202 protein-coding genes, 3 tRNA genes and 6 pseudogenes (1 of these 211 cut by a window edge) are annotated in these 230,686 nt (G+C 64.2%); 114 read left to right on the top strand and 97 right to left on the bottom strand.

Annotated features, from left to right (window positions below):
• From F462_RS07315 to F462_RS07305, 3 genes are all read left to right on the top strand, one after another.
• On the top strand, positions 1-219 hold the 3' portion of the coding sequence (locus F462_RS07315) for a UDP-2,3-diacylglucosamine diphosphatase (RefSeq protein ID WP_038052857.1). Its footprint begins 600 nt before the window's first position; 219 of the gene's 819 nt are visible here — the last part of the coding sequence; its start codon lies off the left edge, out of view; the stop codon is at positions 217-219.
• A gap of 226 nt (positions 220-445) precedes the next feature.
• Entirely contained in the window at positions 446-844 is a 399-nt protein-coding gene (locus tag F462_RS07310; protein ID WP_038052855.1) for a hypothetical protein, read from the top strand.
• A 240-nt stretch (positions 845-1,084) separates the two neighbouring features.
• Entirely contained in the window at positions 1,085-2,770 is a 1,686-nt protein-coding gene (locus tag F462_RS07305; protein WP_038052853.1) for an alpha/beta hydrolase, read from the top strand.
• Between the two features lie 18 nt (positions 2,771-2,788).
• Here the strand turns inward: F462_RS07305 and F462_RS07300 are convergent.
• Together F462_RS07300 and F462_RS07295 are read right to left on the bottom strand one after the other, a co-directional pair.
• A pseudogene (locus F462_RS07300) lies at positions 2,789-3,205 on the bottom strand (ABZJ_00895 family protein).
• A 127-nt stretch (positions 3,206-3,332) separates the two neighbouring features.
• A complete protein-coding gene (locus F462_RS07295) occupies positions 3,333-3,698 on the bottom strand; it encodes a hypothetical protein (RefSeq protein WP_038052851.1) in 366 nt (121 codons plus the stop codon).
• A gap of 169 nt (positions 3,699-3,867) precedes the next feature.
• Between F462_RS07295 and F462_RS07290 the strand changes: the two genes are divergently transcribed.
• The gene (locus F462_RS07290) at positions 3,868-4,512 is read left to right on the top strand and encodes an outer membrane protein (protein WP_038052849.1); all 645 of its coding nucleotides are present in this window, start codon (positions 3,868-3,870) and stop codon (positions 4,510-4,512) included.
• A gap of 33 nt (positions 4,513-4,545) precedes the next feature.
• Here the strand turns inward: F462_RS07290 and F462_RS07285 are convergent, their stop codons facing one another.
• The 3 genes from F462_RS07285 to F462_RS07275 form a co-directional block, all read right to left on the bottom strand.
• Positions 4,546-7,749 (bottom strand): efflux RND transporter permease subunit, encoded by a 3,204-nt coding sequence (locus tag F462_RS07285; protein ID WP_038052847.1) that lies wholly within the window; start codon positions 7,747-7,749, stop codon positions 4,546-4,548.
• 3 nt (positions 7,750-7,752) lie between these two features.
• Positions 7,753-8,880, bottom strand: a complete 1,128-nt coding sequence (locus tag F462_RS07280) for an efflux RND transporter periplasmic adaptor subunit (RefSeq protein WP_038052844.1) — start codon at positions 8,878-8,880, stop codon at positions 7,753-7,755.
• Between the two features lie 86 nt (positions 8,881-8,966).
• On the bottom strand, positions 8,967-10,046 hold the full coding sequence (locus tag F462_RS07275) for a penta-EF hand family protein (protein ID WP_038052841.1): 1,080 nt from the start codon (positions 10,044-10,046) through the stop codon (positions 8,967-8,969).
• A gap of 124 nt (positions 10,047-10,170) precedes the next feature.
• On the opposite strand from F462_RS07275, the gene F462_RS07270 reads away from it, so the two are divergent.
• Both F462_RS07270 and fliL read left to right on the top strand, forming a co-directional pair.
• A complete protein-coding gene (locus tag F462_RS07270) occupies positions 10,171-11,007 on the top strand; it encodes a M90 family metallopeptidase (protein ID WP_038052838.1) in 837 nt (278 codons plus the stop codon).
• Entirely contained in the window at positions 11,004-11,411 is a 408-nt protein-coding gene (gene fliL / locus F462_RS07265) for a flagellar basal body-associated FliL family protein (RefSeq protein WP_018141380.1), read from the top strand. Before F462_RS07270 ends, fliL begins: the two co-directional genes overlap by 4 nt.
• Before the next feature lie 550 nt (positions 11,412-11,961).
• On the opposite strand, the gene F462_RS07260 is transcribed toward fliL, so the two are convergent.
• Both F462_RS07260 and F462_RS07255 read right to left on the bottom strand, forming a co-directional pair.
• Positions 11,962-12,258, bottom strand: coding sequence for a hypothetical protein (locus F462_RS07260; protein WP_038052835.1), 297 nt, complete (start codon positions 12,256-12,258; stop codon positions 11,962-11,964).
• Between the two features lie 86 nt (positions 12,259-12,344).
• Positions 12,345-14,270: an ABC-F family ATP-binding cassette domain-containing protein gene (locus F462_RS07255; RefSeq protein ID WP_038052833.1), complete on the bottom strand. Its 1,926-nt coding sequence runs from the start codon at positions 14,268-14,270 to the stop codon at positions 12,345-12,347.
• 246 nt (positions 14,271-14,516) lie between these two features.
• Here F462_RS07255 and F462_RS07250 point away from each other — a divergent pair, with 246 nt between their 5' ends.
• A complete protein-coding gene (locus F462_RS07250; protein WP_038054884.1) occupies positions 14,517-15,443 on the top strand; it encodes a GGDEF domain-containing protein in 927 nt (308 codons plus the stop codon).
• 8 nt (positions 15,444-15,451) lie between these two features.
• Here the strand turns inward: F462_RS07250 and F462_RS07245 are convergent, their stop codons facing one another.
• Both F462_RS07245 and F462_RS07240 read right to left on the bottom strand, forming a co-directional pair.
• The gene (locus tag F462_RS07245; RefSeq protein ID WP_038052831.1) at positions 15,452-16,390 is read right to left on the bottom strand and encodes a hydrogen peroxide-inducible genes activator; all 939 of its coding nucleotides are present in this window, start codon (positions 16,388-16,390) and stop codon (positions 15,452-15,454) included.
• Positions 16,387-16,743 carry a DUF3301 domain-containing protein gene (locus F462_RS07240; protein ID WP_018141375.1) on the bottom strand — a complete coding sequence of 119 codons (357 nt, stop codon included), beginning with the start codon at positions 16,741-16,743 and terminating at the stop codon, positions 16,387-16,389. Before F462_RS07240 ends, F462_RS07245 begins: the two co-directional genes overlap by 4 nt.
• An 86-nt stretch (positions 16,744-16,829) precedes the next feature.
• Between F462_RS07240 and F462_RS07235 the strand changes: the two genes are divergently transcribed.
• From F462_RS07235 to F462_RS07220, 4 genes are all read left to right on the top strand, one after another.
• The gene (locus F462_RS07235; protein ID WP_038054882.1) at positions 16,830-17,660 is read left to right on the top strand and encodes an inositol monophosphatase family protein; all 831 of its coding nucleotides are present in this window, start codon (positions 16,830-16,832) and stop codon (positions 17,658-17,660) included.
• Positions 17,657-19,057 (top strand): adenylate/guanylate cyclase domain-containing protein, encoded by a 1,401-nt coding sequence (locus F462_RS07230; RefSeq protein WP_018141373.1) that lies wholly within the window; start codon positions 17,657-17,659, stop codon positions 19,055-19,057. The genes F462_RS07235 and F462_RS07230 overlap by 4 nt, the downstream gene beginning before the upstream one ends.
• Positions 19,054-20,181 (top strand): tetratricopeptide repeat protein, encoded by a 1,128-nt coding sequence (locus F462_RS07225; protein WP_038052829.1) that lies wholly within the window; start codon positions 19,054-19,056, stop codon positions 20,179-20,181. Before F462_RS07230 ends, F462_RS07225 begins: the two co-directional genes overlap by 4 nt.
• Positions 20,182-20,275: 94 nt before the next feature.
• Positions 20,276-21,490: a TraB/GumN family protein gene (locus F462_RS07220; protein WP_038052825.1), complete on the top strand. Its 1,215-nt coding sequence runs from the start codon at positions 20,276-20,278 to the stop codon at positions 21,488-21,490.
• Positions 21,491-21,697: 207 nt separating this feature from the next.
• Here F462_RS07220 and F462_RS07215 read toward each other — a convergent pair whose 3' ends face one another.
• The 4 genes from F462_RS07215 to F462_RS07200 form a co-directional block, all read right to left on the bottom strand.
• Entirely contained in the window at positions 21,698-22,696 is a 999-nt protein-coding gene (locus F462_RS07215; RefSeq protein WP_038052822.1) for a zinc-binding dehydrogenase, read from the bottom strand.
• Between the two features lie 75 nt (positions 22,697-22,771).
• A complete protein-coding gene (locus F462_RS07210) occupies positions 22,772-23,263 on the bottom strand; it encodes a Slp family lipoprotein (RefSeq protein WP_038052820.1) in 492 nt (163 codons plus the stop codon).
• Positions 23,264-23,265: 2 nt separating this feature from the next.
• Positions 23,266-23,835, bottom strand: coding sequence for a Slp family lipoprotein (locus F462_RS07205; protein WP_038054880.1), 570 nt, complete (start codon positions 23,833-23,835; stop codon positions 23,266-23,268).
• A gap of 47 nt (positions 23,836-23,882) precedes the next feature.
• Positions 23,883-24,776 carry an HDOD domain-containing protein gene (locus F462_RS07200; protein WP_038052818.1) on the bottom strand — a complete coding sequence of 298 codons (894 nt, stop codon included), beginning with the start codon at positions 24,774-24,776 and terminating at the stop codon, positions 23,883-23,885.
• A 195-nt stretch (positions 24,777-24,971) separates the two neighbouring features.
• Between F462_RS07200 and F462_RS07195 the strand changes: the two genes are divergently transcribed.
• Positions 24,972-25,766: a dienelactone hydrolase family protein gene (locus F462_RS07195; protein WP_018141366.1), complete on the top strand. Its 795-nt coding sequence runs from the start codon at positions 24,972-24,974 to the stop codon at positions 25,764-25,766.
• Positions 25,767-25,881: 115 nt separating this feature from the next.
• Here F462_RS07195 and F462_RS07190 read toward each other — a convergent pair whose 3' ends face one another.
• From F462_RS07190 to metH, 5 genes are all read right to left on the bottom strand, one after another.
• Complete coding sequence (locus F462_RS07190) at positions 25,882-27,237, bottom strand: response regulator (protein WP_038052816.1); 1,356 nt, start codon at positions 27,235-27,237, stop codon at positions 25,882-25,884.
• A 188-nt stretch (positions 27,238-27,425) separates the two neighbouring features.
• On the bottom strand, positions 27,426-28,979 hold the full coding sequence (locus F462_RS07185) for a bifunctional GNAT family N-acetyltransferase/carbon-nitrogen hydrolase family protein (RefSeq protein ID WP_038052814.1): 1,554 nt from the start codon (positions 28,977-28,979) through the stop codon (positions 27,426-27,428).
• Positions 28,980-29,036: 57 nt separating this feature from the next.
• A complete protein-coding gene (locus F462_RS07180; RefSeq protein ID WP_038052812.1) occupies positions 29,037-29,360 on the bottom strand; it encodes a hypothetical protein in 324 nt (107 codons plus the stop codon).
• A complete protein-coding gene (locus F462_RS07175; RefSeq protein ID WP_038052810.1) occupies positions 29,357-29,749 on the bottom strand; it encodes a PH domain-containing protein in 393 nt (130 codons plus the stop codon). The genes F462_RS07180 and F462_RS07175 overlap by 4 nt, the downstream gene beginning before the upstream one ends.
• Before the next feature lie 158 nt (positions 29,750-29,907).
• Complete coding sequence (gene metH / locus F462_RS07170; protein ID WP_038052807.1) at positions 29,908-33,699, bottom strand: methionine synthase; 3,792 nt, start codon at positions 33,697-33,699, stop codon at positions 29,908-29,910.
• A gap of 154 nt (positions 33,700-33,853) precedes the next feature.
• Between metH and F462_RS07165 the strand changes: the two genes are divergently transcribed.
• On the top strand, positions 33,854-34,588 hold the full coding sequence (locus F462_RS07165; protein ID WP_018141360.1) for an arginyltransferase: 735 nt from the start codon (positions 33,854-33,856) through the stop codon (positions 34,586-34,588).
• Between the two features lie 36 nt (positions 34,589-34,624).
• On the opposite strand, the gene F462_RS07160 is transcribed toward F462_RS07165, so the two are convergent.
• Entirely contained in the window at positions 34,625-35,473 is an 849-nt protein-coding gene (locus F462_RS07160) for a methyltransferase domain-containing protein (protein WP_018141359.1), read from the bottom strand.
• Positions 35,470-36,288, bottom strand: coding sequence for a glycine/sarcosine N-methyltransferase (locus tag F462_RS07155; protein WP_018141358.1), 819 nt, complete (start codon positions 36,286-36,288; stop codon positions 35,470-35,472). The genes F462_RS07160 and F462_RS07155 overlap by 4 nt, the downstream gene beginning before the upstream one ends.
• 500 nt (positions 36,289-36,788) lie before the next feature.
• Here F462_RS07155 and purH point away from each other — a divergent pair, with 500 nt between their 5' ends.
• From purH to F462_RS07140, 3 genes are all read left to right on the top strand, one after another.
• On the top strand, positions 36,789-38,354 hold the full coding sequence (gene purH / locus F462_RS07150; protein ID WP_038052805.1) for a bifunctional phosphoribosylaminoimidazolecarboxamide formyltransferase/IMP cyclohydrolase: 1,566 nt from the start codon (positions 36,789-36,791) through the stop codon (positions 38,352-38,354).
• 301 nt (positions 38,355-38,655) lie between these two features.
• Positions 38,656-39,945, top strand: coding sequence for a phosphoribosylamine--glycine ligase (gene purD / locus F462_RS07145; protein WP_038052803.1), 1,290 nt, complete (start codon positions 38,656-38,658; stop codon positions 39,943-39,945).
• Between the two features lie 43 nt (positions 39,946-39,988).
• Positions 39,989-42,475: a glycogen/starch/alpha-glucan phosphorylase gene (locus F462_RS07140; RefSeq protein ID WP_038052802.1), complete on the top strand. Its 2,487-nt coding sequence runs from the start codon at positions 39,989-39,991 to the stop codon at positions 42,473-42,475.
• 15 nt (positions 42,476-42,490) lie between these two features.
• On the opposite strand, the gene cysQ is transcribed toward F462_RS07140, so the two are convergent.
• The 3 genes from cysQ to F462_RS07125 are packed head-to-tail and all read right to left on the bottom strand — an operon-like array spanning position 42,491 to position 44,660.
• Positions 42,491-43,324 carry a 3'(2'),5'-bisphosphate nucleotidase CysQ gene (cysQ, locus tag F462_RS07135; protein ID WP_038052801.1) on the bottom strand — a complete coding sequence of 278 codons (834 nt, stop codon included), beginning with the start codon at positions 43,322-43,324 and terminating at the stop codon, positions 42,491-42,493.
• 52 nt (positions 43,325-43,376) lie between these two features.
• Positions 43,377-43,922 carry an ADP compounds hydrolase NudE gene (gene nudE / locus F462_RS07130; RefSeq protein ID WP_038052800.1) on the bottom strand — a complete coding sequence of 182 codons (546 nt, stop codon included), beginning with the start codon at positions 43,920-43,922 and terminating at the stop codon, positions 43,377-43,379.
• A gap of 33 nt (positions 43,923-43,955) precedes the next feature.
• Entirely contained in the window at positions 43,956-44,660 is a 705-nt protein-coding gene (locus F462_RS07125; protein WP_026280034.1) for a hypothetical protein, read from the bottom strand.
• 41 nt (positions 44,661-44,701) lie between these two features.
• Between F462_RS07125 and F462_RS07120 the strand changes: the two genes are divergently transcribed.
• Positions 44,702-45,439, top strand: coding sequence for an HAD family hydrolase (locus F462_RS07120; RefSeq protein ID WP_081911429.1), 738 nt, complete (start codon positions 44,702-44,704; stop codon positions 45,437-45,439).
• Positions 45,440-45,787: 348 nt separating this feature from the next.
• Here F462_RS07120 and F462_RS07115 read toward each other — a convergent pair whose 3' ends face one another.
• Both F462_RS07115 and F462_RS07110 read right to left on the bottom strand, forming a co-directional pair.
• Positions 45,788-46,027, bottom strand: coding sequence for a hypothetical protein (locus F462_RS07115; protein ID WP_038052798.1), 240 nt, complete (start codon positions 46,025-46,027; stop codon positions 45,788-45,790).
• Entirely contained in the window at positions 46,024-46,665 is a 642-nt protein-coding gene (locus F462_RS07110; RefSeq protein ID WP_038052796.1) for a 7-cyano-7-deazaguanine synthase, read from the bottom strand. Before F462_RS07110 ends, F462_RS07115 begins: the two co-directional genes overlap by 4 nt.
• Positions 46,666-46,705: 40 nt before the next feature.
• Between F462_RS07110 and F462_RS07105 the strand changes: the two genes are divergently transcribed.
• Together F462_RS07105 and F462_RS07100 are read left to right on the top strand one after the other, a co-directional pair.
• Positions 46,706-47,179: a tellurite resistance TerB family protein gene (locus F462_RS07105; protein ID WP_018874102.1), complete on the top strand. Its 474-nt coding sequence runs from the start codon at positions 46,706-46,708 to the stop codon at positions 47,177-47,179.
• A gap of 15 nt (positions 47,180-47,194) precedes the next feature.
• Positions 47,195-47,857 (top strand): sulfite exporter TauE/SafE family protein, encoded by a 663-nt coding sequence (locus F462_RS07100; RefSeq protein ID WP_038052794.1) that lies wholly within the window; start codon positions 47,195-47,197, stop codon positions 47,855-47,857.
• Between the two features lie 66 nt (positions 47,858-47,923).
• Here F462_RS07100 and F462_RS07095 read toward each other — a convergent pair whose 3' ends face one another.
• From F462_RS07095 to ppsA, 4 genes are all read right to left on the bottom strand, one after another.
• A complete protein-coding gene (locus tag F462_RS07095; RefSeq protein WP_038052792.1) occupies positions 47,924-48,376 on the bottom strand; it encodes a DUF4426 domain-containing protein in 453 nt (150 codons plus the stop codon).
• 139 nt (positions 48,377-48,515) lie between these two features.
• The gene (locus F462_RS07090) at positions 48,516-49,076 is read right to left on the bottom strand and encodes a YggT family protein (RefSeq protein ID WP_038052790.1); all 561 of its coding nucleotides are present in this window, start codon (positions 49,074-49,076) and stop codon (positions 48,516-48,518) included.
• A 119-nt stretch (positions 49,077-49,195) separates the two neighbouring features.
• Complete coding sequence (locus F462_RS07085; protein ID WP_038052788.1) at positions 49,196-50,017, bottom strand: pyruvate, water dikinase regulatory protein; 822 nt, start codon at positions 50,015-50,017, stop codon at positions 49,196-49,198.
• A complete protein-coding gene (gene ppsA, locus F462_RS07080; RefSeq protein WP_038052786.1) occupies positions 50,010-52,382 on the bottom strand; it encodes a phosphoenolpyruvate synthase in 2,373 nt (790 codons plus the stop codon). The genes F462_RS07085 and ppsA overlap by 8 nt, the downstream gene beginning before the upstream one ends.
• Before the next feature lie 150 nt (positions 52,383-52,532).
• Here ppsA and F462_RS07075 point away from each other — a divergent pair, with 150 nt between their 5' ends.
• The 10 genes from F462_RS07075 to F462_RS07030 all read left to right on the top strand — a co-directional run bounded on the left by F462_RS07075 (position 52,533) and on the right by F462_RS07030 (position 61,512).
• Positions 52,533-53,027 carry an ATP-dependent zinc protease family protein gene (locus F462_RS07075; RefSeq protein WP_051918136.1) on the top strand — a complete coding sequence of 165 codons (495 nt, stop codon included), beginning with the start codon at positions 52,533-52,535 and terminating at the stop codon, positions 53,025-53,027.
• Positions 53,024-54,559: an inactive transglutaminase family protein gene (locus tag F462_RS07070; protein WP_038052782.1), complete on the top strand. Its 1,536-nt coding sequence runs from the start codon at positions 53,024-53,026 to the stop codon at positions 54,557-54,559. Before F462_RS07075 ends, F462_RS07070 begins: the two co-directional genes overlap by 4 nt.
• On the top strand, positions 54,559-55,584 hold the full coding sequence (locus tag F462_RS07065; RefSeq protein WP_038052780.1) for an alpha-L-glutamate ligase-like protein: 1,026 nt from the start codon (positions 54,559-54,561) through the stop codon (positions 55,582-55,584). Before F462_RS07070 ends, F462_RS07065 begins: the two co-directional genes overlap by 1 nt.
• A gap of 61 nt (positions 55,585-55,645) precedes the next feature.
• Positions 55,646-56,125, top strand: a complete 480-nt coding sequence (locus tag F462_RS07060) for a transcriptional repressor (protein ID WP_038052779.1) — start codon at positions 55,646-55,648, stop codon at positions 56,123-56,125.
• 23 nt (positions 56,126-56,148) lie between these two features.
• Positions 56,149-56,658: a DNA-deoxyinosine glycosylase gene (locus F462_RS07055; RefSeq protein WP_081911376.1), complete on the top strand. Its 510-nt coding sequence runs from the start codon at positions 56,149-56,151 to the stop codon at positions 56,656-56,658.
• A gap of 126 nt (positions 56,659-56,784) precedes the next feature.
• Complete coding sequence (locus tag F462_RS07050; protein WP_038052778.1) at positions 56,785-58,089, top strand: TonB-dependent receptor; 1,305 nt, start codon at positions 56,785-56,787, stop codon at positions 58,087-58,089.
• Between the two features lie 154 nt (positions 58,090-58,243).
• The gene (locus F462_RS07045; protein ID WP_244270881.1) at positions 58,244-59,122 is read left to right on the top strand and encodes a metal ABC transporter substrate-binding protein; all 879 of its coding nucleotides are present in this window, start codon (positions 58,244-58,246) and stop codon (positions 59,120-59,122) included.
• Positions 59,123-59,214: 92 nt separating this feature from the next.
• Positions 59,215-59,823: an ATP-binding cassette domain-containing protein gene (locus F462_RS07040; RefSeq protein WP_038052774.1), complete on the top strand. Its 609-nt coding sequence runs from the start codon at positions 59,215-59,217 to the stop codon at positions 59,821-59,823.
• Positions 59,813-60,583: a metal ABC transporter permease gene (locus tag F462_RS07035; protein ID WP_038052771.1), complete on the top strand. Its 771-nt coding sequence runs from the start codon at positions 59,813-59,815 to the stop codon at positions 60,581-60,583. Before F462_RS07040 ends, F462_RS07035 begins: the two co-directional genes overlap by 11 nt.
• 50 nt (positions 60,584-60,633) lie before the next feature.
• A complete protein-coding gene (locus tag F462_RS07030; RefSeq protein WP_038052768.1) occupies positions 60,634-61,512 on the top strand; it encodes a DNA polymerase III subunit delta in 879 nt (292 codons plus the stop codon).
• A 15-nt stretch (positions 61,513-61,527) separates the two neighbouring features.
• Here F462_RS07030 and F462_RS07025 read toward each other — a convergent pair whose 3' ends face one another.
• Positions 61,528-62,475, bottom strand: coding sequence for a LysR family transcriptional regulator (locus tag F462_RS07025; RefSeq protein WP_081911375.1), 948 nt, complete (start codon positions 62,473-62,475; stop codon positions 61,528-61,530).
• An 84-nt stretch (positions 62,476-62,559) separates the two neighbouring features.
• Between F462_RS07025 and metE the strand changes: the two genes are divergently transcribed.
• The gene (gene metE / locus F462_RS07020; protein WP_038052766.1) at positions 62,560-64,878 is read left to right on the top strand and encodes a 5-methyltetrahydropteroyltriglutamate--homocysteine S-methyltransferase; all 2,319 of its coding nucleotides are present in this window, start codon (positions 62,560-62,562) and stop codon (positions 64,876-64,878) included.
• Between the two features lie 196 nt (positions 64,879-65,074).
• Here the strand turns inward: metE and folE2 are convergent, their stop codons facing one another.
• Entirely contained in the window at positions 65,075-66,019 is a 945-nt protein-coding gene (gene folE2, locus F462_RS07015; protein WP_081911374.1) for a GTP cyclohydrolase FolE2, read from the bottom strand.
• Between the two features lie 115 nt (positions 66,020-66,134).
• Here folE2 and dksA point away from each other — a divergent pair, with 115 nt between their 5' ends.
• From dksA to F462_RS06980, 7 genes are all read left to right on the top strand, one after another.
• Complete coding sequence (gene dksA, locus F462_RS07010; RefSeq protein WP_038052756.1) at positions 66,135-66,536, top strand: RNA polymerase-binding protein DksA; 402 nt, start codon at positions 66,135-66,137, stop codon at positions 66,534-66,536.
• A 38-nt stretch (positions 66,537-66,574) separates the two neighbouring features.
• On the top strand, positions 66,575-67,828 hold the full coding sequence (gene zigA / locus F462_RS07005; RefSeq protein WP_038052753.1) for a zinc metallochaperone GTPase ZigA: 1,254 nt from the start codon (positions 66,575-66,577) through the stop codon (positions 67,826-67,828).
• Positions 67,825-68,475, top strand: coding sequence for a DUF1826 domain-containing protein (locus tag F462_RS07000; protein WP_038052751.1), 651 nt, complete (start codon positions 67,825-67,827; stop codon positions 68,473-68,475). Before zigA ends, F462_RS07000 begins: the two co-directional genes overlap by 4 nt.
• Before the next feature lie 367 nt (positions 68,476-68,842).
• On the top strand, positions 68,843-69,292 hold the full coding sequence (locus F462_RS06995; protein WP_038052748.1) for a hypothetical protein: 450 nt from the start codon (positions 68,843-68,845) through the stop codon (positions 69,290-69,292).
• 4 nt (positions 69,293-69,296) lie between these two features.
• Positions 69,297-70,271: a helix-turn-helix transcriptional regulator gene (locus F462_RS06990; RefSeq protein WP_038052746.1), complete on the top strand. Its 975-nt coding sequence runs from the start codon at positions 69,297-69,299 to the stop codon at positions 70,269-70,271.
• Positions 70,272-70,282: 11 nt separating this feature from the next.
• Positions 70,283-70,816 (top strand): MOSC domain-containing protein, encoded by a 534-nt coding sequence (locus tag F462_RS06985; protein ID WP_371180516.1) that lies wholly within the window; start codon positions 70,283-70,285, stop codon positions 70,814-70,816.
• A gap of 74 nt (positions 70,817-70,890) precedes the next feature.
• The gene (locus tag F462_RS06980; protein WP_018141323.1) at positions 70,891-71,292 is read left to right on the top strand and encodes an HIRAN domain-containing protein; all 402 of its coding nucleotides are present in this window, start codon (positions 70,891-70,893) and stop codon (positions 71,290-71,292) included.
• Between the two features lie 9 nt (positions 71,293-71,301).
• On the opposite strand, the gene F462_RS06975 is transcribed toward F462_RS06980, so the two are convergent.
• Positions 71,302-72,669: an NAD-dependent succinate-semialdehyde dehydrogenase gene (locus F462_RS06975; protein WP_038052739.1), complete on the bottom strand. Its 1,368-nt coding sequence runs from the start codon at positions 72,667-72,669 to the stop codon at positions 71,302-71,304.
• A gap of 105 nt (positions 72,670-72,774) precedes the next feature.
• Between F462_RS06975 and F462_RS06970 the strand changes: the two genes are divergently transcribed.
• From F462_RS06970 to F462_RS06920, 11 genes and pseudogenes are all read left to right on the top strand, one after another.
• On the top strand, positions 72,775-73,746 hold the full coding sequence (locus F462_RS06970) for a complex I NDUFA9 subunit family protein (protein ID WP_038052735.1): 972 nt from the start codon (positions 72,775-72,777) through the stop codon (positions 73,744-73,746).
• A 25-nt stretch (positions 73,747-73,771) separates the two neighbouring features.
• Complete coding sequence (locus tag F462_RS06965) at positions 73,772-75,004, top strand: multifunctional CCA addition/repair protein (protein WP_038052732.1); 1,233 nt, start codon at positions 73,772-73,774, stop codon at positions 75,002-75,004.
• Positions 75,005-75,140: 136 nt separating this feature from the next.
• Positions 75,141-75,797, top strand: coding sequence for a protein-L-isoaspartate O-methyltransferase family protein (locus tag F462_RS06960; protein WP_018141319.1), 657 nt, complete (start codon positions 75,141-75,143; stop codon positions 75,795-75,797).
• Positions 75,798-75,901: 104 nt separating this feature from the next.
• A complete protein-coding gene (locus F462_RS06955; protein ID WP_018141318.1) occupies positions 75,902-77,242 on the top strand; it encodes a TolC family outer membrane protein in 1,341 nt (446 codons plus the stop codon).
• On the top strand, positions 77,242-77,814 hold the full coding sequence (locus F462_RS06950) for an isochorismatase family protein (protein ID WP_038052730.1): 573 nt from the start codon (positions 77,242-77,244) through the stop codon (positions 77,812-77,814). Before F462_RS06955 ends, F462_RS06950 begins: the two co-directional genes overlap by 1 nt.
• A 445-nt stretch (positions 77,815-78,259) precedes the next feature.
• Positions 78,260-79,111 carry a hypothetical protein gene (locus F462_RS06940; protein ID WP_018141315.1) on the top strand — a complete coding sequence of 284 codons (852 nt, stop codon included), beginning with the start codon at positions 78,260-78,262 and terminating at the stop codon, positions 79,109-79,111.
• Positions 79,111-80,181 (top strand): homoserine O-succinyltransferase MetA, encoded by a 1,071-nt coding sequence (locus F462_RS06935; protein ID WP_018874122.1) that lies wholly within the window; start codon positions 79,111-79,113, stop codon positions 80,179-80,181. The genes F462_RS06940 and F462_RS06935 overlap by 1 nt, the downstream gene beginning before the upstream one ends.
• A gap of 152 nt (positions 80,182-80,333) precedes the next feature.
• Positions 80,334-81,674 carry an MFS transporter gene (locus F462_RS06930; protein WP_038052728.1) on the top strand — a complete coding sequence of 447 codons (1,341 nt, stop codon included), beginning with the start codon at positions 80,334-80,336 and terminating at the stop codon, positions 81,672-81,674.
• Between the two features lie 411 nt (positions 81,675-82,085).
• Positions 82,086-82,290 (top strand): annotated as a pseudogene (locus F462_RS14090) (hypothetical protein).
• A 354-nt stretch (positions 82,291-82,644) separates the two neighbouring features.
• The gene (locus tag F462_RS06925; protein ID WP_038052726.1) at positions 82,645-84,555 is read left to right on the top strand and encodes an ATP-binding cassette domain-containing protein; all 1,911 of its coding nucleotides are present in this window, start codon (positions 82,645-82,647) and stop codon (positions 84,553-84,555) included.
• A 181-nt stretch (positions 84,556-84,736) separates the two neighbouring features.
• Positions 84,737-86,752: a methyl-accepting chemotaxis protein gene (locus F462_RS06920; RefSeq protein ID WP_038052723.1), complete on the top strand. Its 2,016-nt coding sequence runs from the start codon at positions 84,737-84,739 to the stop codon at positions 86,750-86,752.
• A gap of 13 nt (positions 86,753-86,765) precedes the next feature.
• On the opposite strand, the gene F462_RS06915 is transcribed toward F462_RS06920, so the two are convergent.
• On the bottom strand, positions 86,766-88,700 hold the full coding sequence (locus F462_RS06915; RefSeq protein WP_038052720.1) for a GNAT family N-acetyltransferase: 1,935 nt from the start codon (positions 88,698-88,700) through the stop codon (positions 86,766-86,768).
• 151 nt (positions 88,701-88,851) lie between these two features.
• Here F462_RS06915 and F462_RS06910 point away from each other — a divergent pair, with 151 nt between their 5' ends.
• The 11 genes from F462_RS06910 (at position 88,852) to F462_RS06860 (ending at position 100,418) form a co-directional block, all read left to right on the top strand.
• Complete coding sequence (locus F462_RS06910; RefSeq protein WP_244270863.1) at positions 88,852-89,070, top strand: hypothetical protein; 219 nt, start codon at positions 88,852-88,854, stop codon at positions 89,068-89,070.
• A gap of 224 nt (positions 89,071-89,294) precedes the next feature.
• Positions 89,295-90,014, top strand: coding sequence for an SDR family NAD(P)-dependent oxidoreductase (locus tag F462_RS06905; protein ID WP_038052718.1), 720 nt, complete (start codon positions 89,295-89,297; stop codon positions 90,012-90,014).
• Positions 90,015-90,450: 436 nt separating this feature from the next.
• A complete protein-coding gene (locus tag F462_RS06900; RefSeq protein WP_018873518.1) occupies positions 90,451-90,654 on the top strand; it encodes a cold-shock protein in 204 nt (67 codons plus the stop codon).
• Between the two features lie 351 nt (positions 90,655-91,005).
• Positions 91,006-92,586 carry a murein biosynthesis integral membrane protein MurJ gene (gene murJ / locus F462_RS06895; protein ID WP_038052716.1) on the top strand — a complete coding sequence of 527 codons (1,581 nt, stop codon included), beginning with the start codon at positions 91,006-91,008 and terminating at the stop codon, positions 92,584-92,586.
• A 54-nt stretch (positions 92,587-92,640) separates the two neighbouring features.
• The gene (locus tag F462_RS06890) at positions 92,641-93,603 is read left to right on the top strand and encodes a bifunctional riboflavin kinase/FAD synthetase (protein ID WP_038052713.1); all 963 of its coding nucleotides are present in this window, start codon (positions 92,641-92,643) and stop codon (positions 93,601-93,603) included.
• A 33-nt stretch (positions 93,604-93,636) separates the two neighbouring features.
• Positions 93,637-96,483: an isoleucine--tRNA ligase gene (ileS, locus tag F462_RS06885; RefSeq protein ID WP_038052712.1), complete on the top strand. Its 2,847-nt coding sequence runs from the start codon at positions 93,637-93,639 to the stop codon at positions 96,481-96,483.
• Positions 96,483-96,989 (top strand): signal peptidase II, encoded by a 507-nt coding sequence (gene lspA, locus F462_RS06880; RefSeq protein WP_038052710.1) that lies wholly within the window; start codon positions 96,483-96,485, stop codon positions 96,987-96,989. The genes ileS and lspA overlap by 1 nt, the downstream gene beginning before the upstream one ends.
• A gap of 2 nt (positions 96,990-96,991) precedes the next feature.
• On the top strand, positions 96,992-97,426 hold the full coding sequence (locus tag F462_RS06875; protein ID WP_018141291.1) for an FKBP-type peptidyl-prolyl cis-trans isomerase: 435 nt from the start codon (positions 96,992-96,994) through the stop codon (positions 97,424-97,426).
• Between the two features lie 26 nt (positions 97,427-97,452).
• Positions 97,453-98,403, top strand: coding sequence for a 4-hydroxy-3-methylbut-2-enyl diphosphate reductase (ispH, locus tag F462_RS06870; RefSeq protein ID WP_038052706.1), 951 nt, complete (start codon positions 97,453-97,455; stop codon positions 98,401-98,403).
• A gap of 177 nt (positions 98,404-98,580) precedes the next feature.
• On the top strand, positions 98,581-99,435 hold the full coding sequence (gene purU / locus F462_RS06865) for a formyltetrahydrofolate deformylase (RefSeq protein WP_038052703.1): 855 nt from the start codon (positions 98,581-98,583) through the stop codon (positions 99,433-99,435).
• 227 nt (positions 99,436-99,662) lie between these two features.
• Positions 99,663-100,418: a S1C family serine protease gene (locus F462_RS06860; RefSeq protein WP_208854160.1), complete on the top strand. Its 756-nt coding sequence runs from the start codon at positions 99,663-99,665 to the stop codon at positions 100,416-100,418.
• A 350-nt stretch (positions 100,419-100,768) separates the two neighbouring features.
• Here the strand turns inward: F462_RS06860 and F462_RS06855 are convergent, their stop codons facing one another.
• Genes F462_RS06855 through F462_RS06840 form a run of 4 tightly spaced genes read right to left on the bottom strand, consistent with a single transcriptional unit; the run spans position 100,769 to position 103,849 of the window.
• Complete coding sequence (locus tag F462_RS06855) at positions 100,769-101,887, bottom strand: nucleotidyltransferase domain-containing protein (RefSeq protein WP_038052697.1); 1,119 nt, start codon at positions 101,885-101,887, stop codon at positions 100,769-100,771.
• On the bottom strand, positions 101,877-102,782 hold the full coding sequence (locus F462_RS06850; RefSeq protein ID WP_208854159.1) for an HprK-related kinase A: 906 nt from the start codon (positions 102,780-102,782) through the stop codon (positions 101,877-101,879). Before F462_RS06850 ends, F462_RS06855 begins: the two co-directional genes overlap by 11 nt.
• Before the next feature lie 11 nt (positions 102,783-102,793).
• Complete coding sequence (locus tag F462_RS06845; protein ID WP_156100404.1) at positions 102,794-103,066, bottom strand: HPr-rel-A system PqqD family peptide chaperone; 273 nt, start codon at positions 103,064-103,066, stop codon at positions 102,794-102,796.
• A gap of 36 nt (positions 103,067-103,102) precedes the next feature.
• Positions 103,103-103,849, bottom strand: coding sequence for a hypothetical protein (locus F462_RS06840; protein ID WP_038054876.1), 747 nt, complete (start codon positions 103,847-103,849; stop codon positions 103,103-103,105).
• 257 nt (positions 103,850-104,106) lie between these two features.
• Here F462_RS06840 and F462_RS06835 point away from each other — a divergent pair, with 257 nt between their 5' ends.
• Positions 104,107-105,732, top strand: coding sequence for an acyl-CoA ligase (AMP-forming), exosortase A system-associated (locus tag F462_RS06835; RefSeq protein ID WP_038052693.1), 1,626 nt, complete (start codon positions 104,107-104,109; stop codon positions 105,730-105,732).
• A gap of 212 nt (positions 105,733-105,944) precedes the next feature.
• Positions 105,945-107,183, top strand: coding sequence for a pyridoxal-dependent decarboxylase, exosortase A system-associated (locus tag F462_RS06830; protein ID WP_038052691.1), 1,239 nt, complete (start codon positions 105,945-105,947; stop codon positions 107,181-107,183).
• Positions 107,184-107,577: 394 nt separating this feature from the next.
• On the opposite strand, the gene F462_RS06825 is transcribed toward F462_RS06830, so the two are convergent.
• Together F462_RS06825 and F462_RS06820 are read right to left on the bottom strand one after the other, a co-directional pair.
• Positions 107,578-108,312: a class I SAM-dependent methyltransferase gene (locus tag F462_RS06825; protein WP_018141281.1), complete on the bottom strand. Its 735-nt coding sequence runs from the start codon at positions 108,310-108,312 to the stop codon at positions 107,578-107,580.
• Positions 108,309-109,034, bottom strand: coding sequence for a GAF domain-containing protein (locus F462_RS06820; RefSeq protein ID WP_018874139.1), 726 nt, complete (start codon positions 109,032-109,034; stop codon positions 108,309-108,311). The genes F462_RS06825 and F462_RS06820 overlap by 4 nt, the downstream gene beginning before the upstream one ends.
• A 264-nt stretch (positions 109,035-109,298) precedes the next feature.
• Between F462_RS06820 and F462_RS06815 the strand changes: the two genes are divergently transcribed.
• Positions 109,299-110,009, top strand: a complete 711-nt coding sequence (locus F462_RS06815) for a GNAT family N-acetyltransferase (RefSeq protein WP_244270862.1) — start codon at positions 109,299-109,301, stop codon at positions 110,007-110,009.
• Between the two features lie 372 nt (positions 110,010-110,381).
• Here the strand turns inward: F462_RS06815 and F462_RS06810 are convergent, their stop codons facing one another.
• The 5 genes and pseudogenes from F462_RS06810 to F462_RS06785 all read right to left on the bottom strand — a co-directional run bounded on the left by F462_RS06810 (position 110,382) and on the right by F462_RS06785 (position 118,999).
• A complete protein-coding gene (locus F462_RS06810; RefSeq protein WP_156100403.1) occupies positions 110,382-113,756 on the bottom strand; it encodes a VanZ family protein in 3,375 nt (1,124 codons plus the stop codon).
• Positions 113,757-113,773: 17 nt separating this feature from the next.
• Positions 113,774-114,865 carry a GNAT family N-acetyltransferase gene (locus F462_RS06805; protein ID WP_038052688.1) on the bottom strand — a complete coding sequence of 364 codons (1,092 nt, stop codon included), beginning with the start codon at positions 114,863-114,865 and terminating at the stop codon, positions 113,774-113,776.
• Between the two features lie 427 nt (positions 114,866-115,292).
• Positions 115,293-116,813, bottom strand: coding sequence for a glycosyltransferase family 39 protein (locus F462_RS06800; protein ID WP_038052685.1), 1,521 nt, complete (start codon positions 116,811-116,813; stop codon positions 115,293-115,295).
• A gap of 62 nt (positions 116,814-116,875) precedes the next feature.
• Positions 116,876-118,046: pseudogene (locus F462_RS06795) on the bottom strand (IS3 family transposase).
• 143 nt (positions 118,047-118,189) lie between these two features.
• Positions 118,190-118,999 (bottom strand): THxN family PEP-CTERM protein, encoded by an 810-nt coding sequence (locus F462_RS06785; protein WP_038052678.1) that lies wholly within the window; start codon positions 118,997-118,999, stop codon positions 118,190-118,192.
• Positions 119,000-119,471: 472 nt separating this feature from the next.
• On the opposite strand from F462_RS06785, the gene F462_RS06780 reads away from it, so the two are divergent.
• The 4 genes from F462_RS06780 (at position 119,472) to F462_RS06765 (ending at position 123,711) form a co-directional block, all read left to right on the top strand.
• On the top strand, positions 119,472-120,092 hold the full coding sequence (locus F462_RS06780) for a hypothetical protein (RefSeq protein ID WP_156100402.1): 621 nt from the start codon (positions 119,472-119,474) through the stop codon (positions 120,090-120,092).
• A 156-nt stretch (positions 120,093-120,248) separates the two neighbouring features.
• Positions 120,249-121,214, top strand: a complete 966-nt coding sequence (locus F462_RS06775; protein ID WP_038052675.1) for a polysaccharide deacetylase family protein — start codon at positions 120,249-120,251, stop codon at positions 121,212-121,214.
• Positions 121,215-121,250: 36 nt separating this feature from the next.
• Complete coding sequence (locus tag F462_RS06770; protein ID WP_038052671.1) at positions 121,251-122,681, top strand: putative O-glycosylation ligase, exosortase A system-associated; 1,431 nt, start codon at positions 121,251-121,253, stop codon at positions 122,679-122,681.
• 67 nt (positions 122,682-122,748) lie between these two features.
• Positions 122,749-123,711: a glycosyltransferase family 2 protein gene (locus F462_RS06765; protein ID WP_244270861.1), complete on the top strand. Its 963-nt coding sequence runs from the start codon at positions 122,749-122,751 to the stop codon at positions 123,709-123,711.
• A 7-nt stretch (positions 123,712-123,718) separates the two neighbouring features.
• Here the strand turns inward: F462_RS06765 and F462_RS06760 are convergent, their stop codons facing one another.
• Together F462_RS06760 and F462_RS06755 are read right to left on the bottom strand one after the other, a co-directional pair.
• A complete protein-coding gene (locus tag F462_RS06760) occupies positions 123,719-124,831 on the bottom strand; it encodes a glycosyltransferase (RefSeq protein ID WP_038052666.1) in 1,113 nt (370 codons plus the stop codon).
• 41 nt (positions 124,832-124,872) lie between these two features.
• Positions 124,873-125,928, bottom strand: coding sequence for an ATP-grasp domain-containing protein (locus F462_RS06755; RefSeq protein WP_156100401.1), 1,056 nt, complete (start codon positions 125,926-125,928; stop codon positions 124,873-124,875).
• A gap of 142 nt (positions 125,929-126,070) precedes the next feature.
• Here F462_RS06755 and F462_RS06750 point away from each other — a divergent pair, with 142 nt between their 5' ends.
• Positions 126,071-126,880 carry a CBS domain-containing protein gene (locus tag F462_RS06750; RefSeq protein ID WP_038052662.1) on the top strand — a complete coding sequence of 270 codons (810 nt, stop codon included), beginning with the start codon at positions 126,071-126,073 and terminating at the stop codon, positions 126,878-126,880.
• Positions 126,881-126,923: 43 nt separating this feature from the next.
• Here F462_RS06750 and F462_RS06745 read toward each other — a convergent pair whose 3' ends face one another.
• Complete coding sequence (locus F462_RS06745) at positions 126,924-128,042, bottom strand: CapA family protein (protein WP_244270860.1); 1,119 nt, start codon at positions 128,040-128,042, stop codon at positions 126,924-126,926.
• 160 nt (positions 128,043-128,202) lie between these two features.
• On the opposite strand from F462_RS06745, the gene F462_RS06740 reads away from it, so the two are divergent.
• From F462_RS06740 to F462_RS06710, 8 genes are all read left to right on the top strand, one after another.
• Positions 128,203-129,018, top strand: a complete 816-nt coding sequence (locus tag F462_RS06740; RefSeq protein WP_244270859.1) for a hypothetical protein — start codon at positions 128,203-128,205, stop codon at positions 129,016-129,018.
• A gap of 23 nt (positions 129,019-129,041) precedes the next feature.
• Positions 129,042-130,607: a lipopolysaccharide biosynthesis protein gene (locus F462_RS06735; protein WP_244270858.1), complete on the top strand. Its 1,566-nt coding sequence runs from the start codon at positions 129,042-129,044 to the stop codon at positions 130,605-130,607.
• Positions 130,604-131,668, top strand: coding sequence for an ATP-grasp domain-containing protein (locus F462_RS06730; protein ID WP_156100400.1), 1,065 nt, complete (start codon positions 130,604-130,606; stop codon positions 131,666-131,668). Before F462_RS06735 ends, F462_RS06730 begins: the two co-directional genes overlap by 4 nt.
• Positions 131,669-131,882: 214 nt before the next feature.
• The gene (locus F462_RS06725) at positions 131,883-133,433 is read left to right on the top strand and encodes an asparagine synthetase B family protein (protein ID WP_244270857.1); all 1,551 of its coding nucleotides are present in this window, start codon (positions 131,883-131,885) and stop codon (positions 133,431-133,433) included.
• The gene (locus F462_RS06720) at positions 133,434-134,531 is read left to right on the top strand and encodes a sugar-transfer associated ATP-grasp domain-containing protein (RefSeq protein WP_051918115.1); all 1,098 of its coding nucleotides are present in this window, start codon (positions 133,434-133,436) and stop codon (positions 134,529-134,531) included. It abuts the gene before it with no gap.
• Between the two features lie 202 nt (positions 134,532-134,733).
• Positions 134,734-135,663 (top strand): sugar-transfer associated ATP-grasp domain-containing protein, encoded by a 930-nt coding sequence (locus F462_RS13310; RefSeq protein WP_167549484.1) that lies wholly within the window; start codon positions 134,734-134,736, stop codon positions 135,661-135,663.
• A gap of 286 nt (positions 135,664-135,949) precedes the next feature.
• On the top strand, positions 135,950-137,542 hold the full coding sequence (locus tag F462_RS06715; RefSeq protein ID WP_244270856.1) for an arsenate reductase/protein-tyrosine-phosphatase family protein: 1,593 nt from the start codon (positions 135,950-135,952) through the stop codon (positions 137,540-137,542).
• A complete protein-coding gene (locus F462_RS06710) occupies positions 137,539-137,796 on the top strand; it encodes an acyl carrier protein (protein ID WP_018141263.1) in 258 nt (85 codons plus the stop codon). The genes F462_RS06715 and F462_RS06710 overlap by 4 nt, the downstream gene beginning before the upstream one ends.
• A 379-nt stretch (positions 137,797-138,175) precedes the next feature.
• Here the strand turns inward: F462_RS06710 and F462_RS06705 are convergent, their stop codons facing one another.
• The gene (locus F462_RS06705; protein ID WP_038052658.1) at positions 138,176-139,156 is read right to left on the bottom strand and encodes a hypothetical protein; all 981 of its coding nucleotides are present in this window, start codon (positions 139,154-139,156) and stop codon (positions 138,176-138,178) included.
• A 433-nt stretch (positions 139,157-139,589) separates the two neighbouring features.
• Between F462_RS06705 and F462_RS06700 the strand changes: the two genes are divergently transcribed.
• Positions 139,590-141,008 carry a chondroitinase-B domain-containing protein gene (locus tag F462_RS06700; RefSeq protein WP_244270855.1) on the top strand — a complete coding sequence of 473 codons (1,419 nt, stop codon included), beginning with the start codon at positions 139,590-139,592 and terminating at the stop codon, positions 141,006-141,008.
• A gap of 313 nt (positions 141,009-141,321) precedes the next feature.
• Positions 141,322-142,152, top strand: coding sequence for a PEP-CTERM sorting domain-containing protein (locus F462_RS06695; RefSeq protein WP_038052652.1), 831 nt, complete (start codon positions 141,322-141,324; stop codon positions 142,150-142,152).
• A gap of 118 nt (positions 142,153-142,270) precedes the next feature.
• Here F462_RS06695 and F462_RS06690 read toward each other — a convergent pair whose 3' ends face one another.
• The gene (locus tag F462_RS06690; RefSeq protein ID WP_244270854.1) at positions 142,271-143,767 is read right to left on the bottom strand and encodes a hypothetical protein; all 1,497 of its coding nucleotides are present in this window, start codon (positions 143,765-143,767) and stop codon (positions 142,271-142,273) included.
• 486 nt (positions 143,768-144,253) lie between these two features.
• Here F462_RS06690 and F462_RS06685 point away from each other — a divergent pair, with 486 nt between their 5' ends.
• Complete coding sequence (locus F462_RS06685) at positions 144,254-145,018, top strand: PEP-CTERM sorting domain-containing protein (protein WP_038052650.1); 765 nt, start codon at positions 144,254-144,256, stop codon at positions 145,016-145,018.
• A gap of 142 nt (positions 145,019-145,160) precedes the next feature.
• On the opposite strand, the gene F462_RS06680 is transcribed toward F462_RS06685, so the two are convergent.
• The 14 genes and pseudogenes from F462_RS06680 to F462_RS06615 form a co-directional block, all read right to left on the bottom strand.
• A complete protein-coding gene (locus F462_RS06680; protein WP_038052647.1) occupies positions 145,161-146,372 on the bottom strand; it encodes a glycosyltransferase in 1,212 nt (403 codons plus the stop codon).
• On the bottom strand, positions 146,369-147,580 hold the full coding sequence (locus tag F462_RS06675; protein WP_038052644.1) for a glycosyltransferase family 4 protein: 1,212 nt from the start codon (positions 147,578-147,580) through the stop codon (positions 146,369-146,371). The genes F462_RS06680 and F462_RS06675 overlap by 4 nt, the downstream gene beginning before the upstream one ends.
• Positions 147,577-148,947 carry a phenylacetate--CoA ligase family protein gene (locus F462_RS06670; RefSeq protein ID WP_038052641.1) on the bottom strand — a complete coding sequence of 457 codons (1,371 nt, stop codon included), beginning with the start codon at positions 148,945-148,947 and terminating at the stop codon, positions 147,577-147,579. Before F462_RS06670 ends, F462_RS06675 begins: the two co-directional genes overlap by 4 nt.
• A 13-nt stretch (positions 148,948-148,960) precedes the next feature.
• Positions 148,961-150,874: an XrtA/PEP-CTERM system amidotransferase gene (locus F462_RS06665; RefSeq protein ID WP_038052635.1), complete on the bottom strand. Its 1,914-nt coding sequence runs from the start codon at positions 150,872-150,874 to the stop codon at positions 148,961-148,963.
• A 22-nt stretch (positions 150,875-150,896) separates the two neighbouring features.
• Positions 150,897-152,090, bottom strand: a complete 1,194-nt coding sequence (locus tag F462_RS06660) for a TIGR03088 family PEP-CTERM/XrtA system glycosyltransferase (RefSeq protein ID WP_018874160.1) — start codon at positions 152,088-152,090, stop codon at positions 150,897-150,899.
• Positions 152,090-153,646: an exosortase A gene (gene xrtA / locus F462_RS06655; protein WP_018874161.1), complete on the bottom strand. Its 1,557-nt coding sequence runs from the start codon at positions 153,644-153,646 to the stop codon at positions 152,090-152,092. The genes F462_RS06660 and xrtA overlap by 1 nt, the downstream gene beginning before the upstream one ends.
• Positions 153,643-154,878, bottom strand: coding sequence for a TIGR03087 family PEP-CTERM/XrtA system glycosyltransferase (locus tag F462_RS06650; RefSeq protein WP_038052631.1), 1,236 nt, complete (start codon positions 154,876-154,878; stop codon positions 153,643-153,645). Before F462_RS06650 ends, xrtA begins: the two co-directional genes overlap by 4 nt.
• A gap of 67 nt (positions 154,879-154,945) precedes the next feature.
• Positions 154,946-155,338 carry a GxxExxY protein gene (locus tag F462_RS06645; protein ID WP_038052626.1) on the bottom strand — a complete coding sequence of 131 codons (393 nt, stop codon included), beginning with the start codon at positions 155,336-155,338 and terminating at the stop codon, positions 154,946-154,948.
• A gap of 237 nt (positions 155,339-155,575) precedes the next feature.
• Positions 155,576-156,601, bottom strand: a complete 1,026-nt coding sequence (locus tag F462_RS06640) for a FemAB family XrtA/PEP-CTERM system-associated protein (RefSeq protein ID WP_244270880.1) — start codon at positions 156,599-156,601, stop codon at positions 155,576-155,578.
• Positions 156,602-156,632: 31 nt separating this feature from the next.
• A pseudogene (locus tag F462_RS06635) lies at positions 156,633-157,542 on the bottom strand (XrtA system polysaccharide deacetylase).
• Positions 157,543-157,556: 14 nt separating this feature from the next.
• A complete protein-coding gene (locus F462_RS06630; RefSeq protein WP_038052624.1) occupies positions 157,557-158,636 on the bottom strand; it encodes an XrtA/PEP-CTERM system-associated ATPase in 1,080 nt (359 codons plus the stop codon).
• Positions 158,637-158,638: 2 nt separating this feature from the next.
• The gene (locus F462_RS06625) at positions 158,639-160,150 is read right to left on the bottom strand and encodes a TIGR03016 family PEP-CTERM system-associated outer membrane protein (protein WP_018874165.1); all 1,512 of its coding nucleotides are present in this window, start codon (positions 160,148-160,150) and stop codon (positions 158,639-158,641) included.
• Entirely contained in the window at positions 160,131-161,006 is an 876-nt protein-coding gene (locus F462_RS06620) for an XrtA-associated tyrosine autokinase (protein ID WP_018874166.1), read from the bottom strand. The genes F462_RS06625 and F462_RS06620 overlap by 20 nt, the downstream gene beginning before the upstream one ends.
• 100 nt (positions 161,007-161,106) lie before the next feature.
• Positions 161,107-162,657 carry an XrtA system polysaccharide chain length determinant gene (locus F462_RS06615; protein ID WP_038052623.1) on the bottom strand — a complete coding sequence of 517 codons (1,551 nt, stop codon included), beginning with the start codon at positions 162,655-162,657 and terminating at the stop codon, positions 161,107-161,109.
• A 326-nt stretch (positions 162,658-162,983) separates the two neighbouring features.
• Here F462_RS06615 and F462_RS06610 point away from each other — a divergent pair, with 326 nt between their 5' ends.
• The 8 genes and pseudogenes from F462_RS06610 to F462_RS06580 all read left to right on the top strand — a co-directional run bounded on the left by F462_RS06610 (position 162,984) and on the right by F462_RS06580 (position 171,082).
• On the top strand, positions 162,984-163,556 hold the full coding sequence (locus F462_RS06610; protein ID WP_038052619.1) for a PilZ domain-containing protein: 573 nt from the start codon (positions 162,984-162,986) through the stop codon (positions 163,554-163,556).
• A gap of 11 nt (positions 163,557-163,567) precedes the next feature.
• Positions 163,568-163,924: pseudogene (locus tag F462_RS14085) on the top strand (GNAT family N-acyltransferase); the annotation flags it as partial.
• Between the two features lie 66 nt (positions 163,925-163,990).
• Positions 163,991-164,332: a hypothetical protein gene (locus F462_RS13965; RefSeq protein ID WP_244270893.1), complete on the top strand. Its 342-nt coding sequence runs from the start codon at positions 163,991-163,993 to the stop codon at positions 164,330-164,332.
• A 15-nt stretch (positions 164,333-164,347) separates the two neighbouring features.
• Positions 164,348-165,124: a PEP-CTERM/exosortase system-associated acyltransferase gene (locus tag F462_RS06600; RefSeq protein WP_038052614.1), complete on the top strand. Its 777-nt coding sequence runs from the start codon at positions 164,348-164,350 to the stop codon at positions 165,122-165,124.
• Entirely contained in the window at positions 165,124-166,026 is a 903-nt protein-coding gene (locus tag F462_RS06595) for a ThiF family adenylyltransferase (RefSeq protein ID WP_038052609.1), read from the top strand. The genes F462_RS06600 and F462_RS06595 overlap by 1 nt, the downstream gene beginning before the upstream one ends.
• 52 nt (positions 166,027-166,078) lie before the next feature.
• Positions 166,079-166,846 (top strand): outer membrane lipoprotein-sorting protein, encoded by a 768-nt coding sequence (locus F462_RS06590; protein WP_244270879.1) that lies wholly within the window; start codon positions 166,079-166,081, stop codon positions 166,844-166,846.
• A gap of 7 nt (positions 166,847-166,853) precedes the next feature.
• Positions 166,854-168,821, top strand: a complete 1,968-nt coding sequence (locus tag F462_RS06585; protein WP_371180515.1) for a FimV/HubP family polar landmark protein — start codon at positions 166,854-166,856, stop codon at positions 168,819-168,821.
• Positions 168,821-171,082: an efflux RND transporter permease subunit gene (locus F462_RS06580; protein WP_038052607.1), complete on the top strand. Its 2,262-nt coding sequence runs from the start codon at positions 168,821-168,823 to the stop codon at positions 171,080-171,082. Before F462_RS06585 ends, F462_RS06580 begins: the two co-directional genes overlap by 1 nt.
• Positions 171,083-171,818: 736 nt before the next feature.
• Here F462_RS06580 and F462_RS13785 read toward each other — a convergent pair.
• From F462_RS13785 to F462_RS06550, 6 genes are all read right to left on the bottom strand, one after another.
• The gene (locus F462_RS13785) at positions 171,819-172,790 is read right to left on the bottom strand and encodes a PEP-CTERM sorting domain-containing protein (protein ID WP_038052605.1); all 972 of its coding nucleotides are present in this window, start codon (positions 172,788-172,790) and stop codon (positions 171,819-171,821) included.
• A 201-nt stretch (positions 172,791-172,991) separates the two neighbouring features.
• Complete coding sequence (prsT, locus tag F462_RS06570) at positions 172,992-175,781, bottom strand: XrtA/PEP-CTERM system TPR-repeat protein PrsT (protein ID WP_038052603.1); 2,790 nt, start codon at positions 175,779-175,781, stop codon at positions 172,992-172,994.
• Complete coding sequence (gene prsR / locus F462_RS06565) at positions 175,778-177,124, bottom strand: PEP-CTERM-box response regulator transcription factor (protein ID WP_026181584.1); 1,347 nt, start codon at positions 177,122-177,124, stop codon at positions 175,778-175,780. The genes prsT and prsR overlap by 4 nt, the downstream gene beginning before the upstream one ends.
• 5 nt (positions 177,125-177,129) lie before the next feature.
• Positions 177,130-179,211, bottom strand: coding sequence for an XrtA/PEP-CTERM system histidine kinase PrsK (prsK, locus tag F462_RS06560; protein ID WP_038052601.1), 2,082 nt, complete (start codon positions 179,209-179,211; stop codon positions 177,130-177,132).
• A 9-nt stretch (positions 179,212-179,220) separates the two neighbouring features.
• Positions 179,221-180,615 (bottom strand): TIGR03013 family XrtA/PEP-CTERM system glycosyltransferase, encoded by a 1,395-nt coding sequence (locus tag F462_RS06555; RefSeq protein ID WP_038052597.1) that lies wholly within the window; start codon positions 180,613-180,615, stop codon positions 179,221-179,223.
• A 166-nt stretch (positions 180,616-180,781) separates the two neighbouring features.
• A complete protein-coding gene (locus F462_RS06550; protein ID WP_018141232.1) occupies positions 180,782-181,423 on the bottom strand; it encodes an XrtA/PEP-CTERM system exopolysaccharide export protein in 642 nt (213 codons plus the stop codon).
• Positions 181,424-181,676: 253 nt separating this feature from the next.
• On the opposite strand from F462_RS06550, the gene F462_RS06545 reads away from it, so the two are divergent.
• On the top strand, positions 181,677-182,447 hold the full coding sequence (locus F462_RS06545; RefSeq protein ID WP_038054856.1) for a YdcF family protein: 771 nt from the start codon (positions 181,677-181,679) through the stop codon (positions 182,445-182,447).
• A gap of 42 nt (positions 182,448-182,489) precedes the next feature.
• Positions 182,490-183,470 carry a UDP-glucose 4-epimerase GalE gene (galE, locus tag F462_RS06540; RefSeq protein WP_038052594.1) on the top strand — a complete coding sequence of 327 codons (981 nt, stop codon included), beginning with the start codon at positions 182,490-182,492 and terminating at the stop codon, positions 183,468-183,470.
• A gap of 65 nt (positions 183,471-183,535) precedes the next feature.
• Here galE and F462_RS06535 read toward each other — a convergent pair.
• Positions 183,536-183,949 (bottom strand): annotated as a pseudogene (locus F462_RS06535) ((deoxy)nucleoside triphosphate pyrophosphohydrolase).
• A gap of 319 nt (positions 183,950-184,268) precedes the next feature.
• On the opposite strand from F462_RS06535, the gene F462_RS06530 reads away from it, so the two are divergent.
• The 3 genes from F462_RS06530 (at position 184,269) to F462_RS06520 (ending at position 187,151) form a co-directional block, all read left to right on the top strand.
• The gene (locus F462_RS06530) at positions 184,269-184,784 is read left to right on the top strand and encodes a hypothetical protein (RefSeq protein WP_156100399.1); all 516 of its coding nucleotides are present in this window, start codon (positions 184,269-184,271) and stop codon (positions 184,782-184,784) included.
• 1,302 nt (positions 184,785-186,086) lie between these two features.
• The gene (locus tag F462_RS06525; protein WP_051918113.1) at positions 186,087-186,332 is read left to right on the top strand and encodes a hypothetical protein; all 246 of its coding nucleotides are present in this window, start codon (positions 186,087-186,089) and stop codon (positions 186,330-186,332) included.
• 399 nt (positions 186,333-186,731) lie between these two features.
• Positions 186,732-187,151: an SRPBCC family protein gene (locus F462_RS06520; RefSeq protein ID WP_038052589.1), complete on the top strand. Its 420-nt coding sequence runs from the start codon at positions 186,732-186,734 to the stop codon at positions 187,149-187,151.
• A 3-nt stretch (positions 187,152-187,154) separates the two neighbouring features.
• Here F462_RS06520 and def read toward each other — a convergent pair whose 3' ends face one another.
• The 6 genes from def to moaC all read right to left on the bottom strand — a co-directional run bounded on the left by def (position 187,155) and on the right by moaC (position 191,927).
• Positions 187,155-187,691, bottom strand: coding sequence for a peptide deformylase (def, locus tag F462_RS06515; RefSeq protein WP_038054851.1), 537 nt, complete (start codon positions 187,689-187,691; stop codon positions 187,155-187,157).
• Between the two features lie 28 nt (positions 187,692-187,719).
• Positions 187,720-187,795, bottom strand: a tRNA-Phe gene (locus tag F462_RS06510).
• A 101-nt stretch (positions 187,796-187,896) separates the two neighbouring features.
• Positions 187,897-188,172, bottom strand: coding sequence for an oxidative damage protection protein (locus tag F462_RS06505; RefSeq protein ID WP_018141223.1), 276 nt, complete (start codon positions 188,170-188,172; stop codon positions 187,897-187,899).
• Positions 188,156-189,214, bottom strand: coding sequence for an A/G-specific adenine glycosylase (gene mutY / locus F462_RS06500; RefSeq protein ID WP_038054849.1), 1,059 nt, complete (start codon positions 189,212-189,214; stop codon positions 188,156-188,158). The genes F462_RS06505 and mutY overlap by 17 nt, the downstream gene beginning before the upstream one ends.
• Before the next feature lie 47 nt (positions 189,215-189,261).
• Positions 189,262-191,442: an AsmA family protein gene (locus F462_RS06495; protein WP_038052586.1), complete on the bottom strand. Its 2,181-nt coding sequence runs from the start codon at positions 191,440-191,442 to the stop codon at positions 189,262-189,264.
• A complete protein-coding gene (moaC, locus tag F462_RS06490; protein ID WP_018141220.1) occupies positions 191,439-191,927 on the bottom strand; it encodes a cyclic pyranopterin monophosphate synthase MoaC in 489 nt (162 codons plus the stop codon). The genes F462_RS06495 and moaC overlap by 4 nt, the downstream gene beginning before the upstream one ends.
• Before the next feature lie 45 nt (positions 191,928-191,972).
• Between moaC and moaD the strand changes: the two genes are divergently transcribed.
• Together moaD and F462_RS06480 are read left to right on the top strand one after the other, a co-directional pair.
• Positions 191,973-192,206 carry a molybdopterin converting factor subunit 1 gene (moaD, locus tag F462_RS06485; RefSeq protein WP_018874189.1) on the top strand — a complete coding sequence of 78 codons (234 nt, stop codon included), beginning with the start codon at positions 191,973-191,975 and terminating at the stop codon, positions 192,204-192,206.
• 1 nt (position 192,207) lies between these two features.
• Positions 192,208-192,645 (top strand): molybdenum cofactor biosynthesis protein MoaE, encoded by a 438-nt coding sequence (locus tag F462_RS06480; RefSeq protein WP_018874190.1) that lies wholly within the window; start codon positions 192,208-192,210, stop codon positions 192,643-192,645.
• Positions 192,646-192,787: 142 nt separating this feature from the next.
• Here the strand turns inward: F462_RS06480 and F462_RS06475 are convergent, their stop codons facing one another.
• From F462_RS06475 to F462_RS06455, 5 genes are all read right to left on the bottom strand, one after another.
• Positions 192,788-194,131 carry a DegQ family serine endoprotease gene (locus F462_RS06475; RefSeq protein WP_038052583.1) on the bottom strand — a complete coding sequence of 448 codons (1,344 nt, stop codon included), beginning with the start codon at positions 194,129-194,131 and terminating at the stop codon, positions 192,788-192,790.
• A 28-nt stretch (positions 194,132-194,159) separates the two neighbouring features.
• Positions 194,160-195,068 (bottom strand): DnaJ C-terminal domain-containing protein, encoded by a 909-nt coding sequence (locus tag F462_RS06470; RefSeq protein ID WP_038052580.1) that lies wholly within the window; start codon positions 195,066-195,068, stop codon positions 194,160-194,162.
• Positions 195,069-195,279: 211 nt separating this feature from the next.
• The gene (locus F462_RS06465) at positions 195,280-195,711 is read right to left on the bottom strand and encodes an Hsp20/alpha crystallin family protein (RefSeq protein WP_018141215.1); all 432 of its coding nucleotides are present in this window, start codon (positions 195,709-195,711) and stop codon (positions 195,280-195,282) included.
• 359 nt (positions 195,712-196,070) lie between these two features.
• A complete protein-coding gene (locus F462_RS06460; RefSeq protein ID WP_018141214.1) occupies positions 196,071-196,292 on the bottom strand; it encodes a DUF2835 family protein in 222 nt (73 codons plus the stop codon).
• Between the two features lie 3 nt (positions 196,293-196,295).
• The gene (locus F462_RS06455) at positions 196,296-197,159 is read right to left on the bottom strand and encodes a YicC/YloC family endoribonuclease (protein WP_038054846.1); all 864 of its coding nucleotides are present in this window, start codon (positions 197,157-197,159) and stop codon (positions 196,296-196,298) included.
• Positions 197,160-197,278: 119 nt separating this feature from the next.
• Here F462_RS06455 and rph point away from each other — a divergent pair, with 119 nt between their 5' ends.
• From rph to F462_RS06430, 5 genes are all read left to right on the top strand, one after another.
• Positions 197,279-197,998: a ribonuclease PH gene (gene rph, locus F462_RS06450; protein WP_038052578.1), complete on the top strand. Its 720-nt coding sequence runs from the start codon at positions 197,279-197,281 to the stop codon at positions 197,996-197,998.
• 2 nt (positions 197,999-198,000) lie between these two features.
• The gene (gene rdgB / locus F462_RS06445) at positions 198,001-198,621 is read left to right on the top strand and encodes an RdgB/HAM1 family non-canonical purine NTP pyrophosphatase (protein WP_018141211.1); all 621 of its coding nucleotides are present in this window, start codon (positions 198,001-198,003) and stop codon (positions 198,619-198,621) included.
• Between the two features lie 631 nt (positions 198,622-199,252).
• Positions 199,253-200,467, top strand: a complete 1,215-nt coding sequence (gene hemW / locus F462_RS06440; protein WP_038054844.1) for a radical SAM family heme chaperone HemW — start codon at positions 199,253-199,255, stop codon at positions 200,465-200,467.
• Entirely contained in the window at positions 200,467-200,661 is a 195-nt protein-coding gene (locus F462_RS06435; RefSeq protein ID WP_208854158.1) for a CPXCG motif-containing cysteine-rich protein, read from the top strand. Before hemW ends, F462_RS06435 begins: the two co-directional genes overlap by 1 nt.
• On the top strand, positions 200,658-200,906 hold the full coding sequence (locus F462_RS06430; protein WP_018141208.1) for a transcriptional antiterminator, Rof: 249 nt from the start codon (positions 200,658-200,660) through the stop codon (positions 200,904-200,906). Before F462_RS06435 ends, F462_RS06430 begins: the two co-directional genes overlap by 4 nt.
• Positions 200,907-201,106: 200 nt before the next feature.
• Here the strand turns inward: F462_RS06430 and rho are convergent, their stop codons facing one another.
• Positions 201,107-202,366 (bottom strand): transcription termination factor Rho, encoded by a 1,260-nt coding sequence (rho, locus tag F462_RS06425; RefSeq protein ID WP_018141207.1) that lies wholly within the window; start codon positions 202,364-202,366, stop codon positions 201,107-201,109.
• Between the two features lie 190 nt (positions 202,367-202,556).
• Positions 202,557-202,883, bottom strand: a complete 327-nt coding sequence (gene trxA / locus F462_RS06420) for a thioredoxin TrxA (protein ID WP_012983830.1) — start codon at positions 202,881-202,883, stop codon at positions 202,557-202,559.
• Positions 202,884-202,997: 114 nt separating this feature from the next.
• Between trxA and F462_RS06415 the strand changes: the two genes are divergently transcribed.
• Positions 202,998-204,284, top strand: a complete 1,287-nt coding sequence (locus F462_RS06415) for a DEAD/DEAH box helicase (RefSeq protein WP_038052572.1) — start codon at positions 202,998-203,000, stop codon at positions 204,282-204,284.
• A gap of 305 nt (positions 204,285-204,589) precedes the next feature.
• On the opposite strand, the gene F462_RS06410 is transcribed toward F462_RS06415, so the two are convergent.
• The 6 genes from F462_RS06410 to F462_RS06385 all read right to left on the bottom strand — a co-directional run bounded on the left by F462_RS06410 (position 204,590) and on the right by F462_RS06385 (position 209,374).
• The gene (locus tag F462_RS06410; RefSeq protein ID WP_038052569.1) at positions 204,590-204,955 is read right to left on the bottom strand and encodes a hypothetical protein; all 366 of its coding nucleotides are present in this window, start codon (positions 204,953-204,955) and stop codon (positions 204,590-204,592) included.
• The gene (locus F462_RS06405; RefSeq protein WP_038052565.1) at positions 204,952-205,575 is read right to left on the bottom strand and encodes a TIGR04282 family arsenosugar biosynthesis glycosyltransferase; all 624 of its coding nucleotides are present in this window, start codon (positions 205,573-205,575) and stop codon (positions 204,952-204,954) included. Before F462_RS06405 ends, F462_RS06410 begins: the two co-directional genes overlap by 4 nt.
• A complete protein-coding gene (locus F462_RS06400) occupies positions 205,572-206,279 on the bottom strand; it encodes a TIGR04283 family arsenosugar biosynthesis glycosyltransferase (protein WP_081911369.1) in 708 nt (235 codons plus the stop codon). The genes F462_RS06405 and F462_RS06400 overlap by 4 nt, the downstream gene beginning before the upstream one ends.
• A gap of 78 nt (positions 206,280-206,357) precedes the next feature.
• Positions 206,358-207,317 carry an arsenosugar biosynthesis radical SAM (seleno)protein ArsS gene (gene arsS, locus F462_RS06395; RefSeq protein ID WP_038052562.1) on the bottom strand — a complete coding sequence of 320 codons (960 nt, stop codon included), beginning with the start codon at positions 207,315-207,317 and terminating at the stop codon, positions 206,358-206,360.
• 198 nt (positions 207,318-207,515) lie between these two features.
• Complete coding sequence (locus F462_RS06390; RefSeq protein ID WP_038052561.1) at positions 207,516-208,475, bottom strand: VTT domain-containing protein; 960 nt, start codon at positions 208,473-208,475, stop codon at positions 207,516-207,518.
• Positions 208,472-209,374 (bottom strand): sterol desaturase family protein, encoded by a 903-nt coding sequence (locus F462_RS06385; protein ID WP_038052558.1) that lies wholly within the window; start codon positions 209,372-209,374, stop codon positions 208,472-208,474. The genes F462_RS06390 and F462_RS06385 overlap by 4 nt, the downstream gene beginning before the upstream one ends.
• A gap of 595 nt (positions 209,375-209,969) precedes the next feature.
• Between F462_RS06385 and F462_RS06380 the strand changes: the two genes are divergently transcribed.
• The gene (locus tag F462_RS06380) at positions 209,970-210,623 is read left to right on the top strand and encodes a metalloregulator ArsR/SmtB family transcription factor (RefSeq protein WP_038052557.1); all 654 of its coding nucleotides are present in this window, start codon (positions 209,970-209,972) and stop codon (positions 210,621-210,623) included.
• A 188-nt stretch (positions 210,624-210,811) separates the two neighbouring features.
• Here the strand turns inward: F462_RS06380 and F462_RS06375 are convergent.
• The 3 genes from F462_RS06375 to F462_RS06365 form a co-directional block, all read right to left on the bottom strand.
• Positions 210,812-210,887: transfer RNA gene (locus F462_RS06375), tRNA-Thr, on the bottom strand.
• A 70-nt stretch (positions 210,888-210,957) separates the two neighbouring features.
• Positions 210,958-211,395, bottom strand: a complete 438-nt coding sequence (locus F462_RS06370; protein ID WP_038052551.1) for a Fur family transcriptional regulator — start codon at positions 211,393-211,395, stop codon at positions 210,958-210,960.
• Between the two features lie 94 nt (positions 211,396-211,489).
• A tRNA-Gly gene (locus F462_RS06365) sits at positions 211,490-211,563 on the bottom strand.
• 65 nt (positions 211,564-211,628) lie between these two features.
• On the opposite strand from F462_RS06365, the gene thiS reads away from it, so the two are divergent.
• The 3 genes from thiS (at position 211,629) to trmB (ending at position 213,457) form a co-directional block, all read left to right on the top strand.
• Positions 211,629-211,835, top strand: coding sequence for a sulfur carrier protein ThiS (thiS, locus tag F462_RS06360; protein WP_018141197.1), 207 nt, complete (start codon positions 211,629-211,631; stop codon positions 211,833-211,835).
• A gap of 85 nt (positions 211,836-211,920) precedes the next feature.
• The gene (locus F462_RS06355; RefSeq protein WP_018874200.1) at positions 211,921-212,727 is read left to right on the top strand and encodes a thiazole synthase; all 807 of its coding nucleotides are present in this window, start codon (positions 211,921-211,923) and stop codon (positions 212,725-212,727) included.
• A gap of 1 nt (position 212,728) precedes the next feature.
• Positions 212,729-213,457: a tRNA (guanosine(46)-N7)-methyltransferase TrmB gene (gene trmB, locus F462_RS06350; RefSeq protein ID WP_038052549.1), complete on the top strand. Its 729-nt coding sequence runs from the start codon at positions 212,729-212,731 to the stop codon at positions 213,455-213,457.
• Positions 213,458-213,469: 12 nt separating this feature from the next.
• Here the strand turns inward: trmB and F462_RS06345 are convergent, their stop codons facing one another.
• On the bottom strand, positions 213,470-214,318 hold the full coding sequence (locus tag F462_RS06345; RefSeq protein ID WP_038052547.1) for a universal stress protein: 849 nt from the start codon (positions 214,316-214,318) through the stop codon (positions 213,470-213,472).
• Positions 214,319-214,641: 323 nt separating this feature from the next.
• On the opposite strand from F462_RS06345, the gene F462_RS06340 reads away from it, so the two are divergent.
• From F462_RS06340 to F462_RS06310, 7 genes are all read left to right on the top strand, one after another.
• Positions 214,642-216,480: an SLC13 family permease gene (locus F462_RS06340; protein WP_038052544.1), complete on the top strand. Its 1,839-nt coding sequence runs from the start codon at positions 214,642-214,644 to the stop codon at positions 216,478-216,480.
• Between the two features lie 46 nt (positions 216,481-216,526).
• The gene (locus F462_RS06335; RefSeq protein ID WP_038052541.1) at positions 216,527-217,417 is read left to right on the top strand and encodes a phosphoribulokinase; all 891 of its coding nucleotides are present in this window, start codon (positions 216,527-216,529) and stop codon (positions 217,415-217,417) included.
• A 107-nt stretch (positions 217,418-217,524) separates the two neighbouring features.
• Positions 217,525-217,983: a hypothetical protein gene (locus F462_RS06330; RefSeq protein ID WP_038052539.1), complete on the top strand. Its 459-nt coding sequence runs from the start codon at positions 217,525-217,527 to the stop codon at positions 217,981-217,983.
• A complete protein-coding gene (locus F462_RS06325) occupies positions 217,980-219,110 on the top strand; it encodes an FIST signal transduction protein (protein ID WP_038052536.1) in 1,131 nt (376 codons plus the stop codon). Before F462_RS06330 ends, F462_RS06325 begins: the two co-directional genes overlap by 4 nt.
• Positions 219,111-219,135: 25 nt before the next feature.
• On the top strand, positions 219,136-220,170 hold the full coding sequence (locus F462_RS06320; RefSeq protein WP_038052533.1) for an NADP(H)-dependent aldo-keto reductase: 1,035 nt from the start codon (positions 219,136-219,138) through the stop codon (positions 220,168-220,170).
• Between the two features lie 13 nt (positions 220,171-220,183).
• Positions 220,184-220,966 carry a TatD family hydrolase gene (locus F462_RS06315; RefSeq protein WP_038052532.1) on the top strand — a complete coding sequence of 261 codons (783 nt, stop codon included), beginning with the start codon at positions 220,184-220,186 and terminating at the stop codon, positions 220,964-220,966.
• Positions 220,963-221,709, top strand: a complete 747-nt coding sequence (locus tag F462_RS06310) for a tRNA threonylcarbamoyladenosine dehydratase (RefSeq protein WP_038052531.1) — start codon at positions 220,963-220,965, stop codon at positions 221,707-221,709. Before F462_RS06315 ends, F462_RS06310 begins: the two co-directional genes overlap by 4 nt.
• Before the next feature lie 71 nt (positions 221,710-221,780).
• Here the strand turns inward: F462_RS06310 and F462_RS06305 are convergent, their stop codons facing one another.
• From F462_RS06305 to glyQ, 4 genes are all read right to left on the bottom strand, one after another.
• Positions 221,781-222,422 (bottom strand): hypothetical protein, encoded by a 642-nt coding sequence (locus tag F462_RS06305; protein WP_038052530.1) that lies wholly within the window; start codon positions 222,420-222,422, stop codon positions 221,781-221,783.
• Entirely contained in the window at positions 222,412-223,167 is a 756-nt protein-coding gene (locus tag F462_RS06300; RefSeq protein ID WP_038052527.1) for a lysophospholipid acyltransferase family protein, read from the bottom strand. The genes F462_RS06305 and F462_RS06300 overlap by 11 nt, the downstream gene beginning before the upstream one ends.
• A gap of 9 nt (positions 223,168-223,176) precedes the next feature.
• Positions 223,177-225,258 (bottom strand): glycine--tRNA ligase subunit beta, encoded by a 2,082-nt coding sequence (glyS, locus tag F462_RS06295; RefSeq protein WP_038052525.1) that lies wholly within the window; start codon positions 225,256-225,258, stop codon positions 223,177-223,179.
• Between the two features lie 61 nt (positions 225,259-225,319).
• Entirely contained in the window at positions 225,320-226,261 is a 942-nt protein-coding gene (gene glyQ, locus F462_RS06290; RefSeq protein ID WP_038052522.1) for a glycine--tRNA ligase subunit alpha, read from the bottom strand.
• Here glyQ and F462_RS06285 point away from each other — a divergent pair.
• The 4 genes from F462_RS06285 to ubiE all read left to right on the top strand — a co-directional run bounded on the left by F462_RS06285 (position 226,260) and on the right by ubiE (position 230,605).
• A complete protein-coding gene (locus F462_RS06285; protein ID WP_244270853.1) occupies positions 226,260-227,603 on the top strand; it encodes a cation diffusion facilitator family transporter in 1,344 nt (447 codons plus the stop codon). The two genes, glyQ and F462_RS06285, sit on opposite strands and share 2 nt — an antisense overlap.
• Before the next feature lie 221 nt (positions 227,604-227,824).
• A complete protein-coding gene (gene glnA / locus F462_RS06280; protein ID WP_018874211.1) occupies positions 227,825-229,234 on the top strand; it encodes a glutamate--ammonia ligase in 1,410 nt (469 codons plus the stop codon).
• A gap of 242 nt (positions 229,235-229,476) precedes the next feature.
• The gene (locus tag F462_RS06275) at positions 229,477-229,842 is read left to right on the top strand and encodes a gamma-butyrobetaine hydroxylase family protein (RefSeq protein ID WP_038052519.1); all 366 of its coding nucleotides are present in this window, start codon (positions 229,477-229,479) and stop codon (positions 229,840-229,842) included.
• A 13-nt stretch (positions 229,843-229,855) separates the two neighbouring features.
• Entirely contained in the window at positions 229,856-230,605 is a 750-nt protein-coding gene (gene ubiE, locus F462_RS06270) for a bifunctional demethylmenaquinone methyltransferase/2-methoxy-6-polyprenyl-1,4-benzoquinol methylase UbiE (protein WP_038052516.1), read from the top strand.
• Positions 230,606-230,686: the final 81 nt, after the last annotated feature.

Here is a 230,686-nt window from a genome sequence, read left to right as displayed (position 1 = left end):
ATCTGCGGCCACATCCACAAACCGAACATCGAATCCTTCGGCGACATCCTCTACTGCAATGACGGCGACTGGGTCGAACACTGCACTGCCCTGGTGGAAGACCGCGCTGGTAACCTCAGCCTTCTGCACTGGTCCGACCACGGGACCGTGGAACGCGCCGAGGCGGCCACCCCCACCCTCGACTCACTCGACCTCGAATCCCTCCTCACTAAGCGGTAACGCCCTCGCGCGCGCCTCACCTTAAACATCCGATACCACCGTCGAAATTGAGCTTTCAAGACCCCAAGACGGCCTGATTACACACCCATCTCATTGATTTTTAGACCCCCTCCTGAGGTCCGACCCCGTCATTGCCGCCCGTCATGGCCGTCATTCCGCGATGCTCTCGGCGCGCCAGGAAAGCGTTTGTCACCGGGCTGTCATGCCTCTGTAGTAACTTGGCCACATGAGTGAATCACGATCCCGCCACTGGGCGGGAGCAGGCGCCGACCTGCTCCTGTTGCTGAAATCCATCGAGAACCACGAACAGGCGCTGCGTCTGGCGCGTGTGGCCGGCTGGGTGCTGGTGTTCGCGGGCGTTGTAGTGGTGATGTTGGGTGTTCTGGTCGCGCATACGCCTACCATGACGGAGGGGACGCTGGTTGCGCTGTTGGCGCTGGTGGGTGGCTGGCTGCGGAGCCGGGTCTCCGCAGTGTTGCTGATGCTGTTGATGGCGCTGGGCCTGGCGACCGGGCTTGCGGTGGGTGCGGCCACGGGGGGCCTTCTGCTGCAGGTCGCGTTGTTTGGGGTTGCGTTACGGATGGTTGAGGGGACTTTTCGGTTTCGGCGGCCTGCGGCGGGGTAGGTTGGATTGGAAGGAAGCTCGAACGTGGTGCTTTAGCGCGCGCTGTGGCTTCGGATGGAGGTTACTCGATCCGCTCGCCCTTTGGGCCGATCTGTGCCCGTTCAACGCGCTTCGCGCTTTTGTGCTTCGTCGCTACGCTCCTCGCAATGACGGGCGGGATGGGAGCGGGGAGACTTGAACCCACAGGGCCGGGCCGACAGGATTAGACTTTCCGCCATCCGTGAAGGGAACGCTTACGCGATGTCCGTCGTCGCTCGCCTACAAACCCGAGTGCGAGGCTTTATCTGGCCTGGCTGGGCCAATCGTATCCTGAGGACGCTGTCGATCCCAGGGTTGATCCTGGCCTCGCTGTTCTTTGCCGCGTCACTGACGCCCAGCCTGATCCCGCGCACCGACGACGTTCAGGGCATCCTGTCGGGGCTGTCGCTGGCGGCGGGTTACGGGCTGGGCGTATTCCTCCACTGGCTATGGTCGTACCTGGAGCTGCCCGAGTTCAGTGATCGCACGCATAACGTGCTGGTGCTGATCGCCGGGGGTGGCGCCGCCGTGATCGTGCTGCTCTTCCTCTGGCAGGCCACCGAGTGGCAGAACACCATCCGCGAGCTGATGGAGCAGGAACCGGTAGACGGCAACTTTCCCATCCGCCTGGGGCTGATCGCCGCCGCAGTCTTCGCCGCCACCCTGGCCGTGGCCCGACTGTTTCAGCTACTAGTCCGCTTCGTGGCGATGCGGCTGCGCCGATTTATCCCACGTCGACTGTCCAACGTGATCGGTGTGCTGGCCTCCGTGGCGGTATTCTGGGCGGTGATCGACGGGGTCATCCTGGAATACGGTCTGCGAACTGCCGACCGCAGCTTTCAACAGTTCGACGTGCGTGACTTCCCCGGGGCCGAGCAACCCTCTGCCCCGTTAAAGACCGGCAGTGATGCGTCTCTGATCCCGTGGGACCCGGGCCTGGGCCGCCAAGGGCAGCGCTTCGTAACCCAGGCACCGAGCGGAGAGGAGATCGGCGCGTTTCTGGAAGCCGAGGCCCAGGATCCGCTGCGCGTCTATGTCGGGTTGAACGCCGCCGAAACCATCGAGGAACGCGCACGCCTCGCACTGGAGGAGCTGCAGCGGATCAATGCCTTCGACCGCTCCGTGCTCGTACTGGCAACGCCAACCGGACGCGGCTGGGTCGACAGCCGCGCCATTACGCCGATGGAATACCTGCACGGTGGCGATATCGCGACCGTGGCCGTGCAGTATTCCTACCTGCCCAGCTGGCTGTCCCTGATGGCGGAATCGCAGTACGGCCACGAGACCGCGCAGGCAGTGTTCGCCGAGGTCTACGGGCACTGGAAACAGCTGCCGGCGGACGAACGCCCGGAGCTGTACCTCTACGGGCTTAGCCTGGGGGCGCTGAACTCGGAACGCTCAGCCGACCTGTACGACGTGATTGGTGATCCATTCTCCGGGGCCTTGTGGAGCGGCCCGCCATTTCGTAGCGAAACCTGGCGTGACATTACTCGCCAGCGCCACCCGGATTCCCCGGCCTGGCTGCCCCGCTTCCGCGACGGCTCGGTGGTGCGTTTCACCAATCAGGAAAACCACCTGGATATCGCCGATGCCGACTGGGGGCCGATGCGCATCGTCTACCTGCAGTACGCCAGCGACCCGATCACCTTCTTCGAGCCGCAGGCGCTGTACCGCAAACCTGAGTGGATGCAGCACCCGCGCGGGCCGGACGTCTCGCCGGACCTGACCTGGTACCCAGTGATCACGATGCTGCAGCTGGCCGTGGACGTCACCATCGGCGATGCGGCGCCGCGCGGCTACGGCCACGTGTATGCCACTGAGCACTACATCGACGCCTGGAACGCCGTCAGCAACGCCGGCTGGTCCGACGAAGAACTCCGCTCGCTGAAGCGCCACCTCGCCGACTAGGCCGCGCAAACATGCACGTTACGGCGTGGCTTCGTCTGCGACCAGGCCCCGCTTGCGCAAGCTACGCCCCGTGGAGTGAACCATTGCAGCAATGAACAGGGCGTAGATCAGCGCGACGACCCCGAGGATGCCCAGGAACAGCGCGTCTGGTTCGACCTCGCCTGCGAAGACAGCGATGAGGCTCAAAGGGACATCTGTGAGCCAGAACATCGCAACCATGCCGGCAATCACCCGCCATTTCTCTCCGCGCGCGAGGTAGCGCCCGTTCTTGCGACCGAAGGTCTCGCAGGGCCATACGACGGAGACACCCAGGATCGCCATGCCGATTGCGGAGCCGATCCCCTACAGTTCGAAATAGGCGATCGCGACGCTCGCGGCGATCATCAGCGAGAAATAGAGCAGTGCAAAGCGAAGCAGCAGACCCTTGATGGACATCGTTTCCCCTCCTTGGGATATCGGCGGATGCGCTGATTGAATCGCTCCCCCCATTGAAGGCCGCACCATCCTGTGCGGCGAATCTGGGCACCAGATCCTTCTGGCACCCAAAGCTATCGTGGAACGGTCATTCCTGTTCGGTGAACTTAGCGCCCTCGATGAGCACCGGGTAGGTGTAACCCGCGCCGAAATCGCGATCCAGGGTCAGGGTGCCGGTCACGACCACACGGTCGCCAACCTCGGGCATTTCCGTCGAGGTGATGGTGATGTAGTCCCCTTCGCCCCCGGTTCCATCCACAAAGTGGATGAAGTTGCGCCCCATGATGTCGTCATTCACCCGACCCACGATGCCTTCCAGGCGAACCTCTTCGCCATCCAACTCGGCCGGGGCCTGATTCAACTGCTCCACGGTATGAACGTCGTCGGCGCTGGCAGCGCCCACCCAGAACGATGCCAGCAAAAGCGATACCAGAATTCCCGTTCGCATGTTCATTCACTTAACTCCCGTTGCGTGCAATGTCTCGGTCGCGTGCCGACCCAAATCCGAGATTCTGGCATAGATCCCGAATCACCCGCGCAATGCCGTTCGGCGCGAACTGTGCCACCATCCCCGCGGGCCATCGACACGGCCAGTAACGCGATCGCACTCAAGGGAGAACCTCATGCACCAGATAACCCGTATCGGCGTGGCCGTGGCCGGCGCCTTCACCTTGCTGGCCTCCCCCAGCGCCGCCCATGCCAGTCCGTTCCACGGTGCCTACGTTGGGGGGCAGATCGGCTGGGCCAGCTACGACACCGACTACGACGAGGGCGATGGTGACGGCATTTCGGGTATCAGCGCCACCGGCTTCACTGGCGGCGCCATGGCCGGCTTCGGTACCGTTCTGGACAACGGCCTGTACCTGGGCGGCGAACTGGACTTCCAGTCCGAGGATGCCGACCTGACCGTACGCCTCGACGATGCCGAACTGGGTCAGGACATCAAGTACAGCTACGGACTGACCGGCCGGATCGGCCACGTGGTGAACGACCAGGTGTTGTTTTACGGGCTGGCCGGCTACCAGCGCGCCCGCACCGATACGCGGCTGAGCGACGACGGCGACCCGTTGGGCCGCTTCAAGAACAGCCTGAACGGCGGTCGCCTGGGCCTCGGGGTGGAATACCAGATGGAGAACCGCATGTTCCTGCGGGCCGAGTATTCGTACACGTTCTTCGAGCGCGAACGCATCCGTCCGGAACCCGGCACAACCCTGCGCTTCGACACGGACGCCTCCCGCTTTATGGTAGGCGTGGGCTACCGGTTCTAGTAACGCCGGCGAACCGATCGGAAGACGGCCCCGCTACCCTCGGAGCGCGGGGCCGCCCGATTCTTGTGCCTCGACACCGCGCCCGCCACCGGTCAGACGATGTTTGATCCCTTCGGCGGCGTGATTCACGAGCAGATAGAGACACGGCACAACCAGTAGCGTCAGAACCATCCCCGCAATCAACCCACCAACCACGGTCAGCGCCAGCGGGCGCATGATCTCGGCTCCCTCACCCAGACCAATCGCCAGCGGCAGCATGCCGAGCACGGTGGTAATGGTCGTCATCAGGATGGGGCGCAAGCGCAGCGCACCGGCCTCCACCACCGCCCGCGCCGGGCTCAAGCCGCGCCGTCGCCGGCCCTGCTCGATGTATTCCACCAGCAGGATCGCGTTGTTCACGACCACCCCGATCAGCAGGATCGCCCCGATCATCACCGGCGCGGAAACCGGCGTATTCGTGACCCACAGAATCGCCACCACCCCGATTAGCGAAAGCGGAGCGGCGGCCACAATAATCAACGGATTGGCCAGACGCTCGTATTGCACGGCCAGCACCACCAGAACCAGGAAGATCGCTAGGGCCACCACCGTCGCCATCTCGCGTTGGGTCTCCTGGATGGTCTCCCACTCGCCGCCGATCAGCAGACTGTAGTGCTCCGGTATCTCGATCTCGGCCAGGCGGCTTTCGACCTCAGCCATCACCGAACCGACATCGCTGACCTCGGTGTTGATGTCGCCGTTCACCCGTACCACGCGGCTCTGATTCTCGCGCTCGATATGCGCTGGCCCTTCGCCGATCTCGAACTCGGCGACGTCCGCCAGCCGCACCGGATCGCCGTTGTCGCGGAACAGAATCATGCGCCCCAGCGTGGCCGTGTCCTGGACCTCCTCGCGCGGCAGGCGCACACGCAGGTCGTACTCCCGGTCGTCATGCACATACCGGGTCGGCACCGCCCCGTCCACAGCGTCCCGAATCGCCTGGCCGACCTGCCCCACCGGTAGACCCAGTGCGGCAGCGCGCTCACGATCCACATGGACGCGCAGAATCGGACTCTGGTCCTCGCGCCCGACCTCGACCCCCTCCAAGCCATGGATACCCTCCAGTCGTCCTGCGATATCGCGGGCGATGGCACGCATCTCGGCCAGATCAGCACCCACCACGGCGAGCGACAGGTCGTCCCCGGTGATGCTGAACTGCAGCCCCTGGATACTCGGCGGCCGCACCGTGATCCGGGCGCCTGGGAGATCCAGCTCATCCATCGCCTCCTGGGCCTCCGCCACCCACTGCCCGGCGCTCATCTCGCGGCTCCCCGCCGGCGTCAGCTTCACGGTTATGTTGGAGGTCCCCGGTCGCTCGTTGACGACGCCGCCACCCAGGTGGCCGCCGACCATGGCGAACACACTCTCCACATGGGGCAGCCCCTCCAGCGCTTCTTCAATCTGGCGAGCCGCCGCGTCCGTCTCGTGCGGCGGAGTGCCCGGGGGCAGGACCATACGCACACTGAGCTGCCCATCATCCACCTGCGGCAGAAACTCGGTGCCTAGCTCACCGCCCACCTGGATCGCCCCGACCAGCAGCACGCCCGCGGCACCGACCACCACCCAGCGTGCCCGCAACACCTTCGGCAGCAGGCGTCGATAGCGCCGGCGCAACCCTTGTACCCCGTGGTCGAACCCCCGTAAAAACCAGGTCCGGTCCAGCCCGCTCTCCCAACGCATGCGCGTTAGCAATGCCGCCAGCATCGGTACCAGCGTAATCGCCGCGGCCAGCGTGGCGATGATCGCGAAGGACAGGGTCAGGATCAGCTCGCGGAAGATCAGCGCCCCGATCCCGGTGATCAGCAGGAAGGGCAGGACCGCCGCCAGATTGGTCAGCGTACCGGCTGTGATCGCCGAGACCACCTCGCCGGCCCCGTCGTGGGCGGCGGCCTCCGGGGGTTTGCCGAGCTTGTCGCGGTGGCGAACGATGTTCTCCAGCATGACGATCGCGTTGTCGAGCAGTAGCCCTACACCCAGCGCGAGCCCGCCCAGGCTGATGATGTTCAGGGTGAGCCCGCCCAGCCCCATCATGGCGAAGGTCGCCATCAACGCGATCGGGATCGACAAGCCAATAATGAAGCTCTTGCGCAGGCTGCCGAGGAACAGGAAGACCGCCAGCATGGCCAGCACCCCTCCGAGGATCGCGGCGGTGCCCACCGACGTCACCGCACCACGTATGAACGGTGCGGAGTCACTGACCACCTCCCACTGGATATCCTCGGGGATGAAGCCCGATCGCTCCAGCCGCCTGAGCGTCGCGCGCACGGCATCCACCGACTCAACGGTATTGGCCTCCGGCAGCTTGAACACCGACACACGCGCGGCCGGCGTGCCATCCAGGCGGATAAACAGACGCTGCTCGCGGTGGCCGTCGCGCACCTCGGCCAACTCGCCCAAACGCACATGCGCCGACTGTGGCCCCGGCAGCGGAATCAGCACGTTGCGCACATCCGCCTCGGAGGTGAACAGTCCCTCGGTCTTGGCCATGACGTCGAAGGTGTCCGAGGTCACCCAGCCCCCGGCGACCTCGCGGTTCTCGTCCGCCAGGGTCTCGCTGATCGCCGCCAGCGACAGGCCGTAGCCCCGCACCCGCTCCTGATCCAGGATCACCTCCAGCTCCCGCTGCTGACCGCCGGAGGCCTCCACCGAGGAGATCCCGTGGATGGCGATCAACTGCGGGGCCAACTCGTGCTCCACCCAGTCGCGAACGGCGGTCTCGGAACGCACGGTGGAGGAGAAGCCAGCCTCCCAGATCGGATCCTGCGACGGGTCGAACTTGTACAGGCGCAGGGATTCGAAATCGTCCGGCAACTGGGTGCGCGCCAGCTCGAGGTGACGCGCCGCATCCTGCAACGCCAGATCCAGGTTGGTCCCGTACTCGAACAGCAGGTTGACGTTGGTGCGCCCTTCGGAGGCGCGGCTGTAGATCCGGGTCAGGTTCTCGGTCGCCGCAAGATTGCGTTCCAGCACCCGTGTGACCTGCTCCTCCATGACCTCCGGGGCGGTGCCCGGGTGGTTCACCGTGACCCGGATGTGCGGGTACTCGACATGCGGCAGCAGGTCCACCGGCAGGCGATCGACAAAGAACATGCCGAGCACGATCACCACCGAGGCCAGCGCCATGATCGCGACCGGCCGGCGGATGGAGAAGCTGGTCACCCGCCCGTGTGGGCGCTGGGAGTCCCCCGCATCGGCCATGCCCTAGCCCCGCCAGCCGACAATGCGCACGCGCTGACCCTCGCGCATGTCGATCGGATTGGTCGCCAGCACGATCTCGCCTTCTTCCAAACCCTCGGTAATCTCGGTCCAGGGGCCTCGGGTCACACCGGTCTCGACCGTGCGCCGTTCCAGCTGCTCGTCCACGACCACGTACACGTAGCGCGCGTCATCGTCCTCGCCGATCGCCGCAGCCGGCACCGCCAGCACGTCTGGGCGCTCATCGACGGTCATGCGGATGCGTGCGAGGTTACCCGGACGCACGCCGTTGTCGGCTGCCTCGGCCGGCAGCGCGATCTCCACCGTCACCTGCTGGGAATCCGGCGAGGCCGCCGGGAAGATGCGCCGGATTTCGGCGACATAGTCGGCATCCTGAAAGGCATCCAGCCGAGTGGGCACGTCCTGGCCCACGACCAGGTCGCGCACATCCAGCTCGGACACCCCGGGTCGCAGCACCAGCGTAGTAATATCGACCAGTTCCAGCAGCGCATCGCGCGCAGCGACGGCCTCTCCGGGCTCCACCATCCGCTCGGTGATCACCCCGTCGCGGCTGGCAGCGAGCGTCCCGTAGTCGACCCGCGCCTGCCACAGGGCCTGCTCGCTCTCGGCTGAACGCAGCGCGGCGCGGGCCCGTTCGTAGCTGGCGCGGCTGGAAATCCCCTCGTCACGCAACTCGGCGCTGCGCGCATATTCCAGCTGCGCCTCCTCGGCATGGGCCTCGGCGCGCGCCAGCTCCGCCCGCTCCTCGGAGACATCCAGTTCCACCAGGGTCTCGCCCTGCTCGACCCGGTCCCCTTCCTCGACATGGACGGCCTCGACCACGCCATCCGCACGCGCCGCCAGACGCACCCGCGCCATCGGCTCGACCCGCGCGGAGAGGCGCAGCTCGCGCGACAGATCCCGCGGCTGAACCTCCAACGCCGCGATGGGCGTGGCCGCCTCGGCGGCCGATGGGTCAGCCGCCTCCGAGGGCTCGGTTCCACAGCCGGCGAGCCCCAGAGCAAGAGCCAGCAACAGGCCACCCGCCCTGCGGGGAACTGGCAGGACCCACAGCAACAACACGGGGAGCCGTCGGATGGACTGCGCCGGGAAGTAGAAGGTTTCGAGTTGCATCCGTCGGATCGCTCGCGGGGAGTGGGCGAATACACAGGGTAGCCGTTGTATGACCTTCGGCGCACAAAGGCGCCCACGGGCCGGTGTCAGGCGGTCAGGTCGATCTGCTGCACGCTGCCGCTACGTCCATCCTCGCCGACCCAGACGCTGGTCGACTGCACCTGGCCCAGCAGGCTGTTGTCGCCGCCATGGCGCAGGTCAAAGGGGGTGCTGACATGGCCCAGGTAGATCGCCCCCACCCCCACCTCGCCCAATGCCAACAGCTGGTCGCGGCCCTGGGCGTCGCGGGTCCATACGCGCAGGCGGTCATAGACCGGGTCCGCCGCATCGATCCAGCCGTTGCCGTCATGATCGAAGCGGCGCAGCTCGGCGAAACCGTCACCGGTCAGCGGTCCGAACAGCTCGGAGCCGTCAGCGACCTGCCCGCTGCCCGAGCGGTCGATGGCCAGAAAACCGCTACCGGGCTGGAGGAATGCCACTTGCTGCGGCGAACCATCGGCGTCCAGATCGAACTCGAAACGGGTGTCGGTCAGGGCCGCAGCCGGGGCATCGAAATTGATCACCAGCGGGTCGTGCAGCTCGCCATCGACACCGCCCTGAATGCGAGTGTGCTCGACGAATTCGCGGCTCATGGTCAGGGCAATGTCGATCTCGATGGTCTTGCCGTCGGCCGTCTGCACCCGCCCCTGGGCCTGGAAGGCCGTGCGCTCGATCTCCACCCGGGTCTGCTCCACCGACCAAGCCACAGCGAGGCCGCCACCTGCACGCGGGGCGTCCAGGCCCCTTGCTACGGGCGGTTCGAGAAATTCCGGCGGGTTCGCACCCGCTTTTGCCTCAGGCCGGAGGGCCGCCGGGTCCACGACGCGGATCTCGCGACCGGTAAATCGCTCCAGGATCAGCCGGAGCAGTTGCGTGCGGAGCTGGTCCACGGATGTCAGCTCGCTGTCCGCCGGGGCTACGCCCACGAAGGGGGCGCGCATGGCCGCGACGGAGGCCGGGTCCGACCGTTCGCCCCGGCCTGGGCCGGCGATCCCGGGCGGACCGGCGCCCTGACTGGGCTCCACCGGCGGCGCGGCCTCGCGCACCGTAAAACGCATCTCGCGCCGGGTGGCCTCCAGCGACAGGCGCTGGCTCGAAAGCTGCATGGAGTAATCGGCAATGTGCATGGAGGTTCCCCGTCAGGACGGCTACTGAAGGGGGTAACGGCTGGCCGGCGGCAAATCTTAGCCGCCAGCGGCAAGCGGCTGCCGCGGGCGGACGCGGCGCCTCCAAACATGCGACGATCGGGCGATGAACTCGACACCGCAATTCCCGCTGCGCGGCCTGTTCCGACGCCTGCTCGGGCCGTTCGCCGGACTGGAACCGGAGGCGATCGCCCTCGACAACGACGAGTGGGAGGCCCTTCGCCGGCGGGTGCCGTTCATCGCCTGCCTCACACCGGAGGAACGCTCCCGGCTGCGCGAGCTGATCGGGCAGATCCTGGCGCAGAAGGAATTCATCGGGATCGCCGCAGAACCCGAGCCGTGGCAGTGCCAGGTGATCGCGGCCTACGCGGCGCTGCCCGTACTTGAGCTCGGGCTTGAACCCTATCGCGATTGGCGAACCTTGATCCTCTACCCGGACACCTTCGTACCGGAACACGAGTGGGTCGACGAAGCCGGCATCGTGCATCAGGGGGCCATTCCCCAGTCTGGCGAGGCCTGGGAGCGCGGCCCGGTAATCCTGTCCTGGAACGATGTCGAGCGCGACGCGGCCGTGGTGGTGCACGAAATGACCCATGTACTGGACGCCGGTAACGGAGAGGTCAACGGCTTTCCACCGTTGCCTCGCGGGCATTCCCCCGAGGCCTGGACCGAGGACTTCTCGCGCGCCTTCGACGGCTTCGTCGCCGCTGTGGAATCGGGTCGGGTACCGGAATCCGAACTGCCGCTGGATCCCTACGCGGCCACCGCACCGGAAGAGTTCCTGGCGGTCGCGGTAGAATCATTCTTCTTCGAACCCGGCCGCCTGCGCGAGGCGATGCCGGAGATCTACGAACACCTGGTGGCATACTTTGGCCAGGAACCCCATCGACGCGGCGCGCTGATCGCCTCCAGCACGCAGACCGCAGTGGAGAACGCCCCATGATCCGTCCCACCTTTTTCGCCCTGCCCACGGCCCTGCTGGGCCTCATCCTGCTGCTGGCCGCACCACTGGCCACCGCCGTGGACGACCTGGATAGCCATTACGTGACGCTGGAGCCGGTGGTCGTGAACATGGAGGCCTCTGATCGGGGGCGTTACCTGCAAGCCTCGATCCAGCTGGAGGGTAACAACCTGGAAGATGCCCGCCAGATCCGCGAACACATCCCGGCGGTACGCGACCGGCTGATCCGAATCCTCGGTGGTCGCAGCCCGGAGAGCCTGACCGGAAGCGGCGCCCGCGAGGACCTGCGCAACGAGGCGACGGACGAGCTGAACGCGCTACTGGAAGAGATCACGGGTTCACCCCGAATCGCCGCGTTGTACTTCTCGGACTTCATCCGCCAGTAAGCCCGCTGAAGAGCCAGGTCAAGGGCGGTTCACAGGAAGGCGGGAAGATCCCGAAGGGTCTGGATGGAAGGGTTAAGGAGACGCTGATTGAATCGCACGTCCGCGCTCGAGTCGCTTTTGCGTGCGAACAAGGCGCGGTGACTGCCGTGCAGTCATTCTGCACAAAGGAGCCGCAACGCCGTGCGCGCGCAAAAGCGGCCGAGCCCCTGCTTTCAATGGTTTGTGGGGTTGGTGCCCCCTGTTCCCCGATCCTGCGTTGCGCCGCTTGCGGGTAGAACCACTACCCGCTGCACGACGCGCCTGGTCTCGGAAAACAGGGGGCACCAACGCGGACGTGCGATTCAATCAGCGTCTCCTTAAGTTTGATCAAGGGGTACCACAGAGGCGGGGAGAAAAGGCAAGAGCGTTTTTCGCCAGCACTCGTACCCGCAGAATGACTCTTACCCGCGCATAAAAAGGCCCCGGCGGACTTAACCGCCGGGGCCAAGAGGGGACCCTGAATAAGGGGTCCCGGGTCCCGTTGGGGGCCCAATCGATCCTGTAGCAGGTGTCAGTGCGGGCGATGCAGCAGCGGCATCTCGCCACGTTCCATCATGTGCCGGATCAAGGTGGCTCGGCCGGGCTCTTCCCGCTCCAGCTCCTCGGCACATTGCGAAGGTTCGTGCGCCGCTTCCGCCAACATTACCTCGAGCTCGCGCAGATCCACCTTGGGCTCCTGAAGGTCCTCGGGTTTCGGGTTCTCCAGCATGTGGGTCTCCCAGAACATACGCGGGTGCCAGCAATGCAGCTTCGCATCCGGGTGGTGAAAGAGCTCGACACAGCGACGATTCAGTTCCTGTGGATTCATACGAATCACTCCTCGTTCCGATGCATTCACCCTCTTGTATAGACCCCGCAATACCCGAGTTCAAGACTCGGTTTTTGCGATGAGACTTATTCCGCAGTCTCTCCCCGGGCTGCCTCCAACGCTTCCAGGGCCTCCATCCACTGGCCCTCCAGCGTCTCCAGGCGGCTACGCAATTCGCCCTGTTCGCGGGTCAGTTCCGCCAGGCGGTCGCTGTTGTCCACCGCGTACAGGGCGGGATCGGCCAGCTCGGTCTCCAGTGCCTGCAGGCGTTCCTGGGCCTGAGTGCATTCCCGCTCCGCCTGGTCCGCGCGCTTTTGCAGCGGCTTGAGGGCCGCGCGCGCCTGCGCCGCCTGCTGCCGGCGCTCCTTCTGGGACATTACCTGGGTCTGTCCATCGGCGATTCCCGTGGTGGATTGGGACGCCGCCCCCTGAGGGGCCTCCGTGGCATCGCGTTGGCGCGCCTGCAACTCGCGGGCGTAATCGTCCAGGTCACCATCGAACTCACTGAGCACACCATCCTCGACCTTCCAGAAACGGTCGCAGACCCGCGCCAGGAGTTCGCGATCATGCGCGACCACCACCAGCCCTCCGGCATAGTTCTCCAGGGCCTCGGCCAACGCCTCGCGCATATCGAGGTCCAGATGGTTGGTGGGTTCGTCCAGCAACAGCAACGACGGGGCCTGCCAGATCAGCAAGGCCAGCACCAACCGTACGCGTTCGCCCCCCGAGCATTGCCCGACAGGCGCATCCGCCTTCTCGCCGGCGAACCCCATTCCGCCCAGGAAATTGCGCAGCCGCTGCTCTTCGGCCCGCGGGTCCTGGCGTTGCAGGTGGGCCAACGGCGACGCCCCCAGATCCAGCTGCTCGCTTTGATGCTGGGCGAAATAGCCGACTTTCAGGTTGGGCTCGACCCGGCGCTCACCCGCAGCCGGGTCGAGTTCGCCGGCCAGCAGCGTCAAAAGTGTCGATTTTCCGGCACCATTGGGGCCCAGAACACCGATTCGATCCTCCGGCCGCAGACGTAAACTCGTCGCATGCAGGCGAACGCGTTCTCCCGACCGGACCTCGGCATGGTCCAGGGCCAGCAGGGGATCCGGCAGACGCTCCGGGGTCGGGATCTCCAGGTGGATCGGCCGCGCCGCCCGGATCACCGCGACTTCGTCCATCCGCTCCAGGCGTTTCAAGCGACTCTGAGCTTGGCGGGCCTTGCTGGCCTTGGCGCGAAAGCGGCGCACGAAGTCTTCCAGGTGGGCGCGCTCGGCCGCCACCTTGGCGGCCGCGGCCTCGCTCTGAGCGATCGCCTCGGCACGCTTGGCCTCGGCATGAGTATAGCTGCCGGCATACAGCTCGATACCGCCGCGCTCGATATGGGCGATGTGGGTACAAACCGAATCGAGAAAACGCCGGTCATGCGCGATCACGATGACCGTTCCGGGGTACCGCGCCAGCCAGCCTTCCAGCCACAGGATAGTCTCCACATCCAGGTGGTTGGTGGGCTCGTCCAATAGCAGCAGATCGGAACGCGTCATCAGTGTGCGGGCCAGGCCCAGGCGCATCCGCCAGCCACCGGAGAAGTCCCGCATCGGCCGGTCGGCATCCGCCGTCGCAAAGCCGAGACCCGCTAACAGCCGCCGTGCGCGCGCATCGGCCGTCCAGCCGTCGATTGCCTCCAGCGCCGCGTAGAGTCGGGCCTGCTCCGCTCCGTCCGAGACCTGGTCCAGCCGCGTCTGCAAATCACGCAACTCGGCATCGCCGTCCAGCACGTAGTCCACCGCGCTGCGATCGCTGCCCGGAACCTCCTGGGGGAGATGCGCGACCACCCAGTTCGCAGGCTGGTCGATGGTGCCGGCGTCCAGGCTCAGCTCACCCTGCAAGGCCGCCAGCAGGCTGGACTTGCCGGAGCCGTTGGCCCCTGTCAGACCTACCCTCCAGCCGGCATGCACGGTCAGGCTGGCGTGCTGCAACAGCACCCGGCGGCCGCGGCGCAGCTCGATATCTTGCATCCGAATCATGCGGCGCAGTGTAGGGAGACACCGATCAATGTGCACGCGGGTCCCGACACACCCAGGGCGTCAAAAATATGCCACCCCTTGCCGCAACCGGTGGCCAGACTCTGCCGCCTGTGGCGAAATCCCGCCGTTTTTCCGGCGAATCAATCCCGAGAAATAGCCCCACTATATTGTTTTTAAATCGTTTTTAACGATTGGCACGTTTATCGCTTGATGCAGGACCCAACGACCTTTGCAAGCGAGACGGCCATGAACCGTGACGGGAATGCCCAAAATCTTCGACTGGTATCCGGCAAGGGCAAGACCAGTGGTGACTCCGGAACCCCCTTTGACGCCCTGGAGTTTGTTCAGTCCCTGTCCTCCAGCCTGGAGCTGGGCACGGTATTGGCCCGGCTGCATGAGCATCTGCATTCGCAGATCCAGCACAGCGGCTGGTTCTTCATCCTGCAGGAAAGCAACGAGACATGGTCCGGCGGCGACGAAGACCGTCACCGCATCGAGTACGGCATGAGCTTTAACGGCGAGACCATGGGATCGCTGATCCTGATGCGCGGCCGCCGCTTCAGCGACGCCGAGCAGGAGAAGATCGAGGCCCTGCTGGGGCTGGCCGCACCGGCACTGGCCAATGCCCTACGCTTCCAGCGCCTGAGCACGAGCCTGGAGACCGACGAGCTGACGGGGCTGGGCAATCGCCGGGCCTTCGAGAAGCAGGGCGCCCAGTGGCTGGCGGATTGCCGCCGCCAGGACCGCCCGATGTCGGTGCTGGCGATCGATCTGGACCACTTCAAGCAGATCAACGACGAATACGGACATACCGTAGGCGACGAACTGCTGCGCCTCGTGGCCCAGACCCTGATCAACACCACCCGGGAATCCGACCTCTGCGTGCGCATGGGGGGGGAAGAGTTCCTGGCGATCCTGCCCGGCGCCGACCTCAGTAGTGCGATGGAATGCGCCGAGCGCATCCGCCTGGCGATCGCCGGACTACGCACCCGTGCCACGGCAGGCGATACGTCCGGCCTGGAGAGCGATGGTCTGGTCAAGGTCACCGCCAGCGTGGGGGTCGCCACCATTGGCCGGACCTCGACCCTGCAGGCGGCCTACCAGACAGCCGACGAGGCCCTGTACGCCGCCAAAAGCGCCGGCCGCAACCGCGTCCTGGCCGGCAACGGCTAGAAATCGCTCTACGTTGCGCCCGGCTGGATAAAGTCCACGCAAGTCAGCGGGGTTGAGAGCACCGCCTGGCGCAAGGCCTCGATCGCCTCGGGACGCGGAAAGCTCGTACGCCAGGCCAACGCCACACGGCGACTGGGCGCCGGATCTTCAAAGCGCCGCACCGCCAGCAGCCGTTGGGCGTAGCGATCCGCCTCCACAGCCGTACACGGCAGGATGGTGACTCCCATCCCCGAAGCCACCATGTGGCGGATGGTTTCCAGTGAGGACCCCTCCAGATTGCGGGGTGTGCTTCCATCGGCCGTGACCGTCCGCTGGCAATCCGGACAGCGCTCCAACACCTGGTCGCGGAAGCAATGCCCGGCGCCCAACATCAGCAACGTGGCATCGGCCATATCTTCCAGATGCAGGGGTTCCTTGTCTTTCAGCGGGTGGGCGGCGGGCAACACGGCCATGAACGGCTCGTCGTAAAGGGGAAGCGTGACCACGCCCGGCTCCTCGAACGGAAGCGAGATTATGATCGCATCCAGCTCGCCCTGCTTGAGCCGTTCGCGCAGACGCCCGGTATAGTTTTCTTCGATCACCAGGGGCATGCTGGGGGCGCGCTCGCGCAGCGCCGGTATCAGCTCCGGTAACAGATACGGACCGATGGTGTAGATCGCGCCCAGGCGCAACGGTCCGGCCAGCTGATCCTGACTCTGGACGGCGACCGAGCGCAGCTGTTCCACCTCGGCCAGCACCCGCCGCGCCTGGGCAATGATCTGCTCCCCGGCCGGGGTCACACTGACCTCGCCGCGGCCACGCTCGAACAGAGTGACGCCCAGTTCCTCCTCGAACTTGCGCACGGCCACCGACAACGATGGCTGACTGACATGACAAGCCTCTGCCGCTCGGCCGAAGTGACGGGCATTGGCCACCGCGACGACATAGCGCAACTCACTCAGGGTCATCGGGACGGCCCTCCATCCGGGTCATCGGCCCCCGGTCCCTGGAACTCGCGCCCGCCATCCGGCCAGTCGAGGGTCACTCGCCTCAGCTGCCGCCCCTCAAGCGAGATCTCGCCCGGATGACGCCCCGCACCATCGGCCGAAAACTCAAAGCGATAACGCCGCTGCAGGGCCAGGCCGCGCTCACCCCAGGTCAACCGCTGCCCGATACGCACAACGGTCGCATCCAGCAGCTGCACACCCGCCCGCTCGCAGGCCTGACGCCCGACCCGCCGGGCCCGTTCATTCGCCCGCCAGGTGTCGTTTACGTAAAACGCGACCAGCGCCAGGGAGAGGATTATCATCAAGCCCGTCATGGACCGGTATGATAAGCGCATTCGAACCCGAGTTTGTCGGCATCCTCCGGCCCACCCAATCCGCAACTGCGTCGCCCCAGGCCTTCATGACAGTCAATGCCACCTCATTCTTCGATCTCGCCCAAGGCCTGCGCGAGATCGGCCAGCGCGAATTGCTGCCACGCTTCGAGGCCGATATCGCCGTTGACTACAAGGCGGACGGCAGCATCATCACTCAGGCCGACCATGCGGTGGATGCCCGCGTGCGCGAGTTGTTGCCCCGACATGGGCAGCGCGAACCCATCCTGAGCGAAGAACAGGCCCGCGGCGAACAGACGCGCGTCCTGGAGACCGCCCCGGCGTTCTGGCTGGTCGACCCGCTGGACGGCACTTCCAACTTCGCCGGGGGCATGCCGTTCTTCGCCATCTCCATCGCCCGTATCGAGGGGGACCGGGTTACCCACGGGGCCACCTACGATCCGGTACGCGACGAACTATTCACCGCCACACAAGACACCGCGCTGGAGCTGAACGCCGCCAACCCGCCCGCGACCACACGTCCGCCGGTCGCAGAGCTGGGACGCGCGATCGCCCTGGTGGACTACAAGCGCCTGGATCCGCCCCTCGCGCGCGAACTGGCCGCCGCAGCGCCATTCCGATCGCAACGCAACCTAGGCGCCTGTGCCCTGGAATGGGCCTGGCTGGCCGCCGGCCGTGCCGATCTGTACCTACATGGAGGCCAGGCCCCCTGGGATAGCGCGGCCGGCGGCCTGATGCTCGCACGTGCTGGGGGCGCCATGTGCTGCCTGGATGGCGGCCCCGTCTTCGGCCGTTCGCTGGCCAAGCGATCCGCGGTCGCCGCCCGTTCCGAGACGTTGCTTGCGGACTGGCGCGGCTGGCTGTCCCCCTGGTTGGCCACCACGGAGTCTTCCCCATGATCGGCCGTCGCCGCTCTCGCCACAGCGCGCGCCTCGTGAGCAGCGCCGACTTTACCCCGCGCTATCTACCCATTGCGTGGAAGCTTGTCGCGGCGATCGCGGGACTGACGCTGGCCGGGATCGTGACCCTGTCCGCGGTGGTCCTGAACCAGGTCAGCAACGTGCTGGACAACCAGATTCGTGCGCAGGCGGAAAGTACTGTCGCGCCGGTAGCGCGGACCTCAGCAGAACTGATGCTGGCCGAGGACTACTTGACCCTGGAGACCCTTCTGAACTCTCTGGTAGAAGAAGGTCGCGTCGAGTCGATCGCGGCGTACGCAATCGACCGCGGCCAGGTCGCCAGTGCGGGGACCCCGCCGGAACAGTCGTTGACCGAAGGCGTCTGGCCGCTGGCCCCGACGGTAGAGCCCTACCGACAGAATGTGCGGTTCCAGGACGTACAGGTGGGCTATATCGAGGCCTACATCGACACCTCGCCCATGCAGGAGCTCATACGCAACACCCTGAACGCCGGCATCGCCACGGCCATCGGGGTCTTCCTGCTGAGCCTGTTGCTGGCGATCGACATCAGCAAGCGCCTGGTCCGGCCGCTGGAACGCCTGGCGGAGAGCATGCGCGCGCGGGTTCGGCCCATGGACGACCAGGGCAATCCGTTACCGATGATCCGCCAGGACGAAATCGCCCAGCTGACCGACGCCTTCAACGACATGGCCCGGGACCTACTGCGCAAGGACCAGGTAGAGGCAGCCCTGCGCCGCTACGTTTCGGACGCCATCGCCCAGGACATCCTGGAGAACCTGGACCGGGTGGAGCTGGGCGGGCGCGCGGTGGAGGGTTCGGTTCTATTTGCCGACATCCAAGGGTATACGGCCCTGTCGGAGCGCTGCAGTCCGGCCGCCCTGGGCCGCATGCTCAACGAATTCTTCGGCCCGATGTCAGAATGCATTGCCCGTCACGGTGGAACAGTGGACAAGTACATGGGCGACTGTACCATGGCGGTCTTTGGCCTCGGATCCGATCCCGGCAACCATCGCCTGACCGCCGTACAGACCGGTCTGGCATTGCTGGATACGGTCGCCTCGATCAACGCTGAACGCGAACGCCGCGGCGAAAGCCGGGTGGAGTTCCGCATCGGCCTGAACGCTGGCGAGATGCTGGCCGGCAACATGGGCGCCGAGGACCGCATGCAGTTCACCGTCGTTGGGGACACCGTCAACCTGGCTGCCCGCCTGGTCACGGTGGCGCCACCTGGCGGACTGGTTACGACCACGGCATTCATGGAGCACGAGCAGGTGAAGGGCCACTTCCGTACCGAAGACTGGGGCACCCACGAGCTGCACGGCGTCAGCGAGGCCGTCGCGGCCACGCGCGTGCTGCCCGGCGCGACCAGCGCATGAACCGAGCGGGCCACTCTCCCTGGCGCGCCGCCCCCCTCCTTTGGGCCCTGCTCTCAATCCTGCTGTTACAGGGTTGTGCGGCCCTGGATCCCTTTAGCCCCCCGGAACAACGTATCGAGCGCGCGCTGGAGGCGGGCGATTACCAAAGCGCCCTGGAACTGATCGATGAACACGACCCGGAACCGCGGGCCGAATGGGCCGAACGCCGCGAGGCCATCGTGGCCGACGCCGATGCCGCCGCGGAAGAAGCCATGCGCGAGGCCCGAGCGGCGTCGGCCGAGGGTGCCGTGGCCCGTGCCCTGGAGGTCCTCGAGACCGCCGAACAACAGCTGCCGGCCGATACCCAGCGCACGGACTTCATCCAACAACTGGAACGCCAGCGCCAGGTGGGCCTGCGAACCCTGGAGCAACGCCACGACACCCTCGAGGCCCGCGCGCTGGTCCAACAACGGCGGCTGCTGGAGGTGATGAGCCCGTTGGTCCGCCAAAGTGAAAACCTGCCGGATGACCCGGAACGCCTGGCTCAACGCAGCGAGCCTCTGGCTCGATCCATGGATGCCTACGCCGCCGCGACTGATGGCGAAGAGCGCCTGGAGCTGCTTCGGCTCGCCCAGGGATTGATGCCCGAGTCCTCGCGTGCAGAACGAATCGCGGCCCTGGAACGCGAGCTACGCGAAGCGGACCGGCCCGAGGTTGAGGACGAGGTTCCGCGCTCGACCATCAACGCCCGTCTACGTCAGGCCCTTGAAGCTGACGACCTCACCACCGCGGCACGTTGGTGCCAGAACGAAATCACCCCCGATGCCGATGCGTCTGGCCCGGATCAGGCGGCCCAACGCGCCCACCGCGTGCTGTGCGAGGAATGGCGCGAGCGCCGCGACGCACGCGCGGAACAGCTACTGGAAGAAGGCCGCAGCCATTATTCCGCAGGGCGCATCGAAGAAGCCCTGGGGCATTGGGAAGAAGGGCTTGAACTGCTCCCCGAGCATGCCGGCCTGATTGCCGCGCACGAACGCGGCCTGCGGGTTGCGGAGCGGCTGGAGAGCCTGCGCGTACCGGAGCCGCTACCGGATCCGGATGCGACGCCCGAGGATGTCCCGCAAGCCGAGCCCGTCACGCCGTGAGCCATGCACACCGGCATCATGGCGTCCCGCTCTGCGGGAACGTTTTTTTCGCCGTAGAATAGCGCCGCCCTACCGGACCAAGAGCCCGCCACGCATGAATCCCGCCGTCCAGGAACTGATCGCCGACGAACCCCATCGCGTCCTGCAGCTGGGAGACACCGAGGTCGTCGTGCTGGGGACTGCCCACGTATCCCGTGCCAGCGCCGACAAGGTACGCGCCCTGGTGGATACCGGCGCCTTCGATAACGTGGCGATCGAACTGTGCGAGAGTCGCCAGCGCGCAATGCTGGACCCGGACGCCGTTGGCCGCATGGACCTATTCAGCGTGATGCGCAAAGGCCAGGCGCCCATGATCGCGGCCAGCCTCGCGCTGGGCGCCTATCAGCAACGCCTGGCCGACCAGTACGGCATCGAGCCGGGTGCCGAGATGCGCGCCGCCATGGATGGGGCCCTGGACCGCGGCCTGCCGCTAGCCCTGATCGACCGCGACATCGGCCTGACCCTGCGCCGGACCTATCGCGCGGTGCGCTGGTGGGAGCGTATGGGGCTCATTGGCGGCCTATTCAGCTCGGTCCTGTCCCGCGAGAAAATCGACGCGTCCGAGATCGAGCGCCTGAAGGAAGGCGACATGCTGGAGTCCACCTTCAGCGAATTCGCCGAGCAGTCGGAAGACCTCTACCGCACCCTGATCGAGGAACGCGACCACTACATGGCCGCCCACCTGCGGCGGCTCGCGGCCAACCCGGAGACCCGGTGCATCCTCGCGGTGGTGGGCGCCGGGCACCTGCCGGGCATTGCCGAGCAGGTTCAGGACGAGTTGACCCCGCCGGAGGCGATCCTGAACGCCCTGGAGCAGTCTCCGCCCAAGGCGCGCTGGCCGAAGTTCGTCCCCTGGGTGGTGATCAGCGTGATCCTGGCCGGCTTCATCATCGGCTTTTCACGCAATCCGGACATCGGGATCCAGATGGTGACCGACTGGGTGCTGATCAACGGCGGCCTCGCCGCTATCGGGGCCATCATTGCGCTCGCTCACCCACTCACGGTCGTCACGGCAGCACTCGCCGCACCGCTAACGTCACTGAATCCCACCATCGGGGTGGGGTTCGTCGCGGCCGCGGCCGAGCTGTTCCTGCGCAAGCCGCGGGTCTCCGACTTCGCCAGCCTGCGCCAGGACACCACTACGCCACGCGGCTGGTGGCGCAACCGCGTCTCACGCGTACTGCTGGTCTTCCTGCTGACCACCCTGGGCTCGGCCGCCGGCACCTACATCGGCGGCGCCCGCGTCTTCAGCCACCTCTTCGGCGCCTAGCAAGTCCCTTGGTGTCACCAAGGAAAAAAGCGCATCACAGGAAGATGGGAAGTTTGGAAGGGGGCTAATCGGGGAGCTTTCGTAGCACCCCAACGAACAACCGAGGCTCCAACGTGGGATCAGCCCCAAGCAACCACAAAACCTTCTGATCTTCCCGTCTTCCTGTAAACCGCCCTTGACCTTGTTCGTAGCGGCATGACTACAGGGTTACTCGGGGATGCGCAGGACGAGTTTGCCGCGGCGGCCACCGGCCTCGATGCGGCGGTGGGCCTCGGCGGCCTCCGCCAGTGGCAGGCTGTCCTCGACATTCACCTGTAACCGGCCGCTGGCCAGGCGCGCCAGCCCCTCGCTGATCAGGGTCGCCTGATGCTTCAGGCGGCGGCGGTCGTTCTCCAACATCGGGGTCAGCATCAGTTCCAGGCTGATGCTCGGGTTGCGCAGCCGTGCCGGGTTCCAGTCGGTATCCGCTGGCGGCGCGAGCAGGGTCACCAGGTCGCCACCATAGGCGACCTGGGTCAGGCCCTCGCGAAAGACGTCGCCGCCCACCGTGTCGAGCACGATGTCGAACCCGCGCCCGTCGGTGTACTGCTGGATCGCTTCCGCCGCATTGGCCTTGCGCAGATCGACGACGTCGGCACCCAGCGCCTTGACGATGGCGACAGCCTCGTCGCGACGCACCAGTCCCAGCACCCGACCTCCCGCTGTCCGGGCGATCTGGATGGCCATCTGACCCACCCCGCCAGCCGCCGCATGTACCAGCACACTATGGCCACGCTGCAGGTCGGCGCGCTCGAACAAGGCTTCCCACGCGGTCAGCCAGGTCAAGGGGAGTGCGGCGGCCTGAAGGTCGGATACGGCCGCTGGTACCGGGACCACCGCCGCCTCCGGCACCACCACCTTTTCGGCATAGGTACCGGGGTCGGCGCCCACACCGCCGAAACAGAAGGCGACCCGCTGTCCGGGCCGCGCGTGGTGCACCCCGCCGCCACACTCCTCAACGATGCCCACGCCGTCGCAACCAGGGGTGTTGCGCGGTGCGCCAGGCACGATCATCCCACCCGAACGAACCTTGGTATCCACGGGATTGACGCCCGCAGCCAGCATCCGGATACGGACCTGGTCAGGTGCCGTCAGCTGTGGTTCTGCCACGTCCTCCAGGCGTAGGACTTCAACGGCGCCCGGTTCGTCATAGACCACTGCTCGCATGGAAACTCCTTCTGCTTGGCGATTGAGCGACCGGCGCGAACGGCGAGCGCCCCAGCGGCCGCGAGGTCGACGGGCCTACAGGCCGATACCGATACCGATGCCGAAGCGCACGCCACTTGAAGGGCGCGGGGGCTCGGGCTCTGGCCATAGGTGCACGGAGTGTGCGTCCAGCACCGGGAAGACGTACTCCAGCTCGCCAATCGTGCCGTCCTCGACACCCGTCACCGTCCCTACGCCGGTCACGCGACGTCCGCTTCGGTAATCCACGGGATCAGCGAAGCCGTCGACACGCATGCGGAATCGGCCCGTCGTGGACTGTCGAGTCTGCGGCTCCTGGCGACTGAGCGGATAGCCAACGACCTCGATGAAAGTCGCCTCCGAACGATTATCCACGCGTGCGATCACACCACCCCAGACCTGCTCGTCTTGCGGCAGATTGTCTGCGGTGACCGCGCGTGGCTCCATCTGCACCGCCGGGTCATGGGGGGCCTCCAATGGCCCGGAAGCACAACCCGTCAGCCACAACGGCAGCAGCAAACCCAACAAAAGGATCGGCAACCTGGACATGATTACCAATACCAAGGATGTGGGTGGTAACGCCCGTAGAGGCCATAGCGTGGGCCCCAGGGATCATAAAACGGGTCGTAGAACGGATCACGGTAGGCGCGCTCTCGCGGTGGCGGGCGCCGCGGCCACAAATGCACACTGTCCGCCTGCAGGGTCACGAAGGTATAGGCGTAATCACCGATGCTGCCCTCTTCGGTGCCGTGGATCGCACCGCGCACGGTCACTTCGCGGCCTTCCTTGTAGATCTGCGGATCAAGGAAGCCTCCACTGACCACGCGGAAACGCCCTGCCGAACGATCGGACTCGCGCGGCCGCCCCTGGCGATCAAGCTCGCGCCCGACCACTTCCAGCCGGGTGCCGCCGGAGGTGTTTTCGATTGAAGCGATCACGCCACCCCAAACCACCGTCTCGCCCTTGACGGCCACGGGGTCATCCAGCACCTGGTCGCGTTCAAGCGCCGTGGCGGGCAGCGGTGCCAGGTTCGCCGGAACGCCGGCACAGCCCACCAGAAAGGCCAGCAAAGCAGCCACGAGAAGACCGCGCCAGGCAATAGAAGAGGCTCGTTGATTCATATCCTGTCCGACCGGCGCCGGCGAGCAAGGTTCTTCGCGCGCACCCATCACCGTGGTGCTCCATCGTGTGCCGGGTCGCATAGATCCTGCACCGCGAGCACCTCGTGCTGCGCCTCTTCCACGGCGGACAGCAAGACGTCCGGCGCCATATGTAGCGCCTCCCACACCGCCGGATCCACCGGCGGGGCATCTCCCCAGTCACGTGAGTCGATCTCGGCGAGATGGGCACCGGTGTTGGCCAGATGCACCAGCATGACCGCCGTGCGGTTGCGCTCCGGCGCCTTCATCGGATGGTGATGCCCGCCCAAGCAGTCCACCAGGAGATCCGGCAGCCCCCAGTGCGCGGCCAGGGCACCACCCAGCTCCGCATGATCGAAACCCAGTTCGGCGCGCTCCGCACCCTGAGGACTCAGGCCATCGCCGACATCAAGACTGGAGAGAAAGGCCCGATGGGCCGATTCCGGTGACTGCGAAAACAGCAGCAGCTTTCCCAGGTCATGCAGCAGCCCGGCAAGAAAAATGCCGCTCGCCTGGCGCGGGAGCACACGTATCGCCAACTGCCGTGCAATTACCGCGCAATAGGCCGAGTGGCGCCAGAACACTTCCAACGGGAGACGCTCCTGGTCCGGGATGCTCGCCGTCGCCCGGGTGATCGCGCTTGCCACGACGAGGCGCTGTAGGGCGTCACGTCCCAGCATGGCGATCGCCCGGTCCACCGAGTCGACCGGGCGAGCCGGGGCATAGGCGGGGCTGTTGGCAATACGCAAGACCAAGGCGACCAGCCCGGGGTCGCGCCCAAGGCTCGCGGCAATCTTGGTGGCCGTCGCGCTGTCGTCTTCCAACAGGCGGGCCACCTCGAACACAACCTGCGGCATGGCCAGCAGTTTGTCAGCCGATTGGACACGGGCCTCCAGGGAATCGTTGGCGGCATTCTCGGACATTGGTCGATCCTCTTACCCGAGGCGGACCGGGAATCGAACCGCCTCACTCGTCCTGCGTCAGAACCCCTTTCAATGGGTCGTCTCTGACGCTTCTACTGTAGCGGCTGTCCCGCGCGTTGTAACCCGGCCATATGCGAACCATACTCACGGATCGAGGTCGAACTTTGGCTGATTCGATAACCAAGGAGGTGTTCGATGTTCGCCAAACCCGCATTTGCCCCACTCGCCGTATTGCTCGCCGGGTTGATTCCCGGACTAGCCTTCGCCGGGATTCAAACCGAAGAGATCACCTACGACCACGACGGCGACGAGATGACCGGCTATCTCGCCTACCCGGACGCGGACGGTCCGCACCCGGCCGTACTGGTCATCCACGAATGGTGGGGCCACAACGACTACGCCCGGGACCGCGCTGAGCAGCTGGCCCGTGAGGGCTACACCGCTTTCGCCCTGGACATGTATGGCAGCGGCAAGCTGGCCGACCATCCGTCTACCGCCGGCGAGTTCGCCGGGGAGATTCGCGAGAACCGCGACCTGATGCTGGGACGCTTCCAGGCCGCCTATGACTGGCTGCGTGACCACGACGCCAGCGCCGACGAGGCTCCCTCCGCAGTCGGCTACTGCTTCGGTGGCACGGTCGCGCTTGAAGCCGCGCGTGCCGGGATGGATCTGAACGTGGCGGCCAGCTTCCACGGCGGGCTGGGGACCGAACATCCGGCAGAGGCCGGCAAGATCACGGCCGAGCTGCTGACCTTCACCGGCACCGCGGACCCGATGATCCCGCCGGAACAGATCGCCGGGTTCCACGAGGAAATGCAAAACGCCGAGGCCCGCTACACGGTTGTTGAATTCTCCGGCGTTAAACACAGCTTCACCAACCCGGGGGCGGATGCCATCGCGGAAGAGTTCGACATGCCGGTCGGCTACGATGCCCGCGCCGATCACGACTCCTGGCACCACCTGCTGAACGTGCTCCGCGACCGCCACTGATAGCCGCGGATCATCACCTAACGAGACAATCTCGCGACCTCACGGGGCACCCACTTCGGGTGCCCCTTTGCGTTGCAAACGAACGGCAACGCGAGCCAGATCCCTCCAGCCCGAGCTAAAACCCGCGCAGGTAGATTGCAATCGCCAGGGCAAGGACGACGGCCAACACCCCGAAAAATGCCAACTGGAACCAGCGCCGCCGCCCCAGGCGGGTCGATTGCGCCGGCCTGGAATCGCGCGGCGGGGCCCGCAGGGCATCTTCGTCGTCAGCCGCAGCATCCGCGGGGATGTGGGGTTCCGACGAATCCATTCGCTCAACCGCCGCCGTGGTGGAAGACCCGGTCAAGGCGTGCTCCAGATCACGGATACGACCACGCAAGTCCTGGTTGCGCGCCGCGGCTTCCGCCAGCTCGCGCTCCCGCGCCACCAGGCGCTCGCCGATATCCGAGGCGGACTCCTGGGTATCCGCACAGCGCTGCTCCGCCTCGGACCGGGCCTTCTCGGCCGCAGCCGCACGCTCGCACTGCTGATTGCGCTCACGACGCAGGCGGGAGGCCTCGTCCTGAGCCGTTTTCAATTCCTGCTGCACCAACTCACGCTGGCGCTCCATCTCGACGAGGTCGTGATCCAGACGGACGTTCTCACCCTCCAGCTCGTGCAGCCGACTGCGCAGGCTGGCGATCTCGTCTGCGGAACCGGTCGGCTCAGCCGCCTCGAACTCCGCCACACGAACCCGCAATACCTCAAGCTCTTCCTCGCGCGCCGCGGCCTGCTCGCCGTCGGCGGCCGCCGCCTCGTTCTGAGCCCGCGCCTCAGCCAGCGCCGCGTCGACCTCGCTGACCCTCGCCTGCAGAGTCGCGATCTCGCGCTCGTATTCTTCGGCGCGCTGGAAGGCGGCGGTCGATTCATCGCGCGCCTCGCCCAAGGCGTTGCGAAGCCGCTCCAGTTCCTTCTGAGCCTCGCGCTCGTTGGCGGATTGCTGGCGCAGCATCAGCTCACGACGCAGGCGTTCGATCTCGTCGCGGAGGGCTTGGACCTCGGCGGTCGCGGATGCATCGTCCGTCAGCTCTGGCTGCGGCAATAGCGTCGCCACCACCTCGCGCACACGGGTCGGGACAAAGGGCTTCATCAGCACGGCATTGGCACCCAGCGAGCGCCACTCGTTACTGGCCGCCTCATCGCTTTCCTGGCCGGTGACGATGGCCACCGGGAGATCGGTGGGCACGTCTTCCAAACCGTCGCGGACACGCAGCAAGAGGTCCTGCCCGTCGATCCCAGGCATGGAAAGATCCGTCAGCACCAGCCCGATATCGGGATTGTGCTGCAGCAACTCAAGGGCCTGCTCACCATCGACGGCCTCGTAGACCGTATGCTGCCCCTGAAGAATACGCTGCAGCGCGACCCGGATGACCTTGGAGTCATCCACCACGAGGATCGCGGTGCGCTTCGGGTCCGGTTTCTGATCGCTCATGCTTCCCCCTGAGTGACATCCGCCCGCCGGGCGGCGGCACATCGACCGGCCACACGTTATTTCATGTAGCCGAGCATCCCTCTAGTCGCAAGACTACGGGGCCGCGGGTCCGGATACCAGTAGGGCCGCCGGGGCAATCGGAACGTGTTCACGTTTTTCGGTGCCGAAGCGACCGACAGGGCCGCGCGTCATACCGGCTTGGATTTCCACTTGACCGAGTAGAGGTCGCGACGGCGGTCGCGCAGGTTGCGCACCGAACCGTGATTGCGCAGTTCCTTCAGGTTGTCGAGATCGAGATCGACGATCAGGGTCATCTCGGTGTTCGGGGTCGCCTCGGCCGCCACCGCGTCGTGCGGAAAGGCGAAGTCGGACGGGGTGAACACCGCGGCCTGGGAATACTGCATGTCCATGTTTTCGACCTTGGGCAGGTTGCCCACCGATCCGGACATCACCACGTAGCACTCGTTCTCGATGGCCCGGGCCTGGGCACAGCGCCGCACCCGCAGGTAGGCGTTCTTGGTATCGGTCCAGTAGGGGACGAACAGGATCTGCAGCCCATGGTCCGCCATCACCCGGGGCAGTTCGGGGAACTCCACGTCGTAGCAGATCAGGATCCCGATTTTGCCGAAGTCGGTATCGAAGACATGCACCTCGTCACCGCCCTGCAGGCCCCAGTAGGAGACCTCGTCCGGCGTCACATGGATCTTGTACTGGCGATCCCAGGTACCGTCGCGGCGGCACAGGTAGGAGACATTGCGCAGTACGTCGTCGGTATATTCGGGCATCGAGCCCGCCACGATGTTGATGTTGTAGGCCAGTGCCAGGCGCACCATCTCCTCGCGCACCGCCTCGGTGTATTCGGCCAGACGACGCACGGCCTCGGCCGGGTAGTCCTGGTTGAACGCCCCCATCAGCGGTCCGTTGAAGAATTCCGGGAACAGCACGCAATCCGCACGGTAGCCGGAGACCGCATCCACGAAGTACTCCACCTGCTGAAAAAGGGCATCGAGATCCACCGTCGGGCGCATCTGCCACTGGACCACGCCGATGCGCACGTCCGAGCGGCTGCCGCCGATCAGCTTCTCCTTCTCCTCGTAGTAGACGTTCAGCCACTCGATCAGGGTCGCGTAGGCCCCAGACTTCTCGTCGTCCGGCAAGTAGTTGGTGATAATCTTGCGGACGTGGAAGTCGTTCGCTAGCTGGAAGGTCAGGATCGGGTCGGTGATCTCGTGGTTCTTGACCCGGCGCACGTACTGCTGCGGCGTGAGTTCGTCGCGGTACTGCTCGTAGCCGGGGATGCGCCCGCCGGCGACGATCGCCCGTAGGTTCAGCTTCTCGCACAGCTCCTTGCGCGCGTCGTACAGCCGCCGCCCCAGGCGCAGCCCGCGATAGTCCGGATGGACGAAGATATCCACGCCGTAGAGCGTGTCGCCGTCGGGGTCATGGGTGGTCAGGAAGCCGTTGCCGGTGATCTGCCAGTAGTTGTGGTGATCGCCGAAGCGCTTGTACTCGACGATCAGGCTGATCGCAGCGGCCACCACCTTGCCGTTGTCCTCGATGCAGATCTGGCCCTCGGGAAAACGCTTCACCTGGGAGCGGAACTGCGCCTCGCTCCAGGCGCCGTCCAGGTCGTGATAGACCCGCTCCATGATCTCGCGGATGTCCTCGTAGTCCTCGATCCGGGTCGGACGCAGGGTCAGGTGGTGCTGGGAATTCGCGTCGTTGTCCGCGTCGGTCGTCACGGTCAGGGCTCCGGGAGTTTAGAGGAAAACGCAGGATGCACGGTGCGCTGGCCGGGATCAAAAGATCCAGGCCAGCATCAGCCAGAAGAACACAAAAAACAGGAAAAAACCGGGGATCATGAACTGCAGCTCCCCGATCAGGCCTTCGCCAGCGGCCAGGGCAAATATGATCGACACCAGGACCGACACGATCGCCGCCACCAGAGCCGCATTCTTCAGACCCATGCCGTCGTCAAAGGTCATCGCCACCCAGTCCGAAAGCCCCGGCAGCGAGACCGCCGCGGCCAGGACCACCAGGGCCACCAGCAACGCGACCAGCGCCGATGTGCCGAGCAGGATACGCAGTGCCAACCGGCTGTCGCGGCGGTCGGCGCGACTCATGCCACGGCCTCCCGGCGACTGCGCACGTATTCACGTACGCGATTCGGATCCGGAATCCCGTTCACCTTGAACTCGGGGTTGTCACCCGTGGTGTACACCGCGATCTGTCCAACCCGGAAGATCCGATCGAAGAAGCTCTGGTCCACCTTCACGGTCCGGATCTGGCCGATGTCCAGATCAACATGAGACTTTGACAACAGCCCCCGCTCCAGGTGGACCTGGTCGGCGTCGATGCGCAGGCGGACCGAGCGCGTCTGTAGGTACCACCACAACAGGATCAGAAGTCCCAAGCCGAACGCCAAAATCAGGATCAGGCTGAGGATGAAGCCGAACGGGTGATTCCGGAACATCGCCGGTCGAGCGTCAATCGCGGTTTCGCGGGCGGACATACGCAGACTCCGGTTAGGGACAAGCCGACCCGACTTCGGGCGGGCCCGCCCAGTTTGGCGCGACGCCCCAAACAAAGCGAGCCCCGCACAGGGCGGGGCTCGAAGTTTGCCGGAAGGGAACCATAACAACCGGTCCTTCCCGATGCAGGATCGTCGGTTTAAGCGGTCCGGGCCTCGCGCTCGGCCTTGGCTTCCGCCTTGGCCGCGTCGCTATCGTCGTAGCCGATGTTCGGCGCGAGCCAGCGCTCGGCCTCCTCGAACGACATGCCCTTGCGCTTGGCGTAGTCCTCGACCTGGTCGCGGTTGACCTTGCCCAGACCGAAGTAGCGCGACTCCGGATGGGCGAAGTACCAACCGGACACCGCCGAGACCGGCAGCATGGCGTAGCTCTCGGTGAGCGTCATGCCAGCGTTCTCTTCCGGCTGCAGGAGTTCCCACAGGGTGGACTTCTCGGTGTGCTCCGGGCACGCCGGGTAGCCGGGGGCCGGGCGAATGCCCTGGTATTTCTCTTCGATCAGGTCCTCGTTCTCGAGCGCCTCGTCCGGGACGTAGCCCCAGAACTCGCGGCGCACATGCTGATGCATGCACTCGGCGAAGGCCTCGGCCAGGCGGTCCGCCAGGCTCTTCACCAGGATCGAGTGGTAGTCGTCGTTGGCCTTCTCGTACTCCTTGGCCTTGTCGTCGACCGCGCCCCCAGCGCTGACGGCGAAACCACCGATATAGTCAGGACCACCGGCTTCCTTCGGCATCACGAAGTCAGCCAGCGAGTGGCTGGGCTGGCCACGGCGCTTTTCCGTCTGCTGGCGCAGGTGGTGCAGCTTCTTCAGGACCTTGGAGCGAGTCTCGTCGGTATACACCTCGATATCGTCGTCATCCACGGTGTTCGCCGGGAAGAAGCCGACTACGCCGCGCAGGGTGACCCACTGCTCGTCGATCATGCGCTTGAGCATCTCCTGGGCGTCCTTGAACAGCTTTCGCGCCTCTTCGCCCACCTTCTCGTCATCCAGGATGCGGGGGTAGGCGGCGTGCAACTGCCAGGAGTGGAAGAACGGCGTCCAGTCGATGTACTCGGCGACCTCGTTCAGATCGTAGTCGTCGAAGCGCAACAGCACCGAGCCGTCCCCATGCGGGTGCAGCACGGTCGGCTCGCCCGGTAGCTTTTCGGTCTCCAGCGCCTTCGGTTTGGCCGGGGTGTAGCTCGACCAGTCGATCTGCGGCTTGTTGGAACGCGCCTTCTCCAGGGTGACCCACTGGGTCTTCTTCTTGCGCCCGGCGTTCTGCACGCGCAGCTTTTCGTACTCTTCGCGTATCTCGGCGGCGTAATTTTCGCGCAGCTCGGGGCTGATCAGACTCTGGGCCACACCCACCGCACGCGAGGCGTCCTTCACCCAGACCACCGGGCCGGAGTAGTTCGGCTCGATCTTGACTGCGGTATGGGCGCGCGAGGTGGTGGCACCGCCAATCATCAGAGGCGTGCTCATGCCTTCGCGCTCGAGATCGGCGGCGAAGTTGGCCATCTCCTCCAGCGAGGGGGTAATCAGGCCGGACAGGCCGATCACGTCCACGTCATGTTCCTTGGCGGCCTTCAGGATCTCGGCGCCCGGCTGCATTACGCCGATGTCGATGACCTCGAAGTTGTTGCACTGCAGGACCACGCCGACAATGTTCTTGCCGATGTCGTGGACGTCGCCCTTCACCGTGGCCATCAGGATCTTGCCGTTGTTCTCGGTGCCGGTCTTCTCGGCCTCGATATACGGGATCAGGTGGGCCACGGCCTTCTTCATCACGCGGGCGGACTTGACCACCTGCGGCAGGAACATCTTGCCCTCGCCGAACAGGTCGCCGACCACGTTCATGCCGTCCATTAGCGGCCCTTCGATCACCTGGATCGGGCGGTCATAGGCCTGACGGGCCTCTTCGGTATCGTCCACCACATAGGTATCGATACCCTTGACCAGGGAGTGCTCGAGGCGTTTGGTGACTTCCCATTCACGCCACTCGAGGTTCTCTTCCTTCTTGCCGCCGCCCTGGCCCTTGTACTCCTCGGACAGATCGAGCAGCCGCTCGGTCGCATCGTCGCGGCGGTTCAGGACCACATCCTCGACCGCTTCCTTCAGTTTCTCGTCGATGTCATCGTAGACCGCCAACTGGCCGGCGTTGACGATCCCCATGTCCATGCCCGCCTTGATGGCGTGGTACAGGAACACCGCGTGGATCGCCTCGCGCACCGGCTCGTTGCCGCGGAAGGAGAACGAGACGTTGGACACACCACCGGAGATCAACGCGTGCGGCAGGTCGTTCTTGATGCGGCGGGTGGCCTCGATGAAGTCCACACCGTAGTTGTTGTGCTCCTCGATGCCGGTCGCGACTGCGAAGATGTTCGGGTCGAAGATGATGTCCTCGGCCGGGAAGCCGACCTTTTCGGTCAACAGCTTGTAGGCACGGGTGCAGATCTCGACGCGGCGCTGCTCATTGTCGGCCTGGCCGTCCTCGTCGAAGGCCATGACCACGATCGCGGCGCCGTAGCGACGGCACAGCTGCGCCTGCTTGATGAAGTTCTCCTCGCCCTCCTTCATGGAGATCGAGTTGACCACCGGCTTGCCCTGCACACACTTCAGGCCGGCCTCGATGATCTCGAACTTGGAGGAGTCGATCATCACCGGCACGCGAGCGATGTCCGGCTCGCCGGCCAACAGGTTCAGGAAGCGGACCATCGCGTCCTGAGACTCGAGCATCCCCTCGTCCATGTTGATGTCGATGATCTGGGCGCCGCCCTCGACCTGGTTCAGCGCGACTTCCAGCGCGACGTCGAATTCCTCGTTCTGGATCAGACGCAGGAACTTGCGCGAGCCGGTCACGTTGGTGCGCTCGCCGACGTTCACGAACAGCGAGTCGTCGGTGATGTTGCACGGCTCGAGGCCGGACAGGCGGCAGGCCGGGGCAATCTCCGGCACCTTGCGCGGGGCGTGCTTCTCGACCGCCTCGCGCATCGCGCGGATGTGCTCCGGCAGCGTGCCGCAGCAGCCGCCGATGATGTTCAGCATGCCTTGCTCGGCCCACGGACCGACGTCCTCGGCCATCTGTTCCGGGGATTCGTCGTAGTCGCCGAACTCGTTCGGCAGACCGGCGTTGGGGTGCGCAGAGACGTGGGTGTCGGCGATGCGCGACAGCTCTTCCACGTACTGGCGCATCTCTTTCGCGCCCAGCGCGCAGTTCAGGCCGATGGAGACCGGGTTCGCGTGACGCACCGAGTTCCAGAAGGCCTCGGTGGTCTGGCCGGACAGGGTACGGCCGGAGGCGTCGGTGATGGTCCCGGAGATCATGATCGGGAGTTCTTTCCCGAGCTCGTCTTCGAGCGTCTTGACCGCGAAGATCGCGGCCTTGGCGTTCAGGGTGTCGAACACTGTCTCGATCAGCAGCAGGTCGGCGCCGCCCTCGATCAGGGCCGCGGCCGCTTCCTTGTAGGACTCGACCAGGGTGTCGAAATCGACGTTACGCGCACCCGGGTCGTTCACGTCCGGAGAAATGGAGGCGGTACGGTTCGTCGGGCCGAGGATGCCGGCGACAAAGCGCGGCTTGTCCGGGGTCTTTTCGGTCCAGGCGTCGGCAGCCTTGCGTGCGAGCTTCGCGGATTCGCGGTTCAGCTCGGGGACCAGGTCCTCCATGTGGTAGTCCGCCATCGCGATGCGGGTACCGTTGAAGGTGTTGGCCTCGATGATGTCGGCGCCGGCCTCGAGATAGTCGTTATGGATCTGCTCGATGATGTCCGGACGGGTCAGCGACAGGAGGTCGTTGTTGCCCTTCAGGTCGGACTCCCAGTCCTTGAAGCGCTCGCCGCGATAGTCGGCTTCCTCCAGCTTGTATAGCTGGATGGTGGTTCCCATACCGCCGTCCAGGATCAGGATGCGCTCTTTCAGCGCCTTCTCGATGTCGTTTCGCGTTGCCGTCATGTGCCGTACACCATTGGTTTCGAATGGGATAAGTGTACACGCCGGGGTTCCATCCCGGTCGTGGAGCCCACCTTGGTGGCAGGCTCTTTGATGTTCTTCGCGACCCCGGATGTGGCCTGTTTGCGCCCGTGATCAGACATGTCACGATGGCGCCATGCAGGAACATCCGATCCGCTGGTTCATCACCGCTCCGCAGGCGTGCCCCTACCTGGACGACCGCGAGATGCAGAGTCTGCTGGTCGACCCGGCGGTCAGCCTGGGCGGCGAACGCTTCGGCCAGCTACTGGCCGAGGGCTTTCGCCGTAGCGGTCAATTTGTCTATCGGCATCACTGCCCCGACTGCGCCGCGTGCGTGCCGGTGCGCATCCCGGTGGCGAGCTTTCGCCCGAACCGGAGCCAGCGCCGCTGCCTGGATCGCAACCACGATCTCGCGGTCGCCATCCGCCGGCCGCCGGAGCAGCCCGGACATGTACCCGCCGCGGATCTCGACGAGCACATGCCGCTGTTCTCGCACTACCTGTCCAGCCGCCACGCAGGTGGGGGCATGGAACAGATGGGGCGCGAGGATTACGCAGGGATGCTGGCCCACCGCAACGGCCCCGTCGATCTGATCGAATTTCGCCGTGGCCACCGATTGGTCGCGGTGGCCGTCACCGACCGCACCCCACAGGCACTATCGGCGATGTACAGCTTCTTCGATCCAGATCAGCCATGCCGCGGCTTGGGCACCCTCGCAATCCTGACCCAGGTAGCCCATGCGCACCGCCTGGGTCTGCCCTACGTCTACCTCGGCTACTGGATCGACCAGGCGCCGAAGATGGAATACAAGACCCGCTTCCAGCCACTCGAAGGCCGCGTGGGTGGGGTCTGGAAGCGGCTGCCCGTCTGACGGCGGACCGCCCTCCCGGTCAGTTCCGCAATCGGCCTAGCGGGCCGGCTTGCGGAAACGAAAGATGCCCCAAGTGAGGTAGCCCGAGTTACCGCCATCGACCCAGTGCTGCAGGCCCTGCTTCATGCGGTCGATGTAGTCCTGCGAGATGTAGTTTTTCAACTCGTCCTCGCGGGACTCGAGCTCCTGCTTCACGCGGCCGTAATGGGTCGCGATCTGGCCGGAGTGCTCTTCGAAGCTGACTTCCTCCAGACCCGCCGCCTTAGCGGCCTCACGGTAGAACGCGGGGCTAGCCAGCGAATCCAGGTGGATGCGTGCCAGGATCGGGTCCAGCACGCCATCCGGGCAATCGTCGGTCTGCATCGGGTCGGTGAAGATCAGCCAGCCACCCGGCTTCAACACACGAGCGGCTTCCTGAATCACCTTCTTCTTGTTTTCGTTCTCGCTATGCAGGAACGAGTCTTCGGACCAAACCACGTCATAGGACGCGTCCGGCTCGTCGACCTTCTCGAAGCTGCCGTCGACCACGGTGATCTTGTGGTCCAGGTGGCGCGCCTTGTTGATCTCGCGATCCCGCTCGTTCTCCTTCTCGGAGAGATTGAGCGCGGTGACGTCGCAGCCGTAGTTCTCGACCAGGTAGCGGGCCACACCACCATAACCGGCGCCCATGTCGAGCACGCGCCATTCCGGCTGCGGCTCGCCGAGCAGGTCGGACATGTGGGCGACCGTGCGACGGCTGGCGTCGCCGATCGGCTCGTCCTTGTACTCGTACAGCCCGATATGGAGGTCTTCACCACCCCACACCATCTTGTAGAAGGTGTCGGCGTCCTCGCTGTTGTAGTAGTCGCGAGCGGTCTCGACTACATCGGAGTAGTTCTCGCTCATCGTTCCTCGCCCTCGATATAACGCTTGTCGGCCACGTGGATGAAGAAGTCCGGGTCGGTTTCGCGATAGGTCTCCTGGAAGTCCCCGTAGGTCTCGATCTTCTGGAAGCCAACCTCGCGCATCAGACGACGGACGTAGGCCTTGCGCAGCGGGAACATGTTCAGGAAGTACTCGGAGCCATCCGGGAACTTGTACTGGAAGCGGGCCAGGCCTTCGTCGACGTGGGCCGGCTGCACCTGAACGTTGTCGCCGCAGTAGTAATAGGTGTGCTTGGACGAGTAGCCGTGGTCCATGATGGTGTCGTAGTTACGCTGATCGAGGATCAGCACACCATCGTGGTTCAGGGCGGAATAGAACTCGGCCAGGGCCTTGCGGCGGTCGTGTTCGTTGAACAGGTGGGTAAACGAGTTGCCGAGGCAGACGACGGCGTCATAGCGACCGTAAATGTCACGGTTCAGCATGCGCCAGTCGGCCTGCACGGTGCGCAGGATGTGCCCCCGCTTGCGGCCGTTCTCGAAGGCCTTGACCAGCATCTCGGGGGCGCCGTCGGCGGTCACCACGTCGAAGCCGGCCTCGCGCAGCTGCACGGAATGGAAACCGGTACCAGCGGCCACGTCCAGCACGCGCTTGGCGCCCCGCTTCTTCAGTTCTTCAATGAAGAAGGTGCCTTCGCTCTTGGCGCGGTTATCCCAATCAATCAGGTCGTCCCACTTGTCGACGAAGCCGGTGGTGTACTCGTTGAGATAGTTTTCGGTATCGCGACGTTCGGTCGGCTTGTCGCCGAAATCCTGATCGTTCTTGATGTTCGCTGCCATGCTGGTTCCTCTTGGCTTTTGCTGCAGTTTTAAGCGTGATCGGACCCACCGCAGCCGGTCCGCCGGCACAACACCCCTCAAACGCAGTCAACCGCGACCCCCGAAACTTCCGGCGGTCTCGCCATTCGCCCGATCCGCCCAGGCCAGGCCTGGTGTTCGGGTAGCAATGCAACGGGCGCGTTGTTCGCAGCACCCGGCACCGGTCTGGCCGGTTCATCCTGTACATCCAGAGGGCTCATCATTACCCGGATGCCGAGCCGTGGTCTGGCGGGCCCATCCCGCCTGGCTCGGGGATCGCTTACGGCGCCGCACGTTGCGTCTGAACGCGGGCGTTGTGTCCGAAATCGTTTTTATACCCTGAAGGTTTTGCGCAAAAATTACAAGTTGAGGGACCGTCCGGAGCCCCTATACCGGCCCCTGCAAACCTCCATTCACGAGCTCGTCCATCAGGCCTGCGGCTTCGATATAATGGTCATTTTGCAGCGATCCCGAGGCCCCGAATGACCCCCAGCCGACCCATCCAGCGCGCCCTGTTGTCGGTCTCCGAGAAGACCGGCGTCGTGGAACTCGCCCGCGCCCTGCACGACCGTGGCGTGGAGATCCTGTCCACCGGCGGCACCGCCCGCCTGCTGGCCGACAACAACCTTCCGGTGACTGAGGTTTCCGCGCACACGGGCTTCCCCGAAATCATGGACGGCCGGGTCAAGACCCTGCACCCACGCATCCATGGCGGGCTGCTGGGTCGACGTGACATCGACTCGGCGGTGATGGCCGAGCAGGACATCCCACCGATCGACCTGCTCGTGGTCAATCTGTATCCGTTCGAGGCGACCGTGGCGCGCCCCGGTTGCAGCCTCGAGGATGCGATCGAGAACATCGACATCGGCGGGCCTGCCATGCTACGCGCCGCGGCCAAGAACTATCGTGACGTGGCCGTCGCCACCAGCCCGGACCAGTACAGCGACATCGCGGCCGCCATCGCCGATCACGGCGAGGTCCCGCAGTCGCTGCGGTTCCGCCTGGCGGTCGCCGCCTTCGATCATGTCGCGCGCTACGACGCCGCCATCAGCAACTACCTGTCGGCGTTGAACGAAGATGGCGAGGCTGCCCCCTTCCCGGGGCAGTTGAACGCCACGTTCGAGCGCGTCGAGACCTTGCGCTATGGCGAAAATCCGCACCAGCGGGCCGCGTTCTACCGCGATCCGCAGCCGACGCCCGGCACGCTGGCGAGCTACCACCAGCATCAGGGCAAGTCGCTCTCCTACAACAACCTGGCGGATGCCGACGCCGCCTGGGAATGCGTACGCCAGTTCGAGGCCGGGGCCTGCGTGATCGTCAAACACGCCAACCCCTGTGGCGTGGCGGTCGCGCCGACCCAACTAATGGCCTACGAGCGCGCCTTCCAGACTGACCCGACCTCTGCCTTTGGCGGCATAATCGCCTTCAACCGCCCGCTGGACGGGGACACCGCCCATGCGATTGTCAGCCGTCAGTTCGTGGAGGTGGTGATCGCCCCCGAGATCACCACCGGTGCCCTGCGCGCCCTGGCGACCAAGAAGAACGTGCGTGCGCTTGAAATCCCGCCGGCCGGCGTCGGCCCCGGGCTCGACTACAAGCGCATCGGCGGCGGACTGCTGGTCCAGGATGCCGACCGCGGCAGCCTGGCCGATGTGGAACTGAAGACCGTCACCGCCCGCGCGCCCTCGGAGCAGGAGATGAAGGATCTCTGCTTCGCCTGGCAGGTCGGCAAGTACGTGAAGTCGAATGCCATCGTCTACGTCCGCGACGAGCAGACCATCGGGGTTGGGGCCGGCCAGATGAGCCGGGTGTACTCCGCCCGCATCGCCGGCATCAAGGCCGCCGACGAGGGCCTGCAAGTGGCCGGCTCGGTCATGGCCTCGGATGCCTTCTTCCCGTTCCGCGACGGTATCGATGCCGCGGCCGAGGCCGGTATCACCGCGGTGATCCAGCCTGGGGGCTCGATGCGCGACCAGGAGGTGATCGACGCCGCCAACGAGCACGATATCGCCATGCTATTCACCGGCATGCGCCACTTCCGCCACTAACAGGGAGACACTGATCAATGCACACGTTCGCGTTGACACCCCAGGTTTTGGGGGACCAGGCGCCTCGCGCAGTGGGTAACGGGTCTACCCACAAACGACGCAACGCAGGATCGGGGAACCTGGGGTGCCAACCCCGGAGGGGCTCGGCCGCCCGTTGTTATGAAAAACGGGCGCGCGCACTGCGTTGCGGCTCCCTTGTGCAGAGTGACTGCACGGCAGTCACCGCGCCTTGTTCGCACGCAAAAGCGACTCGAGCGCGAACGTGTGCATTGACCAGTGTCTCCCTGACCCGGACCCCATCATGAACGTACTGGTAATCGGCAACGGCGGGCGCGAGCACGCGCTGGCCTGGAAGCTGGCGCAGTCTCCGCGCGTCGAACGGGTCCTGGTCGCCCCCGGCAACGCGGGTACCGCACGCGAGGCCAAGTGCGAGAACGTCGACGTCAGCGTGACCGACATCGACGCGCTGCTGACCCTGGCCGAACGCGAGGCCGTCGCCTTGACCGTGGTCGGCCCTGAGGCCCCACTGGTCGCCGGAGTGGTGGACGCCTTTCGCGCGGCAGGCCGGCGCTGTTTCGGCCCCACGGCAAAGGCGGCGCAGCTGGAGGGTTCGAAATCCTTCGCCAAGGATTTCATGCAGCGCCACGGCATCCCCACCGCCGCCTATGGCAGCTTCGAGGACGAGCAAGCTGCGTTGGATTTCATCGCTGCCCACGGTGCGCCCATCGTGGTCAAGGCCGATGGCCTGGCCGCCGGCAAGGGCGTGATCCTGGCGCAGACCGAGGACGAGGCGCGTGCGGCCGTCCACGACATGCTGGGCGGCAACGCCTTTGGCGAAGCGGGACACCGAGTGGTCATCGAGGAGTTCCTGACCGGAGAGGAGGCCAGTTTCATCTGTATGGTTGACGGCGAGCATGTGCTGCCGCTGGCCTCCTCGCAGGATCACAAGGCCCGCGACAACGGGGACCAGGGCCCGAACACCGGGGGTATGGGTGCGTATTCACCCGCGCCGGTGGTGACAGATGCCCTGCATGAGCGCATCCTGCACGAAGTGATCGAACCGACCGTGCAGGGAATGGCCGCAGACGGTGAACGCTACACCGGCTTTCTGTATGCCGGCGTAATGATCGACGCTGCGGGCAACCCGAAGGTTTTGGAGTTCAACTGCCGCTTCGGCGACCCCGAAACCCAGCCAATCTTGAGCCGGCTGGAATCGGACCTGAGCGAACTGATCAAGGCCGCGCTGGACGGCCGCCTGGACCAGGTAGAGGCCTGCTGGGATCCGCGTGTGGCCCTGGGCGTGGTCCTGGCCGCGGGGGGTTACCCGGGCGCCTACCGCAAGGGCGACCCGATCACCGGCCTGAACGCGGTGACGGGTGATCCCGATGCCTGCGTCTTCCATGCGGGCACCGCGATCAATGCGGACGGCCAGGTAGTCACCGCCGGGGGCCGCGTGCTGTGCGTTGTCGGCCTTGGCGGGGACGTGAAGGCCGCACAAAAAAAGGCCTATGCGGCCGTGCAACAGATTCATTTCGACGATATATACTGCCGAACAGATATCGGCTATCGCGCCGTCGCCCGGGAGGGATAAACCCGGACCGCGGCGCGTCTACCCCTTTTTGGAGATCCGCCCGATGGCCGCCCCCGAAGTCACGCACCTGCCCAACCTCCCTAACGATGTGGAGGGCCTGCGGCAATCGATCCGCGATGCCGTGGTCCGCGTGGTCGGCGAAGACCCGCGCCAGGCCACCGAGCGCGACTGGATGGAGGCCCTGGCCTTCGCCATCCGCGAACGCATGGTGGAACGCCGTCTGCTGACCCGCCGCCAGTTCGCCGACGAGGACGTCAAGCGCGTCTACTACCTGTCGATGGAATACCTGATCGGGCGCATGCTCGAGGCCAACCTGCGCAACATGGGCATCCTCGAGCCCGCCCGCCAGGCGATGGCCGACCTCGGCGTGGACCTCGACACCATTCTCGACCTGGAAGACGACGCGGCCCTCGGCAACGGCGGCCTCGGACGTCTGGCCGCCTGCATCCTCGAATCGCTGGCGACCCAGGGTTACCCCGGCTATGGCTACGGCATCCGTTACGAGTTCGGCATGTTCCGCCAGCAGTTCGAGCCTTATCAGCAAGTGGAACACCCGGACAACTGGTTACGTTACGGCAACCCGTGGGAATTTCCGCGCTCGGATCGCAAATACACGATTCATTTCTACGGCTACGTGGTCGAACACCATCACCCCAATGGCGAGACTCGTTACACCTGGGAGGACGGCGAGGAAGTCATGGCGATGGCCTACGACTACCCCACCGCGGGCTATGGGCGGCGAAACGTGAACAATCTGCGCCTGTGGGCGGCCAAGGCCACCCGCGACTTCGACCTGCGCTACTTCAACGAAGGCGACTACATCCGCGCCGTGGCGGACAAGGCCGAGTCCGAGACGATCTCCATGGTCCTGTACCCCAACGATGCCACCGCGATCGGCAAGGAACTGCGGCTGAAGCAGGAGTACTTCTTCGTCTCCGCCTCGCTGCAGGACATCATGGATCGCCATCTGGCGTTGGGCTATGACCTGGACGCACTACCCGACAAAGTCGCGATCCAGCTGAATGACACCCACCCGGCGATCGCCGTGGCGGAATTCATGCGACTGTTGATGGACTGCCACGAACTATCCTGGGAACGAGCCTGGGATCTGACCCGGCACACCTTCGCCTATACCAACCACACCCTGATGCCCGAGGCCCTGGAAACCTGGCCGGTCGAGCTGATGGAACGCGTACTGCCACGCCACATGGGGATCATCTACCAGATCAACCATGACTTCCTGGAAGAGGTACGCCACCGTTATCCCGGCGACACCGAGCGCCTGGCGCGGCTGTCCATCATCGACGAGGGAAACGGTCGCCGCGTGCGCATGGCGCACCTGGCCGTGGTGGGCTCGCACCGCGTCAACGGCGTCGCAGCCCTGCATACCCAGCTACTACAGGAGACCCTGTTCGAGGACTTCTACAGCCTCTGGCCGGAGCGCTTCGTCAACGTGACCAATGGCGTGACCCCACGCCTGTGGATGATCCAGTCCAACCCTGCGCTCACCGAGCTGCTGAGCCAGCGCATCGGCAACGACTGGCAATACGACCTGGACCGCCTGCGCGCGCTGGAACCCTACGCCCACGACGCCGACCTGCAGAAGGCCTTCATGGACGTGAAGCGCGCCAACAAACAGCGCCTGGCAGACCTGGTCCGCGAACGCACTGGTGTGGAACTGAACCCGGACGTGATGTTCGACGTACAGATCAAGCGCATCCACGAGTACAAGCGGCAGCTGCTAAAACTCCTGCACGTGGTGGATCTCTACCGGCGTATACGTGCCGGCGAGGACATCCCGCCGCGGGTCGTCCTGTTCGGCGGCAAGGCCGCACCGGGCTATGCCCGTGCCAAGGGCATTATCCAGATAATCAACGAAGTCGCGGACATCGTGAACAATGACCCGGCCGTGGGCGATCGTCTGAAATGCGTATTCTTCCCCAACTACGAGGTCAGCTCCGCCAGCATCATCATCCCGGCGGCGGATATCTCCGAACAGATCTCGACGGCCGGCTTCGAGGCCTCCGGCACCGGCAACATGAAGCTGGCGCTGAACGGGGCCCTGACCATCGGCACGCTAGACGGCGCCAATATCGAGATCCGCGATGCGGTCGGCGAGGAATCCATCTTCATCTTCGGCATGACTGCCGACGAGGTCGTCGAGCATCGCCGCAGCGGTCCCAGCCCCGAAGCCATCCTGGCGCAGCAGCCCAACCTGGCCGCCGCAGTAGAAATGATCGAAACGGGCTTCTTTACCTGTAACGACCCAGCCACCCATGGTGACCTCGGACGCTACCTGCGCCAGGAAGATCCGTTCTTCGTGATCGCCGACTATGCGGCCTACGCCGAGGCCTGTGATCGCGCGGATGCCCTGTATGCCGACCGCGCCGCATGGGCGGAGGCCGCTATTCTGAATGTCGCGCGCATGGGGTTTTTCTCGATCGATCGCACGGTGCGCGACCACGCCAACCAGATCTGGGACATCACCCCGGAACCGGTGGCCCCGTCACGCACCAACGGCGCCGCCTGACGCGGCGCCGAGCGGTCAGTCGTCCGGCAGGCCCAGACGGCGCAACCAGCCTTCGGGGTTCCCGGCGCAGACCAGGAATTCGGGGTTCAACAGGCTTTCGCGCGTGTTGTAGCGCAATTCCTGGCCGTTGAGATCCGTCACCCGTCCGCCTGCGGCCCGCACGACCGCATGCGCGGCAGCGGTATCCCACTCACTGGTGGGTCCCAGGCGCGGATAGATGTCGGCAGCGCCTTCGGCCACCAGGCACAGCTTCAGCGAGCTACCCATGCTGACCAGTTCGTGCGGGCCCAAGCGGCCTAGCGCGAGCTTCAGGCGTTCCGCGCCGTGCGATCGGCTGCCCGCCACCATCGGGTGATCGGTGCCCATACGCTCATGCGCCACCGAGATCTCACGCGGGGCCTGGTCTTCGTCGCGACGGATCGCCTGGCCATCATGGTGGCCGGCATAAAGACGCTGCAGCACCGGGCACCAGACCACCCCCAGCACCGGCTCGTGATTGTGGATCAGTGCCACATTCACGGTGAACTCGCCGTTGCGCTTCACGAACTCGCGGGTGCCATCCAGGGGATCAATGAGCCAGTAGGTATGCCACTGGCGGCGACGTTCGTAGGGGATATCCTGACCCTCTTCCGAAAGCACCGGCCAGTCGGGATCGATGTCGGCCAATCCTTTGCTGAGGATGCGATGGGCCGCCAAGTCGGCCTCGGTGAGCGGCGAATGATCCGCCTTCTCGGTCACCGCAAAACGGGTCTCGTAGGTTTCGAGGATGGCATGACCGGCCTCGGCCGCCAGGGCCGAGACCTCGTGCATAAGGGCGGTGAGAGCCGCGTCCTTCGGCGGAGCATGCATGGGGAAACTCCCGTTCTCCCGAATACGGACTGGTAGCTTGGCAGTATTTTCCTCAGGCGTCGAGGTAGTCGCGAACCATATACAACGCGGCGATGGAACGCGCCTCGGTCAGGTCTTCGCGGGCCACCAGCTCGGTGAGTCGGTCCAGTGACCAGGGCACCACCTCGATGGTCTCCGGCTCGTCGCCTTCGGCGGCCTGCGGATAGAGGTCCTCCGCCAGTACCAGATGGGTCTGATGGGCCATGTAACCAGGCGCCACGGTCAACGCCCCCAGATGGGTCAAACGATGGCCCGCATGCCCCACCTCCTCCATGATTTCGCGGTTGGCGGCGGCCAGGATGTCCTCACCAGCCTCCATTCGCCCCTTGGGCAAACCGAGTTCGTAGCGGTGGGTGCCGGCGGCGTATTCACGGATCAGCAGGACGGTGCGATCGGCCTGCACCGGTGCGATGATCACCGCCCCGTGGCCACGACTGACCAGCCGCTCGAAGCAGGTACGTGCCCCGTTGCTGAACTCGAGGTCCAGCTCCTCCACTTCGAACAGGCGACTACTGGCGACCGTGCGCTGTCCCTGGACATCCGGCTTGTCTCGACTCATGCCGCCTCCGGGCGTGGTGTAGGGACCGCTTGATTAATGGCTATTGCGCAAGCGCACCAGGGTTCGCAGTTCACCCTCGAACAGGGTGTCGAACACGAAGCCATGATCGGAGGCCACCACATCGAAGCCGTCCTGCTCCTCGGGCTGGGTCTCCTCAAGGCGCAAATCAAGATCACCCCAGCTCACCGCCATGGTTACGCGCATCGGGAAATAGCCATCCAGGAAGCGCCGCACGAACGGCCCGTTCTCCAACCGGTAGACGCCATCGCCCTCGTGCTCGACGATCTTCATGCGCGCGGTCACACAGACCTCGGCATCACTTTCCACACCGCGCAGGTCAACGCGGTCGCCTTCAGCGCGCGCCGATTCGATGTTGCGGGTGGATTCGACCTGAAGCTCATCGATCTTCTCCTCATTGTACACAATGACCATGCGCCGAATGGCCGCCACATCGTTGTGACACTGGCGCAGATCGGCCCAGCCATCCTCCAGCGAGGACTGCGTTATCCGAATCTGGTTCTGGTGGTGATGAGGAATGCGATCGGGCTCTTCGAGCAGGAATTTAAGCTCGGGGCTAGTGGTCTGGGTATCTTCCGGGGAGACCGTCTCGCCCCATAGGCTGTCATCTTCCAGCGGGTCATAGTCAGGGTCGCTTGGGTCCATCCCCTGGGCCACCAAAGGCAGAGACAATAGCGCCGCAAGCAGCGGGGCCGCCCGGAACCGGGATTGGGGTACCATGGATTCCATCGTATTCACCCTCTTTTAAGTTGCCATCTGTTGTGGACCGTCAAAACCCCCAAAAAAATCCGCCACACCGCGCACCCTCGACCCTGGTCGACTGGAGCCGAATCGACACCGTGCTGTTCGACATGGATGGCACGCTGCTCGATCTGCACTTCGACAATCGCTTCTGGCGCGAGCTGATCCCGCAGGAATACGTCCGTTGCCAACCGGACGATCCGGAGTGCGCCCGCCGCCGCCTGGAAGACGAGATGCAGCGGGTTCGCGGCAAGCTGGAGTGGTACTGCGTCGACCATTGGACTCGTTTTACCGGCCTGGACATCCTCGGTCTCAAACGGCACCTGGCTCACCACATCACGGTGAAGCCGCATGCCGAAGAGGTTCTGAGCGCCCTGAAACAGGCCGGTCGCCAACGGGTGCTGGTGACCAATGCTCATCCGCAGGTCTATGAATTCAAGCATCGGCTGACCCGAATCGGCGACCGCCTGGATCAGATCGTCTCCGCGCACGACCTCGATTGCGCCAAGGAGGACACGTCGTTCTGGGAGCGCCTGCAGGGGGTCGCCCCGTATGACCCGGAACGCACCCTGCTGGTCGACGACAATCTTCTGGCACTGGCCAGCGCCGCGGGCGCGGGGCTGGCCGAATTGCGGGGGATGCGCTACCCGGACGAACAGGGCGACCCCATGCACTCCGAGGAATTCGAACTGCTGGAGTCGCTCGCGGACCTGCTGCCCGGCCCCGCCACCTCTGCCAATACCCAAGGGAGACGCTGATTGAATCGCACGTCCGCGTTGGTGCCCCCCCAGTTATTCGAGACAAAGCGTTCCGAGACAAGGTGCGTCGTGCAGCGGGTAGTGGTTCTACCCGCCCGTTTCTGATGGGTTCGGCGCGCAACGCAGGATCGGGCCATATTCATTCAGAATCGGGGGGGCACCAACCCCACAAGCTATTGAAAGCAGCAGCTCGGCCGCCCGTTGTTGATCAAAAACGGGCGCGCGAACGGCGTTGCGGCTCCCTTGTGCAGAATGACTGCACGGCTGTCACCGCGCCTTGTTCGCACGCAAAAGCGACTCGAGCGCGGACGCGCGATTCAATCAGCGTCTCCCTAGGTGGCACGCCGACTACTTGACCGGTGTCGGCAGGTTGCGAATGCAATCCAGGCGGATCTGTACCGGCCGCCCCTCGCACTCGCCGTCCAGCCAGGCATAGCCATCGGCCTCGCGCACCTCGCGCGGCGTCACCTTGCCCCACCACGCTTGGCTGGAATCCGGTTCGGCCCAATTCAACTGCAGGGTCTCGCCGGTGAGGATGGCAATCTCCAGGCGTTCGGTGACGTGCTTGGGAACGGTGGTATCGGTCATCGGGGCAGTTCACGGTAGTCAGTCGGATCGGGGATGCCGGCGGCCGCGAATGCCGCACGGCGGGCCTGGCACTGCGGACACCGCCCGCATTGGCGCGATTGTGCCAGAAGGCAGCTCCAGGTGAGGCGCCAATCGAGCCCCAGCGGGTCAGTGGCCGCGATAATCTCGGCCTTGGACTGGTCGATCAGGGGGGCCTCCACCTGCAGGCCGGGCACCAGTGTTGCGGCCAATACCGACACCTGCTGCACGAACCCCAGCTGCGAGCCCGGCCCATGCCCCTGGTCTTCGCGGTTCAGCGCCAGCAGGATGCGGCGATCACCGTGATGCTCGGCGAGGTTGATGGCCAATGCCAGAACCAGCAGATTGCGCTGGGGCAGCGGCACATGACCGACCCAGTCGTTACGTCGGGTAAAAGCCGCGCGCAACGACTGCAGGTCCAGCGGGATCGGGGTACAGCCATAGGCCGCGGCCAGGTGCTCGACGGCGGCCCATTCGCGCTCGGCATTGCGTTGACCGTAATCCACCCAGACGGCCCGCAGAGGGTCGCCAGCGGCATGCCGCTGGGCCAGCAGTGCGCTGCTCTCGATGCCACCGGAGAGCAGAAGCAGATCGCGGGTTTCGGACCGGCCGGTTTCCATTCGGGCACCATACACAGCAACGCACCACGGAGACAGCCACTTGATCGAACAACTACGCAGCCACTGGCAACGCCTGCTGGGCGCGGAACGCAGCGACGCCGTCGAAGGCCGTCCAGAGGATCGCCTGCAGCGCGCCGCGGCCGCCCTGATCATGGAGGTCTGCCGCGCGGACTTTCAGCTCCACCCGCAGGAACTGGAATCCGTGCGCGCTAGCCTGATCGAACTGTTCCACCTGGATAGCGATACCGCCGACGCCATGTTGGAGATTGCCCAGGAGGAAAGCGATGAACTCATCTCGATTCATCCGATGGTGCGCGAGGTGAATGACGCGTTCGATGCGGAGCAGAAGGCTGACATCATGCGCGCCCTGTGGCGGGCGGCCTGGGCCAATCATGATCTGCACAAGCGCCAGGAGGCCGTGATCCGTCACCTCGCAGACCTGCTCTACGTCCCGCACGCGACCTTCATTCGCACCAAACACGAAGTCCTGGGCGATGCGGCCGATCCGGACTGATCGGGGCGGGCGCTGATGGGTGATCCAGGCACCTTGCTGGCCGCGCTGGCCGTCGGCATCCTCGGCGGCGTGCACTGCCTGGGGATGTGCGGCGGCATCGTCGGAGCAATCTCCATGGGCCACGGTCGCCGCGGTCCGGGACTGAACCTGCTGCTGGCCTACAACATTGGGCGCATGACGAGCTACGTGATCGCCGGTGCGCTGGCCGGCTGGCTGGGGGCGACCCTCCTGGGCGGGCTCCCGGCGGGGCAGGCGATCCTGCAAGGCATCGCAGCGCTTTTCCTGATTCTGTTGGGGCTGTACCTGGCGGGCTGGTGGTCGGTCCTGGCGCGGCTGGAGCAGGCCGGCGGGCTACTCTGGAGACGGGTCGAACCCCTGGGTCGGCGCTTTCTGCCTGTACAACACCCCGGTCAGGCCCTGCTAGTCGGCGGGCTCTGGGGCTGGCTGCCCTGCGGGCTGGTGTACAGCGTGCTGGCCTGGTCACTCAGTGCCGGCGGGGCACTGGAAGGGGCAGCCCTGATGGGCGCCTTTGCCCTGGGAACGCTGCCCAATCTGCTCTTGATGGGGGTATTCGCCGCGCGTCTGGCGGCCTTCGTGCGACGCCCCTGGGTGCGCCGCCTTGCCGGCGGTGCAGTCGCGCTGTACGGGGTCTGGATGCTGCTGAAACTGGTGATGTGACGCCCCGACCGGCTGCGACCGGGGCGTCGGTAGGGCATGCTGTTGTGGCGATTAGATCGGTGTTTCCTAGTCCGCGAAGAAATCGCGAGAGAAGCGAATCGGCAGTTCCCGCTCGCTGCCCGCCGGGGTGATGTCGATCGCGAAGTCGAGCGTCTCGCCGCTACGCACCGTAACCTCGGAGAGGAAATAGATGGCGTCGCCGTCCTGGATCTCGCGGAAACGCAGGCTGCGCATCTGATCGTTCATATTGGTGGCAGAACCGGTCACATCGGCCGCCACCGCCTCCAGGCCATTATCGCCACGCTCCATCACGCTGATATTGATCATGGCCCGGTTGGAACTACGGCGAACGTCATAAGCGCGCGCCACTTCCGGGGACAGGAACGTCGTGTTGATCACGTTGTAGTGGACGACGTAATTGTCAAACTCCGCCTCGTTGGCGGATGCGATCGAGGTGCCGAGAGCAACCGCCGCCAAAGCGACGAGAAAGCCGGTAATGACCCGATGCACTCTTGCCATGGATGACTCCTTTGCCTTGTTGGACAACCGAGACCCCGCGGCGGTATTGCCGCCAGAGCCCCTGTCTTCGAGTCTAGCCCGTTTTGCCTGCAATGAAACGGGGTACGCAGCGGATGATCGGCAAGCACCTTGATCCAGATCAGAAAGATCGGACGACAATCAGCAGGATATAGAGGCCAACCAACGCGATCATCGGTGAAAAATCAATTGCACCGGTATTTGGCAGAGCACGCCGCAGCGGACCGAGGATGGGCCGGTTCACCGCACCCGCCAGACGCATGATGGGATTGTTAGCAGCACCACCCCCGGCCTGAATCCAGCTCATCACCACCTCGACAATCAGGGCAATGATGAAGACCCAGATCACCGTGGTCAGCAATTCGCGGATCGCGGCGGCCAGGATGATCCCGACCCCGACGTCCACGCCGAGGATGATCACCCGTAGCCACACCTCGATGAACTTGAGCAGCACCATCAATACGATAGCGGCTAGGTCGAAACGACCCAGCGACGGGATCACCGGTCGCAGCACCCGCAGCGGCGGGTCGGTCAGCATGACGATGGTCTGCGAGATCGGGTTGTAGTAATCGGCCCTTACCAGGCCGAAAATCGTCCTCAGGATCAACAGGATGATGTAGATCCCGAAGACAACACTTACGAGAAAAATGGCGATCTCTTGTCCGGTTCCGGCGGCGGCCATGCGGGCTCCTTGCGACAGGTCAACCGCCCCCATTCTCCGGCAAGCCCGGCGGGATGCCAAGCGAGATTACACGGTATCCAGCCAAGCAGGGGCCCACTGCAGCAGTTGCCCCGTCAACCTCAGGACTTGCCCAGGCAGTCACGCACCCGGGTCGCGATCTCCTCGATGGACAGCTCGGTAACATCCAGATGCGGAATCGTCCAACTATCGAGGAATTCCTGGATGGCCGCGCATTCGGCCCGGCATTGCGCCAGGCTGGCATAGCGGCTGTCCGGGCGGCGGCCCTCGCGGATCTGCGCCAATCGTTGCGGGGTGATCGTCAGCCCGACCAGTCGCCCGCCCAGACCCCGCAGGCCCTCGGGCATGTGCGGGATATCGCCCTGGCGCAGATCCTCCGGCACCAGCGGGTAGTTGGCCGCGAACAGCCCGTAGTTCATCGCCAGATAGAGACTGGTCGGTGTCTTGCCGGAGCGCGAGGCACCCAGCAGGACCACATCGGCGACCGAGAGGTCCTGCACCGCCAGGCCATCGTCGTGCGCCAGGGTGTAGTTCAATGCCTCGATGCGGCGGTCGTAACGGCTGACATCGCCCATGCCGTGGGCTCGCCCGGATACGGACTGCGACGGCACCCCCAGCAGACCCTCCAGCCGCTCGACCTGCTCGCCGAAGACATCAATCACAGGGACCGGAGACTGGCGCAGGTCGGCACGCAGGTCGGCATTCGCCAGCGTCGCCACCACCAGGGCCGGCTGCGGCCCGTCTTGAGCGCGGGCAAAGACACTGGCCAGGCGGCCGGGTGTCTGCACGAAGGGCAGGCGGTGCCAGGCCGGGTCGACATCCGGGAACTGGGTAAACAGCGACCGCGCCAGGGTCTCGGCGGTAATCCCGGTCCCGTCCGAGACCAGGTACACCTGTGGGCACTGAACGGGGGCTTCAGGCATCACCCACCTTCCCCACCTTGCCCAGTTGCTCCCAGGTGGACAGTAACGAATCGGGGTTCAGCGACAGCGAGTCGATGCCCTCGTTCATCAGCCAGACCGCCAGCTCCGGATAGTCGGACGGGGCCTGGCCGCAGATCCCGACATACTTGTCGGCCCTGCGCGCGGCGCGGATTGCCATGCTCAACAGCGCCTTCACTGCATCGTTGCGCTCGTCGAAGGAGTCCGCCACCAGCCCGGAGTCGCGATCGACCCCGAGCGTCAGCTGAGTCAGGTCGTTGGAGCCGATGGAGAAACCGTCGAAATGCTCCAGGAAGCGCGGCGCCAACAGGGCATTGGACGGGATCTCGCACATCATCACGACCTTGAGCCCGTTCTCGCCACGACGCAGCCCTTCCTCGCCCAGCACCCGGATTACATCCTCGGCTTCAGAGAGGGTGCGCACAAAAGGGACCATGATCTGGACGTTTTCCAGCCCCATAGCGTCGCGTACCCGGCGCAGGGCTTCGCATTCCATCGCGAACGCCGGACGGAAGGTCTCCGAGCGATAGCGCGAGGCGCCGCGAAAGCCCAGCATCGGGTTCTCTTCCTGCGGCTCGTAGCCAGCGCCGCCGATCAGGTGGGCATATTCATTGGACTTGAAGTCGGACAGGCGCACGATCACCGGCTCCGGGGCAAAGGCTGCCGCCAGCGTGGCGATGCCCTCGGACAGCTTGCGCACGAAGAACTCGCACGGGCCATCGTCAACGCCGCGCAGGCGCTCGGCGATCTGCTCCTGCACCTCCGGGTCGAAGCGGTTCGGGTCCTCGGCATAGTCGAGCAGCGCCAGCGGGTGCACGCCGATGGTACCGTTGATGATGAACTCCAGCCGCGCCAGCCCGATCCCGGCATGCGGCAACTGCGAGAAGGCGTAGGCCCGCCCCGGGTTGGCGACGTTCAGCATCAGCTTGACCGGCAGATCGGGCAATTCACCGATATCGGTCTTTTTGATCGTGTACTCCAGCTTGCCGGGGTAGACGTGCCCGTCATCGCCCTCCGCGCAGGAGACGGTCGCCTCCATGCCGTCGGAGAGCACCTCGGTCGCATCGCCACAGCCCACCACCGCGGGGATACCCATCTCGCGGGCGATGATCGCCGCATGACAGGTACGCCCGCCCCGATTGGTCACGATCGCGGCGGAGCGCTTCATCACCGGCTCCCAGTCGGGATCGGTCATATCCGCAACCAGGATGTCGCCCTCTTCCATGGTGTGCATCGCGTCCGGTGAATCCAGCACCCGCACGATTCCGGCGCCAATACGCGAGCCGATCGCGCGCCCCGTGACCATCGGCTCGGCCTCATGCGCGGCCAGCTCATAGCGCTCGCCCGCACCCAGTTCCACCCGGCTCTCCACCGTCTCCGGGCGGGCCTGTACGATAAACAGCTCGCCGGTCTCGCCGTCCTGCGCCCACTCGATGTCCATGGGTCGGCCGTAGTGCAGCTCGATGGCCACGGCATAACGGCCCAGCTGCTCGGCATCGGCATCCGACAAACAGAAGCGGTGGCGCAGATCTTCGGGGGTGTCCTCGGTCCGCGTCCCCTCCTCGCTAAGCACCATACGCACGGCCTTGCCACCTAGCGCGCGCCCGATAATGGCGCGCTTGCCGGCCGCCAGCGCCGGCTTGTAGACCTGGTACTCGTCGGGATTGACCGCACCCTGCACCACGGTCTCCCCCAGCCCCCAGGCGCCAGTGATAAACACCGCATCGCGAAAGCCGCTCTCAGTATCCAGCGTAAAGATCACACCGCTGGCGCCGACATCGGAGCGCACCATGCGCTGGATGCCCGCCGACAGTGCTACCTCGTCGTGGGCAAAGCCGTTGTGTACGCGATAGGCGATGGCCCGATCGTTGTAGAGGCTGGCAAAGCACTCGCGCAGGCGCTGGATTAGCGCGTCGGCACCACGTACATTAAGGAAGGTTTCCTGCTGGCCAGCGAACGAGGCCTCGGGCAGATCCTCGGCCGTCGCCGAGGAGCGCACGGCCACCGGTACATCCTCCCCCAGTTGCGCGTAATGCTCGCGCACCGCCTGCTCCAGCTCGGGAGGCAACTCGGCCTGTTCGATCCATTCGCGCACCTCGCGGCCCGCCGCGCGCAGGGCCTCAATATCATCAGTGTCGAGATCGGCCAGGCGGTCCTTGATCTGAGCATCCAGTCCGTCCTTGGCCAGCAAGGCGCGATAGGCATCCGCGGTCGTGGCAAAACCACCTGGCACGCGCACCCCGGCGGCACCTAGCTGGCCCAGCAGCTCGCCCAGGGAGGCGTTCTTGCCACCCACCCGGGCGACATCGTTCATGGTTAGATCGGCGAGATCGACTATCCAGCTCATGAAGGCTCCCAAACGTGGCCTTTGTGACCCCCTTAACACGGGGCAAAGACTGTGATCAGCTACACTTTGACGTTTTGTAATTCTTCAGGAGACTGCGTGACTGCCCCAGCCGCCCGCCGTTCCAGCTTAACCCAATCCATCCTGCTGACCATGCTGCTCGGATTGGCCTGTCTGACGCAATCTGCCGGGGCGAACGACTCGGTTCCCTCCATGGCCATTCTGGGCGCGGTGGAGAACGTGCACATCATGGAGGAAGACTTCGTTCTGGAGGCGCGCATGGACACCGGCGCCACCTCGTCATCGCTGAATGCTCTGAACAAGGAACGTTTCGAGAAGGACGGCGAAGACTGGATCCGCTTCGAGGTCGTCGACCCGGAGGACGAAGAGGCCCGCATCACCCTGGAGCGCCCAATCGAGCGCATCGTGCGCATTCGTCGCCATAGCGGCGAGTCGCAGGAGCGGCCGGTGGTGCGCATGGAGTTCTGCATCGGCAACCAGCTCCTGACCGCCGATACCAGCCTGATCGACCGCACGGCCCTCACCTACCAGGCGCTGATCGGACGCAGCCACATGGCCGGGCACATCCTGGTCGATTCCGGTGCCGAACATCTACAAGCGCCGGATTGCTCGGCGGATGATCAGTGAAGCGCTTTCACCTACCGATCCTGATCGTTCTTTTAAGCGCGATCGGGCTCGGGGTCTTCGCTTACAAGGTGAGTGCGCTGGGGATGCCTCTGCAACCGGATGCCACCGCCGAGACCTGGCTGGTGGAGGCCCGCGTGCGCTACCAGCCGACCGGTGGTGCGACAACCGTGGAATTACGCATCCCCAACCGCCTCCCCAACTTCTCGATACTGGACGAGGGTTATGTCTCGCGTGGCTACGGGCTCAATACCCTCAGTCAGGCGGACGACCGTGTGGCCCAATGGACCACGCGGCAGCCGCGCGGCGAACAGGTGCTCTATTATCGAGCGACGCTATACCGTGACGGCGACGACCGATCCGAGGCCGAATATCCCGGACCAGTGGCGGCGCCGGAATGGACCGAACCCTTCCACTCGGCGGCGGAGGCGTTGATCGACGACGTCCGGGAACGCTCCTCCAACATCCAGAGTTTTGCCTCAGTCCTGGTCAATGACCTTGCCAACGCTCCCCCTGCCTCAAATGCAGCGGTCTTCATCGAGAGCGACGACAATCGCACCCGGCGGACCGAAACCCTGATCGAACTGCTCGCGACCGCCCGCATACCCGCGCGCCAAGTGACGGCCCTGCGACTGGTCGATGGACGCCGCGACGTCGAGCCACAGACCTGGCTGGAAGTACACAACACCCGACGCTGGGTGCCGATCGATCCGGAAACCGGGACCGTCGAATACCCCGACGACGTGGTGGTCTGGTCGCACGGCAGCGCCCCGCTCCTCGAGGTCAGCAATGGCGAGAATGCCGAGGTGCGATTCGCTGTCTCGCGCGGGGTGCAGGATGCGCTAGCCACCATCCAGCGCTTTGGAGAAACCCTCGACACCCGCATTCTGGACTTCTCCACCCTGGATCTACCGCTGGGCACTCAGAACACCTATCGGGTGCTGCTGATGGTACCCCTGGGCGCCATGATCATCGTGTTCCTGCGCAACGTGATCGGCATCCAGACCTTCGGCACCTTCATGCCGGTGCTGATCGCACTGTCATTCCGTGAGACTCAGCTTCTGACGGGCATCATCCTGTTCACCCTGATCGTCTCTCTTGGCCTCGTGGTGCGCTTCTACCTTGAGCATCTACGATTGCTGCTGGTACCGCGTCTCGCCGCCGTCGTCAGCGTGGTGATCATGCTGATGCTCGCAATCAGCGTACTGTCGCACCATCTCGGCTTCGAGCGGGCCCTGGCCCTATCGCTGTTCCCAATGGTCATCCTCGCCATGACGATCGAGCGCATGTCCGTGGTCTGGGAGGAACACGGCCCGGCGGACGCGATCACCCAGGGCGTGGGCAGCCTGGTCGTCGCCGCCGCGGCCTATGGACTGATGGCCAACCGCCAGCTGGAACACCTGTTATTCGTGTTCCCAGAATTGCTGCTGGTCCTGCTGGCGATCACCCTGCTGCTGGGACGCTATACCGGCTATCGCCTGACGGAGCTGTTCCGCTTTGGTCGCATCCAGGAAGCCATGCGGAGGACCGACTGATGCCCGCCTGGCTGCCACGGTTTGTACGTCCGCGCCTCTTGAAGGAGCAGGGCATCGTCGGGATGAACGCCCGCAATGCCCGCTACATCGCCGCGTGGAACGCGCGGCGCTTCTACCCGCGGGTGGACGACAAGCTGCAGACCAAACAGCTGGCGCTAGACGCCGGCCTGGCGGTACCCGAGCTCTATGGTGTCGTGCGCACCCACCGCCAGATCCGCGATGTACGGACACAGCTTCCAACCTATACAGACGGTTTCGTCATCAAGCCCGCGCACGGGGCGGCCGGCGACGGGATCCTGGTCATCGAAGGCTGGCGCGGGGATCGCCCCCGCCGCGCAGGCGGCCGCGCCATGGAATTAAGCGAGCTGGACGACCACATGTCGAACATCCTGTCCGGCATGTACAGCCTGGGCGGCCGACCGGATGTCGCCATGATCGAACAGCGAGTGCGCTTTTCGTCAATTTTCGATTCGGTCTCCTACCGCGGCGTGCCGGATATCCGCACGGTGGTCTACCGCGGCTACCCGGTGATGGCGATGATGCGCCTTCCGACACAGGACTCTGACGGCAAGGCCAACCTGCACCAGGGCGCGGTCGGGACCGGTATCGACCTGGGTTCCGGCCGCACCATCGGCGGGGTACGCTACAACAAGCCCTGTCGCGAACATCCCGATAGCGAACAAAGCATCGTCGGCCTGCAGATCCCCGGCTGGGAACAGCTGATGGAGCTGGCCGCGGGCTGCTACGAACTCAGTCAGATGGGTTACCTGGGGGTCGATGTGGTCATCGACGCCGACCGCGGACCGCTAATCCTCGAACTGAATGCACGCCCGGGGCTCGCCATCCAGATCGCCAACGGCGAGGGCCTCGACCACCGCATCACCGCAGTGGAGGCACACATGGTGGCACGCGAGACCGAGATGCCTGCGGAGCGCGCCCGCTGGGCCGCCGAGGTCTTCGCTCGCCCCGAGAACACCCAGCCCGACGAGCCGGAAGCGCCCGCAACGGCCACCAACCCCGCTTGAGCGTGGCGGCGAAGGGAAAGGGCGTTACGGACTGCGGGGCGGTTTGGGCTATCCTAGGCGTATGACTTTTGCCGCCGAGACCAACACGCCGGACATCGACCAAGCCCTGGCGGATGCCGAGCACGTCTGTGCCCGCCAAGGTGCGCGCCTGACCGAACAGCGCAAACGCATCCTCGAGCAGATCCTGCGCACTGAGGGCGTGATTAAGGCCTACGACCTGATCAACGCGCTGTCCTCGGACGATCACTCCATCAAGCCACCGACGGTGTACCGCACCCTGGCCTTCCTGCTCGAGCAGGGGCTGATCCACCGCATCGAGAGCCTGAACGGCTTTGTCGCCTGCTCGCACCCAGGCGAACGCCACGAGTCCGCGCTAATGATCTGCGACGGTTGTGGCCAGATCACCGAGTTTCACACCCCGGAACCCGCCAGCCGGGCACTGGAGAAAGAGGCGCAGGCAATAGGCTTTGAGATCGACTCGCGCATGGTAGAACTACACGGCCAGTGCGCCGACTGCCGCCAGACGGATGCGCTCGAATAACCCCGTCCGATCCCGCTGCTGGCATGTCCCAGACACCCGATCTGGCGGCCTTCCCGCCCCTATTGCGAGCCGATACCCGTGTGATGGTGCTCGGGAGCTTCCCCGGCGTGGCATCACTGAAGGCGCAGGCCTATTACGCTCACCCCCGCAACCAGTTCTGGCCCATCGTCGGGCAGATTCTGGGCGAACCCTTCGCCGAGTTGGATTACCCCAACCGGGTGGAACGCCTGCTATCCCGCGGCGTGGGTTTGTGGGATGTCTATGGCGCCTGTTCGCGGGAGGGCAGCCTGGACAGCGCCATCCGACAGCCCGTGCCCAACGACCTTGGGCGACTAGCCCGTGAGGCACCGGGGCTACGCCTGATCATCCACAACGGCGCCGAGAGCGCGCGGCGTATCCACGAGACTCGCGCCCTGGGCGTCGAGGCCGTGCGCCTGCCCTCGACCAGCCCCGCCAACGCCCGCCTGAGCCTATCCGAAAAACTGGAACACTGGCGTGCCGCCTTCGCGCGTGCCGGCCTCACCGACGCTTGAAACATTTCCCCCGAGAGGGGTGCCGTCCCTACATACTGCGCTTGAGAAACGAAACGTTATCTTGTAACGTTCATTATCGAATAGTAACTCTATAACGTTCCGTTCCATGTAGCAGGGAGTCCCGCCATGAACCGCCATCAGCTTCTTCTTCGCCCCACCCTTACCGGCCTCGCGGCTGTTGCCTTGACCGCACCCGGGCTCGCTTCGGCGCAGTGGAGCGCCGAATCGGAAAACCGCTCCTGGGGGCTGGACGTCTCCCTGATCCTGGAAGGGGTCTACTACAACGAACTGTCGCACGGCATCAGCGATCCCGCCGGCTTCGACGATGGCCACGACCACGGGCATGACCACGGGCATGGTCACGACCACGGGTTCGACGACGGGTTCAATCTTGGACACTCCGAGCTCGTCTTCGAGGCCAATCTCGGCGACCTCTTCGATGGCGTGCTTATGCTCGGCTTCGACGAAGACCATGTAGAGGTCGAAGAGGCTTACCTGACCACCCGAGCCCTGCCCGGTGGCTTCCAGATCAAGGCGGGTAAGTTCCTGTCCGACATCGGCTACATCAACAGCCGCCATGTGCATGACTGGGACTTCGTCGATCGCCCGCTGGTCAACGAGTACCTGTTCGGCGACCACGGCTTGCAGGAGACCGGCGTCCAGGCGACCTGGGTTGCCCCAACCGAGACCTACACCCAGCTGGGCGTGGAACTGCTGCAGGGTGAAACCAGTGGCATCGCCAACTACGAGGGCGGTCAATCGGCCCTCAATGGCCAGAATCGTATTCTTAGTGACCGGTCCGGCCCGCGTCTGATAACGGCCTTTGCCAAATTCGGCCCGGATCTCGGTCCCGACCATGCCGCTCAGTTTGGTGTCTCCGGCGGCTACGCAAACAGCTATCAGGTCAGCGACGAACACAGCACCCGGTTCGAGGATTGGGACGGCAGCGCCTGGTTTGCAGGTGTGGATGCCGTCTACAAGTACAGCTCCGGGCGCGCCTACGGTCACGGCGACTGGCGCCTACAGGGCGAGTACTTCTACCGCGAGATCGACGTCGATCGCCGTGACGTGAACTTCGAAGAGGATAACAACGGACCGATCGGTTTCGTCCGGAACGAACAATCCTTCAAGAACAAGCAGGACGGTATCTATGTCCAAGGCGTATACGGCTTTGCTCCGCGCTGGGAAGCCGGCCTGCGCGCCGAGGCCCTGGGCCTGACGAATGACGTTGGCCGTGGCGATGGCGACTCCTTCGGCACCTCTTACCGGCATACGGCCCAGGTCACCTTCCGCCCGGTGGAGCCGGTCTTCCTGCGCGCCCAGCTCTCGCAGAACGACTTCATCGATGACGACGGCCACCGCGACCGCGGGCTGGAGTTCATGCTGCAGTTGAATGTCGCCCTCGGCGCGCACGGCGCACACCGCTTCTGATGTTCGCTCGCGTGGGTCCGCTCGGGCCCACGCACCTCCCGATGCTCGGCGGATACGCCGGCTTCGGGACACACTAGACACGCAACCCTTTTCCAAGGAGTCCCGCATGTTTCATCGCATGATTCGCTCTCACACCACCCGATTGTTCACGGGCATGGCAACGATCGCCCTGGCGGCCCTGTTGCTGGCACCCAGCCAGGCGGTGGCCGGCCTCAATATCGTCGCCACCACCTCCAGCCTCGGCGCCATCGCACGCGAGATTGGCGGCGATGAGGCCGAAGTCCGCGTCCTCGCGCCGCCGGACCGCGATGCTCATTACCTCGACGCCCGCCCCAGCTTCATGGCCGCCCTGCGTCGCGCCGACATGCTGCTGGAACTCGGCGCCGGCCTGGAAGAAGGCTGGCTCCCGGCCGCCCAGCGTGGTGCCAGCAACCGCGCGATCAACTCCGGCCAACCGGGCCACTTCCGTGGGGCGGACAAGGTCGAACTGCGCCGCTCCATCACCATGGACGGCCCGAACATGGGCCATGTGCATGAAGAGGGTAACCCGCACTTCAACGCCGATCCTTTGCGTATGGCCGAACTCGCTCTAGCCCTGGGCGCGCGCATGGGCGAGCTCCGTCCCGACCACGCCGACACCTTCATGGAACGCGCCGAACGCACGGCTGAACGCCTGCGCGAACATGCCGAGGCCCTGGCCGAACAGGTAGAACCGGACCAGCGCATCGTGGTCTACCACGAGGATCTCGATTATCTGGAGGAATGGCTGCCGGTCGAGATCGTCGGCTACCTCGAACCCGCCCCGGGCATCCCGCCGACCGCGCGCCACCTGCGCAGCCTGGTCAGTGATCTCGAAGGCACCGAGGGCACCGTGCTGTATGCCGAATTTCAGCCGCCGCGCGGCGCGGAATTCCTGGAACGCAATCTCGGCTGGGCCACCAATGCCGTGCCGCTGGATCCGCCCGCCGATTCGGCGCTGGAGGGTTATCTGGATCTGATGACCACCTGGGCGCAAAGCCTGCCCCAACGGTAACCTGGCGACACAAGCCGACTAAAGGTTCGGACCCGGAAAGTCACTTTCCGGGTCCGTTATCATTTGCGCCTTCCCAACTCTGACGAGCCCACATGCCGCCGAACGCCACCCCTGCCATCCTGAGCGTACAGTCCGCCCGGCTCGGATTTGATCGTCCGGTGCTGGGGCCATTGTCAGTTGATGTACCCAACGGTGCGCGCTGGGCCTTGACCGGCCCCAATGGCGTTGGCAAATCCCTGCTACTGAAGGCCGTTACGGGCCAGGCAAGGGTGCATGGCGGCCGGCTGCACCTCGCACCCAATGTGGATGTCAGCTTGCTGGGACAGGACCATCCTCGGCGACAGCCTTGGCCTTTATCCGGACACGACTGGTTCCGGGCGATGGGGGCAAATGTTCCGGATCAACCCCGCATACAGGCGCTGCTCCACCGGCGTCTCGACCGCCTGAGCGGCGGTCAGTGGCAGTTACTGCGTCTCGCCGCCGCGTTGCACAGCGGCAGCGCACAACCGTCACGTGAGCGCTTGGTCCTGCTGGACGAGCCGGCCAACCACCTTGACGCCGAGGTGAGGGGCGACGCCGTCTCCCTGATCGCTGCACTTCCGGCCAACGCGACACTGGTCATGACCAGCCACGATGATGACTTCCTGCGAGCCATCGGCGTGGAGAACCACCCACTAGAGGGCTACTTCGATGCTGGGTGACCTCCTGCTCGTTCCGTTCGTCGCCGGGCTACTGGTCACGGCTGTACTCGCGCTGGCCGGAGCCGGGCTGTTCCTGCGCGGTTCGGTCTGGCAGGCCCTGGCACTTGGACAATGGGCGGCGGCCGGCGGGGTCCTGGCCTCCGTGCTGCACTTGCCGGTACTTCCCGTGGCACTCGCGCTAGGCGCTGGCGTAATGGCGCTGCTGCAACGCACCCCGGACCGCGAGCGTCTACCCCTTGCCGTTTTCCTGGCCGGACTGGCCGCGGTCACGTTGCTGGCGGCCAATTTCTCGCAGGCCAGCCTCGCCGCCGCGGCCTGGGCCGAGGGTCAGCTGTACTTCGCGGGACCGCAGGAACTCTGGGCTGTTGCGGCACTAGCACTCGCCAGCCTGGTGCTAGTACCCGGCTTGCTGAAGGTATGGCGCCACGCTCAGCTCGACCCCGACGTGCCCGCCACACCCGCCCCGGCAGCATGGCTGCGCCTGACGGAGATTGCCTGGCTGGTGGCGGCGATCGTGCTCGGAAGCATGGTCCTGGGCCTGCCAGCCGCGCTAGCCAGCCTGCTGCTCCCGGCCTGGGGCGCCGCCCATCTGGCGCGCAACCTTTGTGGCCATTTTCTGTGGGCGCAGTCGCTCGCCCTGGCCGGATTCCTGATCGCCTGGAGTCTAAGCCTACCGCTGGACCAACCCTTCGCCCCGGTACTCGTACTAGTGAACGTCGTACTCGCTCTCGCCGCCCGAATGGTCGCGATGTGGCGCTGAACTGACGGCCCTCGGCCTATTCAATTCGAGGACCGACCCAGGAGTTAAAAATGCCTCTCAAAACCACGCACAAGAAAAGCTCCCACACGACTTCATCGACCCCCAATGCAGCGGATTCGCCGATCTTCCAGGCGATCGAGAAGCTCCAGGGTGAGCGTCCCTGGGGCAGTTTTCTGGATGCCGGAACCGGGCGGAAGTCGGTCGAGTGGATATGTGGCCTGGACACCGAGCGCTGGACGGCTGTAACTGCCTCCAATCAGATGGCGACGACCGTGAAGAAGGCAGCGGGCACGGCCCGTCGCCGCCAGGACCGCATCATGGTCGGCAACTGGATGTCGGAGCAATTGCTGTTTGGTGAACGCTTCGATACCGTCCTGCTCGACTACTTCATCGGCGCGATCGAAGGCTTCGCGCCCTATTGGCAGGACCGAGCCCTGCCCCGGATATGGCCCCACGTGGGCGACCGACTGTACCTGGTGGGCGTCGAACCCTACGTTCTGGTGGAACCGAAGGATGAGGCCAGCGCGCTCGTGAGGGAGATCGGACGCCTGCGTGACGCTTGCCTGCTGATTGCCGGCAATCGGCCCTATCGCGAATATCCATCATCCTGGGTCATGCGTCAGCTTGGAATCGCGGGATTCCGGGTTCTGGATGTCCGCTATTTTCCCATCCACTATCGCGCACGGTTCGTCAACGGCCAGCTCGACCTGTGCCTGCGGCAACTGCCGCATTTCAGCGACGAGGATCTGGCCAAGGCCATGCACCACCAGATCGAGGCACTGCGTGAACGCGCCCTGCCTTTGGCCCGCAGCCAGGAGGGGCTGAAACACGGTGCAGACTACCTGATCGCGGCCGAACCGATGGCCGACCGGCATCGCGGCATGCCCGACGCGGCAGGCACCCCGCAGTCAGTGCCGTCCGGGCCGTAGCACGGGTCCCGCCGTCTATCCTCGGGTCTGGCGCAACGTGTCGCGCGCCGTAGCGACGAAATCCAGTATGTGAGGACGCTCCCGGTCTGCGCGGCGCATCGTGATGGCCAGGTTGCTCCACAGGCCGTCGTGACCAAGCCGGACACGACGGGTCGCGACAGGCTCACTCTCTCCCCCGTTGAGCCCCGCCTCCAGCTCGGGCAGGGCCCAGTCCGGCAAAACCGCCACACCACGGCGGCTCGCTACCAGTTGCAGCAGCATCGCACTAACCTCGGTCGTCCGGCGCGGAACCGTCACCCCGGCCGGGTGCAGAAAACGCCGATAGATATCCAGGCGCTCCTCGCTGACCGGATAAGTGATCAGGGTCTCACCGCGCAGATCCTCGGGCTCCAGGCAGGCGCGTTCAGCGAGCGGGTGGCCGGCCGGCACCACCAGCAGGTTCTCGTACTCCATCAAGTGCACCGACTCGAGCTCAGGGTCATCCACTGGGTCCACCGCAACGGCCGCATCCACATCGCCGTTGCGCAGGGCGTCCAGTGCCGTGAATCCATGGCTAAGCGTAAGATCCAGCTCCACCTCCGGCCAGTGCCGCCGAAAGGCACCTACGGCCGGCATCAGCCACTGAAAGCAGCTGTGGCACTCCAGCACCAGAAACAGTCGGCCACGTCCGCCGTCGCGGATCTGCACAACATCACGCTGCGCGGCGGTGACCTCGGGCAACACCCGGTCAGCCGCCTGCAGTAGCCGCTCTCCGGCAGCCGATAACCGCACCGGACGCGTTCGGCGTTCGAAGAGGGTCACACCCAGTCGGTCTTCAAGCTGGCGCAGCTGATGCGACAGTGCCGACTGAGTTACGCAAAGGCTATCAGCCGCGGCAGTCACACTCCCCAACCGCACGATCTCGCAAACCGCCCGCAGATGCCGGAGCTCGAGTACTCCCGACAGATCATGAGTTGAATTCATGGTTTTCGTGAATAAATATCGTTTTACTCATGTATCAAGCATGACGAGACTGGACGCCGTGTTCAACCCGGAGTCTATAGATCCATGATCACCACCCATAATCTTGGCTTTCCCCGCATTGGCGCCCGTCGCGAGCTGAAGACGGCTCTTGAGCGCTACTGGAGCGGCAACATCAGCCGCGATCAACTGGAAACCTCGGGCCGCGAGTTACGGCAGCGACATTGGGCCTGGCAACGCGAAGCTGGCATCCAACAGGTCCCGGTCGGCGACTTCAGTTTCTACGACCACGTGCTGGACATGATGCTGACGCTGGGCGTTCTGCCGGAGCGCTTTCATGCCGCAGCGGCCGAGCACCCGCTGGACCTAGCTTTCTACATGGCTCGAGGTCGTTCCCACAACGATGCGTTGCCCGATGTGCCGGCGCTGGAGATGACCAAGTGGTTCGATACCAACTACCACTACCTGGTCCCGGAGCTGACCCTCGAACAAACCTTTGCGGCCATTCCAGACAGACTACGAACGGTGATCCGGGAGGCGCGCGAGATGGGGCTGCAGCCCAAGCCTGTCCTGCTGGGGCCGGTCAGCTTTCTGTACCTGGCGAAGATGAAGGATGACGGGGAGCCACTGGAACTGCTTGACCGGCTCGTCCCGGCCTATCAGGAACTCCTGGAGTGGATCAGCGCAGAGGGGGTTTCTTGGGTTCAGATCGACGAGCCCATCCTCACACTGGATCTGCCCGTCGAGTGGCAGTCGGCGCTAAGGGCGGCTTACGACCGTCTCCACCGCGGCGGGCCACGCCTCTTGCTCACGACCTATTTCGGTGGCCTTGGCAGCCAGCGCGACCTGGCACTGGAACTACCGGTAGCGGGGCTCCACGTGGATGCCGTGCGCGGCGCGATGGAGGTCTCGACCCTGGTGGCCCGGCTGCCGCAGGACAAGATTTTGTCGTTGGGAATCATCGACGGGCGCAACATATGGGCCACCAATCTGGAGGCCAGCCTGGACACTCTGGAGCCCGCCGTCAGCAGCCTCGGTACTTCTCGCCTGTGGCTCGCACCCTCCTGCTCGCTGCTGCACGTGCCCGTTGACGTGGAACAGGAAACCGGCATGGACACGGAGGTACGCGGCTGGCTGGCCTTCGCGCGCCAGAAACTGGTGGAGCTGGCGATCCTCCAGCGCGGCTTGACCGAGGGACGTGCGGCCGTCGCCAAAGAGCTGGAACACAGTCGGCGCGTGCACAGCAGCCGCCAGAACGCCGTTCGTACTTGCATTCCGCAGGTTCGGAAACGGGTGGCGGGACTGTCCCCGGATGACGCCCGCCGTGCCCTGGCCTATGAACAGCGTGCACCGTTGCAACAACGCTCACTCGACCTCCCATTATTCCCGACCACCAGCATCGGTTCGTTCCCACAAACGCAGACCATTCGCCGGGTGCGCCGTGACTACCGCCGGAGTGAGCTAACCCGGGATGATTACCTGCGCACCATGCGCCAGGAGATTGCTCGCGTAATCCGCTTCCAGGAAGACATCGGCATGGACGTGCTGGTGCACGGCGAGCCCGAACGCAACGACATGGTGGAGTATTTCGGCGAGCAACTCGACGGGTATGCCTTTACCCGGCACGGCTGGGTTCAGAGCTACGGATCGCGCTGCGTGAAACCCCCCATCATCTACGGCGATGTGCAGCGGCCCAGTCCGATGACCGTCGACTGGACACGTTACGCCCAGTCCCTCACAAGCAAGCCGGTCAAGGCCATGCTCACGGGGCCGGTGACCATGCTGCAATGGGCCTTCGAGCGCGATGACCAGTCACGCGAGGCCACTGCCCTGCAGATCGCCCTGGCGCTGCGCGACGAGATCACCGACCTCGAGGCCGCCGGCATTGGCGTGATCCAGGTCGACGAGCCGGCGCTTCGGGAAGGGCTTCCGCTTCGACGAGGCGAATGGAATCACTACCTGGAATGGGCTGCGCGCGCCTTTCGCGTCGCCACCTCCGGTGTAGCCGACGTGACTCAGATCCACACCCACATGTGCTACTCGGAGTTCAACGACATCATCGAGGCCATCGCATCCCTGGATGCCGATGTCATCACCATCGAGACTGCCCGCTCGGACATGGAACTGCTGGATGCCTTCGAGCGATCCACCTACCCCAACGAGATCGGGCCGGGTGTCTATGACATCCACTCTCCGCGCCTCCCCACGGTACAGGAGATGGTGACCCTTCTGGAAAAGGCGGCACGCGGGATCCCGGTCGAGCGGCTGTGGGTCAATCCCGACTGCGGACTCAAGACCCGCAGCTGGGACGAGGTCCGTCCAGCGCTGGAGGCAATGGTTAAGGCCGCGCGCGCCATGCGTGACCAGCACCCCGCAACCGAGAAGAAGTCACAGGCCAAGGCTTGACATGTAAATGCACGTGCGTATGATTCGCATTTAGACACGCAGCCCGGACAGCTGTGTGTCGCCAGGACGAAAGGTGACTTCCTGCCTTTGGTCTCTCCAACCTCCGTTAACATTGCCGCCGGATTGCACATCCGGCGGCTTTTTTATGCATACCCGGTACCAACAGGCATCCAGGGTACGAACCGGACTCGCGGCTTCAGCGATTACCGGACGGCCAACGCGCGATGCGCGCGACGGCGTCGTGTGCATGCAGGCTCTCGCGGTGGCGAACCTGGATGCGATAGCCGCGGGCGGAGTACTCCGGGCGGAGGGTGCTGTCCAGACGCCGTACGGCATCTTCGCAGAACATTAAATTGCGACCGTTGGCGAGGGCGAAGGCCTTCTCGTCCACGCGCTTTACCGCCGTTTGCAGGGCGGTGCCCAGCGACCGTTCCACGCGGTCAATCAGATCGGGCAGGGGCAGCCTCGATACCAACGGATCCAGACCGACCGTGACGGTTGCCTCGCTTCGCTGGCTATGGGGCGTCGCGACAATGCCCTCGGCCCGGCCCAACCATTCGCGAACGGTTGCCGCATCCACGGCCGAGCGTGTGAAGTCGCGGTCGAACTGTTCCTGAATCGCCTGCCGCGCCAGCGCGGCGGAGCAGGGACAGGTGGAGGAATAGCCCACCTGAACCTCCAGCTCCAGGGACACCGCCCCGGACTCGCTGCGTGCAGCGATCCGGAACGGGTAGCGCTTCCAGCCCGCGGCGGCACTGACCAGGGCCGGCCGTTCCAGCGGCAGCTCCCCGGCCAGACGGACCTCGGCCACGCTGGACAGACCATCGTGCGAAGCCAGAAACGCCTCGAGCACGCCACACAGCCGCGCAACGTCCAACTCGCGGGACTCCAGCTGCCGCAGGGCCCCGTAGAGCCGCGACATATGGATACCGCGCGCGCCCGCGTCGTCGAGGCTCACCCCCGCGCTGGCCCGGGCGATCACTGGCTGGCCGGTCAGATACAGCGGAAGGGTGATGTCTTCCATACCCACCCAGTCGAGCGCGGAGGCGTGCGTAGCAGCCGACGCGGCAATATCCGGTAGCGGATCGGGCGCGGAGGTTTCCGTATCCGGCGAGGCCGTAGACACATAGGTAGAGGACATAAAACACCTTGTTGCTGGCGGGTCGACCACATCACAGGCCGGTGGCCGATCCGTGTTGTCGGGGCTCAATCGAAACGTTATGGTATAACATCCTGAAATCAACCGACGGAACCCCATGACCCGCGACGAACTGCTGGCCATGCCTGCCGAGGCCTATATGAACAAGGCCCAGCTCGCGTACTTCCGCGAGCGCCTGCTCGACATGCGCGACGAGATCCTGACCGACATGGAGGGCGCCCGGGACGGACTGCGCGACAACGAACGCACCCCGGACGAGCTTGACCGGGCAGCAATGGAGGAGTCGCGTCTTCTGTCGATGCGGGTGCAGGAGCGCGAAGGCCGCCTACTCCGAAAGATCGATGCGGCCCTGTTCCGCGTCGAAACCGGCGATTACGGCTACTGCGAAGTGAGCGGCGAACCGATCGGTCTGCCCCGCTTGCTGGCCCGCCCAACGGCGACCCTGTGCATCGAGGTCAAGGAACGCCAGGAAAAGACCGAACACGTCTACAGCCGATAGCCCCGAACACTGCCCGCAACCGAATATCAGGAGGCACCATGAAACGTTTGCCCGTTACCGTCCTCTCCGGCTTTCTCGGAGCCGGCAAGACCACCCTGCTAAACAATATCCTGCACAATCAGGCAGGCCTGCGCGTCGCCGTGATCGTCAACGACATGAGCGAGGTGAATATCGATAGCGCCATGATCCGTGGCGGTCAGGATGCGGTTACTCGCACCGACGCCCGCATGGTCGAGATGACCAACGGCTGTATCTGCTGCACGTTGCGCGACGACCTGCTGGTCGAGGTTCGCCGTCTCGCCGAATCCGGCCAGTATGATTACCTCGTGATCGAGTCCACCGGCATCTCCGAACCCATGCCGGTGGCCGCGACCTTTGCCTTCCGCGACGAGGATGGCCAGTGCCTGGACGACGTGGCGCGTCTGGACACCCTGGTGACGGTCGTGGACGCCGGCGCGCTGTTGCAGGATTACGCCTCCAGCGACTTCCTGGGCGAGCGCGGCGAGTCCCTGGGTGAAGACGACGAACGTACGGTGGTCGACCTGCTGGTGGACCAGATCGAGTTCGCGGACGTGATCATCCTCAACAAGATGGACCGTGCCTCGGCGGATCAGGTGGATACCGTGCGCGGTGTGGTGCGCGCCCTTAACCGCGAAGCCAACGTCATCGAGACCACCCACGGCAAGGTATCGCCGAAGCAACTGCTGGGCACCGGGCGTTTCGATTTCGACCGCGCCTCCCAGGCCGCAGGCTGGGCTCAGGAGATGATGGGCGGCCATACGCCGGAGACCGAGGAGTACGGCATCTCCAGTATCGTCTACCGCGTCAACCGGCCGTTCCATCCCGCGCGATTCTTCAACCTGCTGCATGAGGAATGGCCGGGCGTCATCCGCAGCAAGGGGTGGTTCTGGCTGGCCTCGCGATCGGACTGGGCCGGCACCCTGTCGCAGGCCGGAGGCGCCCTCACCCACCACGCCGCTGGTTTCTGGTGGGCGGCGGTTCCACCAGAAAAACGCCCAACCAACGAGGACTGGTGGGAGACCACCATTGCGCCGGTGTGGGACGAACGGTTCGGCGACCGTCGCCAGGAGATCGTGTTGATCGGTATCCGAATGGATGCCGACACGATGCGCCAGCGTCTGGATGCCTGCTTGTTAACCGATGACGAAATGGCACAAGGGCCCGAACACTGGGAAGCCTATGACGACCCGTTTCCCGTCTGGCGTCTCGGACAGGACCCCGAAGGAGAAGAACCAGTAGATAACGGGGCCCAGGTGGTGCAACCCGCATGACATCCGCTGGAACGGCTCACCCGGACACCCGTCGCAATCCCAGCCGTCATCGTTTTGTCGACCGAGCCAGGGAATTCAAAGGGATTCATCGCAATAACGTAAATGCCCTGATCTGGCGTCGCGTGCTCGACCCGGCCCTGATATCACAGGCTGAGCAGATGGCTGCGCACCAACAGGGCATGGTGCTGGATGTGTGCTGCAGGCCGGATCAAACACGCAGCCGCCTGCTTGATGCAAGCGGCCTGCGTCCCTTCGAGCTTCATTACCTGGCCTACGACATGGAACGACTGGCACACAACTTCGCTGTCGTCGCGCAGACGGTCAGTGTGCGGGTCCAGCTCGAGGTCCTGAACCACCAGCCATGCCCCCTGTTCCATGTCGACAACAACGTGCTCCGCATGATCTGCAGCTACACCGGTCCGGGCACCGAATATGCCGACGACCGCTATGTCCGCCGTGAGTCGTTGCGTTGCGGTGACAACCTGGGCGTCCTGGGTGGCCAAGCGCCCATTACCGCTAAAACGGGCGAGGTCATATTGATGAAGGGCGAACGCTGCCCCACTGCCCGCGGACAAGGCGCGGTCCACCGCTCGCCCCCCATTGCGAAAGGCCATACCCGCCTCCTGCTGCGCCTCGACTGGCCTTGAGCCAGTGCGTCACCACCCCTTTGTGGCCGAATTGGAAGCCCGTGACGTGCATCTCGCTCTGCCATCGATCCGACCCTTGCAATGGTTAATCGTAATGCTTATGATTCTCACTTCGACATACAGCCCGGACAGTTGTATGTCGCCTGACGAAAAGGCGAGCTTCTACTGCCTTTGGTCTCTCCAACCTCCGTTAGCATTGCCGCCTGACCCTCGTCAGGCGGCTTTTTTAATGGCCGTCGCCAGAGATGCGCCCAACCCCTTCACAAAGCTCAGCACAGTGGCCAAAACGAGTGGCTATCGCTTGACACCATTACCGCCTCACCGGATTATATGAGAATGATTCTTGTTTGTGATAAAGGAGGCCGGGATGTTCAAACTCGATGCATGGCTGGAACGCCGCGATCCCATACTGCGGATCGTGGACGAGGAGTCGGACCGCACCGTTGCCGAATGGCAAGATGAGGCATTGCAGGAACTACTCGAGTCCGGGGTTCTGTCACCCGGCGAATGCCAAGGCCCGCGGTCGCGGGATACGGTCCACGAGCTCATCCGCGAGCTGATCCTGGAATCCTGCCTGGGTGGCATTACCGTACAGCGCCGGAGCATCCCGTCCGCCACCCCGCCGACGCGAACGAACCACCGACGTGAGTCCCCACATGCCGAGGCCGACACGCCCTCTGCGCACGACCGGCCACGACAGTTGGCCTGCCTGGCCGCCCGCGAGGCACGCAGTCACAAGCCTGGTAACCGAGTCCCCGCAGTTGCCAGAGGACGGGTCCTGCACGTAGCGTTTCGCAGATGCACGCCCCCAGACTGACGCGATGAATCGCGCCGAACGCATCTTCCACCTGCACCGCCTGCTCCAGGGGCGCCAGACCCCGTCACTGGCGCGACTGATGGAGCGACTGGAGGTCTCCCGCGCCACCATCAAGCGGGACATCGAGTACATGCGGGACTTTATGCAGGCGCCCATCGAATACGACCCGCATGCCAACGGCTATCACTACGCGTCCGATGCCCCGGCCTTCGAGCTGCCCGGGCTGTGGTTCAACGAATCCGAGTTGCTGGCCCTGCTGACCATGGAACAGCTGTTGGAGGATGTGCAGCCTGGGCTGCTGTCCCCGATGATGGGTCCACTGAAACAACGCATCCGCGAGGCTTTGGAAAGCGGTGGCCACGCCCACACCGAGTTGCGCCGCCGCATCCGCATCCAGCCACTGGCCCAGCGCGCCGGCCCGGCCGAGACGTTCCAGGACATCGCCGAGGCCACCCTGAACGCCCACCCGGTCATGATCGAGTATCACGGCCGTGCGCGGAATGCCGCCACCCATCGCACCGTGCACCCGCAGCGTCTGCTGCACTACCGCGACAACTGGTACCTGATCGCCTGGTGCGAAACCGCGAACGACCTGCGGACCTTCGCCCTGGAACGCATTCGCGACTGTCAGCGCGTCGCTGGGCCACTCCGCGAGGTCGACGCGGCGAGCCTGGACCAGCACACCGACGCCGCCTTCGGGATCTTCACCGGCCCGGCCACCGAATGGGCCGAGCTACGCTTCACCGCCGAGCACGCCCGCTGGGTCGCCGACGAGACCTGGCACCCCGACCAAATCGGGCGCCATGAGGGCTCGGCCTACCACCTGCAGGTGCCGTACTCCGATCCCACCGAACTGATTCAGGAGATCCTGCGCCATGGCGAGGGTGTGGAGGTGATCGGGCCGCCCGCGTTACGCGAGCGCGTGGCCACGGCCCTGCGCGCCGCCGCACGGCAATACGAAGGGAGCAGCCCAGCGTGATGCTGGCCGCCGTGCTGGGCAGATGGCTCGAGTGGCTGCGCCCGACCCCGACGCAAGGCACCCTCGAAACCATCTGGGTCGCCGCAACCGCCGGGGCCCCGATGAGCAACCGCCACCAGACCCACGTGGACGATGCGGGTCTGGAGGGGGATCGCTACGCTCTCGGGCGCGGCCACTGGCACCCGGTCGAGTCCTGCCCGGTCACGCTGATCTGCCGCGCCGAGCTTGACCGCGCCGCGCGGCGCGCCCGGCGCCTGCGCGAGCCCGCCGCGAGCACACCAGGCGAACATCGGCGCAACCTCGTCATCACCGGACTGCGGCGCAGCCCCCACGAAGGCGTGCTGGTGATCGGCCAGGTCCGCTTCGCCATCCTCCGGCCGCGCCCACCCTGTGGCTGGCTCAATCAAGTCGTAGGCTACAACCTCGCCCGCGCACTGGGGCGCGACAGCGGCATCTGCCTGCGTACCCTCGAATCCGGCATCCTCCAAGTCGGGGACCCGGTCCGCTGGGAACCCACTTCGACGGCAACCGCCTCGAAACAATAAAACCTGGGGTGGCTCAACCTGTGAGCCACCCCCGGTGCTAAAACGGTCGCAACCTCAATCAAAGGAGCGCGACCATGCAACCGACTCGCCCGCGCAGCCAGGCCCGCCGCACCCCCGTCCTGCGGGGCTACTACGCCCAACGTGGCGCCTACAACGCTACGGCCACCACCGAAGAGCTGCTACAGACGATCCCGCTCGCGGGCTACCGCCACCACGCCGCTCCGAAGCTGTGGGAAGCCCTCAAGCGTGGGCAGGCCCTGACCCTGCGCCGCGAACGCCTGAACCCGCACGACTCGAAGGCCGTGGCAATCGACTGGATTGACCACCAGCTCGGCTACCTCCCGCGCGAGAGCAACCAGCTCGCCGCCGACCTGCTGGACCGCGACGAACCCCTGATCGCCCGTATCCTAGAAAAGCGCGACCACGCTGACCGCCACAACCGCCTGGAACTCGCCCTCTACCGCGCACGACACTAAGCGGGGGTATCAGCCGACCCAGATCGTCTTTGCGTTGACGAATTCGCGGATGCCCAGTTCGGAGAGTTCGCGGCCGTAGCCGGAATCCTTCACGCCACCAAAAGGCAGGCGCGGGTCACTCTTGACGATGCCGTTGACGAAGGCACAGCCGCATTCCAGCCGTCGGGCCAACGCCTCGCCGCGTACCGGATCACCGGTCCAGACGCTGCCACCCAGGCCAAAGCGCGAACGGTTGGCGAGTGCAATGGCCTGATCGGCGTCCCGGGCGCGGGTGACCGCCGCCACTGGCCCGAAGGTCTCCTCGTCGAAGGCGGCCATGCCGGGTTCGACGTGGTCCAGCAAGGTGGGCGGATAGAAGGCGCCGGAACGGTCCAGCGGCTGGCCTCCAATCACGCAGGTGGCACCCGCATCCACGCTGCGCCGCACCTGGTCATGCAACTCGTCACGCAAGTCGTCACGCGCCAAAGGTCCGATGTTGGTCTGCTCCATCATCGGATCGCCAATCACCAGGGCCTCGATGGCCTTCCGGAAGCGCTCGACAAACGCATCGGCCACCGACCCTTCCACGATAAAGCGCTTGGCGGCAATGCAGGTCTCTCCGTTGTTCTGGAATCGTCCGCGCACGGCCTGCTCCACCGTGTAATCAAGATCGGCATCCGCCAGCACCACAAAGGCATCCGAACCGCCGAGCTCCAGCACCGAAGACTTCAGCGCCTTGCCTGCAGCGGCGCCTACCGCGCGGCCCGCACCTTCTGAGCCGGTCAGGCTCACACCCTGAACCCGCGGGTCGGCGATGATCCCGGCCACCGCATCGGACCCGACCGGCAGATTCTGAAACACGCCCTCGGGAAAGCCGGCCTCGGCAAACACGCGCTCCAGATGCGCGGCGCAACCAGGGACATTGGAGGCGTGCTTGAGCAACACGGCGTTGCCCGCCAGGGTCGCCGGGATCGCCTGGCGAAAGGCCTGCCAGTAGGGAAAATTCCAGGGCATCACCAGGAGCACGGTACCCAGCGGCTGCCAGGCGATGAAGGAACGCGAGGCATCCGAGGCGATCATCGTGTCCTGCAGGAAATCCGGCCCGTGGTCGGCGTAGTACTCGCAGGCGTTCGCGCATTTGTCGACCTCGGCCCGGGCCTCGGCCAGGCGCTTGCCCATCTCCTGGGTTGCGGTGGTGGCCAGCGCCTCGCGGGCCGCGCGCAGCACCCCGGCCAGGTCACGCAGCCGGGCGGCACGCTCGGCCACTGGTCGCGCGCCCCAGTCCGGCGCGGCGCTGGCGGAACGTGCCAATGCCGCCTCCAGACACGCTTCATCCATGCGCGGATAGCGTGCCAGGACCTCACCAGAGGCGGGATTGATTGCGGTCAGTTCGGTCATATTGGCGCCTCGCGCGTCAGGTCCCCGTTTAGGGGCTTGTTTGAACAATGCGGGTCAGCCGAGTATAAGACGACCCGCACTCGCTTTCGGAAGGACCTTGCCACCATGTCGATCGATTCGATTCGCAATGTCTGCCTGCTCGGCGGCACGGGCTTTGTTGGTCACCACATCATCCGCCGTCTAATTGACCGCGGCCTCAAGGTACGCGTTCTCACGCGCCGTCCGCATCGTCACCGTGATCTCCTGGTCAACCCGGAGGTCGATCTGATCGAGGGCAGCGCCCACGATCCCGCCACGCTGGAACACGTGTTCGCGGGTCAGGATGCGGTCATCAACCTGGTCGGCATCCTGAACGAACGCGGCCGCAACGGCGCTGGCTTCCGCGCCGCGCACGTCGAGCTAACCGAAAAGGCCCTGAACGCCGCAGAATCGCAGGGCGTCCGCCGCTTCCTGCAGATGAGCGCGCTGAAGGCCGACATGGACGACGCCCCCAGCCACTACCTGCGCACCAAGGGCGAGGCCGAGCAGGCCGTCTTCGCTCGCGACTCCATGGCCGTCACCGTGTTTCGCCCATCGGTGATCTTCGGGCCGGAAGACTCCTTCCTGAACCGTTTCGCCACGTTGTTGCGCTTCTCGCCGATGATGCCGCTGGCCCGCGCACAGGCACGCTTCGCCCCAGTCTTCGTCGGCGACGTAGCCGAACACTTCGTCGAGGCCTTGGAGGATCACGACACCTTCGGCCAGGGCTATGAGCTGTGCGGCCCGAAGACCTATACCCTCGACGAACTGGTCCGCTACGTCGGCCGCGTCTCCGGCCATCGCCGTCCGGTGATCGGTCTGCCGGACTGGGCCGGCAAGCTACAGGCAAGCATGCTGGAATTCGTGCCCGGCAAACCCCTGTCACGCGACAACTTCGCCTCGCTGACCATCGACTCGGTCTGCGACGGTGAGCAGCAACTGCCCTGCCCCACCCGGCTCGAATCCATCGCCCCCAGCTACCTGGGCGGAGGCGGCGCCGGCCGGGAGGCGCGCATGCAGGTGCTGCGAACCCTCAACCGCGGATCAGGCCGCGGCTGACCGGCCTCGCGAATCGGCAGCCGCGATGCAGACCTATATCGTCGGCGGCGCGGTTCGCGACCGCCTGCTGGAGCGCCCGTTCTCGGAGCGCGACTACGTCGTCGTCGGCAGCACGCCGGAGGCGATGGAGGCCGCGGGGTTTCGCCCGGTCGGCCGTGACTTCCCGGTCTTCCTGCATCCCGAGACCCACGAGGAGTACGCGCTCGCGCGCACCGAGCGTAAGACCGCACGCGGCTACCACGGCTTCCAGTTCAACGCCTCGCCCGAGGTCACGCTGGAAGACGACCTCGAACGCCGCGACCTCACCATCAACGCGATGGCCGAGGATCATGACGGCACCCTGATTGATCCCTATGGCGGCCAGGCCGACCTTGAGGCCCGCCAGCTAAGACACGTCTCGCCCGCCTTCGCCGAGGACCCGGTGCGCCTGCTTCGTGTCGCACGGTTTGCCGCGCAGCTTGCCCCTTGGGGCTTCGAGATAGCCGACGACACCCGCACCCTGATGCGCGAGCTCGTCACCTCCGGCGAGGTCGACGCACTGGTGCCCGAGCGGGTATGGGCAGAATGCGAGAAGGCCCTGAAGAGCCCGGCCCCACGCCGCTTCCTGGAGGTGTTGCGCGAGGCCGGGGCGCTCGCTGTCCTGTTCCCGGAGATCGAGCGGCTGTTCGGCGTCCCCCAGCCCGCGCGCTACCACCCGGAGATCGACACCGGCGTGCACACACTGATGGTCCTGGACCAGGCCACTCGTCTGTCCGACACGCCCGAGGTCCGTTTCGCCGCGCTGGTGCATGACCTCGGCAAGGGCACGACCGATCCGGACATCCTGCCCAGCCACCACGGGCACGAGGAACGTGGGGTGGACCTGATCCGCGCCCTGGCCGAGCGCCTGCGTATTCCCAACCGCTACCGCGACCTTGCGGTGCGCGTGGCGCGCTACCACGGCTTGGTCCACCGGGTGTTCGAACTGCGCCCGAAGACGGTGATGAAGCTGGTCGACGGCCTCGACGTTCTGCGCCGGCCAGAGAACGTGGAGCCGTTCCTGCTCGCAGTGGAAGCCGATTTCCGGGGTCGTACCGGATGGGAGGACAAGCCCTACCCCCAGGCCGATGCCGTGCGTACCGCCGTGGCTGCGGCTCAAGGTGTACAGCCACAAGCGCTGATCGCCGAGGGATACAAGGGCAAGGCGCTGGGCGAGGCCCTGCGGCGCGAACGCATCCAGGCGATCGCCAACGCCCTGGGCGAGCACCCCGACGCGTAGGAGGCCAGCCCTCTGGCCGATGGGGTGCTGGAGTGGCCAATCGGCCAGAGGGCTGGCCTCCTACAACGCTTACTTGCCTGTGCCGGCGTGCGGACGTAATCTTGCGCGGCTATTGATGGTATACGAGGAAACCACGATGGATTTCGCCAAGGCCCGGATCAACATGGTCGAGCAGCAGGTCCGCCCCTGGGACGTGCTGGATACGCGCGTGCTGGACGCGATGGAGACACTCCCGCGCGAGCGCTTCATGCCCGACCCCTACCAGGCGCTAGCGTATGCCGATTCCGAGATCCCGCTGGGGCACGGCGAGAACACCCTGTCACCCGTGGTCATCGGCCGCCTGCTGCAAGCGGTGTCGCCGCAACCCACCGAGACCGTACTGGAAATCGGCACCGGATCCGGTTACGTCACGGCCTGCCTCGCCCACCTGGCCGCCCACGTCGACAGCGCCGAGCGCATCGACGAATTTCGCCTGGCCGCGCGCAATCGGCTGACGGATCTGGGCATCGAAAACGCGCATCTGCGCACCGCCACCGTGACCCCCGACTGGGCCCCGCCGCGTCCGCGCTATGACGCGATCATTCTCACCGGCGGGATGACCGAGTACGACGACTTCCTCGAACCCTATTTGACCCTCGGCGGTCGACTGTTCGTCATTACCGGCGACGGCCCGATCATGGAGGCCCAGCTCATCACCCGCACCACCGAGGACGACTGCCTCCACGAAGGCCTGTTCGAGACCCGGGTGAAGCCGCTGGCCGGCTTCGAAGCGAAGCCCGCGTTCGAGTTCTGAGCCCACCAAGTACGCCCCGGCACCTGGCACCTCCCAGGCACCCCATGCCGATACACGCTCTGATAGGATAGGCTTTTCCTTATATCCTTCCGGAGTTGCGTCTCATGAACCGTCTGCCGTCGTTATTCGCCGCCGCCGGGCTGGCCTTACTGGTCTCCTCTCCGGCCGCCGCCTCCAGCCTGATGGAGGTGTACGAGCGCGCCGCAGCGGAAGACGCTGAATTACGCACCGCCGAGGCAGAGTACCGCAGCATTCTCGAGAATCGCCCGATCGCCCGCTCCGCGTTGCTGCCCCAGCTCACCGGGCAGGCCGAGGCGGGCGCTTTCTACCGCGACGACCGGAATGCGCCGTCGGGCGTCAGCAGCAGCACCGATGGCCGTCAGACCAGCTTCGGTATCAATCTGGCCCAGAGCATCTATGACCGCCGCAACTACATTGAACTGGCACAGGTCGATCTCGAGATCGCCCGCGCCGAGGCCGAGCTGGATGCCGCACGCCAGGACCTGATCCTGCGCGTTTCCCAGGCCTACTTCGATGTATTGATCGCGCAGGAGACCCTGGCCTTCCGAGAAGCCGAACTCGAAGCCATCGGCCGCCAGCTGGAACAGACCCAACGCCGTTTCGATGTGGGTCTGGTCGCGCGCACCGACGTCACCGAGGCACAAGCCCAACGCGATCTCGCCGAGGCCGAACGCATCGCCGCCGAGAACCAGCTGGACCTCACCCGCGAACAGCTCGCAGTCATCACCAACACCTACTGGGACGAACTCGACATCCTGCGCGACGACGCCGAGCTGACCCCGCCGGACCCAGCTGACCCTCAGGCGTGGGTAGACATCGCCCTCGCCAACAACCTAGAACTGGCCGCTCAACGCCTCGGCACCGAGACGGCCCGCGAACAGATTCAGCGCCAGCGTGCCGAGGGCCTGCCGCGCCTGAACCTGAACGCGTCGGTAAGCGAGAACCGCTTTCACGGGGTCGACATTCCTCCGGGTGGTACCGCCGCATTCTTCGAAGGCACCGACGCCCAGGTCGGCGTGCAACTGGAGATCCCGCTTTACACCGGCGGCCGAGTGAGTGGTCTGACGCGTCAGGCGCGAGAGGACTTCCAGGCAGCCCAGGAAGGTCAATCGCTGGTCGAGCGCCGCACCACCCAGGACACCCGCAGCGCCTACCTGTCGGTGATCTCCAACAGCTCGCGCGTACGGGCGCTGGAGCAGGCCTTGGCGTCCACCCAGTCCGCATTCGAAGCCGCCGAGGCGGGGTTCGAGGTCGGCACTCGCACCCAGGTCGATGTCCTGCTGGCCCTGCGCGAGGTGTTCCGCGCCGAACGCGATTATGCCGAGGCCCGCTACGGCTTCCTCAGCGAATCGCTGCGCCTGCAGCGCGCCGCCGGCCGCCTGAGCGTGGCCGACATCGAGGCCATCAACGACCTGCTGGAGTGATGGAACGCCCTGCATCCAATTTGGGAGACCGCTGCGACCGTGCCCGCTCACGCCTGGTCCTGATCGACCTGCAGGAGCGTCTACTGGCCGCCATGCCAGACGCCGCGCGCGCCGAGGTCGAGCGCAACACGGCACGCCTGATCGAAGCGGCGCGCCAGCTGGATATTCCGATCGAGATCTCGCGGCAGTACCCGAAAGGCCTTGGCGACCTCACCACCCGCCTGCAGCAGGCACTGCAAGGGCACGGGACGGTCACCGACAAGACCGCCTTCTCCTGCTGCGCCGAAACAGAGCTGAACAACCGCCTGACAACCGGCGACCAGATCATCCTCACCGGCGCCGAGGCACACATCTGCGTCACCCAGACGACGCTGGAGCTTCTGGAGGCGGGGGTCACGGTGTTCGTGGTGGAGGATGGGGTCTGTTCGCGCGACGCCGGGCGCAAACGCAACGGGCTGGAACGCCTGCGCGCCGCTGGGGCTATCATTACCAACCACGAATCGGTGCTGTTCGAGTGGCTGCGCGACGCGGCCGATCCGCAGTTCCGCGAACTGAGCCAACTCATCCGCTAACCGGAGGACTTCGCAGGGATGCGCATACTCGGCAACATTCTGCGAGGGAAACACTGATCCATGTACACGCTCGCGTTGGCACCCCAGGTTTCCCGAGACAAGGCGCGGTGCGCAGCCGGTAGTGGTTCTACCGGCAAGGGCCGCAACGCAGGATCGGGGAACCTGGGGTGCCAACCCCGAAGGGGCTCGGCCGCTTTTGCGCGCGCACGGCGTTGCGGCTCCCTTGTGCAGAATGACTGCACGGCAATCACCGCGCCTTGTTCGCACACAAAAGCGACTCGAGCGCGAGCGTGTACATGGATCAGTGTTTCCCTAGGCGCCTGGCTGATCTTGTTCGGCCTGCGCGGTCTGCTGGGGCTACAGTTCCAGTACGACCATTACGTCATCAGTGGGCTGGCGGTCATCGCCGGTATCCTGTTCATCCTGCGTCGCTAATCGATTATCTATGCGCCTGACACCCGACGAATATCGCCACCAGGATCATCGCCGCATCACCCTGCTGGGAATGTCCGGTGTCGGCAAGACGCGCCTGTCGAACATGCTGCGGCGCGAAGACTGGTTCCACTACTCGGGGGACTATCGCATCGGCACGCGCTATCTGAGCGAACCGATTCTGGACAACATCAAGGCCCAAGCAATGGCCGTGCCATTCCTGCGCGACCTGCTGCGCTCGGATTCGATCCAGATCATCAACAACATCACGGTGGACAACCTGCACCCGGTGGCGAGCTTCCTGGGCAAGCTGGGCAATCCGGAACAGGGTGGCCTGCCGCTGACCGAGTTCAAGCGCCGCCAGAACCTGCACCACGAGGCCGAAGTGCAGGCGATGCTCGACGTGCCGGACTTCATCCACAAGTCACAGACGCTGTTTGGCTATCCGCATTTCGTCAATGACGCCGGCGGCTCGGTCTGCGAACTCGACAGCCCCGGGGTACTGGAGGCGCTCGCCGAGCACACGCTGATCCTGTACATCAAGGCGACCGATGAGGACGAGCGCCAGTTGATCGAACGCGCCGAACGCGACCCCAAGCCGCTGTACTATCGCGAGTCCTTCCTCGACCAGCAGCTCGCCGAGTACATGCGCGACGAGGGCCTCGACTATGTCGCCCAGATCGACCCGGACGCCTTTGTGCGCTGGGTCTTCTCGCGCCTGTTCCGCGCCCGTCTGCCCCGCTACGAGGCCATCGCCGAGGCCCACGGCTACACCATCAGCACCACCGAGCTGGCACGTGTGCGTAACGCGGCCGACTTCGATGACCTGGTCTGCATGGCCCTGGAACGGGAGGCACGCCTCTAATGCCACTCGTCGCCTACTCCGATCTGCCCACCTTTGCCCGGCTGAAGAGCGAGGGCGAGACCGTCCTGCCCAGCGACTTCGCGCAGCAGCAGGAGATCCGCGCGCTACATATCGGCCTGCTGAACATGATGCCGGATGCCGCCCTGGCGGCCACCGAGCGTCAGTTCTTCCGCCTGATCGGAGAGAGCAACCAGATCGCGCAGTTCTACATCCACCCCTTCACCCTGCCCCAGCTCAAGCGCGGGCCGAAGGGACGTGATCACGTCAAGCAGTATTACGAGGATTTCGAGGACCTGAAGAAGGAAGGCCTCGACGCGCTGATCATTACCGGCGCCAATGTGACCCAACCGGACCTGGCCCTGGAGCCGTTCTGGGAGCCCCTGGCCGAGGTCGTGGACTGGGCCTGGGACAATGTGACTTCAACGCTTTGCTCCTGCCTGGCCACCCACGCGGTACTGCAGGCCCGTTATGGCGAACACCGCGTACACATGGGCGAAAAGCTATGGGGCGTGTTCCCGCACCGGGTCGTCGACCGCGGACATCCGCTGGTAACCGGGGTCAACACCCGCTTCGATGTCCCTCACTCGCGTTACAACGATGTCTCTCGCGAACAGTTCGAGCGCCACGGCCTGCGCGTGCTGGTGGAAAGCGAACAATCCGGCATCCACCTGGGGGCGTCCCCGGATGGTTTTCGCATGGTCTTCTTCCAGGGTCACCCGGAGTACGACTCGATCAGCCTGCTCAAGGAGTACAAGCGCGAGGTCGTGCGCTATATCCAGGGCGAACGCGACACCTACCCGCCGCTGCCGGAGAACTACCTGCTACCCCAGGCGGCCGCGATCCTCGACGAGCACCGCGAACAAGTCGAGGCCGCGCTGGAACACTGCACCGAGATCCCGGCACTGCCCGAGGCGCTGCTGCTGGACCGCCTCGACAACACTTGGCACGACACCGCACTGGCAGTGATGAACAACTGGCTGGGCGCGGTCTACCAGCTCACCAACCTCGACCGCCGCAAGCAGTTTCGCGACAGCGTCGACCCGAGCGACCCGCTGGCCGGGCGCCGGTAGCGCGTCGCGCCCGCACCCGCCCCAGTCATTGCGAGGTGCCGCAGGCACCGTGGCAATCTACCTTCCGGAACCACCCGGCCCCAACGCCCTGCAAGCGTTTGGAGGTTGCTGCGGCGCCTCGCAATGACTGGGCAACGCAACGGAAAGACCTCATGACCGAAAACGACCCGGACAAGCTGCCGCGCCCGATGATCTCCCTGTACGAGACGATCGCCGGGGACGAGGATGCACGCGTCTGCAAGGACATCCCCGAAAACGCCTGCCGCGCCCAGCCGACCAACTTCTTCGTCCACCTGGTCTCCAATACCCTGAGCAAGATCGGCGACGAGCTCGCCTCGGCCCGCCTCGTGCTCGCCTGGCTGCTGGGCGCACTTGGCGCACCGGCCGCCTTCGCCGGCTTCCTGGTCCCGATCCGGGAGTCCGGCTCCCTGCTGCCGCAACTGTTCGTCGCCGCATCGATTCGTCGCCGGGCGATCCGCAAGGGATTCTGGGTCCTTGGCAGCCTACTGTCCGGCCTGGCCGTCGCCGGTATGGCCGTGGTCGCGCTGACGCTGGAGGGCACGGCCGCCGGATGGGCGATCCTCGGGCTCCTGATCGTCTTCGCGCTCTCGCGCGGGATCAACTCAGTCGCCTCCAAGGACGTCCTGGGCAAAACAATCGCCAAACATCAGCGCGGAACGGTAATGGGGTACGCCGCCTCCCTGGCCGGGTTTTTTACCCTGGGGTTGGGCGTGTACCTGACCCTCGCGAACCTGGAAGAGGCCGGCATCGGTGTGTTCGTCGCATTGCTGGCCGCATCGGCCGGGGCCTGGTGGGTGGCGGCGGCGACCTTCACCCGCCTGCGTGAGGATCCGGGTGCCACCGAGGGCGGCGGCAACGCGGTGACCGAAGCGATCCGCTCCATGCGTCTGCTTTGGTCCGACCGCGCGTTTGGCCACTTTGTGCTGACCCGAGCGCTATTGATGAGTACCGCGCTCGCCCTGCCGTTCTATGTCCTGCTCGCCGAGGATGCCACCGCGGGTGACCTCGGCACTCTGGGACTCTTGATTCTTGCGAGCGGCCTCGCCTCGGCGGTCAGCGCACCGATTTGGGGACGCTTTTCCGACCGCTCGGCTCGCTGGGTGTTGATCCTTTCCGGTTTGCTAGCGGCGGGCCTGGGCATCGCCGTGGCGCTCAGTGTTTGGTTCGCACCGATCGGCACCGAGCACGCCCTGGTGCCGGGAGGCTGGGTCTTCGCTGCATTATTCTTCCTGCTGGGCGTGAGTCATGCCGGCGTGCGCCTTGGGCGCAAGACGTACCTGGTCGACATGGCGACCCAGGAGACCCGCGCCGCCTTCACCGCGGTCAGCAATACGGTGATTGGCGCCCTCCTCCTCGTGGGCGGCCTGTTCGGCCTGCTGGCCCAGCTGGCTGGCACCGAGTTCGCGATCTTCGTCCTCGCGCTGATGAGCCTGGCCGGCGCCGCTAGCGCCTGGCTCATGGGCGAGACCTGACACCTTCTCGCGTCCTCGCCGCCAGCGAGGCAGGCTTTGCGATCTCGGTCTTGCGTGCCTCCGGCCGACCGCCTGCCTTGTTGTGGCTGGCCCTGGTTCGTCCTCGGGTGTTTACGGTGCCTCCGGTCCGCATACTGCCGAGCGCTGACTCGCCAGCGCGCCCCGAGTGACTTCTTTGCTCGTGCAAAGAAGTCACCAAGAAACACGCCCGACTGCCGCGACCCCGGCCCGCTTCGCGGGCCGGGGCTTCCCTCGCTCCGAGGGTTTTCGCGGGCGGCGCTGAACTCGCTGCGCCTTCGGCTCCGCTCAGACATCCAGCGCCTCTGATCCCGCGAAAACCCTCTCCACTCGGCGCGACGACAACGGGGAGGCAGGTCCAAACAACGGCTATCCCAGCGATATAGCTAGTAGATGATGGCTAGGCTTTCGGACATCTTGGGCACGCTCGGCCTTTGGCCGTTGCGTGCCGCGCCCGCAAGCGGGCGCTGGGGGCTTGCAGGCGGCAGGGCCGTTGTTGTGTCGCGGGGTCGGAATACCTCCTGTCTTGACCTTCCTCCCCCGTATGGAGCCCCTTGCGGAAGGGTTCTCGGGCCGGGAGAAGGCGCTGGATGTCTGAGCGTAGCGAGTTCAGCGCCGCCGGCCCGAGAACCCTGGAGCAAGGTTCCCGGGCGAAATCCGGGTGCCCTTCTTTGGGTCCTTTCTTGGGCAAGCAAGAAAGGACCTCGCGGCGCGCTGGCGAGTCAGCGCTCGGCAGTATGCGGACCGGAGGCACCGTAAACACCCGAGGACGAACCAGGACCAGCCATCACGAGGCAGGCGGCGAACCGAAGGCACCGTAAACACGGAGCCCAATCCAAGACCAGCCACAATAAGGCAGGCGGCTGGGCGAAGCCACCCACCCGCACGCCGCAACACGCCAAGGTGATAGTCTTGGCGCCCGCTACAATACTCGCTCGCGACCGGAACTCGAATGGCACTGCTCACCCTGCGCAACATCCACCTGGCCTACGGCATGGCTGCCCTGCTCGACGGCGTCAACATGAGCCTGGAACCAGGCGAGCGCGTGGCCGTCGCCGGCCGCAACGGCGAGGGCAAATCCACCCTGCTCAAGGTGATCAACGGCGATGCCCAGGCCGATTCCGGCGAACTCACTCGCCAGGACGGGCTGACCACTGCCTATCTGACCCAGGAACTACCACCTGGGATCGAAGGAACGGTGTTTGATGTCGTCGCCGAAGGGTTGGGCGAGGCCGGCCGCCTACTGGAGCGCTTTCACCATCTCAGCCAGGCCGCCGCGGCCGGCGATATGGAGGCCCTGGACAAAATGGGGCCCGTGCAATCGCAACTGGACGCGATCGATGGCTGGAGCCTGCAGAACCGGGTCGAGACGACGATCTCGCGTCTGAGCCTGGATCCCGAGGCTCAGTTCGCGGCGCTGTCTGGCGGTCTCAAGCGCCGCGTCTGGCTGGCACGCGAACTGGTGCAGCGACCGCAACTCCTGCTGCTGGACGAACCCACCAACCACCTGGATGTGGCCGCGATCCGATGGCTGGAAGAGTTCCTGGTCGAGAGCGGACTGACGGTGGTGTTCATCAGCCATGACCGGCAGTTCATGGAAAGCGTCGCCACCCGCATCCTGGAACTGGATCGCGGCCAGATCTACGAACACCCACCGACCATCGAGGCGTTCCGTCAGCGTCAGGCCGAACGCCTGGAGACCGAGGCCACCCAGCGTGCCGAGTTCGACCGCAAGCTGGCACAGGAAGAAAACTGGGTACGCCAGGGCATCAAGGCGCGGCGCACTCGCAACGAAGGCCGCGTTCGTGCACTGCAGGCGCTGCGCCGCAAACGCGCAGAACGCCGCGAACGCAGTGGCCAGGTCAAGATGAAGCTAAGCCCCGAACAACGATCAGGGCGTCTGGTGATCGAGGCCGAGCACGCGGACTTTGGCTACGACCACCCGATCGTTCGGGACGTGAATCTGTTGCTTCAACGCGGAGATGCCCTGGGCATTGTCGGTCCAAACGGCGCGGGCAAGACCACTTTACTGCGGGGACTACTCGGTCAGTTGGAGCCACTCGCGGGAAGCGTCAAGCTGGGCACCCAGCTGGAGATCGCCTACTTCGATCAAGCCCGGGCCCGCCTGGACGAAGCCACTACAGTGCAGGACGCAGTTGGCGAAGGACGCGACCGTGTGATGGTCAATGGCGAGAGCCGCCACATCCTTTCCTACCTGGAAGACTTCTTGTTTCCGCCGGCACGAGCGCGACAACCGGTATCGGCGCTGTCCGGGGGCGAGCGCAACCGTCTGCTGTTGGCCAAGCTCTTCCTGCGCCCGGCGAACCTGCTGGTACTGGACGAGCCCACCAACGACCTGGACGTCGAGACCCTCGAGCTCCTGGAACAGCTACTGATCGAATACACGGGTACCGTGATTGTGGTCAGCCACGATCGTTCGTTCCTGGACAACGTCGCGACGTCCACCCTCGTGCTGCCCGGGGACGGCACGGTCGAGGAGTTCGTCGGCGGCTGGACCGACCTACCGGAACGGGTCACCCGACGCCTACTGGAGAGCGAAGCAGGCCGAACCACCGAGGCCCCGCCTGACGCCGCCAAAGAGGCGCCAGCCAACCCGCCACCGGCCGCGCCGGAACCGGCTGCACCACGCAAGTTATCCTACAAGGACGCGCGCGAGCTGGAGGCCCTGCCAGCACGCATCGAGAGCCTTGAGGGAGAGCAGGTCAGCCTGACCACCGCCATGACCGAACCGGAGACACTGCGCGACGGGGAGCGCATGCGCAAACTGCAAGCGCGGCTCGAAGAAGTGGAGTCGGAATTGGCAGTCTGCTATGAACGCTGGGAGCAACTGGAATCCGACTGATGCATCACGCGTCACCACGTACACGAAGCGCCAACAGCACAGAACGTCAGCGGACGGCTCAACTCTCGCCACCGGCTGCCGTAACAGGGGTAGAACAAGCACCTTCCAGGCACGAGGTCCGCAAGACCGCGGCCGTATTTGCGAAGCGCCGACTGAACAGGCGCGCTGAAGGAGTCATCGCATGTTGGACAAATTCTCCATTCGGGGACTGCTGATCGCCGGCTTCGGGCTGGTCGTCGCGATCCTGATTATCAATTCCTTGCTCTCCCTGCGCGCCCTGAATGTTGGGAGCCAAGGGGTCGCCGAGCTTACTCAGTCCGATTATCCGGCCGTGGCCCGGGTCAATCAGGTCGAACAGTTGCTACAGGAGAGTGCCGCCTCGCTCGGCTTCTATCTGATGAGCGAGGAAGCCGAGCACCGCGATGCCTGGCTGCACGCCATGGAACAACTGGATCAGGCAATGAGCGCGCTGAGCCAGGATCCTGTTGTTGAGGGCTCCGAGGAACTGAGCCAGTCGGCCAGACGGGTACGCGCCAGTATCGATGCCTTTACCTCCCAGCAAGACCGCATGATCGAGATTGCGGAAGACGTGTCCGAGAACATGCCGGCTCAGGGCGTAGCCAACGCCCGAGCCAACCCGGCGACGATCCAGATGACCCAGTTGACCAGCACAATGATCAACGAGGAAATGGCGCGTCCGCGCTTCCAACGCTCCTTCGAGCGCCTGGACGAGTTCTACACCCTGCGCACCAACCTGCTGCAGATTACGTCCAACCTGCGAGGCTTCATCGCCTTCCGGGATTCTTCCTTTGAGCAGAACCTGCGCCTGTACCTGGGTCAGACCCATGACGTGCTCGCACGCCTGACCGACCAGATGGAAGAGCTCGATTTCGAACAGCAGATCGCGGTCGAGGATTTCGAGGGCCTCCTGAACACGTTGGATGACGCCATCCAGGAGATCGTGGAGATCCACGGCAGCGAGCGTGCCCTGCAGGATGCCTATCTGATCCGCACCGAAGTCGGCCCGGTTATTTTCGAAGCCCGCGACGAACTGCGTGGGCTCAGCGAGCGCATCACCGAACGCGCCGAACAGTCTGCCAGCGGCCTGACGGCGACCATGGGCGCCACCCAGACCACCCAGGCAGTGCTGGTCCTGATTGGTGTCATCCTGGGTGTCGCCGGTGCTGTGTTCATCATCCTGGTCGTGCGGCGCGCCCTGGCCCACTCTACGGCGGCGCTCGAGGAGATCGCCGACGGCGATGGCGACCTGAGCCGCCGCCTGGACGAGAACGGGCTGATCGAGACCGCGCAGCTAGGCCGTGCCTTTAACCGCTTCACCGACAAGATCGCCCAGGCCATCGGTCATGCGCGCGGCAGCACCGAGACGCTCAACCGCGCCACCGAGAACCTGAACCAGGAGGCCTACGGGGCCCGTGAAGCGGTCTCGCGCCAACGCGACGAAACCGAGCGCGTCGCCACCGCGATCAACGAACTGCAAAGCAGCGCCGAGGAGATCGCACGCAACACCGACGCGACCTCCCAGGCCGGCCAGGAAGCCGGGGATGCGGTGAACAACGGCTCCGAAGTCATGGAGAAGAACGTCGAATCCATGGCCTCGCTGCTCGGCACCGTCGAGGAGGCCGCCGGCACCGTCTCCAAGCTGGGCGAGGACTCCAAGCAAATCGGGACCATCCTCGAGGTGATCCGCGGCGTGGCCGAGCAGACCAACCTGCTGGCCCTGAACGCCGCCATCGAGGCCGCCCGCGCCGGCGAGCATGGCCGTGGCTTCGCGGTGGTCGCCGACGAGGTCCGCAAGCTGGCCACCCGCACACAGGAATCCACCGACGAGATCGAGACCATGATCTCGCGCCTGCAGACCGCCACGACCAGTGCCGTGAAGGCCATGGAACAGGGTCAGGAAGAGGCCGAAATGACCATGGAGCATACCGCCGAGGTCAACGGTGCTCTACAGCAGATCCGCCAGTCGGTCACCACCATTGTGGAAATGACCGAGCAAATCGCGGTCGCCTCGCGTCAGCAGAGCACGGTGGTCGAGGACATCAACCGAAACATCGTGCAGATCTCCGACGGAGCGGATCAGTCGGCCAACACCGCCGACCGCGTCAGTGCCGCCTCCGACGAGCTCAAGCAGGTGGAAAAGGAGATCCAGCAGGCCCTGGCCCAGTTCCGACTCTGATCCGGGCTACGGGCTACAGCCCACGGGCTTCCAGCCAGGCCCGGGCGGCGCGGCGCAGCCTGCGGGTGACGCCGCGCCGCCCGGACACTCCGAGCTCGCGGGCCAGCCGCGGCCAGTCGACGGGCGCGGCCAGGCTCGCCGCCAACAGGCGGCCCTCCGGATCAGCCGGCGGGCCCACCTCCAGCTGCCGCAGCAAGGCCGGCAGCGCCCACTCCAACGGCCGCACGCGGTGCGCAAAGGCCCGGACCTCCGCGAGATCGGTGGCCGGGTCGGCCTCCGACAGTGGCCGGGCCAATTCCTCCAGGACCGCACTCACCATAGCGGCGGCGGATGCAGGCAGAAAGCGTGGGTGCCAGACCGGCCAGTCGCGCTGGAAAGCACGCTGAATCGACCGCAGATCGGAGGCCGTAGCCGGACGGAGTGCGCGCAGGACCACGCTACTGACCTGACCACTGGCCGGGTCCGGCTGGGTCCCCACGCGCACCAGACCGTAGCCCTCACGCTTCCAGAGCCGCAGCAACGCGGGCTGCAGCCCGAAACTCGCCCCCAGCAGCCCGACGCGTTCGGCAACGGCCAGATCCGCGACCGCCCTTAGCAGGCGGCCGCCCAGGCCTCGTCCCTGCCAGCACGGATGCACCGCGATACGCTGGATACGCCAGACACGCTCCGCGGCCAGCTCGATCCCCCCCAGAGCGGCCAGCGTGCAAGGCAGGAACTGCCCCTGCGGTCGGCGCTCGCCCGCCCACACCGCCTCGGCGAGGGCCCGCTCCAGGCCGGGTTCCTCCTGGATCAGTGCGACGCCGAATAGCGCCCGGTCCATCACGCCCTCTATGCACAGCACGCGCACGCCGGGATCTTCCAGCCAGCGCAGCAGATCGGACGGACGGGTACGGTAGTGCGCATCCGCCAGTAGGCCCGTCACGGCCTCCAGGCAGGACGGCATTTCCGCCAGTGCCGCCCCGGTCGTCCAGCGCAGACGGACGGCCTGGGTGGCCGGGGTCCGGCTTTCCGCCTCCAGCAGGAACAACCGGTTGAGCCAGTCTTCCAGCGGATCCCCCCGCGCCCAGCGCACCGGGGTTGCCATGGCCTGCACGCGCACCCGGAAGCCCGCCGCCTCCAGGGCCGGTAGCGCGCGCAGCCGGAAACCCTGGCCGCTCCCCTCGAAGCCGCCGGTCGTGGTGGACAACACCAGGCGCCGGGCACGGTGGGCGAGGCGCAGCAAGCGCTCCACCGGCAGGTTCGCTGCCTCGTCGATAATCAGCGTGTCCACGGACTCGGGCGCTTGCAGCAGGACGTCCGGTGCCCGGTAGAGACGTTCCGGCGTGTCGACCCACTGACGGGCGCGCGCTAGCAGGGCGTCCACAGCCCGCGGACCCGGGGCTGTCAGGGTGATCGCCAAGGCATCCATCCGCAGCCCCGCACCCAGGTACTCGCCCAGCAACGTCGACTTGCCTCGGCCACGTGGGGCCGTCAGCGCCAGGCACTCATCCCCCTCCAGCCGCCCCAGCCGATCCAGCGCCTCCACCTGATCCGGCGTCCACGCGAACGGGGCAGGCGTCGCGGCCGGCACACGGGGCAGTCGCTCCGCCGAAGGCGCTTCAATATTCCGGATCCAGGGTTCGGCCAACGCCGCCCGCCAGCGGCGGGCAAACGCACCTTCACCGGTGACCCCGTCGAGCACCACCAGGGAGCCCCCGCCGCGCAGCAACCCGGCCGCTGTGACCAGCGCATCCACGGCGAGCGGGTCCCCGGCCTCGAACACCAGGGACTGCACTTCGTGGCCCAGCCAGTGCCCCGCCTGTGCCGGCGCCACGTGCGGCAGGCCGTCGGGCACATGCCGTCCCACCCAGAGCACCGGACTCCGGGCTGAGGCGATCCGAAGCCAGATCTCGGCGGCCTGTTGGGCCGCCGGATCGGCCGGCAGTCGGTAGAGCGAGCGAGCCTCCATCTCAACATCTCACCAGGGTCGTAGGTTGCATGGAGCAAGCGGGCTTGCGAGGGCGGAAGAGGCATCTGGACACACGGGCGCGACAAAAGTCCAGAGCGCTGCCAAACGCCAGCGCATAGACACCGCGACCGACCGCTGACAAGAGCGGCGCGTGACGCTGGATGCCGGCGGGGACCTCCGAGTGGACGCGGCGGCCGCGGCCGATATCGACGCCGCCAGTGTGCAGATGCCGCTGATGGCACGTCATACGGCGACACGCCAGGCACAGGGCTTTTCAATCGACGGCGCAAGCGCCGTCTTCGCGCAGGCCTTCCAGGCGCCCGGCGACCTCGAACGCCAGTGGCGCGAACAACCCCGTACGCCGGGGTAGACCTCGTCAATCCACCACGAAGCGCACGAAGACCGGAAGAGGGATATGGGATGAAGCACGAGTGCTATGCCGGACTTCTCGGATGTGCCTCGGCCGCCCATCCAGTACCCACCAAAATCCTTCCAGACTTCCCGTCTTCTGTGAACCGCCCTCGCCCCTTCTTCGTGCCTTCGTGCGCTTCGTGGTAGACAATCCGTACATTCAGAATCTCGAAGGAGAGCGATATGCAGGACGGCCGTTTTGGTTCAGCGCTGGTGACCGGCAATTCCAGCGGGCTGGGCCTGGGGATAACCCAGGTACTGCTTAAACAGGGCGCACACGTCTATGGCATGAGCCGGCGCGGCTGCCCCGAGGCCGGGACCAGCGCAGACGAACGCGTGGACCTGAATGACTTCGCTGCCACTGGTGCCGCAATGGAACGGCTGCTGGAAGGCGTCGAGTCACTGGATCTGGTCGTGCTCAACGCCGGGCTGCTGGGTCATATGCAGCGCATGCAGGACGCGTCGATGGATGAACTACGCCTGCTGATGGATGTAAACACCTTCGCCAACAAGGTCATCCTGGATACCCTGCTGAAACGCAATGTCCAGGTGGGCCAGATCATCGCGATCTCCTCCGGTGCATCGGTTTCCGGGCATGCCGGTTGGAGCGGGTACTCGCTGTCCAAGGCCGCGCTGAACATGATGATGCAGCTCTACGCCCACGAATTTCCGGACGAGACAGCCATCAATGCCTTCGCCCCCGGCCTGGTCGATACGGCCATGCAGGATTACCTCTGCGACGAGGCCGACCGCGAAAGCTTCCCGGTCCTCCAGCGCCTGAAGGCCGCACGCGGGACCCAGGACATGCCCACCCCGGAGGACGCCGCCCGCACCATCCTCGACGTCCTGCCCCGCCTGCACCACACCACCCGCGGCAGCTTCGTCGACATCCGCCAGCTCTGAGGCAGAGTCGTCCCGGCCACGAACCGAACAGATCAAGGGCGGGAACAGGAAGACGGGAAGATTCGAAGGGGGATCGGGCTGAAGCGTAGAGGGCAGGGCTGACGGGCAGAGGCATGCCCCGACATCCAGCCCCCTGCCCGTACCCAATCAACAATTCCTCCGACCTTCCCGCCTTCCTGTGAACCGCCCTGGCCCTCCTGCGTGCCTTCGTGCGTTTCGTGGTGACCCCCGGCGTGCGGAAAATCGGCGCTGCCGCGCCAAAAAAGTTCATGGAGGGGCGTTGGATTTCGCCGGGGATGCGGCGTATAGTCGGGGGCGTGATTCGTGGTTGAGCGACAACACTAGGAAGTTTCTAGTTATTGAACCAGTGCTCCCGTTGATCTGTTGGCAGCATGCCGCGAACACATTTGTTTGTTACATGAAGAGGTTACAAGTTGTGAATACTGGTGTTGTGAAGTGGTTCAACGAGAGCAAGGGTTTCGGTTTCATCACCCCCGATGATGGCGGCAAGGACGTGTTCGTCCATTTCTCCGCGATCAACGGTTCGGGTTTCAAGACCCTGGCCGAAGGTCAGAAGGTCTCCTTTGAAATCCAGGAAACCGCCAAGGGCCTGGCCGCCGGGGAAGTGACCGCCATCTAAGGCGCCACATCCCAAGGCTGACGGCTCCTTCGTTGGACCGTCCGAAAAGGCCGCCTCCGGGCGGCCTTTTTCGTGCCTGACGCCCTGTATTCACCACGAAGAAAGCCAAAAGCGATTTACAGGAAGGCGCGAAAACTGGAAGAGGGACTGGGGTGGCGCGTTCAGCGCAGGACCGACGATCCGGGTATGCCGCAGGCCCTGAGCCAGCACCCGCACTCCATAACCCTTCCTGTCTTCCCATCTTCCTGTGAAACGCTCTTGACTTGGCCCTTGTTCGTGGTGGAGGCAACGGTCCGGCGCGGGTGATTCAAGTACACTGCGGGGCTTTCCCGAAGGCTGGCCCCGCACGCGATGAACCGTCTGTTTCGTTCCACCGCCGTTGTCAGTGGCATGACCATGATCTCGCGAATCATGGGCTATCTGCGCGACATGGTGCTGGCGGTAACCTTCGGGGCGGGGGCCTCGACCGACGCCTTCTTTGTCGCGTTCCGCATCCCCAATTTCCTGCGTCGCCTGTTTGCCGAGGGCGCCTTCAACCAGGCGTTTGTCCCGGTGTTCGCGGAGTTCCGCGAGAAACGCGGTCGCGAGGCCCTGCGCGACCTGCTGGACCACACCGCCGGCACGCTCATGACCGTGGTCACCGTCGTAACACTGATCGGTGTGCTCGCCGCGCCCTTGCTGATCTGGGTGTTCGCGCCAGGGCTCGCCACACAGGAAGAGGGGCGCCAGGATCTGGCGGCACAGATGCTGCGCATCACCTTCCCCTACCTTCTGTTTATCTCGCTCACCGCGATGGCCGCCGGCATCCTGAACAGCATCGGGCGCTTCGCGGTGCCGGCGTTTACCCCGGTCTTCCTGAACCTGTCCCTGATCGTGGCCGCGCTATGGCTCGCACCAATGTTCGCCGAGCCGATCGTGGCCCTGGCCTGGGGCGTGTTCATCGCCGGGGCTTTACAGCTCGCCTTCCAGATCCCGTTCCTGCTGCGCGCCGGCCTGTTGCCGCGCCCCCGTTTCCGCCGCGCCCACGAAGGGGTCCGGCGCATCGTCAAGCTGATGCTGCCGGCGATCCTCGGGACCTCCGTCGTCCAGATCAACCTGCTGGTGGACACCCTGATCGCGTCGTTCCTGGTCGCCGGCTCGATCTCGTGGCTGTACTTCGGGGACCGCTTCGTGGAACTGCCCCTGGCCCTGTTCGGCATCGCCATCGGCACGGTGATCCTTCCGCGCCTGGCACGCCAGTACAACCTGGCGGACCCGGCAGCCTTCAACCGCACCCTGGACTGGGCCCTGCGTCTGGCCATGCTGGTCGCCCTGCCGTCTATGGTCGGGCTGGTGGTGCTGGCGGTGCCGATCCTGGCGACACTCATCCAGTACCAGGCATTCACCCAGTTCGACACCTACATGAGCGCGATGGCCTTGGCCGCCTATGCCCTGGGCCTGCCCGGCTTCATCCTGATCAAGGTCCTGGCGCCCGGCTTCTTCGCCCGTCAGGACACCAAGACCCCGGTCAAGATCGCGATCATCGCCATGCTCTGGAACATGGTGCTGAACGCGGCCTTCGTGCTGCCGTGGTATCTCTCCGGCACGCCGGGGGCCCACGCGGGGCTCGCGCTCGCCACGTCGGCCTCGGCCTACATCAACGCCGGGTTGCTCTACCGCGGACTGATCCGCGAAGGCATCTATCAGCCGGGCCCCGGGCTGCGCCGACTGCGTCTGGGCCTGCCTCTGGGCCTGGCCGCAATGATCGGCGTGCTTGTCTGGCTGTCGCCGGAGTTCGGCCAGTGGACCGACTGGTCCATCCGCACCCGACTGCAGGCGCTGACCGGGCTGATCCTGGCCGGCACCGCGACCCTTGCCGCCACGTTGTGGCTGGCCGGCCTGCGGCCGCATCACCTGTTGCTACACGAGCCACAGACGAGCGCGGATCGATGATGCCCGTCACCACCCGGGCGGGTTATACTTTCGGTTTTGCGCGGGATTGGGGCGATGCGGCTCATTCGCGGCCTGGGGCCGGCCGACAGCAAGGCATTCGAGGCAGCCGGCGTTCATGGCGCGGTGGTGACTATTGGCAACTTTGATGGTCTGCATCGTGGCCATCAGGCTGTTCTGGGACGCCTACTTGAGGCGGCGCAGGATCGCCAAGCGCCGGCGCTCTTGATGACCTTCGAGCCGCTGCCGCGCGAATACTTTGGCGCGCGCAGCCATGCGCCCTCCCCTCCCGGACGCCTGCAACGCCTGCGCGACCGTTTGATCACCCTGGGCGATAGCGCTCTGGGCACGGTCTGGGTTCTACGCTTCGATGCGCGTCTGGCACAGCTGTCAGCCGCGGCCTTCATGGAGGAGGTCCTGCATCACCGCCTTGGCGCCCGACATGTGCTGGTCGGCGATGACTTTCGTTTCGGACGGGGGCGCGAGGGCGATCAGTCGACCCTGCAGGCAGGCGGTGCACAGCACGGGTTCACGGTGGAATCCACACCGACCGTGCGCGACGCCGAGGGCCGCATCAGCAGCACACGCGTCCGCGCCGCCGCCGTCGCGGGAGATTTTGCCCAGGTGGCGGAGCTGCTGGGGCGACCCTACCGCCTGCATGGCCGGGTCGCGCATGGCGACAAACGCGGGCGCACGATCGGCTTTCCCACCGCAAATCTGCGTATGGGACCATGGCCGCTGGCGCTGCGCGGGGTGTATTCCGGCTGGCTGCGGCGGGCCTCCGGCGAGGCCTTGCCCGCCGTCGCAAACATCGGCTGGCGGCCGACCGTGGCCGGTACCGAACAGCGCCTGGAGGCCCACGTACTCCAGGGCCAACCCGACCTGTACGGCGAGGCCGTCTGCTTCGAACCCGTCGCGCAGGTGCGTGGCGAACAACGTTTTGAGGGTCTGGAGGCGCTGCGTGAACAGATCGCGCGCGACGTCGAAACCGCCCGAACCCAACTCTCGCAACTCAGCTGAAACCGGCCCACAGGGTCGATCCGGAACTCGCTCATGGCACGCAAACCGGCACCGCCGAATCCCTACAAGGACACCCTCAACCTGCCCGAGACGGCGTTCCCGATGCGCGCCGGCCTGGCGACGCGGGAGCCCGAGTGGCTGGAGGCCTGGAAAGCGGAGGATCGCTACCAGCGCCTGCGCGAATACTGCGCCGGGCGTCCGCGCTTCGTGCTGGCGGACGGCCCGCCCTACGCCAACGGCTCGATCCACGTCGGCCATGCGGTCAACAAGATCCTCAAGGACGTGATCGTGAAGAGCCGGACCCTGTCCGGCTTTGACGCGCCCTACGTGCCGGGCTGGGATTGCCACGGCCTGCCGATCGAACTGAAGGTGGAGCAGAAGCTGGGCAAGGCCGGCCGCGACGTGGATGCCGCAACCTTCCGCAAGGCCTGCCGCGAGTATGCCCAGGAACAGGTGAATGGCCAGAGCGCGGACTTCCAGCGCCTCGGTGTGTTGGGGGACTGGGACAATCCCTACCTGACCATGGACTACCAGGTGGAGGCAGACACCGTCCGCGCGCTGGGCACCATTTTCAAGCGCGGCCACGTGCAGATGGGCGAGAAGCCGGTGCACTGGTGCGTGGACTGCGGCTCGGCGCTGGCCGAGGCTGAGGTCGAGTACGAGGACAAGTTTTCGCAGGCAATCGACGTACGCTTTCGCGTGGTCGACGACATCGACTTCCTGCGTCGCTTCGACGGCATCGATGGCTCGCGCGGCCCCATCAGCGTGGTGATCTGGACCACCACCCCATGGACATTGCCCGCCAACCAGGCCGTGGCCCTGCACCCGGAACTGGATTACGCCCTGGTGGAGCTGGAGCACGAGCGCATCTTGCTTGCTGAGGCTCTGGTCGAGGACTGTCTCAAGCGCTACTCGCTGGGCGAAGGCCAGATCGTGGCCCGCGCCAAAGGCCAGGCGCTGGAAGGCCTGATGCTGCAGCATCCCTTCCTGGAGCGGCAGGTCCCGCTGATCCTGGGTGATCACGTAACCACCGAGACCGGTACCGGGGCCGTCCACACCGCCCCCGGCCACGGCCAGGAGGACTACGCGGTGGGGCTGCAGTACAGCCTGCCGGTGGAAAACCCGGTGGGCCCGGACGGCCGTTTCCTGCCGGACACCCCGCACTTCGCCGGCGAGAACGTACACCAGGCCAACGGCCATGTGATCGACGTGCTGAAAGACCGCGGCGCGCTGATCGTGGCGGTGAAGTTCGAGCACAGCTACCCGCACTGCTGGCGCCACAAGACCCCGATCATCTTCCGCGCAACCCCGCAGTGGTTCATCAGCATGGAGCGCGCCGAGTTGCGTACGGACGCGCTGAAGGCGATCGCCGACACCCGGTGGATGCCGAGCTGGGGCCAGGCCCGCATCCACGGCATGGTGGTCAACCGGCCGGACTGGTGCATCTCGCGCCAGCGCAACTGGGGCGTGCCGATCCCGTTCTTTGTGCACAAGGAGACGAACCGCCTGCACCCGCACACCTCCGAGCTGGTGGAGGTGGTGGCGCAACGGATCGAGCAGAACGGTATCGAGGCCTGGTTCCAGCTGGATCCGAAAGAGCTGCTGGGCGACAAGGCGGATGACTACATCAAGCTGAACGACACCCTCGATGTGTGGTTCGACTCGGGGGCATTGCACTCCACTGTTGTCCAGAAGCGTCCGGAGCTGGGCGATCTGCCGGTGGATCTGTTCCTGGAGGGATCGGATCAGCACCGCGGATGGTTCCAGTCCAGCCTGCTGACCAGCGTCGCCATGCGCGGCGAGGCGCCCTACAAGGCGGTGCTGACCCACGGCTTCACCGTGGACGAGAAGGGCGAGAAGATGTCCAAGTCGCGCGGCAACGTGGTCGCGCCGCAGGAGGTCGTCTCCACGCTGGGGGCAGATATCCTGCGCCTGTGGGTCGCGGCGACCGACTTCTCCGGCGAGATGGCGATCTCCAAGGACATCCTCGACCGCACCGCCGACGCCTACCGCCGCATCCGCAACACCACGCGCTTCCTGCTGGGCAACTTGAACGGCTTCGAGCCGGCCGAACACGCCCTGCCCCTGGACGAGCTGCTGCCGCTGGATCGCTGGATCGTCGCCCGCGCCCTGCAGGTGCAGGAACAAGTGACCCGCGCCTACGACGACTACCAGTTCCACCAGATCTACCAGCGCGTGCACAACTTCTGCTCGGTGGAACTGGGCAGCTTCTACCTGGACGTGATCAAGGATCGCCAGTACACCACCCAGGCGGACTCGCATGCGCGGCGCTCGGCCCAGACCGCGCTGTACCACGTGGCCGAGGCCCTGACCCGCTGGGTCGCCCCGATTCTGACGTTCACCGCCGAGGAGATATGGGAACTCCTGCCCGGCGAACGCCCCAACAGCGTGCTGTTCTCCACCTGGTACGAGGGGCTGGCGCCACTGCCCGAGGACGCCGCGTTCTCCGATGGCGACTGGGACCGCATCCTGGAGGTGCGCACGCATGTCGCCCGCGCCCTGGAACTGGCACGCAACGAGCAGGGTATCGGCGCCTCGCTGAACGCCGAGATCGACCTGCATCTGCCGGCCGATTCCACAGCGCGTGCGTTGCTGGAACGCCTGGGCGACGAGCTGCGCTTCGTGTTAATCACCTCCGAGGCTCGCCTGGCCAACGGCGCCGCCCCGGAAGGCGCACACAGCGCCGAGCTGAACGACGGCACGGCGCTCAGCGTCGTGGTGCACAAGAGCGATCAGGCCAAATGCGTGCGCTGCTGGCACCGCCGCCCGGACGTGGGTGAACACGCGCAGCATCCGGAACTGTGCGGGCGTTGCGTCAGCAACGTGGAAGGCCCGGGCGAAACCCGGCGTTTCGCCTGATGCGCCTGCAGGGTTCCGGCTTGGGCCCGGGCCTGGTGATCGCAGCGGCCATCGTAGCCGCCGACCAGGCCACCAAGGTCTGGGCCGAGCACGCGCTGACGTTGTTCGCGCCGGTGGAGATCACGAGCTTCTTCAACCTTTCGCTGGTATACAACCCCGGTGCGGCCTTCAGCTTTCTCGCCGGGGCTGGGGACTGGGGCCGCTGGTTGTTGAGCGGCATCGCCGTGGTCATCGGCCTGCTGATTATCGGCTGGCTGGCGCGCCTGCCGCGCCAGGCCTGGTGGTCGGTGACCGCCCTTGGCCTGGTGCTGGGCGGGGCCATCGGCAACCTGATCGACCGCCTGCGCTACGGTGCAGTGGTGGATTTTCTGGACTTTCACTGGGCCGGCTACCACTGGCCGGCCTTCAACGTGGCCGACATGGCGATCGTCATGGGGGCCATCACGCTGATCGTGGCGACCTTTATCGAAGGCGACCACAGCCATCCGCCAACGCATCGGGAGTAAGCATGACCACCGCGACCAAAGGCGCGCGCATCGAGATGCACTATCGCCTGATCCTGGAGAACGGCTATCTAGTGGACGGGACCGGCGACGAACCCATTACCCTGGAAATCGGATCCGGCGAGATTCTGCCCGGCTTGGAAGACCTGCTGGTCGGCCTGGAGCCCGGCGACCACCGGGAATTTGCGATCGAGGCCGGCATCATGTTCCCGTTTCGGGATAAGGCGGCAGTGCAACAGATGCCCCGCTCGCAGTTTCCGGACGATCTGCCGCTGGAAGTGGACTATATCTACGAATTCAACAGCCCCTCAGGCGACGCCGTTCCAGGGCGTATTGAGGCGGTTGAAGACGACACCGTTACCGTCGATTTCAACCACCCGCTGGCGGGTCAGAACTTCACCTTCGAGGTGGATGTGGTATCCGTAAAGGAACCGCAATAGGTCGCGAACGACCGCAGGAGAACAGCATGAGCATGCAGGCCCAGCTCGCCAATCCGCGAGGCTTCTGCGCCGGGGTGGAACGCGCCATCGAGATCGTGGAGCGCGCTCTGGAGATCTACGGCGCGCCGCTGTACGTACGCCACGAGGTGGTCCACAACCGCCATGTGGTCGGGCGCCTGACCGATGCCGGTGTGCGCTTCGTCGAGGAACTGAGCGAAGTGCCCGATGGCCAGGTGGTGATCTTCTCCGCGCACGGCGTGCCGCGGCGCGTGCAGAAGGAAGCCGAGGATCGCGGCCTGACCGTATTCGACGCCACCTGCCCACTGGTGACCAAAGTCCACCTGGAGGTGGGCCGCTACGCCCGCGAGGGGCGCGAGGTCGTGCTGATCGGCCACGCCGGGCACCCCGAGGTCGAGGGCACCATGGGCCAGTTCGACGACTCGCAGGGCGGGCGCATGATGCTGGTCGAGACCATCGCGGACGTCGAAAATCTGGAGGTCGCGAACCCGGATCGTTTGGCCTTCGTGTCCCAGACCACGCTGTCGATGGACGACACCGCCGGCATCATCGATGCCCTCACCGCGCGCTTCCCGAAGATCGAAGGCCCGCGCAAGATGGACATCTGCTACGCCACCCAGAATCGCCAGGACGCGGTGAAGGACCTGGCAAAGCAGTGCGACCTGCTGCTGGTGGTCGGCTCGAAGAACAGTTCGAACTCCAACCGCCTGAGCGAGATCGGCGCCCGGATGGGCGTGGAGTCCCACCTGGTGGACGGCGCCGCGGACATCGACCCTGCCTGGCTGGAGGGCAAGAGCCGCATCGGCGTCACCGCCGGCGCCTCGGCCCCGGAGGTCCTGGTCAACGAAGTGCTCGACTTCCTGCGCGGGCACGGCGTCGATACCGTCTCCGAACTCGCCGGCCGCGAGGAAACCATCACCTTCTCCATCCCCTCCGGCCTGCGCCGCGAATCCGCCTGAAAGGGCTGCTTACAGGAAGGCCAGAAGATTTGAAGAAAAACTGGATTGGGGCGCACCGCACACACCCGCCATTGCTGTCATATCCCCGAATGTCAGGGATTCCACACCCAAAAACCCTTCCTGTCTTCCCAACTTCCTGTTAACCGCCCTTGACCTTATCGGGGATACATAAACGACATGGATGATCGACCGCGTTTTCGGCTGAGTATTCGCTGTCCTGATCAGCACGGGATCGTTGCGCGCATCGCCAACGCGATCGCCAACACCGACGGCTGGATCACCGAAGCGGCCCAGCACACTGATGCCGAGGCCGGCTGGTTCTTCATGCGCTGGGTATTCTCGCTGCCCGTGGACACCGAGCCCGCCTTGCGCGAACGCCTGGACGAGCTGGTCCTGGACCTAGGCATGGACTGGTGGCTGACGGCGACCACAACTCGTCCTCGTGTGGTGCTGATGGCGTCGCGCGAACCCCACTGCCTGAGCGACCTGCTCGCTCGCTGGAGCGCTGGCGAACTGGAGATGGAGATCCCGGCCATTCTCTCCAACCATCGGGACCTGGAGCCCCTGGCTGCCTGCCACGGCATCCCGTTCGAGCACATCCCGGTACCCAAAGAGGGCCGTGAGGGCGCGTTCGCCCAGCTCCAGCAACGCCTGGGCGAACTCGCCCCGGATACCATCGTGCTGGCGCGCTACATGCAGATCCTGCCGCCAACTCTGTGCGATGAGTACCCCGAGCGCATCCTGAACATCCACCACAGCTTCCTGCCCTCGTTCGTCGGCGCACGGCCCTATCACCAGGCCTTCGCCCGTGGTGTAAAGCTGATCGGCGCCACCTGCCACTACGTCACCGAAGACCTGGACGCCGGCCCCATCATTGAGCAGGACGTCACCCGCATCCGCCACGACGACGGCGTGCAGGACCTGATCCGCAAGGGACGCGACGTCGAACGCTGGGTCCTCGCCCGCGGCCTGCGCTACCACCTCGAAGGCCGCGTCCTCACCCACGGCAACAAGACCATCGTCTTCGATTGAGCATTCAGCGACGCGCGTCACTGCCACCAACTAACGCTGAACCGAACGCCACTGGCGTCCAAGTCACGCCGGCGCCCTTCGCCAATACACGTCTGGACTAGACTCCGCGGATAGCCCAAATCACAAAAGCGGGCGACGGGAGACCCACGATGGCGAACGAAAACGGCATCCCCAGGACAATCCACTCCACACGGCGGGCCTGGCATCAACTCCTGCTTCTGGTGCTCATGGCGGCGGCCCTCGCGCTAGGCGCCCCCTCGGCCTCGGCCGAACGGCTTCCGGACACCATTGATCGGGTCAAACCCTCGGTCGTCGGAGTCGCGACCTTCCAACCAACACGAAGCCCGCGGGCCAACTACCTCGGGACCGGCTTCGTCATCGACGATGGCCGACTGGTGGTGACCAACTACCATGTAATCCCCGAAACGCTGGACCAAGAGCGCCGAGAACGCCTGGTGGTCATCAGCGGGGAGGGCCGCAACACAGAGGTCCACCACGCCGAAGTCGTCGCCCGCTCGGTGGATCATGACCTGGCCCTGTTGCGAATCGCTGCGCCGTCGCTTCCCGCCCTGCGCCTCGGTTCATCGGACTCGACCCGCGTCGGCGAGGAAGTGGCATTCACCGGCTACCCCATCGGGATGATCCTGGGTCTTTATCCCGCCACCCACCGGGCCACGATCTCCGCACGCACGCCGATGGTGATTCCGGCCCGGAGCTCAGCCGAGCTCGATGAACGTCGCATCCGCGCCCTGCGCAACGATCCGCCGATGGTTTTTCAACTGGACGCCACCGCCTACCCGGGCAACAGCGGGAGTCCGCTGTTCCGCAAGGGTTCGGGCGAGGTAATCGGCGTCATTAACCAGGTCTTCGTACAGGGCGGCCGCGAAGCCGCCATCGGCCAGCCCAGCGGCATCAGCTACGCCATCCCCTCCGACCGAATCCGTCCCTTGCTACAGGAATACCGCAACCAAAGCGGCAACTGACGCTCCGCAAGGTCAAGGACGAATTACAGGAAGATGGGAAGACCGGAAGAAAGGCTGGAATTTTTGGGGCTGTCATTGCGAACGTGGCACGGCAGTCTCCTGGAGGGATGCTGGCAGTAATCCTTGCAAATCGCCACGTCGCTTCGCCACTCGCGATGACCGGTCGATCGGCGGTGTCGGCATCCTGGTTGGGTGCAGGTGATCGCGATTTCAGGTTGAGGTCACCAAGGCTCCCGGCTCCCTGGCAACGAATCTGAATTCCTTCCCGCCTTCCCACCTTCCTGCGAACGGCCTTTGGCCTGGTCCTCCTCTGGGCCCTCTGTGCCCTCCGTGGTGAGCCGACCTTGACCTCACCCGTGCTTGTCGGGTTCGGGTTGTACATCCGTGTCGTCTTCCTTTTCGGCGAGGAAGGCCTTGTAGAACAAGTGCCGCACCAGCAGGCCCGGCGGCATCTTGAGCCAGTGTCCGCGCAGAAACAGGAGCCCGCGAGCGGTCCCATCCTGCAACGGTGTGCTGGAGGCCGCCCGCGTCTGGCTGCCATGATGGAACATCCAGCGTGCCACCGGGTTGATGCGCCGAGCACGCGGCGAGGCCGCGAGACGCCTTACAACCTCGGGCGGAATGTCCGTACCCAGATGACGGCCACACAACCAGAGTGCCCGCTGCGCCAGCCACGTCACCTCCAGCGCATCGGCCTCGACCAGCAGTGCCTCCCAGAACCCATCGCCCTCGCGAGCGGCGAAGTGGTTCACCAATACGTGGATATCGTTAACGTCGCGCAGACCGCGTTCCCAATCGGTCTCGGAGAACAGGTGCACCATGGCGTGCAGCACCATGTGTGCTGGCGCCAGCATGCGGAAACGCCACGGCGCCGGCAGGGCCACGCTCTGCTCGCGCAACCTGCCGGCATCCGGTCGGACGCGGAAAGTGCGCGGCAGGATATTGTGGTGCAGGTCGAGTGTAGTCCCCCGCTGGCGGTGGGCCAGAGGGGGCAGCTCGTGCATCCACTCGCGGTAGTAGCGCTGATCGTAGTCGTTGTGGTGCGACCCCGACCATCCATCGAAGAAAAGCAATGACTCTGCCCGTTCGATCTCCGCCTCCGGAAAGAGCAGGTCGATATCGTTAGCCAGACGTCCCTGTGCGTTGGGCAGATCCGCCAGCAGGTAGGCAGCCCCCTTCAGTAACACGGGCGGTGCCATTCGCGTCAGCATGCCTCGACCCAGCTCCTCCAGCTCCCAGCGCAGGGCCTCGGCACGTCGTTCCGCCACCCATGCCGCCCCCTGCAGATGCAATGCAACCGGCTTCGGAAGGTCCGTCTCCAGCCCTGCCTCCCGCGCCCGTTGCCAAAGCGCACCCAGCAGGGACGTCTCGCGTGCTGCCGCGAGCATCGTGGACCATTCCCCGTCGGTCCGCTCGGCCATGCTTTCGGGCCGCGCAAGGGCCAGGCACAGCGCTCGATTACCGTCCATCGGACAGCCTCTGGAACACGTCCATCGCCTCGTCGAGGTCGCCGTAGACGAAATCAAATGACCGAACCCCGTCGCTCAGCCCACCCAGACCATGGAAGGCTTGGGCTCCCAACGCCGCATAGTTGAAGGCGTTGTCAATCAGTCCGGTCAGGCATTCTCCCGGACTGCGCTCGATGAGCCGTGCCGGTACCCCTTGGCGATACTGCGGAAATATGACCCAGGCTGGTTCCGCCGCCTCTCCCGCACGTTCCACGGATGCCTGCGGCGGGGACATGTGCGACACAGTACCCTTCAGTGTGTCGTGGACCGGCGCATTCAGGCGAGCATCCGGGCAGAACCCGCGAATCACGTCGATAGAGGCGTTCTTCAAGCTGACGGGCCGCGCCGGACCAGACACCGTTCCGGCATCCAGATCCAGCAGGACGGATTCGTCGGTCAGAAGCCGCCAGCCATTGTGGGCCAGAGCGGCGCAAAGGGTGCTTTTGCCGGAGCCCGGGGGCGCGGGCAGCAGCACCGCGCGACCACCCTGCTCAAGGGCGGCGGCGTGCAGGACGAGGCGATGCTGGACCAGGCTGGCGATGCACCAGTTCATGCCCCACTCGAGCATCGGATAGGCCTGATGATAGGCAAGCGGCTTGAACACGCTGCGCCGGTCGGACAGGAAGAGCACCTGAGGGTGATAGAACCGTCGCAGCGTACGCGGGGCGCGCAGCTCGCAGTCGAAATCGTGAAAGGCACCCGACTCGTGCACTGGATAGTCGCGGTAAACCGCGGCCAGGCCTTCAGCTACGCTGGCAATCCGGCTACGGATCCGCGTCACGAAGGGGCCAGTCTCCAGTAGCAAGCCGTCGCCGGCTAGACGCCGACGAACGACCGTAGTCCCCAGGCTGCGCAGAGGAACACGCCCTAGAGACACTCCGTGCGTTCCCGGATCAGTCGATTGTGCTGCAGCGCGGCGAGCCATTCGGCAAGGATACCGGCATCCGCCGCGTTCCATTCAAGACAGTCGGACAACTGCGCCAGCACCAGCGGACCATTTTCCTGCAGACACTGGAGAATCGCCCCGGCGACGGGATCCAGCAGATGAGTGTCCCCCGTACCGGTATGAAACGCAGCCCATTGCTCGCCGCACGGGCGAAGATGCACGCTGGCGGCGTACTCCAGGAGCTTATCGGACAAGGCTTGTGCCGAAGCGAAGGACGGAGGTCAGGCCGATCACGGCCCCCAGGTCGGCGTGTCCATCGTGTTTTCGAGGAAGGCCTTCACCTGTTCCGGTTCCAGGCGATCGCCGCTGTTGGCGATGTAGTAGCCGTCGACCAGAGTGTCGGTCACGATGTCCCGCACCATCTGCTCGGACAGCGGGTAACCCGGCGTGTAACGCGCGTTCAGCAAGGCCGCTGCGCCGAAGCGGATGATCTGACGCTCATGCGGGACACCTGTGAGCCCCAGGACACTGTTGGAGGCCGCTACAGCCCCGAGCATCGTAAGCGGAATCTCCTCCGCCGAGTTGTCCGACTTACCGGGCTTACCGGGCTTACCGGGCTTACCCGAGTTACCGGGGCCGACAGACTCCGCATGCTGGCGATAGTCGTTCGTCATCCCCGGGAAACCGTAATCCGACGCAAACGCGATACCCTCTTCGACCGCCTGACGCCACGTCGGATGGTTCTGAAACGCCGCACTGTTAAGGTTCGTGCTGTTGTTGTTGGCCGAGCCACTCCAGTAGCCAGGCGTACGTCCACCGCATTCCTGCGGCTCATCATGGCGGGAGGTGTTGCCGGACACCCAGCCGGAGGGCATGCAGTTCGCGCCGGCCGCTTTCAGCGGCGCTGAATGCAGCGTCATCAGCACCGGCGCAGTGCCCAGCGCCGCCTTGCTTAGGCGCCGCCGGGTCCGACCATGCGCATTGAGCGCGTCCTGCGGCGCTTCCGAGCGCGGATCCTGCTGCTGATCGTGATTCATTCGCTTACCTCCGGGATGCTCGGCCGAGCGGCGCATCGCGCCTTGTTCCACCGAGTCCCGCATGCCATTGTTCCAAGTACGTACAGTTTCATCCTAGCGCGAGAACTGGGCCGTGCCTACTGTTCGAACGCACTGATACTGGAATGGAAGCAAGTTTGATACCACGGCGAGATAACGCTGCAACCGACTGTTTTAAAAGGAAGCTTGTCCGCCACAGTTTCTTACCCGCTCCGCAGCCCCGGAAACCGTAAAGAAACATGACACCCGACCTGGGCACCGACATCCGACTCGACAGCCTACTCAGCCGCCAAGCCAACCTCCTCCCGAACGCCCCAGCTCTGGAGAGTGGCTCGAACTGTTGGTCGTTTGCCGAACTCGACGATGAAACTGAGCGCGTCGCCGCGCTGTTAGTCGAGAGCGGCATCCGTGCCGGAGACCGGGTCGCCGTTTACCTCGAAAAACGGGTAGAGGCGGTCGTCGCCATGTTGGCCGCAAGTCGTGTTGGCGCCTTGTTTGTACCGGTCAATCCCGGCCTTCGCCAGCGTCAGGCGGAACACATCCTGCGCCACTCTGAGTCTCGGCTTCTGGTGACATCGAGCGCGCGCCTCGAGGCCCTGACACTCGATCCTGACTCCAGCCACCTCACGGAATCGCCGTTTCGAGTGCTGCTCGTGGACCACGGCGCGACCGACCATCCGCCACACAGCGGCGCCCTGGCCTGGAACACTGCTCCTATGGCGCGCGTCATTTCACGCCCACCAAGCACCGATCACGATCCTGTCGCAATCCTTTACACATCCGGCAGCACGGGTGCGCCCAAGGGTGTACTGCTGTCGCATCGCAATCTGCGCGCAGGGGCCGCCAGCGTGGCGACTTACCTTGAACTGGGCACAGACGATCGCCTCATGGCTGTACTGCCCTTCAGTTTCGATTACGGTCTGAATCAGCTTCTATCCAGCCTGCACGCGGGCGCCTGCTGCCGGCTGACCGAATACGTTTCCGCGGCCGCACTCGTGCAGGAAGCCGCCCTGTTCCGGGCCACGACGCTGGCCGGCGTACCCACTCTCTGGCAGGCCCTGGTGCGAGAGTCGTGGCCCGAAGGGCTGATCCACAGCCTACGGCAGATGACGAACACGGGCGGTCATCTGCCCGAAGCAACGGTCCGTGGATTGCGCGAGAAGGCTCCTGATGCCCGACTGTTCCTGATGTACGGTCTTACCGAGGCCTTCCGCTCAACCTACCTTGATCCCGACCTTGTGGACCGCTTTCCCACATCCATCGGCCGAGCCGTACCCAATGCCGAGATTGCCGTGGTCCGCAGCGATGGCTCGCGTTGCAATCCGCTAGAGGAAGGCGAGCTGGTGCACCGAGGGGCCTTCGTTGCACTCGGTTACTGGAACGACCCGGAAGCCACGGCCGCTCGCTTCCGGCCCTGGCCATTAACACCCGCGGAGCATCCCCGCTCGGAGATCGCCGTGTGGTCCGGGGATCGGGTCTATCAGGACGCGCAAGGACTTTTGTATTTCGCCGGCCGCGATGACGAAATGATCAAGACCTCCGGGTATCGTGTCAGTCCCACCGAAGTAGAAAGCGTGCTCCTGGAGTCGACAGACGTTGTGGAGGCCGTCGCGCTGGGCGTGCCCGACGAGGAGCTGGGCGAAGCGGTAGCAGTCATCTTCCAACCCCGCCAGGCATCGGTAACGCCCGCGAGCCTGAGCCGGTGGTGTCGCAAGACCCTACCAGGCTACATGCAACCCCGAATCTGGGTGCCGCTCCCCGAAGGCCTACCCCTCACGGCACACGGCAAGATCGACCGCAGCTATCTGCGACGAGCACTGGAAGACGGCACGCTACAGCCTGAACCTCGGGGGGACGCGAGCTAACCACCACATGATGTGACCGCCACCATCGGGCCCCAACCGCTGGCGAAAAAAAGCAGAGCATCCCGGCTCAAAGAATCGACTTGACCATGCACTAACGGCGCCGCACCCCGGCTGATATCGCTCGGCTACACTGCATTCACCACGCCTTGCATACTCGTCGCACCGAGTCAGGCGTGAACATGCACATACCTCAGCGCCTCCGGGAAACTCTAATGGCACAGACAACCGAGCTCGCCCCCCATTACTGGCCGGAGGGACTGGAGACCGACTCGCAGGGACAACTACTGATTGCCGGCCAGCCCGCCAGCATGCTCGCAATGCAACACGGTACGCCCCTATACGTTTACAACGCTGAAGACGCTGGCGTGCGAATTCAGGACCTGCGTAGCCAGCTTCCCAATGGGGTTAAGCTGCACTACGCCGTCAAGGCCAATCCGCATTCACAGCTACTGCGTCGGCTCGCCCCGTGGCTGGACGGCATGGATGTCGCCTCGGCCGGCGAGCTGCAACGCGCTCTACACGCCGGCATCGAGGGGCGTGACATCTCGCTCGCAGGACCGGGCAAGACCACGACCGATCTGCAAGCCGCCCTGAACGCCGGCAGTGTGGTCGGCATCGAGTCCTTTACCCAACTGCACCGGGCGGCGGATCTAGCGCGCGGACAAGGGCACCGCGTACCCATCAGCATCCGGCTCAATCCGGACTTCCGATTAAAATCCTCGGGGATGCACATGGGCGGCGGCGCCTCGCCCTTCGGCATTGACGCCGAAGAGGTCCCCGAACTGCTGGAAGAGGCCCGGCACCTGCCCGTTTATATCGCGGGGTTTCAGATATACGCCGGCTCCCAGAATCTCCAGGCCGAGGCGATTGCGGAGGCCCAGGCGCGGTCGCTTGATCTGATCCTGAATGTCTGTCCGGGCGGCATCATCCCGGAATTCGTGAACCTCGGCGGCGGCTTTGGCATTCCGTATTTCCCCGGGGATCGGCCACTGGAGATTGCACCCATTGCCGAGGGGCTGGCCCAACTTCAGGTTCGGCTGCACGAACGTTGGCCGGAAACGGGTCTAGTGCTCGAACTGGGCCGCTACCTGGTAGGGGAATCCGGGGTTTATCTGACACGCGTTGTCGATCGAAAGGTATCGCGTGGTGAGACCTTCCTGGTGACGGATGGCGGGATGAACCACCACCTCGCGGCCTCCGGCAATCTGGGGCAGGTAGTACGGCGCAACTTTCCGGTGGCCGTCGCCACCCGACTCAATAACCAGGCGAGCGAAGTCGTGAATATCGTTGGCCCCCTGTGTACCCCGCTCGACCGCCTGGCCAGCCAGGTACACCTGCCGCACGCTGAACCTGGCGACCTGATCGCCATCTTCCAGTCCGGCGCCTACGGCCTCACGGCCAGCCCCGTCGGCTTCCTCGACCATCCGCTACCCGCCGAGATCGTCCTGTAGAGAAATCCCACCCCACAGCTCACAGAGAAAGGCGCGGTCAAGAGCCGTTCACAGGAAGATGAGATGACAGGAAGGAATTCAGATTCGTTTGTTCTAACGGTGAGGGACTTGCGGGACGCAATGGATAGGACTGTGATCTTCGGCCGTCATCAATAGTCCGTTGCCCGAGAGCCCCCTAACGCCAAGAAATCCGTCATCGCGAGTCGCAAAGCGACGCGGCGATCCGCGAGAGATTGCCCCTGCGCTTTCCGGAAGTTGGCCGCGCGACACGCGCAATGACAGTCCGACCAATCCAGCTCTGCTTCTTATCCTCTTACCTGCCTGTAGATCGCCCTTGCCCTTGACCCTTCTCTGTGGGCTTCGTGACCACTGTGGTGAAAAACGCCCTTGAATTTCACAGGCGCCGGGCGCGGAGGATGAACGAGTGGCTCAGCCCGGCCGCCAACGGAGGAAGGGCGCTCAGAAGCCCTCGTGTGGGTCGGCTTTCCAGCACGCCCTGCAAACGCGCCAAGCGCCCCGGCGCAAGAGGAAGCCAGTACAGCGCCATCGGATCCAGCCCTGCTGCGCGGGCAGCCTGCTCCAGGCTCGCTCGCGTGTCATAACGCAGATGGGGCGGGCGACCGGCGCGATGACGGCGGTACTCCTGCACCCGTGTTGGCAGACACCGGGCATTGAGCGCATCCACCCAAATCTCACCGCCTGGGCGCATCACTCGTGCCATCTCGGCAAGGGCCGGGACCGGGTCCGAGAGCGCCTGCATAACGCCAAAACAGAGAATGCCATCGGCGGTTGCATCCGGTAACGGCAATTGGTGGATGTCCGCCGCCAGCCAGTCGATCCCGTCGGGGCTTCGATCACGGGCCTTTTGCACCGATGGCGGGGAATAATCCAATCCCACCGCCTGATACCCCTCAACCTGCAGCATTCGCGTGTAGGTCCCGGCACCACAACCGATATCCAGCCAACAGCCTTTTGGCGGACTGGCGAGCCGCCACCAATGTTGAAACTGGCGGACCCGGCTGTTCAGCCCCGTGGGGGTCCAGCCCGCAATACCGGCATCGTCGTCCCACTGGGCCCCACGCTCGACAAAGCGCCGCCGCCAACGCTGTTCGAACTCGGAATCCGTCATGCCTTCTCGCCCCCACCCACGCGACCGATCAATTCTGTTGCCGCGACCAGCACATGATCGCGGGATAGACCCGCCCGAGTCATTTCGTCGAACAGGCTGCGAGCCAGGATCCTTGCCACGGCCTCCGGCTCATGGGTAATCGGCCCCTCGTCGCCCTTTGCCTCCCGTGCCAGCGCGACTTGCGCAAAACTCGTACGCAGCAGCCCCTTCAAACGATGGACCAGGACCGACTTGGCCACCACCAGGGCCAGGATCAACGCCATGCGGAAATCCTCCTGGGTCAACCGGTCCCGCCCCCTGGGGCTGTCGATGTTGATTACACCCAGAAGGTCCCCCTCCAGAATCACAGGAACCGCAATCACGTCCACCGGGCCGGAGCCTTCGGCCCGAAGCGCCTCGGCTGCAAGATCGGAAGCATGTAGATCCCGAATCAGCAGCCCCTTGCCCGCGCTCGCCACCCGCCCCGCGATTCCCGAGCCCAGCGGTTGCCGAACGTCATAGGCCTGATCAGGCAGATACCCATGGTGCGCCTGAACCCGAAGGCGGGCGTCACCTCCGTCCGAGTCCCGCTTTAACAGCATGATCGAACAACGTTCGCATTCCATGGCATGACCCACCAGCGCTGCCAACCGCGAAAGACCCTTCTCCAACGACTCGGCATCTTCGACGAAAGAAGCCAATTCCAGCAGGCGTTCATCAAAGGTGGAAAAGGCCTCATTCATGAGTTTCGGATTCCAAAAGTCATTGATCCATGTGCACGTGCGGAAAACCGGCCACCCCTCCAGCCAATACCATCGGCCATTCTACGGTGGCCGCAATGACGCAGCAGTACGCAACCAACGCGAAGCGTGAGTTGGCCCGGTTGCCGCCCCCAGGGCCGCAGACTAATCTTCGGGTTGAATACTCGATTCACTCATACGCACACGTAGTAGCCCAGGGTCCCCCGGATCCCAGGCCACATGCGCAGCGCAACCGGACGAGCACCCGTGACACGTGTCCTGCAACGATTTCGCAGTCGTCGGCGCGATCTGGGCCTGGCAAACGCACTGCTTCTGGGACTCCACGGGGCATTGCAACGCCTGAATGATCATCTGGGTCTGGCACGCTACTACCTGCTTGCGCAGCCGGTAGGACAGATGCATGCATCCGGCAACCGTCCGGGGCGGCTGCAAATCCGGGATATCACGGAAGACCCCGCGGCCCTGGCACAGTTACCACGAGCGACGGAGCAGGTGCGTTATCGCCAGGAACATGGTGGCGTTTGTCTCGCCGCGTTCGCAGCGAACGGCGAGACCCACATGCTGGGCTTTATCTGGCTGCTGTTCGGGCCCTACCACGAGAACGAGCATCGCTGCGTTCTGCAACCTCCGCCGGATGCGTCCTGCGCACTGGACGTCGATGTGTATGTCTTCCCCGAGGCCCGGGGTGGCCTGGTATTCGCCGAACTGTGGCAGGCGGCCGACCGCGCCTTGCAGGAACGCGGGATCGAATGGAGCCTGAGCCGAATATCGGCCTTCAACGGAAGCTCCTTGCGCGCCCATGAACGCCTGGGTGCCCGACGCATCGGAAGCCTCTACTTCCTGCAACTGGGCCGCTCCGAACTCCTGCTCACCGGCCGCCCCCCCTTCCTCGCCCTGACCCGTCCAGATGGGCACGTCCCGACCATCACCCTGCACCCTCCCGCCAACCGCGCTTAACGCCGTCAAGGGCTGTTGCACCACAGAGCGCACAGAGGACACGGAGAAGGGCCCGGTCAAGGGCGGATTTACCACGAAGCTCACGAAGAACGAAGGAGGGCGAGGCCAGGGTCTAGAGCGGTTTACAGGAAGATGGGAAGATACGAAGAAATTCGGATTGATTGGTTTTAGGAGGTCGGACTTAGGGGTAACGATGATGCGACGTGACCGGTAACCGCTTCGCCAGCTGGCAACCCAAAAAACCGCTCACTCGAAAAAATTGCGTCATCGCGAGTGGCGAAACGACGCGGCGACCTGCAAGAGATTGCCGCGCTGTGCCCACAGCGACAGCCCTTTTCAATGCAGCGCCCTTCTCCCTGAACTCTGTGCCCTCTATGGTGAGCCCATCTTGACCTTGACCTCCTTCGTGCCTTCGTGAGCTTCGTGGTAAATCGGCCCTCGACCTGGCCCTTGTCCTTCCCTGTGTCCTCCGTGTCCTCTGTGGTGAATACGCCCTTGACTTGCCTCTTGGCCGGAGCCGACTGCGCCCAGGAGCAGCACCAGGTAGAACAAGAGCGCCACGCTGGGCGAGAAAAAGATGGTGCCGAAAACGCCGACCGCCAGCGCACCCAGGACGCCGGCCAGACTGCCCAGGGCAAACGCGTCGCCCCGCAGCGCCCGGCGCAGCAACAGCCAGAGCGCTGCCAGCGTCAGCCATACGAAAGCCACCAAACCCAGCAGGCCCTGATCGAGGTAGATCTCCAGCCACTGGTTCTCGACCCGCCAGGGCCACAGGTGGTCGGTCGTGAAGTACCAGTGTCGGCCCTGCGCCGCGAAATCCGCGTTGAGTAGCTGCTCACGGCCCGCGACGTCGGTCAATTGCACGTAATCAATCTCCAGAACGCTCGGCCCGCCGCCCGCGTGCGCAAGGGACAGGACCAGGCCGCGCCGGATCGGCCACGGGCGCGTATCCATTTCGCTCAGATCCAACGTCCAATGCGACTCCTTCCACTCCGCACCCGATGACACCGAGATCTGCGCGGAGACACACTCGAACGAGTGCCGGATCGGCTTCTCGCACAGATAAATCCCCAATCGACCGCCCTGATCGCTACGCACCCGAACGCCAAGGGCATACGGTTGGCTACGATCCAGCGCAACACGCTGATTCAGATACACCGAATCGCCCGTGCCGAGATGCAAGCTGTCATCAGCGAAGGCGAAATTCGCCGGAACACGGCCTTCCGGGTACGCCTGGCGATACGCCTGCGGGAACTGGCCCAGGCCACGCCCAATCCACGGACTCAAGGCATTGCCCCCCGGCAGGTCCAGCGCGAGCCGCCAGTGCGCCAGGCGCGCGTCCAGACCCTCGGCCACCTGGCTCATGCGCTGCTCGGCCACACCACCGAGCAGGGTCGGCAACAGCACGCCGGCGGCGACCAGGAGGACTGCCGCCATGGCACTCCCGCGGCCGGCCCGGCGTGTCCGCCCCCGCAGCAGCATGAGCGCGCCCACCAACAGCACCGCCGCAAGCCCGACCAGAAGGCCGAGATAGCCCCCGCGGGAATAGGTCATGGCCACGGCGTAAAGCGCCCCTAGCGCCAGCACCAGAGTTGCCGCCCAGGCCAGGGGGGCACGCTGCCGCCAGGCCCAGATCAGAGCGACCGGGAGCGCGAGCACGAGGAACGTCTCGATGCTCGGGCCACCCACATGCATGTCCGTAAACCAGCCCGAGATGCGATAGGGATGGGCAAAATCCAAAAACCCCGGATAGGTGACGCGTTCCCGCAGAACCACCAGGATCGTGGCCAAGAGCCCCAGGGCCACACCCGCCGGGAACCAACGACGGATTGCCTCGCGGGGTGTCCCGGGCGCCCCGCGAAGCAACGCAAGCAGGATCACCGCCCACAACAAACCCTTGGCGACCCGAAGTGCGTTCCACTCGGTTGCGTAGTGCGCCATATGGCCCGGCTCCCAGGCCGGCCAGGGCCAGAATGCGATCACCAGCGCAACCAGCGTGGAAACGAGCAGCAACCCCAAAGGCCACGACACAACCCGCGGCAGATCCAACGCCTGTCGCGGAGAACGCCAGTGCCACAAGGTACCCGCAACCGTCATCAGCAGGAACAGATCCAGCTCCCCGACAAACAGCCTCCCCGTGTACAGCGACCCGTCCAGCAATGGGATGAGGGCCGGGATTACCAGAAGCCAGGCAAAGGGCCAACGGATAAGCGCCACCGCATAGGCGACCAGGCCCAACACTAGCCACCCCGTCGCCACCGGCCAGGCCGCCGCGATCCCCAGTACCACCAGCGCCAGGCCACTGGCAATCCACCTGTTCCAGGAAAACGCAAAACCGGCGCCCGGATCGGGCGGCTCTGAATACCACTCGGGCTTCGCCTCAGGTGCTGACGGCGCTTCCGATTCGAGGGCGTACGTGGGCCGGCTCGCCCGCACAAGCCAGTGCAACGTGGCCGCACTGGCCGCAGCCGCCAAAGCAGCCAGGACCAGGCTGGTGCTGTCCGGACGCCCCGTTTCCAGGAACAGCTTGCCGGACTCGACCCACAAGGCCGTCAGCGCACCTGTCAAAGCCGCCAATCGGGCCAACCCTGTCCAGCGCGGGCAGCGGTCCAGGTACATCAACCACACGAGCACGCCTACCGGCAGATACATCAGCACGTGCAGCGCCACACTGCGCAGCGCCGCCACTTCGGACACGTGGTAGTGATAGTAGAAAGGCAGCAGTCGCGTATCCGCCAGGCGCTGCGCCGCCATCTCCAGATCCAGGTGATACGGGCCGAACTCGTAATTCACAGCCAGCAACAGAAAGACGTAAATCGGGGCGCCCAGCGCCAGCAACGAAATACGCCACTGCTGCAACCAGCGGATCAGGCCATGGGGATGGGAGGGCAAGAAGCCGACCAATGCAACACCCACCACCATGCCCAGCGCGCGCGTAATAACCGAACGCCCCTCAGCAATACCCGAGAGGGTCATCAGGTTGGCCAGCTCCAGGGAAACGGCCACAGGAATCACGAGCACCACCGCCCAAACCCGTGCACGGCCGTTTCCCAACATCCACACGCCAATCAGCAGCCCCACCGGCATACTGACCAGGACTTCCAGTCCCAACCCGAGACCACACGCCAATCCTTCCCGGCAGGCGCCCGGTGCCACCCACCAACCCCAGGCATCGGATTGCAGCCGCTGAGCCAACTCCTCCGTCGACAGCACCAGATCGAACGGCACCAGACCGACCAGCAAGTAGGCCACCGCATATCCCGCGAGCGCCAGACGCAAGGTGGCAGGGCCGGACCGGCCTAGCACCGTGAGCCAATGCGCTAACGGGCGCCGCAACGCAAACCAGGCAACGGCACCCAGCAACGCGCCCGTAAAGTTGCCCAGGATGTCAGCCCCGGCGGGATACCGGTAGGGCAACCACACCTGAAGAAACTCCACCGTCGCCGTCACCAGCAAACCGAAGGCCGCCACCAGGAAGACCGTCCCGATCACCACACCGGACCGGCGCGAGGCATACCCCACCCACGCCGCCAGGAAAAAGCCCAGCGGCAGGAACATCAGGACGTTGGACATAAACTGCTGGCGGCCGCGCGCACCCGGCCCGGTCATCTGCATATTGCTGTAGATCGCCCAGGCGCGTTCCAGCGAAAGCTCCCGGAACTCGAAGGGCAACAGCGTCAAGTAGAGCGCCGCCGCCAGCGACAAAAGGGCCCAGAACCCGCAGATGGAACGCGACCAGGGCGCCATTGGCGGCCCCATCGCTATCAACCGCCCCGGAGTTTGCGCAGGGCATGCTCCACACGGAACCGCCATCGCGGCCGTCGCAGTCGCACCTGCAGCATCTCGCCCTGGCCATTCCCCAGGCTGCGCTTGTACTGGCTGTCGCCCATCAGCAGATCGTAGCGGGCGAAGCCCTGCGCCGCCGCCAGCCCAATCGCCTGGGCATGACACACCAGTCCCGGCTTCAGCTTCGGGTCATCGCTGTAGCGGAATCCGCTTTGGTAGTTGCAGATGTAGCCCCCCGCCGCCAGGTTATAGAGATACCCGACCGGGCCATCCACGCCCTGGACCCGCAGCACCTGCGCCCGGCCATCCGGTGCACCGCAGGCAATCAGGCACTCGTGGAAGTCGCGCATAAAGGTACTGGCAAACGCGCCTGGCTTGCCCCGCGCAGTCCACTCCTCCTGATGCCACTCGACCATCGCCCGGAACCACTTCAGCGCCTGCTCCGAACCCGTGGCCCGCTCCACCGTCAGCGCGTCCTCTCCGCCGTACCCGCGCATGGCCCGCCGTATCTGATAACGGGTATTGCGGCTAAGCCCCGCCAGATAATCTTCCAGCCCCCCCAATCCCTGCAGGTCCACAAAGTGGAAGGGCTTGCGGTCCACCACCTCCGGCTGCAGAGCAAGACCCTGCAATGACCGCTCCAGAACCGCCCAGCGCTCCGCCGCCAGCCACCCCAGCGAGAATTCGTCCCACTCGGGGCCTTGCGCCAGCAGGTCCTCCAGTAGCGCCCGCAGTGCCTCCGGCTCGTGCGCGGTGTCGCCGGCCAGTCCGTTGTGCTCCAGGGTCGCCCGATCCAGTTCCGTATCACCCGTCTCGTTCAGATAGACCACGCGCGAAGGGATGATTCGGGACCGTAACGCCCCTCGCCGATACAGCGCCGCCATCAACTGCTGCCCCGCCGGCCCGGTCAGCTGCACCGGTTCCGGGATCACGCCCCCGTCGGCGGCCGCAAGCAGACAGCGAAACCAGCCATGCGTCAGAAAAGGAACAGCAGGCGCGCGCGCATCCAGCGCCGCCCAAGCGGTACCGGCGTCATCAAGTGACAGGCGTGACAGCCTCCAGTCATGCATTCGTTGGTCAATCCAGAGAAGCGAACGCGTTAGTCTCGCACAAGCCACCTACGCAGAAATGCGGCCCTCGAAGTCCTCCCTAACGTTCGGCATTACACCGCATGCCACAAATCAACGAAGGCTAGGGAAACACTGGTTAATGTACGCATTCGCGCTCGAGTCGCTTTTGCGTGCGAACAAGGCGCGGTGACTGCCGTGCAGTCATGCTGCACAAGGGAACCGCAACGCCGTGCGCGCGCCCGTTTTCGACAACAACGAGCGGCCGAGCCCCCGCTTTCAATCGTTTGCGGGGTTGGCACCCCAGGTTCCCCGATCCTGCGTTGCCGCCCTTGCCGGTAGAACCACTACCGGCTGCGCACCGCGCCTGGTCTCGGAAAACCTGGGGTGCCAACGCGAATGCGTACATTAACCAGTGTTTCCTCAGGCTTCAGTCCTCCGGGTCGGGCGGTCCGATGAAGGCAAACTCGGCGACGCCAACGCCGCGAAAGTCCTCTGTCCGACGCAGCACATAGCCTTCCCCCTGCAACGCCTCACCTGCCGGGCCTGCTTGATTCCCAACAACCCAGATACTGGATCGTCCCAGCATGGTTTCATCCACGCCCGGGCCTGTGTAGATGCGGCTTTCCCCAGCGGCAATCGAACGGCCTTCCGCGGCTAACCCAATCCGTTCAAGCCACGGGTCACCCAGCCGGTCATAAATCCGGCGCCACTGCTCGCTGGTTGGTTCACCCTGAATTCGAGTGATGGAACCCCATCGCGGCCCAATCCAGTACCGCTTCACCGCCCAGGCCGAGACGAAATCCGGTGCCCATACGATGTCACCTGGCGCCAGGTGACTCTGGACAAACTCGACTGCAGCGGGATAACGGTGGGACTTTTCCACCAAACTTGCGTTCCAGACGGCTAGGACGACCAGCAGCATCGTCATCAGCAGCGCGGGCGCGGATGCAGCCCCTCGCAGGCGGGTCATTCTCGCAAGAACATCGCCCAGCCGTGCCAGTGCCACAGCGCCCCCGAGCACCAGGAACGGCGTTAGCGGATACAACGCCCGCAAATGCCAGACCGGTCGCACGAAATAACTCACAGCGAGCAGGAGAAGGATCGGAAACAGAACGTAGGCGACGAACATCCAGCGCAGAGACGACCACCAGGCCCCCAGGATACTTCCCGCCAGGAGGAGCACGCCCAGCACCAACAATGCAGGGTGCTGCATGGCCGCTTGATCCAAGAGCAGGCGTGTCAGTGTGCCGACGACAACCGCCCCGTCCGGGAGCGTCATGTGGCCAACCGACCGGATCATACTGTTGAGCACCGCCGGGAGCACAGCGACCGCTACCAGCCCCTGCACCAGAATCCACCCGCGCATTGTCACCCGATGCGCTGTCGTCTGCCTCCAGAGCAACAACGAAAACACGGCCGCCGCTACAGGGATCAGCACACCGGTCGCATGGGAGTAGGCAGCCGCCACTCCGGCCAGGGCCAGCATCCAGGCGCCGGCACGTGCAGCGGGTCCGTGAGAAAACCAGAGGAGTGCGCCCCAGGACGACAGTAGCGCCAGAGCCATCAACATGGGATACATGCGAAGGTCTTGGGCCGTTACGACGGCAGCGGGGACCACCAGCATCAGAAACAATGCAATCCACGCCTCGCGCTCCCCCAGACACTGCCGTGCGACCTGCCAGGCCATCACTGCCGCCGCCAGCCCCCACGCCGCAGAGTTCAGCCGCAGCCACGTATCTCCGGCATCCACCCTGGCCCACAGCCACAACTGCAGGTAATAGAGCGGAGGGTGCAGATCAAAGCGCAGCGGTCCCAGCAACGCTTCATACAGGGTTCCGGATGCAAAGGTCGCTCCGTAGATCTCGTCGTACCAAAACCAACTCTCAACCGGCAACGAAATGCGGAAGGCAAGCCCACCAACGAGCACGCCGAGGACCGTCAGCGCCATCGGCAAACGGGGTTGTCGTACGAAAGGGCCTTCCCGTTTCATTCACAAGCTCCGTGTAGTGGTCAAGTGATTTTGGACACCTCGATCGGTGTTTCGGCTGCCCATTTTCGCTCGTAGGCGTTGGGCGACAGATAGCCCAGGGTCGAGTGCCTTCGGCGCTCGTTGTAGAAGCCAACGATGTAGTGGTGATGTCTCGGGTAGCCTCACCGTGGTTGGCGTAGTCCCGTCGCCAGACCCGCTCCATCTTCAGGTTCAGGAAGAAGCGCTCGGCCACCGCATTGTCCCAGCAGTTGCCCCGCCGGCTCATGCTGGCCCGGGCGCCGTGTTGTACCAGCAGACGCCGCCAGGCGTCGCTGGTGTACTGACAGCCCTGGTCAGAGTGCACCAGCAGCCCCGGTTCGGGCTGCCGGCTCTGCAGCGCCATGCGCAGGGCACTGCAGGCCAACTCGGCATCCATCCGACGGGCCATGGACCAGCCCACTACCTTGCGGTGGAACAGGTCCAGCACCGCCGCCAGATACGTCCAGCCGGTACGGGTCCGGATGTAGGTGATGTCTGTCACCCAGGCCTCGTTCGGACACGAGGGCTGGAACTGCCGGTCCAGGTGGTTCGCCACCACCGGCGCGGTCTCATCCCGTTGGGTGGTGACCACGAACGCCCGCTTCCAGACCGGCCGCAGCCCCTGTTCCCGCATCAGACGGCGGACCCGGTAGCGGCCAACCGCAACGCCATCAGAGCGCAGCGCCGCCTGCACACGGCGGCTGCCGTAGGTCCACTCCGACTGCTCGAACGCCTCCTTGACCCAGGGCCCCAGCGCACAAGGCGGCTGTGGCCGCCGGCAGCGCTGTCGCGCCGCGTAGTAGCTCGACCGATTGACCTCCAGAAGATCGCAGACCCGCTGTACCGAAGCCTTCTCCGCCAGGGCCGTGATGCAGCAATGCATCACTTCAGTTCCCGGGCGAAGAAGGCCGAGGCCTTTTTTAGGATGGCCTTGTCCTCCCGCAGCCGGCGGTTCTCTTCCTCCAGCTCGCGGATCCGCCGTTGCTCCGGCGTCAGGGGCCGACCATCACCGGCTTCCCCAGCACGATCCGCCTTGAGCTGCTCGACCCAGCGCCGAACGGCCGTCTCGCCAACCCCGGTGTCTCGCACCACTTGCGAAACACCCTGGCCCTCGTCCACCACCATCCGGGCCACCCGAAGCTTGTACTCCGGATCAAAACGCCTGCGTCCCATATCCTCTCCTCGATCAGATCCCAATCATTCCACCGATCGAGGTGTCCACCAAAATTAGACCAGCACACCGATGATGGGAATACACCACCCAAATGAAAAGGGGAGCACAAGGCTCCCCTTCACATTAGGCAGTACGGTATCGTTCAGACCTTGTTGCGACGCCGTGCCACCGCCCCCAGGGCCAGCAGGCCAGTGCCGAACAATGCGAGCATAGCCGGGTTGGGCACCTGTACTGCTTCGATCCCGAAGCCGAAGTTCACTGTAGTGACCTTGAATTCCGGCGTAGTCAAACCGAAGCATCCGGGACCCTCCCCAGCTGCCGCACAGGTCGCGTCATCCAGGAACCCCAGACCATCCGCCACGACGCTGGTGTTGTACGTGACCCCTTCCAGCGTAAACGTCTGCTGCAAGGCTTCGAAGTTGACGATAAAAATATCGTCACAGTTATTCACGACAGGGAAGCCGCAATTGGCGACGTTGGGGGTCTCCGTAAACGTCGTCGAAAACGCCAGTTCGAGGGGCTGTAGAGATGCGCCGCCGGTGACCGGCGGATCCACGGGCGTCAGGATCAGATTGGTCAGCAACGTCGCGGTGTTCAGCGTGGCGAAATTGGCCGAGATCTCACTGTTGAAGTGAGTGATACCTACAGTGGTTACAGAGTCTCCCGTATTGATTGCCCCGTTTGCTGGCGAATCAATGATTTGTAGCCCGCTTCGGTTCGTGTTCACACTAGGGTCGACGCTGCCGCTCGCACTCCCCCAGCTCAAACGCTCGGAAGTCACCTCCCGGAAGCCCGTCCCTGACGTGAAGGTCGGCTCATCCGAGCCCGCGATGATCCACTCCAGCGAAACGCTGTAATCCCAGGTATTTACGAATGCAGCGCTTGCGGGCGCTGCGGCGAAGGTCATGGCGGCTGCAACCGCCAGGCTCACTGCCTTGGTCTTGGTGCGCATATTGGCTCTCCTGCCCAGTCAATTCCGGCTTGTACCGGCTCCACTGCACGGATTGCACAAAACGGGCCATAATTCTAATTATTTGAAATTAAATAGATTTCCAGACCCCATCCCGTCTTCGAGTTCGCAAAATGTAAAATCCCCGGACAACCCACTCACGCCGAACAGCCTTGTGGACTCCGGTATCGGTATCGAGCGGAAAGGCCGTAAGATCATCGCAAAGCATTTCCACTCACGCCGGAGCCATCCAGTGTCGCCAACATCGGATCTTGTGCACCACGGGAGGAGAACGCTGCGTCCACTGGGCGTCGAGCACGCGCTCTACGCATACGGCCGGTTGAAGGGGTGGTACAAGCTTGGCCGTCCACTGCGACACCGGATGCCCACTGAAACAGCAATCGAACGGCTCAGGGAAAAGCAGCTCGTATTCTCGCTAAGTGCCGGGCGCACAGGGTCGGAGTATCTGACTCGCTTGATGGCCTTGATGCCGGACACCGCCAGCTTTCACGAGCCGGAGCCTGCCTTTCAGCGTCAGATGCGGCCGGCGCTCCGCAACCCGGAACTCGCCCGAAAGTTCCTTACCGACTACAAGCCTCCGGCCCGTGCGATGGTGGATAAAGGCACCATCGTCGAAACAAGCCACCTGTTCAGCAAGGGGTTCGTAGAACCGCTGTTGGACCTCGGCCTCGTGCCCTCGGTCGTGAACCTCCATCGCGATGCGCGCGCCGTCGCGCTGAGCTATCTCACCCGGCACACAATTCCGGCACGAACGCGATACGGCTGGGCGTTCCTGCTACAGCCGGACGATCCCGGCGTGCTCCCCATCGCCGGCTGGCAGGACCTTTCCGACTATCAGCTCTGTTTCTGGTACGCACTGGAGACCGAGCGGCGGATCGATTTCTACAGCCGCATGCTCCGGGATCGGGGCGCCCTCGTCGTCGACACCTCCGCCCAGGCACTCAATGCTCAGGACGAATTCGTTCGCGTAGGGCGCCTGCTCAAACCGGGTATGGAAGATACCGAAGGGGCCGCATACTCAAGGCGCATACCGAGCTGTCAGGCAAACGGCACAATGCCAACCCCCGCGAAATAGAGGAACGAATCGATTTTGAACGCGAGGAGGTGGTGGTCCACGAACGCGTCCAGCAGGCAGACGTGAATCAACCGTAAGGAGGGCCCTGGGAGCGCGCTGGTTTTCGCTAGAGCCAGGGCATAACGTGGTCGGCACTCCCTAGCATGGTCTACGGCAATGCGTGGACTCCCGACCGCAATCCAGATGCTCTGGCCTTTGATCCAACCCGGAAAAAGGCTTTCGATCCTGCTGTACCACCAGGTATTGCCGGAGCCCGACCCGCTCAAGCCGGATGACCCGGATATCGCCACCTTCGACTGGCAGATGGATCTGCTCGCCCGACATTCCAGCGTGCTGCCGCTTTCCGAAGCGCTGGAACGGCTCAAAGCCGGAACCCTGCCACCGCGGGCCACCGCCATCACCTTTGACGACGGCTATGCCGATAACCGGCTGCATGCGCTTCCGGTGCTGCAGCGCCACGGGCTGCCGGCCACCTTCTTCATAGCAGCGGGCTATCTGAACGGCGGACGGATGTTCAACGACACGCTGATCGAGGCGATCCGGCGGGCGCCAGACGGCGAGCTGGACCTCGCCAAGCAAGGGCTCGGAGTGCACAACCTGACGGACGCAGACAGCCGGAAAAACGCAATCCGAACCATTATTCGGGAGATCAAGTGGCTCCCGCGATCCGAGCGGGAAGAGACGGTGCACACCGTCGCCGAACAGATCGGAGCCGATCTACCGGGCGACCTGATGATGACCGATGAACAGGTGCGCGAACTGGCAAACGCCGGCATGACCATCGGCGGGCATACGTTGTCGCATCCCATCCTGGCCCAGGAAGACGAAGCCACCGCAGCCCGGGAGATCAACGAAGGCCGTCAACGGCTTCAGGCAATCACGGGACAACCCGTAGACCTGTTCGCCTACCCGAACGGCAGGCCCCACCAGGATTACACAGCCCGCGACGTCGCACTGGTGCGCAATGCCGGTTTCCGTGCAGCCGTTTCGACCTCCATGGGTAGCGGCGACACTCACTCCGACCGGTTCCAGCTCCCCCGCTTTACGCCCTGGTCACGCAACCCGGCCAAATTTCTCGCGCAGTTGGTGCGAAACACCCGCCATCCGGTTACCGTAGCCTGACACCCTCCGAGTGCGATCCCGGTCGCCGGCACGCCCATGCGCGATATCGTCTTCGCCCTCCTGATCTTCGGCTCGCTGCCCTTCATCCTCTGGCGGCCATGGGTCGGTATCGCCATGTGGTACTGGGTAGGGCTGATGAACCCCCATCGCCTCGCCTGGGGGTTCATCCAGACAATGCCGGTCGCCATGGCGGTCGGGATTGCTACCCTGGTGGCGCTCGTACTGAACAAGGACCGGCGCGCGCTCCCGTTCACGCGGGAAAGCGTGTTGATGATTCTCCTGTTCGGGCACATCACCGCGATCTCTTTGTTCTTCGCCTGGCAGCCCGAGGTCGCCCTTCAGCGCTGGGACACCGTGATGAAGATCATGTTGTTCACGCTGATCGCGCCCATGCTGGTCTTTGGCAAAGTGCGAACCATGGCCGTGCTCGCGGTGATCACGCTTTCCATCGCCTATTTCGGCTTCAAAGGTGGGCCTTACACGCTCGCGAGCGGCTTCGGCGGAATGGTACTCGGACCACCAGGATCATTCATCCGTGGCAATACGGATATCGGTCTGGCACTCGTCATGACCCTCCCGCTGGTGCTGGTGCTCGCACGCCAGGTGTACCAGGGGCGCTTCGAGCTGCCCTTTCACTTTCCGCTTTATGAACGCTTCCACAAGCTGATCGGGCTGGGGCTGTACCTGGGCTTCTGGTTCCACCTGATCTCGATCATCGGCACGCACTCCCGCGGCGCGTGGGTCGCTCTGGCCATCACCTTCCCGCTCATCTTCCTGAAGATGCGTTACAAGGGAACCATGATCGCGACCGGCCTCCTGGCGATTGTTGTGGTCGGCGTTACGGTCCCCGACAAAATCGAGCATCAGATCGACACCCTGATCAACTACGAAGAAGATGCGTCCGCGGGCGGGCGCTTCGATGCGTGGAACGTCTCATGGAATGTGGCGATAGATTACCCCCTCACCGGCTCCGGCATGAGCATCCAGCGTCTGCCCCCCGAGATCTGGCTCAGCTACCTGGATCGCGAGAACCCGGTCGTTAGTGGGCCAATCGCCGTACATAGCATCTACTTCCAGATGCTCGGCGAGCACGGTTTCATTGGGCTCGCTCTGTTCCTGATGCTGCTCGGTTTCAGCCTGCTGACGCTTTTCCGCCTGAGCCGAGAAGGGCGGCAGCGGGACGAGACTATGTGGATTGCCGAATGGGCGTGGGCACTTGCGATCGGGCTGATCGGTTACATGATTGCCGGGGCCTTCTTGAGCCTGGCCTATTTCGATCTCTACCTGGCCTTTATCGCCATGGCGATTGTGCTGCGCCGCGAACTTCTGGAAGCGGTTCCAATCGCCGCCCCTGTGCAGCAAGCCCGCGCGCCACGGACGGTGGAGCCGAAAGCGGAGACCCCGAAGTCCACCGCCACCCCGTCCGAGACGGGCGGGACGATCATGGATCCTGGCCGGTTACGCTAAGGAGCTTCTGGACGTGCCAAGCAACCCTCCTGATCCCTTCTGGCCGGTCCTGACGGACAGCCCCCTTGTGTCAGTGATCGTACCGGCGTGCAACTGCGCGGACTTCCTGGAAGAGACCCTGCGGAGCATCGTCGATCAGGACTATCCCGATCTGGAGATTCTCGTCATCGACGATGGCTCCATCGACGATACGGCCGCCGTGGCGCACGGTTTTCAGGGTCCGGTGCAATTACTGCAAACCGCGCAGCCCTCGAGCGGCGCAGGAGCCAGCCGCAACGTGGGCCTGCGGGCGGCACGCGGGGACCTGATAGCCTTTCTGGATGGGGACGATGTCTGGCTGCCCGGCAAGCTGCAGGCCCAGATCGAGTGCCTGCGGGAACATCCCGAATGCGCCATGGTGGCCAGCGAGTTCACGCTCTGGAGCCCGGACGAGAACGGCATGTGGCGCACCCCGCGCGCCTTTGCCCGCGAAACCGGAGGGCAAGACCCGCAGGCATTGGACCCGGAGCGCTCCGGCTGGATCTACCACCGCCTGCTGCTGGACACCATCGTCTGGACTGGAGCCGTGGTGATGCGCCGCGAACTGGTGGACACGATCGGCGAATTCCGCGAGGACCTGCGCCTGGCCCAGGACTACGACTACTGGCTGCGCGCCTCGCGGCTGACACCCATCCTGACCCTGACACGTAGCTACGCGCTGTACCGACGCCACCCGCAAAGCGCCACCAAGCGCTGGGCCTCCACGAATTACGCGCTGAGCGTGCTCGACTCCGCCGTACGCCAGTGGGGAGTTTCCGGTCCAGACGGTCAAGAAATCACCCCGGCGGAACTACGTCGGCGCCGCTTTGGGCTGCACTTTTCCATGGGTTACCAACTCTTCTGGAATGGCGCCCGGGCAGCCGCGGCACCCTCCTTCTGGGCTGCGTGGCGGCACCGTCCCACCTACTGGCGCACGACACCTTACGCGCTTCTGACCGGAGCGCTCTGGCTGGTTTCGCGGCTTCGTCCCGAAACATCGGGAAAACCCTGATGATTCGTCAGGGCCCCAACGACCGGCTTGCCTCGGCCAGAGGCGTCTTCGCGCCGCCATGGTCGATCGCGTCCGATAGTGACTGTGCGGCCTTCGACCAGGAGCGCTGACCCAGAAACTTCTCGTAGTTCTCGCTAGGCGTGCTGAGCGCTGTTTGAACCGCTTCGCCCAGGTTCGAAAAGTCCCAAGCAACGGTTGCCCCGATCTCCTCCTGCCGCACGATAGCCCCGACCCCCCCGCTGTCAAAGGCTAACACCGGGATCCTCGCTCTGGCCGCGTTGAGCAACGTAAAAGCGAATGACCAATCCCCCATGGCGCGCCAGATCAGATCCACATCGTCGGCCCATTCCGACTCATCGAGGTCGATGTAGCGTTTCACCAAAAGCACAGAAGGGGTCTTTTCACACCAATTGATGAAGGAGCGGTAATTCTTTCCTCTGGACCACTCGCCCTTCCTGAGAAACCGAGTGACTACTGCTATACGCGGGCTCCAGCCCAGCTGTCGCAAACGCTCTTCCAGCACCGGTAACAGGTCAAAATGCAGGTACTTGGGGCCGGATACGCCAGCGCACAGGATGTTCAGCTGATGCTTGCAGGCTGGATCCCGACTAAAAAAGTTTCGAACTTGATCCTCGAGCTCAGGCTTATTGAAACGGCGGCGCTTCGGCAAAAGCCCCATAGACATGGGAAAAACTTTGTGCCGGTGGCGTCCGAAAACCGCCGGCGCTGCAGCCATCAATGCCGGATCGGTGATCGCGATCGCCTCGGCCTGGCGGGCGTATAGCCATCGACGCAACGAACTGATCAAGGGCCAGTAGCTCTCCGTCTCTCGATCCAGATTGTGACAAAGCCAATAGACGCGTATACCCCGGACGCGGGCGACAAGGAGTGTCAGCACATCGCCAAAGGGCTTGCCGATGGAGACGAACCAAGAGGGATTGTCATTGAGATACCGAATCACGATCACGTCTCCCCGAGAAACAACCCGCCTCGCGAGCAAATGTTTCCAGGCCGTAAACGGATAGGCGCCCCAAGCCTCGGCATCTCGACCATGCTGGCGAAGTGCTTCGACGAACTGCCGCGCCTTGGGATCGTCGCCAACAAATACGATTCGCGTCATAGGGCCATCCCGTTTCGCATCATGTGACGACAATCTGTCACTCATTGCGCAACGCCGCCTTCCGGGTGGCAGCCCTGGACGAAATCATCGAACAGTGCCTGTTCGACTCGCACACTCTGATCGCACCAAACTGGATCGGCGTCGGCGCTTTCCTGCCACCAGAAGCCGGGACATCGATTCACGGCCCAAGTGGCATACGTCAGGGTCAGTTCAAGAATCAGTGGTTTCCCATTTTTCCTAATAAAGTCGAAAGCCACCGTTTGGGCCTGAAGTCGCCGGCTGATGTCGAAAGCCATCCTCACAAGCTCCGCATCGATCCTGGCAGGGTCCCAATCGACCTGTCCACTACCGCTTGCCCGGAAATCATCAGGGCGATTGAGGCGCCTGAAACCGAACGCCCGATTGCCAACGACGGCAATCCGCGTGTCAAAATCGTTATTCGGAACAAACTCCTGGGCCAAAAAGTATCCCCGATGCAGCTCGCGCTCATCAGAGGGGGCATCAACGTTACGCCCGCGAAGGGCGCCAATCGCCCGCCTTCCACGGCGAAGAGCTTCGTTGATCCCTCCCGAAGGGGGCAGGTCCACCCAGTACAACCCTTCGCCGAACAACCGATCCACCAAGCGCTCCGCCTGCTGCAGGTTTTCCACGAGCCGGACAGCCCCGGAGCGAATCCCCGATGCAAGCTTGAGGACGAACGGATAGTTGGCGCGCCGGACGAAGTCGAGCGCCCGGTCGCGGTCGTGAAAAAGCCAGGTGAGGGGATGAGGCAGATCCATCGCCTCGAACATTTGGGCCTGCAGAGCCTTGTCCTCCAGATGCCAGCGCGTATTCCACGAAGGGAATACCGGAAGGTTCAGACCAAACTCCACTGCATGCAGCAACGCCGCTGCGCGGGAACGCTCCTTCAATGACGGCATACATCGCCACATGAACGCATCGCATTCACGAATCCGCTCCAGCACATCAGGGCCCCAAACGTCCACCCGGACAGTTTCGACACCCTTTTGGTCGGCATAACGCTCCCATTGCTCGGAATACGACTGCCGCTCGCCACTTGGGTGCATCACGGCATCCGGCTGTATAGCAATTTTCACGTAATCCTCCGTTGATAGCCGGCAGAAATGCTCTAGGATCTAGCCTATACAAAACACGAAGAAAGTGCGGGCTTCGCGTTTCCTCGCTATACGCATCGCGTCAGCACCTACCCGCTCACCCAGTGAGAATCCAGAAAAGCCCATGAGCGCCACCAACAGCGACGAGCCAATTGACATTTTCTGGACCGGCGGGTGGGACTCGACCTTCCGCGTGATGGAACTGCTGCACCTCACGGACCGGCCTATCCAGCCGCACTACGTAATTGACCCGCGTCGACGCTCGTCTGGTATGGAAATCCTGACCATGAAGCGGATCAGCCGGGCTTTGATCGAAGAGGGCTTCGCAGAAACGGGGCGAATAGAGCCCCTTATGACGCATCAACGCGAGGCCATCCCGCATGACGAGACCATTGACGACGCTTTTCAGGAGATCATGCGAAGCCACAGGGTCGGTAACCAGTATCGCTGGCTAGCGATGCTCGTGAAGGCCGAAGGCCTTGATGGAATCGAAATCGGAATCGTCCAGGGGGATCGTATCGCCGCTGTCCTGGAAGACCACCTCATTGAATCGAACATCGACGGCTGCCCCACCATGACAGTGGAACGCGATGCAGGGGATGTCTCGGTCCTCTTCGCACACTACTCGCTTCCGCTAGCACGACGCGGTCCGCTGGAACTCCGAAAACAAGCGAAGGAACTGGGCTGGAAGGGCCCTCTCGCCAAGACCTGCTTCTGCCATACGCCCCTCTCGGGGGTGCATCCGTGCGGGACCTGCCGACCGTGCGTTTTGATGCTCGAACGCAAGGGTGAAGCCAAACGAGTGGGATGGCGCGGCAAGCTGCGCTATTGGTTGATTGAACGCCCCATCCGCCTGCTACCCAAGGCCGTTAGCTGGCGGATTCGGCAATCTCAGGAGGCTCGGGCCGCGGCGAGAAGCCAGAAAGAAGCCTGAACCTATTCCGCCACCTCACCGAACTTGCACTCCCGGCGTCCGCTTACCGACTCAAGCCGAGGAACCCGAGGATCCAATGTCGATTGCGCGGTCGAAGGGGTAGATCGATCAGGTCACCCATCGCGGCCAGGGGTTTGCCCTGCCGCGTCTTGTAGTAGGCCATTAGTGCGTGGTAGCGCGCCTCGCGCCAGCTACGCTGACGCCAGGAAAGCCGAACGGCACGGCCATCCTTCAACAGATCGCAGCGGCGGTGAAACTCCACCAAAGCCTGCGCTCGGCGCTCCGGACCGGGTGGCGCAGGGCGATGGTCCTCGGCAATCCAGACCGGCTCCATGTTCCACCCGCGCAGCCGTGGCTCCTTCGCTTCGTGGTCCACATCCACCGACAGTATCCACCCGTAGCGCGCTTCGGGATAACCACTTTGATAGGGGTTTCCGTGCACGTTGAACACAAAGTTCCCCAACGAATACGCGATCAATCCTCCACCGTACTCCTCGACGCCCTGCACCACATGCGGATGATGCTGGATGACCAGGTGGGCGCCATGGTCGATCAACTGCCGGCTCAGTCGTACCCGATAAGGCGCAGGTGCTTCGCTGAACTCCAGATCCGCGTGCAACTGCACCACGACAAGATCCGCCGCCTCGGAGGCGGCCTTGGTACGTTGCAGAAAGCTGGACAATGGCTGTGCCGGGGCGATACCTGCTTTGCTTTCGGTCGCATAATCCTCGGAAAAATCCGCACCGGAAAGGAATGCGATGGTTACCCCATTACGTTTTACAAACTTGGTAGCAATCGCCTCCTTGAGGTTCCTCCCCGCCCCCACCCAACAAAGGCCCTGCTGATCCATAACCTGGGTCGATACCTCCAGACCATGGAGGCCCCCATCCATGATGTGGTTGTTGGCCAGATTAACGACATCAAATCCAGCATCTACCAAGGTGCCGCACATGGCTGGATCAGCCCGAAGGACCTTGGCGTGTTTCCAGTGCCCCTGCTCGTTTGTCAGGTCATGGGTGAAAAAGCATTCCAGGTTAGCGCTTAGCACATCCGGATCACCCAAGAGGGATTGCACTCGATCGAACGGGCTCAAAGAGACAGTCCCCGGAGTTGCCGTCCGATCCGGAATCAGGCGAACGTCGCCAACAAAACTCAGCTTCAATGCGATACCTCGCTATTCCAAGTAACGCTCAGCAGACGGAGGGCCGCGCGCATCAAGCAATCGTGGTGGCCAGCTGCATTACAGTAAGCGGATCATACAGTGCGGGCTCAGCGACTCGACAGCAGGGGCGTTATTAGGCCTCACCCCCGGAGGAGCAGCGGTGCAGGAACCCACGGCCACAAGGGCCATATTGGTGGCGCATGCCGAAGCAGAGCGCCAACCACGCCGTGTCGTGTTCTGGACCGGCGGCTGGGACTCCACTTTCCGTGTACTCGACCTGGTGCTGCACCACGGGGAGTCGATCGCGCCCGTTTACGTGCGCGACGAGACTCGACAGTCACTTGAGCAGGAAACCCAGGTAATGGATCGGCTCCGCCAGCTAATCAATCACCGCGCGGGCAGTGGGCATCTGGGCGAGTTGCAAGTGCTAAGCGCCCAAACCACGGAATCCGACCCCGAACTTCGGCAGAAGTACGCCGAACTGGTGCGCACGCGAGGCATTGGCGAACAGTACATCTGGCTGGCCGAACTGGTCCGCCAACACGACCTGCAGGGTATCGAGGTCTGCGTGCAATACAACGAGGACTTCTTCTTCCTGGACCCGGACCTGACGCAAGGCCGGCGCGAGTACCGGCTAAAGCCGGTGCACCCAGCGTTGGATGAAGCCACCCCGGAAAGCCTGTTTAACCTGTTCAGCTTTCCAACCCTGCATATTGGCAAGGCCGAAATGCGCGAATACGCAAAGGAGCATGGGTTCCTGGATCTCCTGGAGCAGACCTGGTTCTGCCATATGCCCACGCGCTCCGGCCAACCCTGCGGATTCTGCGTGCCATGCCGGATGGTCGTTTCCAAGGGTGTCGGCGATCGCTTACCGTGGCGAGCCCGGTTCAACGGCGGCGTTGTCAGCGCCCTGGAGCATTTGCCACGAGGCTACCGCTTCAAGCGCTGGTGCAAACGCAAACTGCGCGGCTACTGAGCGACCAGGGGAGACGAAGGGCGTTGAAGGATCTCGGCGACAAGGTGGCCAGTGGCGCCGCTTGGATGATGGGGCTGCGCACCTTTCAGCGCTTCATGGGGCTGATCAGCACCGTCATCCTAGCGCGCATCTTGGTACCAGAGGACTTTGGCCTGGTGGCAATGGCCTTTGCGCTCTACGCGCTGGTCGAAATGATTGGTGCGTTCGGGCTGGACCTTGCGCTGATCCGGGACCAGAAAGCCGAGCGCCACCACTACGACACCGCCTGGACCATCAAACTGATCTACCAGTCGCTGGGGGCCTTGGCACTGATCCTGGCCGCACCCCATGCAGCCGCCTTCTTCGACGATGGGCGGGTGGAAGCAATCGTCTATGCCTTCGCGGCGATCTCGTTCCTGCACGGCTTCGAAAACATCGGCATTGTGGCCTTCCGCAAGGAGTTGACCTTCCGCAAGGAATTCCTGTTCGGCTTTGGCAAGAAGGCCTCGGCCGTCGTGGTCACGATTGCCATGGCCTTCTACTTGCAAAGTTACTGGGCCCTGGTCCTCGGCTCCCTGACATCGGCGATTGTCGGCCTGTCACTCAGCTACGGCATGCACCCGTTCCGCCCCCGGCTGAGTCTCTCCGGGTGGCGTGACCTGATTGGCTTCTCTGCCTGGATCACCTTCAACAATGCGGCGATGTACGGGCAAGGCCGGGGCCCGGACTGGATCGTCGGCCGCCTGGAGGGCGCCGCCGGTCTGGGGGCCTATCGCGTCGCAAGCGACATCGCAAAACTGCCCAGTTCCGAACTCTATGCTCCCATCATGCGCGCCGTGTTCCCGGGCTTTGCCAAGGTCTCTCACGATCTGCCGCGGCTACGCCGCGGATACCTGCTGGCGCAGGGCATGGTCACCCTGCTCACCGTACCCGCCGCCCTCGGCATGGTCGGTGTTGCGGCACCTTTGATTTGGCTGCTACTGGGCGAAAACTGGCTTGTCACCATCCCGCTGATCCAGGTGCTCGCCATCCTGGGCGCCACGCGCATCCTGCACGGCAACCGCTTCTCGCTGTTCATGGCACTCAACAAGCCCTATTGGGTCGGTATTTTCGTCCTGGCCGACGTCCTGATCACCCTGCCCCTGATGGGCTATCTGCTGTGGGCGGGCTACGGGCTGGAGGTGGCAGTTTGGTCGAAAGTAATCGCCTCAACCCTGCTCCTGCCTTTCGGTGTCATGCTGGTCTCGCACTTCCTGCAAATGCAGAGCAAAGACTTCTTCGCAGTCGTGTGGCGCCCGGTGGCTGCGTCATTGGCTATGCTTGGCGTGCTACTCGGCACATCCAATGCTCTACCCGAACTCACCAGCAGCGCGGCTGGGGCTATCCATCTTCTCGCCCTAGTTCCTGTGGGAGTCGCTACCTACGCGATCGGGCTCGTCGCGCTCTGGTTCGCGACCGGCTGCCCACCGGGCGCTGAAGCTCGCGCCCTGGAGATGGCAAATGAACGGGGTTTATTGCGGTCACGGTGGGCTTTTCCGCTTCGATTCCTGCTGACGAAAACCTCCGCGCCTCGATCCAGCCAAACGGCCGAAAAAAAGGACTCACCATGATACGAATTGCGGTACACCCTGATCACCACACTGTTATGGGGAACTTGCACCAGTCCTTTTCCGACCACTGGATGGAAGTCGGAAACCGGATGGGGATCCGCGTTGAGCCGGTGAATGCATACGAACACGATTTTTTTAAAACGATAAAACAGTACGATGCCTTTCTTTGGCGATACGCTGGACGCGATGAAAAAGAGTGGGCTTCGCGCTTGCTCCCTTCTGTGTCTCAGGGACTTGGCATACCTGTTTTCCCCTCAACTGAAACAATCTGGCACTCCGGCGACAAAATCAGCGGCCAAATGCTTCTCAAGACTGCCGGCGTCCCAACCCCTATAGACTGGTGGTTCTTTCAGTATTCAGATGCCCGTAAATTCTGCGAAGAAGCCGAGTTTCCGGTAGTTTTCAAATTACGGTCAGGCGCCGGCAAGAGCGAAAATGTAACCCTCATCAGGGACAAGGCCACCTGCAAGAAGTTTGTTGACATAATGTTCACTTGCGGGATGGAGTCAATCTGGGAAGTCTCGGGATCAAAAATCAAGACCAAGACTAGGTCACTCGTGAATTCTTTCAAGGAAACGATGGGCCGATCGCGGAGCAGACAGATACAGAAAGGTTACGCTTATTTCCAAGAGTTTCTGCCTGGAAACTCGGGCGATGTTCGGCTACAGATCATCGGGTCCAAGGTCTTTGCCTTCCGGCGCCAGAATCGAACCAATGACTTTCGGGCCAGCGGGTCTGGGAATATAGATTATGAACCAGAAGAAATCGGGGCGGATCTCGCCACGTTTGGCTGGAGGGCTTCGAGAGCCATTGGAATGCCGTTTTGCTCACTGGACGTAATATTCGATGGTGGAGAACCAAAAGTCATCGAGATCAACTACAGCTATGTAGCCGAAGCGGTTAGAAGATGTCCAGGGTACTGGGACTTCAGCTGTGATGGGGAATGGGTTGCCGAAAACATTGGTCCCGAAGCATACACGCTCGAAGAGTTTATCCGTCTCAACTTCCCACGCGTGTGGGATCAACTCGTCACGGCTCACAACCACTGCAATGGGTCCTGAGGACACGGATGGGCCGATTGATCGAGAATATTGAACATTTTGCGCCGCCACACGGGCTAGCGGCATGCTTAGTTTCGTAGCCATTCTAGGCAAGAATGCGGCTAGTCAGTCGCGACCTTTCGCCGAAAACGATCCTCGCCCCTTGCAGCAAATCTGGGCTGAAGGGTTCGCGTTTCACATTCTCGGTCACCATCGAAGCCTGACGGCACGGCGATTGGAAGAAAGCATACTGATCCAAGAGCAACACCTGCCCGGAAACGAAGCAGTTCCCCCTGAGCAACGCGACGGTGCCTGGCTTCAGATTCACTGGGGTCCGGAAGGGCTGGAGGTGGTGACGGATCGGATCGGGACCATTCCGGTTCATTGGGCGACTCAGGACGGACGAACCTGGCTCGCCTCCCGCCTGACCGATCTGGCAGCCCTGATGCCCCGCACACCGGGGCCGGACCGGATCGGAGCCCTGTCCACCATCTTCCTGGACAATCCCTGGGGCAGCCGGACCCTGTTGGAGGGGGTTTCACTCCTCCCTCCTGCCAGTCGTTGCCATTTCACGAATCCGGGCGCGGCGCCGCGCTGTACCCGCTATTGGTCGCCTCCACCCGTGTCCACAGCGCCCGCCGGGCCCATCGAACCCTGGCTGGACGAGGCAGCCGAGCGACTTGCATCTGCACACCAGGCTGGCGCGGCGGGCCTGGAGGCCTCCTCGGTGGCGATGCCCGTCACGGCCGGGCTGGATTCGCGCTGCAACCTTGCCCTGCACCCGGAGCTAAGCCAGCAGGCCCGCATGTTTCATTGCCACGACCTTGGCAATGTCGAGTGGCCCTACGCCCAGAAGATCGGCCGTTACCTTGGCCGCCCGATCGAGCGGTTCGACTCCGCTGATGACATGCGGCATGCGGCGAGCTTCGACCCGGCACTGGGCCCAGGCGATTTCAACATCGCCCACTGGCGGCTGGTCGGTACCGCACGGCGGCTGGCTGAAACGGGTTCCACGGCAACAATCGACGGCTTCCTGCAGGACCTGCTGTTCAAGGCGACCTTCCTGCGCGATCACTCGCGGGAGGCCCAGGTCGAGGGGCAACTGGCGCGCATGCGCTACAACGCGGCGGCGCTCGGATTTGCCGCCAACAGCGAAGAGGTCCGACTGCTGACCGACTACATCCACGCGGCCTACCCGGAGGCCGGTTCGGGGCTGGATGCCAGCCAGCGGCATTATCTGGAGAACCGCAGCCGCCGGCTCGTGTACAACATTGTGCGCCTGAATCAGAACTATCTGGATGTGCGCACCCCGGCTCTCGACCATGCATTGATGGACTTTGCCCTGAACCTGCCCTGGGAGCTGCGCCGGGGCTCCTGGCTTTATCGCCGCATCATCCACCGGCTGGACCCGAACCTGGCCGCCATCCCGTATGACAAGACCGGGCTGCCCCTGCTGGATCCCAGGCCGCGTTCCCGTGGCAAGGCACTCGCTCGCCAGTTGCGGCCCCTGCTTGACCGCGCCTGGCCGGGCCGCCCGTTCCTGCAACCCGCCGAAGGCAACTTTGCCCGTATTGCCCGCCGCGACCCGACTTTCCGCCAGCAGGCGGCCGAACTCCTGGCCGGGTCGGAATGGCTTCCCGAGGCCTTGCACCTGAAAGACCCGTCATCCGCGCTCAAACCGGGCCGCGAGATGGGGCAGGCACATATGGATTGCCTTGGTGGGCTGCTCACCGTGGCGACACTCGAACGTTCCGTTGACCGGTCACACCCTCTCCCGGAGGATTGAATGCCCAACCATCCGATTCACAAGACGCGCCTCCTGGGAAGCGGTTTCAAGACTTGGGAAATCGAGCTGTATCGCCTGCTGGATCGGCCGTCTGCCGAGTGTGCGAATTTCATGTCCCATCGGCAAAGCCACCAGCAATTCCGCCCCTCAGTCAACAGGGGCGGTCAAAAGCACGCGCTGGAGGACAAGTGGCTGATGCACCACATCACCTCGGGACTGGGCATCCCCAGTCCGGTAACGCTGGGACTCTACCACCCCGCATTGGGCCAGTACCCGGATGGTACCGCGCTGCAGCGGTGGGCCGATTTCGAGCCCCTGTTTTCGAACACTCCCCGGGTCAACTGGATCATCAAGCCCAGAGGCGGCCGACAGGGCGAAGCAGTACACCATTTTTGTGGTGACCACAGTGAGCTTCACGCGCTTTTGAGTTCGCTGCCGGATACCGATCGCCAGTACTACGATTCCGCTTATCACGGCTACCTGATCCAGCAATGCCTGGAGCAACATGCCGAGATAGCAGCCATCAACCCGACGTGCATCAACAGCCTGCGAGTTGTCACCTTCTGCGAGCGTTCGGGGGAGGTCCACGTCGATTGCGCAATCATGCGCCTTGGGCGCGGGCACAGTGCCGCGGACAACTGGGACAAGGGCGGCCTGTCCGTCGGCATCGATCTGGACACGGGGCAACTGATTCGAGGTGTCACGAAGCCCAAGTTTGGCGGCGACTGGTTCGACTCCCACCCGGATTCCGGCGAACCTTTGACCGGCAGGCCCGTTCCCTTCTTCGACGAGGCAAGGAGGCTTTGTACGCGGGCGGCCAAGGCATTCTCGGGCACGCCCTCCATCGGCTGGGATATCGCGCTGACGCCAAACGGCCCCGTGCTCATGGAGGGCAACGCACAGTGGGATCTCCCCATGGTCCAGGTCCATTCCACCGGCTACCTGACCGACGACAAGCGACGCCAGCTCAAGGAGTTCGGGGTGGAGCTTCAAGCCGATCTCCTGCCCGCAACTTCTTCCTCGCTCCACCTGGCCGCACAAACCGCCAGACGCTCTCGGGCAGGCCGCTGGTGGGTACGTCGCACACGCTCCAGCTGAGCACAATGTTCACGGACAAGGGGGCAGCCGGCGCTGCCTGGAGAAGGGTCCCACGAGCCCATGCACATTTCGGTTGAAACGGAGAGGCACCATGGGGTTACGGATTAGACGAAGAATAAGACGTTCGGCAGACTTCTTTCGACACCGCCGATACGCCGAAGAAGAGTACAAGAACATCATCACAAACGCGCAAGGCACGGCCGTGAGCGACAAAACCAAAAAGACAATCCAATCCTACGCAAGAGAGTGGCTAGGAGACGTAAGGTACGCGCCGTGGTTATACGTGTATACCGCATATCGAGGCGAATTCGTCGAAGGATGGCTCCCGAAGGATCTTATTTACAAAGACGGGATCATTAACGATATGTCATTCCAACGAATCTCTGAACGGAAAACGTTAACGCGGCGCATACTTGAGACCGACGTTACGGAAGATGTAGCGTATTGCGTTAATGGTCGGTGGTATGACCTAAACTATAGAGAGGTCTCAGAAGAAAAAATCGAAGACTTTTTATTTAAGCGACATAATTTCGTGGTGGCCAAGCGTGACGGATCCAGTCAAGGGCGGGGCATCTTCGTTTTAGACATGCCGGAATTCAAATCCTCAAGACTCCCAGAACTAGGGGATTTTGTCATTCAGAGATGGGTCGAACAGCACCCTTTTTTCGATCAGTTTTCACCTGATAGCGTCGCGACGATTCGTTTGATAACTGCTTGCTCGAGGGTCAGCGCACCGAGTGTTAGGGCGTCCATTTTGCGTATTGGTAGAGAGGGAGAGAAAAGTACGCTTGCAACGTCGTTAATTAAGGTTGCGATAAGAGATAAAGAGGGATCTCTGGACGAAAGCGGATTCACGAAAAATTGGGTGCGCTTCAGGCGGCATCCGGACACAGGTGCGCCATTCAAATCTGGAGCAGTTCCCGGATATAAAAAAGCCGTTTCACTTTGTGAGGAGCTACATCAAAGGTTGCCGCAAATACCGATAATCGGATGGGACATCGCTATCAACCGTCGAGAAGAGCCGCGGTTATTAGAGTGGAACGCCTCCACGCCGGGGATAGTCTTTGCCGAAGCGGCGTTGGGTCCTTGTTTCAAGGATCTGTGGTTTGGAGGGGTAGGCGTTGGCCAGTGATTTTGGAAGGCCGTACACTTCGAGCCGGGGAACTAAAAACGTGAAGAAGGACCAAGTGGGCCAAAGGTGTGATTCTGTATTGATTCTGGGAGCTACGGCACGCGTCATAATCCCAATTGCTGAAAATCTGGCGAGACGTAGTATCTATGTGGTCGCAGCATCGCTGATGCCGGGCACGCCGGAGATCTCCTCACGATCAGTGGTTGGGTTTCGTTACCTTCGTCCGCCAGCCCTCTCGCCCGAGCTTTTTCGCGAGGACTTGCAGCGCGTCATTGACGATTTCGGGGTGGACACGATTATCCCGACGGGGGACGAGGTGCTGTCAGCACTGTCGCTACACGAGGAGGAGTGGCGCTCCAAAGTGCACCTTCTCTGCCCACCGGCGGAGACGTTCCGCAAGGTGCTGGACAAGGGCAAGACGCTGGAAGCCGCGCAAGCGGCAGGTGTGCCGATCCCGCAGACGTGCGTGCTGACGAATCAGGATGGTCTGGGCGCGACGCTGGAGGGTTTCCGTTTTCCGGCTATCGTGAAACCCGCGGACAAGGGCCGGGAGACGACACTGCGGCTGCGCTACCTGGAGGATCGGGATGCGCTCGACAAGCTGATGGCCTCGCACTTTCGCTCCGGGGATGCCTGGATGCTGCAGGAGTTTGTGCCGGGGCACGGGGTTGGCATTGAGGTGCTAATGCATGACGACGAGCCGGTTGCGACGTTCCAGCATCGGCGCCTGAAGGAGTATCCCGTTGCAGGTGGTGTCGCGGCCCGCTGCCTGGGCGAGACGCCCGATCCGGAACTCCTGGACCACTCGCTGCGGTTGCTGCGCGCCTTGGGGTGGGAGGGCGTGGCGATGGTGGAGTTTCGCCAGGATCCCGACACCGGGCGCACGGCGCTGATGGAGATCAACGGGCGCTACTGGGGCTCCATCGCGCTGCCCTTGCAGTGCGGGGTTGAGTTTCCGTGGTACGAGTGGCAACTGGCACATGGGGAGACACCCGAGCCAAAGCGTTATGCGCCAGGTCGGCGCATGCGCTGGCTCGCGGGGGACGTGCTGCGGCTTCCGGAGGCGGCGGCCGCCGCAGTGGGCCGCGAGTACCCGGCTCGGCGGGCCGCGGCGGATTTCGGGACATTCGTCTGGGATTTCGTGTCGCCCCGCACCCGCGATGCCTTGTGGAGCTGGCGCGATCCACTACCCGCACTGGAGGATCTCGGCCGCGCCATCCGGCAGGTGAGCGCGCAGATCTGGAACAAGGTCGCGCGGCGCGTATTGCCGTGGCGCTGGTACGCCGCACTACGCCCGATCATGCGACTCGGCGCCGTGGGCGTGGTTCGCTATGCCGCGCTGGGACTACGCAGCAAGCCCCAGGCACCCGACGCAGAGACGATTCGAGCGGCACGCTCGGTGGTGTTTGTCTGCCATGGCAACATCATCCGCAGCGCGTTTGCAGCCGCCTGGCTGGAGCGGATCGTTGCGGAACGCGGAAACGCTTCCGGGATCACGATTCGGTCTGCCGGGCTGTGCGCCGAAGACGGCAATCCCGCGCATCCGGATGCGCGTGCTGCCGCGGAGCGATTGGGCATTTCCCTGGAGGCGCATCGGGCGCAACGGCTGGACCACGAGATCGTCCAGCAAGCTGATCTCATCTTCATCATGGACCGGCTGCACCGAGTGCGCATGCAACAACAGTTCCCCGAAGCGGCCAGACGCACGTACCTGTTGGGCACCCTGCACCCGGATGGCCGGTTCGCCCGCGACGGCCAGCAGATCCGCGACCCCTACGGTGAAGGCATGGAAGCTGTGACCAAATGCCTGGAGGGGCTGCGCCCCTGTGTGGAGGCATTGGCCGGGATCGGCGCAGCAAAATCCGGAGGTGCGCAATGAGCCTTCAGCAGGACGTACTGGACATGCTCGAGGCCGAGTTGGAACTGGGCGGACGCACGCGAGGGTTCGATGCGGACACTCGGTTGATGGGGGATGTGCCGGAACTGGATTCCATGGCCGTGGCCTACGTGGTCGCCGCAATGGAGGACCGCTTTGACATCCGCATCGAGCACGATGAGGTCTGCGCGGAGCTTTTTGCCACGGTGGGTTCGCTGGTGGCGTTCGTAGAGGCCAAACAGGCCGAGAACCGCTGAACGAGGTCAAGGGCAGTTTTCACCACGAAACACACGAAGGCGCGAAGAAGGGCCAGATCAAGGGCCATTTACAGGGACGCGGGAAGGCAGGGAGGAGAACGGGATTAAAAGGACTGACTTGGAGCTGTCATTGCGAGCGGAGCGCGGCAATCTGCCGGGCCAGCGCTCGGGCAATCCCTTGCTGATCGCCGCATCGCTTTGCGACTCGCGATGACTGGCCTTGGGCGTGTGGTGGCTCGGCGCGGCGTCCGAAATCGCCTTGGTTCGGACGGTTACATTGAATGCCTCGGCGCCTTCACGACCTTCCTGTAGATAGCTTCTGACCTTGACCTGGCTTTTCTTCGTGCCTTCGTGTGCTTCGTGGTGAATCTACAGCCCTTCAGGTTGATTCGTTTCGGGGCAGGAAAGCGTCCGAGGCCGGCACCGGGACCTGCCGGACATGGCGCGCGACGCGCGCGCGCAACAAGCGGCGAAGCGGGGTGCCGTCGTTGTCGCCCGGCCCCAGGATCAGCGCGTGTTCGACCAACTCCCGGGCGGAGTCCGGCAGCCCCTCGTACCCTTCGCGGTAGATGATGTCCTTGATGGCCCGGTTTTCCATCCGGCCCTGGGCCTGGCGGTGCATGCGCCGCCAGTGGGTGAGCAGGTCGCGTGGCGACCAGGGACAGAGACGCTCGCCCTGCCAGGCGGCCTGCGGCACGGCAATGATGTGCTGCTTGTCCCAACGGTTGGCGCGCGGATCGAGGTCGTGGCAGATCCACGACCCGATCAGACCGTCACCCCGGTACAGCCCCCAAGGCTGGAACAGCCCGCGCGCCACCAGGCGCTCGACAAACTCGCCGCGCAGGGCGTGCAGTCCGCCCAGGACCCCACCGTGGTGGGTAACGAACTCGCGCATTTGTACCGCACCGCGATGTTCGCCCGCTGGCATGCCTGTGGCCGCCGTTTGCTCGGCTAGTGCGGCTTCGCAGCGCTCGCGAAGTACCTCCAGGCCCGCGACGTCGGGAACCACGTAACCATCCACAAAAAGGTGCCAGCGGGCATCGGGCCGCAGGCCGTGGATGTACTGGTTCCAGGCGTTGGCCTTGTCCCCCAGCGTGATCTCCACCACCCGGGCGGGATACGGCCAGTGAGCAAGCGCCTCGCGCGCGGCCCCGGCCGTTCCCGTTGCCGGCCCGTTCACCACGACCGTTAGTTTCGGCGACTGCCAACCACTGGTCGCGTGGCGCAGGGCTGACAGACAATCCTGAATGCGCGCCCCCTCGCGGCTGGCGAACACGCAGATGGACCAATCCACTGCACGTTCGCGGGAGCGCGCTTGTGCCAGGCGTTCCAGCAGACTGCGGTAGGGGGTCTGTTCCATCGGTCTTGGCGGTATCCATTCGGGAAGGGCGCCAGATTAGCAGGATTGCGGGACCAATCCGGCGGCTCGCATCACGCCGGCCGGCCGCCCCACCCGGCCAGAGGAAACGGGAGGACCGTTCATGCCGAACCATGCAATACGCAGAAGCCCCCGCTATCCAGGGCAACACGGATTAGTGTACACACTCGCGTTGGTACCCCAGGCTTTCCGAGGGAAGGTGCGCGACGCAGCGGGTAGTGGTTCTACTCGCAAGTGGCAAAACGCAGGATCGGGGAACCTGGGGCACCAAGCCCCACAAGCCATTGAAAGACGGGGCTCGGCCGCCCGTTGTTATCAAAAACGGGCGCGCGCACGGCGTTGCGGCTTCCTTGTGCAGGATGACTGCACGGCGGTCGCCGCGCCTTGTTCGCACGCAAAAACGACTCGAGCGGGAGTGCGTACACTAATCCGTGTTGCCCTAGCGCTCGTCGCCATGTGCCTGCCCGTGATCGCCGGGGCTGAATCGCGCCTGGTTTCGGATGCGACACAACTGGAACGAGCCCTTTCTCAGGCCAGTGCGGGCGACGTGATTGAACTGCGCCCGGGCGACTACCAGCTGGAGCGTCGGATCAACCTGCGGGAGCCCGGCACCAAGGCCGAGCCGATCGTCCTGCGCGCGAGCATCCCCGGGACGACGGTGATTCATTCCCGCCACAGCACCGCGATCAAACTGTTTGCGCCCCACTGGGAGATCCACGATCTGGACTTTCGCGGGGATGGCGGCGGCAACCACGCCCTGCACATCGTGCGCGAAGCCGATCATGTCCTGGTCGAGGGCAACCGCTTTCGTAACTTTCACGCGGCGATCAAGGCCAACGGCGAGGGCGACCCAAGGCGTTTCCCGGACCATGTGCAGATCCGCCGCAACGTGTTCGTAAACGATGCCATCCACACCACACGATGGCCGGTTGTCGCCATTGATATCGTCGGCGGACAAGGCTGGCGAATCGAGGAAAACTTTATCGCCGACATTGCGCAGGGCACGCCAGGCCGGCATGGCTCGCCGGGGTTTGTGAAGGGCGGCGCGGCGAACGCCGTATTCGACCGCAACCTGGTCATCTGCGAGTGGCGCCACACGGGCCAGCGCCGTATTGGGCTGTCGCTGGGTGGGGGTGGAACTAGCCCCGGTGTTCTGGACCGGCGCGAGATCGGGGATTGCGAGACCTGTACGGAAAGTGTGAACAGCCAGATGACCAACAACATCATCCTCAACTGTCCGCAGGAACCGGGGCTTTACCTGAATCGCGCCGAGGGAGCACTGGTCGCCAACAATACGGTGTTCAACGCCTACGGCATCCAGGGTCGTTTCCCGGAAACGCAGGCGACGGTGGTGGACAATCTGATCACCGGCACCGTATGGGCGCGCGACGACGCCGAGCTCGAGACCGAAGGCAACATCTCCACTGGCTGGTTTGACACCGCCGCGTACGTGCCAGGGCTGCGCGACGAACTGATCCGGCGGATCGGCTATTACCAGGAACGCTATCCCAGCTGGATTCCCGAGCGCATCGCGCGCTGGACCCAATCGGCCATCGAAGGCACGGCCGACTGGGCACACGACAGCCTCCTGGGACAACGCCATGCACCCATGGAGCGCTGGCTCCTGGCGCCCGGGCTAGGCGACCTGCGACTGGACGACCCGGATGCCCGTCCGCTGGCTTCGGGCTCGGAACCACCCCGAGTCGAGCACGACTTCTGCGGGCAACCTCGCCAGGGCCGCGCCGACGTGGGCGCCATCCAGTACTCCTCCGGCACCTGCCACCTGCCCACCGAGCTCGAACGCCGCCACGGCCGCCTGTTCAGCGACCTGTAGACCTGCGCAGGGCTTTGTTACCACAGAGGGCACGGAGAACACGGAGAGGTCCTGGTGCTCAACGACTGAGGCGAAAGCTTTGCGGGGTGGCGAATATGGGCCGTTCGTCCGCGCGCGCCCCCGAGAAGCAGCCGATTTGTGAGCGGAGACCCGAAGCCGACAACTCGGCTGTTTCCTCGTCAGGATTCTTTACGGATCGTTCCGCATTCCCCCAAAGGGACGTGAAGCACTCCGCCTCATGACGGGCGTGAAAGAAGTTGGCCCGCCGCTTGCATACCCCCTCCTGGAAAGCTCAAGAACAGGGAATTAAGTGATGCGAACCAAGGAATTTCGTGCAGTACTGGCGGCGACCGGAATCACGATTGCGCTCAGCGCGGCTATGGCCGCTCCGGCCTTTTCGGCCCCACTGATCGACCGGGGCCTGCCGGACCAGAACCTAAATTCCGATGCCGGCTCCGACCGCAGCAACGTCGCCTGGGGATTCGAAGGCGATTTCTTTTCGGGCGATACCTTTTCCCTTGGAAGCAATGCGAGTGGGGCATGGGAAGTCCAGGGGCTGCGAACCTGGGCCGTCGGTGGCCGTCCCGTGGTTGGAGAGCTGGGCAACATCTTCTCCAACGTCTCGCTTTTCCTCGGCGAAGCTGGAGCCGAGACCATCCCCACTGTCGCTTCCGGGAATATTATCGGCAACGACACGGACAATGCTGACATTCAGATCACTCCCGTCACCTACGCTGATGGCAGCCACTATGAAGGCAGCAGCGGGACATTGAGCCAGATATGGCAGATCGACTTTTTGAACCTCGGAACTTTTTCATCCGGTGACTACGTCTTTGGCATCACCGGTGCAGGGGACAGTGCAATCTGGTTCAACCACGCATCGAACGCCGATTTGAGTGGCACACCGCAGGACGGCGCCAACAACGAATACAACTGGTTTGCTGGTACGTCCACGGATCTTCAGGCAAACGTTGGCGGGGTCATCGACTCGGACGGCGCTGGCTGGGACAAGAGCAGCGACGTCAACGTGCAGGTTTTTGCGACCGAGGCAACCGAAGTGCCTCTCCCCGGGTCGCTGCCATTGCTGGGACTTGGTCTGGCGGGCCTGCTCTTCCTGAGCCGTCGTCGCACTCGTCAACTCTAGCTCGAGCATGAAAGACAGGCCGGGCGCGGGCTTACACTCGTGTCCGGCTTCATTGGACAGCATGCCATTCTGGGTCAGACCTCTTTCGTGGCGGACTTCGTACCGGAGTACCTCACCATCAATCGGTGACGGCACCGGTCGTTTCCAGTTCGACAATCCAACTGTGGCTGCAGCCACTTGATGGCCACGGTATCGGATCAATTTTTTCCCGCCTCTGGACGCGCCCCAGCGTGGACATGTCGGAGCCGCCATCTTCGGCACGATCCACGCTCTCCAAACGGCGGGCGGCGGCTGGGTTCAACCAACGTGCACCCTCCGCGATCGTGGACGGCTGAAGGCTGAGTTGGTAACGCAGGACGGCTTTGGCGTCGTCAATCTCCAGTCGCGCCACCCACCGATAACCCGCGAGGGTCGGCGGACGTACGCCTTGCTGACGGCCGAGATGGCCGCCGAGGAGGCGCCAGTCCAGGGTGGCTCGTAGACGATCCCAGAATGTGCGTTCCGGGGCGCGGGTCAGGCGAACCGGGCTTCCAGAACCTGTAAGCACAACCCCCGAATCGACGGCCTCCACCGTGACGGCGTCAAGCCGCGTCATGCCGAACAGCACCTCGTCCGCCTCCACGATGGGTGTCCCACCCGCATGCTCCGGATGTTTCTTGAGGGATTCCGCACTGATCCGCGGCGGTGGCGCCACGACCGGGCGGCCGTCTACCTCCACATGGAATGGGCACATGGCAGCCTGACGCAGATCCACCATCGAGCGGCCAAATCCCTGGACCGCCTGGCCGCGCGTCGAGATCTGCGCGTCCACGCGCTCGCCCCGAAACCGCAGCAGACCGGCCTCGCGGTCTTCGTGGATGCCCTGCTCCGGGTTCCATGCAGGCGTCCAGTCCGGCAGCGAGGTTCCTGTGAGCCAGGGGTGGCCGTTTATGGTTGCGGATAGTAGACCGGCGAACCAGGCGTTGTAGACGCTCAGGAACATGTAGCCATCCCACCCGGCCGATTCACCGCAGCCGCCCCCAGGCGTCAGCCACAGGAGGCCATCGTCGCGACGCTGGCGCTCAAGACGCTGGCGAATGTTGCGGGCGACGCGGAGCACCTCCTGCGCCGCATCCGGCCGCAACGCATCAGGGCGCTGCAGCAGTCCATGCAAGACCGTGAGCAGGCAGGCATCACCAAACAGGGCATGATTGCTGCGCCCGAAACCGCCGCAGTAGCCGGCATCGGTCAGGAACAGGCGCAGCCAGTCGAGGCCGCGTATCAAGGCCCGCTCCAGTTCAGGGTCGGGGTCGCGGCCCAGTGCAAGGTGCAGACACAGCAGATATTTCAGATGGTAGGCAACCGGTGTCGCGATCCCACGCTCCGCATTCGGCCGCCGCGGGAAGTCGATGAAACCACCCTCGCGGGTCGTCCAGCGCCGCACCTGTGCCCGCAAGCGACGTCGCTCCCATGCCAGTCGTCGCGGGCTTTCTGCCTCGCGTACGCGCAGCGCCTGCGCCAGCAGACTCCAGTTATTGGACGGGTAGATGCGCGCCAGCGGACACAGCGAACGCATCGCTCGCACCGATCGGAGATCCACATCCGGGGATTCTTGCCGGCCCAGCGTCTCGGCCAACAGTCCTATTCCAAGCCGATTGAATGGCTCATGACCTCTAGCGCGCGCCGGCATCCGCGCCCATTGCTCAAGGGGCTTTCGCCATTGGGTCCCGCTTGATGTCGCCAGCATCGCAAGTGCCGAGAACACCGGGGCGTAATGGTCGTATGGCGAGGGGGCCTCCGAGCAAGGATCTGTGAGGGTGCCATCTGCGTGGACCAGTGCCCGCAGTGCCTCGGATACCCCTGCCACCATTTGCCCAAGGGCATGTCGTTCTTTCTCGGCAGTATCCTGTCCATCGTCTCTCTGCATGTCGCGATGCTCCCCCGGTTAGCCCACCCCTGCAAGCCCACTCGATGTTCCGTCGAGATTCTTTACAAAGCTGGCTAATCAGGATTGACCAGAAATCATAAATCACTGCCATGCGGCTATTTTAATGTTTCGGCACAAGTTTTGCTTGCAATGTCACCCACGATCCAGGCAAGCCCAACACCTGAAGGACGATTTATGCTCAAGAGAACAACCCTTTTCTCAGCGTTGGCCATGGTGGCCTCATCCGCCCTCGCAGCACCCGAGTTCGATCGATTCGGCGAGCTTTCGCAGGCCGACTTCGGCGGATCCGGAATCCCCAACGACGCTGTCGCGATCTCGGACTTCCGTTCGGATTTCGGTTTTGGAACGGTCGGCTTGTCAGCCGCCCAACGTTTCGACTCGCCGACCGTGACCGACGATGGCGCGGGCACATTCTTTGCGAATCCCGGGGAAAGTGATCCTGGACTTTCACTCTGGAACTTCAACTTCTATATGAGCGCGAATGCCTCGTTTGCAGCTCCTGGAGATGTGGAGACAGATGAAATCCAGCCCGAGCCCATTCCGGGCGGACTGATGTTCCAAGTGCAGTACGACATCAATCCCGGTAGCGGATCGGATATCGGGACCATCGACATTCCGGTACTTTTCGATGATGAAGGGTTATTCGAGTTCCAGGGCTCCCAGAATCTGGGCTTCAACTACCTCAATGAGGGTGGCGTACCAGGAGTGACTCCACCCGACGGCTCATTCGACCCCTTCGCCGTCGGCTTGTACGAGTTCACCCTCGTCGCTTTCGACTCCGGCAACCCCGACATGGGGAACGAAGACTTGGAGCTCGCTCGCAGCACGATCAATGTGCAGGTCGGCGATCCTGCCGAAGTGCCTCTTCCTGCCACGCTGGGCCTTTTTGGGCTCGGCCTTCTGGCGCTCGGTGCAGCTCGCCTCCGTCGCCGGAGTTAACGAAGGTCGGGCATTTCGGCATGACCAACGCCTGCGAATCGCAACCGTTGGTCATGCCTTTCGCCTTCAAGCAGGCTCCTGCGGCGGCTAGTTGCGTGTAGGAACCTGCTTGCAGGCGAAGTTCCCGGCGGGTCCGCTGTGATCAATCCGGCGATCGACCTTCCCTGTTGACCATCTCTTGCAGGCGCTCTACAAGCGTTGAGATGCGGGCCTCCCAGCGGTTTTCGCGGGCGTAGGAGATGATGGCTTGGCGGTCCCACTGGGTCTGCAGGGCCTCGGAAATCGCATCGCGCAGGGCTTCGCCGTCACCGAGCTCGACCAGACGGCCGAGCCAGTCGGCGTGGATGACCTCGGCATTGCCGCCAACCCGAGTGGTGACGGTGGGAAGACCGCAGGCGGCGGCCTCCAGGAAGACGTTGGCCCAGCCCTCGAAGCGGGTGGCGAGTACGAACAGGTCGGCAGCGGAGTAGTAGAAACGCAGTCGTTCCGGAGCGATCGCGCCGGTGAAATGCACGCGTTCGCTCACGCCCCTCTCCTTCGCAAGCCCCTGTAGCCAGGCCAGTTCGTTGCCGTCGGGACCACCGCCACCCACGCAGAGATAGTACAAATCCGGGTGCTGCTCCAGGAGCACCGGCATCTGCTCGATCACACGGTGGAAACCCTTTCGCTCGTTCAGTCCGCCGACGGTGATCATGATCTTGGCCTTTTGCGGCAAGCCAAGTTCGCGGCGACAGGTCTCGCGATCTTCGGGCTGGAAGTAATCGAGGTTGATGCCGTTGGGCATGACCTGCACCTTTTCGGACGGGATGCCCATCTCCAGTGCGAGGCGGCGAAGGTCGTCCGACACGGAAAACACCCGTGCCGCGCCGTGCATGGCATGCAGCGAGAGCCAGCGACATACACGCGTGCGCGAGATGCGCAGCAACGTGCCGCGCAGGGTGATGGTCCAGGGGAGCTTGACCCAGCGGCCCAGCAGCCACGCGGCGACACCGTCCGGGTAGATGAAATGGCTGTCGATGGCGGTGATGCCCTGTTCGCGCTTCAGGCGCCGTACAAGCGGCAGGATGCTCAGCGCCAAAAACGGACCGTCGGTCCATTTCATGACTCCGGGAATACACAGGAACGGGGGGTGGTAGACATCGACCCCGTCCTGGATCTCGTGGCGCGGGATGGGCGGGCGAAAGTGCGGCTTCCAGAATCGGCGGATCAACCCCTGCCCGGGAAACCAGGCGACCGGGGCCACCACGACCAACGGGATATGCTGCGCTACGCGGAACATGCGTTCGCGCACAAACAGGCCGTAGGTCGGCTGCACCGCATTGGGAAACACCCGCGACAGGACCAGCAATTTCATGTGGCGCCCCGAATCGGGGATGCCACTTGCTGGACGCTCTCGATCACGTGCCGCGCGTTGGCCTGCCAGGTATAGCCGCGCGAATCCACCAGTGCTACGGCCTGCTCCCCCAGTCCCTGACGCCAGGCATCGTCTGTGAGCAGGCGTTCCAGCTGCTCCGCCAGCGCGCCCCAGTCGCGAGGCGGGAACAGCAGCGCCCCCTGCTCGTGCTGGACGACCTCACGGATGTTCGGCTTGTCGGGCGCAACCACAGCACGCCCAAGGGCGAGGTATTCGAACAGCTTGATCGGGGACGCGTAGTCGGTCACGTCCGGCTGCACGGCGATATCCAGTGCGGCGATATGGGCCGGGATCGCATCGCGTTCGACCGGGCCGGTGAAGTGCACACAGGCCTCCATCCCTTGTTGTGCCACCTGGTTGCGCAGTGCAGGGATGGCCGGACCGTCACCGACAATCAGCAGGTGCAGATCCGGGTGGCGCGCGCGCAGGCTGGCCACAGCATGGATCAGGCCATCGACCCCGTGCCAGGGACGAATCCAGCCCACGAAACCGACCACTCTCGCCTCTTGCAGGCCGTGGTGCTCGCGAATCGCCGAGCCGTCCACACCCGTATGGAAATGCGCCCCGTCGACGCCGTTGGGCATCACCATCAGGCGTTCGCTCGGCACCCCGCGTGCGGCGAAGATATCGGCCATGGCCTGGGTCACCACGATGGTTCGATCAGCGCGGCGGCAAAGCCAGTCCTCGATGGACTGGGCCAGGCGCCGGAGAACCAGATCGCCATGGGTTTGCAGCTCGAGGCTGAGCGGGGCATTCACCTCCAGTACCAACGGACGACGGGTCAGCCACGCGACAAGGCGTCCCGCGAAGCTGAACAGGCTGTAGCGTTCGTAGATAAAGGCCGGCCGGTGGCGCAGAACCGCCACTAGCAGCAGGATCATCGCCGGCAGGTTGTAAGCCAGCGAGAGCAGCTCGTAGAACCAGAACGGGATCGGCACGCCTCCAAGCGTAGGGCGCGCATCCCCGTCGTCCGCGGATTTCGACGAAGGAGCCGACGGGGCCTCTTCCGGGCGCCCCGGCGCACGCCGTTGCAGTGGTGCCACCATGTGCACCTCGTGGCCGAGCTCGCGGAACGCATCGCACAGCGCACGGATGTGAATGCCTTGAGCATCCTCGCCACGGGTCCGGTGGTGGTAGAGGATCTTCACGATTCCAGGGCCTCGCTCTCGACCCAGCGGTACTTGCCGGACGGGGACGGCGCGATGTGGTCCACGAGCTTCAACCGCACCGGCACCTCGGCATGCAGGATGCCCTGCATACCCCGCGTCACCGCCCAGGTTTCGGCTTCGCCCCAGGGACCGTTTGCGATCACCTCGATATCCAGGCTCAGGTCGGCGCGCTGCACCAGCCGGTATTGCGCAACCTGCGGCATCTCGCGCATCACGTAGTTGGCGGCGGACCCGTGCACCCGACGCCCCTCGGACCCGGCCAGGAAGTCGTTGCGCCGTCCCTCCAACCGATCCAGCGTGGGCAGTGGCGAGCCGCAGGGGCAGTCCGCACCATCACCCAGGCGTCCGCGGTCACCCACACGGTAGCGTACGAATGGCATGCTATAGCCATCCAGGTTGGTGATTAGCAGGTCCCCAATGCCGTCTTCGTCGGGCTGATCGACCTCCACATGCACATGCTCGGTGGCGATATGCAGGCGCCCGTGCGGGCACTCGTGCGCAACCAGTCCGCCATCGCGCGAGCCGTATTCGTTGGCGACCGGACACCGCAGGATGCCCGCGATTTGTTCACGCACCTGCGGGTAAAGCATCTCCGAGGTACAGACCACCACCTGTGGGCGCCAGCCACGTGCCAGGCCCGGATTCGCTTCGAGCGTCTGAGCCACGCGCACGATCACGGTCGGATAGCCGTACACGAGCCGAGGGCGAAAACGGCCGAGGAAGCGCACATAGGCCTCCAGACGTTCCGGCGTCAGGTCGTGCGCCGACAGCACGACCTGGTTGAGGAAGTAGCGATCCTTGATGACGCGCATGCGCGAGGTCTTGCTCAGTTCGATCGGCGAGCCCCAAAAATCCACCTGCCGATCGCCCGGGCGGATGCCGAACCAGCCGCGAAAGCGCAGCTTCTGCGCGTTGTGGCGCGCTTCTTTCACGCGATCCGACCAGAACACCAGCGGCCGCCCGGTGGAGCCGCCGGTACTGGAGGGCAGCAAGGGGCCAGAAGCGTTGTCGGCCAGCAACTCGCGCCCACGCTCGCGCACGCTGTCCCGCTCCAGCACCGAAAACGCTTCAAGGTCCGGGGGCGACCCCGCCAGGATCTCGCGATAGTAGGGAACGTTGGCCGCGCAGTGCGCGAGAAGGGCTTCCAGCTTGTTCGTGTGTTCGTGCGACAGCCATGTCCCACCGGCGCGCTCGCCCCGCTGTAAGGCACGCAAGTGGACGGCCGTCTCGCGCCCGCGCAGCCTTTCATGCAATGGCCACAACAGATGCCGTGCCAGCGTCTGAGGCATCCGTAACGGCCAGTCGGGCTGCGGCAACAGTTTATTTTGGCGGAAGGCTTCGCTCATGCGTCCAGTGCCTTCATTGGATCCGTTCGGCGGGGACATCGACCCGCTGACGCAGGAACGATTCGAACATCAGAAGTGCCCAGAGCGGGCGCGAATGGTCGGAGCGCCCACTCTGGTGTTCGTCCACCAGCTGGCGCAGGCGGTCAGGATTGAACCAGCCGGAGTCGGCCAGACGATCGCCGAGAACAGCCTGGCGCAGCGTGTCGCGCAACGGCCCACGGAACCAGTCAGCGATGGGCATTACAAACCCCTGCTTGCGCCGATAGAGCACATCATGCGGCAGATCCTGCTCGAAGGCGCGCTTGAGCACATACTTGCCCTCGCCCTGATGCAGGCGCAGGTTGGCCGGCAGAGTCGCCGCCCATTCGACGAACGGATGATCGAGTATCGGTACCCGAACTTCCAGACTGTGAGCCATGCTGGCGCGATCGACCTTGGTCAGGATATCGCCGGGCAGCCAGGTCTTCAGGTCCAGGTACTGGACGAAGTCCAGCGGCTCATCCTTCGAGGCATTGGCCGCGTAAGTGTGCAGCACCTCGCTCGCCGCGTACCCCTGAAGCTCCTGACGAAAACGGTCCGAGAAGAGTCGAGCGCGGCTGGCATCATCCACCACCGCGACGCTGCGCAGGTAGCCTTCCACTGCATCCCGCGCCAGCGCCTGGAAGGTCGCTTTGGCGCGGAACGCGCGAGGGGCCCAATCAGCCTTGGGGTAGAGCGCTGCCAATGCCCCGAATAGCGGGCGGCGCACGCCGCCCGGCAGCAAGCCGCGCAACCGCTCCTCCTGGCGAAACCCCCGGTAGCGGCGATAGCCGGCCAGTGTCTCGTCGCCACCATCCCCGGACAGGGCAACCGTCACGTGCTGCCGCGTCAGGCGCGAGAGCTCGTAGGTCGGTAGCGCCGAGCTGTCCGCAAAGGGTTCGTCATAGAGCTGCGCGAGCGGGTCGATTAGCTGCATCCGGTCCGCGTCCACCTGATCGAGGAAGTGCCGCGCACCTACCCGTTCGGCCACCGCGCGCGCATGATCGCTTTCATTGAAACGGGGATCGCCAAAACCAATGGAACAGGCATTCACTGGCGCATCCGAGAGCTGACTCATGGTCGCCACCACGGCGCTGGAGTCCACGCCGCCAGACAGAAACGCCCCCAGCGGCACCTCCGAAACCATCCGGATATCCACCGCCTCACGCAGGCGCTCGCGCAGCTCGTCCCTGGCCGCGTCCGTGCTGGCGGGACTCGAGGCGGCGAAATGAAGATCCCAGTACTGGCGCGGCCACGCTGTTTCCGTTCCAGGCTGCAGGGTCAGGGTATGGCCTGGCGGTAGCTTGCGAACGCCAGAGAAGATGCTGCGCGGATCGGGGACATAGCCGTAGGCGAAATATTCCTCCACGGCCTTGGGATCGAGGTCGCGCGAAAGCTCCGGACAGGTCAGCAGCGACTTGATCTCGGACGCGAACAGCCAGCGCCCGTCGGGCAGGTGCGCGTAATGCAGCGGCTTAATACCCAGGCGGTCGCGCGCGAGGAACAGGGTCTGCTGATTGCGATCCCAGATGGCGAACGCAAACATGCCGCGGAAGTGCTCGACACAGGCCTCGCCCCACTCTTCCCAGGCATGAACGATCACCTCGGTGTCGCAGTGCGTACGGAAGTGATGCCCGCATGCCTGGAGCTCCCGCATCAGTTCGGGGAAGTTGTAGATCTCGCCGTTGTAGACGGTGAGCACACTGCCGTCTTCGTTACCTAGGGGCTGCTGGCCACTCGCCAGATCGATGATCGACAGCCGCCGATGCCCCAGCGCAATACCCGGCTCGAGATGCGTGCCACCTTCATCAGGGCCGCGATGAACCTGCACCGCATTCATGCGCTCAAGCAGCGAGCGGTCGGGCGTGGCCGCGTGGTCGGCGGCGAGTATGCCGGTGATGCCGCACATGGCTAGTGGTCCTTCAATGGGATCATTGCCGCTCTCGCGCCACGGGAACCCGGCGAGCCCCGTGGGCAACCAGGACTTCCTGGTAAAGCGCGGCATAGGCGTCGACCATGCGCGGCAGCCCGAAGGTCTCGACGGCACGCTGGCGTGCGGCCTGGCCCTCCCGGCGGGCGCGCTCGGGGTCGGCCACGTACGCGGCGAGCACCACGCTGAGCGCCTCGGCATCGCCAGGAGAGATCAGGGTTCCGTTGACCCCGTCCTCGACCAACTCCGGCAAGCCGCCAACCCGCGATGCCACTACTGGGAGCCCCGTCGCCATGGCCTCGAGCACCGTGACCGGAATCCCCTCCGCCAGTGACGGCAGGACGAAGAGATCCAGCTCGCGTAACTGTTCCGGCATTTCGCTGCAGTTGCCGGGCAAGCTGGTCTGGTCTTCTATGCCCAGCTCCGCAACCAACGCACGCAGCTTGCCTGCCTCGGGGCCATCCCCGATCAGCACCAATCGCAGACTCGGGAATTGCTCCGGCATCCGGGCGCGCAGAAGGGCAAATGCCTGTACCAGCGTCACCTGATCCTTGACGGGTGCAAGACGCCCTACCGTGCCAATCACGCGGCACTCGGGCGCCGATGAAGGTGCGGTCAAGTCTGCAGTGAAACGTTCGGTATCCACCCCGTTCACGATGTGTTGCACTCGTTCGGTCGGGATTCGGGCCACGTCCGTCAGGTAACGGGCCAGGTGCGCGGAAACGGTCACGTGGCGATGCACCCAGGGACTCAGCCAACGACGCAGTCGGCGATACTTTGGGTTGGTGCCGTCGAGATCGGCCATGTCCCATCCGTGTTCCGCATGAACCCGAGCAGGAACCCCGCTCAAGGCGGCCACCGGCTGGCACTCGAGCGCGGCAAGGTTGGAGCTGTGGACGATATCCGGTCGCAGCCGACGCAACAGACGCCACAGCCGAAAGAACATGCCGAGCCCAAGACCCGGGGTCTTGTGGAGCGCGTGAATCGGCACGTCCTCGGGGACCCTTGCACTGAAGGCCGTGTAGTCAGCGATACAGATAATCACGTGGCGGAACTGCTCCCGTGGCAGGTGACGGACCAGCTCGATCAGGATGTTCTCGAGCCCACCGACATCGAGCCGGTACACGATATGGGCCACGAGGGGGCGTTCATCGCGGCCATCGCGAGCAAGCACATGGGGGGTGGCACTGGCCATCAACGCGAGCGGACCTCATCCAGCTGATCCAGCATCGTTGGGAGGGCATGGTCGACATACCGCCCCAGTTCGGACTCGGCCGCCTCCTGGGCATCGTCGTACTCGACATAAAACACGAGCAGGGCGGCATCATCACGTCCACCGACCAGCCGGTTCAGGGCCTCGCGCGCCTTTACCTCGTGTGGCCGGGTCGTAAGCGCCCCACCGACCCAGTACAGACGCCAGACCAGTAGCTGACGATCCGGGCCGCGCAACCGGAACCGCTCGGCTCGTACGCCATTCTCCAGAGACACCGAACCCAGCCGCTGTTGCGACCAATCAGACTGATGACGGCCGGCAAGGATGTTGTCCCAGCCGACCATGCTGCCGTAGCGATGCTGCTCGCGGTAATAGGCGACATGAGCACCCACTGCGGGCGCCTCCTCCATGCGCGCCACCCAGCCTCCGCGCTCGGCGCGGGCATAGCGGTAGCCCGGCTGCCAGGACGCAGCGGACTCGACATCCTGGGCTTGCCAATCCGCCACCGCAAACGGTCCGGACCCGAGGCCCTGAACCTGGCCCAGGTCACGCTGGTTCATCCACTCGCTGTAGGCCGGGGCCGCTGCAACCATCAGTACGCCCAGAAGCCCCACCGTGGCCAACCGGCCCGGTCCCGAAGAACCCACCTGATGCTGCGGTGGCTCCACGTGACCCGCCGAGGCCGGGGCACCGTCCTCGCGCCATATTGTGCCAATCCAAAACATCAGGAAGATGACGAAACCGAAAAAGAGCCAGCCATAGATCAGGTGGTCCACCCCGGCGGCGTGCTCCATGCCGCTTAAATGCCCGATCATCACTATCATGTAGGCACGCAAGCCATTGGCTACAATCGGCACCACGATGGACACCGCGACGAACACCAATCGACGCCACATGCTGCGGTACATGATGTAGGCGTAAAGCGTACCCAGCGCGACCGAGGCAATCAGGTAACGCACACCCGAGCAGGCCTCCACCACCGACCAGCTCCCGGTCGGTAGCTCGAACTGCAGACCATCGCGATAAATCGGAATGCCCGACAACTGGACGGCGTACACGGTGAAGTCGGCGGTGAAATCCATTAGTGGCGGGACCAGGAAGTTGCCGAATGGTACGGCGAACAACAGGTATGCGAGGGGAAACTGCAAGGCCCTCAGCACGGCGTTGCCCAAGATCAGCCAAACCACCGTTGGAATCATCAACGTCGCGGCAAACTGGCGCACCGAGGTCACATCGACCAATTCGGCCATCACCCAGGCCAGCCCCAGAAGTGCCATCGGGATTAACGCCCAGGCATTCGGCTGCGGCGTCAGACCCGCCAGTTCATCGCGCTTGAGCCAGACCAGAAAGAGCACGATGGGGACAATCAGAAAGCCGTGGGTAAAGGTCTCCGAGCGCGACCAGGTATCCACCATGGATGCATAGGTGGGCTGAAACACCAGAAGCGTGATGGCCAGGAGCAGCGCCAGCACAGCCAATGGCCACCACCAGACGCGTCCGGGCAACATCCCGTCGAGCATGGACGGGGCAGTCTTCATGTCGTCTCCATACTGGGGGCCGCAGTGGATGCCACGGGTCCCTGCAGGTAGTTGTCGAGCCGCGCCAGATTGCGGGCCCAGTCGTAATCGGTCTCGACCCGTTTGCGGGCGCGCTCGCCGCGCTCCGACGGACCTTCTGCGAGTCCCCGCAGCACCGCACGGGCAAAGGCTGCGGGTTCGGCAGGGGCCTCGATCACCTCCTGCTCACGCTGCGCGGAAAGGCCCTCCAGGGCCTGTGGCGAGGCCACGACCGGGCGCGCCAGCGCCATGGCCTCCAGGACCTTGTTCTGCACCCCGCGGGCGATACGCAGCGGGGCCACGGCCAGGTCGGCATGTCCGATCCAGGCACGCATGTCCTCGACAAAACCGGTGACCATCACCCCAGGCAGGCGCCCAAGTTCGGTCACTGCCGGGGCCGGTCGACTGCCCACGATGTAGAACAACGCATGTGGTTCCTGAACACGGATTTCCGGGAACACCTCGCGGGCAAACCACACTACGGCATCGACATTGGGCCAGTAGTCCATGGCTCCGCTGAACACCATCACGCGGCTGTCGGGAGGGTAGGGATTGTGGGCCGGCACCCGGTCCGGCGCGAAATGCGCATGGTCGACCCCATTGTTCATGGCGTGAATACGCTCCGCACTCTCGGGTGCACGCTCGCGAAATGCTTCGGCCTCATCGGGCGAGACAAACAGGCTGGCCGAGCTACGGGCGGCTTGCCGACGTTCGTAGGCTAGCAAGCGGCGCCCCTCCCGCCGATAGATCGCGCTGAAAGGCCAGGGCCGGGTCGCGGCGTACTGGGTCCACTTATCCGAATCGACGTCCACAAAGTCGGTGACCTGGACGACCTCCGGATGGCGCTCCAGGTACTGGCTCATAGCGGAAGAAAAGATCAGCGCCCGCGAGATGGAGTGGCGCTTAATGGTGTCGTCGACCCAGCGCTGTAGACCCCGGTCGCGATACCACGGCAGCGTCAGCGGCGCGCCGGTCGCGAGCCCTCCCAGCGCCCGCAGCCGGGCGCGCCGGCTATCCAGAGGACGGATGCAGGTGCTGGCACACAGTCCCTCGACCTCGGCCGTATGCACGAGGTCATCGGGATCGTCGACGAAGGTGCCCAGGTGCACACGGTAGTGCTGCGTCAGATAGCGCAGGATGTGATGCGAACGGATCTTGTCGCCCTTGTTCGGCGGCCACGGAATCCGATGCACCAAATAAAGAAGATCTTCCATCAGGCGCCTGCCACAAAATTCTGCTCACAGGAAGCTTTGAAGACGGGAAGGGTTATCGAGTGATTCTTCATAGGCCGGTTGGGGAAACACGCCTCTCGAGCCGACGGATGCCGTCCTTAAGCACAGGGGCGTTAAAATTGATCAAGAGTCCGGTGTCGACTCGCGCAAGTTTCATATATGTCAGCAGCTGTGCCTTATGCAGGCCGTTGATTGCGTCCACACTTTTTAGCTCGACCATCAGGCATTGCCGGACCAGAAGGTCAATCCGGTAACCCGCCTCAATGGTCTCGCCCTTGTAGGCAACCGGCATCGGAACCTGCGTTTCGCACTCAATTCCTCGCTGTCGCAGTTCATGGGCCAGACATCGCTCGTAGACGGATTCCATCAGTCCCGGGCCCAGTTCACGGTGCACCTCAATCGCGGCGCCAATCACTTCCCTCGAAATCGGGTCGAATTCCATTTCGCGCCCGCCCCTTCAACATTATTCGGTTTCGATCCAGCTCTTACATAGCGTCGGTTAAAGAGCGGCTCACAGAAAGATCAGGAGATGAGAAGGGTTCCGGGGTTGAAGCACCTGGGGTCAAGACCAACGCCAAAGGCCGCCCCAACCCAAGCTCTTTCCCCGAACCCCACACCATAAACCTTCTTTTCTCACCTTCTTCCTGTAAAACGTCCTTGACCCTGACCTTCCAGTCGCTCAGCCGAGGGAGCGGGAGAGCTTGGGGCCGAGCCAGTTGGCGACGGGCTGTGGCAGGCGCTGCCAGGCCTTGATGAAGTAGCGGTACTTGGGGTTGAGCGGGTTTACGTCGGGCATCTCGCGAGCGCGCACCAGGTGATACTCGTAGTACAGCGGCTGCGGCTCGAAGCCCCAGTTCTTCTTGAAACTGAACGAGCCGGTATCACGCTTGCTGCGACCGAAGTCGTATATACGGTATCCGTCCTCACAGGCGCGGCGCATCAGCTCCCAGTAGAGGAAGTCATAGCCCGCGACCTGGCGCGCTTCGGGCGTACCTGCGCCGTAGTATGGAAGTACCTCGTCACGGAAGTAGAAGGTCACGACGCTAGCGACCGGGTCACCGTCGTGCAACGCCGTGAGCACCCTGCATTCCTCGCCAAACACGGCGAGCAAAGTCTCGAAGTAGTGTCGGCTGAAGACCGGGGTCCCCATACGCCGCACGTTGGACGCGAAGATTGGATAGAAGCGCTCGATATCGGGCTCGAACTCGCTCGTCAGACCTGCCTTGATTCCCTTGCGCACCATGCGGCGCTGCTTGCGGGGAATCGCATTCATGTTGGCCTCGACCTCGGGCTCCATCACCTTGCGGAAGGTGAAGTACAGATCGTTCTTGGTTGGCCGGTCGGGATACTGCGGCTCCAGATGGCGGTATTCCAGGTAATCGACCTGCAACTCCTCGGCAAGTGACCGGGCGCGCCGGTCCAGGGCCTCGAAGGCCTCTGGAGTCTGCGCGGCAATGCCGCCATAAACACCAAACGGGATCGAAGCCAGGGCGTCGCCGAACAGACGCGACCGCACGCGGACCAGCGGCAGCACGCCCTGAACATCCCCGCCCTGCTCCGCATAAAGAAACCAGACGGGATGCCCGAACGCGCGCTGCATGACTGTTGCCCAGCCGGCGCGGTGGAAGAACGTAGCCTGCGGGCAGTCATCGACGAAGGCATCCCAGCGCGCATGGCCGGTCGAATCGAGTGTGCGAACCTGGATGCGCAGCGCGCCCGTTATCCGTTCCTGGTCTTCAGGCGACTGATACACGATCGCCCTCCGAGGAGGTCAAAACAGGTGCCCGCAAATCGAGGGGGACGGCGAATACCCGATCCATTCGATCCCATCGGAAGTCCTGCAACAGGCGGTCCAGACGCGCCTCCATACGGTGCAGGTTCACGTAGTGCCGGAAACGCGTCTTGGCGGTAACGCCGGAGATACGCGGCTGGCCGGGGTCGATCTCCCAAGGGTGGAAATAGAACACTGCAGGCATCGCGTCGACCCGCTCGATCCGCTGCAAGGCCCGTCGCGAGATGGAGTAAGGCAGGAGCCGGAAGTAGCCGCCGCCAGCCGCCGGCAGATTTCGGCCGGCCATACGCAGTGTCGCTGGAGGGAGTTCCAGGATGCCCCCGTCCAGCGGACGGTGGGGCTCGCGGGGGGCGTCCGGCATCCCGTAGTGATCGTGGCGCACCGGGTAAATGCTTGAGCTGTAGTCGTGCCCCGTCTCGTCCAGAATCTCGAGCGCCCAGAGGTTGTCCGCACCAATGGAAAAACTGGGTGCGCGATAGCCCCGGATAGGGGCCCCGGAAAGGTCCTCAAGCAACCCGCGCGCGGATCACGTCGGCGCGGAACGCCTCGGGCGTGAGATCGGTTACGCGCTGGTGACCGTAGCCGTGGCTGGCTAGCTCATGACCCGCCTCGACGATGCGCCGAATAGCCTGCGGGTAACGCTCGGCGATCCAGCCCAGAGTAAAAAAGGTGGCATAAGCACCGCGGCGATCAAACAGGTCAAGGATCCGATCAAGATTGCGTTCAATCCGGCACTCGCGTCCATCCCAGGAGTCCCTCGGGATCTGCGGGGCCAGGGCGGAAACCTGAAAGTAATCCTCGACGTCGACCGTGAGTGCATGCTTCATCGGCGCACGGGCTGGGGCGGATGACATGACGTAGCCGCTCCCTAGTGCCCGGTCCCGGTGCCGCGCGGAGGCTCCAGGTCGTACTGATCACGCAGCGTTTCGAGGACTTCCTGCGACAAACGGAAGCTGATCGAGATATTGCGCTCGATCCGATTCAACCGCTCATGCAATGCCTCGATGTCCTGTTCAATGCGGACCAGGGCCAAGCGGTCCTCGACGCGGCCTTCGCCGTTCTCCAGTTCCTTTTCCACATCCGCCGAACGCTCGGTGGTTGCAGGGGGTGGCGCGGCCTCTTCCAGTGGATCCTGCCCCAGATCTTCCTCAATCTCGTCGATCACGACTTGGGCATGGGCGCCATCCAGATGGGTGCGTTCTTCCAGGTAGCCCATTAACAGCAGGCGATCGCAGAAGGTATTCACCTTGCGCGGGATACCGCTGGTGTATTCGTGAATGCGTGGCCAGATGTCGTCGGCGAACTCCGGGCAGTGTTCCCAACCCACCCGGGTGAGCCGGTGTTCGATGTAGGCACGGGTATCGTCCTCATCCATCGGGCCCAGGTGGTAGGTCGCGATCACACGCTGGCGCAACTGCTGCATGTTCTCGCTGCGCAGCAAACGCCGAAATTCGGGCTGGCCGAGGAGAAAACTTTGCAGCAGAGGGCCATCGTCTCCCTGGAAGTTCGACAGCATGCGCAACTCCTCGACCGCATCCGGGCCGAGGTTCTGCGCTTCGTCCACCACCAGGAGCGCCCGTTGCCCACGGGCGCGCGTGTCCTTTAGAAAGGCTTCGAGGCGCCGCAGCTGGCCGGCCTTGTGGTTGGGGGCATCATCCAACCCGAATGCGAGGCAAACCGAGCGCAAGAGGTCCTCGGCGTCCAGTTGTGTGCTGACGAGCTGTGCCGCCACCAGCGGTTTGTCATCAAGCATCTGGAACAGGCTGCGTACCAGCGTGGTCTTGCCGGCACCGATCTCCCCGGTGATGACAATGAAGCCTTCCTCCAACTGCACACCATATTCGAGATAGGCCATCGCGCGGCTGTGGCCCTTGCTCGCGTAATAAAACCGCGGGTCAGGGCTCAGTGCGAAGGGGCGAGCCTCCAATCCGTAGAATTCTTCGTACATGGCTAGAATTCCTTGGTCAGGGTGCCGATGATGGAATTCTCTCGGTACTCGTTGGCCGCACTGTCCGAGTCTTGCCGCTGGTGGCGGTAGGACAGCCGCGCGCTCAGGTCGGGAGTGATCTCGCGCGTGACGCCCGCTCGCAGGTACCAGCGATCATCCTCGCGGTCGGTTCCGAGAAAGCGGGTCCGGGTATAACCCGTCGCCAATTCTGTAGTCGTGCGCGGCCCGTAGCGCCACTGCCAGGAAGCGTTGACTCCAGTCCGACGATTATTGTCCTCGAACAGGCCGAAACCACTGCGAATCTCTGACTCGCGCTGAGCCTGAAAGGCATTGACGCCGAATACGCTGCGCCCTGTGTCGTAGCGCCAGGAGGCACGCCACGTCTGAGTGAAAAAGTAGTCTTCGACCAGGGCCTCGTCGGTCAGGCCGGCGAGCGCGAGCAAGAGGCTAATCTCATCCAAGGTGAACTGATCGAACAGGTCGTCGACCGTCGTTCCCAGTTGCTCCGCCAGAACATCGAACTGGGCCCCACGCCGGTCCCGCGTAGAACCGATGCCCTCGTTATAGCTGACGCGGTAGCTTGCGCGGCGGCTTCGATGATCCACGGACAGCGCGCGGGTCTTGCCGAAAAAGCGCTCGCCGTAGCGCGCCTCAATGTTGGTTACGCGGGTCGGCGCCCAGCCAGCACCGACCTCCCAGAAACCGCCATCGTCGTCGTCGCGGGTCGTGGCATAGTCGTTGAACTCCTCCCCGACTGTGCCAAACAACCGCAATGAGCGGCCAAAGCGATAGCCCGCCGTGGCACTAATCTGACTAAACTCGCCTTCGACACCATCCTCGTAACGTTCCTTTTCGTAGAACGCCGCGAGCTGCCAAAACGGCCGATTGAAGGCGGCACCACTATCAAGGGTGTATTCGGCGCGATGGGCATCGCTATTGTTGCGATCACTTCGGTGGTAGCGAATCTCGTCGTAGGTATATCGGATTTCCTGATTGGCAAAGCTGCCGTAACGCGTGCGCAATACCGGCGAAATGCTGTAGCGAGTGGTTTCCTGCAAATTATCACGGGGCGTGCTACCCCCGATGCCGACGGGGCCCAACAGCGAAGCGGCGTTTTCGGTACGGGTCGCGCGAGCCTCGAGGAACAGCGTATCGGGAACAATCTCCCAGTCGTTGCGAGCACGCAAGGAGTGGGTCGCGCGGCCTTCGCGCGACTCGTTCAAGTAGCGACGGTCGTTCAGGCTATAGTCGATCCGGGTATCCATGGTCGGGCCATCCCGACGCAGGGAAATACCAGGGCGGACCGTGCCGATCAGGTCCGACTCCTCTTGCCCGCGCGGAGCCAGGAGGACATTGTCGGTGACCTCGGCGGAGACGCTCACTCGCGGTGTAATCTCCCAGTCACTGGCAAGCGCTGGTGTTGCCACCAGGCCGAGCACAACGAACCACGAACCCGCCCGCAGCACGCCATGTTCGCCTAACCCCAGGGTGGTCTCAGGCCTGTTCACGCGCATCCATTTCATGATCCCGCCCCCCGTAGTAGTAACCGCCGGCATAGCCCATACCTGGCGACGGGGCCGCCCGGTTGAGCATCGACAGCACCACATCGCATGACTGCAGCTGATCCATCGCCCGTTCCACAGAAGATGCGGGCGTCGTATCAGCATCCACGACCATGACAACCTGGCCCATGTGATGAGCGAGGACCCCAGGCTCACTGGTGGCCAGAAGAGGAGGGGAATCGAACAGGATGATCCGATCGTCATACCGCTCGTGGAGATCATCGATCAACCGCATCATGGCATCGCTGGCCAGGATCTCGGTGGAGCGTCCATGGGGGCGACCCGCCGGAAGCACCGTCAGGCCCTCCACATTGGTGCGCAACAGGACATCCGGAATATCGAGATTGGGGTCGGTCAGGACATCCATTAGACCGCGGTCCGCCTGGAACCCCATCGTGCGGGGGATCGCCGGCCGCGCCACATCGGAATCGACGAGCAGAACGGTCCGGTCCACCTCCATGGCAATGCTGAGCGCCAGGTTGGTCGAGGTAAAGGTCTTGCCCTCACCGGGTAGCGCACTGGTCACCATGATCAGGCGGCCCTTGGGCACCTTCATCGCCGTGTGCCGCCCGAAGGCATTGTTCAGCAGCGGCCGCTTCATCATGCGGAACTCCTCCGCCGCCGACGTGCGCCCTTCCCCCGGAACGACAATCCCCTGTTTGCGCAACCAGGCAAAGTCGATATGCACCTCGCGCGAACGGGGTACCTTCGGGGCGGGGGCCTGTTCAGCCTCTTGGGTAGACGTTTCGATCCGAGCCTTGTCCGGACGTGTCCGATTCTTGTCGAGTGCCTTTTCGATAATGCTCATGCGGCGCCTCTCAGCGTCGTTTGCGAGTCGCGGCGCCCGCAGCCACTGCCAAACTCATCGTCTGACCCGGCCGACCACAGTCCTCTGTGTGGCACTGCGCTCATCGCAACACCCGAATCAGGTCATCGATCACATTCGCCGAACCGGTCAGGTAAAGGGCCATCACTGCGGCAAAAACCAATAGCAGACTGCCCACCCCCAGCGCGAAGAACACAAGCTCCGAGAAACGCCGCCGCCGGTGATTGGATGTACGCACCCGCGACACCGTCCCCAGGACCGGACGCCCCGTGACCTCAGCCAGCTGGCGGCTATCACCCACCGTGCGACGCATCTGGGAGAGCAGAAAAGCAAAGCCGGTGCCGGCCCCCAGACCCAACAAGAGGATTCCCGTGGCCAGCAAGGGTCGGTCGGGCGAGGCCGGCGCACTCGGACGCCGCGGTGGCTCGAGGACACGGAAGTCCACCGAGTCAGTCTGCATCTCGACCTCTCCGGACATGACCGCCTGCTCGCGACGGTTCTGAAGCTGACGGTACGAATCGCGCAGGACGTCGTAATTTCGTGTCAGCGAAGTCAGCTCGGACTCCACGGCCGGTGCCCGATCGACATCTCCTTCCAACGTTTCCACGCGTTCCTCAAAATCCTGAACGCGTGTACGCAGCGACGCGAGTTCGCTCTGCGTCTCGGTGATGGCGACCTCCAACGGATCGCTGCCTCCCGACCCCGGCACCTGTATCGTGCTCGGATTCTGTGCGTACTCAGCGGCTTCACGCTCCCGACGTTCTTCCAGTTCATTCAGGATTCTCCGAGTCGAGACCACGTCCGGGTGCTCGTCGGTAAAACGCTGACGCATGGCGTCCAGGTTTTCCTGCATGTCGTTGATACGCCGGTCGAGCTCCGGGTTCTGATAACGCGCCACTGCGGCAGGCCCAGAACTCTCCGCGGCTCGGCGTTGCAAAGTCTGAAGGCGGCTCTGGGCCTCGCGCTCCTGCAGACGTACCTGACGCAATTGTTCTCGGGCGCGCTCCAAGCGGCTGTAGAAGTTGCCATCGCCACTGAGAAAACGAGCGTTATCGCGCTTGAACTGCTCGATCTCTTCCTCTTTCTCCTGCAACTGACGCTCGTAACTTTCCAACTGACGCTCGATGAACTGCTGGGACGTGGTCAGGTCCAGACGCGAATCCCCCATCCCCCGCTCCATGAACAGATTGACCGTCTCACGCACGACCTGATGAGCCACGTCGGGGTTGTGATGGCGGAAGCTGACCCGATAGATGTTGTCACGCTGCCCGCCCTCAAGGGTCAGGCCCGAGCGCAGCAGTGAGACGTGGGCATCCAGGCTGGAATTGCCGATAAGCACATCAAGATCGCTGTCGCGCGCGATCTGTTCCAGGTTGTCGCGGCTGAGAAGTGTGCTAGTGATCATCCGCAGTCGCTGCTCGGTGTCAGGGCGCACCGTCATACCGCGCAGCAGGGGGTCCAGAACGGACTGGGTGTTCACGAAGACGCGCGAATCGGCTTCGTAAACGTCCGGGAGGTTGTGCACGTAGACCCAGCCGACCAGACATACGAGCCAAGCGATCGGCAGGATCCACCATCGCCGCCGCCAAGTCGCACGCGCATGCTGCAGAAATTCGTGGACGATCTTTTCCATGCTGCCTGGATTCCAGCCAACCGCACACGTGCGGGATGCATGCACCGTTGCGACTGCCCCATCGGGTTCGTCGCGGTCCGGCCCCTATCCACGCGGACGCTTGGGCAAAACGGCCACGCGAGTCAATGCCCTCATTGAAAAGCCTTTCCATGACCCTGTCCACAAATGTCGGCTTTGTTTACACAACGAGCGTTAGTTTGGCGTGGCTCCGCGCCCTGACCCGGCTTACTATTACGCTGGAACAGTGCCTTGCATAGGGTGGCGTGTATATTGCTTGAATCCATTGATGCGATTTGTCTGCGACCCCAGCAAAGGGAGAGTGCCGTATGAACCACGAGGAGCTCGCCCAGGAACTCGCCGATTTCTGGCTGCCGGCCCTGAAGGGCCGCGACTGGAAGGGGCGCCTGGAGGTCCTTGATGAAATCCATGCACAGCTCTACCAAGACCTGCCCACACTGGAAGAATACGATGCCATTGCGTCCCGCTTCGTGGCTGCCGTGATCGAGCAGCTCGGGGCACCACCCATCCGGGAGGCCGCCCAGGCCAAGATCTACGCCACATCCTCCGACGAGGATCACTGGGGCGCCGCCTTTGCATGGCAGTACGGTCTCACCGGGAACATCGAGTCCTCACCGAACCTTGACACCCCGGGCCACGAGCGCCGCCGCTGGCCCCGGAAGATGGTCGACAAGCTAACCGAGGCCTGGATTCAGGGTGAAGCAATCCGGTGCCGCCTGATTGACCTCTCCCGCGGGGGTGCCCGGATTGCCACGCTTGGCAGCAGCGCGCCACTGCCTCCTGGCACTGAGATCCACGTGGCACTCCCGGAGGATCGGATCCGCGAGGCTATCGTGGTCTTTAGCGAACGCGGCAGAGTGGGACTGCAATTTGCGGGCTAGAATCGGACACGATGCAGGTGACCCCACCGGAACCAAACGGTAACTTTACAAAGGAGCGATGCCGCCTACAGGGGCGTGCGAGCTCTCTACCCAAGAGACTCTTTCGATTCATGCACCGAGATGCCCCATTACGCGTTTACCAAGCCCGTTCCGACGCACTGAAATGGGCTCATTTCAGAATGCGCTACCAAGTCTACTGCGTAGACAACGCGTTTGAGCCTCAGGAGGCGTATCCCGGGGGGCTTGAGACAGACGAACACGACACATACGCCGAGCATTTCCTGGTTCGTGCGGGCTCCTATCACGGGCGGGGACGCTGGGTAGGAACGATGCGCCTGATTCCGCCCTCCCCCGGCACACCGGAAGGAGGCCCAACATCCCTTGAGGTATCCCGCCTCATCGCTTGCGATCCACGCCACCGGGGGACCTCCCGGGTGTTGTACTACCTTTGTCAGGCGGCCCAGGTCTACGCTGTCGACCACGGCTACGCCAGTCTGTCATTTCTGGTCCGCCCTGCACTGGCGCGAATCCTCGGTCGCCAAGGCCTCCCCCTGGAGCAGGCCGGAGACCCCTGTAACCACCGGGGCTTGCGTATTCCCTATCGCGTCGACGCGGCTTCGGCAGCGACCGCCCTCAGGGACTGGCGCAAACGGCTGGGAATCCCGGCAGCCATCCAGGAGGCACACTACACTCCGATGTATTGGCCTCCGGCAGAACCCGACCCAACACTTTCGGTGATGACAGCCCAGGCCTTTCAGCAACTCCAGAACGGCTGACAGGGAAGGCTTACCGTGGACGAAGAACCCATCACCCAGGCATTTCACCGATATTTCGACCTCAGCCAGCCACAAATTCCGGACGAGATTGAGCCCGCCTTTCGCCTGCGTTACGAGGTTTACTGCCGAGAATTCGGCTTTGAACACGAGGAGGATTGTCCGAATGGGCTGGAGTCGGACGGGTACGACTCCCGGTCCTGGCATTGCTTGATGCATCACCGATCAAGCGGAGCCGCGGCCGGTTGCGTTCGCATTGTGCCGACCAGCGCTACGTCTGATGCCATGTTGCCGATGGAGGAGCACTGCCGCGACAGTTTCTGGGATGTGCCTGAGCGCCCGGACCGCCTTGATCGAGAGTCCATCTGCGAGGTATCGCGACTCGCCGTGCACGGTCTGTTCCGACGTCGTCAGGGAGAACACCAAACGCCCCTGGGTGATGTTCGCTCTCTGGAGATCCCGCCCAATCACGTGCGGACCTTCCCGATCCTGGCCCTAAGCCTGTTCATGAGTGCCACCGCCATGGCCACGATTCACGACAAGGAACATGCCTTTGCCATGATGGAACCCGCCCTGGCGCGCATCCTGCGCCGTTCCGGACTGCCCGCCACCCAGATAGGCGAATTGCAGGATTATCACGGCCAGCGCGCAGCATTCCATATCCATCGCGACACCGCGAAGCAGGGAATCGAGAATTCGGCACTGCTAAGGGACCTGTACCTTCATGCGTACCACCGCCTGCGTACAGTGGGCCAATCACCGTTCGCCGAAAGCGATTGCCTGCGAGCCGCTTGATGAATGCCTTCGATTACGACACAGCCTTCACGCGAACCGTGGGATGGGTCACTCGCCCCGAACTCCACACGCTGCGTGAGAAACGTGTTGCCATAGCAGGCCTTGGCGGGGTTGGAGGAAGCCACCTGCTGACCCTGGCGCGCCTGGGCATAGGTCATTTCCACATTGCCGATTTCGACCACTTCGAGCTGCACAACATGAACCGTCAGGCGGGCGCATCCATGTCCCGACTGGGGCAGCCGAAGGTCGAAGCCTTGCGCGACCTAGCCCTGGATATCAACCCCGAGCTGGACATCCGAATATTCCCCGAGGGTGTGTCCACAACCCGGATGGATGCGTTTCTGGAGGGAGCTGACGTCTATGTGGACGGACTGGATTTCTTTGTCTTCCAGACGCGCCGGGACATGTTTGCCGCCTGCCAGCAACGGGGAATCCCGGCCGTAACCGTTGCCCCTTTGGGTATGGGCGCCGCGCTGCTCAACTTCCACCCGAGCGGCATGACCTTCGATAAGTACTTCGACCTCCGCGACGACCTGGACGACGAAGCCCTGTCGGTACGGTTCATGATGGGTCTGGCACCGGCCATGCTGCACATGGGCTATCTCGCCGATCCGGACGCCGTCGACCTGGCCGCTCAGCGCGGCCCATCAACTCCGATGGCCTGCGAGCTGTGTGCGGGGGTAGCCGGAACCGAAGTCCTGAAGATCCTCCTGGGGCGCGGTCGCGTGACCTGGGCCCCCCGGGGGGTTCAATATGATGCCTACCGCCAGCGACTGGCACGCACTTGGCGGCCGGGCGGAAACCGCAACCCACTGCAACGACTGCTGATTGGGATTGCCCTCCGCCGCCTCGCCCGATTACGTGACCAACGTCTGGCAAGGTCGTCTTCGGAAACGGGGTAAACCCATGAAATCAGCGATCCGACAAGCTCTGGTTGTCCTCACCGGCCTGGTGATGGCTGGACTTGTGGCACCCGCGGGAGCGGACTCACTAGAAGAAGGCCAGGCACTTGCTCAGGCGATCTATGATCGTCCCGACGGCCAGGATGCCGTGACGCGGGGTACCATGACATTGACTGGAGAAGGGCGTCGCGAGCGCGTTCGGGAGAGCTTTGAATACCGCCTGGACGGCGAGCCCGGCGAGAGCTGGAATCTGATCCGCTTCACTTCGCCAAGCAACATCGCGAACACCGCCCTGCTCGTCCACAACCATCCCGGCGGCGATGTCGACCAGTGGTTGTACCTGCCTGCGACACAGCGTGAACGGCGCGTCTCCAGCGAGAACCGGGGCGGCAGCTTCGTCCAGTCGGAGCTGTACTTCGAAGACCTTGAGGATCGCGAACCCCACAAAGACGAACACCGCATCATCGGAAAGGATGAGCTCGAAGGCGTCGAGGTAACGATCCTCGAAAGTATCCCGGTGGACTCCGGCAACTCGGTATACAGCAAGCGCGTCAGCTGGGTGCACGAAGAAACGCTCATCCCCGTGCGGATCGATCTCTACGAAGGCCGGGATGAGCCATCCAAACGCATGGAGGTGCAATCAATTGAGGAGGTCCAGGGCTACTGGACCGTGATGCGAAGCAGCATGACCGACCTCGATAGCGGCCGCGTAACGATCCTGGAGGTCCGCGAAGTCGTCTACGACAACGACCTTCCACGCGACATCTTCACCTCGCGCGGGCTGGAGGATCCACAACGTGCACAACGCTACAACCCCTGATCGAACCATGGCTCTCTGGCGGCTAGGCCCTGGATGGGTCCTGCTGGTCACGCTGGGCATGGCCGCGCCCACCGCCGTGGCCGACGACGACACGGACACCGCGTACACCGTGCGCGATCAGGACACGCTCTGGAGCGTCGCCAGCACCCTGCGACCCGACGACAGCATCACCGTGCAACAGATGATGCTCGCCTTGCACGCGCACAATCCTCACGCCTTTGGGAATGGAATCGACCAGTTGCGAACCGGCGCGACACTCCAGATCCCATCCGCTGAAACCGCCCAGGCATTCGACCCCGCCTACGCCCAAACCAAGGTCGCGGAGAAACAGGCATCGGGCGTTGCACCCACACCCCAGGTGGCCAGGCATTACGTCGTACAGGAGAGTGACACCCTGTGGAGTGTGGCCCGGCGCCTGCGCCCAGACCCGGCCATGGACATCGCTGCAATGGCCCGCGCCCTGTTCGAGGCCAATCCACAGGCATTCGACAACGGCATGGACAACCTGCGCGCAGGCGCGTCGCTACAGGTCCCCGAAACCAAGGCTCAGGCCATGTCGGCCCGCATGGATAATCCTGAAACGCCCACAAAGCCCGCAGACGGCACCATACAAGTCAGTGAGTCACGCAACTCCGATCCAACGGAAGCCAGCAACTCCACTCCGCGCGGCTTTACCTTCGGAGCGGACCGGGACAGTGAAGAAGAACGCCCTGCGGAAACCGACGGCGACTCACCCTGGAGCCTGCGGGTGGACGACATCATGGTGGAAGCCGGGATCCTCGGGGCCTCCGACCGTCCCGTGGATTTCACCCAGCACGGACGCGCAGTGGTATCGGCATCACGCCCACTGAACGATGCGTGGGAGCTGCGCCTGGGGGCGCGCGCCGATGCCGAGCTGCAACAGGGCGGCGACTACCCGGGCACGTCGCGCCTCCGAGCCGACTATGACGAGAACTACCTGCGCTACCGCGGGGAGCAAACGCGCTTCACCATCGGCACTCAACGGATTCTGTGGGGGCGCGTGGACGAGATCCCGCCGACCGACCGCCTGAGCACCAAAGATCTGACCCGCTTCGGGCTCGATGATCACGCCGACCGCCGGCGTGCGAATCCGGCCATCCGAGCCGAATATTTCCGGGGTCCGTGGCATGTGGACCTGGTCCTGCTGCCCCTTTTCCGTGAGGCGGAATTGCCCGATCGCGACAGTCTGTGGCACCCGGTCGACCGCAACCGAGGGCGGCTGCTCGGGCTTCCTGTGCAACCGGAGCTCTCGCCGATCATCCAGGAGGCCCGGCTGGATGACGATGTGTCCGGGAGTGGAGGGGGCGGGGTCCGCCTGGCGCGTTCCGGCCGTGGCGTGGACTTCGCCGCGACAGTCCAGCGCGCGCGCCACTCGGAACCCTATTATCGCTTCGACGACGATACCCGTCAGGCCATCCTCGCGGGGGTGCCGCCATCCGACCAGCCAGTCCTCGAGGCTGTTCACCCCCGCACCTGGGTGGTCGGCGGTGATGCCGCTTTTGCCGTAGGCGCCTGGACCTGGCGCGCCGAGGCGGCGTGGCTAAGCGATGTGCCTGTCACACGCGAGGATGATCTGCGCCAGGACACGGTTCGCGGCGTTGACTGGGTCGTGGGCGCCGAGGGCTTTCCAGGCGACGGTGACTTCCGCATGACCACTCAACTGGCGGGCCAGCACCTGGTCGATGCCGGAGATGTGCTGGATGCTCGCGACAGCTACTTCCTCACGGGCGAATTCGAAACGCCCCTTGCTGCCCACACCTGGCGAGCAAGCTTTCGCTATTCGCTTGGCCTGAATCGGCGCGATGTCTACCTGAATCCGGAATTGGCCTGGATCGCGAACGAGCCGATGGAACTGTACATCGGCGCCCACTGGCTCGACGGCGACGAGGAAACAGCGGGCGGGTTCTACCGCGATAATCGAATGCTGGTGATTGGCTGGCGAGGACAGTTCTGATGCGCTGGATGCTTGGGCATCCCATCTTGGCGCTGATTCTCCTTGCCCTACTGGTACTGCTACCCGGCCCCGTCCTGCTCCAGGTCGACTTTAACAATGCACCCGAGGTCTACTTCCCGGAGGATGCCCCTGCGGTCCAGTTCGATCGCGAACTACGTGAGCGTTTTCCTCAAGATCAGGTTCTGGTCGGGCTTTTTTCGGGGCCACATGTTTTCGAGGCGGCATTCCTGGAACGTATAGCGGGGCTGTCACGAGCGCTCGAGTCCGCGCCGTCGGTGGAGCGGGTGCTCACCGTCACCACCCTGGATCACATCCGGGCCACCTCGTTCGGCTTCGCGGTCGACCCGCTTATCGACGCAGACGATCTGGACAGCCGACCCCCCGAGGAATGGCGGGCTCGCACACTGGGGGACCCCTTTGCACCAGGGTTGGTTGCGGGACGAGACGGCCAGTCTCTGGCGGTGGTGGTCCGTCCGCATGCCCTGGACAACAGTCTGCAGCGCCTGCAACTGGAACGGCTGCTGCGCGACACCGTGGCGACGCATGAACTGGATGACGACCTGACGGCGGTCGCCGGTCACATTGCGCTGGACGTTGCCCAGCTACGCGCCATGCTGACGGACCTTGCACTGCTGGTGCCCGGCACCATGACGATCGGGCTCCTGTTGTTGTGGTGGCTCTTTCGTCGCTGGTTGGTGGTGGGTGTGGCGGCTGCCACGATCAGTGCCGTGACCGGACCCGCAATCGCCCTGCTGATCCTCCTCGAAAGGCCATTCACGCTGATCTCGGCGATCCTGCCGCCGCTGCTCACGGCGCTAACGGTGGCGATGCTGATGCATTTCTTCAATGCGTTGCTTCACGCGGCGCAACGAGGATACGAGGGAAAAGAGCGGGTACAACACGCTCTCGATGCTGTCGCCCGCCCCACGTTATTCATGGCCCTGACAACGGCCGCCGGGCTGGCATCGCTGAATGTCAGCAGTATCCGCCCGATCGGGACCTTCGGGTTGGTCGGCGCGATCGGCGTATTGCTTGCGGCCGCGATCGTACTGTGGCTTCTTCCCGCGCTAATGGCACGCTGGGATCGCGGTGGCTGGCGAACACCGCAACGCAGCCTGCGCCAGCTGGACCGCTTTACGGGGCAACTGGCCCACCTCGCCATCCGCCGGGCCGGCTGGGTGGTCGGGGGTGCCGCTTTGCTGTTAGCGCTCGCGTTACCTCAGATTCGGCATGTCGAGGTCGAGACCGACCTCTACGCGTTCTTTCAGGAGGACCACCCGATTACCCAGTCCACCCGCGCGGTGGAAGAACAGCTTTCCGGTGTGATGGCCCTGGAAGTGGTCTTCACCGGACCGGAGTGGGACAGCCTCCAGGCGCCCGAGCGTCTTGAAGCCATCCATGCGACCCAGGCCTGGCTGGATGCCCGGCCCGAGGTGGATTACAGCCTGTCACTACCGGACCTGGTGGCCGAGATGCATTGGGCCTTCAACGAGGAAGAGCCGGAGTACCGTGCGATCCCCGATGACAGCGACCTGGTCGCCCAGTACCTGTTCATCTATGACGGGCGCGACCTGTACGACGTGGTCGACCGCGATTTCGAGCGCGGCCGTTTGCTGCTCAACCTGAACGCCCACGGCGCGGGCGAGATCAATGCCCTGATGCGCGACTTGCGGGCCCACCTGGAGGCCAACCCTCCGGCCGATATGGACTGGGACATGGCCGGAATGGCACGCCTGTTCGCAGACCAGGAACGCCTCCTGATCGAGGGCCAGCTCCACAGCCTGTATGCCGTAGCGGGCTTGCTCGCGCTGTTGATGCTGTTGATGTGGCGCTCGATACCCCTGGCGGTCTCCAGCATGGTCCCGAATCTGGCCCCGGTAGCGATGATCTTTGCCCTGATGGGCCTGCTTGGGATCTGGCTGGACATGGCCACCGCCATGATCGCCAGCGTCGCCATCGGGATCGCCGTCGACGACACCATCCACCTGCTGCACGGCTACCTCCAACGGCGCAGGTCCGGTAGTAACGTGGCCTGGGCGCTCGCGCGGACCTTCAGGCGCACGGGCCGGGCCGTCACCGCAACAACGATCGTACTGGTCGGTCAGTTCATACTTCTGGCGCTATCTGACTTCCAGCCCACCGCAGCCTTCGGTCTGCTAACCGCCTTCGGGCTCATAGCAGCGCTCATCTTCGACCTGCTGGTCTTGCCCGCCTTGCTCGTCCTGAGCCACCGCCTGGGTCAACGCTTCGCCCGTACCTGAAACCGCGGCACATCCCGTACCAAGGCCAAGTGCCGTTCACCACGGAGGGCACGGAGAAGGGCCAGGTCAAGGGCGAGGGCATTTAACAGGGAGAGGGGGGGCAGAAGGAAAGATGATGATTGGTTGGGCCTGGGTATATCCGGCGGATGAGAGGCGTGACCCGACCGGGGGTACCCAAACGATGGTGCATTTATATGCCCCGCGGCGTTCGCGGAGCCGTGCGAGTCCTGGACTGGCTGGTTCGATAACGGTGCTCGGGATACCGGAGCCGGAGGGGTCTGCGGTGTGACTGGATGAATAGCTGAGGGAAAACCGTGTCCTGCAGAATTCGTTCGGATCCAAGGTCCGAAGGCTTTCGCGATCGGTTGGTCCAGCCTCCCAGAAGGCAACGTGTCTTACCTCACCCCGCAGGGTGACGCTTCTCTGCACCGGCAGCCGCTTCGTCTCGTCCTCCACCAAACCGGCCCGGTGCCAAGCCGACTTATTCAGAAATTTTTACAGGGCCTCAGGCGCTCGCTCGAGTCCGATCGAACGAAAGCCCACGCACGACCACACTCCACATCAGAACCCTTCTGTGCTTCCCATCTTCCTGTTAGACGTCCCCGCCCTTGACCTGGCCTTCTCTGTGTTGCCCGTGTTGTCTGTGTTCTCTGTGGTGCAGATATAAAAAAGCCCCCATCCGGGGACGGGGGCTTGGAAAGATCTTCCCTCAGGGGGCGGGGAAGATCGTCCAGGGTCAGGCGCTCAGGCCACCTTTGGGGGTGCGGCGACGGGTCGCCATGAAGCCAAGGAACAGCAGGCCGGTACCCAGCAGGATCAGCATACCCGGCTCCGGCACTTGGTAGCGGATCGTTGCGTTGCCGGTCGTCTGGCGTACCAGCGAGGGATTACCTTGAGCATCGGTGATCAGGGTCAGATCATCCGCATCCGGAAGCCCACCACCCACATTGGTGTCCAGGAACCAGCTCACCGGGATTGAGGCACCGATATCTTCGCTCCAGAGCTCATAGAAGCTCTTGCCAGTGCCCACGTCAACGAACATGTTCTGGATGAAGCTTTCGTTCGGGTCACCTTCCCCAAGGAAGCTGTAATCGACTTCACCGAACAGATTGAAGTCACCAGCGACCAGTGCGGAACCGGTCAAGTTCATGGTCAGCACCTGAATGCGGTCATTGGTGCCGCCTTGCTCGAAGTAGATGTTGAAGTAGCCGCTGTCGTAGGCAACGCCCGTATCGGTCAGCGAGCCTTCAATGTAGTAGTCGAAGCTCAGGCCCCACACGCTTGAGTTCGAACCCGCCCAATTGTTGGCGACAAAACCGTTCTCGCCATCGATGGTGACGGGGTTGTCAAATTCGAGCCCGGTGACATTGACATCTCCCGGAACTCCCGGATGCCGATAGTTGGTCGGCGCGGTCTGGTGAGAACTCGGATTGGCGGTGCCGACAACGGATGCGAAACCGCGGGCATCCATCTCCGATTGGATGTTGGTATCCATCACGCCGCCAGACAGCTCGCCTGTTTCGGGATTGGCGTCGTAGAAGGAGGTGTAAAGGGTGTTGTTAGCACCCAGCGCGCCGATATCGGCGGTTCGGGTCTCGCCACTGCCGTCGAAATCCTGCCCCAATTCGATGTAGAACGGGGCGGCCGCGGCAGTGCTCGACATGGCGAAGCCGAGCGCAGCAGTCAATAGAAAGCTTTTGTAGTTCATCGTCATGATCCTTTAGCGATGCCCATGGTGGACTCACGCAATGTGAAGCAGGGACCGTGCCACTTTTGGATTTCTGATTTTTAATACTTACCTAACAGTAAGTTACCGAAACGCCGGCGTACCTGCGGGGCCGCCCTGAGTCGCGAATTCAGGAAGACTGTAAAGTCGTTCGACAGCACGCGCGGCTCCTGCAACCAAGGGTTATCCCAGCTCGTCCAGTAACGACTGGGCTTCGTCTCGTTCCGGGAATGCGCCGCCATCCGCGAGCACGCTCTGCAACAGCTCACGGGCACCTTCGGAGTCTCCGGCGGCATGGCGGGCGCGGGCGAGGTTGTACCCGATGCCCGGGGTGCTGGAGGCATCGGCATAAGCACCCTCCAGAACATCGCGGGCACCATCCGGATCGCCGCTGTAAAGAAGAACGACACCCAAGGTGTCCAGCACGGCCGGGTCTGTCGGCGCGAGGTCGGCTGCCCGCCGGGCATATTCGAGCGCCTCGTCGGTTGCATCCTCACGCAGCAGCCAGGCAAGGTTGTTCATTGCCACGACATCGTTCTCGCGCTGGGCCAGTACGGTGCGATAGGTCTCGCGCGCCGCGTCGTTCGCGCCCAACGTGACCTGGGTCGAGCCGACCAGATGGCGTGCCCCTAGGTCTTCCGGATGATCGGTCAGCCAGGCTTCGAGTTCCTGCAGACTTTCTTCCGCCATGTCCCCACGCATACGGGCCTGATGGCGTTCGATGACCCACTGGCGGGTGGACTGACGCTCCAGGGCTTCGGTGTACCGGGCTGCGGCGGCCGCGTGATTTCCCTCACGCGCCAAGAGCCAGGCATCGCGGGCGATGACATCCGCGCGCTCGCCATCGGCTTGCAGCAAAGGTTCCAGAGCCTCGCGAGCCTCTTCGGTGCGATCCGCCAGCGCCAGCTGATGCACTAGGGCCTGCCGAGCCGCAGCATGCTCAGCGTCCTGCTCCAACACCCCGCGCAGGGCTTCGATCGAACCCGCCCCGTTGCCCGTAGCCGCAAGGACGCGAGCAAGCCGGAACCGGAAGTCGACATTCTCCGGGCGCAGTTCAACGAGTCGCTGTAACGGAGGCAGGGCCTCCGCAGACTGCCCAAGGCGCTCGCGGACATCCGCCATGGCAAACAGCACCTCGGGTTCGTCCGGGTGACGCTCCAGGGCAGCCTCCAACGTGCTAATCACGTCCTCGGGGCGATCCTGCGACATGTGCAGCCGCGCCAACATCAGGTGCGGCTGTACTTGATCCGGGTGATGCCGGATCGCACCTTCCAGCCAGCCCCGGGCCGTTTCATCATCGCCGCCGGCAATGGCCATTCCGGCAAGGCGCATTGCCGAGGCCGAGTGGCCAGGAACCGCCTCCTGGAGGTCTTCGAACACTTCCCGGGCCGCACGCTGGTTACCCAAACGCAGCTCCAAAGAACCCAGATTCATGGCGAGGCTGACGCTGTCCGGTGCGGCCTGCAGGCCTTCCTGGAACGCGAGACGCGCCTCGTCGATCCGTTCCAGACCCAAAAGGGCTGCGCCCTGGATGTTGTACCCCTGGGCCATTCCCGGGTCCTCGCTGATCATCTCCTCAGCGATACGCAAGGCATCGGAATACCGACCCTGCCCCAAATGATCCAGGGCTCGGGCTTCACGGTCCGACTCCGGATCGGCTTCCAGCAGTTCGCGGGCCTCGGCATCATCCCCTCGTTCGAGGAGTGCACGTGCCAACATACGACGCATTTCGGGTGAATCCTGGCCTTGCTCCAGAGATGTACGAAGGAACTCGACACCACGATCCGGCTGTTCGGAGTCGAGGTACAGGGCGGCCAGCATGGAACCTAACGAGGGGATCAGCTCAGGATGCCGCTCCAAGGCATCTTCCAACCGGTTACGGGCGGCGGCCGGGTTATCCTGCTCCATGTGAAGGCGCGCCCACAACCGATAGGTCATCGCCGTGCCTTCGCCCAGCGCGCCGTGCCGCTGCAACTGGTGTTCCGCCTGACCGAAGTTGCCGTTCTCCAGGTGCACCGCAGCCAGGTAAGGCATCGCGGGACGATAGTTCCTATGAGCGGATAGCGCCTCTTCGAGGTAAGGCTGCGCGGCATCGAACCGTTCTTGCTGAAAGTGCACAAGGCCCTGCAGGAAGTGCCCGCCTGGGTGCCCCGGGGCACCCTCCCGCAAGAACTCCGCGTCGCGCGAGGCATCGTCAAATCGCTCCAGCTCCAGGAGAGTGAGCCCCCGCTTGAGACGGTCCGCGATTTGCGCCGGACGCAGATCCAAAGCCCGGTCGTACCCGGAAAGTGCCCCCTCGACATCGCCTTCCCAGCGAGCCACGTCACCGATCAGGGTCCAGGCCGGAGCCAGCGCTGGATCAGTGTCGGTTGCTCGCTGGGCGGACGCTCGGGCCGCGTCTGCGTTGCCCTCGCGAAAAGCGATGCGAGCCTCGGCCAGGTGAACCAGCGCCAAATCCGGCGCCTGCTCTCGAGCTTTATCCAACCGCTCCAATGCCTCCTCCATCTGCCCCTGCTGGATATGCGCAAGGGCTCGATAACTTAGAAACTCGGCGGCATCCCGCTGCGATAACTCCCCAGGCGTGGGCAGTTCGAGGATGTCGGGCAGACGGTCCAACTGGAAATACGTGCGCGCCAGGGGCAGCATCAACGCCTCGGACGAGTCCTGTCGGAAGGCCCGTTCCAAATGCGAAACGGCCCCGCTGTACTGTCCATCGGCAAGATAGGCTCGGCCTAGTGCGGCCCGAGTGCCGGTGCGATCCTCCAATCGCAATGCGTTGCGGTATTCGATAATCGCCGAGGAATAATCGCCGGCATCCATATGTTGTTCAGCGCGATCGAGGTAGTCCGCCTCACTTGCGCTGCCGAAGCTATCGCAGCCGGCGGCCAGTAAGAGCGCCAGGGCCAGAATCACCGACATCCCGGCGCGGCGTAAGCCGGCTCCGGGGAAATAGTGCAGATTGGCGCCAGTCATCGTGTGTCCCTCAATCCAAGTTTATCGAGCAGGCTGTAGAGCGTAGGGCGGGTAACGCCCAACAGATCGGCGGCCTGGGCAATGTTCTGGTTGCTGCGGGCCATGGCCCGCAGGATCGCGTCGCGCTCCGCGCTGTCGCGGATCTCGCGCAGACGGGGCGATGGAGCCACCGTGTCCAAGTGGTCCAGTCCCAGGTCACGCGCTGTGATCATGGGACCATCAGCCATGATCACAGCGCGGCGGATTACGTTTTCCATCTCCCGAACGTTACCCGGCCAGTCGTAGGTTTCGATGGCGTCGGTGGCATCGCGCGTGAACCCCTTTTGGTTCCTTTTCTGTTCCCGGGAAAAGCGGTCCAGCAGGGCATGGGCGATCAGGCTCGGGTCCCCCTGGCGCTCGTTGAGCGGGGGGATGGTGACCGTGATCTCGCTGATTCGGTAATAGAGATCTTCGCGGAAGGTACCGTCCCGAATCAGTGACTGCAGGTCCTGATTGGTGGCTGCAACAATGCGTACGTCGACAGGGATTTCAGCGCGCCCACCCAGGCGTTCCACCTTGCGCTCCTGCAAAAATCGCAACAGCTTGGCCTGCAAGCTCTGCGGCAGATCGCCAATCTCGTCGAGGAACAGAGTTCCGTTATTGGCGTGCTCGATCTTGCCAATGGTCTGCCGGGTCGCCCCGGTAAAGGCGCCCTTCTCGTAACCGAACAGCTCACTCTCGAGAAGATTCTCGGGGATTGCAGCGCAGTTGATCGCTACAAACCGCTCCTTGGCGCGGTCACTCAGATCATGCAGCGCACGGGCCAGGACCTCCTTGCCGGTCCCACTACTGCCCAACAACAGGACGGTCGCATCCGAAGGAGCCACCCGTTCTACCATTCGGCAGACCTCCAGCATGCCCGGGTCGGCCGTCACCAGACCTGACAACGGGCTACGGGAGTTGCGGGACAGCGCGCGATTTTCGGCTTCCAGCTCGAACAGCTGGGCAGCCCGGTCCACGATCATACGCAACAGGTCGGATTCCACCGGCTTGATGTAAAAATCGTACGCGCCCAGCGAGACAGCCTTAAGCGCATTGGCGCGATCATCGTTGCCGGTGACAACGATCACCTTGGTCTCCGGTGCGGCAGTCAGAATCTCCTGCAGCAGCTCCAGTCCCTCGGATGCATTGGCCGGGTCCGGCGGCAGTCCGAGATCCAGGGTCACCAAGGGGGGCCCATGGCGGCGGATCTGGGTCATCGCGTTCGCACGATCTTCGGCTTCCAGGACCTCGTAGCCATCGAAACACCAGCGCAACTGGCTACGCAAACCCTCGTCGTCCTCGACGATCAACAATTTTGTCAACGAGCTCACGCCTCCTCCGCCTTCAAGATCTGTTCGTCCACCAGGCCGGACCCACGCAGGGGTAGGCGCAGGGTGAAGCGAGTGCCCTCCCCGGTAACACTCGACACATCAATGCGACCGCCCATAGCGACAATGCGATCACGCGCCTCGTATAGGCCGATCCCCATCCCTGCATTCCCCTTGGTGGTTTGGAATGGGCGGAACAGGCGGTGCTTGAGAAAGTTCTGATCCATGCCCTCACCGTTATCCTCTACCAGAACCATCGCCCAGGGTCCCTCCGTGTAGAGCCTGAGCGTGATACGGCCGTGATCGTCGGTGGCCTCCTGCGCGTTACGCACCAGATGCATCAGTACATTGCGCAGGGCATCGTGATCAGCCATCACAGCGACTTTATCTTGCGCTTCCAGCACTGGCTCCGGACGCAGGTCGGCGCTGGCACGCACAACTTCCTCCAGCAAGGGCGCCAGATCCACCGAGCGTTTGGGGGCACTGGGGCCCGGCTGGACCTGGCGCAGCTGCAGCTGGGTGCGTTCAAGCCGTTCACGTGCATTGGCAACCGTCCGGAACGCATCACGGACAAAATCGGGATTTCCGGCATGCCGCTCGGCATTCGAGCAGACCAGCGACAACTGGGCCGAGACGTTCTTCAAATCGTGCACCAGAAACGCGGCCAGACGGTGGAATGCCTCGAATTGGCGGGCTTCCAGTAGTGCCTCGTCGGTCTGAACCAGCGCGACATACACCGCAAGCTGACGTCCCGCCGTCTTAAGCAGGTCACGTTCTTCCCATTCGATCTTGCGCGGCGCCCGAGGTCGCGCCAACACGGTAAAGCCCTGAAGGGTATCGCCCTTTAATAGAGGCACGACCGCCCAATGACGAGGATTGTCGAGAAGCCAGTCGGGCAGCTCGAGTTCACGGTAAAAACCTGGATCCCGTCGGTATTCGTCGAGGTCGATGACCCAACCCGTGCGTTCAAGGAACTGCGCGAGATTACTTTCCGGTGGTTCGGGCGCATAGTCCGGCTCACCCAGGTTCAGCACACCGTCCAATCGGTAGCCACCATCCCGCTCCCGCACCCACAACAGCCCGCCCGGGCTCTCCACCAACTCGCCAATAGCGAGTATGGCGCGCTGCCGAAAAGGCAACTCATCACCTTCCGCCGAAAGCGTGCCGGTAAAGCGCAACCACTCCTGGCGATAATCAAACGAGTAACGAAAAAAGTGCTTCGACAGGAACACACGAAGCCGCGCCCGCAGTGCCCCGGAGGTAATGATCACTGCTAGCAGAACCACGGCCCCGAACAAGAACGTGACTTGAAGCAATCCACCTAAATCGCCACCTACGTGACGCAGGTAATAACCCGCAGCGCCGACGGCTAACAGATAGAGCCCCGCCCCTGTGAGGGCAGCGGTATGGAAAAGAAGCTGACGCGAAACGGTGGGTGCCTCGCGCTGAACCGGACGTCTCGCGAGCGACACCGCAATCAACGGCACCACGATGGCGTTGACCAGGCCTCGGGACTGCCAGGCGGGTCCCTCCATTGCCTGGAAGAGGACGAGGTCGGCAAACAGGAACAAATCGAAGGCGAAGACTGAACCCAGCCCAAGGGTCAGGAACTTGATCTCCCAACGCTGTTGCGGGGGCGTATTGCGGTACACCTGTTCGACCAGGACCAATCCCAACACCGCCATGGTCAGCACCGCAACCGCCGGCCATGGGCCAAGGATGGCGAACGCGGGCAGCACCAGCAACAGCAGGGCGACCAGCAGGAACATCAACAGCGCAAGAGTAATCAGACCCAGGGCACCGAACAGACGGAACGGCTGATCGGACCGCCCACCTAATAGCGCCAGCAAGAGCGCAAACCACCCCGCGTTACGCAGCACCTCGAACGCACCACCGGCCAAGGGCGTCGCGCCAACATCCAGCGACAGTATGCCCATATGCCCCGCCCAAGCTACGGACAGGGCGGCTCCCGCTGCGACCCACAGACTACCGGGCCGCTTTCGCCAAGGACCCAGTGCGAGCGCTGCAAGCACCCCGAAGGCTACTGCGGCGGTGAAATAACTGATAGCCGCCAGATCCACGATGTCGATCTAGCGAGCGCCGCGCCCGAACAGCACGACCTTAACCGTTTCGAGCAGGATCAATAGATCGAGAAACAGCGTGTGGTTCTTTACGTAGTACAGGTCGTACTGCAACTTCTGCCGTGCATCCTCAACCGATGCACCGTAGGGATAGCGCACCTGGGCCCAACCGGTAATGCCCGGCCGAATCGAGTGGCGAGCGGGGAAATACGGAATCTGCCCGGTGAGCTGCTCGACGAACACAGGACGCTCAGGCCGAGGGCCAACGAACGACATATGCCCCTGGAAAACGTTGATGATCTGTGGCAACTCGTCGATCCGCAGCTTTCGGATAATGCGGCCGACACGAGTCACCCGATCGTCATCGCGAACAGCCCATCGCGCCACACCGTCGAACTCGGCATCCTCGCGCATGCTGCGGAACTTGCACACGTCGAAAGGCTCGTTGCTACGCCCCACCCGCGTCTGCCAGTAGAACACCGGACCGGAACTCTCCAACTTGATGGCTGCGGCCGTAACCAGAACGATCGGGAACGTAACCAGCAGCAGCAAAGAACTGGCCGTGACATCAAAGCAGCGCTTGACCGCGAGCCGCGACCAGTGCTGGCGGAAGCCCTCGCCAAACACTAGCCAGCTAGCATTCAGCGAGTCGAGCTGAACCTTCTGTTCCTCGCGTTCGAAGAAACTCGATATTTCCGTGACCGCCACGCCATGCAGTTTGCAATCCAACAACTGCTGTATTGGGAGGTTGCCCCGACGATCGCGAATCGCCACCACCACTTCGTGGGCGCGATGTTCTCGCACCATGTCCAGCAGACTGCCATCACAACTCAGTCGCAGCCGGCGAACCGGCTCGTCCGGACAATCCTTCTCGCCGTCGGTCGCGATGTACCCCAAGACCCTGTAGGGCAGCTCGTCAGGGCCCTTATCGCTGTGGATCGATTCGATGGCGCATGCGCGGCGTCCCGTCCCCAACACCAAAATCCGGCGTTTAAACGCATCCGCTTCGGAGAAATTGTTCCAGAGACTTCGCTCCGCCACCAGGCCCGTAAGCAGCAACAGGAAGCCACCCCCTATGGCAGACGCGGAAAACAGGGAAGCGGGCACCAGAATGTTGTAGAGGAGCAGCACGCCAGCCACGAACAACAGCGCCGGGATCAGGCGGAACAAGGAATGCCGCGCACTACGGGTCGCCAGATAGTCAGGCTCGTACAGACCCGCCAACATCAAAGCTAGAAGGACTGCTGCTGTCGCCAGTACCAACTCGGGGTCTAGGGCGTTCAGCACCTCGGGCTGGAATGGGGGCAGGGTCAACACTAAATACAGACAGAGGTAGGCCACCGCCAGCTCGGCCAGCACCAGCATCAGCACCCGCCGCCGTACATAGTGTCCGAAGATACGCATGGTTAAAGCCCTTGGTCGGACAACCCCGCCGACCGCTTATCCATCCGCAAAGGTCGGGCGGCCCCATAACTCCCGGAGCCCCCAGGGCTGATCGACCCTTCAAAGCCAACGCCTACCGGAGGCCCGCCAATCCTGTTCAATGTGGATGACGGGCTCATCAGGAGCTTTAGAAACGCCTTTCGGGAATAATAAGCGTGTCACCCGGCACCATGTCGATATTGGCGGAGATATCGCCGCCATTGACAAGGTCGTCGAGTCGCACCCGATACTGCTTGCGCTCACCATTTTCGTTGCGAACGATGACGGCACGGTTACCCGCGGCGAAATCAGTAATCCCGCCCACCGCGATCATCACGTCCATCACGCTCATATCTTCGCGGTATTGCAGAGCCTGCGGCTCGGCAGCCTGCCCAATGACTCGGATCTGACGATCATAGGGTCCGGCAAAACCGGTAACCATCACGGTCACAATGGGATCGCGTAGAAAGCGAGAGAGATGCTCTTCCATCTCCCGCGCCAATTGGGTCGGGGTCTGGCCGCTAGCCTGGACATCTTCGACCAGGGGCGTGGTGATCTGCCCATCAGGGCGGACCGCCACCCCGGTGGAGAGATCCGGGTTGCCACGTACCGATATTTGCAGGGAATCGCCCGGACCGATGATGTACTGCTCGATCACCGTACGCTCTACCGAGGTCGGCGCATCCGGGTGATCCGTCGTGGCACAGCCAGCGAGGAACAGAAACGGTGCAAGAATGGCGAAACCAAAACCGATCTTCGGCCCGACCTTTGGAGCGTGCATCAGGGACATCGCGATTCCCCCTTGGAGATTCTGGCGTTGAACTGGAGGCTTCACCCGACCGGACCACGACGCCCCAACCAACGCCTAGAGGTCGGCAGATGGGCTACGCTTCACCGGAAACAACCGGATTCCACAATCAGACTGATGGTAGGCCCGGCACGCGAAAGGAATCCACGCAAGTCTCACTTTCGACCTTGCAACGGACTAACGCTGGCGTTACGCACAACGGCAATGGTAACCGGCTTCCACCACGGTGAACGCATTGGAAATCTTCTCGCTTCGCGCCCTCGCCGACTGGCTTCTACCGCCGAGTGGCCCGTTACTGCTGGCCCTGCTCGGGCTGATGCTCCATCGCACCCTCGTTGGGAAAGTGCTTCTGGTGGCGGGGTTGCTGGTGCTGTATGCCCTGAGCCTGCCCCCGGTCAGCTACGCACTGATGGCGCCCCTGCAAGGCCCCTACCAGCCCCCGGATAGCGAGGCATTGGAACGCGCCGAGGCCATCGTCGTACTCGGTGCCGGCTACCGTAGCGGGGCGGTGGAATTCTCCGGCGAGACCGTCAACGATCTCGCACTGGTTCGCCTGCGCTACGCGGCGGCGTTGCATCAACAAACAGGACTCCCAGTGCTGGCCACTGGCGGTGCCGCCAAAAACCGTGAACCGGAGGCCCGATGGATGGCTGAGGTGCTGGAGCAATTCGGGGTCAACTCGATCTGGCAGGAGCCACTCGCGCGAGACACGGAGGGCAATGCCCGTCACTCGGCCGCAATGCTGCAGGAACACGGACTGCAACGCGTTCTCCTGGTCACCCATGCGCACCACCTGCCACGCGCCAGTGCAGCATTCGAACGCACGGGCCTTGAGGTGATACCCGCCCCGACGGGTGCCTTTGTGGCCCATGACGCGACACTCTCGTTAGGCGCCCTCAAACCCCAGGCTAACGCCATACGCAACAGCTGGCTCGCCATGCACGAGTACCTCGGTATTCTGTGGTATCGCTGGCAGTATGGGGGTCACCCGTCGACACGGGACTGACGCAGTCCGCCAGCATCCACCCAAACCGCCCGGGGGCGACGGATGAAACTGCTGGTAACAGGCGGCGCCGGCTATATCGGTAGCCACGTGGTGCAACAATTACGTGGCGCAGGACATGCCGTCACGGTGTACGACAATCTCTCCACCGGGCACCGTTGGGCCATTGGCGATGCCGAATTGGTAGTCGCCGACCTGGCCGACACAACCCGCCTGCGCGAAGTCCTTGAGCGCGGATTCGACGGCGTGCTCCACTTCGCCGCGCATATCGTCGTGCCCGAGTCGGTCACCGACCCGCTCAAGTACTACGGCAACAACACCCGCAATACCTTCAACCTGCTGCAGGCCTGCGCCGACACCGGCGTGCGCTACTTTGTGTTCTCTTCCACCGCCGCGGTCTACGGCATCCCCGACACGGCTGCGGTCGCAGAAGACGCACCGCTACAGCCGATCAACCCCTACGGCGCCTCCAAGATGATGTCCGAGCGCATGCTGATGGACCTGGGCGCCGCCTCTGACCTGCGCTACGTCAGCCTGCGCTACTTCAACGTCGCCGGCGCCGATCCTGAAGGCCGCATCGGACAGTCATTCCCCGACGCCACCCATCTCATCAAGGTCGCCTGCCAGGCCGCCACCGGCCAGCGCGACGGCATCACCGTATTCGGGACCGACTACGACACCCGCGACGGCACCTGCGAGCGCGACTATATCCACGTCGAAGATCTCGCCTCCGCTCATATCCGCGCACTCGACTACCTCGAACGCGGCGGCACTTCGGAGGTGCTCAACTGCGGCTACGGCCACGCCTACAGCGTGCGCGAAGTCCTGGATGCCGTGAAGCGCGCCAGCGGCGTCGAGTTCCCCGTGCACTACGGCGATCGCCGCGCGGGCGATCCCCCGGCGCTGATGGCCAACGCCGACCGCATCCGCCAGATCCTCGACTGGCACCCGCAATACGACGACCTCGACCTCATCGTCCGCCACGCCCTCGCGTGGGAACAGAAGACCGCGCTACAGACCGCCTAATCCACGTCGCCCAGGCACTGAACAGACACTTTGGGGACCCGCCAAGTTGGCGGCACCATCTCAGCTCATTCGGAACTTGCGGCAATAAAGCCTTCGAACAATGGGATGTCCGTAGCCGCGAGCTCGAGCCCTTGTGCCTCCATTGGCGACACCCAGCACCACCGGTCGTGCACCGTTAGCATCGGGCTCGCGTCTCCCGTCCGCGCACGCAGCGCCACCAACTCAAGGCCCCCATTACCCGAAATCGGCGTATGCCCGATCTCCTTCCCCACCCGGAGGTCCATCGCCAGCTCTTCACGAAATTAGCGGCACAACGCGGCTTCCAGTCTCTCGCCCGGCTCCGCCTTGCCACCGGGGAATTCCCAACACCCCGCCAGCGCCTGATCGGCCCCGCGACGCGCCAGGAGCACCCGCCCCCGTGCATCCTCCACAATGCCGCAGACCACCAACGCCCGACTGGCCCCTATGACCGTATCCAACCCCGCCCCCCACTTGCCTCTGGCCGGATCGTACCAGGGAACGCCGCCACGGCTCTCGCCGGAAGCCTTTAAGCTCGGCCCCTCCGTCTCCCCTACGCTGGGCCGGATGGGCGGTGTAAGCCTTGGACCAAGCACCGAAAATCGTTCGTCCCAGCGCGTGGGGCGCCCTGCCACTCGACGGGACGCCCACAACCATGGTGAAAATATGGTTTACCCGTGGCGGTGTGCCACCGACAGGAGAACGCCGGGATGATATCCAGAATCTGTATATCATCAATATGACAGATTCTGTCTAATCTACTGTTAGAGGGACGTGCAGATGGGTCTAATTCCTGGTTACTGCAAAGATTGTGGAGCCCGCTTTGTCTCCCAAGCGATGTCTGTGGATGACACGTCTACAGTCATTCTGGAAAACACGCGTGTTACTTGTCCAAACTCGCCTAACCATCGTGCATACCTATTGGACGGCGTTTTCACGGGCGCAGGTGAGCTTGTGAAGCTGGTGAGTGGGCCTGATTTCAGTTTCGATGTCCTTCGCGAGATCACAGAGTTACTGGAAACGGCACGGGCTCAACGAAAAAGCCTCGAAGAGGCGGCTGACACAGCGGAGAGAATGTACCCAGGATTTGGCCGCATTCTCAAGCGCTTCCAGAACTTAGGCTATGCAGTAGCCTTCTTTGGGCTTTTGAGTGCCGAAATTAATGTGAATCTGAACATCGACATTGATGTTAATCAGCTTGTTGAGCAGGCTATGGAACTATGGAATGAGCAGGAAAGCTCGGAAGTTGTGAAGGACGCAGATAAGAGCGAAGATAGTAAGCATGACTCAGATTGAAACAACCTATTTTTCGTGTAAAGCAGTCGCCTCTGAGGGGCGCCCCCTCTAACACCAGCGTCAACGCGGATCGGCTTTTCCGCTGGCGCTCCAAAGCCGCCTGGTTACACTGGGCGTTAGAAGCGCAACGGAAGCTATATGATCTCCGAAGTTGAGGCTCGCTGGCTAGATTACGCATGGGCGGTTGTCAACTGCCCCGATTATCATCGCCGGAAATGTGTTGCGGATGGCGCAGCGGTTCCCGGTCCAGGCAGAACCGACGGCAATGATCTGCGGTGGCCGGGTTACATTGGACGGAACTATGTTCCTGGTCATTCCATACTTTGCGTTGGTGCGGTACACCGTGAACCCAATCCGGAAGAAGAGACCGCCCATGGGCTGATTGCTTCCGCTCGCCATTGGTTGGCAGAAGGGAGGTCTGAAACAAGCGATCATGAGTACCTAGAGTCGGTAAGAGAGCAGTACGAGCAGAATCTCCCTCGCTGGTCACGTTGGAACAGGCATTTCCGGACGCTGATAGTCAATTACCTGGGAGCAGACATAACAGAGATTGCTTGGACAAATCTAGCAAAATGCCGTGTTTCAATTGATCGTGGCGCTACTGTAAGGCAGGCCGAGCAAAAACTCACTCGGCTCTGCCAGGCAGAGTTCGCCCCTATGGCTGACTTGGTTGAAAAAATCGAACCGGTTGCTTGTCTTGTGTCTGTATTGCACGGCGGCCGGGGCGGGTCAATTGTGGACGCTTGGGATGGAGAAACAGTTAGGCCGCTCGTTTACTCATGGCAGGGTCAGTCGGGGCACGATAGGCATAACACTGTCTCAGGCGCGCGACGCCTCGAAGAGTGGGCTCCTGAGATGGCGGAGGCAGTCCGTAGAAGGAGAGAAGGGCACTAACCCTTCGCATAGTTCAGGGTGTTCTAACGTGGCGCTGAAGCCGACCAGTCCTCCACGGTTGAGATAACGGGGTCGGACCACGTAGATATCGGAGTCGGACCACGATAACGAACGGATTTGAAAAGGATTTACCCAGTTTCGGGACCGATTCAAGAGCTTAAAGGGGGCATTTGAGGCCTCGAAACGATTGGGAACTTCGGGGCAGACACCCTGCCTTGTGCACTGCGGTGTACCACCTGTTGAAACATGCCACGATGCGATCGGTGATGGGCGACACGAACCCTTCCCCAACGCCACCGGGGTCACCTTTGACCGCCTCACGGGTGGGGTCTAGCGTCAGAGAGAAGGGGCAGGAAACGGCCCGGCTAAATGCGTTGCAACCTCGCGGAATCGCGAAGGAGGCTCACCATGCGGAGCGTAGACAACATGCCGGTGCTCGACTGGCAGGACGGCAAGAACGCGATGCGGGCGAAGTTCCAGGTGATGCACAAGGAACCGGTGGTGCTGAACATGCCGGCCGACATGGACTGGTCGGTGAACGAGGGCGAGTTCGGCTGCACACTGGACGACAGTGGCATGCCGCGCGATTGTGAAGGCGGCAGCCTGCTGCATCGTCTGGCGGAGCTCAATGAGATGCCCGGAGGGAAACACTGACCCATGTACACACTCGCGTTGGTACCCCAGGTTTTCCGAGGCAAGGCGCGGCGTGCAGCGGGTAGTGGTTCTACCCGCAAGCGGTGCAACGCAGGATCGGGGAACCTCGGGTGCCAACCCCGAAGGGGCTCGGCTGCTTTTATGTGCGCACGGCGTTGCGGTTCCCTTGTGCAGAATGACTGCACGGCAATCACCGCGCCTTGTTCGCACGCAAAAGCGACTCGAGCGCGAGCGTGTACATGGGTCAGTGTTTCCCTATAGGACATCGCGAAGGCCTGCGCCTACTCCAGCTCGCGCGTGGATATCGACGCCGCGGGTTCCCGCATTATCGTGCACGACTGATCGGGCCTGGGCCGCCGGTCCTGGCGGTGGCGACCCTGCAACCTGGAGCGGTGGGCGATGTCGGTGATCCACCACGAGATGGAGATCGACGCCGCGCCGGAAGCGGTGTTCGATCTGATGGCCCGGGTGGAGGCGTTCGCCGCCTACAGCGAGGCCATCGAGTCCATCACCCATGTTGGACCCGAGCGCTACCGCTGGCGTGTGCGGGTGGCCGGGGTGCCGCTGACGTTCGACGTGGAGGTGCTGGTCGCCGTCCCGCCGCGTCTGCTCGGCTGGCGCGCGCGGGCCGGGCTCTCCTGCGAGGGCTGTTACCGGCTGACACCAAGCGCGCGCGGCACGCATCTGGATCTGGCCGTGCGCTGCGGCGACGAGAATCCCCTGACCGATGGCCTGCTCGGCCTGGCTGCCCACCCGCTGCTGGACGCGCTTGGGGCGGAGGTGGCGCGCAACGCCTGGCCGCGCCTCCACGGGGCGTGATGCCTACGACTGCGCGTGAAACTCGAGGTATTCGTCGAGGAAGGCGAGGCGGGTGGTGTCGGTGACGCGGTCGATGAACAGGGTGCCGTCGAGGTGGTCGATCTCGTGCTGGAACACGGTGGCGAGGAAGCCTTCGGGTTCCAGGTGGCGGGGCGTGCCCTCGGGCTCGTGGTAGTCCACGGCGATGTGACTCGGCCGGGCTACCTCACCGCGCAGGCCCGGTACGGAGAGGCAGCCTTCCCAGTAGCACTGCGGGGTTTCGTCCAGCACGGTGACCACCGGATTCACGAGGACCAGGCGGCCGGTCGGTACGGCACCGGGGTAGCGGATATTGCCCGGCTGGATCTCGATCACGGCGACGCGCTGCGGAACGCCGATCTGGGCGGCAGCCAGGCCGAGGCCTTCGCTGGCGTGCATGGTATCGACGAGGTCGTCCACCAGGGCGTGCAGCCCAGGGCTGTCAAAGTCCGAGTCGGGTACCGGGTCGCAGACGCGACGCAGGTCGGGGTGCCCCATGCGCAGGATACGGCGAACGCTCATGGGAAGGATGGTGCCACAGGAGAGATAATGGTGGCCGGGGACGGAATCGAACCGCCGACACGGGGATTTTCAATCCCCTGCTCTACCGACTGAGCTACCCGGCCATGCTTCGGAGGGATTCGTCCTGCGGACGAAGGGCGGTATTAAAGCGGCCCGGCGCCGCCACGTCAAGCATGCCGGGCCGGTCGCGGCAGAAAAGCCTGGATCAGGAGGCGTTCGGGTCGACGAAGCCTTCCGGCTTCTCGGAACCGTCGCCGAACAGGAACTTTTCCATTTCCTCTTCGAGGAACTTGCGCGCCTTGGGATCGACCGGGGTCAGGCGGTATTCGTTGATCAACATGGTCTGGTGTCCCAGCCAGGCCTGCCAGGCCTCCTTGGAGACATTCAGGTAGATCTTCTTGCCCATCTCGCCGGGATAGGGCGGGAAGTCCAGGCCATCGGCCTCTTTGCCAAGCTTCACGCAGTTAACGGTTCGTGCCATTGCCGGGATCCTTGTCGTCGTGCAGATAACGCTGGATGGGGGCCGGGATACCGACCGCCCGTGATGTGCCGGGTTTATACCAAATCAACCTGTCGCCTTCCATGATCCCACACGCGCCCGCAGGGAGGTCGAAGGGGCGAATGCGCAGGTCCAGGCGGTAGTGACTGAAGCTGTGTTGCAGGCCGTCGTCATTCGCCGACGGGGTCGCGCCGGGCCACTGAGCGAACACCCAGTCCTCCAGCGCCTCGGGTGTCTCGGCCTCGGGAAGACTGTAGAGCCCACCCCAGATGCCATCCTGTTCGCGCTGCACGAGGGCGACTCCCTCCGCTGTGCGCAGGCAGGCCGCCCAGCGAGTGCGGGTGGGCAGGTCGCGTCGTGGTCGTGGCGAGGGCAGCGTATCGGTCAAACCCCGCCTGGCGGCGGCGCAGTCCTCACGCACCGGGCAATCGCCGCAGGCGGGGCGGCTGCGCGTGCAGCACAAGGCGCCCAGGTCCATGATCGCCTGGGTGTAGTCGGCGCAACGCGTCGCGGGAGTGCGTGCCTCGGCCTCGGCCCACAGCGCACGCTGGACGGCGGGGCTGCCCGGCCAGCCGGAGATCGCCGCGTGGCGTGCGAGCACACGCTTGGCGTTACCGTCGAGAATGGCCTCGGGTGCATCGTGGGCCTGGGCGATGATCGCGGCGGCGGTGGAGCGGCCAATGCCAGGCAACTGCTCCAAGGCGCCGCGCTCGTCCGGAAACATGCCCGCATGTTCCGCAACAATCACTTGAGCGGCGCGGTGCAGGTTGCGAGCCCGGGCGTAATAGCCAAGCCCGGACCACTGGTGCAGCACCGCATCCTGCGGCGCGGCAGCCAGAGTGGCGGCGTCCGGAAACTGCTCCATAAAGCGGAGAAAATAAGGGACGACCGTCTCCACCCGGGTCTGCTGCAGCATGATCTCGGACACCCATACCCGATACGGGGTACGGGGGTGCTGCCACGGGAGATCGTTGCGGCCATGGTCGTCAAACCAGGCCAGTAGACGCTTGGCGAACGGGTTCATGGTCGGCACGGGCCGAGGCCCCATGCGCTACACGGGACCCGCACGGATCAGCGGCTACGCAGACGATCCAGGATCCGGTCGGACTCCTGCTCGATACGATCACGGGCCCGCTGTTCTTCCTCGTCCAGTCGCTCCCGGGCGCGTTCCTGTTCTTCACGCACACGTTCGCGCGCCTCGCCCTCATAGCGCTCGCGCAGGGCGTCCTCCAGGTCGAGACGGAAACTCGGGTCGGCAAACGTACCGGTAATGCGGATCGGCAGCGTCACCCCCCGCAGATCCTCCAACTCGCGCCCACCCTGGCCCTCCAGCGTGCCCACCACTGTGGTGTTCACGCGGTAGTCCATGGAATCGTCGTTCAGGTCGGCCTGGCCCTCACCGCGAACCCGCAGCAACGGGGAGTTGGCCCGGAGGTCATCGTTGCGGACCACGCCATCACGAATAGTGAAGCTGCCGGTCAGTTCGCTGAAATCGGTCTGGTTGGGTTCGTCCTCTTCCAGCGACTCGCCGCGCAAGCGCGCCTCGGCTCGGCGGATGACCTGCGCGACATTGATGCCGCGCACCGCACCATCCTCGAAGCTCATATTGCCGGAGCCGTTCAGGGCACTCTTGAGGTCGCTCAAGAGCTCACCCCGGGTGGCAATATCGAGCTCCAGGTTGCCAATGCCCATCAACCGCGCGTCATCGCCCTGAAAGTCTTCCAGCAGGGCGCCAATATCCAGGCTCTGCAGGTCGGCAGCCAGTTCGTAGCGTGGGACGTCGTGGCGGGCATCCAGGCGTATGCGGCTAGTCAGCTCGCCTTCGTAGGCCTCGGCGTTCAGGGGCTCGATGTTCCAATCGCCCGCCTCGGCCTTGATCTGCAGCTCAATATTGCGCAGGACCATGCCCATCACGTCGAGTCGGCCCAGCGCAGCGCTACCGTCCACATCAATACTGCGCAGGGCCTCCAACGGCAGTTCGATAGCGATGTCCTCGTCGGCATCGCGCTCACCATTGCCGTTGTCCGTACGCGCCTCTTCCACTTCCGGTGGCAGGTAGTGATCGAGGTTCAGGCTCTCGCCGGATACATCGAAGCGAATCAGCGGGCGTTCGCCTCGACCATCCCACCCCGCGGAACCGCCAAGCATCGCTTCGTCCACGGTAATAAGGAACGGGTCCATAGTCAGATTCTGGAAACCGCCGTTGGCGGAAAAGTCCAGCGCAACCCGCGAAAGGGCATCCGGGTTGTTGGTTTCCGGCGGCTCCATGCCCAACTCGGCGACCAGCTCCTTCAGGTTGAAGGTATTGGTGCGCATTTCACTGCGAATCTGCGGCGCTTCACTATCCAGATCCGAGAGCTCGGCAAAACCGGTCAGGCGCACATTGGCGACCCCCAGCGTCAGCCGCTCGAAGCGCAGAGCCATCGCATCGACCATCTCCAATGCCACATCGGTCTCTAGCGTCATGCCCACAGCCCGGGGCAGGCCCCCACCGTCCAGCCCCAGAGTCGCATTCAGCCGTCGCACGGAATAGCGCTCGTTGAGCAGGTCCACGTTGAGCAGCCCACCCAGGTCGAGGGCAACCTCCATGGGTTCGTCCAGATCATCGCCCTCGACCCGCAGCAGGGCCTCCAGGTCCAGGCGAGTCTCCATGCCCGGCCGGAAGCGGCCCACTTGCAGGTTGAACGGCTCCAGGGTGGCTTGAATGCCGGATTCACGATCATCCCAACGCACCCGGGTGTTGGACAGGGAGATGCCCGCCACGTCAATGCGCTGCAATGCCAGACGCGTCTCGGTTTCGGTGCGCTCGTCGTCATCCGCGCCCACGGCATCATCCCGCGCGGCACCCGCCTGATCCAACAGGTCGTCCCAGTTGTTGCGGCCTTCTTCGTCGCGCGCCAGGTTCAGACGCACGCCATCAGCCTCCACCCGCTGGACCTCCAGCTCGCGGCGAAGCAACGGCATCACCGCCACTGCCACATCCACCACATCGATCTCGGCAAAAGGCTCGTCTCCAAAGCCCTCGGCGTTACCGAAACGTACCTCCTCCAGACGCAGCCCAAGACTGGGGAACAGGGTCAGACCGATCGGGCCGGAGAGAGTCAGTTCGCGGCCGGTAGCCTCCTGCACCTCGGCCTCGATGCGCTCCTTGTAGTCGTTGGCATCGAAGGTGATCAGCAGATAGGCGGCCACAATGATGACCAGCAGAATCAGTACGGCGATCAGGCCCAGCAGGCGCTTGATCCATTTCATTCGGAATCTCCTTTGGGTTCGGCCCGCCAGGCGCCGCTACGGCCCCCGCGCTTCTCCAGCAGGCGGACTCCATCAATCCGCATGCCGCGATCCACGGCCTTACACATGTCATAGACCGTCAGCAGGGCGGTGGAAACGGCGGTCAGCGCCTCCATCTCCACCCCGGTTTGTGCGTGCACCTCGCAGGTGGCCTGCGCACGCACGGCCGTGTCCTCGGTCTCCAGTTCCAGCGCCACCCGCGTCAGGCCGATCGGGTGGCAAAGCGGGATCAGGTCCCCGGTCTTTTTCGCCCCCATGATGCCAGCCACGCGGGCGATACCCAGTACATCCCCTTTCGCATGACGGCCTTCGCGGATCCGCTGCAGGGTGTCCGGCTGCATGTGGATGCGGCCTTCGGCGATCGCCACCCGATGGGTGACCGACTTTTCGCCGACGTCGACCATGTGTGCATGGCCTTCGGCATCGAAGTGAGTGAATTCGTTCATGGTGGCTATAATGCTTGACTCGCAGCCATGTTTACAGGGGCCGGCATGACCGTACACGTTCACTATTTCGCGCGTCTGCGCGAAGAATTGGGCCGACCGGGCGAAGAGACAGAACTGCCCGCCGACGACCTGACGGTCGGCGGGCTGTGGCAACACTTGCACCATGAGGCCCCACCGGCCCGCCTGATGGCTGCGGTCAACCAGGAGCAGGCAACACTGGAGACGCCTGTCCACGATGGCGACGAGGTCGCCTACTTCCCGCCGGTCACCGGGGGCTAGTATGACGGTGGAGATCCACTCCGGCGACTTCGATCCCTGGGAGGTCGTCCGCCAGGCCGAACAGTCCATCCCGGCAAATGCCCGCGGCGCCGCCAGCGTGTTTGTCGGCCGCATGCGGGATTTCAACGAAGACGAGGACGTGACCGGCCTGTTCCTGGAGCACTATCCGGGGATGACCGAGCGCGAACTGGAACGCATCGTGGCCGAGGCCGAGGCCCGCTGGCCACTGCTGGGTTGCCATGTCGCCCACCGCGTCGGCGACGTACGCCCCGGCGATGCCCTGGTCCTGGTGGCCACCTGGTCCGCCCACCGCGTGGCCGCCCGCGACGCCTGCAGCGACATCCTGGAGAGCCTCAAGCACGAGGCCCCGTTCTGGAAACGCGAGACCCTCGCCGACGGCACCCGCCGCTGGGTCGAGAAGAACACCCCGGGCTTCTGAATCGACCGGTCAGAGTGGGCATTGTGGGTGTGCCCTTGTGGGAGCGGGCTTGCCCGCGAAGCCCCTGCCCGCGTCCGGCTTTGCCAGGAGCATTCGCGAGCGAGCCCGCTCCCACCAAACCCCTTCTCGGTAGTGATCTCGCCTACCTAAGGGTGAGGTAGAGGGTCTGGTTGCCACGGCGTAGTTGCAGTTCCAGGGTCTGGTGCGCGCCCAGTTGCTGCGGCAGGTCCGACAGGCGTTCGATGCGCTGGCGATTGATGGCCAACAACACGTCGCCTGGGCGCAGACCGACACGCGCGCCAGCCGATTGCGGCTCCACCGCCACCACGGTGACTCGGGCACCACCATCGCGGTCAGTGCTCTCCGACAGGCGCACGCCCTCCAGGCGCGGATGGATCGCGGCACCCTCGGCACGGTGCTCTTCCGGCCGATCCAGGCGCGCAACAATACGCTGCTCCTCTCCGTCACGCAGCACATCCAGACGAACCTCGGATCCAACTCGCAGCAGGCCAAGCCGATTGCGCAGGTCGCCGGCGCTGCGCACAGGCTGGTCATCGACCTTTAGCACCACATCACCGTTTGCAAGTCCGGCGCGCTCGGCGGCCGAGCCGCGTACCACGCGCGTGATCACGGCCCCCTGCGACACGTCCAGATCAAAGGCCTGTGCTAGCGCCGGAGTCAGGTCCTGCATCTCCACGCCCAGGGCGCCGCGCTCGACCCGACCCTCCGCCAACAGGTGATCGCGGATCTGGCTGGCCATGTTGGCGGGGATCGCGAAGCCGATGCCGATGTTGCCCCCGCCGCGGGCGAGGATCGCGGTGTTGATGCCGACCAGCTCGCCCCGCAGGTTGACCAGGGCCCCACCCGAGTTGCCGGGGTTGATGGACGCGTCGGTCTGAATGAAGTCCTCAAAGCCATCGCCGCCGAGGCCGCTGCGGCCCAGGGCACTGACGATGCCGCTGGTCACGGTCTGGCCTAGCCCGAAGGGGTTGCCGATGGCGACCACGAAGTCGCCCACGCGGAGGGCATCGGAGTCCGCCAGTGGGATTGCCTGCAAGCCCTCCGCGTCGATGCGGATCACCGCCACATCGGTAGCCGGATCGGTGCCTACCACCTCGGCTTCGTACTGACGGCCGTCATAGAGGGTGACCAGAATGGCGTCGGCACGGGCAATCACATGACTGTTGGTCAGGATGGTGCCGGCCTCGGCGTCCACGATTACGCCGGAGCCCAGGCCCTGGCGTTCCCGCTCGCGCGAGCGTTCGGGGACATCGAAGAAACGGCGGAAGAAGGGATCGTCGAACAGCGGGCTGACCGACTCCACCACCCGCGCCCGGGTGGCAATGTTCACCACCCCGGGGATGGTGCTTTCGAGCATGGGTGCCAGCGAGGGCAGAGGCTGGCCATCCACGGCAGCCGGCAGCTGGGCCGAGGCCGGCGAGGCCAGGGCCACAACCAGGATCAGGAACGTAATCAGCCGACGCATGGGCGCTCCTTAAATGGTGTGTGAACGATCAGGGCACGAGCCCTGCGCGCGGGGCAAACGACGACTCCGCGGCCATCTTGCGGTACCAGTCACCGGCCTCGTCCTCCGACGGCACCTGCACCATAAGCTTCAGGTAGAGATCGCCCGGCGGCTTGCCCGGCAGACCCTTGCCCTTCAGCCGCATCTGTTTGCCGGACTGCGAACCGGCCGGGACCTTCAGGTTCACCCAGCCATGCGGCGTGGGGACCTCGATGGTCGCCCCCAGCGCGGCCTCCCACGGCGTAATCGGGATCTCGCGAGAGAGATTGCGCCCGTCCAGGGTGTAGCGGCTATCCGGCTTGACTCGGATCTCCAGCAGCAGGTCCCCGGCCCCGCCACTGCCAACCCCCGGGTCGCCCTGCCCGCGCACGCGCAGGCGCGAGCCATCACGGGCCCCCGCCGGAATGCGCACACGCTGCACCCGACCTTCGGCATCGTTGACCGAGACCTCGGTGCCCTTCAGTGCCTGATCCAGGGTGATGTCGACACGCCCCTCGCGATCGGCGCCGCGCATGTTGAAGCCACCGCCGCCCCGGCGACGCCCGCCGCCCATGCCGCCGCCACCGAAGATCGAGTCGAAAAAGTCCGAGAAGCCCGCGCCGCCACCGGCAGCCCCACGGGCACCGCCGGCCTGCGCCCAGCCATCCCACCCGGGGGGTGGGCGGAAATCCTGACCCTGGCGCCAGTTGGCACCCAGCTGGTCGTAGGCCTTGCGCTTTTCCGGATCGCCCAGGGCCTCGTAGGCCTCGTTGACCTCCTTGATGCGGGTCTCGGCGTTCGGGTCCTTGCTGACATCCGGGTGGTACTTGCGCGCCAGCTTGCGATAGGCCTTCTTGATGTCGTCCTGGCTGGCGTCGCGGCTCACACCGAGGATCTTGTAGTAATCCTTGTATTCCATTGCGTTCCTCGAACGATTGCGTCCTCGGGTGACACCCGGATCCCGCCTGCGGTCATAGCGATCATGATAGCCGGGATGCGGCTGTAACCCAGGGAGACACGAAACCGTGCCTCCTCGGGGCCTAAAAAACCGGGCGCCACCACGGGACCCCCCGGGGCAGCGCCCATGTTGCGCCCAGTCAGGGAGATCCTGCCGGGCCGGTGGAGCCGGATCAGCTCTCGATCTGGATCCGGCGCGGCTGCACGCGGGCCTGTTTCGGGATGCGGACCTCCAGCACACCATTCTCGCTGCGAGCGGAAATGTTGTCGGCATCCGCCGTATCCGGCAGCGAGAAGCGGCGGAAGAAGCTGCCACGCACGCGCTCAATGCGCTTGTAGCCGTCCTTCTCTTCCTCGCTTTCGTGTCGGCGCTCGCCGCGCAGGGTTAGCACGCCGTTCTCCATGTGCAGCTCGATATCCTTCGGGTCCACCCCTGGGATGTCGGCATGCAACACGTAGGCATCGGTCTCTTCGCGGATATCCACCGCAGGGGCCCAGTCGGAGGTCGCGGCGGAGTCCTCGGTACCGGGCATATCCGGCATGCGACCGAGTTCGCGCGACAACTGACCAAGCAGGCTGAACGGTTCGTAACGGGTCATAGTCATGGCTTTCCCTCCTTTTGCGGGCGTCATCTGATTCACCAAGAGAGATAGGGACATATCCCGCGTTTTCAAGGGCCTGAAGGAAACACGGATCAATGTACACGCTCGCGTTGGCACCCCAGGTTTGCCGAGACAAGGCGCGTCGTGCAGTGGCTAGTGGTTCTACCCGCAGGCGACGCAACGCAGGGTCGGGGAACCTGGAGTGCCAACCCCGAAGGGACTCGGCCTCTTTGGCGCGCGCACGGCGTTGCGGTTCCCTTGTGCAGAATGACTGCACGGCAGTCGCCGCGCCTTGTTCGCACGCAAAAGTGACTCGAGCGCGAGCGCGTACATTAATCCGTGTTTCCTTAAGGAAACACGGATCAGTCGAGACGACGAAACTCCTGCAGCTTGTAAGCGTCGTCGGTGATCAGCTCGAATATGCCGTGCACGCCGCGCTGGTCCAGGTGGTTACGCAGCAGCCGCGCGGGGAATTGCACACTCTCGCCGCTTTCGGCCTGCGCGAACACCACCGCCGCGCGCCCGGTGTAATAGTCCTCCATCTCCTGGTGCGTGATCGCCAGGCGCAAGCGAAACCGGCGCATCGACTATTCCAGGTTCTGCACCTGCTCGCGCAGCTGCTCGATCAAGACTTTCATTTCCACCGTCGCCCGCGTGACCTCCAGGTCGTGCGACTTGGAAGAGATGGTGTTGGCCTCGCGGTTGAACTCCTGCATCAGGAAGTCCAGCCGACGACCGCTGGGTCCGCCCTGATCCAGGATCTCGCGCACGGCCGCCACATGGCCGTCGATGCGATCCAGTTCCTCGGCAATATCCATGCGCTGCGCGAGCAACGCGACCTCCTGCTCGAGGCGCTTGGGGTCCAGGTTCAGGTCCAGCTCGCCGATGCGCGCAAGGAGGCGGCTACGTTGCTCGTCTAGCATCGGCTGCCGGCGCGCGGCAATCGACCGGGCGTGATCCGCCAGCGCATCTAGCCGTGCCCGCATCCCGTCCGCCAGTGACCGGCCCTCGGCCGCTCGCATCGCTTCCAGTGCGCCCAGGGCCTGGTCGAAGCCCGCCAACAGCGGTTCGGAAAGCTGGTCGTCGGCGGTCGAGCAGTCCTGCAGCACGCCCGGCCAGCGCAGCAGGTCCAGGGGCGAAACGGGGGCCGCTCTCGGCATCATCCGCTCGATCGCCGTGCAGGCATCGACAAGGGCCTGCACCCGGTTATGGTCGAACGCGTTGGGCGTGCTGTCGGCCTGCCCTCGATCGCGCAGGACCGCGTCCACCTTGCCTCGCGCCAGGCGCCCCTTGAGGCGGTTGCGCACCTCGGCCTCCAGCGATCGAAGATGATCGGGGAGATGGATCCGCAGCTCCAGGTAGCGGTGATTGACACTCTTCAACTCCCAGTCGAACACGCCTGCGTCCAGCGTCACGGCGTGCCGGGAAAATCCAGTCATGCTGGCGATCATCATTGCCCCCGTTGCGATCCCTGCTGCGTAACGTGAGTGTAGTGCCTCGCCTGTAGGGCGACGCACTACACCGATGGCCCGTATACTGCGCGCTCATTAAATCTAGCAAGGATCACAGCATGCGACCCAGTGGCCGAGCAGCCGACGCGATGCGCGCCGTGCGTTTTACCCGCAATTTCACCCGGCACGCGGAGGGTTCCGTACTGGTGGAGTTCGGCGACACGCGCGTGCTGTGCAACGCGACGGTGGAGTCGCGCGTGCCGCCGTGGCTAAAGAACAAAGGGCGCGGCTGGGTCACTGCCGAGTACAGCATGCTGCCCCGCTCCACCCATGACCGCATGGTGCGCGAGGCCGCCCGCGGCAAGCTGGGAGGACGCACCATGGAGATCCAGCGTCTGATCGGCCGCTCGCTGCGCGCCGTGGTGGACCTGGAGGCCATGGGCGAACGCCAGATCATTGTCGACTGCGACGTGATCCAGGCCGACGGCGGCACCCGCACCGCCTCCATCAGCGGCGCCTATGTCGCCCTGCACGATGCGATCCGCAAGGCTCGTGAACAGGGCCTGATCCGCAAGAACCCGCTGCACGGCCAGGTCGCCGCGATCTCGGTGGGCATCTCCGGCGGCGAGCCGGTGCTGGACCTGGACTACGACGAGGATTCCCAGGCCGAGACCGACCTGAACCTGGTGATGAACGAGGCCGGCGGCGTGATCGAGATCCAGGGGACAGCCGAGGGCCACGCCTTCCGCCGCGACGAGCTGGATCAGATGCTGGACCTGGGCGAGAAGGGTATCCAGGAGATCTGCGAGGCCCAGCGCGCCGTCCTGGCCGAGGGCTGATCATGGGCGAGCCGCGCCGCGTCGTCCTTGCCACCGGCAACCCCGGCAAGCTGCGCGAGATCCACGCCCTGCTGGAACCGCTGGGGCTGACGGTCGAGGCGCAGTCGGAGCACGCCGTGCCCGAGGCCGACGAGACCGGCCTTACGTTCGTGGAAAACGCGATCCTCAAGGCGCGCAACGCGGCCCGGCACACCGGGCTGCCGGCGATCGCCGACGACTCCGGGCTGGAGGTCGATGCCCTGCACGGCCAGCCGGGAATCTACTCCGCCCGCTATGCCGGCCCCGATGGCGACGACGCGGCCAACAACGCCAAGCTGCTGGAGGCACTGGCCGGTGTACCGCCAGAACGGCGCGCCGCGCGGTTCCGTGCGGTGGTGGTGTACCTGGAGCATGCCGAGGATCCGGCGCCGATCATCGCCCAGGGGGTGTGGCCCGGTCGCATCGCTGAGCAGGCCAGCGGCGCCGAGGGCTTTGGCTACGACCCGCTGTTCTTCGTACCACAAGAGGGCTGCACCTCGGCCGAGCTGCCCCCGGAGACCAAGAACCGCCTGAGCCATCGCGGTCAGGCCTTGCAGCAGCTCGGTGCCGCACTGCGCGAGCGCATGGGCAACCCACCGGCCTGACATCCCGCACCGTCCGGCACCGGGGCCGCCCGGAGAGATGGCCACGGCGCTGTGCGCCTCGCGATGACGGGTACAGAATGACAGTCATCGCGAGCGCCGCAGGCGCGTGGCGATCTCCCCGGCCTGGCCCCGACGCGGGTCCGAACATGCGCCGGGGTGTCGTCGGGAGGTTGCCACGGCCCCCACGGGGCCTCGCAACGACGGGCACGAAGGCCCCGTCATCGCGAGGCGCGCAGCGCCGTGGCGATCGGCAGGGAAGCCCCCGGCGTGAGGCTGCAATAGGGGGACTGGGCCCTTTCGACGCCACCCGAAGCCAAGGGAAACACTGATGAATGTACGCACTCGCGCTCGAGTCGCTTTTGCGTGCGAGCAAGGCGAGGTGACTGCCGTGCAGTCATTCTGCACAAAGGAACCGCAACGCAATGCGCGCGCCCGTTTTTGATAACAACGGGCGCCCGAGCCCCTACATTGGATGATTTGTGGGGTTGGCACCCCAGGTTCCCCGATCCTGCGTTGCGCCACTTGCGGGTAGAATCACTACCCGCTGCACGACGCGCCTTGCCTCGGAAAACCTGGGGTGCCAACGCGAGTGCGTACATTCATCAGTGTTTCCCTCGCCTATGCTTCGCACATGACTGCCACGCTGACCCATCCGCCACCGCTGGCGCTGTACGTGCACCTGCCCTGGTGCGTGCGTAAGTGCCCGTACTGCGACTTCAACTCGCACGAGCCGCGTGGCGAGCCCCCCTTCGATGACTACGTGGACGCGCTGCTGCGAGACCTGGAAGGCCAGCTGCCCGATGTCTGGGGTCGGCGCCTGGAGAGCGTGTTCATCGGCGGCGGGACCCCCAGCCTGTTCCCGCCGGAGGCACTGGACGAACTCCTCTCCGGCCTGCGTGCCCGGCTGCCACTGCGGCCGGATTGCGAGGTGACGCTGGAGGCCAACCCCGGCACAGCCGATCGTGCCTACTTTCGCGGCTACCGCGAGGCGGGAGTCAACCGGCTGTCACTGGGTATCCAGAGCTTCGACGACACGATGCTCACGCGTTTAGGGCGCATCCACGGCGCCGCCGAAGCCCTGAGCGCAGTGGAACACGCCCGCGCAGCCGGATTCGAAGCGATCAACCTGGACCTGATGTTTGGCCTGCCGGGGCAGTCGGTGGAGGCGGGATTAGCGGATCTGCAGGCGGCGATCGAACTGGATCCCGGTCACATCTCCTGGTACCAGCTGACCCTGGAGCCGAACACCTATTTCGCCGCGCACCCGCCCGAACTGCCGGGAGATGCCACGATCGAGGAATTATTCAGTCAGGGGCAGTTGCATCTGGCGGCGGCTGGCTATACTCGATACGAGGTATCCGCCTATGCACGCGCGGGGCAGGAATGTCGGCACAACCGCAACTACTGGACCTTCGGCGACTATCTGGGCATCGGCGCCGGGGCCCACGGCAAACTGACGCAGGTGCACGACGGCACGATCCTGCGCCGGATCAAGCCGCGCCAGCCCGAGGCCTACCTGTCCGGGCCACAACAGCACAGAGACCAGGTGGTACCGGCGGCGGAACGGCCCTTCGAATTCATGCTGAACGCGCTGCGACTGGTGGAGGGGGTGCCGACGACCCAGTTCGAGACGCACTGCGGCTTGCCGCTCGCGACACTCGAACCGGCACTGTCCGAATTACGCGCGACAGGCCTGCTGGTGGCGGACCCAGAGCGCCTGCAGGCCACGGAACAAGGCCTGGCGTTTCTCAATGACGTGCTGGAACGGTTTCTTCCGGAAGGGACTCCGCAGGACTCGGTCGCCACGCCGATAGCCTGGCCTGTAGGCCAGGAGGAGAGTCGATGATGCGTCCCGTCGAGTTTATCGGTTTTGCCTGCCCCTGGTGCGGCGAACACGGCGAGACCACGGTGGACATGATCAGCAACGACCGCGAATGGATCGAGGACTGCGCGGTGTGCTGTGCGCCCATTGTGTTCCGCCGCGAGGATGCCGGCGACGAGGAGATCCCACGCATCCTGGCCCAGCGGGAGGGCGAGTGATCGCCGCACCCCCGTATACGCCCATTGCCTGTGAGCGCTATTCCGAGCTGGAGCTCGCCATCCTGCGCGGCCAGTTTCTGCGCACGCACTGGCGTCGCGGCGAGATGGATCGCATCGCGGTCGTGCGACCGCTGGACCTGCGCACCCGGCGCGGTGCCGAGTATCTGATCCTCCGCGACACCGAAGGCCGCCGCCAATGGTGGCGCCTGGACCGCCTGATCAGCTTCGAACCCGTCCCCGGCTGAACACCGAAAGGCAATCTACAGGAAGGCATGAAGACGGGAAGAACGGATCAAAATTGGCCGGCATCAGCCTCCGGCTATGGGCCGATCCGCGAGGCCTCGGCCCTACCCGGATACCCCTGAAACCTTCTGTTCTTCGAACCTTCCTGTAACCCGCCCTCGCCTTTCGAGGCAGAGGCGGCTGCGGCTGCGGCGGGTCGCAGCTAGCTGCGCTTCATCTGATCGAAGAACTCGGAGTTGGTCTTGGAGGACTGCATGCGGCCGAGGAGGAATTCCATGGCCTCGATATCGTCCATGCCGTGCAGGAACTTGCGCAGGATCCAGAGCTTTTGCAGCTCGTCCGGCGCAGTGAGTAGTTCTTCGCGACGAGTACCCGAGCGGTTCACGTTGATCGCCGGGTAGATACGCTTCTCGGCGATCCGACGTTCGAGGTGCAGCTCCATGTTGCCGGTACCCTTGAACTCCTCGTAGATGACTTCGTCCATCTTGGAGCCCGTCTCGACCAGGGCGGTGGCGATGATCGTCAGGCTGCCACCTTCCTCCACGTTGCGCGCGGCGCCGAAGAAGCGCTTCGGGCGGTGCAGGGCGTTGGCATCCACACCGCCAGTCAGCACCTTGCCCGAGCTGGGGGCGACGGTGTTGTATGCACGCGCCAGGCGGGTGATGGAATCCAGCAGGATCACCACGTCGCGCTTGTGCTCGACCAGGCGCTTGGCCTTCTCGATCACCATCTCGGCGACCTGCACATGGCGCTGGGCCGGCTCGTCGAAGGTGGAGGAGACCACCTCGCCCTGGACCATGCGGTCCATCTCGGTGACTTCCTCCGGACGCTCGTCGATCAGCAGGACGATCAGGTAGCACTCGGGGTAATTGCCGGCGATGCTCTGGGCGATGTTCTGCAGCATCAGCGTCTTGCCCGCCTTGGGCGGGGAGACGATCAGGCCGCGCTGGCCCTTGCCGAACGGCGAGACGATGTCGATCACGCGGGCGGTGATGTCCTCGGTGGAACCGTTGCCGCGCTCCATGCGCATGCGCTCGTTGGCATGCAGCGGCGTCAGGTTCTCGAACAGCACCTTGTGCTTGGCATTCTCCGGCGGCTCGAAGTTGATCTCCGAGACCTTCAGCAGCGCGAAGTAACGCTCATTGTCCTTGGGCGGACGGATCTTGCCGGCGATGGTGTCGCCGGTGCGTAGCCCAAAGCGACGGATCTGGCTGGGGGAGACGTATACATCGTCCGGCCCGGCCTGGTACGAGCTATCGGCGCTACGGAGGAAACCAAAGCCGTCGGAAAGGATCTCGAGAACGCCGTCGCCATAGATGGCCTCGCCGCTCTTCGCGTGGGCCTTGAGCAGGGCGAAGATAATCTCCTGCTTGCGTGCGCGGGACATGTTCTCGATGCCCTTCTCTTCGGCGAAGGCCACGAGATCGGCAGCGGACATCCGCTTCAATTCGGTCAGATTCATGCGTGGGGTGCTGTGTTCAACGTGGATGAACGGCAACCGGGGGTGGTCGCTCGGATGACTGGAAGGAGGATAGAGTGGCCTGGCGGCCTCTCGAATGCTGCTGATGGTAAGCGAGGTGGCGGCCCGGGGCAAGCCCGAAAAAGCGACAGGGCTTGCAAGGCCCGGCGGTCGCCCACCAGGCCTCTGAAATTTACAGGTGCTGGTCCAGGAACGCGGTCAGCTGCGATTTGGACAGGGCACCCACCTTGGTGGCCTCGACATCGCCGTTCTTGAACAGCATGAGCGTCGGGATCCCACGAATGCCGTACTTCGGCGGGGTGGATGGATTCTCGTCGATGTTCAGCTTGGCGACCTTGACCTTGCCCGCGTATTCTTCAGCGATTTCGTCCAGAATGGGCGCGATCATCTTGCAGGGGCCACACCATTCGGCCCAGTAGTCCACCAGGACCGGCTGATCGGCCTTCAGGACGTCCTCGTCGAAACCGGCGTCCGATGTATAAACAATTTTGTCGCTCACTCCGAGCCCTCATGACTTGGGTTGGGGGAACAGCCCGCAACGCCGGCTGCACGGCCTTACTATCGACGATGAACGCCGGACAGTTCAAGTAACAGGCAGCATCCGAGGAACCCGATGACCGAAACCGCGCAGGACTCGCCCCGCTTCGACCAGCTCGATCTGCCCGAACCCGTCCAGGCGGGCATCCGCGCCACCGGCTTCGAGCACTGCACCCCGATCCAGGCCCAGACGTTGCCAATCGCCCTGTCCGGGCGGGATGTGGCAGGTCAGGCGCAGACCGGAACGGGCAAGACCGCGGCCTTCCTGATCGCGACCTTCAACCGCCTGCTGCGCCAGCAACCGTCACCGAACCGCAAGCTGACCGACGTGCGCGCCCTGATCCTGGCCCCGACCCGCGAACTGGCGATCCAGATCCACCGCGATGCCGAATCGCTGGGGGCGCAAACCGGGCTGAAGCTTGCGCTCGCCTACGGCGGTACCGGCTACGACACCCAGCGTGAACAGCTGGAGGCCGGGGCGGACATCCTGATCGGCACGCCCGGACGGATCATCGACTACTTCAAGCAGAAGGTCTTTGGCCTCAAGCACACCGAGGTCGTGGTGCTGGACGAGGCCGACCGTATGTTCGATCTCGGCTTCATCAAGGACGTACGCTTCCTGATGAACCGTTGCTCTCCCGCCAGCGAGCGCCTGTCCATGCTGTTCTCGGCCACGCTGTCCCTGCGGGTGATGGAGCTGGCCTTCGAGCGCATGAACAACCCGGAGAAGGTCCAGATCGAGAGCGAGACCCTGACGGCCGACCGCGTGCGCCAGGTGATCTACTACCCAGCCAATGACGAGAAGATCCCGTTGCTGCTGGGTCTGGCGCGCGACCTTCAGCCGGAACGCGCGATCGTGTTCGTCAACACCAAGCACGGAGCCGAAAAGGTCTGCGACTGGCTCAATGTCAACGAGCAGAAGGCCGAGCTGCTCTCCGGCGATGTGCCGCAGAACAAGCGCTCGAAGCTGCTGGAACAGTTCGCCGCCAGTGAATTCACCTACCTGGTGGCCACCGACGTGGCGGCCCGCGGCCTGCACATCCCGGCCGTCACCCATGTCTTCAATTTCGACCTGCCGCAGTCCGGCGAGGACTACGTGCATCGCATCGGGCGCACCGCCCGCGCCGGGGCCGAGGGCGACGCGATCAGCTTCGGCTGCGAGGATTCGGCCTTCTACCTGCCGGATATCGAAACCTACCTGGGCGAGCGCATTCCCACCGCGAGCGTGGACCCGGAGCGCCTGTTTCAGGGAGCGGTCAAGCCAAAGCCACGCCCCCGCAAGCCGCGGGACGATCGCCGTGGCGGCGGCCGGGGCCCCGGTCGACCCGGCGGCGGACGTCATCCACGCGGCGGGCGCAACTGAACGGGCATTGCGTCAAGAAGACGCCGACGAGCCCAGGGAAACACTGATTAATGTACACGCTCGCGCTCGAGTTGCTTTTGCGTGCGAACAAGGCGCGGTGACTGCCGTGCAGTCATTCTGCACAAAGGAGCCGCAACGCTGTGCGCGCGCAAAAGCGGCCGAGCCCCTGCTTTCAATGGTTTGCGGGGTTGGTACCCCAGGTTCCCCGATCCGGCGTTGCGTCGCTTGCGGGTAGAACCACTACCCGCTACGCGACGCGCCTTGTCTCGGAAAACCTGGGGTACCAACGCGAGTGTGTACATTAATCAGTGTTTCCCTAGGCAATGCTGCTGGATTCGCTCGATAAGCGCCGCGACAGAATCGCATGCCCCAATGCCTTCGGCGTCGAGGCAGATCGATAGCCCCGACGGGCCCTCCATGAACACTACGGGCAGCACCGCGTCCATGTCCGGGTACTCGCGTTGAAACTCGTCGCGGTGGATGAACCTGCAGTCCACCGATAACCCGTCGACGAACTGTTTCCATTCCTTTCGCATCGAAAAGGGGTTGTGCGTGACGGCACACAGCTGGCACGAGTAAGTGCCGGGCGAGACAATCTTGTGCGCCGCATCGAACCAGGCATTGAGCCGTCCGCTGTCGGCAGCATAGACAAAGACAAGACGTTCAGTCATGCACCATCCCTCGCAGTGGGCAACCATTCGACGGGGAGCGACGCCAGGTCTTCCGGTCGATCGATGTCATCTCTTGGTTCCAGCTCCAGCCAGCGCAGGCCGAGCGACTCCAGGCGCGCGCGTGTCTCGGCGAGGACGCTGCCCGTCCCCCAGGTGACCGCGCGAAAGAGGCTCGCATCCGCGCTGCGCAGACCCAGCAGATAGTAGCCGCCGTCGGTCGCAGGGCCGACCACCGCGTCGAACTTCTCGAGGCCTGCGAACGCCTTCGCTAGGTCGCTGGGTTCCAGCGACGGGCAATCCGTGCCAATCACAACCGCCGGCGTCCCCTCCGGGTCGAATGCGAATGCGTTATACATACGGTCACCCAGGTCCGCGCCTGCCTGCGTTCTCAGCGTGACGCCGAACGACGCTGCACAGTCCGTAAACAGGGGGTGCTCCGAATCCAGGTGGCACCACAGCTCCACATCCGCATCGATCCGACGCGCCTTCTCACAGGTATGACGGACCATCCGCGCGTGCAACTCCGCGGCACCCGCAGGGCCCAGCGCGGGGATCAGGCGGCTCTTGGCTTGACCCTCCACCGGGGCCTTGGCAAACACCAGCAAGCGGCGGCGGCTCATCGATACCACCGCGCCAGCCGTTCCGGCGCAACACCCAGGGCGCAGGCCAGCCGCAGCCACCACATCAGCAGTATGACCCGCACAGCCCCCCGCTCCTCCCATCGCCGGCTGGATGTGATCAACCGGGAGGGAAGACAAACCCGGCGCTCGGCCGCACGTTTGAGCCGGACACTCAGGGCAACATCCTCCATGAGTGGCTGCTCCGGAAACCCGCCCACCTGCTCGAAAAGGGCACGTCGGACGAAAATGCCCTGGTCACCCGTCGCGATGCCGGTCATGCGGGACCGGGCCGTCATCATCCGCTCCACCATCCGGAACAATCGGCGCTCGCCCGAGAGGCGTACCGAAAAATAGCCCCAGTCCGCGCCATCCTCGATCGCACCTCGGATCGCCTGATCGGCCTCCGGCGAGGGCTCGGTATCGGCATGCAGGAACCAGAGGATCTCGCCCTGCGCATGGGCGGCACCCGCATTCATCTGCGAGGCCCGACCGGGCGCGGCGGTTAGCACCCGATCGACCAGCGGATGCGCCCGCTCCGGCGTCCCATCGCGGCTTCCACCATCGACCAGCAGGACTTCGGTTCCGCGATCACGCATGGGCTGAAGGAGCCCAAGTGTCGCAAGAATCGATGGCGCCTCGTTCAACGCCGGTATGACACAGGAGACCCGACATCCACCTGGCAAGTCAGTGCCGTCGGTCACCATTGGACACAGGTCACGGCATCGTGGCCCCAGCCGCCACGGCCCGCGATTCCACAAAGGGGCGGCAATGCGATAGACGCACTACAACGCACCGGAACAACTGGACCCGGCGCCCGCCGTGCAACCATAGCAATGCTCGCCGACCGCAATACTGCCTTGGTCCAGCGCCTGGGCCGTAATGTTCTGGACGTGAACGCGCTGCCCTTTGGCGCCCAGCGGAAGCCCCAGCATCTGGTTGAAGTCGCAATCAAAGAGATAGCCCTTCCAATCCACGCTGACCAGATCACGGCACATCACCTTTGCGAGATTTTCGGTGCGATGGGCGGCGCGCAAGCGATCCATGTATTCCTGGTAGCGACCTTCCCGCCGCAACTGTCCTGCAAACCGGTTGATCGGCATGTTCGTGATCGTGAGCAGGTGATTGAAGTGGATGCTCCAATCCCGCAGTAGCGATTCCCGGTAGGCGGCTTCCAGCTCACCCTGCGGAGGCGGAAGCTCGGCCCCCTGGGGGTTGTACACAAGGTCCAGGGGCAGCCCGGAGTCTCGCTGCCCGTAGCCCAGGGCATTCAGCATCCGGATGCCCTGCAAACTGCGCTGGAAAACGCCTTCGCCTCTTTGCTGGTCAACGTTGGCTTCTTCATAGCAGGGCAGTGACGCGACGATCTGGACCTGGTGATCTGCCAGAAACTCCGCAAGACTGTCCTGCCCGGGCTCGGTCAGCACCGTCAGGTTGCAGCGGTCGATGACGGTCCAGCCCCGTTCCCGCGCCTGGGTCACCAGCCACCGGAAATGGGGGTTCAGCTCCGGGGCGCCGCCGGTCAGATCCAGCGTGGTGGCGCCGACACGATCCGCGAAGGCCAAGACCGCTTCCAGCGTGGCCGCATCCATGGACTCACGGCGATTGGGGCCGGCATTCACATGGCAGTGGAAACAGGTCTGATTGCATACATAGCCAAGATTGACCTGAACGGTGCTGACCTGGCGAGCCCGCCGGATTGAGGGGAAATCCGTAGGGTTCGACCACATCACGGGTGCTTCCATATGCCAACTCCTCAAAGCCTGCAGGGACCACGGCGGATACGCCCGATCAGTCAGGAACCCCGCCCCAGCGCCACCAATGCCGACACCATAATGGAACCCGGATTCGGTCTCCCGGATGGGAGCGTTTTCATTGGGGGCTCCTCCTGATAGGAACACGGTTCGAGACGTCCGTTCCCAACGGCCGCTCAGTGCGATGGCTCAATCCCGTGGCGAATGTTCGGCCGAGGCGGTCATGCCCTTGCGCACCACGGCCACATCCTCGAAGCCATGGGCCCGAAGCAGGCGCGCCGCGTTCTTCGAGCGCTTGTCGGTGCGGCAGACCAGAGCCAGGGGCCGATCCTTCGGGAGCTGTTCCAGGTTCGATTCCAGTTGGTCGAGCGGGATATTGGCGGCGCCTTCGATATGGCCCAGCTCGCCCGTAAACTCCTCGGGCGAGCGCACGTCAACCACCTGCGGCGGGTTTGGCCCCTGTAGCCGCTCGGCCAGTTGGGTCGTCGTGATCCATTCAGAGGGGCCGCGCAGGCGCTTGACCAGCCGCGGCAGGAAGGCGACCAGCGCCAGCAGGCCAAGGGCGATCAGAGCGGTCTGGATCGCGGCCTCGCCCCCGGCGATCGCCTGGCGCCCGGCATAGCCCACGTAAGTATAGGCCAGCGCCCCCGGGGCCATGCAGATGAACGTGGCCAGCACATAGGCCAGCAGGCGGATGCGCGTCAGGCCGAGCGCGTAGTTGAGAAGGTTGTACGGAAACAGTGGGACCAGGCGCACGAACGCGACGAAGCGCCAGCCCTCGGCTTCGACGCCGGCCACGACCTGCTTCAGGCGCCCGCCGAGCTTGCGTTCCACCCAGTCGGCGCCCAGGTAGCGTGCGATCAAGAACGCCAGGGTGGCCCCCAGGGTGGCCCCGACCAGGTTGATCAGGGTCCCCCAGATCGGGCCGAACAGGGCACCGCCGGCCAGGGTCATCACCATACCGGGGAGGAACAGCACCGAGGCGATGGCGTAGACCCCGATGAACACCAGTGGGGCGGTCACGCCAAAGTCCCCGATCCAGGCCTCCAGCGCGGCGGGGTCCAGATGATCGCGATACTGCACCGCGATCAGGATGCCGGCCATAAGGACCAGGCCCGCGCCGATCCGCAACCAGGTCGTGCGGCTCATTTGGAACCTGCCCGCCGGGCACCGGCACTGGCCTTGCGCACGACCTGCTCACTCTCGTCCTCGGTCTCCGGGCGGCGGTTCAGCGGGTAGCTGTCCGCCGGGCCAATGAAGGGCTGGATCAGCATCTTGTCCAGTCGCTCCCAGCTGGGGTCGCGGAACTGGTTGAGGCCGATGGTCATGCCCTCGTGGCCGTCCTGCGGCTGAGCATGGTAGGTGCCGAGCATGCGGTCCCACAGTGAGAGGTTGAACCCGAAGTTCGAGTTGGTCTCGTGCGGGTACCAGGAGTGGTGCACGCGGTGGAAGTCCGGCGTCACGATGAACAGGCGCAGGAAGCGGTCGATCGCCGTGGGGATACGGACATTCGAGTGATTGAACAGGGCTAGTGAGCTGAGGATGATCTCGAAGAACAGGACGGCCAGCGCGGGTGCGCCGATCGCCACAATCACCATGGCCTTGATTCCGAACGACAAGAGGATCTCCAGCGGATGGAAACGCAGGCCGGTGGTCAGATCGAAGTCCAGGTCCGCGTGGTGCATGCGATGCAATCGCCACAGCGCGGGGATCGCATGGAACATCACGTGCTGGGTCCAGACCGCAAAATCCAGCACGACGATCGCGATCAGGACCGCCAGCCAGAAGGGCATGTCCAGCACCTGCAACAGCCCCCAGCCCTGGCTTTCGACAAAGAAGGCCAACCCGACGGCGCCAGCCGGGAAGATCACCCGGGTCAGCAGGGTGCCCGTAACCACGACGCCCCAGTTGTTGACCCACCGGTAGGCCTTGCCCACGGTCAGTGCCCGCCGCGGGGCGAAGGCCTCCCAGAGCGCCATGATGGCCACCATACTCAGCAGGAACCCGATCCGGATGATCGGCTCCTGCTCCATGAACCAGTCCACCATGATGTGTCGCCTCTTGTTCGTGCCGTTCAACCGGGCACTTCGTTTAGGGAAACACTGATTAATGCACGCGCTCGCGCTCGAGTCACTTTTGCGTGCGAACAAGGCGCGGCGACTGCCGTGCAGTCATTCTGCACAAGGGAACCGCAACGCCGTGCGCGCACCCGTTTTTGATAACAACGGGCGGCCGAGCCCCTTCGGGGTTGGCACCCCAGGTTCCCCGATCTTCCGTTGCGCCCCGAATCAATCGAAAACGGGCGGGTAGAACCACTACACGCTGCACGACGCGCCTTGTCTCGGCAAACCTGGGGTGCCAACGCGAGCGCGTGCATTAATCAGTGTTTCCCTCGGTTAGATGTTCAGACCGGCAATCCCATGAATCATCGCGCCGGGTGCATGCGGAAGGCCCAGATTTTAGGCCCATCTAATATTCAACCGATTAATTGAATATTGACATTAGTCGGGACGGATGGGGCTGTCAAGCCAGGCGACAAGAGGCCATACCATTAAGGAAACACTGATTGACTTGAGAGGCTCATCGTCTTCGTGTCTGCATGTATGCTGAGGGCCTGTTTCCTGACACTTTTACCGGAATCACATGGGTTTCAAACAGGACCTGTTCAGCCAGTTCGCCCGCATCGGAAAGGCATTCGCCAGTGGCCGGCGCCTGGAGTTGATCGAACTGCTTGCCCAGGGCGAGCGCAGTGTCGATTTGCTGGCCGAGTCCAGTGGTCTCTCGGTCGCCAATACCTCCCAGCACCTGCAGATTCTGAAGCAGGCGGGCCTGGTCAAGACGCGGCGCGAGGGGCAGCGGATTTTCTATCGCCTGTCGGACGCTGACGCCGTAGTCCAGCTCTTCGACGCGATCCAGGTACTCGCGGTGGATCAGGTCGCGGAGGCCCAGCAACTGGTCAACGAAAACCTGCAAAGCAAGGATCCGCTGGAGGCCGTATCGGCGATGGACCTGGTTGAACATATCCGCAATGGGGATACGCTCCTGCTGGACGTACGCCCACCGGAAGAGTTTTCCGCAGGACATCTGGCGGGGGCGGTCAATGTGCCGCTTCCCGAACTGAACACCTTCCTCGAAGACCTTCCGACCGACCGCGAGGTCATCACCTACTGTCGCGGCCCATACTGCGTACTGGCCTATGACGCCGTCGCCCGGATGCGCGACGCGGGTTATCAGGCGCGTCGCCTTGAAGGTGGATATCCGGAATGGGCGGCCGCCGGCTTGCCGGTGGAGCCCTGATCCGCAGGGTTGCGCATTTACGCGACGAACGTTTGTCGGTGCCGCGCAGCTTCTCTCTCCCGCGCAAGGCCGAGAGGGGCTTTCTTCGGCAGCCGGCCAATGGCTTTTAGAGGAACCCGGGCGAGGGACCGGACCACTCCCCGACTTGGGACAGCCAGCGCTGCCTGGAGCCGAGGAGGTCGGAAGATTGGTGCCGGCGAGAGGAGTCGAACCTCCGACCTATCGATTACGAATCGATTGCTCTACCAACTGAGCTACACCGGCGAAGCGCGACATGATAGCGGGGGCCGGGAGCGACCACAATCCGGGCAGCCCCAGGCGAGGGTCGTCCCTCTCAGGAACGGCGGCGACCAACCCGGATGACGACATCCACGCCTTCCAGCACCTTGCCCTCGGGTAAGGCCGGCAGGTCGGAGATATCGATCCGTGCCGGATCCACGTCCTCCAACTCACCGGTATCGGTGTGGAACAGGTGGTGGTGGGGATTCATGTTCGAATCGTAGAACAGTTTGGCAGGATCGATCAGGACCTCACGCACCAGCCCCTTCTCGGCAAACAGGTTCAGGGTGTTGTACACCGTGGCCTTGGAGACGCGCGAGTCGTGGCGCACCAGCTGCGCAAGAATTTGCTCGGCGCTGAGGTGCTGATGACGGGCAAACATCACGCGCGCGATTTCGACCCGCTGCTCGGTCGGGGAGATCGCGTGGTCACGCAGGAGCCCGCGGGCGGCATCGACCGACAGCAGTTCCGTAAGGTTGGGCGTGGCGCTCATGTTTCTGACGATATAACAAGGCTCTGGAGCAAGTCCATAACCCGCTCGCAAGACAGGTTGGCGGGAACCGAAAGGGCCAAGAAGCCTGATAGAATGGAGCGGGTGATGGGAATCGAACCCACATTAAGAGCTTGGGAAGCTCCCGTTCTACCATTGAACTACACCCGCTTGAGCCAGCGATTGTAGGCCTTGTCGGCCCCCGGCTCAACGGTAAACTGAAGAGTCGAAGAACCATGCAGATTCAGCTGAACGGCGAACCCTTTGAACTGCCCGACGATCGCGAGGCCACCCTGGCCGCGCTGATCGAGGCACGCGGCCTTGGCGGCCGGCGCCTGGCCGTGGAGATCAACGAGGAGCTGGTGCCGCGCAGCGAACATGCCGTGCATCCGCTGCACCCAGGCGATCGCGTGGAAATCGTACAGGCGATCGGGGGCGGCTAGTCGAAGGGCTGCCGCACTGCATCAACAAGAATCGCGCCGCCCGCGACCGCCTCGTCCCACAACCACTTTCAACGAAGGAAGCACCATGACCGAATCGGCCGCCGCAACCGCCGACGATCTCTTCCGCGTGGGCTCACGCGAGTTCACCTCCCGTCTCCTGGTGGGCACCGGCAAGTATCGCGACCTGGACCAGACCCGCGATGCCATCGAGACCAGCGGCGCAGAGATCGTCACCGTCGCGATCCGCCGCACCAACATCGGCCAGAACCCGGACGAACCCAACCTGCTGGACGTGATCTCGCCGGAGCGCTATACCCTGTTGCCGAACACCGCAGGCTGCTTCAACGCCGAGGACGCCATCCGCACCTGCCGCCTGGCGCGCGAGCTTCTGGACGGCCACAACCTGGTGAAGCTGGAAGTCCTGGGCGACGAGAAGACCCTCTATCCGGACGTCTTCGAAACGGTAAAGGCCGCCGAGACGCTGGTGGCCGAAGGCTTCGATGTGATGGTCTACACCACCGACGACCCGCTGCTGGCCAAGCGCCTGGAGGACATTGGTTGCCTGGCGATCATGCCGCTGGCCGCGCCGATCGGTTCGGGACTAGGCATCCAGAACCGCTACAACATCCGCGAGATCGTGGAGAACGCCACGGTTCCGGTGCTGGTGGATGCCGGCGTCGGCACCGCCTCGGATGCCGCGATCGCGATGGAACTGGGCTGTGACGGCGTACTCATGAACACGGCCATCGCTGCTGCCGACGACCCGGTGATGATGGCCTCGGCCATGCGCCACGCGATCATCGGCGGTCGCCAGGCCTTCCTCGCCGGGCGCATGGCGCCGCGGCGCTACGCCTCGGCTTCCTCGCCACAGACCGGCCTGTTCTTCAGCTAGCATGAAGGAGCCTGCCAACGCTGGGGCGGAAGACAAACCGTTCTACCGCCGCATCCGCAGCTTCGTCCGGCGCGAGGGCCGGCTGACCCCCGGTCAGCAACGGGCCCTGGACGACCTGTTCCCACGCTTCGGCCTGCCGCTGCCGGAACCCGCCGCCCCCCTCGACCTGGCCGAGATCTTCGGGCGCACGGCACCCGTGACCCTCGAGATTGGCTTTGGCGATGGCGAGAGCCTTGCCGAACAGGCGGCCAACCACCCGGAGCGTGACTTCATCGGGACCGAGGTGCATCGCCCCGGGGTGGGGCACTTGCTGCGCGAAGTGGAACAACGCGGCCTGGCCAATGTGCGGGTGAGTGACGTCGATGCGGTGGAGCTGCTGGAGCACTACCTGACCCCCGGCAGCCTGGACTGCGTGCAGGTGTTCTTCCCGGACCCCTGGCACAAGAAGCGCCACCACAAACGCCGGCTGATCCAGCCCACGTTCGTGCGCCACCTGGCGACGCGCGTCCGGCCGGGCGGGCGCCTGCACCTGGCGACCGACTGGTCCGACTATGCGGAACACATGATCGCGGTGATGCAGGAATGCGCCGTCTGGTTCGAGCCCGATGGTCCAGTCCCGGCCCCTGGACGCCCCCCGGATCGCCCGGTCACCAAGTTCGAGCGCCGCGGGGAACGGCTTGGCCACCAGGTGGCCGATCTCCTCTATCGGCGCACTGACACACCGGCCTGACGCGGGACCGCGTCAGACGTTCTTGACCACCAGCACCGGGCACTCAGCACCGCCGACCACGCGCTCGGAGACGCTGCCCATCAGCAGGCGCTTGATCCCGGTACGGCCGTGGCTTCCGACCACGATCAGGTCGCGCTGATCGCGCCGGGCGATGTCCACCAGTGCGATCTCGGGCCGCCCCTCCTCGGTGGTGGCATCGGCCTGACGCCCCTGCTCCCGGGCTTCGCCCTGCAGACGCTGCACCGCCTCCACACCCTCCTGACGCCGCTCGTCGCTCTGGCCGGGAACCGCCACCGAGGCAATGGTCAGCGGCAAGTCACAGTATCCCGCCAGTTCGATGGCCGCGCGCACGGCCTTGTCACCCAAATCGGAACCATCGGTGCCCACCAGCAGCCCGCGATGCGGCGCCTGGGCCCCGCGCGGCACCACCATCACGTTACAGGGGGCCAGTCCGATTACCTTGCGTGTGGCGTCGCCAACCATCAGGCGTGCGATGTCGCCACGGTCACGCCGGCCAATCACGATCAGACCCGCCTTGAACTCCTCGGCAATCGCAACGATCTCCTGGTGCCGATCCACCCCGTGGCGCAGGATCATGGAGGCATCGATCCCCGCCTCACGGGCCCGCTTTTCCAGCACGTCCAGATCGGCCTGGCCGGCCACACTCGCCTCGTGGCTACGCGGCGGGGACAGGGCATCGTGCTGGGTATCCGTCAGGATGATGCGTGCGACGATCAGGCGCGCACCGCAGCGCTGCGCCAGGTCCAGCGCTACGCTCTCGGCGGATTCGCTGAATTCGGAACCATCCGTCGCCAGGATGATGGTCTCGAAACGGCACAGTGGGGCTTCGGAATCGGACATGCGGGGGTCTCCACCTGGACATTTTTTCCAGCATAACCGACACGTTCACAAACGCCAGCACCGGCAGACCCAGGGGTCACATGCCGGGACCGGGACACACCCCATCCGGCGATCCACGACGGGGTGCCCGGCACCCAGGGCCGGGGACGGCGGCGGCCACGCTTTTTGCGTCCGGGCGCGCGGAATGAAATAATCCCGCGCTTTCAAGGGAAAGGCGGAGCCCGATTCCTCCGACCCGCCCCCGGCGTTTGCGCTTGGCGCACGCCTCCTTCGGCTTCCGGCCACGCGCCGTCCGGCGCGGGTCTTCAGGACACGACTGGAACATGGAAAACCTTACGCTGACCACCGAGATGATCGTGGTGCTCGCGCTGCTCGCGTTCACGATCTTCCTGTTTGTATCCGAGATCATCCGTGTCGACCTCGCGGCCATCTCGGTGATGGTGTTGCTGGGCTTGCTGACGCTGGTCCCCGGCCTGGGCATGCTGGTGGGCCAGGAAGAGCTGTTCAGTGGCTTCGCATCGAATGCGGTGATCTCCATCATCGCGGTCATGATCATCGGTGCGGGGTTGGACAAGACCGGGGTGATGCACAAGGTGGCCGCCTTCATCATGCGCGTGGGCGGGACCACCGAGAAGAGCATTATCCCCACCGTATCCGGCACGGTGGGCGTGATCTCGAGCTTCATGCAGAACATCGGCGCGGCCGCCCTGTTCCTGCCGGTGATGAGCCGGATCTCCAACCGCCTGAACATCCCGCTTTCGCGCCTGCTGATGCCGATGGGCTTCGCCGCCATCGTCGGCGGCACCATCACCCTGGTGGGCTCCAGCCCGCTGATCCTGCTGAACGACCTGCTGCCCTCTGACATGGAGCCGTTCCAGCTGTTCGACGTGACGCCGATCGGCCTCGCCCTGCTGGCCACCGCCATCGTCTATTTTGTCGTCCTGGGGCGCTTCGTGCTGCCTTCGGTCAAGAGCAAGTCGGCCCAGCGCGAGAGCGCCCAGGACTACTTCCAGCGCGTGTACGGGCTGTCGTACGAAGTGCACGAACTGTTCGTGCCGGAGAACGACCCCCTGGTCGGGCGCACGGTGGCCGAGATCGAACGCGACACTGGCATTGCAATCGTCGGGACCTACGTACGCGACGAGTTGCGCATGGCGCCCTGGACCGGCTACGAGATCCAGGCGAACTCGCACCTCGCGGTGCTCGCCAGCCCCAAGCGCATGGAAAAGCTGTGCGAGGGCACGCGCAAGCGCCCGACCACGAACCTCGACGTGTTCGCCAACGCCCTGGACAGCGGGCGTTCCGGTGTCGCCGAGGTCGCGATCGCGCCGGGATCCAACCTGGCGGGCAAGACCGTCACCGAACTGGCGATGCGCCAGACCTACGGCCTCTCGGTGATGCGTATCCAGCGCGGTAGCGAGACCTACGGCGAAGGCCTGCGCGACATCCCGCTGGAGACCGGCGACATCCTGGTGGTGCACTGCACCTGGGAATCGCTGGCGCGTCTGGAGCAGGACCGCGACTTCGTGGTGATCACCTCGGACTATCCGCACGAGGAACTGAGCCCGTCCAAGGTCCCGCACGCCCTGTTCTTCCTGGCGCTGACCGTGGGCCTGATCGTGTTCACCGACCTGATGCTGTCGGTGGCCCTGCTGACCGGCGCGCTGGGCATGATCCTGACCGGCGTTATCAGCCTCGACAGCGCCTATCGCGCGGTCAGTTGGAAGACCGTCTTCCTGCTCGCCTCGTTGATCCCGCTGGGCATGGCGGTGGAGAACACCGGCACTGCCGCCTGGATCGCACAAAACACCCTCGACATGCTGGGTACCGTGCCGCCCTGGGTGCTGCAGGCGACGATCTTCGCCCTGGCCACGTTCTTCACCCTGGTGATGTCCAACGTCGGCGCGACCGTGCTGCTGGTACCCTTGGCGATCAATTTCGCGATCGCCGCGCAGGCCGCGGGGATGGACGCCGACCCGCGCGTATTCGCGCTGACCGTGGCCATTGCCACCTCGAATTCCTTCCTGATCCCGACCCACCAGGTGAACGCCCTGATCATGGGCCCCGGTGGCTACCGGGTGAAGGACTTCATGAAGGCCGGCGGCATCATGACCATCCTGTTCGGCGTGGTCGCGATGTTCATGCTCAATCTGATTTTCTAGTCTTTTAAACGCAACCTTCCGCAACCCGTTTGCAAGGAGAACTCCCATGTCCCAGAAGCATCCCGTGATTGCAGTGACCGGTTCCTCGGGTGCCGGCACCTCCACCGTCAAGCGCTCCTTCGAGTCCATCTTCCGCCGCGAGCAGATCAACCCGGTGGTGATCGAGGGCGACAGCTTCCATCGCTATGACCGCAAGGCGATGAAGGAAGCCATGCAGAAGGCGGCCGCCGACGGCAACCACCACTTCTCGCACTTCGGCCCCGACGCCAACCTGTTCGACCGAGTCGAGGGTCTGTTCAAGACCTACGGCGAAACCGGCCAGGGCGAGAAGCGCTACTACCTGCACTCCGACGAAGAGGCCGCCGAGCACAACGCGCGCCTGGGCACCAACCTCGGCCCGGGCGAGTTCACTCCCTGGGAAGAGATCCAGCCGGGCAGCGACCTGATGTTCTACGAGGGCCTGCACGGCCTGGTCGTGGACGGCGAGGTGAACGCCGCGCAGCACGTGGATCTCGGCATCGGCGTGGTGCCGATCGTGAACCTCGAGTGGATCCAGAAGATCTTCCGCGACAACGCCGAGCGTGGTTATTCCGCCGAGGCCATCGTCGACACCATCCTGCGTCGCATGCCGGACTACGTGAACTACATCACCCCGCAGTTCGGCTACACGGACATCAACTTCCAGCGCGTGCCGACGGTGGACACCTCCAACCCGTTTATTGCCCGTGCGGTGCCGACCCCGGACGAATCGATGGTGGTGATCAGCTTCAAGGATCCGGCGAAGTTCGGCATCGACTTCCCCTACCTGCTGAACATGATCCCGGATTCCTTCATGTCCGATCCCAAGACCCTGGTGGTACCGGGCGGCAAGATGAGCTTCGCGATGGAGGTCATCCTCGCGCCGATCATCCACGAGATGCTGTCGCGCCGCGGCTAATCCGGCCCATCCGGAGAAGTTCCAAGCCCCGCTCCGGCGGGGCTTTTTTCGTTTGAGGCCGGGCATTCCGTTACGATCCAGACTTTCCCCGACAGGACGGAGTTGGCGTGTTCGGACTCTTCGGGCCTCGACCGGCCCAGCAGATGGAACGCTTTCGCAGCCGCTACACCGCGCGCTCGCTGATCGTGCACCAGGGCTTTGCCGGAGACTGGCTGGAGGAACTCCTGAAGCAGCCCGGGGGCGGGGGCCATTTCCGGATCGACAGCCGGCCCCTGCCACGGCGGCGCCCGACCCCGGTGGAATGGTTGGTGCAGACCCACATCCTGCCGCTGGAACTGCCGCAACCGCTGTTTCTGGACGTGCGCGAGGACGCGATCCTCGCGCGTCACCTGACCCGGGGGGGACACCCGGTGCACCCGTCCGAGATCGCCTGGTTCCTGGAGGAGCTGGACCGCCGTCACCATGCCCGCCTCGCATTCACCGGAGACGGCGATCTGCAGGTGCAGCGGGGCATGCCCGAACAAGATAACGAGGCACTCAGCATGCTGGAGCAACTCGGTCTATGAACGCAGCCTTTCGCAGCGCATCCACCACCGGCGAAGATCCCAAGGCCCTAGCAGACGCCCTGATCGCCCAACTCGGCGAACAGCCGCCACGCGCCGAGGACCAGGTACGGGTGGGCTTCATCTACCTCTCCGACCCACTGACCCGACATGCCCGCGCCCTGCTGAAGCACCTCCGCGAGGGCCTGGGCGTCGATCACTTCGTGGGCGGCATGGCCATGGCGATCATCGGGCCCCAGGAGGAGTTCTACGAGCAGACGGGTGCCGCGCTGATGGTGGGTGAATTTCCCGCGGCCAGTGTCCGCGTGATCCACCGCCCGGTGCGCCGTCTGGACGACCTGATCCAGGATCTGGACGGGTTCCTGGACCCGCAGACCCCGGGGCGCCTGATCCTGAACGCGGACCCGCGCATGGAGGGCCTGGAAGACCTGCTGACCGAGATCGGCGAACAGACCGCCTGGTTCGCTACGGGCGGAGTCAATTCGGGCGAGGATGGCGTAGTCCAGATTGCCGATGGCGTGGCCGCCTCGGGCCTCACCGGGCTGGCGCTGCGCGAGGACGTCGCGATCGCCGCGCGCCACACCCAGGGCTGTACCCCGCTGCCGGGCCAGCACGAGCTGACCGAGACCTGGCGCAACATCATCGTGCGCCTGGATGGCCAGCAGGCGTTGACGGCCTTCAAGGGCATTATCGGCGATGTGCTGGCGCGCGACCTGGAGCGGGCGCTGGGCTACATCCTGGCCGGCTTCCCCATTGCCGGGTCCGATACCGGCGACTACCGCGTGCGCAACATCATCGGCGTGGACCTCGACCAGGAAGTTCTGGCCGTAGGCGAAATGCTGGAACCGGGTACCAAGATCCTGTTCGTGCGCCGCGACGGCCAGGCCGCGACGGAGGACCTGGAGCGCATGCTGGAACAGATCCGCGCCCAGACCCCTAACGGCATCCGAGGGGCGATCTATGTTTCCTGTGTTGGCCGCGGGCGCCACCAGTTCGGCCAGGCCGGCACGGAACTGGCGATGGTACAAAAGGGTCTTGGAGGGGTGCCGCTGGTCGGTTTCTTCGCCAACGGCGAGATCTTCTCTAACCGCCTGTATGGCTACACCGGGGTCCTGACCCTGTTCACCTGAACTGCCCAAGCGGCAAGGGATTGGCATGCAATACCGCAGACTGGGACGTACCGAGATCGAGGTCAGCCTGATCGGCCTGGGCACCATGACCTGGGGCGAGCAGAACACCGAGGCCGAGGCGCACGAACAGCTCGACTACGCCTTGGCTCAGGGCGTAAACCTGATCGATGCCGCCGAGATGTACCCTGTGCCGCCGCGCGAAGAGACCCAGGGGCTGACCGAGACCTATATCGGCAACTGGCTGGCCAAGCGGGGCAATCGCGACCAGGTGGTACTGGCCAGCAAGGTGGCCGGCCCCGGCATGATCGACTACCTGCGCGGCGGCCCAAAGCTGAACCGCGAGCATATTGAACAGGCCCTGACGGACAGCCTCACGCGCCTGCAGACCGACTACCTGGATCTCTACCAGGTGCACTGGCCCGCGCGCGCCACCAACTTCTTCGGCCAGCTCGGCTACACCCACCAGCCGGAAGACGACGCGACCCCGATTGAGGAGACGGCGGCGGCGCTGAAGGCCGTGGTGGAGAGCGGCCGCGTGCGCACCATCGGCATCTCCAACGAGACCCCGTGGGGATTCATGGAGTGGATCCGCGCCCATGACCGCGGCCTGTCCGAACGCATCGTCTCCATCCAGAATCCCTACAACCTGCTCAACCGAAGCTTCGAGGCCGGCCTGGCCGAGATGGCCATCCGCGAGGACGTGGGCCTGCTCGCCTACTCCCCGCTGGCCTTTGGCATGCTTTCCGGCAAGTATCTGGAAGGGGCCAAACCGGAAGGGGCCCGACTGACCCTGTTCGAGCGCTTCCAGCGCTACAGCAACGAATCCGGTCTGGCCGCCACCGCCGAATACGCGAAGCTGGCGGCCGCGCACGGGCTGACCCCGACCCAACTGGCACTGGCCTTCGTCAATCAGCAGCCGTTCGTGACCAGCAACCTGGTCGGCGCGACGACCATCGAACAGCTGCGCGAGAATATCGCCACCGTGGACGTCACCCTGTCCGCTGCCGTGCTGGAGGCCATCGAAGCCATCCACGCCCGTTATACCTACCCCTGCCCGTAGATCCAGTACTCCAGTGCATCTGATCGACACGCATGTCCACCTGGACCTCGACGCGTTCGATCCCGACCGCCCGGCGGTGCTAGACCGCGCCCGTGCCGCCGGCGTGCAAGAGCTGGTCCTGCCGGGGGTCACCCGCGCCCGCTGGCCCGACATCGACGCCCTGCACCGGGAGCACGAAGGCCTACACGTGGCCTACGGCCTGCATCCGATCTTCCTCCGCGACCATGCGGATGAGGACCTCGACGCGCTGGAGACCTGGCTGGACACGCACCCGGAGGCCGTTGCCGTCGGCGAGATCGGGCTCGATGGATTCCGAAAGGATCTCGACTGGGAGCGCCAGTGGCGCTACTACACACGGCAACTGGCCATCGCCCATGAACGCGACCTTCCGGTGATCATCCACAGCCGGCGCGCACTCGACGAGGTGCTCAAGGGACTGCGTCAGCACCCGGGCCTCACCGGCATCCTGCATGCCTTTATCGGGAGCCCGCAGCAGGCCCGACAGGCCGCGGATATGGGGCTTTGCCTCGGGATCGGCGGCCCCGTGACCTACGAACGCGCAAAAAAACTGCACAGGGTGGTCCGCGAGGCACCGTTAGAGGCACTGGTGGTGGAGACCGACGCGCCGGACCAGCCGCTGGCCGGGCACCAGGGAGAGCGCAACGAGCCGGCCATGACCGCCAAGGTCAATCGCCAGTTAGCAAACCTGCGGGACATGGACCCGACGGACATGGCTATAATCACGTCACGAAACGCACGCCGGGCTCTCCGGCTTCCGACCGGTCCCGACGCATGAGCACGCCCGCCGACGCCCCGCAAAACCCCTACACCGAACGCACCGACCTGTTGCTGGGCCACGACGTCACCGCGCGTCTGCGCGACCGGCATGTGTTCATCGCCGGGCTGGGCGGCGTGGGCAGCTACGCGGCCGAGGCGATCGCGCGCGCGGGCATCGGCCGCATGACACTGGCCGACCACGACGTGGTGGGCGCCTCCAATCTGAACCGCCAGCTGGTCGCCTTGCGCTCGACCGTGGACCGGCCCAAGACCGAGATCATGGCGAACCGCATCCACGACATCGATCCCGACATCGAGCTCACCATCCGCCACGACTTCCTGCAGCCCGACACCATCGGTGACCTGGTCCCGGAGGATGCCGATTTCGTGCTGGACGCGATCGATTCCATCGTCTGCAAGGCCGCGCTGGTCGCGACGGCCCAGGCACGCGGACAGGGCGTGATCTCGAGCATGGGAGCCGGCGGACGCATCGATCCCACAGCCGTCCGGGTGGGGCCGCTGGCGGGGACGCGTGTGTGCCCCCTCGCGCGTCAGATGCGCAAGCGCCTGCGGCGCCTGGGCGCGCATCTCGACTACCCCGTGGTGTTTTCCATCGAACAGCCGCGCAAGGGAACGGAGCACCGTCCGGTCGGCGATGGTGGACGCCCGCGCTCGGTCAACGGCACGATCTCCTACCTCCCTGCGATCTTTGGCCTCACCGCCGCCGGGCACGTGATCCAGCAGCTAATCGCCCGCACCTGACGCACCAAGCCCCGTCATTGCAAGGCGCAAAGCGCCGCGGCAATCGCCGGGGGGGTCCCCCAGCGGTACTGCTAGTCGTCGAACACGGCCTCGATGCGGGCCTCGATATGCTGATCGGCATCCGGGCCGAACTGCGTGCTGGCCGGGTCGAAGCGGTCGCAGAAGGCGTAGGCGAACTTCAGGTCCTTCACCCCCAGCGCGCCGAACAGTCGCGCCTCGAAGGAGTGATCCTCGGGGTTCTGGATCAGGGTCGGCCAGCCATCCGCGCCCGGGGCCAGGGCCGGACCGAAGAACACCACACCGGGCAGGTTCTTGAGGCGCAGTGCACAGGAACCCTCGGTCACGCCGGCCATCGGCAGGAAGTCGATGGTGCGCGACAGGCGCTGCTTGCGATTGAAGGCGATGTCGATCTCGCCGCCCGCCGCGCGAATCGCCGGGGCCTCGGCCTCGAAGGCCAAGGTCTCGATGCCCGCTGCGCGCCAGGCATCCAGGTCCTGCGCCCCGTACCGGCTGGGCAGGAACAGGTAGGCCGGCTTGGTGATGGCCCGAATGGCCTCCAGTAGCGGCCCGGAGTAGGCCGGCGCATTCACAAGGATGCCGCCCAGCTCAAGATCGTCGATCAGCCAAACGGCCGGTTCCGAATCGCCGACCCGATAGATCGTCCGGTCGCGCAGCTCGACCAGCGGGGCGCTAATCACAGGTTCATTGGCCATGCGCATTCTCCGATAACGTCTTCGCCGGGCGCGGCTCGATCCCAGCCATGGTGGTCTCGATCCAGTCTTCGGCCTCGCCCAGCACCTCGACCGGCTTGCGTCCTGCGGTCTCGATCGGGGGACCGATCACGACCTCTATGGTCCCTGGATAGCGCCGCAGCCCCTTCTTCGGCCAGAAGCTACCGCTGTTCAGCGCCACCGGCAGGACCGGATAGCCGGTGCGTGCCGCGAGCATCGCACCGCCCTGGCGGTAGCGGCCGTGTTCGCCCGGTGCCACGCGCGTGCCCTCGGGGAACACGATCACCCAGCGCCCCTCGTCCAGACGCTTCTGACCTTCGGTCACCAGGTTCTCCAGGGCCTGGCGGCCCGCATCGCGATCAATGGGTACCGGGTCGATCATCGCCAGCGTCCAGCCAAAGACCGGAATGCGCATCAGCTCGCGCTTGAGCACCCAGGTCTGCATCGGAAAGATCGCCACGAAAGCGACCGTCTCCCAGGCCGACTGGTGTTTGGACAACACCACGTGCGGGCGCGACGGGTCGATGTGCTCGGCCCCCTGCACGCGAAACTCCGTGCCGCAGGTGATGCGCAGCCACCAGATGTTGAAGCGCCCCCATTGCGTCAGTACGCGGTAACGGGCGCGGCGGGATAATGGCCAGATCAGCGGCGGCACCAGCACGCCGAACACCAGCATCGAGCCGATGAACCCGACCTGGAACAGCAGACCGCGGATCAGGGGCAGCATCGGAAGAGCCTACCCTGTGGCCAGCCGACCGATATCGGCCACGGTCTCGAAGGCGCGGCGCAGTTCACGCAACAGGGCCAGGCGATTGCGCCGCTCGGCCGGGTCCTCGGCCATGACCATCACCTGGTCGAAGAAGGTATCCACCCGGTCACGCAGGCCCGCCAGCTCGCCCAGGGCGTGCAGATAGTCACCGTCGGCCACCGCCTGCTCCACCCCTGGGCGCACCGCCTGCAGGCCCTGGTAGAGGCTCCGCTCCTCGTCCAGCACCAGCGCCTCGGGGTCCAGTTCGGCCTCGGCCTCCTCGCCCGCCTTGCGCAGCAAGTTATGGATGCGCTTGTTCGCGGCGGCCAGGGCCTCGGCCTCCGGGCGCTCGCGGAACAGGCTAACCGCACGCACGCGGCGGACGAAATCCAGCGGGGCGTCGGGGGCGATCGCGGCCACCGCCTCGATGGTCTCGTGGGCCTGCCCCTGCTCCAGCAGGTAGCCGCGCAGGCGCTCCAGAATGTATTGGCGCACCGGCTCCACGGCCTGGTCGGCCTCCGGCACCCGTTCGCGGATCGGCTCGGCCGCCGCCTGTAGCAGCGGGGTCAGGGCCAGCGGCAGTTCGCGCTCGACCAGGATGCGCACCAGCCCGAGGGCCGCGCGGCGCAGGGCAAACGGGTCCTTGGTGCCGGTGGGCTGCTTGCCGATGGCGAAGATACCGACCAGGGTATCCAGGCGATCCGCCAGCGCCAACGCCTGGGCCAGCGCGGCGTCCGGCAGCTCGGAACCGGACTGGCGCGGCCAGTAGTGCTGTTCGATCGCGGCGGCGACGGTCTCGTCTTCGCGGTCGTGCAGGGCGTAGTAGCGGCCCATCGTGCCCTGCAATTCGGTGAACTCGAACACCATCTGGGTCACCAGGTCACACTTGGCCAAACGCGCGGCGCGGGCGGCCAGGTTCGCGTCCAGGCCCATCAAACCGGCCAGCCGCTGCATCAGGGCCTCCAGCCGAGCAGACTTGTCGCGTAGCGTGCCCAGGCGCTTCTCGAACACGACCGAATCCAGCGCCTCCAGACGTTCCTCCAGGCGCTTCTTGCGGTCCTGCTGCCAGAAGAATTCAGCATCGGCGAAACGCGGGCGCAGCACCCGTTCGTTACCATCGCGGACCGCATGGGGGTCGCGCGACTCGATATTGCTGATAACGATGAAATGCGGCTGCATGCGGCCGGCCTCGTCGACCACCGGGAAGTATTTCTGGTTGTCCTGCATGGTGGAGATCAGCGCCTCCTGCGGGACCTCCAGGAAACGCGGATCGAAGCCGCCGGTCAGGGCCACCGGCCACTCGACCAGGGCGGTGACCTCGTCCAGTAAATCCGCGTCCACCAGGGCGCGGCCGCCTAAGGCCCTGGCCTGCTCGTGGACCTGTTCAAGGATGCTCTCGCGACGCGCCTCGAAGGACGGCTCGACAAAGCCCGGAGTGCGCAGGCGTTCCGCGTAGTCGCTGGCGCGCGTGAGCTGCAAAGCCTCGGGCTGGTGGAAGCGGTGGCCGTGGGTCGCCCGACCCGCGCTCTGTTCCAGCACCGTCATCTCCAGCACCTCGGTGCCGTGCAGGACGACCAGCCAGTGGGCTGGGCGCACAAACTCGGTGCGGCTGCTGCCCCAACGCATGCGTTTCGGGGTCGGCAGGGCGTCCAGCGCGCCTTCCAGCATCTCCGGCAGCAGATCGCCCAGGGCTCGGCCCAGCTGCAACTGCCGAAACACCAGGTACTCGCCCTTGTCGGTGGTCTCGCGCTCCAGGCGCTCGACCTCCACGCCGCAGGAACGGGCAAAGCCCATAACCGCCTTGGTCGGTTCGCCCGCCTCATCGAAGGCGGCGGCCACGGCCGGGCCGCGACGCTCCTGCAACTGGTCCGGCTGCTGCCCCGGGACGTCCGGGAACAGCACCGCCAGCCGGCGCGGGGTGGCGAAGGTCTCGGGCGCGCCCGGCTCCAGCCCGGCCTCGCTCAGCCGGTTGGCCAGGCCCTCGGCCAAGGCATCACGCAGGCGCGGCAGGGCGGCGGGGGGCAACTCCTCGGTGCCCAGTTCGATCAGCAGTTCACGGGCTTCAGCCATGTCGGGTCCAGTTCGGGTCCATCACGACCGCGCGCAAGGGCACGCGGTCCGGAAAATAGGTTCAGGCGGCGTTGGGCTTGTTCGTGTCGTCGTCCGCGCACAGCGGAAAGCCCAGTGCCTCGCGCGATTCGTAGTACTTCTGCGCGACGTTTCTTGAGAGCTCGCGCACGCGCAGGATGTAGCGCTGGCGCTCGGTGACGGAGATCGCCCCGCGCGCATCCAGCAGGTTGAAACTGTGTGAGGCGCGCAACATCTGCTCGTAGGCCGGCAGCGGCAGACCCAGTTCGATCATGCGGTCACTCTCGGTAGCGTGCTGGTCAAACGCGGCGAACAGGGCATCGCGGTCGGCATGCTCGAAGTTGTAGGTGGACTGCTCCACCTCGTTCTGGTGATAGACGTCGCCATAGGTGATCGCGCGACCGTCGGGACCGATGGTCCAGACCAGATCAAAGACACTCTCGACCCCCTGCAGGTACATCGCCAGGCGTTCGAGGCCGTAGGTGATCTCGCCGGAGACCGGGTGGCAGTCCAGCCCGCCGACCTGCTGGAAGTAGGTGAACTGGGTGACCTCCATGCCGTTCAGCCAGACCTCCCAGCCCAGACCCCAGGCCCCGAGAGTCGGGGACTCCCAGTTGTCCTCGACGAAGCGCACGTCGTGGGTCAGGGTGTCGAACCCGAGCGCCTCCAGCGAACCCAGGTAGAGATCCTGGATGTTGGGGGGCGACGGCTTCAGGAGGACCTGAAACTGGTAGTAGTGCTGGAGGCGGTTGGGGTTGTCGCCATAGCGCCCATCGGTGGGGCGACGGCTCGGCTGCACGTAGGCCGCGCGCCACGGCTCGGGACCGATGGAGCGCAGGAAGGTCGCCGGGTGGAAGGTCCCCGCGCCCATCTCCATGTCGTATGGCTGCAGGACCACGCAGCCATGATCGTTCCAGTAATCCTGTAGGCGGCGGATCAGATCCTGGAAGGTCGGGCTGCTGGACGGCGTGCGTTCTTGCGACATGCGGGATCCCGGGTCAGGGCAAAGCCGACAGTATATCGGCCCGGCTTCGGCCGCGGCCACCGCCAACGCGGGGGCAACCGGTTTTGCTCACGCCAAGGACGCGCCCATACTGGGGCATGCCCGCCCTCATGGGAGAGCCGAACTGAGCGAGCCGACGCCCCAACCCCATCCGCAGACGACCGCCGAGAACGGCACGCGTTACCGCGACACGCGCCGGGTCACGCTGGTGGGTGCGGTCGTGAACGCGTTCCTGGCACTCGCACAGCTGCTAAGCGGCTGGCTGCTGAACTCCCAAGCCCTGGTCGCGGACGGGGTCCATACGCTCTCGGACCTGATCACCGACGGGGTCGTACTGTTCGCCGCACGGAAGGCCGCCGCCTCCCCCGATCAGGACCATCCCTATGGGCACGCCCGCATCGAGACCCTGGCGACCGTGATCGTCGGCGTCTTTCTTGCGTTCGCCGGCCTGGCGATTGCCTGGGCCGCCGGTAGCCGCCTGGTAAGCCACGAAGCAATGACCGGGCCGGCGACCGCCGCGATCGGCTTCGCGGCACTCACCCTTGTAGCCAAGGAAGGGCTCTACCAGTACACCCACCGGGTCGCCAAGCGCCTGAACTCGCGGATGCTGGAAGCCAACGCCTGGCACCACCGCACGGACGCGATCTCGTCGCTATTCGTGCTGGTCGGGGTGGGCGCGGCCGTGGCCGGCTTCCCGTGGGCAGATGCCCTGGCCGCGCTGATCGTGGCTCTGTTCATCCTGCACATCGCCGGGCGGCTGATCGTGCGCAGCGCGGCGGAGTTGATTGACACCGCGCTGGAACCGGAGAAGGTCGAGCGCATCCACCGAACCATCATGGAGGTGCCGGGGGTCAAGGACGCACACATGCTGCGCACCCGCCGCCATGGGAGCGATGTGGTCGCGGATGTGCACATCCAGGTCGCCCCGATGATCTCGGTCTCCGAGGGCCATCGAATTGCCGATGCCGTCTTCCAGGCGGTCACCGCTCAACACACCCGAATCAACGACATCACCGTGCATGTGGACCCGGAGAACGATGCCGAACAAGCGCGCAGCTCGGAACTTCCGCTACGCCCCACCCTGGTCGAGGCACTGCGCGAGGCATGGGGGGAGGCCCCCGAGCTGGAGGCGGTCGAGCACGTATCTCTGCATTACCTGGGCGGGCGGGTGCACGTCGCTGTTACGCTGCGCCTTGACGGGGCAACCGCCTCCGAGGACCTGGAGGCGCGCGCCCAGGCATTGGCGGAGCGCCTCCAGCAGAATCCACGGGTAGGCGACATGCTGGGCGAGGTCACGCTACTCTATCGCCCATGCACCCATTGAGTGCGCCACGACGGCATATGCCCAAGTACAGTGCAACTAAGGCACTACATTGGTGCACTGGAGGGGTGCCGGACCCACTTGAATGCGCCTCAAACGGGCATACCAGCCCAATCCGGAAGACTGGCATGATGCCTGCATAATGATTCGCGAAGCCGTGCAGGCCCTTGTCGCGCCGCCCGGCCACCTTTGAAGACTCAATACTGAAGACCAAGGAGATCCCCATGTCCGCAGCCGACGTGCTGAACCAGATCAAGGAAAAGGAAGTTCGTTTCGTCGACTTCCGCTTTACCGACTCCAAGGGCAAGGAACAGCATGTGACCGTGCCGGCCCACGAAATCGAAGAAGAAACCTTCGAAGAGGGCAAGATGTTCGACGGCTCCTCGATCTCCGGCTGGAAGGGGATCAACGAGTCCGACATGATCCTGATGCCGGATGCCTCATCGGCCGTCCTCGATCCGTTCTTCGAAGACATGACCATGAACATCCGCTGTGATGTGGTCGAGCCGGCCACCATGCAGGGCTACGACCGCTGCCCGCGTTCCCTGGCGCGCCGCGCCGAGGCCTATCTGCAGAGCACCGGCATCGCCGATACCGCGCTGTTCGGTCCGGAGAACGAGTTCTTCATCTTTGACGACGTCAAGTGGGGCTCCAGCCTCTCGGGTTCCTACTGCCGCGTGGATTCTCAGGAGGCCTCCTGGAACTCCGAACGCGTCTACGAAGACGGCAATATCGGCCACCGCCCGGGCGTGAAGGGCGGCTATTTCCCGGTCCCGCCGGTCGACAGCCTGCACGATATCCGCTCCACCATGTGTGAAGTGATGACCGAGATGGGTCTGGAGACCGAGGTGCACCACCACGAGGTGGCGACCGCCGGCCAGTGCGAGATTGGCGTGGGTGCAGCCACCCTGACCCAGAAGGCCGACGAAGTGCAGATCCTGAAGTACGTGATTCAGAACGTGGCCCACATCCACGGCAAGACCGCGACCTTCATGCCCAAGCCGATCGTCGGCGACAACGGCTCCGGCATGCACGTGCACCAGTCGCTGTCCAAGGACGGCAAGAACCTGTTCTCCGGCGATCTCTACGGTGGCCTGTCGGAAACCGCGCTGTTCTACATCGGCGGCATCATCAAGCACGCCCGTGCGCTGAACGCCTTCACCAACCCGTCCACCAACAGCTACAAGCGTCTGGTGCCGGGCTTCGAAGCGCCGGTCATGCTGGCCTACTCCGCGCGCAACCGCTCCGCGTCGCTGCGTATCCCGTTCGTGATGAATCCAAAGGGCCGCCGCATCGAGCTGCGCTTCCCGGACTCCACCGCCAACCCCTACCTCGCCTTCGCGGCGATGCTGATGGCTGGCCTGGACGGCATCCAGAACAAGATCCACCCGGGCGAGGCGATGGACAAGAACCTCTACGACCTGCCGCCGGAAGAAGAGAAGGGCATTCCGCAGGTCTGCCATTCGCTGGATCAGGCGCTGGAAGCCCTGAATCAGGACCGCGAGTTCCTGACCCAGGGTGGCGTGTTCACCGACGACATGATCGATGCCTACATCGACCTGAAGATGGAAGACGTCACGCAGATGCGCATGACCACCCATCCGATCGAGTTCGACATGTACTACAGCCTCTAAGGCAACCGCTTCCGGCCCCTCGGGGCCGCGTGGCACTCGAGCCGCCCCGGCCCCTGGCCGCGGCGGCTTTTTTTGTGTCCGCCCCCCAACGTGTTCAGGGGAGATCCCGCGACAAGCGCAACAGGCTGGTATCCTCGCGGACCATATGCTGGCACCTCTGGGGACACACTAGAAATCCGTGTGCCCGGGGCGCTGACTGATTCGGTTCGGGCGTCGCCCGCGCCGTCGACTCTGGAGGCCTCATGAGCAGTACGCACCGACCCACCGATATCCAGCTGCATCAGAAGTCGCGCATCCTGGAGATCGCCTATTCGGATGGCTCGCATTTCGAGTTGCCCTGCGAATTCCTGCGCGTGTACTCACCCTCGGCCGAGGTTCGAGGCCACGGGCCAGGCCAGGAGGTGCTACAGGTGGGCAAGGAAGACGTGAACATCGCGGAGATCGAGCCGGTCGGCAACTATGCGGTGAAACTGGTCTTCTCGGACGGCCACAACACCGGCATCTACGACTGGGACTACCTGTACAAGCTCGGCACGGAGCAAGAGCGTATGTGGCAGGATTACCTGGATCGGCTGAAAGAAGCCGGCCACGAGCGCAAGACGCACTGACAACGGCACGTTGATGAAAGAAGAACCTGGCAAGACCCACTTCGGCTACCAGACCGTCCCCGAGTCCGAGAAGGCCTCGCGGGTCGGCGAGGTCTTCCACTCGGTCGCCTCGCGCTATGACGTGATGAACGACCTGATGTCGATGGGCGTCCATCGCATCTGGAAGCGCTATACGCTGGAACGCACCGGCGTACGCCCGGGTATGAAGATCCTGGACCTGGCGGGCGGCACCGGCGACCTGGCCGGCGCCTTTGCCCCGCGCGTCGGGCCGAAGGGGCAGATCGTAGTCTGCGACATCAACGCCTCGATGCTGGAGGCCGGGCGCGACCGCATGCTGGACGAGGGCCATGTGGGCAACCTCGACTTCGTGCAGGCGGATGCGGAACAGCTGCCCTATCCGGATGACTACTTCGACCGCGTGACCATCGCCTTTGGCCTGCGCAACGTGACCCGCAAGGGACGCGCCCTGGCCGAGATGCGCCGGGTCATCAAGCCGGGCGGACGCGTTCTGGTGCTGGAATTCTCGCAGCCGGTGGCGCTCCTGCGCCCGATCTACGATGTCTATTCGTTCAAGATGCTGCCGATGATGGGCAAGCTGGTCGCGAACGATGCCGACAGCTACCGCTACCTGGCCGAATCCATCCGCATGCACCCGGACCAGGAGACCCTGGCCGGCATGATGCGAGATGCAGGCCTGGAGCGCGTGGAGTACGACAACCTCACCGGCGGCATCGTCGCCCTGCATCGCGGCACAAAACTCTAGGGAAACACTGATTAATGTACACACTCGCGTTGGTACCCCAGGTTTTCCGAGACAAGGCGCGTCGCGTAGCGGGTAGTGGTT

The sequence above is a fragment of the Thioalkalivibrio sp. ALJ1 genome, from assembly GCF_000745395.1.
Lineage (GTDB): Bacteria > Pseudomonadota > Gammaproteobacteria > Ectothiorhodospirales > Ectothiorhodospiraceae > Thioalkalivibrio.
The sequence above is the reverse complement of the archived record's forward strand: the minus strand, read 5'-3'. Positions and strand labels throughout refer to the sequence as shown.

What these genes read in the sequence shown, in the direction of transcription:
- F462_RS06505 (WP_018141223.1), bottom strand. Translation starts at nt 188,172, where the DNA reads ATGGCACGAACCGTTAACTGCGTGAAGCTTGGCAAAGAGGCCGATGGC.
- F462_RS06875 (WP_018141291.1), top strand. Translation starts at nt 96,992, where the DNA reads ATGACCACCGCGACCAAAGGCGCGCGCATCGAGATGCACTATCGCCTG.
- F462_RS07125 (WP_026280034.1), bottom strand. Translation starts at nt 44,660, where the DNA reads ATGGTACCCCAATCCCGGTTCCGGGCGGCCCCGCTGCTTGCGGCGCTA.
- F462_RS06460 (WP_018141214.1), bottom strand. Translation starts at nt 196,292, where the DNA reads ATGCGCCGGTTTCGCTTGCGCCTGGCGATCACGCACCAGGAGATGGAG.
- cysQ (WP_038052801.1), bottom strand. Translation starts at nt 43,324, where the DNA reads ATGCATGCTCCGCCGAAGGACGCGGCTCTCACCGCCCTTATGCACGAG.
- F462_RS07275 (WP_038052841.1), bottom strand. Translation starts at nt 10,046, where the DNA reads ATGCACATTGCCGATTACTCCATGCAGCTTTCGAGCCAGCGCCTGTCG.
- F462_RS06930 (WP_038052728.1), top strand. Translation starts at nt 80,334, where the DNA reads ATGACCGAAAACGACCCGGACAAGCTGCCGCGCCCGATGATCTCCCTG.
- F462_RS06855 (WP_038052697.1), bottom strand. Translation starts at nt 101,887, where the DNA reads ATGGACGGTAATCGAGCGCTGTGCCTGGCCCTTGCGCGGCCCGAAAGC.
- F462_RS06775 (WP_038052675.1), top strand. Translation starts at nt 120,249, where the DNA reads ATGCGTGGACTCCCGACCGCAATCCAGATGCTCTGGCCTTTGATCCAA.
- F462_RS07155 (WP_018141358.1), bottom strand. Translation starts at nt 36,288, where the DNA reads ATGGCAGCGAACATCAAGAACGATCAGGATTTCGGCGACAAGCCGACC.
- F462_RS07085 (WP_038052788.1), bottom strand. Translation starts at nt 50,017, where the DNA reads ATGCCTGAAGCCCCCGTTCAGTGCCCACAGGTGTACCTGGTCTCGGAC.
- ileS (WP_038052712.1), top strand. Translation starts at nt 93,637, where the DNA reads ATGGCACGCAAACCGGCACCGCCGAATCCCTACAAGGACACCCTCAAC.
- F462_RS07000 (WP_038052751.1), top strand. Translation starts at nt 67,825, where the DNA reads ATGACATCCGCTGGAACGGCTCACCCGGACACCCGTCGCAATCCCAGC.
- F462_RS07060 (WP_038052779.1), top strand. Translation starts at nt 55,646, where the DNA reads ATGACTTTTGCCGCCGAGACCAACACGCCGGACATCGACCAAGCCCTG.
- F462_RS06285 (WP_244270853.1), top strand. Translation starts at nt 226,260, where the DNA reads ATGCGGGATCCCGGGTCAGGGCAAAGCCGACAGTATATCGGCCCGGCT.
- F462_RS07280 (WP_038052844.1), bottom strand. Translation starts at nt 8,880, where the DNA reads ATGCAACTCGAAACCTTCTACTTCCCGGCGCAGTCCATCCGACGGCTC.
- purU (WP_038052703.1), top strand. Translation starts at nt 98,581, where the DNA reads ATGGATGATCGACCGCGTTTTCGGCTGAGTATTCGCTGTCCTGATCAG.
- F462_RS06680 (WP_038052647.1), bottom strand. Translation starts at nt 146,372, where the DNA reads ATGAAATTGCTGGTCCTGTCGCGGGTGTTTCCCAATGCGGTGCAGCCG.
- F462_RS07190 (WP_038052816.1), bottom strand. Translation starts at nt 27,237, where the DNA reads ATGAGCGATCAGAAACCGGACCCGAAGCGCACCGCGATCCTCGTGGTG.
- F462_RS06345 (WP_038052547.1), bottom strand. Translation starts at nt 214,318, where the DNA reads ATGTCCGATTCCGAAGCCCCACTGTGCCGTTTCGAGACCATCATCCTG.
- F462_RS06380 (WP_038052557.1), top strand. Translation starts at nt 209,970, where the DNA reads ATGGGTTTCAAACAGGACCTGTTCAGCCAGTTCGCCCGCATCGGAAAG.
- arsS (WP_038052562.1), bottom strand. Translation starts at nt 207,317, where the DNA reads ATGGAAGCACCCGTGATGTGGTCGAACCCTACGGATTTCCCCTCAATC.
- F462_RS07305 (WP_038052853.1), top strand. Translation starts at nt 1,085, where the DNA reads ATGTCCGTCGTCGCTCGCCTACAAACCCGAGTGCGAGGCTTTATCTGG.
- F462_RS13785 (WP_038052605.1), bottom strand. Translation starts at nt 172,790, where the DNA reads ATGAACTACAAAAGCTTTCTATTGACTGCTGCGCTCGGCTTCGCCATG.
- F462_RS06645 (WP_038052626.1), bottom strand. Translation starts at nt 155,338, where the DNA reads ATGGAATTCGACCCGATTTCGAGGGAAGTGATTGGCGCCGCGATTGAG.
- ppsA (WP_038052786.1), bottom strand. Translation starts at nt 52,382, where the DNA reads ATGAGCTGGATAGTCGATCTCGCCGATCTAACCATGAACGATGTCGCC.
- F462_RS06770 (WP_038052671.1), top strand. Translation starts at nt 121,251, where the DNA reads ATGCGCGATATCGTCTTCGCCCTCCTGATCTTCGGCTCGCTGCCCTTC.
- F462_RS06525 (WP_051918113.1), top strand. Translation starts at nt 186,087, where the DNA reads ATGCGGAGCGTAGACAACATGCCGGTGCTCGACTGGCAGGACGGCAAG.
- F462_RS07250 (WP_038054884.1), top strand. Translation starts at nt 14,517, where the DNA reads ATGAACCGTGACGGGAATGCCCAAAATCTTCGACTGGTATCCGGCAAG.
- F462_RS06860 (WP_208854160.1), top strand. Translation starts at nt 99,663, where the DNA reads ATGGCGGCGGCCCTCGCGCTAGGCGCCCCCTCGGCCTCGGCCGAACGG.
- F462_RS07245 (WP_038052831.1), bottom strand. Translation starts at nt 16,390, where the DNA reads ATGACCCTGAGTGAGTTGCGCTATGTCGTCGCGGTGGCCAATGCCCGT.
- F462_RS06475 (WP_038052583.1), bottom strand. Translation starts at nt 194,131, where the DNA reads ATGCGTCGGCTGATTACGTTCCTGATCCTGGTTGTGGCCCTGGCCTCG.
- F462_RS07235 (WP_038054882.1), top strand. Translation starts at nt 16,830, where the DNA reads ATGACAGTCAATGCCACCTCATTCTTCGATCTCGCCCAAGGCCTGCGC.
- glyQ (WP_038052522.1), bottom strand. Translation starts at nt 226,261, where the DNA reads ATGTCGCAAGAACGCACGCCGTCCAGCAGCCCGACCTTCCAGGATCTG.
- F462_RS06730 (WP_156100400.1), top strand. Translation starts at nt 130,604, where the DNA reads ATGATACGAATTGCGGTACACCCTGATCACCACACTGTTATGGGGAAC.
- F462_RS07095 (WP_038052792.1), bottom strand. Translation starts at nt 48,376, where the DNA reads ATGGCAAGAGTGCATCGGGTCATTACCGGCTTTCTCGTCGCTTTGGCG.
- F462_RS07055 (WP_081911376.1), top strand. Translation starts at nt 56,149, where the DNA reads ATGTCCCAGACACCCGATCTGGCGGCCTTCCCGCCCCTATTGCGAGCC.
- ispH (WP_038052706.1), top strand. Translation starts at nt 97,453, where the DNA reads ATGAGCATGCAGGCCCAGCTCGCCAATCCGCGAGGCTTCTGCGCCGGG.
- galE (WP_038052594.1), top strand. Translation starts at nt 182,490, where the DNA reads ATGAAACTGCTGGTAACAGGCGGCGCCGGCTATATCGGTAGCCACGTG.
- dksA (WP_038052756.1), top strand. Translation starts at nt 66,135, where the DNA reads ATGACCCGCGACGAACTGCTGGCCATGCCTGCCGAGGCCTATATGAAC.
- F462_RS06950 (WP_038052730.1), top strand. Translation starts at nt 77,242, where the DNA reads ATGGAACGCCCTGCATCCAATTTGGGAGACCGCTGCGACCGTGCCCGC.
- F462_RS07295 (WP_038052851.1), bottom strand. Translation starts at nt 3,698, where the DNA reads ATGAACATGCGAACGGGAATTCTGGTATCGCTTTTGCTGGCATCGTTC.
- def (WP_038054851.1), bottom strand. Translation starts at nt 187,691, where the DNA reads ATGAGCGTTCGCCGTATCCTGCGCATGGGGCACCCCGACCTGCGTCGC.
- F462_RS07180 (WP_038052812.1), bottom strand. Translation starts at nt 29,360, where the DNA reads ATGAGTCGCGCCGACCGCCGCGACAGCCGGTTGGCACTGCGTATCCTG.
- F462_RS06665 (WP_038052635.1), bottom strand. Translation starts at nt 150,874, where the DNA reads ATGTGCGGCATCACCGGCATACTCGCCGCCGACCACGCGGCCACGCCC.
- F462_RS06750 (WP_038052662.1), top strand. Translation starts at nt 126,071, where the DNA reads ATGAGCGCCACCAACAGCGACGAGCCAATTGACATTTTCTGGACCGGC.
- F462_RS07310 (WP_038052855.1), top strand. Translation starts at nt 446, where the DNA reads ATGAGTGAATCACGATCCCGCCACTGGGCGGGAGCAGGCGCCGACCTG.
- F462_RS07285 (WP_038052847.1), bottom strand. Translation starts at nt 7,749, where the DNA reads ATGGCCGATGCGGGGGACTCCCAGCGCCCACACGGGCGGGTGACCAGC.
- F462_RS06785 (WP_038052678.1), bottom strand. Translation starts at nt 118,999, where the DNA reads ATGCGCACCAAGACCAAGGCAGTGAGCCTGGCGGTTGCAGCCGCCATG.
- thiS (WP_018141197.1), top strand. Translation starts at nt 211,629, where the DNA reads ATGCAGATTCAGCTGAACGGCGAACCCTTTGAACTGCCCGACGATCGC.
- rdgB (WP_018141211.1), top strand. Translation starts at nt 198,001, where the DNA reads ATGGGCGAGCCGCGCCGCGTCGTCCTTGCCACCGGCAACCCCGGCAAG.
- metE (WP_038052766.1), top strand. Translation starts at nt 62,560, where the DNA reads ATGATCACCACCCATAATCTTGGCTTTCCCCGCATTGGCGCCCGTCGC.
- F462_RS06385 (WP_038052558.1), bottom strand. Translation starts at nt 209,374, where the DNA reads ATGGTGGACTGGTTCATGGAGCAGGAGCCGATCATCCGGATCGGGTTC.
- folE2 (WP_081911374.1), bottom strand. Translation starts at nt 66,019, where the DNA reads ATGTCCTCTACCTATGTGTCTACGGCCTCGCCGGATACGGAAACCTCC.
- F462_RS06710 (WP_018141263.1), top strand. Translation starts at nt 137,539, where the DNA reads ATGAGCCTTCAGCAGGACGTACTGGACATGCTCGAGGCCGAGTTGGAA.
- F462_RS06495 (WP_038052586.1), bottom strand. Translation starts at nt 191,442, where the DNA reads ATGAAATGGATCAAGCGCCTGCTGGGCCTGATCGCCGTACTGATTCTG.
- F462_RS06810 (WP_156100403.1), bottom strand. Translation starts at nt 113,756, where the DNA reads ATGGCGCCCTGGTCGCGTTCCATCTGCGGGTTCTGGGCCCTTTTGTCG.
- F462_RS07160 (WP_018141359.1), bottom strand. Translation starts at nt 35,473, where the DNA reads ATGAGCGAGAACTACTCCGATGTAGTCGAGACCGCTCGCGACTACTAC.
- zigA (WP_038052753.1), top strand. Translation starts at nt 66,575, where the DNA reads ATGAAACGTTTGCCCGTTACCGTCCTCTCCGGCTTTCTCGGAGCCGGC.
- F462_RS07030 (WP_038052768.1), top strand. Translation starts at nt 60,634, where the DNA reads ATGCCTCTCAAAACCACGCACAAGAAAAGCTCCCACACGACTTCATCG.
- mutY (WP_038054849.1), bottom strand. Translation starts at nt 189,214, where the DNA reads ATGAACCCGTTCGCCAAGCGTCTACTGGCCTGGTTTGACGACCATGGC.
- F462_RS06590 (WP_244270879.1), top strand. Translation starts at nt 166,079, where the DNA reads ATGGCTGGACTTGTGGCACCCGCGGGAGCGGACTCACTAGAAGAAGGC.
- F462_RS07225 (WP_038052829.1), top strand. Translation starts at nt 19,054, where the DNA reads ATGAACCGAGCGGGCCACTCTCCCTGGCGCGCCGCCCCCCTCCTTTGG.
- F462_RS06940 (WP_018141315.1), top strand. Translation starts at nt 78,260, where the DNA reads ATGCGCCTGACACCCGACGAATATCGCCACCAGGATCATCGCCGCATC.
- F462_RS06305 (WP_038052530.1), bottom strand. Translation starts at nt 222,422, where the DNA reads ATGGCCAATGAACCTGTGATTAGCGCCCCGCTGGTCGAGCTGCGCGAC.
- F462_RS07215 (WP_038052822.1), bottom strand. Translation starts at nt 22,696, where the DNA reads ATGCGAGCAGTGGTCTATGACGAACCGGGCGCCGTTGAAGTCCTACGC.
- F462_RS06995 (WP_038052748.1), top strand. Translation starts at nt 68,843, where the DNA reads ATGTTCAAACTCGATGCATGGCTGGAACGCCGCGATCCCATACTGCGG.
- F462_RS06935 (WP_018874122.1), top strand. Translation starts at nt 79,111, where the DNA reads ATGCCACTCGTCGCCTACTCCGATCTGCCCACCTTTGCCCGGCTGAAG.
- F462_RS06670 (WP_038052641.1), bottom strand. Translation starts at nt 148,947, where the DNA reads ATGAGCGAAGCCTTCCGCCAAAATAAACTGTTGCCGCAGCCCGACTGG.
- F462_RS06320 (WP_038052533.1), top strand. Translation starts at nt 219,136, where the DNA reads ATGCAATACCGCAGACTGGGACGTACCGAGATCGAGGTCAGCCTGATC.
- xrtA (WP_018874161.1), bottom strand. Translation starts at nt 153,646, where the DNA reads ATGAAGACTGCCCCGTCCATGCTCGACGGGATGTTGCCCGGACGCGTC.
- glyS (WP_038052525.1), bottom strand. Translation starts at nt 225,258, where the DNA reads ATGGCTGAAGCCCGTGAACTGCTGATCGAACTGGGCACCGAGGAGTTG.
- F462_RS06310 (WP_038052531.1), top strand. Translation starts at nt 220,963, where the DNA reads ATGAGCACGCCCGCCGACGCCCCGCAAAACCCCTACACCGAACGCACC.
- F462_RS06965 (WP_038052732.1), top strand. Translation starts at nt 73,772, where the DNA reads ATGCAGACCTATATCGTCGGCGGCGCGGTTCGCGACCGCCTGCTGGAG.
- F462_RS07220 (WP_038052825.1), top strand. Translation starts at nt 20,276, where the DNA reads ATGAATCCCGCCGTCCAGGAACTGATCGCCGACGAACCCCATCGCGTC.
- F462_RS06300 (WP_038052527.1), bottom strand. Translation starts at nt 223,167, where the DNA reads ATGCTGCCCCTGATCCGCGGTCTGCTGTTCCAGGTCGGGTTCATCGGC.
- F462_RS06925 (WP_038052726.1), top strand. Translation starts at nt 82,645, where the DNA reads ATGGCACTGCTCACCCTGCGCAACATCCACCTGGCCTACGGCATGGCT.
- F462_RS06835 (WP_038052693.1), top strand. Translation starts at nt 104,107, where the DNA reads ATGACACCCGACCTGGGCACCGACATCCGACTCGACAGCCTACTCAGC.
- F462_RS06480 (WP_018874190.1), top strand. Translation starts at nt 192,208, where the DNA reads ATGACGGTGGAGATCCACTCCGGCGACTTCGATCCCTGGGAGGTCGTC.
- F462_RS06465 (WP_018141215.1), bottom strand. Translation starts at nt 195,711, where the DNA reads ATGACTATGACCCGTTACGAACCGTTCAGCCTGCTTGGTCAGTTGTCG.
- F462_RS06355 (WP_018874200.1), top strand. Translation starts at nt 211,921, where the DNA reads ATGACCGAATCGGCCGCCGCAACCGCCGACGATCTCTTCCGCGTGGGC.
- F462_RS06990 (WP_038052746.1), top strand. Translation starts at nt 69,297, where the DNA reads ATGAATCGCGCCGAACGCATCTTCCACCTGCACCGCCTGCTCCAGGGG.
- F462_RS07175 (WP_038052810.1), bottom strand. Translation starts at nt 29,749, where the DNA reads ATGTCCGCCCGCGAAACCGCGATTGACGCTCGACCGGCGATGTTCCGG.
- hemW (WP_038054844.1), top strand. Translation starts at nt 199,253, where the DNA reads ATGACTGCCACGCTGACCCATCCGCCACCGCTGGCGCTGTACGTGCAC.
- F462_RS06550 (WP_018141232.1), bottom strand. Translation starts at nt 181,423, where the DNA reads ATGTCCCTGATGCACGCTCCAAAGGTCGGGCCGAAGATCGGTTTTGGT.
- F462_RS06555 (WP_038052597.1), bottom strand. Translation starts at nt 180,615, where the DNA reads ATGCGTATCTTCGGACACTATGTACGGCGGCGGGTGCTGATGCTGGTG.
- F462_RS06615 (WP_038052623.1), bottom strand. Translation starts at nt 162,657, where the DNA reads ATGGAAAAGATCGTCCACGAATTTCTGCAGCATGCGCGTGCGACTTGG.
- F462_RS06520 (WP_038052589.1), top strand. Translation starts at nt 186,732, where the DNA reads ATGTCGGTGATCCACCACGAGATGGAGATCGACGCCGCGCCGGAAGCG.
- fliL (WP_018141380.1), top strand. Translation starts at nt 11,004, where the DNA reads ATGATCCGTCCCACCTTTTTCGCCCTGCCCACGGCCCTGCTGGGCCTC.
- F462_RS07240 (WP_018141375.1), bottom strand. Translation starts at nt 16,743, where the DNA reads ATGACGGGCTTGATGATAATCCTCTCCCTGGCGCTGGTCGCGTTTTAC.
- F462_RS06335 (WP_038052541.1), top strand. Translation starts at nt 216,527, where the DNA reads ATGTCCCAGAAGCATCCCGTGATTGCAGTGACCGGTTCCTCGGGTGCC.
- F462_RS07090 (WP_038052790.1), bottom strand. Translation starts at nt 49,076, where the DNA reads ATGGCCGCCGCCGGAACCGGACAAGAGATCGCCATTTTTCTCGTAAGT.
- F462_RS07270 (WP_038052838.1), top strand. Translation starts at nt 10,171, where the DNA reads ATGAACTCGACACCGCAATTCCCGCTGCGCGGCCTGTTCCGACGCCTG.
- F462_RS06695 (WP_038052652.1), top strand. Translation starts at nt 141,322, where the DNA reads ATGCGAACCAAGGAATTTCGTGCAGTACTGGCGGCGACCGGAATCACG.
- F462_RS07140 (WP_038052802.1), top strand. Translation starts at nt 39,989, where the DNA reads ATGGCCGCCCCCGAAGTCACGCACCTGCCCAACCTCCCTAACGATGTG.
- F462_RS06760 (WP_038052666.1), bottom strand. Translation starts at nt 124,831, where the DNA reads ATGACGCGAATCGTATTTGTTGGCGACGATCCCAAGGCGCGGCAGTTC.
- trmB (WP_038052549.1), top strand. Translation starts at nt 212,729, where the DNA reads ATGAAGGAGCCTGCCAACGCTGGGGCGGAAGACAAACCGTTCTACCGC.
- F462_RS07115 (WP_038052798.1), bottom strand. Translation starts at nt 46,027, where the DNA reads ATGACCGATACCACCGTTCCCAAGCACGTCACCGAACGCCTGGAGATT.
- F462_RS07110 (WP_038052796.1), bottom strand. Translation starts at nt 46,665, where the DNA reads ATGGAAACCGGCCGGTCCGAAACCCGCGATCTGCTTCTGCTCTCCGGT.
- F462_RS06625 (WP_018874165.1), bottom strand. Translation starts at nt 160,150, where the DNA reads ATGCGCGTGAACAGGCCTGAGACCACCCTGGGGTTAGGCGAACATGGC.
- moaD (WP_018874189.1), top strand. Translation starts at nt 191,973, where the DNA reads ATGACCGTACACGTTCACTATTTCGCGCGTCTGCGCGAAGAATTGGGC.
- F462_RS06415 (WP_038052572.1), top strand. Translation starts at nt 202,998, where the DNA reads ATGACCGAAACCGCGCAGGACTCGCCCCGCTTCGACCAGCTCGATCTG.
- murJ (WP_038052716.1), top strand. Translation starts at nt 91,006, where the DNA reads ATGAACCGTCTGTTTCGTTCCACCGCCGTTGTCAGTGGCATGACCATG.
- F462_RS06660 (WP_018874160.1), bottom strand. Translation starts at nt 152,090, where the DNA reads ATGGCCAGTGCCACCCCCCATGTGCTTGCTCGCGATGGCCGCGATGAA.
- F462_RS06340 (WP_038052544.1), top strand. Translation starts at nt 214,642, where the DNA reads ATGGAAAACCTTACGCTGACCACCGAGATGATCGTGGTGCTCGCGCTG.
- F462_RS06805 (WP_038052688.1), bottom strand. Translation starts at nt 114,865, where the DNA reads ATGCATGACTGGAGGCTGTCACGCCTGTCACTTGATGACGCCGGTACC.
- F462_RS06685 (WP_038052650.1), top strand. Translation starts at nt 144,254, where the DNA reads ATGCTCAAGAGAACAACCCTTTTCTCAGCGTTGGCCATGGTGGCCTCA.
- F462_RS06595 (WP_038052609.1), top strand. Translation starts at nt 165,124, where the DNA reads ATGAATGCCTTCGATTACGACACAGCCTTCACGCGAACCGTGGGATGG.
- glnA (WP_018874211.1), top strand. Translation starts at nt 227,825, where the DNA reads ATGTCCGCAGCCGACGTGCTGAACCAGATCAAGGAAAAGGAAGTTCGT.
- F462_RS06610 (WP_038052619.1), top strand. Translation starts at nt 162,984, where the DNA reads ATGAACCACGAGGAGCTCGCCCAGGAACTCGCCGATTTCTGGCTGCCG.
- F462_RS06275 (WP_038052519.1), top strand. Translation starts at nt 229,477, where the DNA reads ATGAGCAGTACGCACCGACCCACCGATATCCAGCTGCATCAGAAGTCG.
- F462_RS06580 (WP_038052607.1), top strand. Translation starts at nt 168,821, where the DNA reads ATGCGCTGGATGCTTGGGCATCCCATCTTGGCGCTGATTCTCCTTGCC.
- F462_RS06470 (WP_038052580.1), bottom strand. Translation starts at nt 195,068, where the DNA reads ATGGAATACAAGGATTACTACAAGATCCTCGGTGTGAGCCGCGACGCC.
- F462_RS06650 (WP_038052631.1), bottom strand. Translation starts at nt 154,878, where the DNA reads ATGGAAGATCTTCTTTATTTGGTGCATCGGATTCCGTGGCCGCCGAAC.
- F462_RS07100 (WP_038052794.1), top strand. Translation starts at nt 47,195, where the DNA reads ATGGGTGATCCAGGCACCTTGCTGGCCGCGCTGGCCGTCGGCATCCTC.
- F462_RS07200 (WP_038052818.1), bottom strand. Translation starts at nt 24,776, where the DNA reads ATGTCCGAGAATGCCGCCAACGATTCCCTGGAGGCCCGTGTCCAATCG.
- F462_RS07050 (WP_038052778.1), top strand. Translation starts at nt 56,785, where the DNA reads ATGAACCGCCATCAGCTTCTTCTTCGCCCCACCCTTACCGGCCTCGCG.
- nudE (WP_038052800.1), bottom strand. Translation starts at nt 43,922, where the DNA reads ATGAGTCGAGACAAGCCGGATGTCCAGGGACAGCGCACGGTCGCCAGT.
- F462_RS06905 (WP_038052718.1), top strand. Translation starts at nt 89,295, where the DNA reads ATGCAGGACGGCCGTTTTGGTTCAGCGCTGGTGACCGGCAATTCCAGC.
- F462_RS07065 (WP_038052780.1), top strand. Translation starts at nt 54,559, where the DNA reads ATGCCCGCCTGGCTGCCACGGTTTGTACGTCCGCGCCTCTTGAAGGAG.
- F462_RS06325 (WP_038052536.1), top strand. Translation starts at nt 217,980, where the DNA reads ATGAACGCAGCCTTTCGCAGCGCATCCACCACCGGCGAAGATCCCAAG.
- F462_RS06920 (WP_038052723.1), top strand. Translation starts at nt 84,737, where the DNA reads ATGTTGGACAAATTCTCCATTCGGGGACTGCTGATCGCCGGCTTCGGG.
- F462_RS07290 (WP_038052849.1), top strand. Translation starts at nt 3,868, where the DNA reads ATGCACCAGATAACCCGTATCGGCGTGGCCGTGGCCGGCGCCTTCACC.
- F462_RS06530 (WP_156100399.1), top strand. Translation starts at nt 184,269, where the DNA reads ATGGGTCTAATTCCTGGTTACTGCAAAGATTGTGGAGCCCGCTTTGTC.
- F462_RS07025 (WP_081911375.1), bottom strand. Translation starts at nt 62,475, where the DNA reads ATGAATTCAACTCATGATCTGTCGGGAGTACTCGAGCTCCGGCATCTG.
- metH (WP_038052807.1), bottom strand. Translation starts at nt 33,699, where the DNA reads ATGACGGCAACGCGAAACGACATCGAGAAGGCGCTGAAAGAGCGCATC.
- F462_RS06435 (WP_208854158.1), top strand. Translation starts at nt 200,467, where the DNA reads ATGCGTCCCGTCGAGTTTATCGGTTTTGCCTGCCCCTGGTGCGGCGAA.
- F462_RS06405 (WP_038052565.1), bottom strand. Translation starts at nt 205,575, where the DNA reads ATGAGCCGCCGCCGCTTGCTGGTGTTTGCCAAGGCCCCGGTGGAGGGT.
- F462_RS07075 (WP_051918136.1), top strand. Translation starts at nt 52,533, where the DNA reads ATGCTGCTCGGATTGGCCTGTCTGACGCAATCTGCCGGGGCGAACGAC.
- F462_RS06820 (WP_018874139.1), bottom strand. Translation starts at nt 109,034, where the DNA reads ATGAATGAGGCCTTTTCCACCTTTGATGAACGCCTGCTGGAATTGGCT.
- rho (WP_018141207.1), bottom strand. Translation starts at nt 202,366, where the DNA reads ATGAATCTGACCGAATTGAAGCGGATGTCCGCTGCCGATCTCGTGGCC.
- F462_RS06455 (WP_038054846.1), bottom strand. Translation starts at nt 197,159, where the DNA reads ATGATCGCCAGCATGACTGGATTTTCCCGGCACGCCGTGACGCTGGAC.
- F462_RS07040 (WP_038052774.1), top strand. Translation starts at nt 59,215, where the DNA reads ATGCCGCCGAACGCCACCCCTGCCATCCTGAGCGTACAGTCCGCCCGG.
- F462_RS07230 (WP_018141373.1), top strand. Translation starts at nt 17,657, where the DNA reads ATGATCGGCCGTCGCCGCTCTCGCCACAGCGCGCGCCTCGTGAGCAGC.
- moaC (WP_018141220.1), bottom strand. Translation starts at nt 191,927, where the DNA reads ATGAACGAATTCACTCACTTCGATGCCGAAGGCCATGCACACATGGTC.
- F462_RS06890 (WP_038052713.1), top strand. Translation starts at nt 92,641, where the DNA reads ATGCGGCTCATTCGCGGCCTGGGGCCGGCCGACAGCAAGGCATTCGAG.
- purD (WP_038052803.1), top strand. Translation starts at nt 38,656, where the DNA reads ATGAACGTACTGGTAATCGGCAACGGCGGGCGCGAGCACGCGCTGGCC.
- F462_RS06620 (WP_018874166.1), bottom strand. Translation starts at nt 161,006, where the DNA reads ATGAGCATTATCGAAAAGGCACTCGACAAGAATCGGACACGTCCGGAC.
- F462_RS06720 (WP_051918115.1), top strand. Translation starts at nt 133,434, where the DNA reads ATGCCCAACCATCCGATTCACAAGACGCGCCTCCTGGGAAGCGGTTTC.
- F462_RS07210 (WP_038052820.1), bottom strand. Translation starts at nt 23,263, where the DNA reads ATGTCCAGGTTGCCGATCCTTTTGTTGGGTTTGCTGCTGCCGTTGTGG.
- F462_RS06825 (WP_018141281.1), bottom strand. Translation starts at nt 108,312, where the DNA reads ATGACGGATTCCGAGTTCGAACAGCGTTGGCGGCGGCGCTTTGTCGAG.
- F462_RS07205 (WP_038054880.1), bottom strand. Translation starts at nt 23,835, where the DNA reads ATGAATCAACGAGCCTCTTCTATTGCCTGGCGCGGTCTTCTCGTGGCT.
- F462_RS06980 (WP_018141323.1), top strand. Translation starts at nt 70,891, where the DNA reads ATGCAACCGACTCGCCCGCGCAGCCAGGCCCGCCGCACCCCCGTCCTG.
- F462_RS06585 (WP_371180515.1), top strand. Translation starts at nt 166,854, where the DNA reads ATGGCTCTCTGGCGGCTAGGCCCTGGATGGGTCCTGCTGGTCACGCTG.
- F462_RS06975 (WP_038052739.1), bottom strand. Translation starts at nt 72,669, where the DNA reads ATGACCGAACTGACCGCAATCAATCCCGCCTCTGGTGAGGTCCTGGCA.
- F462_RS07045 (WP_244270881.1), top strand. Translation starts at nt 58,244, where the DNA reads ATGGCAACGATCGCCCTGGCGGCCCTGTTGCTGGCACCCAGCCAGGCG.
- F462_RS07035 (WP_038052771.1), top strand. Translation starts at nt 59,813, where the DNA reads ATGCTGGGTGACCTCCTGCTCGTTCCGTTCGTCGCCGGGCTACTGGTC.
- purH (WP_038052805.1), top strand. Translation starts at nt 36,789, where the DNA reads ATGACCCCCAGCCGACCCATCCAGCGCGCCCTGTTGTCGGTCTCCGAG.
- F462_RS06800 (WP_038052685.1), bottom strand. Translation starts at nt 116,813, where the DNA reads ATGGCGCTGACGGTCCTCGGCGTGCTCGTTGGTGGGCTTGCCTTCCGC.
- F462_RS06400 (WP_081911369.1), bottom strand. Translation starts at nt 206,279, where the DNA reads ATGGTGACCGACGGCACTGACTTGCCAGGTGGATGTCGGGTCTCCTGT.
- rph (WP_038052578.1), top strand. Translation starts at nt 197,279, where the DNA reads ATGCGACCCAGTGGCCGAGCAGCCGACGCGATGCGCGCCGTGCGTTTT.
- F462_RS06960 (WP_018141319.1), top strand. Translation starts at nt 75,141, where the DNA reads ATGGATTTCGCCAAGGCCCGGATCAACATGGTCGAGCAGCAGGTCCGC.
- F462_RS06410 (WP_038052569.1), bottom strand. Translation starts at nt 204,955, where the DNA reads ATGACTGAACGTCTTGTCTTTGTCTATGCTGCCGACAGCGGACGGCTC.
- F462_RS07260 (WP_038052835.1), bottom strand. Translation starts at nt 12,258, where the DNA reads ATGAATCCACAGGAACTGAATCGTCGCTGTGTCGAGCTCTTTCACCAC.
- F462_RS07165 (WP_018141360.1), top strand. Translation starts at nt 33,854, where the DNA reads ATGCAGGAACATCCGATCCGCTGGTTCATCACCGCTCCGCAGGCGTGC.
- F462_RS06705 (WP_038052658.1), bottom strand. Translation starts at nt 139,156, where the DNA reads ATGGAACAGACCCCCTACCGCAGTCTGCTGGAACGCCTGGCACAAGCG.
- F462_RS06840 (WP_038054876.1), bottom strand. Translation starts at nt 103,849, where the DNA reads ATGAATCACGATCAGCAGCAGGATCCGCGCTCGGAAGCGCCGCAGGAC.
- F462_RS06915 (WP_038052720.1), bottom strand. Translation starts at nt 88,700, where the DNA reads ATGGAGGCTCGCTCGCTCTACCGACTGCCGGCCGATCCGGCGGCCCAA.
- F462_RS07195 (WP_018141366.1), top strand. Translation starts at nt 24,972, where the DNA reads ATGTTCGCCAAACCCGCATTTGCCCCACTCGCCGTATTGCTCGCCGGG.
- F462_RS06370 (WP_038052551.1), bottom strand. Translation starts at nt 211,395, where the DNA reads ATGAGCGCCACGCCCAACCTTACGGAACTGCTGTCGGTCGATGCCGCC.
- prsT (WP_038052603.1), bottom strand. Translation starts at nt 175,781, where the DNA reads ATGACTGGCGCCAATCTGCACTATTTCCCCGGAGCCGGCTTACGCCGC.
- F462_RS06955 (WP_018141318.1), top strand. Translation starts at nt 75,902, where the DNA reads ATGAACCGTCTGCCGTCGTTATTCGCCGCCGCCGGGCTGGCCTTACTG.
- lspA (WP_038052710.1), top strand. Translation starts at nt 96,483, where the DNA reads ATGCGCCTGCAGGGTTCCGGCTTGGGCCCGGGCCTGGTGATCGCAGCG.
- ubiE (WP_038052516.1), top strand. Translation starts at nt 229,856, where the DNA reads ATGAAAGAAGAACCTGGCAAGACCCACTTCGGCTACCAGACCGTCCCC.
- F462_RS06830 (WP_038052691.1), top strand. Translation starts at nt 105,945, where the DNA reads ATGGCACAGACAACCGAGCTCGCCCCCCATTACTGGCCGGAGGGACTG.
- F462_RS06630 (WP_038052624.1), bottom strand. Translation starts at nt 158,636, where the DNA reads ATGTACGAAGAATTCTACGGATTGGAGGCTCGCCCCTTCGCACTGAGC.
- F462_RS07255 (WP_038052833.1), bottom strand. Translation starts at nt 14,270, where the DNA reads ATGATTCGGATGCAAGATATCGAGCTGCGCCGCGGCCGCCGGGTGCTG.
- F462_RS06390 (WP_038052561.1), bottom strand. Translation starts at nt 208,475, where the DNA reads ATGAGCCGCACGACCTGGTTGCGGATCGGCGCGGGCCTGGTCCTTATG.
- F462_RS06970 (WP_038052735.1), top strand. Translation starts at nt 72,775, where the DNA reads ATGTCGATCGATTCGATTCGCAATGTCTGCCTGCTCGGCGGCACGGGC.